Source organism: Alicycliphilus sp. T452, assembly GCF_054512775.1.
The window spans coordinates 1-222,976 of sequence record NZ_JBTNEH010000003.1; the positions used below are offsets into that span (position 1 = coordinate 1).

Here is a 222,976-nt window from a genome sequence, read left to right on the forward strand (position 1 = left end):
CCTGATGACCATAGCAAGTCGGTACCACTCCTTCCCATCCCGAACAGGACAGTGAAACGACTTCGCGCCGATGATAGTGCGGGTCCCCGTGTGAAAGTAGGTCATCGTCAGGCTCTTACAGCCCAAAACGCCCCCCTGTGCATTCGCCCAGGGGGGCGGTTTGCTTTTGGGGGAAGAGCGCAGTGGAGTGGCCTTTGCTGCGCTTGATGCTTCACGTTGGCAGGCACTCGCCTTCCACGAATACCCGCAGCTCGCCGGATTGAAAGGCGGTCCATTGCTCGTTGGATGTGAGCGGCGCCGTGACCACGACCGCGACCTTGTCGTTGGGCGTGGTGTGCGCCGAGAAGTCCACGCGCAGGTCCTCGTCGCACAGCTGGGCCTGCGAGAACGGGTGGCGGCGCTCGATGTAGTACAGCTGGGTGGACGCATGCGCCCACAGGGCCTGCCCATTGGAGAGCAGGAAATTGAACGTGCCATGCGGCGCTATGCGTGCGGCCAGTTCGCGCAGCGTGAGCGTGAACTCCTCGATGCTGGGCATGCCGGCGTGGGACTTGGACAGTTCTTGCATCAGCCAGCAGAACACATGTTCGCTGTCGGTGCTGCCCACGGGGTGGAAGTGGGCGTGCAGGCGCGGGCGAAAGTCCTTCAGGTCGCCGTTGTGCGCGAACACCCAGTAGCGCCCCCAGAGCTCGCGCACGAAGGGGTGGCAGTTCTCCAGGCTGACCACGCCCTGCGTGGCCTTGCGGATGTGGGCGATGACGTTGCGGCTCTTGATGGGGTAGCGGCGGATCAGCTCGGCCACCGGTGAGTCCACTGCCCGCTCATGGTCCACGAAGTGGCGCAGGCCCCGTCCCTCGAAGAAGGCGATGCCCCAGCCGTCGGTATGGTCCGCCGTGTGGCCCGCGCGCCGTGCGAAGCCGGTGAAGCTGAAGGTGACGTCGGTGGGGGTGTTGGCATTCATGCCGAGCAGTTGGCACATGGCGGATCTCGGTGCGAAGGGGGATCAGGCCTTCCTGCCGCCATAGCTGCGCGACATGCCGGCGCGCACGTCCATCTGCGTGCCGTAGGGAGGGATGGGATAGCGCAGGCCGTTGGCGGCCAGGCGTTCGACCCCGGCGATGGCCTTGGCCAGGTCCGCCGGCTTGAGGGCCAGCAGCAGTTCGTCGTCGGCCACGCCGCCGTAGCGCCGCTCGGGAAAGCAGGGCAGGGCCAGACTGGGTTCGCCCGTGGCGAGTGCCCGGCCCCAGGAGTCGGCGCAGGCCGATTCGCCCACGGCGCCCCATTCGAGCTTGCGGTAGCCCGACCATTGCAGGCCGTTGATGAGCAGGATCATCTGCGCCGGATTGGCATAGACGAGCACGATGTCCGGTGCGGGCAGGCGGCCGCTGTTCCATGGCGAGACGGCCATGGCCTGGTAGCGGCCATGGGGCACGCAGTGCATGGCCTGCTGGTGCGTGGCGGAGTCTTCCTGCGTGGCGAACCAGACGCCCGCCATGGGCTCGCCGCGCAGCCACTCCTCGCTGCGGGGCGCGAGGCCGAGCACGGTGCTGCATTGCGGGCCGACCAGGTCGTCGGCGGTGATGCCCACGGTGAAGCCCAGCCGCGCCGCCTGGCCGACGATCTGGTCGGCGGTGTGGATGGTCCCGTCGGGGCGGCGGATGCGGGGCACGGCCTGCATGTCCTCGACCCGTTCGAACATCTGCAGGGCCACGGGCGTGGTCTTCAGGCGCAGCAGGCGCATCAGCGCGTCGGTGAGCGCAGTGCCGTCGATGGGGGTGCTGGCGGTTTCCATGAGCGGCCCGGACGCTGGCGGGCTACTGGCGGTCCAGCCAGAGCTTGCCGCCCGTGGCCCAGTTCTCGCGCTTCACGTCGGTGATGAGGATGTCCACGGATTCGGGCGATCCGCCCAGGATCTCGACCGAGACGCGCGTGATTTCTTCGGCCAGCTTGCGCTTTTGCTCGACGGTGCGGCCTTCCATCATTTCGATGTGATAGGTGGGCATGGGTGATCCTCGGAAGTGGGGTGTTCGATCATATCGGCTGGGGCCGGCACGGGGCGCGCGCATTGCGGGCAGATGCAGGCGAGGCCGCGCCGCTCGGGCGGCAGCCGCTGCAATGCCTCGGGCGCCACGGGCCGGGTCATGCACCAGCATTGCGCCGGGGCCAGGCCGGCGGCCATGGCGCATTGGTTGGATTGGCCGCACAGGGGGCACTGGACGCTGTTGGATTCGGGCATGGCGGCAGTGTAGAAGCACAACGGCACCCGCGGGTGCCGTTGTTGGTCAAAATAGCCTGCGGCGCCCTTGTGGTAAGCGCTGGCAGCTATTTTTTATGTAGTATCAGGCGGCGGCTGCCTTGACCTTCAGGCGCCAGGCGTGCAGCAGCGGCTCGGTGTAGCCGCTGGGCTGCTCGACGCCCTTGAACACCAGGTCGCAGGCGGCCTGGTAGGCCATGGATTCGCCGAAGCGCCCGTGCATGCGCTGGTACAGCGGGTCACCGGCATTCTGCTGGTCCACCTTGGCGGCCATGCGCTCGAAGGTGGCGCGCACCTGGCCTTCGGTCACGATGCCGTGCAGGAGCCAGTTGGCGACGTGCTGGCTGGAGATGCGAAGGGTGGCGCGGTCTTCCATCAGGCCGATGTCGTTGATGTCGGGCACCTTGGAGCAGCCCACGCCCTGGTCCACCCAGCGCACCACGTAGCCCAGGATGCCCTGGATGTTGTTGTCCAGCTCCTGCTGCCTTTCCTGCTCGCTCCAGTTCGGGGAGGCAGCCACGGGCACGGTGAGCAGGCCGGCCAGCAGGTTGTCGCGCTCGGCGGATGCGTCGGTCTTCTCCAGCTCCTGCTGGATGTCGCTCACCTTCACCTGGTGGTAGTGCAGCGCGTGCAGCGTGGCGCCCGTGGGGCTGGGCACCCAGGCGGTGTTGGCGCCCGCCCTGGGGTGGGCGATCTTCTGCTCCAGCATGGCCTTCATCAGGTCCGGCATGGCCCACATGCCCTTGCCGATCTGGGCCTTGCCGCGCAGGCCCATCGACAGGCCCACGAGCACGTTGCTCTTCTCGTAGGCCTGGATCCAGGCGCTGGTCTTCATGTCGCCCTTGCGGATCATGGGGCCGGCGTGCATGGCGGTGTGCATCTCGTCGCCCGTGCGGTCCAGGAAGCCCGTGTTGATGAAGGCCACGCGGGTGCTGGCGGCGGCGATGCAGGCCTGGAGGTTGACCGAGGTGCGGCGCTCCTCGTCCATGATGCCGAGCTTGACGGTGCTGTCGGGCAGGCCCAGCAGCTGCTCGACGCGGCCGAACAGCTCGTTGGCGAAGGCCACCTCGGCCGGGCCGTGCATCTTGGGCTTGACGATGTAGACGCTGCCCGTGCGGCTGTTGCGGATGCCCGGCGTGCCCAGGCCCTTGAGGTCGTGCAGCGCGATGGCCGTTGTGACCACGGCGTCCAGGATGCCCTCGGGGATCTCCTTGCCCTCGGCGCCCCACAGGATGGCGGGGTTGGTCATCAGGTGGCCCACGTTGCGCACGAACATCAGCGAGCGGCCGTGCAGCTTCACCGGTTTGCCGTCGGCGCCCGTGTACTCGCGGTCGGGGTTCAGGCCGCGCGTCATGGCCTTGCCGCCCTTCTCGAAGGTCTCGGTCAGCGTGCCCTTGAGGATGCCCAGCCAGTTGCCGTAGCCCAGCACCTTGTCCTCGGCGTCCACGGCGGCCACGGAGTCCTCCAGGTCGAGGATGGTGGACAGGGCCGCCTCCACCACCACGTCGGCCACGCCGGCGGCATCGCCCTTGCCGATGGGGGTGCCGCGGTCGATGCGGATGTCGATGTGCAGGCCGTTGTTCACCAGCAGCACGGACGAGGGCGCTGCCGCGTCGCCCTGGTAGCCCACGAACTGCGCGGCGTCCTTCAGGCCGGTGGCGCCGCCATCCTTGAGCGCGACGGCCAGCTTGCCGCCCTCCACCCTGTAGGCCGCGGCGTCCTTGTGCGAGCCGGCGGCCAGTGGCGCGGCCTGGTCCAGGAAGTTGCGCGCGAATTCGATCACCTTCGCGCCGCGCACGGGGTTGTAGCCCTTGCCCTTCTCGGCGCCGCCCTCTTCGCCGATCACGTCGGTGCCGTAGAGCGCGTCGTAGAGCGAGCCCCAGCGCGCATTGGCCGCGTTGAGCGCATAGCGCGCGTTCAGGATGGGCACCACGAGCTGCGGGCCGGCCTGGATGGCCAGCTCGGCGTCCACGTTCGCCGTGCTGGCCTTGGCGCCCTGGGGCGGCTCGACGAGGTAGCCGATGCGCGAGAGGAAGGCGCGGTAGCCCACCATGTCGGCGATGGGGCCGGGGTTGGCCTTGTGCCAGGTGTCCAGCTCCTTCTGCAGGCGGTCGCGCTCGGCCAGCAGGGCGGCGTTCTTGGGCGCGAGATCGGCGACGATGGCGTCAAAACCCTTCCAGAAGGCTGCGGGATCGACGCCGGTGCCGGGCAGCACCTGCTGGTTGATGAAGGCGTGCAGTTCGTTGGCCACCTGCAGGCCGTGGACTTGGGTACGTGCGGTCATGAGAAGCCCCTAGCAATCGTTTGACAAAGCCGTGCCCCGCGATGCGGAGCCTTGCATGACACTGTATTAGAAATATTTCCATTAATAAATTGCGTCAATATCTCTAAACCAATGACTTTTTGGCAAAGATTGGTCACACTGCCATCTCACTCGCCAAGCGTCGTGGTCGGTCATAAAATCGATAGCTGCCAGCGCTGACTGGACAGGCGTTACAGGTCGATTTGGCTTGCACTCATGGACAAACTCAAAGCGTTCGAATCCTTCGTCTCGGTGGCCACCAGGGGCAGCCTCACGGCGGCGGCCAAGGCCGAGGGCGTGGCGCCCGCCATCATGGGCCGGCGCCTGGACGCGCTGGAGGAGCACCTGGGCGTCAAGCTGCTGGTGCGCACCACGCGGCGCATCACCCTCACGCACGAGGGCAGCGCCTTCCTGGACGACTGCCAGCGCCTGCTGGCGGACGTGGCCAATGCCGAGGCCAGCGTGTCCGCCGGCGGCGTCAAGGCCACGGGGCATCTGCGCGTCACGGCGCCGGCGGGTTTCGGCCGGCGCCACGTGGCGCCGCTGGTGCCGCGCTTTCGCGACCTGCACCCGGACGTGACGATCTCGCTGAACCTCTCCGACCGCGTGGTGGACATGGCCGGCGAGGGCTACGACTGCGCCGTGCGCGTGGGCGACCTGCCCGACTCGTCCCTCGTCAGCGTGCGCATGGCCGACAACCGGCGCCTGTGCGTGGCCACGCCGCAGTACCTGCAGCGGCGCGGCACGCCCCTGCATCCGGCAGAGCTCGCGCAGCACGACTGCCTCACGCTGTCCAGCGACGCCTCGCAGACGCGCGGCTGGGCCTTCCGCGTGCCGGTGGCGGACGGCGGCGGCGCCACCGAGGTCGTGCACTTCAAGCCCGGCGGGCCGCTGGACTGTTCCGACGGCCAGGTGCTGCACGACTGGTGCCTGGGCGGCTGGGGCATCGCCTGGCGCAGCACCTGGGAGGTCGAATCCGAGATCACCGCCGGCCGCCTCGTCGCCGTGCTGGAGGACTTCGCCGCGCCGCCCAACGGCATCTACGTGGTCTTTCCCCAGCGCAAGCACCTGCCGCTGCGCGTGCGGCTGTGGATCGAATACCTCAAGCACCACTACGCGCAGCCCGCGTTCTGGCGCGCAGCGCCCGGCGCCTGACGGGAGCGAATCCGCCATGCCCGGGCCCACGCTGCTGGTCGCCGACGACCACCCCCTGTTCCGCACCGCCGTGCTGCATGTGCTGCACGAGCGCCTGCCGCGGTTGCGCACGCTGGAGGCCGCCAGCGCGGCCACGCTGGGCGCGGCGCTGCAGGAGCACCCCGAGGTGGAGCTCGTGCTGCTGGACCTGAGCATGCCGGGCGCGCGCGGCTTCTCGGCGCTGCTGCACGTGCGCGGCGAATTCCCCGAACTGCCGGTGGTGGTCATCTCGTCCAACGACGACCCGCGCGTGATCCGCCGCGCCCAGCAGTTCGGCGCGGCCGGTTTCATCCCCAAGTCCGCCCCGGCCGAGGCCATGGGCGAAGCGATCGAGAAGGTGCTGGACGGCGGCAGCTGGTTCCCGCCCATGGCGGCCGAGCGCTCCGAAGCCGACGCGGAGCTGGCCAGCCGCCTGGCGCAGCTCACCCCGCAGCAGTTCCGCGTGCTGCTGTGCCTGGCCGACGGCCTGCTGAACAAGCAGATCGCGGCGGAGCTGGGCCTGGCCGAGAACACCGTCAAGGTGCACGTCACGGCCATCCTCAAGAAGCTGGCGTGCTACAGCCGCACGCAGGCGGCCGTGCTGGTCAAGAGCCTGGAGGCCGACAACGGGCTGTGATCTTCCGGGTGCCTGGGGTGATGGTAAAAATGGCCTCTGGCGCTTATCCGGTAAACGCTTACAGCTATTGTTTTTGGTGGACTCTCATTCCGGACCGCCCTGGCGCAGGCGCAGCAGGGTCTGGCTCATCAGGGCCCGCAGCGCGGGCGCGCGCACCGGCTTGGCGAGGAAGCCCCAGCCGCGCTCGGCCGCCTGCCGGCGCAGCGTGGCGTCGTGCTCGGCGGTGACCAGGATCACGGCGGGCGCCTGCCCCCAGCGCCGGCACAGCTCGGCATAGACGTCGGGGCCATGGTGGCCGCCGCCCAGGTGCACGTCCAGCAGCACCAGCTGCGGCGCCTGGCCGGGCCGGGCCCGGGCCAGCGCCTCGGGCGCGCCGCCGGCCAGCGGCACCTGGCAGCCCCAGCGCTGCAGCAGGGCCCGGGTGGCGGCACAGGTGGGGCCGTCGTCCTCGACCACCCAGGCGCTGCCGCCGCGCAGCGGGGCGTCGTCCACCTGCTCGGAGGCCGCGTCCGGCGGGCCGGCGGGCTGCACGGCGGCCGGGTCGCCCAGCGGCACGCGTACCGAGAAGACGCTGCCCCGGCCCAGCTGCGAGCGCAGGCCGATCGGGTGCCCCAGCAGCCGGCCCAGGCGCTCGACGATGGCCAGGCCCAGGCCCGCGCCCCGGTCGCCGCCCTGGCCCTCGTCCAGGCGGCGGAATTCCTCGAAGATCTCGCGCTGCAGCGCCTCGGGGATGCCCGGGCCCTGGTCATGCACCTCGATGCGCACGTGGCCGCGGCCGTCGCGCCGGCAGCCCACGACGATGCGCCCCCGCCGGCTGTAGCGGATGGCGTTGGAGACGAAGTTCTGCAGGATGCGGCGCAGCAGGTTCTCGTCGGTGCGCACCACGCAGCGGGTGGGCACGCAGCGCAGCTTGAGCCCCCGGCTCTCGGCCAGCACGCCGAAGTTGTGGCCCAGCACCTGCAGCAGCGGGCCCAGGGCCACGTCGCGGATGCGCACCTCCATCTGGCCGGACTCCATGCGCGCGATGTCCAGCAGGCTGCCCAGGATGGCGTCCTGCGCGGCCAGCGCGCCGTCGATGCTGTCCACGGCGTGCCGCTCGGCATCGTCCCGCAGGTGGCCGCGCAGCAGCGAGGTGAACATGCGCGCGGCGTTCAGCGGCTGCAGCAGGTCGTGCACGGCGGCGGCGACGAAGCGGGTTTTGTAGCGGTTGGCCTGCTCGGCCTCGCGGCGGGCGGCGTCCAGGTCGCGCGTGCGGTCGGCCACGCGCCGCTCCAGCGCATCGGCCAGCGAGCGCAGTTCGCGCGCGGCGTTTTTGTAGCTGGTGATGTCGGCATAGCTCGTGACGAAGCCGCCCTCGGGCAGCGGGTTGCCGCGGATCTCCAGCACTGTGCCGTCGTCCTTGGCGCTCTCGTGCAGGTGGGGCGTGCCGCTGCGCAGGTGCGCCAGGCGCCGCTCGATGGCTTCATCCACCGGGCCGGGGCCCAGCAGGCCGCGGCGGGCGTTGTGGCGCAGCAGCGCCTCGATGGGCCGGCCCACGCGCATGAGGTCGGCGGGGTAGCGGAACAGCTGCACGTAGCGCGAGTTCCAGGCCACGAGGTTCAGGTCGGCATCGATGATGACCACGCCCTGCGGCAGGTGCTCCAGGCTGCGCGAGAGGCCGGTGTCCGCCTGCTTGGCGGCCTGCACGATGCCGTCCTGCGCGGTGCGCAGCTCCTGCGCGTGCTGGCGCAGCACGGCCTCCAGCTCCTGGCGGCTGCGCTGGCGCAGGGCGGACAGGCGCTGGCGCTGGCGCACGAACAGCGCCAGCAGGAAGAGCGCCAGCCAGCCGCCGGCGCCGGCGGCCGCGGCCCAGCGGCTGTCGGCCACGCTGCCCTGCGTTGCGTGCACCAGGTGCAGCTGCCAGGGCGTGCCGGGCAGCGGCTGGCTCTGCCACAGCACGCGGCCGGGCAGGGCGGGGGCCTGCACGCTGACGAGCCGGCCGCCGTTGTCCATGCGGCCCGCCACGCGGTACTCCAGCGGGCGCAGCGGCTGGTCGGCGTACTGCCGCGTGGCGGCGAGCTCGCGGCGCCCCTCCGCGTCCAGCGGCTCCAGCAGGCGGTAGCGCCACGCGTCCTGGCTGGCCAGGAAGACCACGCCGTGTGCGTCGGACGCGAGCACGATGTCCGGCGCCTGCAGCCACTCGCGCTCCAGCTCCTGCAGCGCGATCTTGATGGCCACCAGGCCCAGGATGCGGCCGCCGTCGCCGCGGATGGCCTGCGAGAGGAAGTAGCCCGGTACCCCCGTGGTCACGCCGATGCCGTAGAAGCTCCCGCGCCCCTGGGCCAGCGCCTGCTGCACGTAGGGGCGGAAGCTGTAGTCCACGCCCACGTTGCTGTTGGCCGTGCGCCAGTTGCTCGCGGCCACGGCCAGGCCGTCGCGGTTGAGCAGGGTGAGCGTGGAGGACTGGCTCGCGCCGTTGGCCTGCTCCAGCTTGCGGTTGAGCCGCTCCACCTGCGCCGGGCTCAGCGGGCGGCTCAGGGCATCCCGCAGCTGCGCGTCCAGCGCCAGCACCTCGGGCAGGGTGCGGTAGCGGTCGATGCGCTGGGACAGCGTCTGCCCGTACAGGGCCAGCTGGCGCTGCACGCTGTCGCTCTCCTCGCGCAGCGAGTGCCGCCACGCCCACTGGCCGGCCGCGAACATGCTGCCCGCCATGCCGGCCAGGAGGATCAGCAGGGTCAGGAACTTGCGGCGAAGGAATGTGGTCATGGGGGGATGGCGGTGTTCGTCGGTGGCCGGGGTGGTGCGGGGCGCTCCTAGGGATTTACCCTGATTCGTGGTGGGCCGCTCCCTGTGGCGGCATCTGCGGCTAATACCAATAGGTTATCGGCTCGAAAAGCGCGCGGCGGTACAAACGGCTCCCTCGACGCACCCCGGTGGTGCAGTTCCCGTCCATTCCGGAGCTTTCCATGCACGCCATTCCCGCCTCCGCAGCCCAGCCCGTGCGGCTGCCCTTCTACCGGCAACTGTACTTCCAGGTGGTGCTCGCCATCGTGCTGGGGGTGCTGCTGGGCCATTTCGAGCCGGCCTACGGCGAGATGCTCAAGCCGCTGGGCGACGCCTTCATCAAGCTCGTGAAGATGATCATCGCCCCGGTGATCTTCCTGACCATCGTCACCGGCATCGCCGGCATGTCGCAGCTGAGCACCGTGGGCCGCGTGTTCGGCAAGGCCATGGCGTACTTCCTGTTCTTCTCCGGGCTGGCCCTGGTCGTGGGCATGGTGGTGGCCAACGTGGTGCAGCCCGGCGCGGGCATGAACATCAACCCGGCCGATCTGGACCAGACGGCCGTCAAGACCTATGTGGCCAAGTCGCACGAGATGACGCTGTCCGGCTTCGTGCTGGACATCATCCCCAAGACGCTCGTCAGCCCCTTCGTGGGCGACAACATCCTGCAGGTGCTGCTGGTCGCGGTGCTGTTCGGAATCGCGCTGGCCCTGGTGGGCGCGCCGGGCCGGCCGGTGCTGAACTTCCTGGACGCCCTCATGGCGCCCATGTTCAAGGTGGTGGGCATCGTGATGAAGGCCGCGCCCGTCGGCGCCTTCGGCGCCATGGCCTTCACCATCGGCAAGTTCGGCCTGGGCTCGCTGGTCAACCTGGCCTGGCTGGTGGGGTCGTTCTACGTCACCTCGCTGCTGTTCGTGGTGGTCGTCCTGGGCATCGTGGCGCGCCTGTGTGGTTTCTCCGTGCTCAAGCTGGGCCGCTATCTGAGGGCCGAGCTGATGCTGGTGCTGGGCACGTCCTCGTCCGAGTCGGCCCTGCCCTCGCTGATGGAGAAGATGGAGAAGGCCGGTTGCGACAAGTCGGTGGTCGGCCTGGTGGTGCCCACGGGCTACTCCTTCAACCTGGACGGCACGAACATCTACATGACGCTGGCCGCCCTGTTCATCGCCCAGGCCACCAACACCGAGCTGACGCTGGGCCACCAGGTGGCGCTGCTGCTGGTGGCCATGCTCAGCTCCAAGGGCGCGGCCGGCGTGACCGGCGCGGGCTTCATCACCCTGGCCGCCACCCTGGCCGTGGTGCCCGAGGTGCCCGTGGCCGGCATGGCCCTGATCCTGGGCGTGGACCGATTCATGAGCGAGTGCCGCTCGCTCACCAACTTCATGGGCAACGCCGTGGCCACCGTGGTGGTGTCGCGCTGGGAGAACGCGCTGGACCATGGCCGGCTCGATGCGGCGCTGAACGGCCGTCCGCTGCCGGCCCCGGTCCTGGTCCCGGCTGCCGAAACGCCGGTGGGCGCCGTGGCCTGATTGCCCCCGCAGAGGCCATGGGTTGAAGAGGGGCCGGCACCCCGGCTAGGATCGCGCACACTGCCGACTGCCACGAAAGACGAAAGCCCCTTCATGACCACCGAAGCCCTGCTGGCCTATGCACACATCATGGCCTTCCTCATGGCCGCCACCTTCCTGGCGAGCGAGACCGCGCTGTGCCGCATGGAGTGGATGAACGCGGCGGTGGTCGAGCGGCTGGCGCGCGTGGACCTGCTCTACGGCATCTCCGCGGCCCTGATGCTGGCAACGGGCCTGGCGCGCACCTGGTGGGGCATGAAGGGCACGGCCTGGTACTGGTCGCAGCCGCTGCTGCATGCCAAGGTGACGCTGCTCGTGGTGATCGCGCTCATGTCCATCGTTCCCACGCTGCGCTTCCTGCGCTGGCGCCGCGCCCTGCGCGCCCACGGCACCCTGCCGTCGCAGGAGGCCGTGCGCGGCACGCGCCGCCTGGTCATGGTCGAGGCCCACATCATGGCGCTGATACCGCTGCTGGCCGTATTCCTCGCCCGGGGCGTGGGAACGCGCTGAAAAAGACAGGCCCCGCGGGCTGGGCGGCGCGCGGGGCCGTGTGGCGCAGTCTGCCGGTCAGGCCGGCTTGTTGCTCAGGCACTCCTTCATGAAGGCCTTGCGCTCGTCGCCCTGGAGCTTCTTGGTCTTGGCGTCGGCGTTGCAGCTCTTCATCTTGTCCTGCTGCGTGGCCGGCTTGCTGGCGCTCAGGCACTGTTTCATGAAGGCCTTGCGCTCGTCGCCCTTCCTGTCGCCGGCCTCGGCGTTGCAGGTCTTCATCTTGCTCTGCTGGGCCGTGGGGGCCTTGGACGGTGCCGAGGCGCCGGCTGCGGGGGCGTCGGCCGCCCGTGCGGCGAACGAAAAGGCAAGGCCGGCGGCAGCCAGCAGGGGAAGCAGTTTCTTCATGTAATGCTCCTGCAAAAAGGGGAATGGTGAAGAGCCCGCCGGCGCCGCGGCGCCTTGCGGGTCACCCAGCATAACGCGGGGGCGGCGCCGTTGGATGACGGGACGCCCCGTAGAATTCGCACCCATGCTCTCCGTCAAACAGGAATTGCTCGCGGCGCTGGCCGGCGAGCTGGAACGACTGTCGCCAGGCGCCGGCAGCCGCGCGGCCTTCGAATCGCCCAAGGTGGCGGCCCATGGCGACCTCGCCTGCACGGCCGCCATGCAGCTGGCCAAGCCCTTGAAGCAGAACCCGCGCGCATTGGGCGAACAGCTCAAGGCCGCGCTCGAGGCCACGCCCGCCTTCGCGCAATGGGTGGGCGCCATCGAGATCGCCGGCCCGGGCTTCCTCAACATCCGGCTCAAGAATGCCGCCAAGCAGCAGGTCGTGCGCGAGGTGCTGGCGCAGGGCGCGCGCTTCGGCATGCAGCCGGCGCGCGGCGAGAAGGTGCTCGTGGAATTCGTCTCGGCCAACCCCACCGGCCCCCTGCACGTGGGCCACGGCCGCCAGGCCGCGATCGGCGACGCCATCAGCAACCTGTACGCCACCCAGGGCTGGCAGGTGCACCGCGAGTTCTATTACAACGACGCGGGCGTGCAGATCGACACGCTCACCAAGAGCACGCAGCTGCGCGCCAAGGGTTTCAAGCCCGGCGACGACTGCTGGCCCACCGACGCCGACAACCCGCTGGCCAAGAACTTCTACAACGGCGACTACATCCAGGACATCGCCAACGCCTTCCTCGCCAAGGCCACCGTCAAGGCCGACGACCGCGCGTTCACGGCCAATGGCGACGTGGAGGATGAGGGCAACATCCGCCAGTTCGCCGTGGCCTACCTGCGCAACGAGCAGGACAAGGACCTGCAGGCGTTCAACCTGCGATTCGACGAGTACTACCTGGAGTCCAGCCTCTACGCCAACGGCCACGTCGATGCCACCGTGGCCCGCCTGGTCGCCAACGGCAAGACCTACGAGCAGGACGGCGCGCTGTGGCTCAGGAGCACCGACTACGGCGACGACAAGGACCGCGTCATGCGCAAGCAGGACGGCACGTACACCTACTTCGTGCCCGACGTGGCCTACCACATCCAGAAATGGCAGCGGGGCTTCCGCAAGGTGGTGAACATCCAGGGCACGGACCACCACGGCACCATCGCCCGCGTGCGCGCCGGCCTGCAGGCGGCCGACGTGGGCATCCCCCAGGGCTACCCCGACTACGTGCTGCACACCATGGTGCGCGTGGTGCGCGGCGGCGAGGAGGTCAAGATCAGCAAGCGCGCGGGCAGCTACGTCACGCTGCGCGACCTGATCGAGTGGACCAGCAAGGACGCCGTGCGCTTCTTCCTGCTCTCGCGCAAGCCCGACACCGAGTACACCTTCGACGTGGACCTGGCAGTGGCGCAGAACAACGACAACCCCGTGTACTACGTGCAGTACGCCCATGCGCGCATCTGCTCGGTGCTGCGCGGCTGGCGCGAAGACTGCGACGTGGGCGCGCTCAGGGACGTGGACCTGTCCCCGCTGGAGGGGCCGCAGGCCCAGGCGCTGATGCTGCTGCTGGCCAGGTACCCCGAGATGCTCGCGGCCGCGGCCGCCGGCAACGCGCCGCACGACGTCACCTTCTACCTGCGCGACCTGGCCGCCGCCTACCACAGCTACTACGACGCCGAGCGCATTCTGGTGGACGACGAGCCGGTCAGGCTGGCGCGCCTGGCCCTCGTCGCCGCCACCGCCCAGGTGTTGCACAATGGCCTGGCGGTGCTGGGCGTGTCGGCGCCCGCCAGAATGTGAGTGACCACTGATATGAAAAAGCAGCAACGCGGCGGCACCATCGTGGGCTTCATCCTCGGGGTGATCGTCGGGCTGGGGGCGGCGCTGGCCGTTGCCGTCTACGTGACCAAGGTGCCCGTGCCCTTCCTGAACAAGAACGGCACGCGCGCGTCCGAGCAGGACGAGGCGCAGCGCAACAAGAACTGGGACCCGAACGCCCCTCTGTACGGCAAGAACCCGGCGCGCCCTGCCGCACCGGCCAGCGCGCCCGAGGGGGCCGTGGTGGCCACCCCGGCCGAGCCGGCGGCATCCGCCGCGGCGCCTGCGCCGCGCACGGCCGACAACCGGGCGAGTACGCCACAGCCGTCGGCGGACCCCCTGGGCGACCTGGCGCGCGCCAAGGCCAACGCCGCACCCGCGTCCGCCGGGACCGACCCGTTCCAGTATTTCGTCCAGGCCGGGGCCTTCCGCACCCAGCAGGATGCCGACGCGCAGCGCGCCAAGCTGGCCATGCTGGGCTGGGAGGCGCGCGTGAGCGAGCGCGAGACCAATGGCCGCACGGTGTTCCGCGTGCGCGTGGGCCCGTTCGCCAAGCGCGACGACGCCGAGTCGCTGAAGGAAAAACTCGACGGCGCGGGCGTGGACTCGGCGCTGGTGCGGGTGCAGCGCTGAACTTTTTGCCCTGGCCGATGCTCACAACCTTCCATACCGACCCTGGAGTGACCCCTACCCATGAAACGCCGTGAGTTTTCCCTGTCCGTCGCCTCTGCGGCCACCGCCGCCGCATTGGGTCTGCCCATCGCCACACCCGCCCTGGCGCAGGCACGCCAGTTCAAGGAGGGCAAGGACTACGTCAAGCTGGGCAAGCCCGCGGCCACCGAGGCGCCGGCCGGCAAGGTCGAGGTGATCGAGTTCTTCTGGTACAGCTGCCCGCACTGCAGTACTTTCGAGCCCAGCTTCGAGGCATGGGTCAAGACCGCGCCCAAGGACCTGCAGGTGCGCCGCGTGCCCGTCGCCTTCAACGCCAGCTTCGTGCCGCAGCAGAAGCTCTACTACGCGCTCGAGGGCATGGGCAAGCTGCCCGAACTGCACGCCAAGGTGTTCCGTGCCGTGCACGTGGAGCGGCAGGCGCTGAACAAGGACGACCTGATCTTCGACTGGATCGCCAAGCAGGGCGTGGACGTGGCGAAGTTCAAGGAAGTCTACGGCTCCTTCACCGTCGCCAACCAGGTGCGCAAGGCCTCGCAGCTGCAGGATGCCTACCAGATCGAGGGCGTGCCCTCCATGGGCGTGGCGGGCCGCTACTACACCGACGGCACCATGGCCGGCAACATGCAGAACGTGCTGCAGATCGTCGAGTACCTGGCCGGCGTGGCGCGCAAGGGGTGACGCCGCGCGTCTGCCCGGCACGAGGCGCGCCCCCGGGCGCGCTTTTTATTTGCGTCCACCGGGCTTGGCTCTGGCGGCGGCGAATGCGTCAGTACAATGACCGCAAGAATCGTGCCCTATGAGAATCCGACTGCCCTCCCTCCTTCTGCTTGGCGCCCTGGCACTGGCCTGGTTGCCGGGCGCGCATGCCGAGAAGGCTGACCGCAACAAGCCCATGAACATCGAGGCCGATGCGCTGCGCCACGACGAGCTCAAGCAGACCAGCGTGTTCACCGGCCATGTGGTCATGACCAAGGGCAGCATCGTGCTGCGCGGCGCGCAGCTGGACGTGCGCCAGGATCCCGATGGCTTCCAGTACGGCGTGGTGACGGCCGAATCGGGCAAGCGCGCCTTCTTCCGGCAAAAGCGCGACACGCCGCCGGGCCAGCCCGACGAGTTCGTCGAGGGCGAGGGCGAGGTCATCGAATACGACGGCCGTGCCGACACCGTGAAGTTCATCCGCCGCGCCGAGCTGCGCCGCTACCGCGAGGCCCAGCTCACCGACGAAGTCAAGGGCGCGGTCATCGTCTACAACAACCTCACAGACGTGTTCACCGTGGACGGGCAGAAGACCGCGCCGGCCGGCACCAGCGCGGGCACGCCCGGCGGCCGCGTGCGCGCCGTGCTGTCGCCCAAGGAGCCGGCCTCGGGCACGGCGCCGCCGCCCGCGCGCGCCGAGCCACCCGTGCTGCGCCCCACTCCCAGCCTGGGCGGCACGCAGTGAGCGCGGTCGTGGACGAGACGCGCACGCAGGGCGCGCCCGGGGCGCCGCAGGACGGCGCCAGCCGGCTGGAGGCGCTGCACCTGCAGAAGTCCTACGGCAGCCGCAAGGTGGTCAAGGACGTGTCGCTGGTCGTGCAGAAGGGCGAGGTGGTGGGGCTGCTGGGCCCCAACGGCGCGGGCAAGACCACGTCGTTCTACATGATCGTGGGCCTGGTGCGCAGCGACGGCGGCGACATCCGCATCGACGGCCACTCGGTGGCCAACATGCCCATCCACCGGCGCTCGCGCCTGGGCCTGTCCTACCTGCCGCAGGAGGCGTCGATCTTCCGCAAGCTTAACGTGGAGGACAACGTGCGCGCGGTGCTGGAGCTGCAGACCGGCGCGGACGGCCGGGCGCTGCCGCGCGGCGAGATCGAGCGCCGGCTCACCGAGCTGCTGCAGGAGCTGCGCGTGGACCACCTGCGCCAGTCGCCCGCGCTGGCGTTGTCGGGCGGCGAGCGCCGCCGCGTGGAGATCGCCCGGGCGCTGGCCACGCAGCCGCGCTTCATCCTGCTGGACGAGCCCTTCGCGGGCATCGACCCGATCGCCGTGATCGAGATCCAGCGCATCATCGGCTTCCTGAAGGCGCGCGGCATCGGCGTGCTCATCACCGACCACAACGTGCGCGAGACGCTGGGCATCTGCGACCACGCCTTCATCATCAGCGACGGCCATGTGCTCGCGCAGGGCACGCCGTCGGAAATCGTCGACAACGCGGAAGTGCGCCGGGTCTACCTGGGCGAGCACTTCCGCATGTGAGAGACATGGGCCGCGGTACGACACAAGGCCGGACGGCGGGTGCCGGGCCATGAAACCCAGCCTGTCGCTGCGCGTCTCGCAGCACCTGGCGCTCACGCCGCAGCTGCAGCAGTCCATCCGCCTGCTGCAGCTGTCCACGCTGGAGCTGGCGCAGGAGGTCGAGCAGATGCTCGACGAAAACCCCTTCCTGGAGCGCTCGGAGGACGATGCGCCGCCGGAGGAGCCGGGCGCGCCCCCTGCGGGCGAGCGCGGCAGCCAGGCCGAGGATGCTACGCCTTCAGGAGCTGCCGACGCAGACTGGTCGGGCGATGAAGGCCAAAACGACGCTGAAATGCCCGACATCGCCGCGCCCACCGACTGGGACGGCGACACCGACATCCCGGGCGACGACCGCGAGTGGGGGAGCGATGCGCCCGCAGGCGCCGGCAGCGGCTCCGGCGATGGCGACGAGGCCGACGCCGCGGACCTCGCGCACGGCCACGAATCGCTCGCCGACCACCTTGAGCGCCAGGCCCTGGCGCTGCGCCTGTCCGAGCTGGACATGGCGGCGCTGCGCTTTCTCATCGGCTCGCTCAACGACGACGGCTATCTGGACGAGCCGCTCGAATCCCTGGCCGCGAGCCTGGCGGACGAGGGCGACGCCGAGCAGCTCGACGAGCTGATGCACCGCCTGACCGTGGCCCTGCGCCTGCTGCAGAGCCTGGAGCCCGCGGGCGTGGGCGCGCGCGGGCTGGCCGAATGCCTGACGCTGCAGCTGCAGGCGCTGGACCGGGAAGAGGAGGGCGACCCCGAGGTGATCCAGGCCGCGCTGTGCATCTGCCGCCAGCCGCTCGACTTGCTGGCGCGGCGCGACGTGCGCCGCCTGGCCCAGGCCGCAGGCAGCAGCGACGACTGCACGCGCGCCGCCATGGCGCTGATCGCACGGCTGGAGCCGCGCCCCGGGCGGCGCTTCGCCGACGTGGAGCGCAACGTCATCGTGCCCGACGTGATCGTCCGGAAGACCGGGCGCGGCGCGCAGCAGAGCTTCAGCGTCCGCCTCAACCCCGACGTGATGCCGCGCCTGCGCGTGCACGACGTCTACGCCAACGCCCTGCGCGGCGGCAGCAAAGGCGACGGCCACCAGGCGCTGCAGGCCAGGCTGCAGGAGGCGCGCTGGTTCATCAAGAACATACAGCAGCGCTTCGACACCATCCTGCGCGTGTCCAGCGCCATCGTGGAGCGGCAGAAGAACTTCTTCGTGCATGGCGAGCTGGCCATGCGCCCGCTGGTGCTGCGCGAGATCGCCGACGAGCTCGGCCTGCACGAATCCACCATCAGCCGCGTGACCACGGCCAAGTACATGGCCACGCCCCAGGGCACGTTCGAGCTCAAGTACTTCTTCGGCTCGGGCCTGGGCACCGAGACCGGCGGCAGCGCGTCGAGCACGGCGGTGCGCGCGCTCATCCGGCAGTTCGTCGCCGCCGAGGACCCGCACAAGCCGCTGTCGGACGGCCAGATCGCCGACATGCTCAAGGAACAGGGCATAGAGTGCGCGCGCCGCACCGTGGCCAAGTACCGCGAGGCGCTGAAGATCGCGCCCGCCAACCTGCGCAAGGCGCTATAGAAAGAGATACCCCATGGCACGCATCGTCTTCGACCTGCCGGCGCACTTCGGCTTCAGCACCGAGCTGCAGGTCTACATCAGCCACGTCAACCAGGGCGGCCACCTGGACAACGCGCAGCTGCTCAGCCTGGTGTCGGAGGCGCGCGTGCGCTTCTTCCGCTCCCTGGGCTATGCCGAGGCGGACGTGGCGGGCCTGTCCACCGTGGTGGGCGACATGCTGGCGCAGTACAAGTCCGAGGCCTTCCATGGCGAGACGCTGCGCGTGCAGATGACGCCGCAGGACTTCAACCGCTACGGCTTCGACCTGGTGTTCCGCATGACGGAGAAGTCCCAGGGCCGCGAGGTCGCGCGCGGCAAGACCGGCATCGTCTTCATCGACCGGGCCGCGCGCAGGCCCGCGCCCATCCCCGAGCCCGTGCGCCAGCTGCTGCAGCGCGCCGCACAGCCGCAATGAACACCCTGCAACTCTTCCTGCCCTGCGCCGCCGGCGTCGAGGGCTTCCTGGCCGACGAGGTGCACGGCCTCACGGGCCTGTCCGGCCAGGACCTGCTGGTGGGCCGCGCCGGCGTGCTGGTGCGCGCCGCCTGGCGCGACGCGCTGCTTCTCAACCTGCACAGCCGCCTGGCCCAGCGCGTGCTGGTGCAGCTGGCCGAGCGGCCCTACCGCAGCGAGGACGACATCTACGCGCTGGCCGGCGACGTGGCCTGGGAGGCCTGGTTCACCCCGCGCCAGAGCTTCAAGGTGGAGGTGACGGCGCAGCACAGCCCGCTCAAGAGCCTGAACTTCGCCGCCCTGCGCGTGAAGGACGCCGTGGCCGACCGCTTCCGCGCCAAGGGCGGCAGCCGCCCCGACGTCGAGACGCGCTGGCCCGACGTGCGCATCCACCTGCACCTGACGCGCGAGCACGCCCAGCTGTACATCGACACCTCGGGCGAGCCGCTGTTCAAGCGCGGCTGGCGCGAGGACAAGGGCGACGCGCCGCTCAAGGAAACCCTGGCCGCAGCCATGATCGCGGCCACGGGCTGGGACCCGCATGGCGATGCGCCCATGCCGCTGTACGACCCCTGCTGCGGCAGCGGCACCGTGGTCATCGAGGCGGCGCAGATCGCCTGCCGCATCGCGCCCGGGCTCAGGCGCCGCTTCGGGTTCGAGAAGCTCCTGCCCTACCAGGCCCATGTCTGGTCCGCTATCAAAGAGGAAGCTACTGGCGCAGCCGTGGCAAGCCCTGTGCCCATTTTTGGCAGTGACGTATCGCACCGCATGGTGGACTTTGCCCAGCGCAACGCCGAGCGCGCCGGCGTGGCCGCCGCCGTGCAGCTGCGCGGCGGCGACGCGCTGCAGCGCATGCCGCCCTGCGAGCAGCCGGGCGTGATGCTGCTCAACCCGCCGTATGGCGAGCGCATCGCCGCGGCCGGCAGCGCAGGGCGCGACGCGCGCGAGCGCATGGCCGTCGTCGCGCGCGCGGGCCGCGAAAGCGCGCAGACCGAGGACGGCGTGGACTTCTTCCAGCAGCTGGCCGCGCACTGGAAGCGGCACTACGCCGGCTGGCAGGCCTGGCTGCTCACGCCCGACCTGAAGCTGCCGGGCAAGATGCGCCTGAAGGAGTCGCGCCGCGTGCCGCTGTGGAACGGCCCCATCGAATGCCGCATGTTCCGCTTCGACCTGGTGGCGGGCCCGGCGCGCCCGCGCACGCCCGCGGAAACCCCCGATGCGGCCTGAGCTGCCCCTGCCGCGGCATGCGCCTGCCGGCGGGCCGGCATGCCCCGTGGTGCTGGACACCAACATCGTGCTCGACCTGTTCCTCTTCGCCGACCCGGCCGTGGCCGCCGTGCGCGCGCTGCTGCAGGCGCGGCGCCTGGAGTGGATCGCCACGCGGCCCATGCGCGACGAGCTCGAGCGCGTGCTGCAGTACCCCCACCTGCAGCCGCGCATGCAGTACTACGGCGTGGCGGCGCAGGACGTGCTGGCGGCGTTCGACGCCGGCACGCGGGTGGTGGAGGTGGCCGCGCGCGCGCCCTGCGCCTGCAAGGACGCGGACGACCAGAAGTTCATCGACCTGGCGCTCGCGCACCGCGCCATCCTGGTGTCCAAGGACAAGGCCGTGCTTTGCATGCGAAAAAGGCTGCTGGCCCTTGGTGTGCAAGTGGCGGCAGCTATTGTTCTGGTAGAAGACGCCGTGCCCTGCAGCGCCTGAGCGCAGGGCTCAGCCGAGCAGATCGTAGGCTGCCCGCAGGCGTCCCGCGTCGCGCCCCAGGCGGCGGCTTTGCGGCAGATGGCGCAGCCAGGCCAGGCGGCGCACGGTCAATGCCAGCTCGGCCTGGAACGCGCCGGCGCGCACGGGGCAGGCGCACCACTGGCGCCACAGGGCGCGGGCCTCGGGCAGGGCGCCGGCCAGGGCCAGGTAGCCGGCGCTGGAGTGCACGTAGCACAGCGCGTCGCGCAACTGGCACAGATCCAGGGGCAGGGTGGTGGCGGGGTCGTCCTCGAAGTCGATGCAGGCCACCACGCCGTCGGCGCAGCGCACCATGTTGCGGGCGAAGGCCTGGCTCAGGCACAGGCCGCGCCCATGCACCGCGTCCAGCGTGGCAAGGCCCAGGCGCCACAGCGCCAGCAAGGCCTGTGGCCCGTCGTGGGCCACGGCGGCCTGCATCTCGTCGGCGAGCGACGGGGCGTCCTGCCCCGGCGCCGCCAGATGCTCCATCAAAAAGCCATCCGCCTGGACGGCGAGCACCCGGGGCACGCGCAGCCCCTGGTCCGCCAGCTGGCGCAGACGCTGCACCTCGGTGGCGATGGCCGCCCGCCCGCCGTGATTGGGCACGGGGCGCAGCACCGGCAGGCGCAGGAGGGCGGCCAGCATGCCCAGCAGGCAGTAGCGCCACATGCCGTTGTCGGGGCCGGCGCGCTTGAGCCAGACCTGTTCGCCACCCAGCTGGTAGCGGGCGATGGCGCGGGGCTGCTGCGGCAGCTGGCGCGCCAGGAAGGAGGCGTAGTCGGAGGCTGGACTGGGCATGGCGCGGTGCGGCGCTACACTGGCCGACCTTGGCCGGCAAGCGGGAAATCATAGTCGCGAGCCTTGCCGCCGCCCACATTACCCGCGTGACCGTCATGACCGAATCCAGCGCCTCCGCCAGCCCCGCCCTGGGCCCCGATGAACTCGACGAGCTCGACGCCCTGCTCGACGAGCTGCGCACGCGCGAGGAGGACGTGCCGCAGTGGGAGTTCTGCGACGGCTTCCTGACGGCCCTGGCCTGCACGCGCCGCCCCGTGCCCGCGGCCGAATGGCTGCCCATGCTGCTGGGCGACGGACTGCCGCTGGAAGTTTCCGAAGGCGGGCCCCTGCCGCTCGTGCCCACCTTCAAGGACCTGGTGCAGCAGCAGCGCTTCCTCGCGCTGTGGGCGCTGCGCAGCGCCGAGGTGGCGGCCCAGCTGGACGCGCAGGCCGAATCGCTGGACCAGGATGACGCCTTCCAGCCCGAGGTCATCGACATGCGCGGCGCCATCGCCAGCCTGCCCGAGGAGGAGCGCGCCGAGATGGAGGGCCAGGAGATCCCCTCGTTCGGCCAGGTCTGGGCGCTGGGCTTCATGTTCGCCGTGGAGAACTGGCCCGACGACTGGGCCGCGCCGCGCGACAAGGAGGCCGCGCAGTGGCTGGACGATGCGCTGGACGCCATCGTCGCCCTGACCGAGGACGATACCGGCAGGCCCGAGATCTGCATGTACGCCGAGGACGGCCCGCCCAGCACCAGCCGGGAGCGCCTGGAGGTCTTCGGCGAGGCGATCTGGGCCGTGTACGATCTGCTCCAGCTCTGGCGCAGCCTGGGCCCGCGCGTGGAGACCATCGTCAAGGGCGCCCAGCCCGGCCGCAACGACCCCTGCCCCTGCGGCAGCGGCAAGAAGTACAAGAAATGCTGCGGGGCGTGATCGCGGGATGGCAAGCCATTCCGGCCGATTGACGGTGTGGCTTGCCCTCGCTCCGCACCGTCGGCGGGCACCGGTAGCTATGGTTTTTGTGGTTATGGGCAAAGGGGCGGATGCCGTGTTTCTTGATGTTTGATGTGCATCAGGTCGAGAAGTAGGCGGACGGCTTGCAATGCGGGTTTGTACTGCCTGGCCCATGTCCACGCTCCTCTCCATTTCCGCCGTCTGGCGGCCCCTGCTCGAAGGCATGGGCCTGGCCGTGCTCTGGGCGGGCGGCGCGCTGGCCTGGGCGTGGCGTTGATGGTGCAGCCGGTCCTGTCGTGGCAGCGGGGCGTGACCTGGCGCCAGACGGCCGAGGGCGTGGCGGTGTATGGGCTGGCGCTTGCCGCAGGGCAGGTGATTTTCCTGGGCTGGGGCGGCGAGTGGCTGCGGCCGCTGGCCCATGCCTATTGGCAGTTCCTCTTCGTGGCCTGGGCCGGCGTGCGTCTGGGCATGGCGGGCACGGCGGGGCTGCTGTGCCTGGTGACCGCGCAGGCGGGCTGGGGCATGCTGCAGGGCCAGGGCTTTTTCGCGCAGGACCTGCAGGCCACCGGGGGGCTGGGCTACGGCTCGTACGTCCTGATCCTGTCGCTGGTCGGCACGGCGCTGGCCTCCTATCTGGATGTGCTGCGCCGCCAGAGGGCGGATGCGCGCATCGCCGCGATCGCCTTCGAGTGCCAGGAGGGGTTGTTGATCACCGATGCCCGGGGCGTGATCCTGCGTGCGAACCGGTCGTTCCTGGCCATGTCGGGCTATGCGGCGCACGAGGTGCTGGGGCGCACGCCGCAGTTCCTGGGCGCCGCCGGCTGCGGGCGGCAGGGGGCCTGCTGCGACGCTCCGCCGCCCTGGCCCGCGCAGCAGCGCCGGGACTGGCACCGGCGCAAGTCGGGCGAACGCTATCCCGTATGGTTCACGTGCACGCCGGTCGCGGACTCCGGGGGACGGGTCACGCACCATGTGCTGACCCTGACCGACATCAGCAATTGGCGGCAGCAGCAGGCGCAGCGCCGCCAGCGCGAGCAGGCCCACCGCGCCGCGCTGGTGCGCGAGGTGCATCACCGCATCAAGAACAATCTGCAGGGCATCACGGGCGTGCTGCAGACACTGGGGCTGAGCTATCCATCCCTGCGCGAGCCGATCACCGAGGTCACGGGGCAGGTGCAGAGCATCGCCGTGCTGCACGGCCTGCAGGGGTGCAGCCGTGTGGACCAGGTGCGGCTGTGCGAACTGGTGCAGGAGGTGGCGCAGGGCGTGGGGGCCCTGTGGGGCGTGGCCATCGCCGTGCAGCTGCCGGCGGCTGCCGTTGCGCCGGGACTGCCGTGCTGCATCCAGCCCGGGGAAGCCGTGCCGCTGGCACTGATCGTGCACGAGCTGGTCCTCAACGCCGTCAAGCACGGCGGGCGGCAGCACCAGGACGTGCGGGTGGCCCTGAGCACGCAGGAACACCGGCAGGAGATCTGCCTTTCCATATCCAACCCCGGGCGCTGGCCCGCGGGCCATTCCAATGCGCAGGTGGGGCTGGAGCTGGTCGCCACCCTGATGCCGCGCTCCGGCGCCACCCTGGCGTTCGAGCAGATCGGCGGGCGCGCCGTGGCCCGCCTGTGCCTGCGGGCGCCCGTGCTCCAGCACTGCATGACCGAAACCGTCCCCGAGTGCCATGGCCGTGACTGCTAGTGACGGCACACCCACCGCCGCCCGCCCGCGGCTGGTGGACGACGCGGGCCTGCGCCGCATGCATCAGTGTTTGTACGGATGTGGTGCGGTTGGCGCCCGACACAGAATGCGCCCTGCCTGCGCGCCCTGCCCCGCCGCGCAGCGCTTCCACCCAGGCCCTGAACATGCCTTTTCCGGCGCTCGCCCCATGTGGCGGGCGCTGCTGCTTTTGCTGCCAGCAAGGTGTGTTTCATGTCCGGTCCCTCCTGGTCCTGTGAATGGATGGTCGCTCGCGCATCGCGGCCTGCGTGCCCGCGCCTGCGCAGCATGGAGGCGCCTCCATGAGGGCCTGCATCCGGGGCCTGGCCGTGTCCAAGGAAAGCCCGAGGGGGGTGTACGAAGACCGCATGGCCCCGGTGCGCACGCTCTCGCAGATCGTGCGGTTCATGCCCCGGGCGCTGGCCCGCGGGCCATTCCAATGCGCAGGTGGGGCTGGAGCTGGTCGCCACCCTGATGCCGCGCTCCGGCGCCGCCCTGCGTTCGAGCAGATCGGGGCGCGCGCCGTGGCCCGCCTGCGCCTGCGGGTGCCCGTGTTCCAGCACTGCATGACCGAAACCTCCCTTGAGTGCCATGGCCATGACTGCTAGTGACGACACACCCACCGCCGCCCGCCTGCTGCTGGTGGACGATGACCGGCTGATACTGGGCACGCTGGCCGCGGGCCTGCGCCACATGGGCTACCAGGTCGCGGTCGCCGACTGCGTGGAGGAAGCCGAGACGCTGCTCAGCGGCGGCCTGCGCCCCGACCTGGCGATCGTGGACGTGCGCCTGCCGGGGCGCGACGGCCTGTCGCTGGCGCAGCGGCTGGCCGAGGTCGACCATGTGCCGTTCCTGATGCTCAGCGCCTATGGCGACGCCGCCACCGTGGAACGTGCCACGCACAGCGGCGCCCTGGGCTACCTGGTCAAGCCGCTGGCGCTGCACCAGATCCAGCCGGCGATCGAAACCGCGCTGCAGCGCGCCGGGGAACTGGACGGCCTGCGCCGCGCGCGCACGCAGCTGCAGTCCGCGCTCGACGCAGACCGCGAGATCAACGTGGCCACCGGCATCACCATGGTGCAGTACCGCATGGCGCGCAAGCCCGCCTTCGAGCTTCTGCGCAACGCCGCGCGCGCCCAGCGGCGCAAGCTGAGCGCGGTGGCGCAAGAGATCGTCCGGGCCTGCGAGTTGTTGCACCGTTGACGCGAGCCAGCGAGCAGGAGCTAGGGTTTGCACGGATGTGGCGCGAGGAGCGCTGAACGAAGAATACTTCTCTCATGCGCGGCCCTGCCCCGCCGCGCCGTGCTCTCCCCAGGCCCTGAACATGCCTTCTCCGGCGCCCGTCTGCAATGCGGACGGGCCTGCTGCCAGCAAGGTGTGTGTTTCATGTTGGGTCTTTCCCGGTTCTGCAAATCGATGGCTGCGCGCGTGCCTGCCCGTGCGAAGCGCGGGGGCCGCCGCATGGTGGCGGCCGCCGGCTGGGGCCAGGCACCGAGTGCCATCCGGCGCCTGAGCCGCGCACCGAGGCTCCAGGGACTGCTCTCGCGCCTGCGCATCGGCACGCGGCTCGCCGCCACGATGGCCCTGGCGATCATGGTGGCCGGCCTGCTGGCGGCGGCCGGCATCCGGGGCCTGGCTGCGTCCAAGGAAAGCCTGAGGGTGGTGTACGAGGACCGCATGGCCCCGGTGCGCACGCTCTCGCGGATCGCGCAGCTCATGCTCGCCAACCGGTTGTACCTGCAACTGGTCCTGGCCCCGGCGGCGGCGCTGGACCCGGTGTCGGCGCGGGAGGCGGCGCTCCAGGTCGAAGGCAACGCGCGGGCCATAGACCAGCTGTGGGCGGGCTATCTGTCGGTGCCGCGCGGGGGCGACGAGATGGCGCTGGCGCAGCGGTTCGGCCAGCACCGCGCGCGCTACCTCGACGAGGCCCTGATGCCGGCGGTGGCGGCGCTGCGCGCGCTGGACTACCAGGACACGCGGCGGCTGGCCGAGAGCGCCCGGGTGCTGTACGAGCAGGCCGAGCCGGAAATCCATGAGCTGGTCCGCCTGCAGTTCGACTTTGCCGAGGCGGCTTACCGCGAGGGTGTGCGTCGCTACGAGTACACGCGCTGGCTGTCCCTGGGCGCGCTGCTGGCCTCCATGGCGCTGCTGAGCTGGCTGGGCTGGCTGCTGATACGGTCGATCACCCAGCCGCTGCGGCAGGTCATCACGGTCTGCGACCGCATCGCCAGCGGGCAGCTGAATGCACCCATTGCCGTGCGCGGGAATGACGAGATCAGCAATGTGTTCCGGGCGCTGCGCTCCATGCAGACCCGGCTGCGCAAGAGCGAGCAGGCCATCCGCAGGCTGGCCTACTACGACACGCTGACCGAGCTGCCCAACCGCCTCCTGCTGCGCCAGCACATGCAGCAGGCCCTGGACGGCGGCGGCGCGGCGGGCCACGGCGCGCTGCTGCTGATGGACCTGGACCACTTCAAGATCATCAACGACACGCTGGGCCACGAGGAGGGCGACAAGCACCTGCGGCAGATCGCGCGGCGCCTGACGGTGGCGGCGCAGGGGCGGGGGCTGGTGGCGCGGCTGGGCGGGGACGAGTTCGTCATCCTCGCGCAGCGCCTGCACGCCGACGAAGGCCAGGCCTACGTCCAGGCGCGGACGCTGGCCGAGCAGGTGCTGGCCGCCATGGCCTCTCCCACCCAGCTGGCCGGGCGCCTGATGCACACCAGCGCCAGCCTGGGGGTCTGCCTGTTCCGCCCGGGCACGAGCACCACCAAGGAGCTGCTCAAGCGCGCCGACATGGCCATGTACCAGGCCAAGAGCGCAGGACGCAATGGCTACCACTTCTTCGATCCGGTGCTGCAGGCGCAGATGGAGGCCCGCGCGGCGCTGGAGACGGCCCTGCGCGGCGCCATCGAGGCCGGCCAGCTCGCGCTGCACTACCAGGTGCAGGTGAATGCGCTGCACCAGCCCGTGGGCGTGGAGGCGCTGCTGCGCTGGTACCACCCGCACCACGGCCAGGTGCCGCCGGGGCAGTTCATTCCCATCGCCGAGGCTTCCGGCCTGATCCTGGCGCTGGGCGAATGGGTGCTGCAGACGGCCTGCGCGCAGCTGCGGGCCTGGGCCGGCCAGCCCCATACGCGCGGGCTGATGCTTTCCGTCAACGTGAGCGCGCGCCAGTTCGCGCAGCCGGGCTTCGTGGAGCAGGTGCATGCGGCGCTCGCCAGCAGCGGCGCCAGGCCGGACCTGCTGGTGCTGGAACTGACCGAGAGCGCCATGCTGCACGACATCGCCGACGCCGTGCGCAAGATGCAGACGCTGCGCTGCCTGGGCGTGCGCTTCGCGCTCGACGACTTCGGCACGGGCTATTCCTGCCTTTCGCAGCTGCAGCGCCTGCCGCTGTACCAGCTCAAGATCGACCGCAGCTTCATCCAGGACATGGGGCCGCACGCGAGAGACGCGGTCATCGTGCAGACCATCGTGGGCATGGCCCGCACCCTGGGCCTGCACGTCGTGGCCGAGGGCGTGGAGACCGAGGCGCAGCGCATGGTGCTCGCGCAGCTGCAGTGCCCGGCGTTCCAGGGCTATCTGTTCGGCATGCCGCAGCCCGCGGCGGCGCTCGAGGCATGGCTGCTCGGCCAGCACGGAACACTGTCGCAGGCCCATCCCGAACCGGCCGTTTCCCCGATTTTTCAGAGGTAGGTATGAACCGATTCAAAATTTCCACCCGTGTATCCCTGCTGGCGGGCGCCTTGTCGCTGCTGGTCCTTGCCATCGGCCTGCTCGGGCAATGGGGCATCGCCCAGGCGAATGCTGACCTGCGGGTCCTGTACGAGGAGCGCCTCGCGGCCACAGCCCGGATGGGGCAGATCCAGTCCCTGCTGCTGCGCAACCGCCTGGCGCTCGCCGCCGCCCTGGTGACCCCGGTGCCCGAGCAGATGCGCGCCAGCGCCGACGAGGTGGAGACCAACATCGCCGCCATCACCCGCATCTGGGACGAATACAAGGCCGACCACCGGGACGGGCTGGCCGATGGCGAGCAGCGCCTGGCGCAGGACTTCGCGCGGCACCGCCAGCGCTTCGTGCAGGAGGGCCTGCAGCCCGCGGTCGCCGCCCTGCGCGCGCAGCAGCCGCAGCGGGCCCAGCAGCTGGTGCTGGAGGCCGTGCGCCCGCTCTACGAGCCCGTGGGCGCCGGCATCGCCGCCCTGGTGGACCTGCAGCGCGAGCAGGCCCGCATGGCCTACGAGGCCGCCGAGGCCCGCTACGCCACCATCCGCGCGCTGTCGCTGGCGACCATCGGCGGCGGCCTGCTGTTCGCGCTGCTGTTCGGCGTGGCCCTGGTGCGCGGCATCACCGGCTCGCTGGCGCGGGCGGTCGAGGCCGCGCAATGCGTGGCGCGCGGGGACCTGGGCCGCCCCATCGAGGCGCAGGGGCGGGACGAGGCGGCCCAGGTGCTGCAGGCGCTGGCGGTGATGCGCGCGCAGCTGGCGCAGGTGGTGCAGGGCATCCGCAGCGGCAGCGAGAGCGTGGCCAACGCCGCGGTCCAGATCGCTGCGGGCAACCAGGACCTGGCGGAGCGCACCACCGCGCAGGCCGGCGCGCTGGAGCAGCAGGCCGCCGCCATGGAGCAGCTCACGGCATCGGTGGAGCACAGCGCCGCCAATGCGCGCGAGGCCCAGAAGATCGTCGCGCGCGCCAGCGACACCGCCTCCCAGGGCGGCCAGATGATGGCGCAGGTGGTGCGCACCATGGACGAGATCCACAAATCGGCGGGGAAGATGGCCGACATCATCGGGCTCATCGACGGCATCGCGTTCCAGACCAACATCCTGGCCCTGAATGCCGCCGTCGAGGCCGCGCGCGCGGGCTCCCAGGGGCGCGGCTTTGCCGTGGTGGCCAGCGAGGTGCGCGCGCTGGCCGGGCGTTCGGCCGAGGCCGCGCGCGAGATCAGGCAGCTCATTGACGAGAGCGTGGGCCGCGCCGCCGACGGCACGACCGTGGTCAACCGCGCGGGCGCCACGATCGAGGAGGCGGTGGAAGCCATAGGCCGCGCCGCGCCGCTGATGCTGGAGATCAGCAACTCCAGCGCCGAGCAAAGCGTCGGCATGGCGCAGATCGGCCTGGCCGTGCAGCACATGGACGAGGGCACCCAGCGCAATGCCGCCCTCGTGGAGGAGATCTCGGCCGCGGCCGACAGCCTGCGCGCACAGGCCAAGACGCAGGTGCAGGCCATCGCGGTGTTCCAGCTGGAGGAGCAGCCGCAGGCCCCGCAGCGCGCCCGGCCCGCATTGCCGGAGCGGCTGGCCGTGCCCGCCCTGCAGGCGAGGTGAAAGGCCTGGCCGCGGCGCCGCTACGCGTTCAGCAGCGCCCGCAGCCGTTCCAGCGCGTGGCGCACGGCGGCGCGGCGCACGGCGGCGCGGCCGCCGTCGAAGCGCCGCATCTCGCCGTGCGTGGCGCCATCGACCTGCCATCCGAACCACACCGTGCCCACGGGCTTGCCGGGCGATCCCCCCGTGGGGCCGGCCACGCCCGTCACCGCCACGGCCACCTGCGCCGCGCTGTGCCGCACGGCGCCCTGGGCCATGGCGCGCGCCACGTCCTCGCTCACCGCGCCGTGCCGTTCGATCAGCGCGGCGGGCACGCCCAGGCATTGCACCTTGGCGGCGTTGGAGTAGGTGACGAAGCCGCGCTCGAACCACTGGCTCGACCCCGCCAGGTCGGTGCAGGCGGCGGCGATCATGCCGCCGGTGCAGCTCTCGGCCGTGGCCAGCATCCAGCCGCGCGCCAGCAGGATGCTGGAGATATGAGCCAAATCGGCCTCCAGCGCCCGCCCATCAAGCGCTGGCAGCTCATCTTTCGATAGTTCCATGGATTTCTACCTGATGAAGTGGCGCCACAGCGCGATGGCCAGCAGCGTGCAGAAGGCGGCCACCAGGTCGTCCAGCAGGATGCCCAGGCCCCCGCGCCAGCCGAAGCCCTTGAACAGCCGGTCGGCCCAGGCCACGGGGCCGGGCTTGGCGGCGTCGAAGTAGCGGAACAGCGCGAACGCGGCGAGCTGGCCCCACAGGCCCATGGGCATGGCCAGCCACAGCACGATCCAGATGGCGACGACCTCGTCCCACACGATGGAGCCCGGATCGGCCACGCCCATGTGGCGCGCCGTGACGGTGCAGGCCCACCAGCCCAGCGCCAGCGCCAGCGCGATCAAGAGGCCCAGCCCCAGCGGCGTGAGCCACAACTGCAGCGCCAGGAAGGCGAGCCAGCCCCACAGCGTGCCCACCGTGCCGGGCGCCACGGGCGACAGCCCGCTGCCGAGGCCCAGCGCGAGGAAATGGGCCGGGTGCGCCAGCAGGAAGTGCACGCTGGGGCGGCGGGGCGGCGGTATGTCTGAGAGGCTGGGGGGCATGGTCGGATTCTATGGAGCGTCCAGCAGGCGGGTGGCGTGCCAGGCGGCCACCCATTCCTCGTTGGTGCGCTCCACGGCCACGGGGATGCGGCTCTCAAGGCTGGAGATGAGGTCGGCGTTGCCTGCGTTGGCCTGCGCGTCCAGCGCCACGCCCAGGTAGGCCAGGCCCGCGCAGACGCGTTCCCGGATGGCGGCGTTGTGCTCGCCGATGCCGGCGGTGAACACCAGCAGGTCCAGGCCGCCGAGCACCGCCACCTGCGCGCCGATCTCGCGCACGATGCGGCGCACGTACAGCGCCAGCGCGGCCCGCACGCGCGCGTTGCCGGCCTCCTCGCCCAGCAGCACGCGCGGGTCGGGCGATACGCCCGAGATGCCCAGCAGGCCCGAGCCGTGGTAGAGCAGCTGGCCCACGTCGTGCAGCGACAGCTTCTCGATCTCCATCAGGTACAGCAGCGCGCCGGGGTCCAGCGCGCCGCAGCGCGTGCCCATCATCAGGCCGTCCAGCGCCGAGAAGCCCATGCTGGTGGCCACGCTCTTCAGGCCCTGCATGGCGCACAGGCTGGCGCCGCTGCCCAGGTGGGCCACGATGGTGCGGCCGCGCGCGGCGTCGCCATACCGTTCGGCCAGCGCGAGCGACATGTATTCGTACGACAGGCCGTGGAAGCCGTAGCGGCGCAGGCCGCGTTCCCAGGCGTCCCAGGACAGGGGCAGCATCTTTTCCACCTCGGGCAGGGTGTGGTGGAAGGCGGTGTCGAAGCACGCCACCTGCGGCAGGCCGGGTGCGCCCTGCAGCAGCGCGGCGATGGCTTCGAGCGCGAACGGCTGGTGCAGCGGCGCCAGCGGTATGTAGCCGCGCAGGTCGTCCAGCACCGCGGCGTCCACGCGCACCGGGTCCTGGTACTTGGCGCCGCCGTGCACCACGCGGTGCGCCACGGCGGCGATGCGGTGGCCGCCCCGGGCCATGCGCTCGCGCACGCGCGCGCGGATGTGCTCCAGCGCGGCGCTGTAGGGGTGGGTCGCGTCCAGCGCCACCGGGCCGGGGGCCACGCCGGTCTCGCCGAACGTGGGCGCGGGCCCGGTGATGCCGTCCACCTTGCCGTTCCACAGGGGCTGGCGCGGCAGGGGCCGCGCGCCGGCGTCGAACAGCGCGAACTTGATGCTCGACGAGCCGCAGTTGAGCACGAGGACCAGGTCGCTCATAGCGGCGCCTCCTGGTAGTGGTGCGCCAGCAGCACCGCCACGGCGCACGAGGCCAGGCGCGCCTCGCGCGAGTCGGCGCGGCTCGTGAGCACGATGGGCACGCGCGCGCCGAGCACGATGCCGGCGCTGGCGGCGTCGCCCAGGTATTCGAGCTGCTTGGCCAGCATGTTGCCGCTCTCCAGGTCGGGCACCACCAGGATGTCGGCGCGGCCCGCCACCTCGGAGACGATGCCCTTGGTGCGCGCGGCGGCGATCGAGACGGCGTTGTCGAACGCCAGCGGCCCGTCCAGCAGGCCGCCCGTGATCTGCCCGCGGTCGGCCATCTTGCACAGCGCGGCCGCGTCCAGCGTGGCGGGCATGCTCGCGGTCACGGTCTCCACGGCGGCCAGGATGGCCACGCGCGGCTCGGCCACGCCGATGGCGTGCGCCAGGTCGATGGCGTTGCGCACGATGTCGGCCTTGTGCTCCAGTGTGGGCGCGATGTTGATGGCCGCGTCGGTGATGATGAAGGGGCGCGGGTAGGCGGGCGTCTGCATCACGAAGCAGTGGCTCACGCGCCGCTTGGTGCGCAGCCCGCCCTGCGCGGCCACCACGGCGGCCATCAGCTCGTCGGTGTGCAGGCTGCCCTTCATGAGCGCCTGCACGCGGCCTTCGAGCACCAGCTCCACGGCGCGGGCGGCGGCCGCGTGGCTGTGCGGTACGTCCTCGATGGCGATGTCGGCCAGGTCCAGGCCGGCCTGCTGCGCCACGGCCAGCAGGCGCGCGCGCGGTGCCACCAGCACGGGGTCGATGAGCCCGGCCTCGCGGGCGTCCAGCGCACCGGACAGGCTCAGCGCGTCGCACGGGTGCACCACGGCCATGCGCAGCGTGCCCAGCGGGCGCACGTGCGAGAGCAGGCGCTGCATGCCGTCCTGGCCCACGCACAGGCGCACCTCGGGCAGCGTGGTGCGCGCGCGCACCACACGCTCGGTGGGGGCCTGCACCTCGGCCTCGCCGCTGATGACGGTGGTGCCGTCCTGGTTGACGCAGGCGCAGGCCAGCGTGAGGCGCTTGCGGGTCTCGTCGCGCGCGGTCACGGTCACGCTGATGCGCAGCCGGTCGCCCACGCGCACCGGCGCCAGGAATTTGAGCGTCTGCCCCAGGTAGATGGTGCCCGGGCCGGGCAGGCGCGTGCCCAGCACGGCCGAGATCAGCGCACCGCCCAGCATGCCGTGGGCGATGACGCCCTGAAAGCGCGTGGCGGCGGCGAAGTCTTCGTCCAGGTGCTGCGGGTTCACGTCGCCCGAGAGCAGGGCGAAGAGCTGGATGTCCTCCTTGCCGAGGGTGCGCTCGATGGTGGCGCTGTCGCCGATGGCGATCTCGTCGAAGGTGCGGTTGCGCACGATCGCAAGCTCGTCGCCCGGCATGGCTGCGGTGGTGGTTGCAGTGTCTGGCATGGAACTCCTTGGGGTGGATCAGGCCATCTGGCTGATGGTTTTGCGAAAGCGCGCCAGCGACAGGCCGAACAGCACGGCGCCGATGGCCAGCAGCGCCAGGAACTGCGGCCATACCACGTCCAGCCCCGCGCCGCGGTACAGGATGGCCTGGGCCAGTTCGACGAAATGCGTGGTGGGCGCGAAGAGCATCAGCGTCTGCACGATCTGCGGCATGCTCTCGCGCGGTGTCATGCCGCCCGAGAGCATCTGCAGCGGCAGCAGCGTGAGGACCATGAGCAGGCCGAACTGCGGCATGCTGCGCGCCAGCGTGGCCAGGTAGATGCCCATGGACGTGGTGGCGAACAGGCACAGCGCCGAGCCCGCCAGGAACAGCGGCACCGAGCCCTCGATGGGCACGTGCAGCAGGCCGCGCACCACGAGCTGCAGCGCCACCGCGGCGGCCAGCAGCACCACCGCGCCCATGGACCAGACCTTGGCCAGCATGATCTCGGCGGGCGTCACCGGCATGACCAGCAGGTGCTCTATGGTGCCGTGCTCGCGCTCGCGGATGAGCGCCGCGCCGGTCAGGATGATCGAGAGCATGGTCACGTTGTTGATGATCTGCATCAGCGAGCCGAACCAGGATTTTTCCAGCGCCGGGTTGAAGCGCGCGCGCAGGGCCATGTCCACCGGCAGGGCGGCGCTGGCGCGGTGGCGCTGCGTGAACTCGCTGATCTCTCCCTGCACGATCTGCTGCACGTAGCCGCTGCCGGAGAAGGCCTGGCTCATGCGCGTGGCGTCCACGTTCAACTGCAGCGCGGCCGCGCGCCCGCGCAGCACGTCGCGCTGCAGGCCGCTCGGTATGTGCAGCACGAAGGTGTAGCGGCCGGCGTCCATGCCGGCGTCCATTTCCTGCGGCGTGATCAGCACCGGCGTGACGAACTGCGGCGGGTAGAAGGCCGAGACGATGCGCGCCGACAGGGCCGAGCCGTCCTCGTCCACCACCGCGATGGCCGCCTTGTTCAGCGTCTCGGGCATGGCCGTGGCGGCGGTGTAGACCGACACGGTGAAGGTGTAGACGATCAGCACCAGCATCACCGGGTCGCGCAGCAGGCTCCACAGCTCCTTGACGCCGAGGCGGTAGATGTTGGCGAGGTGGCGCGGCATCGGCATCATGTGTCCTGCTTCTTCAGGAGGGCGATGGCGACGCCGAGGATCACCGGCACCGACAGCAGCAGCGGCCAGAGCTGCGCGTGCAGGTCGGCCATGTAGAGCGCCTTGTTGAACACGCCCCGGCTGATGGTGAACATGTAGGTCGCGGGGTAGATGTCGCCGATGAGGCGGCCCACGCCTTGCAGCGAGGACACGGGGTCGGTCAGGCCGGCGAACTGCGTGGCCGGGATGAGCGTGCCGATCATCGCGAAGAACATCGCGGCGATCTGGCTGCGCGTGACGGCCGAGGCCAGCAGGCCCATGCCCGTGGAGGCGAGGCTGAAGATGAACGCCGCCAGCGCCAGCGCGAAGAAGCTGCCGGTCATGGGCACGCCGAAGGCGGTGACCGCCAGCAGCACCATCAGCAGGAAGTTGAGCATGGCCAGCGCCACGTAGGGCAGCTGCTTGCCGAGCAGGAACTCGGTGCGCGTCACCGGCGTGACGTACAGGTTGATGATGGAGCCCATCTCCTTCTCGCGCACCACCGCCAGCGCCGTGAGCATGGCCGGCAGCATCATCAGCAGCAGCGGTATCACGGCCGGCATCATCGCCGGCATGCTCCTGACGTCGGGGTTGTAGCGAAAGCGCGTCTCTATGGACACCGCGGCGGCGGTGCTCATGCCGCGCGCGCGCGCCTGCTCTTGCAGCCACTGCTGGTGCATGCCCTGCACGTAGCCGCGCACGGTCTCGGCGCGGGTGGGCATGGCGCCGTCGATCCAGGCGCCCACGGCGACGGGGCTGCCGCGCATCGCGCTGCGCCCGAAGCCGGGCGGGATCTCGATGGCCAGCGCCAGTTCGCCGCTGCGCAGGCGGTGCTCCATGTCGGCGTCGTCGACGATGGGCGGCTGCTCGATGAAGTAGCGCGAGCCCGCGAGGTTCAGGGTGTAGTTCTGGCTCAGCGTGCTTTGGTCGCGGTCGAGCACCGCGTAGCGCAGGTTCTCCACGTCCAGGCTGATGCCGAAGCCCATGATGAACATCAGGATCAGCGAGCCGGCGAGCGCCAGCGTGGCGCGCACGGGGTCGCGCTGCAGCTCCAGCGCCTCGCGCCACATGTAGCTCAGCAGGCGCTGCAGCGAGAAGCGGGACGGCCGGGCGGGCGCGGCGCTTGCCGGCGCACCCGCCGGCGCGGCGGGCGGCGCCGGCCCGGCGGCCGCCTGGCCGGCGCCGCCCGCGGCCTCGACCAGGTAGCCGATGAAGGCCTCCTCCAGGCTGCGCGCGCCGCGCTTGGCCACGAGGCGCGCGGGCGCGTCGCTGTCGAGCACCTTGCCCGCATGCATCATCGACATGCGGTCGCAGCGCTCGGCCTCGTTCATGAAGTGGGTCGAGATGAAGATCGTGACCTTGTCGCGCCGCGACAGCTCGATCAGCAGCCGCCAGAAATGGTCGCGCGCCACCGGGTCCACGCCCGAGGTGGGCTCGTCCAGGATCAGCAGCTCGGGCCGGTGGACCATCGCCACCGCCAGCGACAGCCGCTGGCGCATGCCCAGCGGCAGGCTCTCGGGCAGGCTGCCGCGCACGTCGGTCAGGCCGAAGCGCCGGACCATGTCGTCCACGCGCTCCTCTACCTCGGCCTCGGGCACGTGGAACAGGTGCGCGTGCAGCACCAGGTTCTGCTGCACCGTAAGCTCGCCGTACAGCGAGAAGGCCTGCGACATGTAGCCCACGCGCCGGCGCGTGGCGATGTTCCTGGGGTCCACCGGCTGGCCGAACAGCCAGGCCTGGCCCGCGCTGGCTTCCAGCAGGCCGGTCAGCATCTTCATGGTGGTGGACTTGCCGCAGCCGTTGGAGCCGAGGAAGCCGAAGATCTCGCCGCGCCGGATGCGCAGGCTCACGTCGTCCACGGCGGTGAAGTCGCCGAAGCGCATGGTCAGCCCCCGGGCCTCGATGGCGATGTCGTCGCCGCCGTCGTCCGGCAGGGGCGGGATCTCGACCGGCGCGTAGCCGCGCTTCTTCTCCTCGGGCAGCAGCGCGATGAAGGCGCCCTCCAGCGACTCGCTGCCGGTGCGCGCCAGCAGCTCGGCCGGCGTGCCGGTGGCGAGCACCCGGCCTTCGTCCATCACCACCAGCCAGTCGAAGCCCTGCGCCTCGTCCATGTAGGCCGTGGCGACGATCACGCTCATCTGCGGGCGCTGCTGGCGGATGCGCGCGATCAGCTCCCAGAACTGCGCGCGCGCCAGCGGATCGACGCCGGTGGTGGGCTCGTCGAGGATCAGCAGGTCCGGGTCGTGGATGAGCGCGCAGCACAGCCCCAGCTTCTGCTTCATGCCGCCCGAGAGCTTGCCCGCCGGCCGCGCCAGGAAGGGCGCGAGGCCGGTGCTGCGCGTGAGGTCGTCGATGCGCCGGCGCCGCTCGGCGGCGTCGTGGCCGAACAGGCGCGCGAAGAACTGCAGGTTCTCCTCGACCGACAGCGTCGGGTACAGGTTCTTGCCCAGGCCCTGCGGCATGTAGGCGATGCGCGGGCAGACCGTATCGCGGTGGCGCTTGCCGGCCATGTCGCCGCCCAGGGCGTGCACGCTGCCCTCCTGCACGGCGCGCGCGCCGGCCACGAGCGACAGCAGGCTGGACTTGCCCACGCCGTCCGGGCCGATCAGGCCCACCATGCGGCCGGCCGGGATGTCGAGGTCCACGCCGTCGAGCGCCAGCGTCTCGCCGTAGCGCAGCCGCACGGCCTGCAGCCGGGCGACGGGTTCCGGGGTCTCAGCGGACACGCGTCACTCCGGCAGGCGCGTCTGCAGGTTCTCGGGCCACGGAGCCTCGGCGTCGAGCTTGATCCAGGCCACGCCGGGCAGCCCCGTCTTGACCTGGCGCAGGTGCTTTTGCAGCAGCTGCGGGTCGATCTGCGCCTTGATGCGGAACATCAGCTTCTGGCGCTCGCTGGCCGTCTCCACCGTCTTGGGCGTGAACTGCGCGGTGCTGGCCACGAAGCTCACCTTGGCCGGTATCACGTACTGCGGCGCCGCGTCGAGCACGATGCGCACGTCGCTCCCCAGCGCCACGCGCCCGGCCACGGTCTCGGGCAGGAAGAAGGTCATGTAGACGTCGGACAGGTCCACCAGGTTCAGCACCTTGCCGCCCCCGCCCAGCACCTCGCCGGGCTGGGCCAGGCGGTATTGCACGCGGCCGCTGCGCGGCGCGGTGAGGGCGCTGTCGTCGATGTCGGCCTTGGCGCGCGCCACGGTGGCCTCGGCGGCCGCCACGGTGGCGCGCGCGCCCGCGACCTGGGTGCGCGCCGCGTCTATGGCCGCCTGCGCGGCATTCACCTGTGCCTTGGCGGCCGCCACGGCCGCCTGGCTGCTGCGCTCGCGGGCGCGGTCGTCATCGACCTCCTGGTCGGACGCGGCGCCCTCGCGCACCAGCGTCTGCGAGCGCGCCAGGCGCCGCTGGGCGGCGTCGAACTCGCTCTGGCGCTGCGCCAGAACGGCCTGGGCGGCCTGCTTGTCGCTCTCGCGCACCGCCACCTGCGCCTGGGCGCTGGCCAGGGCGGCCACGGATTGCTGCAGGCGCGCCTTGGCCTCGGCGTGCACGGCTTCGAGCGTGTCGATCTGCATGCGGGCCAGGAGCTGGCCGGCGTCCACGAAGTCGCCTTCCTGCGCCAGGATGTCCTGCACGCGCCCGCCGAGCTTGGCGGCCACGTCCACCTCGGTGGCCTCGATGCGGCCATTGCCGCTGGCGAAATGCTCGCCGGGGCCGGCGGCGCGCATCTGGTTCCAGGCGTAGGCGCCGGCCGCCACGGCCACGGCCACGATGGCGAGAAGGGTCAACCGGTTCTTGAGTGCGGATTTCATGGCGTCTCGGGCGTGCGGGAATCGGTGGGCGGGGTGGGGTGGGCAAGGGCGCCGCCGCCCAGCGCGGCGTACAGGCCGACCTGGCTCGACAGCAGGGCGCGCTGCGCCTGCACCGCCTGCTGCTGGGCCACGAGCAGGTCGCGCTGCGCGTCCAGCACGTCCAGGAACGCGGAGGCGCCGTGGTCGTAGCGCAGCTGGGACAGGCGCGCGCGCTCGGTCTGCACGGCCAGCGCGTCCTGGGCGATGTCGCGCTGGCGCGCCAGCCACTGCCGGCCGGCCAGCGCGTCCGATACGTCGCGGAAGGCCTGCTGCACGGTTTTTTCGTAGTTCGCCACGGCCAGGTCGCGGCGCACCTCGGCCAGCGCCAGGTTGCCCTTCAGGCGCCCGCCGCTGAAGATCGGCAGCGTGATGCTGGGGGAGAACGTCCAGGCCCTGCTGCCGCCCTCGAACAGGCCGCCCAGCTCGGCGCTGGCCGTGCCGAACGCGCCCGTCAGCGAGATGTTCGGGAAGAAGGCCGCGCGCGCCGCGCCGATCTGCGCGTACGCCGCGCGCAGCTGGTGTTCGGCGGCCACGATGTCGGGCCGCTGCGCCAGCAGGTCCGACGGCAGGCCCGCGGCCAGGCGCGGCATCCGCTGCTCGGCCAGGCGCCCGGCAGCCGGCGCCAGCGCCACGCCCGTGCCCGCCAGCTGGCCAAGCGCGTGGGCCTGCCGGGCGCGTTCGAGCGACAGTTGCGCCACCAGGGCCTGGGCCTGCGTCAGCAGCGTCTGCATCTGCGTCAGGTGCAGGCGCGAGTCGGAGCCCACCTCCACGCGGCGCCGCGAGATGCGCAGGCTTTCCTCGCGGCTGGCGCTGCTTTGCTCGGCCAGCGCCAGGCGTTCGTCGAGCTCGCGCAGCGCCAGGTAGCCGCCCGCCACCTGGGCGATCAGGCTCACGGTGACGGCGTGGCGCGCCGCGTCGCTGGCCAGGTAGTTCTCCAGCGCCGCGTCGCGCAGGCTCTGCACCCGGCCCCAGAAGTCGATCTCCCAGCTGGCCATGCCCAGGCCCGCCTGGTACTGCGAGGCCACCATGGGCCGGCCCGTCAGGCTCAGGTCGGCGGGCGTGCGCGCGCGGTCCATGTTGGCCTGCGCGCCCACGGCAGGGGACAGCTCGGCGCTCTGGATGCCGTAGGCCGCGCGGGCCTCCTGCACGCGCAGCGCCGCGGTGCGCAGGTCGCGGTTGTGCTCCAGCGCCTGGACGATCAGCGCCTGCAGCTGGGGGTCGGTGAAGTAGTCGCGCCACGCGGTGGCGGCGGCCACCGCGCCGCCAGGCAAGGCAGTGCCTGCATAGTGCTGCGGCACGGGCATGGCCGGGGTTTCGTAGGGTGGCGCCAGCGTGGTGCAGCCCGCCAGCAGCAGCGTGGCTGCGGCGGCCGCGTGCCGCGCGGGGCGCAGGCGGGAGGCGGGTGTGCTCATGTTCCTGCCAGCCTCTTGCCTTGCGGGTTCCGGGCCATGCTCACTTCTCCAGCACGTAGCTGCCCGGTGCGTCTGCGATGGCCTTGTAGCCCCGCGCGCCGACGTGCGCCGCCGCCGCGGGGGCGCCGGAGCGCGCCTGCAGCCACTGCACCCATGCCGGCCACCAGGAGCCCGGCACGTCGGGCGCGGCGGCCAGCCAGTCGTCGGGCGCCATGTAGCTGCCGCCCGCGGGCCGGGTGCGTATCTGGTGGTGGCGCCGCGGGTTGCCGGGCGGATTGACGATGCCGGCGTTGTGCCCGCCGTTGGTGAGGACGAAGGTGATCTCGGCGGTCGTCAGGTGGTGCAGCTTGTGCACCGAGCGCCAGGGCGCCACGTGGTCGGTGAGCGTGCCCACCATGAAGATGGGCAGCGCGAGGTCGCTGAGCGCCACCGGCTTGCCGCCCACGGGGTAGCGGCCCCGGCTCAGGTCGTCGTCGAGGAACAGCCGGCGCAGGTACTGCGCGTGCATCCTGGCCGGCATGCGCGTGGCATCGGCGTTCCAGGCCATCAGGTCGTTCATGGGGGCGCGCTCGCCCAGCAGGTATTCGCTCACCAGGCGCGACCACAGCAGGTCGTAGGAGCGCAGCATCTGGAACGCGCCCGCCATCTGGCTGGCCTTGAGGTAGCCGGTCTGGGTCATCTGCGCCTCCAGCAGGTTGACCTGGCTCTCGTCGATGAACAGGCCCAGCTCGCCCGGCTCGGAAAAATCGGTCTGCGCCGCGAACAGCGACAGCGAGGCCAGGCGCTCGTCGCCGTCGCGCGCCATCGCGGCGGCGGCGATGGCCAGCAGGGTGCCGCCCAGGCAGTAGCCCGTGGCGTGCACCTTGCGCTTGGGGACGATGGCGTTGACGACGTCGAGCGCGGCATGAAAGCCCAGCTTGAGATAGTCGTCCATGCCCAGGTCGCGGTCCTCGTAGCCGGGGTTCTTCCAGGACAGGCAGAACACCGTATGGCCCTGGCCCACCAGGTAGCGGATGAGCGAGTTGTGCGGCGACAGGTCCAGGATGTAGTACTTCATGATCCAGGCCGGCACGATCAGGATCGGCTCGGGGTGCACGGCCTCGGTCGTGGGCGTGTACTGGATCAGCTCCACCAGGCGGTTCTGCAGCACCACCTTGCCCGGCGTGACGGCCACGTCGCGGCCGACCACGAAGTCTTCCGTGCCCGCAGGAGGGGCGCCCGTGGCCAGGCGCTTCAGGTCATCGGCCGCGTTGAGCGCGCCGCGCAGCAGGTTGGCGCCGCCCTGCTGCAGCGTGCGCTGCAGCACCACCGGGTTGGTGGCCAGCTGGTTGCCGGGCGAGAAGATGTCCAGCCATTGGCGGGCGGCGAATGCCACCACGTTCTCATGGTGCTTCTCCACGCCTTTCACGCCGTGCGTGGCGGCGGTCCACCATTGCTGGGTGAGCAGGAACGACTGGTGCATGTAGTTGAATGGCCACTGCTGCCATTCGGGGGCCTCGAAGCGCTTGTCCTGGGCGGGGGGCTGCACGCCGTGGCGCGTCTGGCAGTCGGCTCCGGCGCTCATGCGTTCGCGGGCATACGCGGCCAGTTCCTCGCCCTGGCGCAAGGCCAGGTGGGCCAGGTCCATGCATTTGCCGGGCGACACGGCCATGTGCAGCGCCCAGTCGCTGGCGGCCAGCAGGGCCGCGGCCGGGGAGAGCGAGGAGAGCCGGCGCGCCAATGCCGCCTGGAACTGCGTATCCAACCGGTCGGCCAGCGCCGTCGCGGAAAAGGGCGTGTTGTGCATGGAGCGGATCCTTGGGCAGATGTTCGGAAAACTTCCTGGCGACTCTAGGCGCACTGCGCGCGCGTGGATTGATGTGTGTCAATCATGCCTCATTAAAGACCGACTGGTCGGTAGTCATGGCGGTCAGAATACCGGGGAGACCACGATGAGGGACACCATGCCGCAACCCATTCCGCCCGCTTGCGGTGCCGCTGCCGCGCCGGCGCGGCGCCGCCTTGCGCCACAGGTGCGCATTGCGCAGATCCTGGACGCGGCGCTGGTGGAGTTTTCCGAACGCGGCTTCGCCGCCACCACGATGGACGACATCGGGCGCCGCTGCGGCCTGTCCAAGGGGGGGCTGTATGCGCATTTCGCCAGCAAGGACGAAATTTTCGAGGCCTTGCTCCACCGCTCCCTGGCGCCGCCCGAGTGGCAGGAGCCGCCCGTGGTGCCGCCCATCGAGGCCGGCACGCGGGCATTCGCGCAATGGCTGGTGGACAGACTGTACGCGGGGCTGCTGGAGCGGCCTGCCGCGGTGGTCACGCTGCGCCTGCTGGCGGCGGAGCGGGGCCGCGTGAAGGACCTAGTGGAGCTGTGGGAGCACAACGTGGTGCGGCCCAACATGGCCCTGCTCGCCGACATGCTGCGCACCCATGCCGCGCGGCTCGGCCTGCCGCCCAGCGTCATCGTGCGCGAGCCCTGGCTGGTGATCGCACCCGTGATGTACGCGCTGCTGACGCAGATGATCCTGGACCATGAGCCCGCCGTGGGGCTGGAGTGCCTGCGCGGCAGCCATGTGGAACTGCTGTGCGAACTGCTCGATCCGCGTGAGCGGATCGCTGGTGCAGTGTCCGGCGGGGCTTGTGGGTCTGGTGTCTAGGGCGAATCGATATTCACCCCAGTACCAGTTTCTTTTCATGCCGCTGGCCGGGCGCACATCCCGGCCAGCGACATCCAGCGCCAAAGCGAACAGATAGCGCCCAAGGCCTTCTTAGATCGCGAACAGGTTCTTAGGCAAAGTGGTCAAAGGACGCATAGTGCCGCGCCACCGGCCGGCCATGCGCGTCGATCAACCGCAGGCCCGGCGCGCTTTCCACCACGCCGATGCGTGTCACGGGCGTGCCGCTGGCGCGCGCGGCCGCCGCTACGTCGGCCCGGCGCGCGGGCGCGGCGGTGAAGGCGAGTTCGTAGTCGTCGCCCCCGGCGAGCGTGCATTGCTGCAGGTAATCTGCGTCGAATTGGCCTGGAGCGCTTGTGTGGCAAGCGTTTGCAGCTATCAAACCAATAGTTTTCGAGGTGTCGATGCATGCCCCCGCGCCCGAGGCGTGCAGGATGTGGGACAGGTCGCCGAGCAGTCCGTCGCTCACGTCCAGCGCGCTGCTGGCTACGCCGCGAAGCCGCAGTCCCAGCGCTATGCGCGGCGTGGGGCATTCCAGCCGCTGGCGCGCGGCGGCCAGCAGCGCGGGGGGGAGGGCGGCAGCCTGGGCATGGCCCCGCAGGGCGTCCAGCGCCAGGCGCGCATCGCCCAGCGTGCCGCTGACCCAGATGTCGTCGCCCGCGCGCGCGCCGCTGCGCAGCAGGGCCTGGCCCGCGGGCACCTCGCCGAACACCGTGATGCAGATGTTGAGCGGGCCGGCCGTGGTGTCGCCGCCAACCAGCGCGCAGCCATGTTCGTCGGCCAGGCGCAGCAGGCCGCTGGCGAAGGCCTCCAGCCAGGGTTCGTCGACGCGCGGCAGCGCCAGCGCCAGCGTGAAGGCCAGTGGGCGTGCGCCGCAGGCCGCCAGGTCCGACAGGTTCACGGCCAGCGCCTTGTGGCCCAGGTGCGCGGGGTCCACGTCGGCAAAGAAATGCCGGCCCTCGACCAGCATGTCGCAGGAGACGGCCAGCTGCATGCCCGGCGCGGGCGCGAGCAGTGCGCAGTCGTCGCCCACGCCCAGCGCCACGCCGTCGCCGGGGCGCACGGGGCGCGTGAAGTAGCGCGCGATGAGGTCGAACTCGCCCACGGTCAGAGGGGTTGGCCCCGAAAGCGCAGCGCCGCCTGGCGGCTGACCTCGGCCAGCAGCTGCTCCTCGCGCTGGCGTTCGCGTAGCCAGCGGGCGTCGTTCTGGCCCAGCGCCGTTTCGCCGCGCAGGATGTGCAGCGCGCCCGAGGCGCCATGGCTGCCGGCGTGGCGCGCGATGTGGTCCAGCGTCTGCAGGATGTGCTCGCGCAGCGGCATGTGCGCGCCCGTGGCCGGGTCCACGTAGACCGCGTCCAGCCCGAAGCGGCAGGCCTGGAAGCGGTTGTAGGTGTAGACGAGGTAGTCGTCCTCCTGCGGGGTGAAGGGCTGCTCGGCCAGGAACCAGGCGGCCAGCGACTGCACGAAGCCGGCGAGGGCCGCGGCGCGCTCTATGGTGAGCGGGGTGTCGAACACGCGGATCTCGATGGTGCCGTACTCGGGCTTGGGGCGGATGTCCCAGTAGAAGTCCTTCATGCTCTTGACGACGCCGGTGTGCGTCATCTTGTCGAAGTACTGCTCGAACTCGCTCCACGTGAGCACGCAGGGCGCGCGGCCCGACAGCGGGAACGCGAACACCGAGTTGAGCCGCGCCGAGTCGAAGGCCGTGTCCTGCCCCTGCACGTAGGGGCTGGAGGCCGACAGCGCGATGCAGTGCGGGATGTAGCGGCTCATGCGGTGCAGCATGAGCAGGGCCGCGTCGGCGTCGGGGCAGCCGATGTGCACGTGCTGGCCGAAGATGGTGAACTGCTTGGACAGGTAGCCGTACAGCTGCGACAGCTCCTGGAAGCGCGGCTTGTCGTAGATGCGCCGCTCGTGCCACTGCTGGAACGGGTGCGTGCCGCCGCCGACCACGGCGATGTTGAGCTTGTCGGCGCTTTTGACCAGCGCGTCGCGGATCTGCGTGAGCTGGCCCAGCACCTCGCTGCTGCTGTGGCACACGCCGGTGGAGATCTCGATCATGCTGTTCGTCATCTCGGGCACCACGCTGCCGGGCAGCGGCGTCTTGTGCATGAGGCGCAGCATGTCCTCGGCGTAGGGCGCGAGGTCGTAGTCGTGGGTGTTGACGAGCTGCAGCTCCAGCTCCACGCCCAGGGTCAGCGGTTCGGAATGGTGGAAGGCTTCAAGACTCACGGCTGCTCTCTCCAGTGTTGCCGCCGCGCTCGCTCTGCGGCATCCAGGGCCTGGCACTCTCGCCCGCGCGGTAGATGGCGTAGGTGGCGATCACGGCGCCCAGCACCTCCATGACCAGGATGGCCGGCAGGGCGATGCGCGCGATCAGCTCGCCCGTGGCGCTGGACGCCACCACGAACTGCGAGGCCACCAGCAGCGCGATGGCCGACATGGGCGTCATCGCGCAGCCCACCCACAGTGCCTGGCGCCAGCTTGCGCCGCTGCCCACGTTGCCCAGGCCCACGCCCACGGCCTTGGCCAGCAGGCGCACCAGTATCAGCGCCAGCACGCTGCCGGCCACGGGGGCGCTCCATTGGCCTTGCGCCGCCACGGTGGACACGAGCACGAACATCAGCATGGTCAGCAGCGACGAGGCCGAGCCCATCTGGCGCGGCCAGGCCCAGGGGCGCGGGTGCAGCTGCTTGAGCAGCATGCCGCCCAGCAGCGCGGCCAGCGGCGCCGAGCCGCCCATGTGGGCCGTGACGGCGCTGCTGGCCGCGATCAGCGCCAGCAGCAGGATGGCGGTGTTCTCGCTCGTCGGGCTCATCACGCGCAGCGCCAGTCGCATCAGCAGCGACAGCAGCGCGCCCACGGCGATGGATACGCCCAGCACCACCAGCACCGGGTACACCTGGCCCAGCAGGCCCGTGGCGGGGCGCTGTATGAGTCCGGCCTGGGCGCTGCCCAGCGTCAGCGCGTACAGCGACGAGAGCGTGGCCAGCACGATGGCGCGCTCGGTCACGGGGCCGGCCGCGCGCGTGTCGCTCACCACGCGGGTGAGCACGGCCGGCGACGCGGCCAGCGCCACGATGGCCAGGGGGCCTGCGGCATGCGCGGGCACGTCCAGCCACAGCATGACCCAGTACACGGAGAAATAGGTCAGTGCCGATTCGGCGATGCTTTGCACCAGCACCATGGGGTTGTGGCGGAACCAGCGCAGCGGAATGCGCCCGCCGGCCTCGAACAGCACCACGGCCACGGCCAGTTCCACCAGGAACAGGCCTATGCCCTGCAGTGGCCAGACGGCGCCCTCGAAGCCCGCCAGGCCGGCGATGGTTCCCACCAGCGTGTAGCCCACCACCTTGGGCAGGCCGCTGTGGCGCTGCACCAGGTAGCCCGCCACCGTGGCCACCGCCAGCAGCAGCGCCCACTGCACCGTGGGCAGTCCCGCCGATGGGCGCAGCCACTGCGCCCAAAAGCTCATCAGCTCATTCATTATTGCGTGTCCTTCTGCTCATGCGGGCTGGGCCCGCTGGGTGTTGGCGCCATGGCTGGCGCGCGGCGCCCGGGCGCCTGATAGCCTGGTCACCGACTGTATCTGCGGTACCGGGAAGGTCCCTGTAGGACGGGGCGCAAGCTGCGCCACGGCCACCTTATCAGATGCTGCGCCGCGGAGGCAGGAAAAACCCCAGCGGCGCGCTGCGCCAGCGCCTGCGCAGCGCGCGGTAGATGCGCTTGCGGTCCACGCGGCCCACGTTGTGCGCGCGCAGGGCCAGGCGGAAGGCCAGGTAGAAGCTGACGATGACGTTGAGCGCGCCGTTGAACGGCACCAGGGCCACGGCCCACCAGAACGCGGGCAGGTGCAGCGCCTCCAGGCCCAGCGTGGCGGCGGCCACGCCGATCTGGCCCGTGGTCAGCGTCACGTGGCGCACCTCCAGCCCCAGGCCGAAGAAGGCGGCGAACGCCGGCGCCAGCCCCAGCATGAAGCCCAGCGAGATGTTCGCCGCCAGGCCCGAGATGTTGGCGCGCAGGAAGCGCGCCCAGCGTTCGGCGCGCCGCCGGCCCAGTGCGGCGGTGATGCGCGGGTTGTAGCGCATGGCCGAGTCCAGCCGGTGCAGCACGAACCAGTTCTCCACCCAGCCGGCGAGGATGCTGGAGGCGAACAGCAGCACGCCGGTGAAGGCGGCGAACAGCAGCGAGGGGCCGAGCAGGTGCAGCGCGTCGAGCGTATGCACGGCGTGCTGCGCGTCTATGGCCGGCCGGCCCAGCACCTGGGCGATGAGCAGCGCCAGGGCCAGGGCGCCCGGGAACACCAGCAGCACGTTGCCCAGCACGGCGGCCGCCTGCGAGCGCACCAGGTGCGCGACCTCGTCCACGAAGGATTCCACCGATGCGTCCTCGCCAAGGTCCTTGAGCTTGGCCGCCATGGCCGGCGCGGTCATGGCCGGCTGTTTGGTCGCCACCGTGAAGTGCAGCAGTTGGATCAGCACGAAGCTCACCGCGTAGTTCACGCCCGCCATGAAGCCGCCCCAGAAGGCCGACAGCGCGAGCGCGTACAGCCCGAACTTGATCAGCGTGGTGAACGCCATGACCAGGCCGCCGCCGGCGGCCTGGCGCACCATGGCCAGGTATTCGCCGCCCGTGCGGGTGATGTAGTGCTCGCCGGTCTCGGCGCTGCGCTCGGCCACCTTGGCGGCGAGCAGCGACGAGTTGGTCGCCACCAGGGCGCGCACGCTGCGGCGCACGCGCCCCACGGTGACCAGGTGCGACAGGAGCTGCGTCGCGGCCACGGCGGGGCGCGGCGAGAGCAGGCATTCGAGCAGCTCGCGCACGCGCAGGATGCGCTCGCGCAGCTGGCGCAGGCGGAACACCAGGCCCACCGAGATGCCGTTGTCCTCGAAATGCGCGTACACGGTATTGACGGCGGCGCGGCAGGCGTCCAGGCGCTCGCGCAGGCCCTGCACGGCCTGCTGCAGCCGGTCCTGCGTGTGCAGCGGGTGCAGCACCTCCACGCGCAGGCTCTCGGCGTCGCGCAGCAGCGCGTGAAAGGGCTGCTCCTCGCGCGCCGCCTCGCTCATGCGCAGGCGCAGCTCGGGCGCGAAGCCCGTGGCGAGGATCTGTCCCGCGCAGTAGGTGATGGCATCCAGCAAATCGCGCTGCCAGTCGCTGGCGCCGCCGCCCTCGTCCTGCGCGGGCAGCAGCACGGCCAGCAGGCGCGCGAGCAGGGCCTCGTCGAGCGCGGCCAGCCAGCGAGCGTCGAACTCGTGGGGCAGGGCCAGCATGAACAGCTCGGAGGCGTCCACGGTGTCGGGGCTGGCGGGCAGCAGCTTGTAGCGCAGGCGCTCGGCCAGCTCGCTGGCCATGGACGTGCGCTGCGCGAAGCCGAAGTCGGCCAGCAGCGTGGTGATGTCCAGGTGCTGCGTGAGCGCGGCCCACCAGGCCTGCAGCCGCGCCCGCACGTCGGGCGCGCGCTCGGCGGCCTCCACCAGCAGGGCCACGCGGCCCGTGGCCGCTTCCACGGCGCTGCCGTCGCCGCGCACCCAGCCCAGCAGGGCGATGAGCTGCAGGTGGCGCTGCGCCAGGGGCGCCGTGGGGTCTATGGCGGCCAGCAGGCGCGCCAGGTCCGGGGCGTTGCGGCTCAATGCAGCACCCGGGTCGAAAACGGCTCGCCGGGGGCCTGCGGCGACATGGCCTCGAGCACGAACAGGGCGATGGGGCAGGTGAACGGCTCGCCATCCTCGGCCACGCAAAAATAGCTGCCGTGCATGCTGCCGCTGGACGTGCGCAGGCGGCAGCCGCTGGTGTACTGGAAGGACTCGCCGGGCTTGAGCAGCGGCTGCTGGCCGACCACGCCCAGGCCCTTGACTTCCTGCACATGGCCGCTGGCGTCGCAGATGATCCAGTGGCGCGAGATCAGCTGGGCGCCGATGTCGCCGGTGTTCGTGATGGTGATGGTGTAGGCGAAGCCGTACACGCCATCCGCGGGGGAGGACTGCTCGGGCAGGTATTGGGGCTGCACCTCGGCCTGGAACTGGTACTTCGGCATGGCCGCAATGGTAGCGGCCCGGATGGCGCTGCTGCGACAATCGCGGGCATGAGCCGCACCTACCGCATCGCCCCCTCCATCCTGTCCGCCGATTTCGCCCGCCTGGGCGAGGAGGTGCGCAGCGTGATCGCCGCCGGCGCCGACTGGATCCACTTCGACGTGATGGACAACCATTACGTGCCCAACCTGACCTTCGGCCCCATGGTCTGCCAGGCCTTGAAGCCCCATGCCGTCACGCCGGGCGGCCAGAGCGTGCCCATCGACGTGCACCTCATGGTGCAGCCCGTGGACGCGCTGGCCGAGGCCTTCGCCCAGGCCGGCGCCGACCTGATCAGCTTCCACCCCGACGCCTCGGCGCACGTGCACCGCAGCATCCAGGCCATCAAGGCACAGGGCTGCAAGGCCGGCCTGACCTTCAACCCGGCCATGCCGCTGGACGTGCTGGACTGGGTGATCGAGGACATCGACCTGATCCTGCTCATGAGCGTGAACCCCGGCTTCGGCGGGCAAGGCTTCATCGACAGCACGCTGCGCAAGATCGAGGCGGCCAGGAAGCGCATCGAGGCTTCGGGCAAGGACATCCGCCTGGAGGTCGATGGTGGCATCAAGACCGACAACATCCGCCGCGTGGCCGACGCGGGCGCCGACACCTTCGTGGCCGGCAGCGCCATCTTCGGCAAGCCCGACTACAAGGCCGTCATAGACGCCATGCGCGCGGCGCTGGCGTGATCGCCGGCGCGCCATGCGTCATGGCTCGACCGTGTAGGTCCTGACCGATTCGCGCAGCAGGCCGCCGCCATCGACCGAGCCCTGTACGGTGGCCTTGCTGCCCATGCGGGCGATGCAGTCGGACTTGTCCTCGGGCGTCTTGAACACGTCGCAGCGCGCCAGGGCGTTGTTCTCGTAGGTACTGGCGTTGGCGCTGCTCAGCCCGCCCTGGCGCGCGGCCTGGGCCGCGGCCCAGGCCTCGCGCATGCAGGCGGCGCGGCTGTCGGCGGGCTCGCCGGCGCAGGCGGCGCGGTCCGCGCGGTACTGGTCATGGACGCTGGTGGCTGCCTGCGCGGCGGCGGCGCACAGCAGCGCGGCCGTGGACGCCAGCAGGGTGAAACGGTGGATGTGCATGGAACACCTCCTGGGGAGAATGCGCATGATGGAAAAAGCCCCAGCATAGGCGGCGGCGCGCGGAACGTATGTCCGCAGCCGGCGCCCGGGCGTGTCGGACTGTGCGCACAGGGCGGGAGCCGGCATTACACTGCGCGCGCCGCGTGCCCGCCGGGCGCGCCCTTCGCATGCAGGACAAGGATTTTTCGATGGTGATGGAGCAAGACCGCCTGGCCGCGCTGCTGGCGCGCACCGATGCGGCGATCGTGGACCTGGACGGCACCATGGTGGACACGCTGGGCGACTTTGCCGAGGCGCTGGGCCGCATGCTGCGCGACCTGCAGCTGCCGGCCATCGCGCCCGCGCAGATAGCGCGCATGGTGGGCAAGGGCTCCGAGCACCTGCTGCGTTCGGTGCTGAAACAGGTTCTAACGCCCGATGGGAAAGCACTGGCAGCTATTGAAATGGAAGCAAAGGTGGAGGCGCTGTACCCCCGCGCCTGGGAGCGCTACGAGCACCACTACCTGGCCATCAACGGGCAGTTCGCCACCCTTTACCCCGGCGTGGCGGAGGGCCTGCAGGCGCTGCGCTGCGCGGGCCTCCCCCTGGCCTGCCTGACCAACAAGCCCACGGCCTTCGCGCGCCCGCTGCTGCGCGCCAAGGGGCTGGAGGGTTTCTTCGACCATGTGTTCGGCGGCGACGCCTTCGCGCGCAAGAAGCCCGACCCGCTGCCGCTGCAGAAGACCTGCGAGGCGCTGGGCACGGCGCCCGCGCGCACGCTCATGGTCGGCGATTCGAGCAACGACGCCCAGGCCGCGCGCGCCGCGGGCTGCCCCGTGGTGCTCGTGACCTATGGCTACAACCACGGCCAGCCGGTGCGGGAGGTGGATGCGGACGGCTTCGTCCATGCTTTGCCGGAACTGGCCGCGGCACGTGGAGCCGGGCGCGCAGCCGCCCGGTGAGTCCCCGCGCGGGCATGGGCCTGCCATGCCAATACCCCGGGCCGCAGATGCATGCGGCGCGGCGGTCCGTGCAGAGGTTCCCTAGAAACTTTCCCAGTCTTCGTCGCCGCCCTGCGCCGCCAGGGCGGTTGCGGAGGAGGAGGGTGCCTTGGTGGGCGCCGACAGCGCCGAGGCGGGCTTGGTGGTGGCGCGCGCCAGCGGCCGCGCGGGCCTGGGCTCGCTGCGTGGGGTGGGAGGCGTTGCCATGGAGGCTGCCGGGGGCGGCGCCTTGGCCGGGTGGGGCATGGCGGCGCTTGCATGGCCCGCGAGCTTGAATACGGCCACGGCCTGCACGAGTTGTGCGGCCTGGGCCTTCAGGCTGCTGGCGGCGGCGGAGCTCTCCTCCACCAAGGCCGCGTTCTGCTGCGTGGACTGATCCATCTGCGTGACGGCCTCGCCGACCTGGGCCACGCCGCCGCTCTGCTCGCTGCTGGCCGCGCTGATCTCGCCCACGATGTCGGTGACGCGGCGGATGGCGCCGACCACCTCGGTCATGGTGGCGCCGGCCTTGTCCACCAGCTGCGTGCCCTGCTCCACGCGCTCCACGCTGTCCGTGATCAGGGCCTTGATCTCCTTGGCCGCCTCGGCGCTGCGCTGCGCCAGCGAACGCACTTCGCTGGCCACCACGGCGAAGCCCCGGCCCTGCTCGCCGGCGCGCGCGGCCTCCACGGCCGCATTGAGCGCCAGGATGTTGGTCTGGAACGCGATGCCGTCGATCACGCCGATGATGTCGGCGATCTTGCGGCTGGCGTCATTGATGCCGCGCATGGTGTCCACCACCTCGGCCACCACCTCGCCGCCCTGCACGGCCACGGTGCTGGCGTTCATGGCCAGCTGGTTGGCCTGGGCGGCGTTGTCGGCGTTCTGGCGCACGGTGGCGCCCAGCTGCTCCATGGAAGCGGCGGTTTCCTCCAGCGCGCTGGCCTGGCTCTCGGTGCGTGCGGACAGGTCATGGTTGCCCTGCGCGATCTGGGCGCTGGCAGTGGCCACGCTCTCGGCATTGCCGCGCACGTCGGTCACCACGCGGGTCAGGCTGTCCTGCATCTCGCGCAGCGCATGCAGCAAGGCCGCGGCCTCGTCGCGGCCCTGGGCTTCGATACCGTGGGTCAGGTCGCCCTCGGCAATCTGGCCGGCGTGGCGCACCGCCACCTGCAGCGGCGCGGTGATGGAGCGGCTGAGCAGCCAGGCCAGGCCGGCGCCCAGCAACAGGGCCAGTGCCGTGGCGGCGATCAGAATCATGCGGCCCCGGGTGGCCTCGCTGCCAACGCGGGCACGCTCCTGGTCATACAGTTGCTGCTGGCGTTCTTCCTGTGCTCGCAGGGTGGCGATGTAGGCATCCGACAGGGGCTTGAGCTGGCTGTCCACCAGGGGCGCGACGTCTTCGCCCGCGGCCTTGCGCTTGAACAGGTCGGCGCGCGGCTTGCGGTAGGCCTCGCGCGCCTTGTCGATGGCGGCGATCTGGCTGCGCTCCTCGTCGGACCGCAGCAGCCGCTCCACCACCTTGCGCGATACGTCCACCCCCGCCGAGGTCTTGTCCATCTCCGCCTGCCAGGCGGCCAGGCGGCTGGTATTCGGGTCCAGAAGCGCGGCGCGCGTGCGGATCCAGTTCTGGTCTATGCCCTGGCGCCATTGCATCGAGGCGCGCAGGCGCTCGTTGTCGGCGCTGGTCAGCTGTTCGCTGGCGGTGGCCAGGTCCTGCAGACGCCATACCCCCACGCCGGCGATGAGCACCGTGATCAGCAAGACCAGGCCGAAAGACAGGGCCAGGCGCATGCCCACCTTGATGTCGTTGAGTCGCATGTGATCCTCTTTGATTTTGTATAAATTGAAAACAAGTGTATCTAGAAACGCGATTTGATACCTTGGGGCAAGCCCTGTGCAAGCTGCCGGGTTTGCCGGCCCTTTGGGGCCTTGGCGGGCCGGGTTGGGGGGGCTTTGCTACACTTTGCGGCCATGTTCATTCACCGCACCTTTATTGCAGGTCGCAGCGACCGGGGAGCCTGGCCCTGGCGCAAGCCAGCGCGCCTGCACTCCTGACGGCACCCGGGGCCTCCCGCTGCGTGCACTCCTGGCTCCGCCTCGATGGCTGGGCCGTCTCCCGAATGAACCCGCGGCCAGCGCCCATGCAGCGCCCCGCACGAGCTGGGAACTCTTGTCGTGATCACTGAACTGGAATTCAAAAGTCTGGCCCAGGAGGGCTACAACCGCATCCCCCTGATTGCGGAGGCCTTCGCGGATCTGGAAACCCCGCTGTCGCTGTACCTGAAGCTGGCCCACGGCAAGGGCGACGGCAGGAACAGCTTTCTGCTCGAATCCGTCGTCGGCGGCGAGCGTTTCGGGCGCTACAGCTTCATCGGCCTGCCGGCGCGCACGCTGCTGCGCGCCAGCGGCTTCGGCAGTGCCGCCAAGACCGAGGTAGTGACCGACGGGCAGGTGGTGGAGACGGCGCCCGGCAATCCGCTGGACTTCATTGCCGCGTACCAGAAGCGCTTCAAGGTGGCGCTGCGTCCGGGTCTGCCGCGCTTTTGCGGTGGCCTGGCCGGCTACTTCGGCTACGACGCGGTGCGCTACATCGAGAAAAAGCTGGAGGACACCTGCCCGCCAGACACGCTGGGCTGCCCCGACATCCTGCTGCTGCAGTGCGAGGAGCTGGCCGTTATCGACAACCTCTCGGGCAAGCTCTACCTGATCGTCTACGCCAACCCGGCCGAGCCCGAGGCCTATGCCAAGGGCAAGAAGCGCCTGCGCGAGCTCAAGGACCAGCTCAAGTATTCGGTGAGCGCGCCGCAGGTCAAGCCCAGCGAGCACCACCCCGCGCAGCGCAGCTTCGCCAAGCAGGACTATCTCGAAGCCGTGGCGCGCGCCAAGGAGCTGATCGCCGCGGGCGACTTCATGCAGGTGCAGGTGGGCCAGCGCATCCACAAGCGCTACACCGAATCGCCCTTGAGCCTGTACCGCGCGCTGCGCTCTCTGAACCCGTCGCCGTACATGTACTACTACCACTTCGGCGACTTCCAGGTGGTGGGCGCGAGCCCCGAGATCCTGGTGCGCCAGGAGGCCACGCCCGAGGGACAGAAGATCACCATCCGCCCCCTGGCCGGAACGCGCCCGCGCGGCGCCACGCCCGAGGCCGACAAGGCCACCGAGCTGGAACTGGTTCAGGACCCCAAGGAGCGAGCCGAGCACGTGATGCTGATCGACCTGGCCCGCAACGACATCGGCCGCATCGCCAAGACCGGCACGGTGAAGGTGACGGAGGCCTTCGCCATCGAGCGCTACAGCCACGTGATGCACATCGTGAGCAACGTGGAAGGCATCCTGCACGACGGCATGACCAGCATGGACGTGCTGCGCGCCACCTTCCCCGCGGGTACGCTCACGGGCGCGCCCAAGGTGCACGCGATGGAGCTGATCGACCAGCTGGAGCCCACCAAGCGCGGCCTGTACGGCGGCGCCTGCGGGTACCTGAGCTACGCGGGCGACATGGACGTGGCCATCGCCATCCGCACGGGCATCGTGAAGGACGGCATGCTCTACGTGCAGGCGGCGGCCGGCGTGGTGGCCGATTCGGTGCCCGAGCTCGAATGGAGGGAAACCGAGCACAAGGCCCGCGCGCTGCTGCGCGCGGCCGAACTCGTGGAGGAGGGACTGGAATGAGCCGCGCCATCGACAAGGTGCACCACTGCACCACCATGGACGAGGTGCGCGACGGCGTGAACGCCCTCGACGACCTGCTGGTGCCGCTGCTGGTCGAGCGCGGCGGCTACATGACCCAGGCCGCGCGCGTGAAGAACGACGAGGGGCTGGTGCGCGACGAGGCCCGCATCCAGGCCATCATCGACCGCGTGCGCCCCATGGCCGAGGCGCAGGGCGGCGACCCGGACCTGATGGAGCACCTCTACCGCGCGATGATGGAATGCTACATCGCCTACGAGCACGACGAACTGTCCCGGCTGCGCGCCGGTGGGCTTCAACCCAAGGGAGCGCGGGCATGAAGCCCCTGGCGTTCAGGGTATGCCTTGCACACGAAACTCCCGACAGGCGCTTGGAACCGAAGGCGACGCGGCGCCCGCTTTCACTCGACTGCTAGTCTGAGGCCGCTCGACCGCCGGTGGGGTGGCCCGGCGCTTTGTCGCGCATGAGGCCGGGCATGGCCGTGATGTCGCGGTGCTGCGTTGCGGCGGCAACCATGGCCGATCGGCCACGAGGAAAACGGTCGGGGATCACGCGTTGTCCTCCGCCACGTCGAACACCAGCAGCGGCTTGCTGCAGTCCTCGGCACTACATGCGCGCACCGCCATGCCGATGCGCGCTGTTTCTGGGGGCAATCCTTCCGCCCTGCTCATCAGCCACGGCCCTTCGTTCAGCGCAATGAGTGCCACGTTGTAGGACGGTTGTGGGGGCGGGTGCGAACGACCGTAGTGGCATGAACGGTGCCTCGGCCCGAAGCCTGAACCCCTTCCAGGTCGCGTACGCCGGTGCGAGGCGCAGCCACGCCAATGACCATAATGTGGTCATTCCAACGACATACAGGAGATACCCCCATGCCTACATCGGCTCCTGCATCCACGGGCGTGCAGAGCCTGGAGCGCGCATTCGGGCTGCTCGCACTATTGGCTCAGCACCACGACTACGGCATGGCCATGCGGCAGATCGTGCAGGCCACGGGACTCAGCCGCCCCACGGTGCACAGGATGACGTCCTTTCTGATGCGGCTGCATTACGTGGAGCAAGACGAAACGACCCATGCTTACCGGCTCGGTTCGGCGGCCATGCTTCTGGGCATGCGCACCATGTCCCGTCCGCCGCTTGTGGCGGAGTTCATCAACACCATGCGCCGCATTGCGCGCCGCACCGGCGAAGGTGTTTTCATGATCGTGCGCATCGGGGACTACAGCTACAACATCCACCATGAGCAGATCTCCACGCGCAGTCCCGCACTGCAGAACCTGGTTGGAGCCACTCGGCTTCTGGGCCTGGGGGTTGGAAGCCTTTCGTTGCTGTCGATGATGATCGATAACTACGATTGAGGTCCACTGGCTTCCATCAACCTCCACGGAGAAACTCTAAGTCCTTGTTTTTAAAGGGTTGATCGTCCATCGAGCGATTCTGAAAGCTGGACAAATCCAGTGCTCATGTGTGTAATGGAGTGTGTAACGGGCCAATTTGGAGGCGTTATACACATGGCACTCACAGCACTCAATCTTCTCTCGGCGCGCAAAGTGGAAACGGCGCAGCCCAGGCCCAAGGTGTACCAACTCCGGGACGGAGGCAGCCTCTTTTTGCGCGTTCAGCCTAACGGCTCCAAGCTCTGGTGGTACCGCTACCGGCTGGGCGGCGCTGAACAGGTGTACTCGATCGGGGTATACCCAAAAATCACGCTGGAGGCGGCCCGTGCGGAACGGGACCGGGCAAAGGCGTTGGTCAAGAAGGGCCTCGACCCCATCGTGGAGAAAAAGGCGGCGATCGCCCTCCAGGCCGACACATACGAACGCACGTTCGAGACCGTTGCTCGGGAGTGGATCGTCAGCAATGCTCACTGGAGCGAGTACTACACCAACCAGGTCACCAGCTACCTTGAGAAGGATGTTTTCCCCCGGATTGGCAAGTTGCCGATCAGCAGCATCAGGGCTCCACATCTGCGCCCCATCATCAAGGATGTGGCGGCTCGTGGCGCGAAGACTGTGGCGATCCTCATCCGCCAGTGGTGTGGGCAAATCTTCAGTTATGCGGCTGCCCAAGGTCTCTGCGAATACGATCCTGCCGCCTTGCTCAAGGGACTGGTCAAGCGCCCTCAGGTCCGCCACAACCCTCCGTTGACATGGGCAGAGATCCCGGACTTTCTCAATCGTGTGGACAACGAAGGGGGTTACCAGACGACAGTCCTCGCCCTCAAGCTGATGGCTTTGACCTACGTGCGCACCGTAGAACTGCGCAAGGCCTCCTGGGAAGAGTTCGACCTGGACAACGCCATGTGGTCGATTCCGTCCGAGCGCATGAAGATGCGACGCCCCCATCTGGTTCCCCTGTCACGGCAGGCGGTGGCCGCTCTTAGGGAACTACATGCTCTAACTGGCGGCGGCAAAGTATTGTTCCCGAGCTACAGAAAGCCGGGACAAGTGATGTCGGCAACGACGCTCAATCAAGCACTCAAGCGCATGGGTTATGGCGGACGGTTTTCGTCCCATGGCTTCCGCTCGACCGCAACGACGATCCTTGGACTGTTGGGATATCCGGAGAAGCGGGTCGATCTTCAACTCGCTCATTCCAAAAAGAGCAAGGACTCATCGCGCGCGCCCTACGATCACACGAAGTTTGTGGAGTCCCGCAAGGTAATCATGCAGGACTGGGCTGACATCCTTGACTCATTGCAGGCAGGGAAACCCGTTGAAGGGGTCACGAAGGCGTTTGGCCCCATGTCGAAGCGTAGAACGGCGCTGCTCCGTGTCATAGAGCGCGAGTGATGTCTGCTGCTTGGCGAGTGGAATGCCTAATGCACGTGTAGCACCTTGAACTGAAGACGCAGAACGAGGACATTGGCACTCGACTAGGTTGGAGCATTCTTGGCGACCTGCAGTGCTCTGCGCTCGAACCGCTCTGAAACAACGTCGGCTTGTCCGCAGGGCCGCTGCAGGTGGGTCACGATCTCGTAGGGTCCGTCAGACAGCGGCCGTGTGTGAATGCCCCATCCCTGCGCATGCTCAATGCGCGATTGCGCGGATACCCCGACGCCGTAGCCGGCAGCGACCCATAGCGCGATCATCTCGAAGGAAGAGACACGCTGAATGTTCTGTTGACTCACCGCGGGAAGAGAAGGCAGCCGCTGATCCAGCAAAGGGCAATTCTCTGCAGGCCAGCGAAAGACGGAGTAGTCCAACAGTTCGGCGATCGTGAGCTTCGCCTGGTCAAGTAAGGGAAAGCGCAACGGCATGGCGACGGCCATGTTCTCGGTCCATAGAGGTTGGCTTTTCAGCGACGGATCGCTCGATCCTTCAAGCGTCATGCCCGCGTCGTAGCGGCCTTCCCGAAGTCCCGCAATCAAATCATCGGCTGTGACCTCATGAAACGAAATGGTGACTTCCGGCTCTTCCGCACGCTGCAACGCAAGCAATGCCGAAAGATGCGATGACGGTACGCCAGGCGCTATGGCAAGCCTGAAATTGGAAAAGGAAAACTGGCTGGTGGCGTCGTGCATGAGAGCCCCCACAAAGCGATCGGATCAAAAAGGCGAGCCACCATGATAGCCAAAAGAGATATCTTTAACGTGGTTAAATTCGGTCGATTGATCGACGCTTCTGGTGATGCAGAAGCGCAGCGTTCAACCGGGCCGCCCCCCTGGCACAACCACCTATGAAGCCGAGCCGGCACTGGCCTTCGGCCAAGCGGTGCGTGCTGCCCGCTTGGCGCAGGGAGTCGCTCAGGATGAATTCGCGTCCATGGCTGGTATAGCTCGCTCGCATATGGGCAAGATCGAGCGTGGGGAGCACATGCCCACGCTCGCATTGATACTGAAAATCTCCGCTGCCCTCAGCATAAGTGCGGCAGAGCTGATGAGTGCAACGGAACGCAATCTTCGTGCCGATGCCCAATCTTAAGTGGTGCGGTCCGTTGCGTCAGTCGCTCGAAGGGTCCCGGAGGCGGTCGATAAATCGCACCAGCGAAGCCGATGAGTTGCTGCTTTCGAGTCGAAGCAGGTAGGTGGTGATCACGGCTGTATCCAGCGCCAATGGACGGATCACCACGTCCGGTCGCTGGCTGACCGGAATCTTGGTCGCCGTCATGAAGCCCACGCCGTAGCCGGCACCGACCAAGGTGAGCATCATGTCCAGCGAGGAAACCTCCTCAACGACATTCAGTTTGTGTTCCTGGGTCTGCAGGAGGCGCGCCAACTCGCGGCAGTAGCCTTCGCACACCTGGGGATCGCACAGGACAAGAGGATGCCCCCGGAGTTCATGGAGTGGAACCTCCTTGTGGACGAGCAGTGCGTGCCGGGCTGGCAAGGCGACCACCAGCGGGTCCTGCCAGATAGGTTCGGCGACGATGCCATCACCGACGTCGGCGGTATGAGCGAATCCGATGCAGAAGTCGCCCGAGCGCAGGCCGCGCAACTGCTCGGCCAAAGGCACTTCGGACATCCGTATCTCGATCTCGGGTTCTTCGGCACGGCAACGGGCTAGAAACGCCGACAGCCGGGGATCGAGCGCGCCGTCGGATACGGCGATGCGCAGGCTGCCTCGCAAGCCCGCCGCGACAGCCTTGACGTTCTCGCGGGCCTGCTCCAGGACGGTGAATAGCCGGCGAGTGTCCTGCAGGAACACGGCACCCGCAGCGGTCAGTCGGGTGCCCCGGCGGTCCCGGTCGAAGAGCACAGCGCCTAACTCGTCCTCAAGCTCCTTGATGGCGCGGGACAGAGGAGGTTGCTCAATGTGAAGACGCTCAGCCGCCCGTGTGAAATGAAGTTCTTCGGCCAAAACGATAAAGCAACGCAGGTGCCGCAGTTCCATGAGCAATGTTCCTATTCAGGCGCTGACGACCTCCTTCTGTTTGCTCCACGCGATGCAGGTTGAAAACTTCTTTTAAGCGATGTTTTTTCATATGTTCTTGAGCATGAGATGTAGGCGTTCAACTTTTCCAAACGAGAGGCCGGGCTGTGTTTGACCGAGCATTCAAGAGCCCTGTTTATCCACGGCGCTAAGGTTCAATCTTTACAATGTCCCCAATGCCTTGTACGTATGCGAGTGCATAGGCCATCTCTCCAGAGGTTTGCGCATGCAAAAACATCAATGGTTGTCCGCGTGTTATCTCGTCACCTAAGCGCACCTGCAATTGAATCCCTGCGGCTGGACTCTCAGGCGCACCGGCCAATTTGGCTAAACGAGAAAGCTTACGGTTGTCGATGTGTACTGCTCGGCCTGAAGTGGTTGCCAAAAGCGGTTCGACATAGAGAGCTTGGGGCGGCTCACGAAATCCCCCCTGAGCCGCGCAGATTCTCTGAAATTTTTCCCACGCGCGGCCACTGCTGATCGTCTCATGAGCCAACCGAAGTCCCTCCCCTTCTTTGGCGACGCCGCCAAGCTCAAGCACCGCGCCCGCCACCAACGCCACGCGGTCACATAGGTCTTGCGGCGCATCCGCCTCGTTGCGCAATACGGCCAACACGTCGCGCGCCTCCAACGCCGGGCCGATACCTCTGCCGACAGGCTGATTCCCGTCTGTAAACAGGCAACGCAATACAAGGCCAAATGACGCGGCGACTTCCGAAAGGTGATGCGCAAGATGCTCGGCAGTTTCCCGGCTGCGGACTTTTGCGGTTGGCCCAACCGGAATATCGATCACGATGTGGGTCGCCCCTGCTGCAATCTTCTTGGATAACACCGAGGCAATCAGTTGTCCTTGCGTGTCGATATCCAGTTCACGCTCAATACGCACGAAGATGTCGTCCGCGGGGCTGAGGTGCATCGCGCCGCCCCACGCCACGCATCCACCCTCTTTCTCCACGACCTTTCTGAGCGTATCCAGGTCCAGGTCTACAGGAGCCAGCGTTTCCATGGTGTCCGCGGTGCCAGCGGGAGAGGTGATGGCGCGTGATGAGGTCTTGGGCATCACCAATCCATTGGCTGCGGCGATGGCAACCACCAACGGCGTGGTGCGATTTCCCGGTAATCCGCCCACGCAATGCTTGTCCACAACAATCGGAGCCTGCCATTGCAGGTGATCCCCGACATCGACCATCGCACGGGTGAGATGGATGGTCTCTTGCATATCCAGAGGCAGTACCGCCGTTGCGGTCAGGAAGGCCGAAAGTGCGACATCGGTATAGCGACCATCGACCACATCACGGACGATCGCCTGCAACTCCGTCGTTTGCAGTCGGTGGCCGTGAATTCGCGCACGCACGGCCGACAACGATTCGAGCAGCGGAGGATGCCGAACCTGCACAAGATCGCCCTCATGAATGTCCAGGGCATCCCAGGCGGCCTCGGACAGAGCGATCTGTCCGGTTTTGAGCAGATCGCTGTCGATTTGGTACAGTAGCGCTTGCACAGTGCGGTCGCCGGCAATGATCAGTACCTGTGACCGCGGTGCCAGCCCTTCGGCACGGCAGACATGGCAATCGGTACGCATCAAGACGACGGGTTGATGCTGGGCATGCAGTCGCATGCGCAATGCTTGCAAGGCGGGTGTCTGGGGAGTGATGCGGGCACTCACAGGGCGAACTCCTGGTTTTGCATGGGCACCGATGCGTGCCATTTGAGTTCGCGCTGGATACGTTCGCGCAGCGCCTCGGAGGCATCGGATTCACCGTGAACAATGAACACCCCTTCCGGCGCCCGGGTAAAGCCGCCCAGCCATCGCATCAGTTCATCGCTGTCGGCATGAGCCGACAACATCGGAAGCTCGGCGACCTCCGCATTGATCGGCATCCAGCGTCCATGAATCTTGACTTCGCGAGCGCCCTCAAGCAGTTTGCGTCCGCGCGTACCTGCGGCCTGAAATCCAGAGAACAGCAGCGTGTTCTGATGAATGCCGCCAAACGCTTCTATGTGATGCAACACGCGGCCACCGGTGGCCATGCCGCTGGCGGAAATAATCACCTTGGGGTAGCGATTCGCCGATAGTGCCTTGGACTCTTCAACGTCGCGCACGTATTTGACTTCCGAAAATGCGGCCTCGAAATCGTGTTGCGTGAGCTTGTGGTCGTCGGAGTGGCGGTGCAGCAGCACAGTTGCGTTGGTGGCCATCGGACTGTCCAGATAGACGGGCACGTTGCGGAGCCGACCGCGCTGTCGCAGCAGCCACAAGTCGTAGATCAACGACTGCGCTCGTCCCACGGCAAAAGCGGGAATTACCACCGTGCCTCCGCGGCGAGTCGTGCGCTCGATGATGTCGCCCAGCGCTTCGACGGCATCGGAACGGTCATGACGACGATTGCCATAGGTGGACTCGATGATGATGTAGTCCGCTTCCGTGACTGGTTCAGGATCAGGCATGACCATGTCGTCAAAGCGTCCCAAGTCGCCGGAGAACACCAAACGCTTGCCGCCAATGTCGATCTGAGCCGTCGCCGCCCCAAGAATGTGACCGGCGCTGCGCAGCAGTAGACGGGCATTGCCCGGCAATTCAGTCTCTTGATGCAGCGGCACCGGTTTGAACTGCAGGAGCGTACGTTCTGCATCCCGAACCCGATACAGCGGAAGGGCTGGCTTGTGTTTGGAAAATCCTTTTCGATTGGCGAAATCGGCGTCCTTCTCCTGCAACCAGGCGCTGTCGAGTAGGATGAGTTCGGCGACATCTCGCGTGGCTGAGGTCGAGAAAATCTTCCCGCGGAACCCGTCCAGCACCAATCGGGGCAGATACCCACAATGATCCAGGTGCGCATGCGTTAATACGACCGCATCGATGTCCTTGGGCTCAACTGCCAGGCGCTGCCAGTTAAGTTCGCGCAGGTTTTTCAATCCCTGGAACAGTCCGCAGTCGATCAAGATGCGGGTATTGCCATGGGTGATAAGGTGTTTGGAGCCGGTGACGGTGCCGGCACCGCCCAGGCTGGTCAATGAGAGCATGTATTTGTCTCCCCTCTTGTTTGTGGGTTGTGAAATCAGGAACCGGCGCGGTCGCCGCGGACCGCGTCAGAACCACTTGAAATTCGCTCGTCGGTCGCGGCCGCAGCAACCTGCGAACTGTTCCGGCCGGTCACTTGCGCAGCGGCATAGATGGCGTCCACCCAGGTGCAGCGGTTGGCGATCAACATTCCAGCCACATCGAGCGTGCCGCCGCGGTTGATGTAGCCCAAAGCCCGCGTCTTCGAGGTGCCGCTGTCAATGCGGCGCAGCACACCCAGCATCGGCTCTGGGCGGGTATGGCTTATTAACACGCGAGGCAAGTGAGGCGGGAAGAGTGCTTGCAGGGCTTCGTCACCGACCACGAAGGTGGCCTCAAGGTCATCTCGCGGAATGCGCAGGCGGCCGGGTTCGATCACTACAGTGACGCACGACGCAAGTCCATGGCGCTCCAGGCGGGCGTGGGCTTTGAACGCTTCCTCCAACTGGTAGGCGCCAATCACCACGAACTGCAGTTGTGCTGTAGCCGGATCGCCGGCTACATGGGCTGCTCCGTGCTCAACCAGCGATTGAGCGGCGGCGGCGTTGAAGTGATTCGGCGTGTCGCGCTTGGAGACCACCACACAGGCCACTTGGCCCCGGCTGGCGTAGACCGCTCGCAGCGCGGCGGACGCCGTGTTGGCATCCACCGGGAACAACACGCGTGCGGTGTCCGACATCTCCCCCAGCAATGCTTCGCCAATGGTCGGGTCCTGGTGTGACTGCTCGTTCTTGCTGTTCTCCCAGGTGTGGGATGTGACGATCAGCGGGACGGAGATCCAGCCTGGCGGCTGGCCCAGCTCCTTCTGCCGACGCGCGAAGATGATCTCCTGGCGCATCAATCCAAGCATCTTGACCGCGAATGCCTCGTAGCTGACGATCAGGTTCAGCCCCCCTTTGTTGGCGAGGGCGGCGGCCGCAACGGCTTCTTCATTGAGTGCGGTGACCACCGAGCCATCCGTCGATTCCGGGACGCCGGGTTCGGGCACGTTGACGCGGTGCTTGAGCAGCGCTAGCGTGGTCCCCATCTTGTTGCTGGCCAGTTCATCGGGATTGCCGATCCGGATGCGCAACTGTGGATTTGCCTGCACTAGCTCCACGAACCAACGGTCCAGTGCGGACATGGCGCTGCCCGATACCTCAGTTGGCGCCCAGGCCGGCATCGGCAGATGAGGGCTCGCTGGATGGCGTAGGGCCATGGGGTGCTCGCTTTCGCGCGAGCGCTGGCTCTGGCCGTGATTCGCAAGGACGGTGAGCGCGTTTTCCAGTTCGCTCTCGGGCACGAACAGCGCCGCAGCCCCTGCGTTGAAGGCCTCGCGTGCCTGCGCATCCTCGCGCGGATTGCCGTTCAGCGGCAGGTTGTGGGCGGCATTGGTCGCCGCGCCCGGGAAGCCAAAACCTTTCTCCGTCTCGGCGATCACGTAGGGCAGCTTGACCGGATAGCGCCGATCCGAGCGTGCGGCGAAGGCGCTCAGCGTGTCTTCGGCTTCAACAATGGCCCATGCGATCGCCATCGGATCACGTCCATCAACGATGACGGGATCGAAGCCGTTGTGGCGCAGATCTTCGGCCAGCCAGGTAGCGCCACCTTCCTGCACGATCTGGGTGCGCTGCTCGATGCGCCGTCCGTTGAGAATCATGACCGGGATGGCGAAGCCGCAGTCCTCGGCGCGCCACCAGCGCGGCGCCCAGTCCGAGCCACGTTGTTCCTCGAAAGCGCCATCACTGAGGAATGCCACCAGGCTTTCTCCCGGCAACGGCGTGTGCACATACTGCAGCCCGGCGAACCCCAGATAGCCGCCTTCGGAGATCGCGCCGGCCGTGTTCGGCCCGGCATGGCTACCCAGCGGTACCGCGGGCCGACCCTGCTTATCGATGGCATAGGAGTAGAAGTCCGCGATCAGGAGCGACAGGCCCGCCTCGCTGCGGTCGTAGCGTCCACGCTGGGCGGCGGATACATCGCCGGTCAGTGCGTTCACCGCCTCGATCGCGGCCACGCAGTGCCCCTGCCCCATGAGCCAGCCGCGTGTCGTCCCGGTCAGCGCGTTGGCCAACAGATAACCCACGAAGGCTGGCACCATGTTGAGCGAGCCGCCGGTGTGGCCTTCGGGCGTTTGTTTGAAATCATCGGAGCCCAGTGGGCAGCCGCTTCGGTCGATGCGCCGGGCATAGGTCATATGCGCCACTACGCTCATGGCCGTGCAGGCCACCCGGTCGGCTGCAGCCAGCAGCGCATGGGCCGAGGCTTCGTCTGCTATACGCCTTTGCGCGACCAGACGTTGCACTAGGGCCTGCATACGTTCGATGGTTTCAGACCTGTGCGCGATGGGCCCGTAACCAGCACGCCAATCGGTTGCGAGGTTAGCTTGAGAGGACATTTCAGGTCTCCTTGAAAATAGTTGGATCGATAAAAAGATCAGCCTCGCGGATCGGTTTTCCCGCTAGAGAGAGCGTCGGCAATCAGCGAAGCGAGACCAATCCGGTTGCTCGGATGCGGTACTGCGTCGGTGGACGTAATTCGGGCAAACAACGGTGTCAATTGGGCCCAGGCATCCTCGGCGAACAGGGCATGCACCACTACGCACTCCGGCTTGCGCATTCCTTGCTCGGCGAGCTTGCGCGCCGCGACGGCGAGCGTGCGGCCTGATGATGCGATGTCGTCCACAAGCACCGGCGTTCTGCCGCGCCAGATCGACAGGTCGGGAACATCGATGTCCACGCTGCGATCGCCATGGCGTGTCTTGCGAAGCACAGCGTGCGGTACGCCGATGCGGGACGCGATGGCGCCGGCCCACTGCTCGCTTTCCTCGTCGGGGCCCACGATCAAAGGTTCTTCGACATGATTCGCGATCCAGTCGGCCAGCAGTGGTGCGGCATGCAAGGTGATGGTGGGGATCGTGTAGACCGCTGATAGTGTCGGATAGCGGTGCAGATGCGGATCCACCGTGAGCAGCTTGTCGAAGGTCGATGAGACCAGACGTGCGAAGGACCGCGACGTCACGCTTTCTCCGTCATGGAATCGCTTGTCCTGGCGCATGTAGGCCAGATACGGTGCGATCAGGTTCACCTCTTGCGCGCCAAGTTCGCGCGCCGCGTCAGCGGCAAAAGCCAGAAGCAGGAACTGCGGATCAGGATGGGCCAGCGTGCAAATCACATCCACGATCCGATCGGCAGGTTCGCCATGCAACCGGACATAGCTCTCGCCATCGGGGAATCGGCGCGTTTCGATGCGGCCGGCTTCGCTGCCGCATGCCTGCGCGATGCCGCGGGCCAGATCTTCATTGCCGGGTAGGGCCAGGGTGAGTCGTTGCATCCATTTATCTCCTTATTTGTTGTCCTTGGTCTCTTATCGAGCGCGGGTGCCTTATCGTTCAGCTCGCTGTGTTCACCTTGCCAACTGGCTAATGACGACGGCATTGGCAGTACTGCGTCGACGTGGTAGCTCCACAAGCAACCAGGCTCTTGTCATGAACAGCAACAGAGTGGCTTGCATGGCGTTCAAGGAATCGATCTGCATCAGAATCGCCGTCCTACGGTGATCGTTCCGTAGACCGGGATTTCCTTTTGTCCACGAAATTCGCGGGTGCGGTGGTAGCGGGCTATCGCGATGCGCCAGTTGCCCTGAGTCATCGCGATGCCATAGCCCACATCGGCCACGAATGGCCGTTTATCAACACTATGACTGGACTTGAACGTATTGCCGTCCAACGTGATGTCGTGCAAAACCCAGCGACCGTCGAGTGCCACGAACAGGTGCCCGTTCCAGTTGCTGCCAGCGGTCTTACGCACGGGCGAGGTGTTTTCTCCAGCCGGGCGCAGCGGTGCGGTGCCTAAGTCGTCCGGCAGGCGTAGGCCATAGCGCAGTTCTCCGCCGACATTCGCGTAGGTGGCGAAATTGCCCAAGCTGCCGCCCCAGTGGCGGGTCAGATCCCAACCCCAACCGCTGACGTTTTCTTGCCTGATGACTCGTGTTCGGCGTTCGTGGAGCAACTGCAGCACGGGTTCGTCGCGCAGTTGATGTCTCCAGCCATTGAATCTGTCCACTCCGACGGTGTCATGCCACCAGTTCTGGACTTGCCTGGCCTGGGAGGAGGGCCCCACCACCCCCACGCGGAGTTGCGAAGTGCGCAGCGTATCGCCCCGCCTCGCGTTATAGCCAAGGCTCAACATCAAGGCGCCCGCGAAAGGACGATCATCCTTGATGAGATCGCTGCGCGTTTTGTCGTTCGGGGTGTACATCATCTGCCCGAAGCCGATGGTCATGTTCTGTTCGTCGAAGCCTTGGGGTTGGAGCATCGTGAGAAAGCGATTCAGCCCACGGACGAGACGCGGTAGACAAGGGTCATCGCTATAGTCCACGAGGTTGGGGGAAACCCAACTGGCGAGAAACCCGTTGGAGTACCCTTGGTCTTGTCCAATGCCGCCGAACATGTCGTTGTCGATCCGCAGATTGAGCGTTCCCGTTGAGCGCAGCGGGTTGTCCTGGTGGCAGGACTGGGCCTGTGCGGAGGCGCTCAGCAATAGCAGCAGCAAGGGGGCTGCGACTTTCAGCCTCCATTCAGTTTGGTCGGTGGACTGAACCTTCGTCACGCTGGCGTGCCACCCTGCCCAGGGGTTGCAGTCGCAATGACCGATTGGGGCTGGCGCACCAGCATCACCGGAACTGGTGCGATGCGAGCGAGCTGCTCTGCATCGCTTCCCATCAGCAGCCTGTCCACGCCCCGGCGTCCGTGAGTACCCAACACCACCAACTCGCATTGAGTGGTCAGTGCCTGCTGAGCGATGAGCACCGAGACGCGCTCGCCCTTGCTTTCCAGAAGGACGGTCTCAACCGCCAGGCCTTCCTGCCTCAGCCGCAGCGCCGCCTCGTCCAGCAGCTTCTGCCCGGCCGCCAGGAAGCCCGGCCTCACTTCTTCAATATAGATCCTCGGCCTCTCGAAGCCGTTGCTGTGCTTCATCTCCTCGATGACGTGCAGCAAGACGATGGTTGCGCCATTCAGGCGTGCCAGCACCGCAGCGTGGTGGAGCGCCAAATCGGCAGTAGGACTTCCGTCGAGCGGAACCAGGATTCTTGAGTACATGAATGTCTCCAGTTATCAGAGTAGAACGGGATGACGAACAGATATTGCGTATACCGTGTCGCAATAGCGGACGCGGGATACGCTTATTCAGTTGCGTACATATTCCCCTGGGGCGTCGCAAACAGTGGGGTATCCACTGGATTCAGCACCTATGAGCGGAGGCGCAACAACATCACCGGAACGCTCTCGCAGCCACGCCGACCATGCGGGCCACCAGGAATCCGGATGCGTCTGCATCGTCGCTTGCCACTCATCCGGCGCCATGTATCCATCACCGGCCGCGCGGGTATGGATTTGATATTGGCGGTTACCTCGGCCGGGCTCGCTCACGATGCCGCCGTTGTGTCCTCCAGTGGTCAGCACGAAAGTCAGCTCGGCCGAAGACAGGAGATGCAGCTTGTAAACCGAGCGCCAAGGCGCAATATGATCCGAGGCAGTGCCGACGCAAAACACCGGTACAGCGATGTCTCCCACTGAAACGGGGCGACCCGTGACGGGATAACGCCCCGCGCTGAGATCGTTATTCAGGTAAAGGCGTCGGAGATACTGCGAATGCATCTTCGCGGGGAGGCGAGTCCCATCGGCATTCCAAGCCATCAGGTCGGTCATTGCCCGGCGATCGCCCAATAGGTATTCGTCAATCATGCGAGACCATATGAGATCGTAGGAACGCAGTAGCTGAAAAGCTCCGCTCATCTGGTCGGAGGTCAAATAACCGGTTTGAGCCATGCTGGCTTCCAACAGCGCCACTTGACTCTCGTTGATGAAAAGACTCAGCTCGCCCGGTTCGCTGAAGTCCGTCTGTGCGGCAAGCAGGCTTACCGACACCAGCCGCGTATCGCCATCACGCGCCATGGCTGAAGCACCAATGGCCAGTAGCGTTCCGCCCAGGCAATAACCAGCCGCGTGGACTCCATGCCCGGGGACGACGGAAGTCACAGCGTCCAGCGCTGCATGCAGGCCGAACTCCAGGTACTCATCCATGCCCAAATCTCGATCCTCAGCATCCGGATTTCTCCAGGAGATGCAAAAAACCGTATGCCCTTGCGCAACCAGATACCGTATCAGCGAGTTATGCGGTGACAGATCCAGTACGTAGTACTTCATGATCCAGGCAGGAATGATCAGGATCGGTTCGGGATGGACTTTCTCGGTAGTGGGCGTGTACTGAATCAGTTCGATCAGTCGATTTCTCAGAACGACTTTTCCTTCCGTGACCGCTACGTCGCGCCCAACGACGAAGTTCTCCGTTCCCGCGGGAGGCTGGCCGGATAGTTGCCGACGCAAGTCGTCGAGAAAGTTGGACGTCCCCCGCGCTAGATTGGCGCCTTGCTCTGCGATGGTTCTTTTCAGGACAACGGGGTTGAAAACCGCAGCGTTGGCGGGCGAAAGCATTTCCAGCCACTGTTTGGCGCCAAACGCCAGCAGGCGTTGGTGTTTCGGATCCACTCCCCACACCCCCTGCGTGGCCTGCTCCCACCATTTGGTCTGATTGACGAATGAACTGCGGAAAAGGTCGTAGGGCCATTGATCCCATGCAGGATCGTTGAAGCGGCGGTCATTGACAGGTGACCGGTCAGGAGCGGTGGCTCCCCGGTCCGGGTTGGCCGGATTCTTCTTCAATACGGCCATCCATTGCTCGGACAGGGAGGCTGCAAACGCCAAAAGCTCGGCTTGCTTGCCAGGACTGTTTGCTAAATGGCTCGCCCAGTCCACCCACGCGAGCAACGATGTCTCCGGCGAAATAGACGACCAAGCCTGTGCCCAAGCGACATGGGCATCCCCATCCAACTTCGGATTGATGGCTGAGTCGATATTGCCGTTCTTTTTATTCGTCAAAGCGTATTACCTCTATTTCTGCACAAGTAGAAAGAGCCCCTTGCTTGAAAACGGGAGTCGATTGCGATTTCCTGGGCGACGACGCCTCGCCAGCGCGTCAGCGATGTATCCATCTGCCAGCTCGCTCCGCTGTTTCGCTTCGCCTAACCGGCCATCAGGCTGATTACCAGTGCGTTCGCAATATCGATGACGAACCCACATACCAAGGGCACCACAATGAACGCCTCGCGTGCCGCACCATGCTCCCGAGTCACCGCCGTCATGTTGGCGATGGCAGTGGCGGTAGATCCCAGCGCAATACCGCCGAAACCCGCGCACACCACGGCGGCTTGGTAATCCTTGCCCATTGCCCGAAAAACAATCAGCAAAACGAATGCGATGACCAAGGCAATCTGCACCAGCATCGCCGCCGTGATGAAGGCGAGCACGGGCTGCAGTTCCCAGAGCCTGAGTCCCATCAGCGCCATGGTCAGAAACAGGCCCAATGACATGTCGGAAACCAGGGCGATGCCTGGCTGCATGCTCGGCCAGTTCCATAAACGTCCGCGCCCACTTGGCCTCATCCAGTCGGCCGCCATGCGCAGGAGAATTCCGGCCAGCAGGCAGCCCACAAAGGCGGGCAGCGTGACGGCGGTACGCGCGACCAAGGCATTGATTCCGTATCCCAACATCAAGGCGAAGTTGAGCCAGAGCAATGCCAGCAGCAGGCCGTAGTAGTCCAGGCGGGCATGCTGCTCATCCCTGTGCAGCGTGCCAATTTCCAGGGCGCTGTCCCCAGAGGCTTGAAGCCGATGCCTACGCATGAGCAAGCTTGCGACTGGGCCCCCGATGGTGCAGGCCGCGATCAGGCCGATCATGTTCGCTGCCAATCCCAGTTCCTGCGCTTGCGCAATGCCGAGGTTGTGAACGAAGTGATCGGACCAGGCCAAGGTGGTGCCCACGCCTCCTGTCAGGGAAATCGATCCCACCATCAGCCCGGTGCGCGGATCCAGGCCGAAGGCGCGTGCCATCTCCATCCCGGCCAGGTTCTGCAGCACCATGAACCCGATGGCCAACCCCGACAGGATCAGCAAGGGCCGTCCACCATGGCGCAGCGTGCGGGCGTCGGTACCCAGGCCAATGGCCGCAAAGAAGTACAGCAGCAGCGCGTCACGCGCTTCGAGATCGAAACTGATGACGATCCCCGCACCGTAGTACAGGGCGAAGACAACCAGGGCGCAGGCCAAGCCGCCCACCAGGGATTCCGGGATGCTGTATCGACGCAAGATGCCCCAACGCGCAACCAAGCCCTTGCCCACGAACAACAGCAGGATGGCGAGCGTGAATCCATGGAAGGCATCGATCGTCATCGCGCCTTCTCCCTGTCCAGGCAGGACAGCGCATGGCTGGCGGCTATCCACTCTTCGTTGGTGGGCTCGACCGCCACGGTGACCTGACTGTGATCGCTGGAAATCGTCGCCGCGTGGCTGGCGTTGGCATCGGTATCCAAGGCAATGCCCAAAAAGCCCAGCGCCGCACAGATGCGCTCGCGAATGAACGCATTGTGTTCACCGACACCCGCCGTGAACACCAGCATGTCCAGGCCACCCAGCACGGCGACCAAGGCCCCGATCTCGCGTACGATGCGGCGCACGTAAAGGGCCAGTGCCAAGCGCGCTCGCTCCCCCGTTTCGCCTGCATCGTTCTCGTGTCCGACAATGACGCGCGGCTCGGCCGAGATTCCCGAAACGCCGAGCAGGCCGGACTCGTGATAGAGGACGCGCCCCACTTGCTCCAGTGAGAGCTTCTCGATTTCCATCAGGTAGAGCACCGCACCCGGATCGAGCGCGCCGGTGCGGGTGCCCATCATCAGGCCGTCAAGCGCGGAGAAGCCCATGGTGGTGGCCGCGCTTTTGAGTCCACGCATGGCGCACAGACTGGCGCCACTGCCCAGATGGGCAACGACGGTGCGACCGCGCGCGGCGTCGCCATGGCGTTCGGGCAAGGCCACTGCCATGTACTCATACGACAGGCCGTGAAACCCGTACCGACGCAGACCGCGCTCCCATGCGGCATAGGGCAACGGCAGGACCTTCTCGACCTGGGGCAAAGTGTGGTGGAAGGCCGTGTCGAAGCAGGCCATCTGTGGCAGATCGGGCTGCTCCCGCAGCAGGATCTCCACGGCTTCGAGCGCGAATGGCTGGTGCAGCGGGGCCAGAGGAATGTAGCCCTTGAGGTCGGCCAGGACATTCGCGTCCACGCGCACGGGCATGAAGTATTTACTGCCGCCGTGGACGATACGATGGGCGACCGCACCGATCCGGCGGCCGTCGAGCCGCTGGCTGACACGATCGCGGATGAGGCGCAGTGCGGCGCGATACGGATGTGCCGTTTCCAGTTCGATCGGGAACGGCGCAACCCCCGTCTCTCCGAAATCCGGGTTGGCGCCACCGATTCCCTGCACCTTGCCATTCCACAATGCCTGGCGCGGCAGTGGCGCGGCCGAGGAATCGAACACCGCGAACTTGATACTGGATGAGCCGCAGTTCAGCACAAGGATCAGTCTGTGTTCGTGGCGCCTAGAGCGGGCCATGGTGACGTCCATCAGGTCGTCCTCTCTGCGCGCCGTCCGTGCGACCTCGCCAAGGTGTGCGCGGTTGTCTGCGGTCTCATCGTCTTCAGACTTAGCGCGCTGTGTAGCCGCCATCGGCGATGAGCTGGGTGCCAGCAAGGAAGCTGCTTCCTTCCGATAGCAAAAACGCCACGGCATGGGCGATTTCGTCCGGTGTACCCAGGCGACCGATCGGATGCAGGCCAACGGCCTCTTGGAGGGCCGATTCATCCAGGAAATCCAGGATGGGCGTACGTACGTAACCGGGATGGATCGAATTGATCCGGATTCCCTTGGGGGCATAGGCCAGCGCTGCCGACCGGGTCAGCCCGGTAACAGCATGCTTGGCTGCGACGTACGCGGGGTTCGCTGCGTCGCCCACCACTCCGAGGATGGAGGAGACGTTGACGATGGCGCCGCCTCCAGAGCGCAGGATGGCGGGAATCTGATGGCGCAGGCCATAGAACACGCCGTTCAGGTTGACATCGATCACCCGGCTCCAGGCGGCAGGGTCCAGTTCCCCCACAGGACTCTGGTCGCCACTGATACCGGCGTTATTGACGGCAAAATGAAGGTCGCCAAACGCATCGACCGCGCAGGCCACGGCAGCCTGGACCTCATCGATGCGTGCCACGTCGGCCACATTGGCCACGGCGTGGCCGCCCTCGGCGTTGATGAGACTGGTGACGCGCTGCGCATTGTCGGCGCTGACGTCCGAGACCACGACATTCAGACCGTTGCTCGCAAGAAGCCGGGCGATGCTCTCGCCAATGCCGGATCCTGCACCGGTGACCAGGGCTACGCGGCCAGAGAATGAATACTGCATGGTGTTTTCTCCAAAGGGGTGGTTAAGTTGCTAACAAGTCCGCTCAAGGGGGCGACAGCCGATAGTGATGGGCCAGCATCAGTGCAATCGCGCATGAGGCGATGCGCGTATCGCGCGAGTCGGCACGGCTGGTCAGAATGACCGGCACCTTGGCTCCAAGGACGATCCCGGCGCTGGCTGCTCCGCCCAGGAAGATCAACTGCTTGGCAAGCATGTTGCCGCTCTCCAGGTCAGGCACGGCGAGGATGTCAGCCTGCCCGGCAACCTCGGAGACGATCCCCTTGGTACGCGCAGCGGCGATGGAGACCGCGTTGTCGAAGGCGAGCGGCCCGTCGAGCAGGCCGCCAGTGATCTGGCCGCGATCAGCCATCTTGCACAGCGCCGCCGCGTCCAGCGTGGCCGTCATCGTCGGGCTCACCGTCTCGACCGCGGCCAGGATCGCGACCTTGGGTTCGCGCACGCCGATTACCTGCGCCAGCTCGATGGCGTTGCGGATGATGTCCGCCTTCTGTTCCAGAGTCGGGGCGATATTGATCGCCGCATCGGTGACGATGAACGGGCGCGGATAGGCCGGTGTCTGTAGCAAAAAGCAATGGCTGACCCGACGCTTGGTGCGCAACCCTGCCGCAGTCGAAACCAGCGCGGACATCAGCTCGTCGGTATGCAGGCTCCCTTTCATCAGGGCTTCGACTTCACCTGAGGCCGCCAGGGCGACGGCTTGCTGCGCGGCGGCGTGGCTGTGGGGTGCGTCCACAATGGCGACGTCGGCCAGATCCAGCCCGGCCTCCGCGGCGACTGCCTCCAGCCGCGCCTGTGGCCCGACCAGCACCGGTTCGATCAGTCCCGCATGGCGTGCTTCGAGCGCAGCGGACAGGCTGGGAGAATCGCAGGGGTGGACGACAGCCACACGAATCGGTTGCAAGTGCGCGACATGCGCCAGCAGGCTTTGCAGGCCTGTGCGGCCCTGCGCATTCGGGTGGATTTCCGGCAACACGGTGCGCGTTCGTTCCAAGCGTTCGGTGGGCGCCACGACCTCTACCTGGCCTTGGAAAACCGCTACCCCCTCCTGGTTGGTGCAGGTGCAGGCCAGCGTGACATGGTGGTTGGCCGTGTCCTTGCTGGTCACCTGCATCCGCACGGTCAGCCTGTCGCCGGGTCGAACGGCCCCGAGGAAGCACAGATTCTGGTTGACATAGCGGGTTCCAGGCCCCGGCAGGCGTGTGCTCAGCACAGCCGAGATCAGGGCGTTTGCACAAATGGCCTCCGTGGTGCCCCGAGCGCTTGAGGACACAGCAGGTTCTGGATCCACATCGCCCGATTGCAGCGCGAACATGTGGATGTCTTGCGACGAAAACGCGCGTTCGAGGCTGGCGCTGTCGCCGATGGCGATCTCGTCGAAGGTTCGGTTGCGCAGGACATGCCATGCATCGGCAGTGGCATCGACCGGTTTGGGCGAAGTCGTCATTTGCTTTTTCCTCGCCGTGTTTGTCTTATCTGCGGCGCGACGGGTGTCTTGGATACCGTTGTCTTTTGAGGCGCCTTCGGCTTTGGCGAGGCAGTCTTTGGTCTCGTGTCCGCCACCGTAGAGCGTGGGTCATTGGCAGAGGGCATAGCGGGCGCCGAAGCCGCCTGCACCTGACGGATCGCCTGCTCGAACAGGGTAGACACCTGCTTCAACCTGGCTTGCTCTGGTGCGGACAGCGCATCGCCGCTACCGATCACTTGCGTGATCATCCCCGCGACCTGTCGGATGTCATCTGGCGCTATGTTGCTCAGCAGCCCGGGAATGGCGGACATCACGGCGTCCTCGTCGAACCTCATGAGCAAAGCCTGGCGACGCACGAGGTGGCGGAAGGCCTGCATGTCGAAGTCGTCGCCCAGTTGGGGGCGCACCAGCTCTTCTGCGTGGCGAAAATGCCGCGCGTCGGCCTCGCCACGCGCGGCCAGGACGAAGAACAGTGCCCGGATGGCTGCTTCCACCAGCCCACCGCTGTGAACGTCTCCTTCGAGGTGGGTCAATTCTTGCACCAGATACTGGCGGTGCTCGGGCGTCTCGCTGGGATGGGCCCGCGGCGGTGCCTCATCGTGCAGGCTCTGCCCTGTCATGGCCTGCACCAGCGGCAGGCTGTACAGCGTGTCAAAGGCTTGCGCATAGGTCCGGTCGCGGCAATCGCGGAATTGATCCAGCATCTGTTCGACGGCGGTGGAAAACTGTGTCTGCAGTTGCAGGAAAGGATTGGCCTCGGTGACGGGTTGGCGGTGCGCGCGCACATGATGCGCAGCCTTCTGCACGGCGGCTGCCAGCGGCTGGCGGTCGGACCACAGTTCGTAGCCGATGCGCAGGGGATGCAGGGGCTCCAGCGACCGTGCGCCCTCGGTCGTGACCCAGGCGCGTACCCACGGCTGCACGAAGCTGCGGTAGCAGGCCAAGTTGATCTCGGAGATCCGCGCAGCGGCGGCAAAACGGCGATCGCTCTCGGGATCGGGGCGAACGATCTCACGGATTTCATCGATGTTGCTGCGGCGAATCCGGGTCAGGTAGGCGTCACTGGCTGGTTCGCCTTCCTGGGCGTCGTCGTGATGCTCGTCGATCTGCATGTGGTGGATGCCGGCTGGCAGCACGTCGATGATGTCGATGTTGGCTGCGAACTCCCGGTGCTCTTTGCGCCCGACGCTCCCGGAGACGAAGATGCCCAGATGCCCGATGCTGTCATGGGTGGCGTAGACGATGGTCTGGTCATGTCCCACCACATCCAGGTCGTTGCGGTACAGGTCGGTGATCCAGCCCAGGGCCTGGGGCGGTGGAGTGATGTTGTCCCCATAGGAGCAGAACACCACGATCGGCGAGCGAATATTGCGCAGGTCAATGCGCACGCCATCGGACGTCACCAGTTGGGCCGTACTCAGCTTGTTGCCGATGAACAGGTTGTCGACGATGTACTGCATCTCCACGTCGTTCAGGAAGACGTGGCCGCCCCAGTACTTCTCGAACTGCAGGTGGCGCGGGCCTTCCGTGTCGACCTTGGCGTACAGGTTGTACTGTTTGGTCCAAAGCGTATTGGCCGGGTCCAGGTTTTCGAAGTTCTGAACCAGCCAGGCACCATCGAACCGACCAGCTCCTAGGTCGCTGGTCAATGCCGTCAACCAACTACCGCCAGTGAGGCCGCCTGCGTAGCGCATCGGCATGTCGCCCGCCCAGTACGACAGTGGCGCGCCGGCCACGATGATCGGCCCGAACAGCTCGGGCCAGACGGCGGCTGCCATCAGGATCTGCCAGCCCGCCTGGCAATTGCCGATGACCGCAGGCTTGCCGCGGCTGTCGGGGTGCAGCTCGCCGACCTTGCGCACGAAGGCCGCTTCGGCTCGCATGACGTCCTCGACGGTCTGACCGGGAACGGGATCGGGCAGAAAGCCAACGAAGTAGCAGGGATGACCCGCCTTGAGGGCCGCGCCGACCTCGCTGTCAGGTTTGAAGCCGCCGATGCCTGGGCCGTGGCCCGCGCGTGGATCGACCACCACGAACGGTCGCTTGCGGGGATCGCTCGGCGTGTCGGCTGGCGGCTGGATGCGTACGAGGCCATAGTTGACTGGCCGCGGAAGATCCAGCCCGGACATGACGATCTCGCAAGCGAAGTCCAGTACGTTCGGCGTACGCTCCTGCAAATGCGCCTGGTACTGGTTGCCGCGTTGGCGGCGAACGTCGGCATACAGAATTAGCCGCTGCCAGGCATCCACTACATACTCGGTTGCCTTCGCCGGGAGTCGCAATGGATCCCACAGCAACTGCCCCCAATCGGTCGTTGGAGATGTCGTGGTGTCTCGGTTCATGGCGATGGGCACTCCCTGTATGCTGAAAAGGAAAACGAATAGAAAGGAGCCGCCGACACAGCGCCCTGGCGGCCCTGCCGCAGTCAGTACATGTGCTGGCCACCATTCATCGAGACGTTGCTGCCGGTCATGAATCCCGCAGACTCGCTGGCGATGAATGCCACCAGTGCTGCGACTTCCGCAGGCCGCCCTAGGCGGCCTACCGGGATACCGGCGATCACCTGCTTGACCACGCCCTCGGTCATGTTCGTCACCATCTTCGTGTCCAGATACCCCGGCGAGACGGTGTTGACCGTCACGCCTTTGCGCGCCACTTCCTGTGCGAGGGCTTTTGTGAAGCCATGCATGCCGGCTTTTGCGGCGGAGTAGTTGGTCTGGCCGAACTGCCCCTTGGAGCCGTTGATGGAGGAGATGTTGATGATCCGGCCCCAGCCCCTGTCGAGCATGCCGTCGATGAATGGCCGGGTCACGTTGAATACGGAATCGAGATTGACGCGCAGGACGGCATCCCAATCGGCGTAGCTCAGCTTGCGGAACGTGGCATCGCGCGTGATGCCCGCGTTGTTGACCAGGATGTCGATGCGATGCCCGTCTGTGTGGATGCGGTCAGCCAGTTCCTGGCAACGGGCATGGTCGGCCACATCCGCGCCGTAGGCGGCGAAGTCGTAACCTTCGCCGGCTTGGGTTTTCAGCCACGCGCCAATGCTGGCATTGCCCGGCGAATGGACGATGAGCACGGTATGGCCCGCATCGTGCAAGGCCCGGGCGATGGCTTCGCCCAGGCCGCCGCTGCCGCCGGTGACCAGTGCAGTGCGTTGCTCAGCCGGCATTGCGACCACCTGTCTTGGCTGGTGCGTCCTTGTCCTGTGCCTTGGCCCACACCGCTCCCCATTGCTTGAAAATATCCTGGAACGGCAATATCGCATCTGCCTGGCCTACGGCCTGCGTGACCGATTTCTGCCAGTCCTGAATGGCTTGCTGCAGGCCTTGGGTGAAGGTGGTCTGATTCTTGATTGCGACTTGCGTTAGTGCCTGCGCGCCACCCATCTGGTGCTGAAACTGACGCCAGAAGGCCTGCGCGGGCAGCGTGGCCAACTCCTGCCAGTTCTGGGCCTTGAGCAGGCTTTCGATCTCAGTGCCGGACTCGGCAATGTTTTCGCTGCCCGCGCGCGTGGCGTTCTCCAGCCATTGCTGGCCGTTTTCCTGCATCAGGCGCTGCAGGCGCAGTTGCAGTTCCAGGTTCGCCTTGAAGAGGTTGAGGGGGATGGTTTCATTGCTCATGGTCAAACTCCTTGCTTGGGTTGAAATGCCCAATCGGGCGGTCAAACGATCAGGCCATCTGGCCGATCGTTTTGCGAAAGCGTGCCAGCGACAGGAAAAACAGCACCGCGCCGATCAAGGCCAGCGCCAGGAAGGGCTGCCACACCGTCTCCAGCCCCGCGCCCCGATAAAGGATGGCCTGGCTCAGTTCCACGAAATGGGTGGTGGGTGCGACCAGCATGATGTTCTGCACGATCTCGGGCATGCTTTCGCGTGGCGTAGTGCCACCCGACAGCATCTGCAGCGGCATGATGGTGAGCATCATCAACATGCCAAACTGCGGCATGTTGCGCGCCAGCGTGGCGATGAAGATGCCCATCGAGGTGGTGGCGAACAGGCTGAGCGCCGCGCCGGCGAAGAACAGCGCAATGGAACCCTCGACGGGAACGCCCAGGACGCCGCGCACCATGAGATTGAGGGACAGGAAGGAGGCGATCAGCACGACCAGGGCCATCGACCAGACCTTGGAGAGCATGATCTGCGCGGGCGTGACCGGCATCACCAGCAGGTGCTCGATGGTGCCGTGCTCGCGCTCCCGGATCAGCGCCGCGCCGGTCAGGATGATGGACAACAGCGTGATGTGGTTGATGATCTGCACCACCGAGCCGAACCAGGCCTTGTCCAGTGCGGGGTTGAAGCGGGCGCGCAATGCCAGATCCACGGGTGGCGCGTCGGTGCCGCGGTAACGCTTGACGAACTCATTGACTTCGCCGGTGAAGATCTGCTGGATGTAACCACTGCCGGTGAAGGCCTGGCTCATGCGGGTGGCGTCGACATTGAGCTGCACGGCAGGCGATCGCCCCGCCAGCACGTCGCGCTGGAAGTTGGGCGGAATGACCAGAGCGAAGGTGTACAGCCCCGCGTCCATGCCCGGGTCCACGTCCCCATAGTCGATCATGGCCGGTGGCGTGAACTGCGGGGGGTAGAAGGCCGAGGCAACCCGCTGGGACAGCGCCGAATTATCCTCGTCGACGATGGCGATGGGCGCGTTGTGCAGCGTCTCCGGCATGGACGTGGCCTTGGTGTAGACCGACGCGGTGAACACATAGACGATGAGCACAAGCATCATCGGATCGCGCCAAAGACTCCACAGCTCCTTGACACCAAGGTCGTAGATGTTGGCCAGGTTTCTTCTGCGCATCTCAACGCTCCTGCTTCTTGAGTAGCAAAACAGCCACGCCGAGAATGACCGGAACCGAAATGAGCATCGACCACAGCGGCCCTGTCAGGTCGGCCAGGCCAAGCGCTTTGCTGAATACGCCACGGCTGATGGAAATCATGTGCGTGGCGGGGTAGATCTCGCCGATGAACTTGCTGGAGCCTTCAAGCGAGGACACGGGATCGATCAGGCCGGCGAACTGGGTGGCCGGAATCAGGGTGCCGATCATGGCGAAGAACATGGCCGCGATCTGGCTGCGCGTGACGGCCGAGGCCAGCAGCCCCATGCCTGTCGCGGCGAAGGAGAAGATCAGCGCGGCCAGCGCCAGGGTCAAGAAGCTGCCCTTGACCGGCACACCGAAGATGGTGACCGCGAGCAGGCTCATCAGCAGGAAGTTCACCATGGCCAGACCGACATAGGGCAGTTGCTTGCCAAGCAGGAACTCGATGCGCGTGACCGGCGTCACGTACAGATTGGTGATCGACCCGGTTTCTTTCTCGCGCACCACCGCCAGCGCAGTCAGCATGGCCGGCAGCATGAGCAGCAGCAGAGGGATCACCGCCGGCACCATGGCTGGCAGACTCTTGACATCGGGGTTGTAGCGAAAGCGCGTCTCGACGCTCGCATTGCCTGCGGCGCTGGCACCGCTGCGTTCGCTGGCCTGTACGAGCAGCCAGTGCTGGTGCATGCCCTGAACGTAGCCCTGGACGGTTTCCGCGCGTTGCGGCATGGCGCCGTCGAGCCACGCACCGATCTGCACGTTCTGGCCCCGCAACACATCGCGGGCAAAGCCAGCGGGGATTTCGATGGCCAATGACAGTTCGCCGCTGCGCATGCGCCGGTCGAGATCCTCGTAATCGACGATAGGCGGGTGCTCTGTGAAGTAGCGCGAGCCGGCCAAGTTCAGCGTGTAGTTCTGGCTGAGCGTGGTCTGGTCGCGATCGAGCACCGCATAGCTCAGGTCCTCGACGTCCAAGGTGATGCCGAAGCCGATCGCGAACATCAGGAGCAGCGAACCGCCCAGCGCCAGGGTGGCGCGCACCGGATCGCGCTGCAGTTCCAGTGCTTCGCGCCACAGATAGCTGAGCATGCGGCGCAGGCTGAAGCCTTCAGCGTTGTGCCCGATGTGCTCAGTGTGTGTCGCTGGCGTCTGAATCGCCGTATTGGCGGCCTCGGTGGGGCCGGCGGGAGCGACCGTGCCGCCCTCCGCCTCGATGAGGTAGCCGATGAAGGCCTCTTCGAGGGTTTTAGCGCCGCGCTTCTCGACCAGCTTGGCGGGCACGTCGCTGTCGAGCACCTTGCCCGCATGCATCATTGACATGCGGTCGCAGCGTTCGGCCTCGTTCATGAAGTGGGTGGAAATGAAGACCGTCACCCGGTCGCGACGTGACAGCTCGATGAGCAGCCGCCAGAATGCATCGCGCGCTACTGGATCGACCCCGGAGGTCGGCTCGTCCAGAATCAACAGTTCGGGCTTGTGCACCATGGCGACTGCCAGCGACAGGCGCTGGCGTATGCCCAGAGGCAGGCTGGCCGGCAAGCTGTCGATGACTTCCACCAGGCCGAAGCGCTCCACCATCTCTTCGACGCGGCCCGGAATGTCCTTCGGGGGCACGCTGAACAGCTTGGCGTGCAACTCCAGGTTCTGGCGTACCGTGATTTCGCTGTAGAGCGAGAATGCCTGCGACATGTAGCCGACGCGGCGGCGGGTGTCCAAGTCATGCGGGTTCACTTCGTGGCCGAACAGCCAGGCCCGGCCCTCGCTCGCCGGCAGCAGGCCGGTGAGCATCTTCATCGTCGTGGACTTGCCGCACCCGTTGGAACCGAGGAAGCCGAAGATCTCACCGCGCCGGATACGGAAGGAGACACTGTCGACAGCAACGAAGTCGCCAAAGCGCATGGTCAGCCCCTCGGCTTCGATGGCGATATCGTCCGCGCCGTCCTCAGGCAGAGGCGGAATGACAACCGCTTGGTGTCCGCGCTTTTTCTCTTCCGGGAGCAGGCGGATGAATGCCTCTTCCAGGTTCGGGCTGTTTGTTGTCTCCAGCAATTCCTTCGGCGTACCGGTGGCGAGGACCTTGCCGTCGTCGATGGCGGCCAGCCAGTCGAAGCGCTGGGCCTCATCCATGTAGGCCGTGGCCACAATCACGCTCATGCCGGGGCGATCGGCGCGGATACGGTCAATCAGATCCCAGAACTGCGCGCGCGCCAGCGGGTCCACGCCAGTCGTCGGCTCATCGAGAATCAGAAAATCCGGGTCATGAATCAGCGCGCAGCACAGGCCGAGTTTTTGCTTCATGCCCCCGGACAGCTTGCCTGCCGGGCGCTCCAGGAATTTGAACAGGCCAGTGGCCTGAGTCAGTTCGTCGATCCGCTGGCGGCGCTCTGCGGCGCCATGACCGAACAGGCGCGCGAAGAATTGCAGATTCTCCTCGACCGAGAGCGTCGGATACAGGTTTTTGCCCAGTCCCTGCGGCATGTAGGCGATGCGCGGGCATACCTGCTTGCGATGGGCCTTGCTGGCCATGTCGCCACCCAGCACCTCGACCGTGCCCTCCTGGATGATGCGCACACCCGCCAGCAATGAGAGCAGACTGGATTTGCCCACGCCGTCGGGGCCGATCAGACCGACCATCCGTCCAGCGGGGATGTCCAGGTCAATGCCATCCAAGGCAATGACGTCGCGGTAGCGCAGTCTTACCTGGCGGACACTTGCAACGGTCGCGAGCTGCGCGCTGTGGCTCATATCTTACTCCGGCACACGAACGGAGAGGTTCTGAGGCCACTCGGCCTTGGCGTCGAGCTTGACCCAGGCTACGCCGGGCAGACCGGTCTTGACCTGGTTCAGGTGCTCACGCAGCAGCTCCTGCGAAATCTGCGCGCGCACGCGAAACATCAGCTTTTGTCGCTCGCTGGCGGTTTCCACCGTCTTGGGGGTGAACTGCGCTGCGCTGGCGACGAAGGAAACGGTGGCTGGAATCACATACTCGGGCGCGGCATCCAGAATGATGCGAACCTCCGAGCCCAGCGCAACGCGGCCGGCCACGGTTTCGGGCAGGAAGAAGGTGATGTACACGTCCGACAGATCAAGGAGGTTCAAGACACGTCCGCCCGCTCCAAGCACCTCACCGGGTTGCGCGACACGCACCTGAACCCGTCCGTCGCGCGGAGACCGCAGTTCGCTGTCGCGGATGTCGGCTTCGATGCGGCTGATACTGGCCGTAGCGGCGGACACACTGGACTGCGCGCCGACAAGCTGCGCCCTGGCGGCTTCGACCGCGGCGCGGGCAGCGGCGGCCTGTGCCTTGCTGGCCGCGAGGGTCGCTTGGGCGCCCCGTACGCGCGCCCGGTCATCGTCCAGTTCCTGGATCGAGGCGGCTCCCTCACTCGACAGCGTGCTGGAGCGTGTCAGGCGCCGTTGCGCGGCGTCCAGTTCGGACTCGCGCTGACCAACCAGAGCCAAGGCGGCAGTCACGTCGGCTTCACGCAGCGCCACCTGTGCCTGCGCCGCGGTCACCGAATGCTCAGCCTGCTGACGCATGGCCAGGGCCTCGTCGCGCTGCGCTTCCAGCGTTTCCAGCCGCATCTTGGCCAGTGGCTGGCCGGCTGTGACGAAATCGCCTTCACGCACCAGGATGTCTTCGATGCGGCCGGGAAGTTTGGTGGCCACGTCGATCTCGGTGGCTTCGATGCGGCCATTGCCGTTGACGAATCCTTCGCCCGGGCCGCTGTCGGTAAACCTCGTCCAGCTCCACCAGGCCAGCGCGGCAACAACCGCTGCAGCGAAAGCGACCAGGAGTTTTTTCTTGAGAGAGGGGGAGACAGTCATGGGTTCGGCGTGCCTTAACGGGTTGATGGGGTGGAAGCGGGAGTCGAGGCCGCACCCTGTGCCTCGCCGGCTGCGGCGAGGGTGCCGCCGCCGAGCGCGGCATACAGCGCCACCTGGCTGGACAGCAGCGCGCGGCGCGCCTGTACCAGTTGTTGCTGGGCTCCCAGCAGATCGCGCTGGGCATCCAGCACTTCCAAGAAGGCGGCCGAGCCGTTGTCGTAGCGCAACTTGGCCAGGCGTGCGCGTTCGCTTTGCGCTTCCAGGTTGGCTCTCTGGATCGTCAACTGCTCAGCCAGCCAGTGCTTTGCGCTCAGCGCATCGGCCACCTCGCGGAAGGCCGTTTGAATGGTTTTTTCGTATCCGGCGACGGCGATGTCGCGGCGCACTTCGCTCAGCTCCAGATTGGCGCGGCGGCGCCCGCCATCGAAGATGGGCAGCGACAGGGTGGGCATGAAGGTCCAGGCACGACTGCCGGAATCGAACAAGCCATTCAAGTCGGAGCTGGCCGTGCCGAAGCTGCCGGTCAGCGCAATGCGCGGCAAAAACGCCGCGCGGGCCGCGCCGATGTGGGCATTGCTGGCACGCAATTGGTGTTCGGCGGAAATGATGTCCGGGCGACTGACCAGCAGCTCCGAAGGCAGACCGGCCCGCAGCTCAGCCAGAACCGTCGTTTCATCGAAGGGTGCCTTGGCGGGCAGCGGGCCGGGATCAGCGCCTACCAGCAGTGCCAGGGCGTGCAGTTGCGTGGTGCGAGCCTGCTCAAGCTGCGTCAGCAGCGCCTGAGCTTGGTTCAGCAGGGTCTGGACCTGTGTGAGATCCAGCTTCGAGGTCGAGCCGACTTCGACGCGGCGCCGGAAAATGCGATAGGACTCCTCGCGGGTCGCGACGGTTTGACGGGCGATAGCCACGCGTTCGTCTATCTCGCGCAAGCCAAGATAACCGTCGGCCACCTGGGCGATCAGCGCCAGGTGGACGGCCTGGCGGGCCGCGTCGGAAGCCAGCCAGCTTTGCAGGGCGGCGTCTTCCAGGTTGCGGATCCGACCCCACAGATCCAGTTCCCAGGTGGTCAAACCCACCTCGGCCCGGTACTCGCCGCCCACCAGCGATCGGCCCGACATGTTCAGGTCGCCAGGGACCCGCGCGCGTCCACCTTGGGCGCCCACGCCCATGGCAGGAAAACGATCCGAGCGCTGAATGCGGAATGTGGCGCTGGCTTCCTCGACGCGCAGCGCGGCCACGCGCAGGTCGCGGTTGTTTTCCAGCGCAGTCTCGATGAGGCGTTGCAGCAGGGGGTCGGTGAAGTACGCCTGCCAGGCAAGCTCTCCCGCGTGGGCGCCGTCGGTGCCTGATCCAAGATGCGCGGGCCAGGCTTCGGGCACGGGCAATGGCGGGGTGTCTGGCGCCGGAGCGAGCGACATGCAGCCGGTCAAGACGACGGCGCTCAGGGCCAACGAGGCAGCGCGCAATCTGAACGCGGGAAACAACGGGGAAGTTGGGAGCATGGTCACGTTCCGTACAGGTATCGGGCTGAAGAGGGTCTGGTCGCAGAGGAGGGAATGGCTGCCACCCCCGCAATGCGGGGTTCGTGGCTGGTGTCCGCAGGCCCTACTTTCTTGCTTGCAAGTGCTGTCAAGCCCACTTCATCTCCTTGTTGATATGTGCATCCCCGTGTTCCCCGGCTGGTTGATAGGGCGCTCTTCCTGTGTCGTAACCCGATGTGCCGGGTTCACTCGCGCCCTGTGTTGATCTGCATTGTGAAATCTGAAAACAAACGACTGGACGGTTGCTTTCAATTATACGTTACAATCCAAGAACCGCAATCAGCGGGCTCGTCGGTCATTGACGCAGGTCAATTCGAGCTGCCGGCTTGGGTTCAAGGAAGGCCCTGATTCTTGGTAGAGCCGGTGACAGGCCCATGGGAACACCCCTCAGATCTTTGAACAGAGCCTTTGAATGCCACCCAATAAAGATGACGCGCCAGACAACAAGCGCCCCTACCTGTCCTCTGCCGCCAGGAAAGAGGAAATACTCGACGCGGCCCTGGTCGAATTCGCGGATCGGACATACAACGCAGTGTCGATGGAGCGCCTGGCGGAATGCGCGGGCTTGTCCAAGGCTGGCATCTATGCCCACTTCAAAAGCAAGGAAGAAATTTTTCACGCCTTGCTCGAACGTACGACGAAGCAGATTTGTGATTTCCAGGGCTGGCTCCCGGATGAGGATCTGACGTTGCCAGAGCTGGTAGATGTCTACCTGGATCGCCTGTACGCGACCTTCAGCTCCCCTGCCACGATGTCGATCTACCGGCTGCTTCTGGCCGAAAGCGCCCGAACTCCAGAGCTGGTGCAGCGTTGGCACAACGAAGTTGCGCTCGGGCTGAAAGAGCGGGCGCAGACCATCATCCACCGCAACATACGCCGAGGCGTCATTCGCCCAGGCGTCTTGACCGAACACTTCTTCCCGTTGGCGCTCGCGCCCGCAGTGCTGTGGCTGAGTTCCTCGATGCTGTCCAAGGGCAGTCCTTCCATCTCGCTGGTGCAGTTACGGGATGCGCACCGGCAACTGTTGCTTGAGCTTTTGCAGCCTCAATGAGCGGAGTGATGCACAGAGTCCTGCGCGCCCTTGCAGGCTTGGCGATCGGCTTTGTGGTACTGCTGCTGACTGTGTGGGGTGCGCTGGCTCTGTGGCATCAGATGCCGGGACCTTCGGTGGTGCGATGGTTCGTCATTGCCATGTGGTCTACGTTGGGTGTGACCGTTGTCTTGTCGCGGGCGGGCTTGCTTGGGCGGCGCAATCGCAACATCGCCGGATTCGCATTTGTGATCGCAGCCGCCTCCCTGCTCATGTGGTGGGGGACGCTGCAGCCGTCACACCAGCGTGTATGGGCTGACGATGTCGCCCAGTTGCTGGAGGCCAGGATCGACGGCAACCATGTTCACCTGAATAATGTGCGCAACTTCCAGTGGCGCAGCGAAACCGACTACACCCCGCAGTGGGAGAGCCGCACATACGACCTGGATCGTCTGCGCAGCGCCGACTTGGTGCTTTCCTACTGGATGGGGCCGCACATCGCCCACACCCTGGTGTCGTTCGGCTTCGATGGCGGTGATCGCGTGGTGTTCTCGCTGGAAATTCGCAAGGAACGCCATGAGTCCTTCTCGGCGGTAGGAGGATTCTTCCGTCAGTTCGAGCAGATCCTGGTAGCCGCCGATGAGCGAGACATTGTGCGTACGCGCAGCAACGCGCGAGGCGAAGATGTTTATCTCTATCGCTTGCAGATGAATCAGGCGAGTGCCCGCGCGTTGTTTCTGGAGTTTCTGAACGCGGCCAATGAACTGCGGCAGAAACCGCGCTTTTACAACACGTTAACCAGTAACTGCACGACCATCGTATTCGAGCTGGCCCGGGTCATTGCGCCCGCATTGCCAATGGACTATCGCCTGCTGCTGTCTGGATATTTTGCGCGGTACGTCTACGACATGCATGGATTGACGCCTGGCTATCGTTACGATGAATTGCAGGCACTGGGGCATATCAACGAACGTGCCCTTGCTTCCGATGTGTCAGAGGATGACTTCTCGATGTCGATTCGACAAGGCGTGCCAGGCATCCCTGCCAACGAGGTGAATCCATGAGGTTCCCGCAGGCCTGCCTTCTCATTACATGCGCCGCTCTTGCTCCGCTGCTGCTGGGGGGCTGCTCGATCCTGCGCGAGTTCGGCCCAGTGGTTGAAGTTCATACGCTACCTACCAGGGAGGCCATCGAACTCAAGCGCGGCGACATCCTGACACGTGGCAAGCTCAGCGATGCGACTGTCCAGACCATCAGGGTGGCGGCATTGGATGAGCAGGCATGCGCAAAGCCGATCTCCTCGGAGTGCGCGGAGGCCTTGGCTACCGTGACGGGGGTTGCCACGGATAGACGCCTGGCTGCACTGTCCGAACTATGGCTGGCGCAGGCTCAGGCCATGAAGCCCGGTTCAGCGCAGCAAGCCGCCTGGCTTGAGACGATTCGCTATGCCTATGCTTATCTGTTCCTTGGTGACCATACTCCGGGAGAGCGGGCCTTCGAGGATCGCCAGACCCAAGTGCGGGATTGGTATAACTATGCCGTCGAGCATGCGGCCACCGGCATGTTCGAAGTTCGGCAACAAATGCCGACGCAGTTGTCCGACCAGACCAGTTGGAACATTGCAGGCTGGGAACTGAAGCTGGATATGCGCGGCGCGCGCTTACCGGGCAGTACGGCGGTGCCAGCCGAACTCCTGCCAGCCTCGTCCCTGTCTTTCCGTGGATTGCGTAGCCTCTACCGGCGCGACGGCTTTGGCGCCGAGCTTGTGGCGGTCATTCCGGACGAGTCCCTGAGCGCCGCCCCAACTCGGGGTGGTCGCCCAGCGGCAAAACATGATCAGCAACCGCTGCCCTGGAGCGAGATGCCCGCGCCGTCCATGACGGTTCTGCTGCATCCCGACGGAGACAACTTGGACAGCGTGCTGCATGCTCGTACAGCCCGTCTGACGGTGCATGACCCCTATGTGGAATCGGCCATTATGCTGCGCGGCCAACGTGTGCCGCTGGCGGCCAATTTCACGGCCGGCTATGGCGTATGGCTGGCCCGTGCCAATTTCAACCGCCAGTCGCTGCGCAGCCTGCTCGGGCGCGAGGGTGGCATCGACCGCCCGCACGTCTACTTGATGCAGCCCTACGATCCGAACAGGCGGATCATCGTCATGCTGCACGGACTGGCCAGCAGCCCTGAAGCCTGGGTGGAACTCGCCAACGAAATCCTGGGCGATGAGGCCCTGCGCCAGCATTACCAGATCTGGCAGGTCTACTACCCGACCAACATGCCAGTCGCGTTGAACCACGCCATGATTCGCAGGGCGCTCGGGGATACGCTGACGCATTTCGACCCATCCGGCCAAGCGCCGGCGTCGTCCGACCTCGTGCTGGTGGGGCATAGCATGGGCGGGGTCATCGCGCGGTTGATGGTGTCGTCAACCGATCAATCGCTGGTGCAATTGGCTGCGGATCACAGTCGGTTGACGCCGCAGCAGATCAGGCGCATTGATCCCATGTTGCGCTTCGAGCCCTTCCCGAATGTCAGCAGTGCCATCTTCATCGCGGCGCCTCATCGGGGCACATCGGTCGCGGGTGGACGCCTGGGGCGCTGGATGGCGGGATTTATCCGCTTTCCCATTACGGTGCTCGAAGAACTCGCCCATACACTGACACCCAATGCGGCCGCCAGCAGCCGTGAAAGCCTGGCAACCATTCCCAATAGCGTGAACAATCTCGACGAAAACGATCCGTTCGTGCGTACGGCGGCGGGCTTTCCCATCTCATCCCAGGTGCGCTATCACTCGATCGTGGCCCAAGCCAATTCCGAAGTGGCCCTCGATGATTCCGATGACGGTCTTGTGCCTTATCGCAGCGCACATCTTCCCGGCGCACAGTCCGAGAAAGTCATTATTTCGGGGCACAGCGTGCAACAGAGCGCGGCCGCGATACTGGAGATCCAGCGTATTCTGAGAGAGGACATGGCTCTGCGGGAAGCGCATTTACAGCCATAGACAACTGCCATCTGCTGTGCGCGGCCGAGCTGATTTCGGATTTCGTATGGGCGTAATGCATTCATCTGAATGCGCAAAGAGCATCAGACTTACTGTTGCCCGCTCGACGCTGGCACAGTGGGTCGGTGCGTGCGGCGCGCAACTGCAGCCGATGGTAAAGGCGCTGGATGACGAACTGCGTCGCCACGTGGTGCTGCACGCCCACGAGACGCCGATGCTCAAGCCCAAGCATCTTGGCGACGGCAAGGCGTACCCAACGTGATCCGCCGTCTGGCGGCGACCCAGCCCATGCTCGACAAGATCGTCGGCCACCAACGCCACATCGCTCAGGCCTACGGCATATCGATGGAGCATGCGCGCTGGCTGTTGACCACCGTGGCGTTCCACTGCCTTGCCGTGGCCGACACGGTGTACTCGGTCGCCGAACGGGAACCCGTCGTGGATGCAGACCGTGCGACGGAGGAAGCCGAGATGGAGGCCGAACTCAACAGGGCATGCACGCACTCATTGTTGGCATGCTGGCCTTGATGGATGCTGATGGCCTTTCAGGAGATAGTTGATCGTCGTTCTCGTTTGTGGGGGTTGAATGGAAATCCAGGGATGCCGTAATTGAGGAGCCTGGACGGCGTATCGTTCAGGAACAAACACGCACGGGCGGCCAGGCCCTGCCGTGGCTCGACATGACGGCCTTCCTGCGCGGGGCCATCGACCTTGCGCTAGACAACCATGCCAATGCGCCACGCAGCAATACGCAATGGGTGTTCTTCGACCGTGGCCTGATCGACGCGGCGGCAGCACCCCAGGCACTGGACGGCACTACTATTCTGGACACGATTGCCCAGTCGCATCGCTACCACTCGCGCATCTTTCTGGCCCCGCCGTGGCCTGAAATCTATGTGCAGGACGAAGAACGCCGTCACAGCATGGATGAAGCGCGGGCTGAATTCGAGCGGCTTCAGCGCACCTATCCAGCGCTGGGCTATGCGGTATCGCGGTTGCCCAAGATCAGAGTGGCGCAACGCGCTGACTTTGTGCTGGACACCTTGGCTAGCCGCTAACCTACCAAGGCGAACTCTACCGTATCTCACCGCCACGTAGGACTCCATGCTCAAATCTCTTGCGTAACTCTGAGATAAGGATTGTTGGGTGGTACTGCATCGAACAACCAATTCGCATCGATCAGCAAATACCCATGCAGCTTCCGGGACTTGCGCGGCCCGGTGACTTCACAGATCCAGATGTTCAAGCCGCTGTCGTGCTTTCGATGCAACCCCAGTTTCTCAAAGCGCTTCTGCACCCACTGCCAATCCGGCATCTTGTCCTGCCGTGCCAGCGTGCCGACATGAGGGTGCTCCTGGACGTAGCGCTGGAACACACCTGGGCTGACCAAGTAGGCCGTGTCATTCACGGAATGCACGAGCGCTTTTGCGTCGTTGATGATGAGCCGGCGCGAAGCAATTCCCTGTTTCAGCCACATCATGAAATGTTCGCCTGACGGGGGCGCTGCTGTTAGGGGTGGTTTAGCAGTAGATGGTGGTGGCGAAGGAAGCACTGCGGCAGTCGCTGGCATAGGAGTGCTGGGGTCTGCGGGGTAGCTTCTCTGTGCAACCGGCTCCACATCCTGCTCGGCACCAGGCGAGCCGCTCGTGCTCACCATTGCCAGCATGTCCTCCATGACATCGGACACGGGCTGGGCCTTAGGCGGTGAGGCGGTGACGGTACTACTGCCTTCCCAAGATGGAAGTTTCTGACCGTTCGGGGCTGCCTTCGCCATGGCCGCAGGCGGCATTTTCGGCGCCTCGGCGTCGTTTTCGGCGACTGCCGCGTCGATCGCTACCGTGCCTGCAAAAGGCGTCGGTCGCTCGCCAGATTCCCAGATCAGCGCAGGAGCGAGGCGCAACAGGGTGAACGAGTGGGACCAGCCGGTGGAACTGGTTATGGTCGCGCGCCAAATAGCCTTGCCGTCGGGCGCCGGCTGCAACATGCCGTGATCCTGGAGGACGTTGAACACCGCGGTGTTGTTCGCAGGGATGCCATCGACGCCTTGGGACAGCAGGTGCGCACGCAGTTTGTCCGAGACCGTTTTGCTCACCAGCCACAGGGCATCGTCGGTGAGCCAGCCATCGGAGGCTTCCGGCTGGTTCAGTTTCAACTGTTCCTTGAGCAGGTAGCGCAACCCGTCGAGCAGCTTGCGCTGCAGCGCGTGCTTGGGCGCAGCCATGGCGCGGGCCGGATCGCCGCCCAGCTCCTGGGCCACCGAGGCCCGGTCTGCCTGCACGACAAGTTCGCCCAGTACGCCGGCGTGCTCGTACTGCCCGGCCAGGACGTAGAGCAGTGGTGCCCACAGGGACGGATAGCCGCTGAGCCAGTCCAGGGCCTCACGGTCGAGCAGTTGGTGGTAGAGCAAACCTGTCGCGGCGCTGTGCAGGCGGTACTCGCGATCGTCGCGGTAGCGGAATCGGTATGGCTGGCGCAGCGGGCCGTGCCAAGGGTGCCAGATGCTGCCGTCGGCCAGCTCGACGTGCAGATCGACGGCGATCTTGCCGATGTCGTGCAGCAGCGCGGCGTAGGCGACGGCGGCGGTCCAGGCTTCGGACTGTGCCGCTTGGTCTTCGGGGCTGGCGCCGATGGGCAGCAGATGGGACTGCCGCAGTTTCAGACTGTAGGCGACGATTTCGAGGCCGTGGTCGAGCATGCCGCCCAGATAGGCATGGTGATGCGCCTCGGAGGCCGGGAAGGCCTGGACCAGCTCGGCGTAGCGTTCCAGGGGCGCTCGGTACAGCGTGGCGAATTGCCTGCGCGACAGCGAGGTGCGCTGCCAAATGTGCTCCAGCAGCTTCTGCCGGCGCGGGGTGGCCAGCAGCGATGCGGCCGACTCGGGCCGCATCAACCCTTTCGGGAGGACGGTGGCGGGTGCTGGCGGTGGCGCGCCGGCGACCGGGGGCCGTTTTCGCTGGAACAGGGAGAGCATGCGGGTGTCCTGTGGCGGGCCGACCGGGAGGCCTTTTTGCCTTTTCGAGGTAGGGCCTTTCCCCTTGCACCCCATTCCCTTGCCGTTTCGGCCCTTTGGCCTTTAACCGTTTCGGTATAGCGGGGCCTGGGTTGCGGTTCCAGCGTCAATGTGGAACCCGCACGAATGGATTGCGCGGCGACCAGCCGCTGGCCTCGGCCTATGCTGCGGAGACGCTGTTTTCGCCAGGTAGGTTGCTCTCTAGGCGTCAAAGTTGACAAATGCGACAAAGGCGACTAGAGTAAGTCCTGTCTCAAACCTACCTGGGAGATGACCATGCCCACCGCCATTGAATTCATTGCCGACCGTCTGCCGCGTGTCACCGTGGAGGATGTGCGCCGCTTCGCGGATACCGTCGAAATCCGGGATGCGCCGGCTTTCGCGGCCGAGTTGCAGGCGTTCATTCACGAGCGCGTGGAGGCGGTAAAGCTGCCAGCCAACCTCGAAGGTGAAACGGTGGAGCACGCCTTGAAGCGTAAGACGGCTGCGCTGCGCGCTGAGACGCGCTGGGCGCCGACTGAAACCGACGTCCAGCGAGGCCGCGCCGTGCTGCTGGAAACCTTCAACCAGCCGCACAACCTGCCGCCCGCGGAGTACGCCAAGCTGGCGGACAAGTCGCGCCAGCAGATCTACAAGGACATCCTCGCCCGTCGGCTGCTGGCGCTGAACGTGGGGCCGCGAGGCCAGAAACTGCCCGACTGGCAGCTCGACCCGGTGAAGCAGCAGTTGACCCAAACCGTGCTTCAGGAGGTCGAGGGCATCGACCCTTGGACGATCTACCGCGCACTGTCCGAACCGCTCGAAGGCTTGGGCGGCCGCTCGCCAGTGGATGCGGTGACGCATGGCACGATCGACGACGTGGCCGAGGCCGTGTTCAACGTGCTGGGCGTTCAGGTGCATTGAAGCGAGATCGCCATGAGCCACGAGCTGCCTTCGTTCCTGATCGATGCCGGTGAGCTGCTCCAGCATGTGAGCCGCGTCGTCTATCGGGGCAGCCCGCTGTACTATGGCCGCAGCAGCACCAATCGCTACGATGACCCGGCCCAGGCCTACGGGGTGCTCTACCTGGGGCGCGACCTGCCCACGGCGCTGATGGAGTCGGTGTTTCATAAGCACCAGTGGCTTGCGGACACGAAGCGCTCGATCGCGCTGAAAGAAGTCCAGAGCCGGATGGTGCGCGCAGTGGGCGTGATGGACGACGTGCTTCTGGCCGACCTCACGGCGCCGGGCGTCATGGCGGGCTACTTCGGCCTGAACCTGGAGCAGTTGGCCAGCCGCGACTACACGCACACGCAGCAGGTGTCGGCCCAGGTGCATGCGATGCTTGGAGATGACGGCCAGGTGCTGTTCGACGGGGTGCTCTATCCGTCGCGCAACAACTATCCCGCCAAGAGCATCGCGCTGTTCGAGCGTGCCAGCGCGAAGGTCAGTGTCATCGAGGACATCGATCTCGTTGACCATGTGGACTGGCCGCGTTTCGTTGCTACATACCGCATCGGCGTGGAGCCCGACCCTGGCCCGTTGGAACCGGATGACGAAGCGTCCTGAAGCAGCAAGAGAACACATTGAAGCCCTAAACAGAATGAAATGGACCAAACTGAAATAGGCATCCCTCAGCAGTAGGAGACGACCATGAACACCACGACTCGCACCAGCACCGCAGAACGCCTCGGCCGCGCCTTTGGCCGCGGATGGCGTGCCTACGCGCGCTGTGAACGGCGGGCGTCGAACTGGTTGGTTTCCAAGGGCATGCCGACGGCTGGAGCCACCGCGCTCGTGTGGATGGTTAAGCTGGCTGCGCTCGGGGTGCTGCTGTACACCACCTTCTGGCTGGCCCTGGTGATGGTGTGCGTCATGGTGGTTGCCTGGATGGCCCGCAACACCGACTTGGGCGAGGAGTTGCCCGAGCCAGAGTGGCGAAACGGACCAGCAGGATTCGGCCTATACACCTACGACGGTTTCCGCATTGATCCTCATGTCGAGGACGACTAGCAGCGATCACTTCTTCGACACTGCATTGATCGCAATGCTTCCTCCCCTTCCGCCAGCAGCCTTGGCATCTCCGGTGGCTCCTGCGAGGCCTTGCAACACGTTGCCGGCACGAACGCCCGCCCAAGCCAAGGCCATGATCCAGAACGTAGGCAGTACGATGAACATCGTGCCCGTGACAAACATCAGGAGCATGTCTCCGAAGGCGTTGTTCAGCCCCACCAGCGGGTCGAAGTTGGTGTGCGGCCGATTCCAGCCGAACCCCCAGCCATAGAGCGCATCCAGGATCGTCGAATCGATCCAGCGCGCAAGCTGAAACCAGAAGTCCGTGAAGAAGAGCGCGAACTGCACGACGCTGACGGTAACGACCGTCTTCAGATCGTAGGTGCCTACGACCAGCACAAGCGGGATGCAGATGACCAGCGCCATCTTGAGCAAGGCGAGGACCATGGGCAGAGACTGTCTCACGACGTCCATGGCGGGAAACGCGGCAATCGCGCCGACGGCCATCCCAACGTCTCCCGTGGCCCGCGTCACGATGTTCGGCAAGGTCTTGTCGATCTGGCCGCCATAGTCCGTATAGACGCTACCCTGGTTCAATTTCTGTTGCCGCGGTGACGCGATGGCGCGGATCACCGAGTCGTCCACCTCGGCCCTGCTCAGGAACCCGGCCCAGCCTGCCAGGCGATTCAACAGGTTCGGGTCCACCTGTCCCAGCAGGCGTGCCCGCAGGCCATTGCCGCCATCGGCCCACCACTGCCTGCAGGTCGGGTAGCCGCCACCGCTGCCCACCTGTGCAAGCCCCGCATCGCGGGTGCTGTCGTAGGGCCAGTCGTCGCGCGGCGTGCTTGAGCGGTAGGTGTCGTAGTAGCCGCCCGTGTCCGTGAAAAACCTCGACCCTATCCAGGTCACGTCGTGCATCTGCTGCTCATCAAGCTGAGGGCGCTGCATGAACAATTTGGCCCGCGCAGGCCCATAGCAATCCCGCGAGAAATCCGCTACTTCCTGAGCCAGTACCGGGTCGTCAATGCGGGTCGCGTCGATCTCCATGCGCATCTGCCGCAGGTCCGTGCCGCATGGGATCGCCGCCACCGAGGCGCTCGTGACGGCGCGCGAGAGCGCGTGCATGAAAGCCCACCAGACCGGCACCTTCGCCGACTGGTTGTTGATGGTGCTGAAGGACTGCGACCAGCCGGTATCCGTGGGCTGCGGCACGCTGACCTGGCACTGGGCCGAGCGCGAGCTGTCGTACTGGATGGTGTTGAGGTCCACGTCGATGAACGGGATGCCAGCGAACATCACCACCACGATGGCGACGAAGACCCGGTTCTCGATGCGCGCAGCCGAGAGCACGCCCTTGTTGCCTTCGTCGGCACCTTCCGCACGGGCCTTCAACCACTCCTGCACGATGATGGCGACGAACGGCAGCGCGAATACTCCGCTCGACACCAGCACCGCCCAGATGCCGTTGTTGACGATCCAGGACACCAGCGTCAGGTAGTACTCCAGGTAGTCGGTCGTAAAAAGCGTCATGGCGCGGCTCCCTCTTCAGCTCTGCATCAGCAGGCTGGCTTCCAGCGCCACGATGGCGACGACGCCGGCGATCTCGCTGCGCACCAGGCGTCGCCGCGCTTGCGCGTCTTCCTCGCGGGCCAGCAGCCGGCGGCGCATCCAGACCCAGCCATAGACCGTCGCGCCGTACAGGCACAGCCGCCACACCAGGAAGTAGCCCGCGCTGGCAGCCAGCCACCGCTCCCAGCCGGCAACGCTGCCGACGAGGTAGATGCCGACGAGATTGGCGCCCACGGCCGCGGCGATGATGACCACCGCCAGGAGCAGCGCCTTTGCCGCGCGCCGGCTGAAAAGCCAGCGCGGGCGCAGCCAGGCCGCGTTCATGGCGTGCCTCCCGGGTTGCCCCGCTGCAACCGATCGAGGCGGTCGGGCACCGGGTCGCCTTCGTAGATGCCGCGCGAGCCGGCCGCGCGCGTCCCGTGGCGCTGGATGATGGCCATGGGCGAGTTGTTCGCCAGTTCGCGCCGCAGTTCAAGTTCGGTCTTGAGGTTGCGGATCTCCTGATCGAGCGTGTCGCTCTCGTGGTTCACGGCCTCGACCGCCAACTGGTTGGCCGCCACGTTGGGTTCCTTCTTGCCGGTCAGCAGGGTCCGCTGGAGCAGCAATGCCTTCTCCAGCACGGACGACAACGCGACCTCGGACGCGAGACGTCGCGCCAGCAGGTCTTGGTCTGGCTCGTCGCGCAGCGCCTCGATGACGCCGCGTGTAATGGGCAGCGAGGTGCTGCCGGCTGCATGCAGGTTCTCGAACGTCGTGTTGCGCGTCCCAGAGACCAGTTCCTGCAAGGCCTCCAGCTTGGTCTCGTACTCCTCCTGGATCAGCGGCGTCAGCCCGACGCCAGGCACGGTCTCGGTCTTGGTGCAGGAATCACACGTGCGCTGTACCTGTTCCCCGAGAACCCGCGTCGCCCATTCGGTCGCCTGCTGCGGCGACGTCCAGGTCTGGCAGGACAGGCTCGCGCAACTGGCGGGCGCGATGGAGGACGTGTCAGTCACGCTGCGCCCGTTGACCAGGTTGTAGCCCGCCCGCGTCACGTCACCGACCACCCGGATGGCCGACTGGCCCGCGCCGCCGGCATTGCTGCCGCCCACCCAGGGCACGCCGTCGTTGCCGCGGCGCGTCTCGGCCTGCTCGATCGCCGATACGGCATCCGTGCTCGACACCGCATCGCGCAGCGCCATGCCTTCCGCCATCTGGCTCCATCCGAGCTGGCCGCCCGCCGTCTCGGCCATCTTCTCGGCCATCGCGCGACACGTCAGCTTGGAGCGGTCGAAATCCAGCCTCGCCTGCAGCACACCATTGGTCAGCAGGTTGTACAGCCCCGGATCGGCACGCTGGATGATCAGCGCCGGCAGCGATGCCACGGCACTGGTCGCGCTCTGGATCACGTTGCTCATGATCTGCTGGAACCCATTCGTGATCCCATTGAGCTGATTGCGCAGCGTGGTCTGGATGCTCATGTCGCCGCAGATGAGGTTGCTGTTCCAACCCAGGCCGACCCCGATCGAACGCATGCCAGCGGCGCGGCCCATGGACACCGCACTGCCACCGCCGATCGAGTACATGACCTCATCGCCGATGACGGGGCCGCTGGTCTGGAAGCCGGCCTGCGCCCACGCGAGGCCACAGACCAGGGCGAGCGCGCCGGCTAGCGCCGTGGGGCGCAGCGGGCGGCGAACCTTGGCGGATGGGTTCATCAGTTCAGGACGCTTCATCGCCGTACCCTCAATAGAAATCGACGCTGCCGAGGAACACCTGGCCCCGGCGTTCGCAGCACGCATAGGGCCGCCACAACGCCCAGGCGTAGTCGCCTTGTTGGGCCTGTGTCAGGAAGCCGTTGCGCGGGAAGACCGTGCAGGACGAGGACAGGACGGGCGTGAGTTCCTGCCACTTGCCGGTCGAGGCATCGCCCTCCATCAGCGCGCCGGCCGGCCAGTAGCCATCGCGGGAGTTGGCGAGCAGCGGCTGATAGACGTGGATCTGCCCGCGGCGCGTGACCACATCGCCGGCCCGTTGGGCCACCACGGCACCGGCCTTGTGGTCGTCCGTCTGGTGCAGGAAGCCGCCGCGCGGATAGACGTTGCCCCAGAGGTTCAGGGTCGAGCGCGCGCCGACCTCGCGCATGCCCGGGATCAATGCCTCCGGGTACACCATCTCCGGTACGTTGTAGCGCCAGGCCGGCGTGTCCAGCGTACTGAGCAGGTACGGCATGAAGGCCGTGCCTGCGCCCTCGCAGAAATAGCCCGAGGACGAGACGAACTGGTTGAACACCTCGACGCCGGGGTGGCCGATGACGTCCGCGTTCTTGAACTTCGCGAGATTGTTTTCGTGATCTTCATTGGTGGTGCCGTCCCCGCCGGCCTGGGCCGAAGGGTTGGGCGTGCTCATGGCGCGCACTTCGACCCAGGGGTTCTCGCCGGTGTTCGAGTAGGACGAAACCACCGCATCGGGGATGTAGTGCCTGACCTTGACGGACGTGCGCACCGTGCAGCCGGTCCAGGTGCAGTAGAGCCAGTAGCAGATACCCACCACCCGGTACTCCAGGCAATCGGGCGAAGCCACTGAACCCACGATGGTCGCCGTGTTCAGGGCGTAGCTGCCCGTGGCGCTGAGCAGCAGCACGGAGGTGACGGCAGCCCGCATGCGGCGCAGAAGGTCGAATGAGCGGATCACGGTTCGGCCCTCCGGTGCTGTTCGATGCGCGCGATGGCGCGGGCCACGTCAGGCTCGCCATAGACCACGTAGCGCTGATCCACCACGACAGCCGGAATGGTGGTGATGCCCAGGCTCCATGCGTCGGCAACGCCCTGGTATGCGGTGGCGATGCGACGCTGGAGGTCAGCGCCCCCCTGGCTCAGCCGGCGCTTCACGATGGCTGTTGCCTGTCCGGGATCGGCGGGCAGCGCCGCAGAAAGCTCCGCTTCGATCCGGGGCGCTTCATCCAGCTCGATCAGCTGCTCGCCACCCATGGTCCTGACCGGGTGACGGCTGTCGGTGATGATCACCACATCGGCGGCGAAGCTGGCCGGGCTGAACACGGCCAGGGAAGCCGGCAGCGCAACGGCCAGGCCAAGGGTTCGCCAGCCCGATGCGAACCTGGATGAAGATGCTGGCATGTCGAGCGCCCCCAAGAGTTGTCAAGGGCCATAGTCAAACGCCGAACGCCATGCGGCCCCAACAAACAATGCGCATCGCGGACTGCCCGCATACCTGCTTGTCTTGCGCCAATGAAAAGCGGAGGCCGAAGCCTCCGCGTGGATCAAGGAGCCGGTGCCATTGCTACAGCAGGCCGGATTCCGCAAAGGAGAACGGGGCACCCTGGCCGACGATGATGTGGTCCAGTACCCGCACATCGATGAGCGCCAGCGCGGCTTGCAGTTGCTGGGTCAGCATGCGATCCGCGCTGGACGGCTCGGAGACGCCCGAAGGATGCTGGTGGGCGAAGACCACCGCGGCGGCATTCAACTCCAGCACACGCTGCACGACGACACGCGGATAGACCGAAGTCGCGTTGATCGTGCCCCTGAACAGCGGCTCGTAGGCCAGCACCTGGTGCAGGCTGTCCAGGAACACAGCGGCGAATATCTCATTGGGCTCAGCGACCAGTTTCAGACGCAGGTAGTCCCGTACAGCGGCCGGTTGGCTGAGGCACGGTCCAGCTTTGAAGACCCGTCTCTCCAGCAGCACGATGGCTTGCTGGATGATCCAGTCCTCGTGTTGGGCAGCGATGGCGGAAAGCGACTCCAGGCAGGAGTCATTGACGGCGAAAGACATGGCGAACCTCCAGACGGTGAGATCGGAGGGCACTCGCCCTGGGAGGGCAAGCCCTCCTGGGGAACGAACAAGGTGCATCCATCACCGCGGCAGCGGTGATCGTTCGCGGCCAGGATGCGAGGCGAACGGGGTTGTGGTCAGCGCAGCGGACTGCGCCGTAGCCTTGAAGACCGGGGCTACCTGGGCATGTCGCCGACGACGTCGGCAGGCATTTCCGATGTGGGTGTGGCGGCGGGATCGCCGGCCGCGAGCATGTCCATGGCCGACAGCAAGGCATCGCCCTCGATCGGGCCCTGCAGCAGGATCGCCTTGCCGGTTTCGCGATCGTGCAGCCGCAGCGACGGCGTGGCGGTCACGCCGCTGTTCGTGGCTTCCGCAGTTTGGGTACGAATCGCCGCGTCGGGCCGCTCGCTCGCAATGCACTGTTCGATGGCTGGCGTCAGGGCGGGGTGGCGCAGGTCTTCGGGCAAGCCCTGGCCGTCGCTGTGTGTGTGGACATAGACCCACTCGACAGCCTGCCAGAAGGCGGGATGGCCGCCGGCTTCGCCCGCGCATTCCACCAAGCGCGCTTCGGCGGACGCGGCCGGCTCATGCGCGGCCAACGGCAGGTGGTGCCATTGCAAGGCCACGTCCGCATTGCCGGCTACCCAACGCTTGAGGACAGGGAAATAGGACCGGCAGAACGGGCATTCGAGGTCCGCGTAGAGCGTCAGCGTGAAACGACCTGCCGGGTTGCCCATCTGCCAAGGAGGCCCGGCCACCTGCGTCTCGCTGACAGGCGCCGAGGTTTGGGGCGTGGACTCGCCTGGCGAACGGGACACGAGCCAGATCAGCAGCAGCGCAACCAGCACTGCGCCTAACGCCCATGGCCAGCGGGCCCGCCAGCGCCGACGGCGGAACGCCTGGACCTGCATCGGAATGGATGAGCGTTTCTGTTCCATGGCGTTCTCCGGTGCACGGCAGATTCAGGGCAGGGCCAGGGCCGGCGACTCGATGCCGCGTGCCCGGTCGATCTTCTCGGCCACCTTGAAGGCGGCATCCAACTCGCTGACGCCGTGCTGCTGCATGAGCTGGTAGCGCTCGGCCTTCTCTTCGGGTTCGGTCTGCGCGAGCGCGAGATACAGGCTCGGCGGCACGGCGCGGAAGAGCACCTCCATGCTCTTGGAGAGGATGACGCCCTCGGTGAACTTGCCCGCTTCCTTGCGTGCCGAAAGCATCAGCGCCTTCTGCGCCGGCGAGAGTTCGCGGAATCGTGCGATCTTCTCCACCTCGTCCGGCGGCATCGACAGGCAGATCCACCACTCGATCATGTTGAGCATGGGCTCTGCGGCGCGCGGCAGATCGTCGATGTTTTGCGTCGCCAGCCAGAACCAGGCGCCCAACTTGCGCCACATTTTTGTAATTTTCACGACATACGGCGCGAGCAGCGGGTTCTTCGTGATGATGTGGCCTTCGTCGGTCACGTTGATGATCGGGCGGCCGAGATACTGGTCACGCTCCGCGATGTTGTTCACCGTGCTGATGAGGCTGATGTACGCGATCGAGAGCTGCGCGTTGTAGCCCTCACGGGCATAGGTCGCGAGATCCACCAGCGTGATGTCGGCCTCGGGCCACGGCGTGCCGTCGCGGTCGAACATCTCGCCGTCCGTGCCTTGGCAGAACATGTCCATCGCGTCCGCCATCTCCAGCAGCCGCACGCGCCGCATCTCGGGCAACGTCGGGTCCTGGCCGCGGGTGCGCAGCGCATTGCGCACGTCGCGCGTGAGCACCGTGCGCTTCTCGGCCACGCAGTGCTCGGCGGCGTCGAGGATGCACTGGCGGATCAGCGAGCGGTCGGCGCGCGTCATCCTGGCTTCCTCCTTGTCCTCGCCGCCAGTGATCATCAGCCGCGCCGTGATCTCCAGTTCGCCCAGCACGTCGCGCTGTTCGTCCGCCTCCATGGCTGAGGCATCGGGTGGCAGGTCTTCGTCCAGCGCATCGGCATCGAGCGTTTGCACATCGCTGGGCGTTTCGATCAGCCGGCGCGCGTCGGCGAACGGCGCTAGGCTGATGCCCGATCCGGGGGCCAGCTTGACCCGATTCACGGTCAGGCCCAGGCGCCTGGCGAAGTCGCTGAACAAGCCGAAGCTATTGCCGGCTTCCACGATGAAGAGGCGCGGCCGATAAATGGCCGTGACCTGGTTCAGCAGATTGTTGAGCGTGGCCGATTTGCCGGAACCCGTCGGGCCGAACAGGAACAGGTGGGCGTTCATCTGCCGGTCCAGGCGATTGAGCGGATCGAAGGTGATCGGCCCGCCGCCGCGGTTGAACATCGTGATGCCTGGATGCCCCGTACCCTGGGCACGGCCCCACACCGGCGACAGGTTTGCCGCGTGCTGGGCGAACATCAGTTGCGTGTACCACCGGCGCCGATCCTTGCCGGGGTTGTAGCAGCACGGCAGCCAGCGCAGGTAGCTGTTGAGCGGCGCCACCTCATCATCCTCTCGCACCGGCTGCAAACCAGCGTTGAGCATCACGTTCGCCAGGTCCAGGCCGCGCCGATCCAGTTCCGCCTCGTCGCGCCCGCGCAGGTAGAACGCCAGCGTGCCCCGGTAGAGCTTGTGCGCGCTGCCGATCAGCGAGCGGGCTTCATGCACGTCCTTGAGCGTCTGCTCCGACGCCAGCGTCTCGCCCACGGCCTTCTTCGCCAGGTGGTTCAGATCCGATTCCAGGACATCCTGGGGCGTGGCAACCATCGTGAGACAAAGCAAGGTGTCTTCCGGCATCTGGTCGAACAGCGTGTTGATCGCATCGCCCTTGCGGGTCTCGCCGGTTAGATGTCCCGTGCCGGGCGGCATGCGCAGCCGGTCGGTGATCAGCACACGGTGCGGCATGCCGTCGAAGTACCAGGTGCCGTGCTCCACGTCGGAGCGTGGCTGGCCGAAGAACAGCCGCTGGCTGAAATCCCGCCCGCTCGCCAGTTCGATCTCGCCGGCCTCAGTCTCGTCCGGGTAGCGCGCCAGTGCGTAGAAGCGCTCCCGGTCCTCTGTACTGGGCCCGAGCATCGCGGGGCGCGGATTGAGCCACCGCAGCAGCCAGTCGTGGACGTCGGCTGCGACCATGCGCCGTGCCTGGATGCCGGCGTTCGCCAGCCCGCCACACAGGCGGTCGCAGACGATGTTCAGCATCTGCTCGGGCGTCTGGCCGCGGCGGCTTGCCTGCCCGGTGGCACGTCGATAGACCACCATGCGCACGCGCCGCGTCTGCCCGCGCCAGCGCAGCCGCGTGACCACCGTGTCCTCGAACAGGCCGCCGGGCTTGGCCACCGCACGCAGATGGTGGCCGAAGAAGCGCAGGTAGAACTCGGTGAACGCTGTCCCGCGGGCACGTGGCTGCACGTAGTCACGCAGGGTCTGCATGTACTGGTCGAAACTCGGCTCGTCCTGGGCATAGAGCTGGAGCACCCAGGGGTTCTCGTCCAGCTCATCGAAGCTGTCCTGCAGCGCGTTCTCCAAGGCGTCGCGGGCGTGGGCAAGCCAGCCCGGTTCCCGGCCCTCGGTCCCCAGCGGCACCAGCTCGAAGAAGGCCGCCACCGATTGGCCGTCCTCCAGCAACATGGACCTTGACTCGGGCAAGAACTCGACCCAGGGCAGCAGTTCCACGAAGGACGGTGCGACCTCGTACAGCGCCTGCTCGTCGGCCTCCGTCGCCGGTTTGCGGCCCCGGACTGCCGAGCCGGGTTCGGGGATGCCGGCTTGGCGCAAGGCCTCAATGTGGCGCTGCCAGCCGTCCGGCTGCTCGTCATCACCAGCGCCGGATGCGGCCAGCTTCAGCGCGGCCGGCTTAGGCCAGGGAAGTTTCCAGCGCATCAGTAGTCCTCCACGCGCTCACCCGGCATCGCGTACTGAATGCGCTGGTACAGCGGGAAGACGGTCGTGTAGCCGGGCACCGGCACGGGATCGGTGCCGGCCAGGTGCGGGTACACGTACATCACGAGATCGGGATTGGGCAGGCGCTGGAACTGGCGATGGACCTCGTTGCGCGCGGTGCGCGTGTAGCGCATCTGCTCGGCAGGTGCGGCCTGCATATCGGCGTCGGTCAGCGGCCGACGCAGGCTCTGGCGCGCATCGAGCAGTTGGCCGCCGGCGTTCCGTCCGGCTGCGCCACCGCCGTCCCCGGCCTCCTGCTGCCAGATGTCCATCATCGTGCGGTCACCGTGGGTCAGCAGCTTTTCCTTGCTGGTGGCGCAGCCGGCGAGCGCCGCGACGGCGAGGACCAGCGCCAGGCCACGGGCCAAGCTATTCAAGTTCGAGAGCATGGCTTTCTCCTGTGCGGTGATCGACCTTGCGGCCTTCGGGATCGAAGTCGATGGCGAGCGGCTTTTCGAGGTGGACGGCGACCTTCGCGCCGGGCTGGACATAGACGGCGGCGAACGCTTGGCCGTAGAGCTTGTTGACCCAGGCCGACATGTCCCGCACGCCGCCCGCCAGAATCTGGCCGACCGCCTCCTGGCCGCTGATGCCCACGGTGCCGATGGAGCCGTCCGAGCCGACATAGGACATGCGGCCGCTGTCGCTCTCGATGAGCGAGGCCACGCCGGCACCGGCCGCGGTGATCAGGGCCTGCGAGCCGAGGTACTGCTGGGCGTTGCTGCGCCGCTCGCCGCTGACGCAAGGAATGCCGTGGGGATCGCTGATCCAGCCCAAGCCATCGCGCTGCTGGTTGTTCTGCTGGTTTCCTTCGCGGTCTTCGGGGATCGTGCGAATCGTGCCGTCGTTGAAGACGAACGTGATGCTGCGCACCTGGCCGCGCACGCAAGAAAGCGTCCAGTCGCCCGAGGCGGTGCCGCTGAACACGGCGCCGGCCACATCGGGAATGTCGATGCCGTTCGCCGTGAGGTTGTCCGGCCCCACCAGCACCTTGAAGGGGTACGGGTCGTTGACGGTGCCGTCGATCGGCACACGCCCGATCAGCGCTGTCATCGCCACCGAGCCCATGAGCGTGGAGTTCGTGGGGACGGTATAGACGGGCTTTGCGGTCTTGACGCCCGCGGCGCGTGCCCCGGCGTTCGCCACGGTTTCCGCCGTGGTTTGCAACGTGCTCTGCTCGGGGCCGAAGCTCGTCGGGAAGCTCATGCCGCCAGCCGTGCCGCGCCCCCTGTTGCGTCCCTCGGCAGGCTTCGCGTCATCCGGTTCAACCCAGCGCATGCCGCCTTCCATCCCGGCCTCGTCGCCCCCCTGCAGCCCCAGGCCCACGGGCAGATCGGCATGGCTGCCACCGCGCCCACCAATGCTGTCCAGGCGCCGCTGTAGGTCGGCGAGTAGCCCTTCGGTCTGCTGGCGCGTGCTGGCCGCCTGCTCCTGGTCGCGCCGCAGGTTGGAGCGCTCGGACTCCAGCGCAGAGTTGATGCGCTGGTCGATCGAGTTCTCGCGCTGACGCAGGCGCTGGTTCTCTTCGCGCTGGGACTTGTTGTCCGAGAGCGCCGTCTGAAGCTCGGTGCGCAACTGCTTCACTTGGGCGACGAGCGTGGCCACGGTGTCGCGCGGGGTATCGCCTTCGATGCCCAACGCCTTCATTTCTTCTGGCGTGAGCTGGGCGCCGGCATCGCTAGCGGGCGGCGCCGACGTGCTTCCACCCGAGAACAGGCGGATGCCGACGAACAGCACCAGGATGGCGACGGGGATCATCAGCCACTTCAGGAGTCCGTTACTGCGCATGATCGGCCTCCTTGCGTTCGGTGGCTTCGGCTTCTGGCTGCGGCAGATGCACGGCTGGGTCGAAGCGGTGAATGGCCGGCAGCAGCGACTGCGCCAAGCCGTGCCCGCGCGTCACCAGGTACAGGACGGTCGTGTCCTCGGGCACGCCGTGCGGCCCGAGCGCCTCATGCTGGAAGGTCGCCGTCAGGAAATCGCCCTGCAGCACACGCGGATCAAGCGTGACCCAGCCGGCGCTGGTATTGGTCAGGCGCACGGCCGTCACCCATTGGTCTTCCAGACGCCACGACGCGAGCGCGAGTGCGCGCACGGGCAATGTCGGCATCAGCGTGCCGAGGTCCATGTCGCGGCGCAGGTTGATGCGCATGACGCCCGGCAGTGGCTCCACGGTGCGCAGCGGCGCGTAAAGGCTCTGCGCGGCGAAGCGGGTCAGCACCACGGGGATGGGGGTTTCGCGCCGCGCCGGCCGCGCACCCGACTGGTCCTGGGCGCGCGCCGGGGCCTCGGCACCGTTGGACTGATCGCCATAGCGAGCCGGAGTGCTGCTGTCCTCGACGATGCGCACCGGCTCCAGTTCGGCTTCGCCGTCCTTGGGCGCCTCGGCCGCAATGTCCAGCAGGATCAGCGCGCCGGTGTCGGCGTCCTGCAATTGCAGCCGCGTGGGCTCGATTGGCTCGCTGGCGCGCAGGTACACCGCGCCGCCTGCGCTCTGTACGCGCAGGCGTTCGCCCACGCCCGCAGGCACTCCGACGCGGACGTTGCGGTCGATGAACACGATCCGCTCCTGGCCGACCTTCAGCGGCACCGCCAACGGCATGCGTTCCCAGCGCAGGATCTCCACCGCCTGAGCGGCGGGGAACGCAGCCACGGCCAGCAGCCCCAGCAGCATGAGTACAGGGTGCTTCATGGGGTATTTCCTCCTTGAGGCGCGTGCGGAGACAGACCGCCGGATGCCGGGCGCGTCGGTTCCGGGGTGCTGATGCGCTGGGGCGTGCCGTCGTAGCAGTCGAGCGCCAGGCCGAAGGGGTTGCGTGCGGGGTCGATGTCCACCTTGGTGACTTTCACCGGGTAGCGCACCAGGGCGCGCTTTACCTGCTCCGCGCCGTAGTACTCGTCCGCCGTGATGTCCAGCGTCACCACCCAGTCGCGATCGGAGACCGTGCGCACGCGCGCCGTAGGGTCGTCGCCGTAGCCGCGGCCGGGGATTTCGTAGATGCCGCGCACGCGCTGGCGCAGCTCGCCCGTGCTGCGGCGGTAGTCGTAGTCCGCGCGCAGGAAGGCCTGGCAGGACGGCGTGAGGTACGGCGAGAGCGTGTGGAGGTTGCGGGCATAGTCCTCCTCGCCATTCGTGGGCCAACGGTTGAGGGTCTGGAACACGTAGAACGTGAACGCATAGACCGATTCGGGCGGCACCTCCCACCATTTCCGGGTGCTGCCGGAGCGCAGGTCGGGCGGGACATGGATGGTCAGATCGCGTGGCGCGCTCCACCAGCCGCCGCCCATCACGAGGGCGACGATGACCAGCGCGCCGGCACCCAGGCGAAGCGTCTTGATGTGCGCCTGCAGGTGAGCGATCTCGTTCTTGAAGCGGCTCATCGCGCACCCCTTGAAGCAGACCTGCGGGTGGTCCAGAAGCCGGAGCGCGAGATCAGCACATGGCCGCCCACCCAGCCCGCCATCAGCGGATGGCGCGTGGCGATGCGCCATTGCAGTTGCCGGTACAGCCAGGTGTCGGGGCGCCCGCGCTTCAGGCGCCGCAGGATGCCGCCGCCGATGAACACGCCCAGCGCCACGCCCAGCACAACGAACGTCGGCGCCAGCGCGATCGTGCGGAACATCCAGGACAACGGCGCGCCGACCAGCAGGCCGGCGGCGCCGGACAAGCCGCAGCAGATCCACAGCTCGTCGGCGGTGAGGCCGCGCACGACAACGGGGTGGCGGTTGAGCCGATGCGGAAGGAACGTCACGGTCCCGTCCGCACGGACGTGCTGCTGCTCGGACATACCGACCTCACTTACAGGATGCCGGTGGCTTCGGTGAGCAGCCAGATGCCGATCACGAGCAGCACGGCGCCGATGGCGACCGTGAGGCCGAACTGGCCCCACGTCTTGCGGCCGGTGTGGATCTCCGCGTAGGTGCCGTAGGCGTGGTAGCAGACGCCGATAAACATCGACGCCACCACCAGCAGGGCCACAAGCATGATGATGTCGTAGCCGTAGTTGCGGATCGTCTCCATGATGCCGTTGCCGGTGCCGCGCGTCGGGTTCTCCAACTGCGGCAGACCTTGCGCGAACGACAGCGCCGGCAGCGCGGTGGCGCCCAGGGCCACGGCGGCCCGCTGGGCGAGACGGGAAGTGAGGATGCGGTTTGGCATGGTCAGGCCTTTCAGGTCAGGAGAGGAGGAAGAAGGTCAGGACGAGGTACATCGCGACGAAGCGGATGCAGACACCGAGGAACTGGCGCTGGTTGAGGCGGCTCTCGGACCACCCCACGTAGGCCGTTCGGATGGCCCAGACGCCCCACACGAGCAGGACCGCGAACACGACGCCGACCAGGACGGTCGCCATCGCGGAAGGCGCGATGCCGCTGTTGGCTTGAAATGCCGAGACCTGTGCGCCGTTCATGGCTTGCCCTCCGCAGTCGTCGCCGGCAGCGGCTCGGACGCCCGCTCGGTGCGGTAGTCGCCGGCCAGTTCGGAGGGGTCGCGCGGCTGGGCGCGCGACGGTGTGAGATGGGCTCGGATGCCAGCGCGCACGCGCGCCAGGTCAGCCAACAGCCTCGGGTAGTCGAAGTGGTAGCGCTCGCCCGGCGTGATGGGGGTATGCGCGGCGCTGTCCGCGACGGTGCGCTCCAGCGCGTCGAGCTGGCGCAGCGCGGCGATCAGTTCCTGGCGCTGCGCCGGGGACTCGGCCAACGCCATCGGGGACTGCCCCAGCACGAGGGCCGTCACGAGAAAATTGGGCACGCCGCGATGCGCGGCGCGCAGCCAGATCGAAGCCACCATCGCGCCATTCCTGTGTGATCAGCAATGGGTTGATCGTGGAGATCAGGGCTGTTTTAGGCCGCAAACAATAGGAACCTGCGGATGACCGGATTGATGGCTTAGAGGTACTTTTTGAAGCTGCCCGCGGTCAGGCTCACCGCGAGTCCCAGCAAGGCCGCGCTGGGCAGCAGAATCACCAGCGGATGCACCGAAATCGGCAGCGCGAGGTAGGTGACCCACGGCAGCACGGCTAGCGGCATCAACGAGGCTTTCGCACGGTGGTAGATGAAGCCCGATTCGCGGCCCGCGCCGAACCGGCGCACGTCGCGCCGCACCAGCCCGTCGATCAAGCCGACGAAGGCCGCGGTAAGGATCAGCGGTAGCGTGAGCACCAGGACCAGCAGGCGCACCAGGAACGTGAGCGTCGTGAAGGCTGCGGCGATCAGGTAGCTCTCGGCCCAGACATAGACCTGGCTGATGTAGTAGCGGAAGTTGCGCACGCCGTCCTGGCTCTTGCCCTGGCTGGGCGCACGGGCGCGCTCTGCGGTCTGGCTCGTGCGCTCCAGCAAGCCTGAGCGCACGAACACCCATTCGTAGCCGGTATCCACCAGTTGGTGTGCTGTACGCCCTGGCTCCTGCACGACCACGCTGCGCGTGAAGTGGTTCGACAGGTGCCCCAGCTCGTACTGCAGCATCTGCTGGGAATGCCGCCAGCCTTGATCCTTCCAGAACAAGTGCATGCCGACGCACTCCACCACGATCGAGAACAGCAGCGAGCCGATCAGCACCCCGAGCAGCCGGAACGGCAAGGTGATGGTGCCGACGATCAGGCCCTGGCGCTGGTTCTGCTCCCGTTGCGCGGTTGAGGCGGCATCCTTCATGGCGATGCCTCGTTGCCTGCGCTGTCCTCGGCGCCGGTGACCACCGCGCCAGGCTCGGCCGGAGCGGCGTCATCCAGCAGATCGTCGGGCAAGGACGCATCCTGCAAGGCCGGGGAACTGGTGAACTCCCACCACTGCGTGGCCTCGCTGTAGCTCCGGCGCATGTACCCCGCGAGTTGCTGCAAGTCCGCCGGCATCACTTCGTCCGGGTCCGGCGCCGGCAGCGGCATGCGCACCTTCCAAAGCTGGCCGCCCTGCAGCAGCGCGAAGCATTGGCCTTTGGGCAGGCCGACGACATGCGACGGCTCGATCATCGGTACGCTGGTGCTGCTGATCCGGTCCTGCGTGTTCGACGTGAAATCCGTCGCCCCACGGATGTCCGAGCTGTCGGTGGCGCCCGAGACGATGGTGGTCGTATAGACCTCGACCTTCGGCAACTGCCGGGTCAGCAGTTCGGCCGTGGCGGTCTCCCTGACCCTGAGCATGAACAGGTTGTTGAAATTTCCGATCACCTGGCCGGCCTTGGCCCGGTTGCCGATGCGGGCCTCGATGTCCGAGAGGGTCTGCGTGTACGCGGTAACCTGTAGCCCGGCACCACCGCCCTTGTTGATCAGCGGCACGAATTCGTCACCCATGAGTTCATTGAATTCGTCCGCATGGACATTGATCGGCACGCGCGCGCCGGCCGATGCACCCGGCAGGCCGTCGTCGATCCCGTGCTTGTAGATGTGGCCGGCGACCGACACGAGATCGCTGAACATCGAGTTGCCGACTGCGGCGGCGACCTCGGCGTCGGAGAGCGCATCCAGGCCCACATAGACGATGGCGCGCTTTCGGATGACCTGCATCCAATCGAAGATCGGACGTGGGTCGGCCAGGTCGGAGTAGTTCGGTGCCAGAAGCTGGGCGATCTTGCCGCTCGTGAGCTTCTCCAGCAGCGGCAGCAGCGATGCGACGATCTTGTCGAAATAGGTCTTGTCGTAGCGGACGGCACTGCGCAAGCCGTCGAGCACCGGGTCGTAGTTGCGCGCCTGGGAGAGGTACTGCTCCAGCGCCACGACGCGCTTCTCGCGCCCGATCATGTTCCTGGGGATGTTCTTCTCGTTGAGCTTGGCCTCGATCTGGACGATCACCTCCCAGGCCTTGGGCTCCGTCTTGGCGAAATAGTGCTGGGCGTACTCGATGAACAGCGCGTCGATGTTGATGACGTGCCGCTGGATCAGCATGTAGTCCGGGCGCTGCCCCAGTTCCACCAAGGCGCGCGCGATGATGTTGACGAACCGCCACGCGAACTCCCTGAAAGCGGCACTGTTGCCTTCGCCGGAGAGCTGCCCCGCGATGCGCGTCGCCACTTCCGAGATCCGGCCGAAGCGGCCCACGGCGTTGTAGCGGGCGCTGATTTCCGGCCAGCCCAGGTGGAAGATGTAGAACTCGCCTTCGCGGCCCGCGCGCTGGGCCTCGACGTACATCCGCTTCAAGAGATCGGCATCCCCCTTGGGGTCGATGACGATCACGACCTCGTGCTCGCCCGCGGCGTTCTTGCGGCGGATGTCCTGGGTGACGAACAACTCGGCGAGCCGCGTCTTGCCCACGCGCGTGGTGCCCAGCACCAGCGAATGCCCGACGCGCTCGCCCAGCGGCAGGCTGACATCCACCTCGTCGGGTTCGATGCCATGCAGCCGCGGCAGGCCGCCGACCGGCGGCAGCGGGCGCACCGGATTCATGGGCACGTCCCAGCCCGTGAGCGCGGGCAGCCGGGACAGCGGGAACGGCGCGAACTCCAGCCGTTCCTCCAGGCGCCTCGCCAGCCGGTAGGCCGGCGTCGGCTCCACGTACCGGCGAAACTCCGGCCGGTACGTCTGCATCAGCCTATGGGTGTGCTTCTGCTCCCAGAGGAACCCGCGCCCCACGAACAGCCGCTGCTGGCTGACCGGCACGTCCTTGCTCGTCATCACGTACCGCGGCAGGCGGCGGATGTTGCGCCGGTAGCGCAGGATGACGCGGGCATCGCGATAGCGGATTGCGCCGTAGGCGCCGAACGCCAGCGCGCTGCCGACGCCCATCGCTGGGCTCAGCGCGAGCGACCATGGGGCCACCAGGCACAGAAACGCGGCGCCTGCACACGCCGCGACGGTGTATAGCTCCACCGCTGGACGTAGCAGAACCTCGACCGGCTGTTTCCCCGACATGGCTTCATTGCTCGATGCCGGTGGCCGTGATCAGCGCCGGGTAGTGCCGCAGGCCCAGGCGATCGGCCAGGTCGTCTCCGGCCACGGGCGCGAGGGGCACGCCCGGCGCCAGGGTACGCAGCCGTGCCAGGCCCTGCACGGTCTCGACGTTGACCACCAGGCCGACCGCGCCGCGTTCGCGCAAAGCCGCGCCGCGCCGCTGCAACCAGGCCCGGGAAGCCTCGTCGTCGCCGATGACCGCGAACGGCCGCAGGCCGGGCGCTTCGATCACGCGCCGCGCGACGGTGCCGGGCGTGAGCTTGGTGCTGCGCACCGGCAGCATCGCGGCTTCGTCCGCTGGCGTGGCGGGAACCCGGGGCGTCGGGATGGGTGGCCGGGCCGGCGCGTTGGCGCGCGGCTGGAGGTTCAGGGCCTCGTAGTACGGCAGCGCCGACGTGCCGCCATGGTCCTCGACCACGATCAGCGGCTCGCCGGCACGCGAGGCCAGCGGCAGGCCTGCCAGCAGCACGAGCAGGACCGTGAATGCGAGATGGGCCGGATGGGGTTTCGTCATGGGGAGGTCTCCTGGCGCGCGGCGAGGACCGCGGCGGTTGGGCGTGCGCCCTGCACGCGGGCAAGGTGGCGGGACACGCTGCGCCGATAGCGGGCGGCGGGCTCGCCACCCGCAGGACGGTGGTAGCGGCCGATCGCCAGCAGCCAGTCCTCGCCGGAGGTGTGCTGCTCCTTCAGGATCTCGGCGGCGATGGCGAGGTTGCGGTACGGGTCCAGCAGGTCGCACGCGCTGGTGAAGCGGTGCTTGTGGTAGCCGAGGTTGATCTGGCCCAGGCCCGCGTCGATGCGCGTGTGCGGCGTGGCGCGCATCGCCTGCTGCAGGCCGGCGCAGGCATCGGCCCGCGTGGCGAAGCGGCGGGACTGGCCGGCGACGTTGAGGGACCACGGCCATGGGACGATGCGCCCGTTGCGCCGGAGGCCGCTCTCCTGCAAGGCCACGGCGTAGAGCACCGTCGAGGGGATGCCTGCGCGCTGGGCGGCAAGCTGGTAGGCCGGTGGCGGAACCTCCTGGGCATGGCCCGTGCAGGTGTACAGGCCAGCGGCGAGCACCAGTGCGCGCAAGAACTGCGATACGCGGGCGGCTACGGCTGGCGCTGCCATTGGCCGTTCACCTCGCGCACGGCGGCGGGCAAGTCACCGGACAGGCCGAGCGCCAACCAACGGCCACTGTCGTGGTTGAGCGTGATGCTGCCGGCCCGCACGCGCGCCGGGTCGATCTGCGCGCGCTTGGCCCAGTCCCGAATGCGCGCGTCGTCCTGGCGGCTGCCCACCATGTACAGGTCGAACTCCGCGCCCGAGGATTGCAGGCGCTGCACGAGCTGCCCGCAGGCGGCGCAGCCGTCCTTGACGAACACCGCCATGCGGCCGCTGCCGCGCGTGGCGACAGCGCCCGGCTTGTCATCAGGCAGGTTCACGCGCTGCATGCCCGGATTCAGACGCTGCCAGGCTTCGTCGTAGGCGCGCTGGTAGGCGAGCAGCTTCTCGACGCGGCGCGCTTCGACCTGCACCTGCAGTTCTGCGTAGCGCCGCCGCTCTTCGTCGGTGCGTGCCTCGATGCCCAGGGCGGAAAGCGGGTCCAGGTTGGGCGAGTAGATACCCAGCGGCCCGTCCATCAGCTCGCGGTAGCGTTCCCATTCCTGCCGTTGCAGACCCCATTCGCTGGCCGTCCGGTCGTCCAGCACGCGGGCGGCCAGCGGGCGCTCCTGGCTCTGTGCATTGCGCGCGGGTGCCGTGGCGGGTTGCTGCGCCCAGGCGGGCCACTGCACCGACGCCAGCACGAGTACGGAAAGGAGGATCGACGGCTTCATGGGGTGTGCTCCGGTCAGGGGATCGCCACGCGGCGCGTCTGGTCGCCGGCCTGGAACACCGCGGTGTTGCCCTCGACCGCCTGCAAACGCCATGGGCCGACCGCATCACCGGGCAGCAGCACCTGAAGCTGGTCGGGTGTGAGGTCCCCGGCTGTCGGCGCGACCGACACGCTGCGCTGGCCGGCGCGCAGTTCGGCGCCGACGACGCGGAACGGCAGTGGCGGCGGTTCGGCCTTGGAGGCGGCGGGCTTGCTTGGTGCGCGTGCTTGGACGGGCGCTGCGGCACGCGCGGCGGTCTGGCGTGTCTTGATCTGCTCGATCTCCGCGCGCAGTGCCTGAAGATCGTCGGCGGCGGCATAGCCGTTCAGCGACTTCTCCACCTGGGCGGCGCGCGCTTCCAGGATTTGGCGGGTATCTTTGAGGTCAGCGGCCGTTGCGACGGCAGGACGCTGCTGGATAGCCTCGATCGTCTCGGCCAGGCCAGTCGCCTGCGCTTCCAGGCGTTGCAGGCGTGAATCCAGCCGGTCCTGGTCGGTTTGGTCGCGCATCGCCAGGTAGCCGAGCGCCACGATGACGCTGAGGCCGATCAGCCAGAGCCAGAGCAGGCTTTGCACCACCACGGCGGCGGTCGGGCGCCGCGAAGGTTGCGGAGCATTCATGGCTGGCCTCCTGGAATGGAAGGCATCAGCGGGAAGGTCTGCACTGCATCGGCGGCGCTCGGCTCGGGCGTGGGTTCGACGGCCACGCGGTCGCCGGGCCGGTCGAAGCAAATCTGTCGGGCGCGGTCATCCGCGTGCAGTTCCCAGGCCGGCCCAGCCAGGGTGAGCAGTGCATCGCGCAAGGTCATGGGACCGAGATGCAGGTGCGCCGCCGGCAGCGGCAGCGCGTACAGTTCGATCACGGCATGCGCGGTCTGGCACAGGCCGTAGCCGCTGCGTTTGAGTACGTGCCGCAGCCCATCCCCGACCGTGGCGCGTGCATCCTCGGGCATGGACACGTCGATGGTCTGCAACAGCAGGTCGCGCTGCGCTGCCATGGGTGCCAGTTCGACCAGTGTGTAGCGGGCGTAGCGCACGACCGGGATGTACTCGGGCGCTTCGGGTTCGGGCGCGGCCGAGACTTCCTCGATGGTGTCGAGCGCGACCGGCGCAGTCGTCGTCGCGCAGCCACCGGCCAGCACCGACCACAGCAGGCCGAGAAATCCCGCCAGCAGGCGGCGTTCGGGATGGTGAAACCAGGGTGGAGAGGGGCACATAGCTCGGCGTCCTGAAACATCGAGCCCTCACCATCGCCGCTCTGGCCACGAACGGCAGCAAACAATGCGAACCACGCAGCGCCCGATTTACCGGGAGCGGAAAAAAAACGGCCCCGAAGGGCCGTAAGTGGAACGTGTCATGCGGCGACAAGCTGCCGGGCCAGTGCGACCTCGACGGAATCGCCGTCCTGGTTCAGGACATCGAGCCCCGATTCGGGCACGTCGCCCGAGGTGGACTGCGAAACCATGATCTTCTTGGCCATCAGCTCCAGGCAGGTCATCTGCGAAGTGGCAGCGTAGCCGAGGTAGATCACGCGCACGTGCTGTTTCTGCCCGATGCGCCAGGAGCGGCGTGCCGCCTGTTGAAGGCTATAGACGTTGTAGCCAGACTGCATGAACACAATCGTCGGGAAGTCCAACAGGTCCAATCCCGTCTTGACCAATTCGGGATTGGTGATGAGCACGTCGATGCCACGGTCCAGTTGCTCGGCGATCCAGTCCTCGCGACGACTGGCATCCACGCTTGCGCGCAGCACTGCCACCCGAAAACCTTCCTGCTCCAGCAGCACCTTCAGGCGCGACGTGGTGTCGCGCGTGCCGGTATAGACCGTGTAGGCGAGGACCTTGCGCCCCTGCGCCTTCTCCTCTTTGCAGATGTCGATCAGCTCACGCTCCTTGGGGCTGATCTCGAACTCGTTGAACTGAGCCGGGACGAACGCCAGGGTGTTGCGCGTGCGCGGATGCACCACGGTCTCCGACCGGAAGCAGCAATCCGGCCAGGCCAGCAGCACGTTGAGGACCACACCCAGCAAGGTCGTATCGCGTCGCGCCAGAGCCTGTTTCAGCTCCGCGGTCAGCCGACCCGCCAGATCGCGGTAGGCCGCGGCTTGCGCCGTGTCCATCGCGACTTCGCGGAACTCCTCGTCATACGGCGGCAGGACGTTGCCGCCGATGTCCTTGAGCTTGAGGAAGATCGTGAACGGCAGGATGCAACGAAGTACGCCCTTGGGGCCGAAGCCCGGGGCCTTGACCGTGCGCACCGATACCTTGGTGCCCTTGGCCGTCTTGTGCGCCGTGCCGGTGCTCTCGGAATAGATGTCCTTCAAGACCCCGTGATCGCGCATGAACGCCATCGCGGCCGAGGTCATGCTGCCGCTCGTGGTCGGGCGGTAGCCGTCTTCGATCATCCGCCCCGGAAGGGCTCGGAACAGCAGGTGAAAGAGATCATCACCATAGCCGCCCATCAGCGTGCCGGTCAGCAGCAAGGTCTTGCGAGCCTTCGCCGCCAGCACGCCCATGGCCTGGCCTTGGGCACTGCCACCGTTCTTGTACTCATGGGCCTCGTCGGCGACGAGCAGGTCGAACGTGCCTTGCGGAAGGTATCTCTTGATAAACTCGGACGGTTGGTAGCCGCCCTCACCGAAGCCAAACTCCATGCTGGCCATCGCACGTTCCATGCGCGTGGCCTGACGGTCGGAAAACACCAGCTCGCCGTTGCCGTCCATGAGGTTGATGAACTCATGCACGTTGTCCCCCAACATCGAGGCAAGGAAACCATCACCGAAGCGCTTCATGAGCTTCTGCGCGGTGATTTCCCCGATGGTCGGGATGCGCTTCAAGGCTTTGAGGACGGCCGAGGATTGGTCGCTGCCGGACAGGCTTCTCGGGCGGATCAGCGTCCACAGGGGCGCAGCGCAATGGCCACACTTCCTGCGGTACTCCTCGGCTTCGAGCGCGACCGGGTTGACCGGCTCGCCGTCGAGGTCGGTGATGACCGTGCCGCAGTCCGGGCACGCTGCCACGTCGCCGTGGCGGGTGCGCCGCGTGGTGAAGACGGGCTTCCAGTGGAAGCCCATCCGCATCCTCACGCGGCCCAGGACGAAGAACTCCTGACCCGTGGGCTGCACACCCAACTGCTCACGCAGCTTGATGAGCTTGACGAGCGTATCCGGCCCGTTGAGCACCCACACTTTGGCGCCCGCTACCGTCTCCTGGATCTCGCGCCGCCACTTGTAAACAAGGTGCGGTGGCGAAAGCACCAGGGTGCGGCGGTAGCCTTCGGCGTTGAGGACGGCGGCCGTGGCGATGCCGACGGTCGTCTTGCCGCAGCCCATCTCGCCGTTGACGATCGCGGCGCGTTCGCCACGGTCGATCAGCAGTTCGGCAGCAGCGTGGACGACTTCGGCCTGGGCCGGGAACAGCTTGCGCTTGAGGCTGGCGACGATGACTTGCCGGTGCGCCTGCGGTTGGCCGGTATAGACCGGCGGATTAGCGCTGTTGAGGGCGTCGAGTAGTTCGTCGCCGAACTCGCCGACAAAATCCTGAAGGCTCAGGGTCAGAGGGGAAGATTCCGCGTCGAGCAGTTCGCCCTGTACGGGCGCGGATTCAGCGGCAGTGGTTTCGAGATCGAGGGACATGGTGATGCTCCAAAGAAAAATGGGGCATGCACCACCCCCCAGCGGGGCAATGGCATGCCCCGTGGTGGGAAGAGAATCGACGCGTGGCTGAGGGTGGTTGAAGGTGCTGGCCTGGGCGGCCCGCAGGTGAACCGTGCTCAGTCTTCGGACGGAAGCACGATGACGGTTGCGCAGCGCTGCGAATCGGTGACGATGCGAATGGCGAGCCCCGGATGGATCACGTAGTGCGATTCCAGCGACGCGCCCGATTGAAGCGCGCTGCTGTTCGTCTGCCATTGCTGGATGTTGACGTCGCCCCAGTCGCCACGGGTGTGGCGCCTGAAGTACGGGATCGGGTCCAGGCGACCCGCGCGGACCAGGCGGTCAACACCTCTGCTGAAGATGAGCGCCCCGATGGGGAACGCCAGCCGCTGGCAGTAGGTTTCGATGCGATGCGATGCCATGGGCTCCTCCTTGATGAGTCATTGAGCCACGACACCCCTGCCGGAGTGAAGTGGCTCCGTCAGGTGGATGAGGATGACGATGTGGGGCCTCAGATCAGGTCCCGCTCTTCGGGAAGCTGGACCACCGTGGTCTGGTGGTCCTCGCTGGTCTTGACGATCAGCGCCAGGTCCGGCGTGATCCTGAACTGCGAGATCATTAGGTTGTCCAGTTGGATCGCCACGTCGTTGGCTTGGCGTGTGGCCTCATCGATCTCGCCCCAGTCCCCGCGCACATGGCGCTGGACATAGGCCAAGGGGTCGATCAGGCCTCGCCGGGCCAGCCAATGCACCTTCTCGCTCAACTTCAACGTACTCGGTGCGAACAACGGTTGCTTGTGCGGCGCAGGCCGCTTGAACGGATTGGGGATCATGGTGTTTCTCCTTCGAGTTGGTACAGCAGGACGGCAGCGCGTCCGGTGGATCAGCGAATGGTCAACACCTCGCCCCGTGTCGCGGAGCCAGGTGTCATGTCCCACGCGCGGATGACGGGAACGAACTTGTCGGTGAGGATGCGGGTCTCGGCGATGGAGCCGTCTTCGCGTTCGGTGAACTCCCGCTGGAGCGTCTTGTCCTTGTGGGTGTCACCTTTGACGACGAGCACGCGCCCGGTCTTGGAGCGCACAACCCCCGAGATCGCACCCGCGGCCAGAGCCAGGGCGAGATGCCAGCGGGACAAGGCCCGCGCCGGTGGACGCAGCGATTGCTGCGCAGCCCCCAGGTGCGTGTCCTGCGATGGCCACAAGCCTTGCAGCCTGCCAACCTCATCGGCGAACTGCTCGGGCTCCATCGTCACGCGGAAGAAATGCTCTGGCTCGGCCGGGCTGGCGGGGACGATGTACGGCAGGAACGGCCACTCGCTCGGCAGTTCCTCGGCTTCGACTTCGCCTTGCCCTACCTGCAACAGCAGATTGCGCACGGCCTTGACGCCATCGGGCACCTGCTCGCGCTGGCGCACCCGGCGTCCGAAGATCACCACCTGCTTGAACTGCGTCTCCACCGCTCGGTAGATGCGCAGGTCCGTGTAGTGGCGCGTCAGCCAGCCGACCAACTCCGCGTCGAGCACGTAGCCGGGGACGATGAAAACCAGCACGCCGCCGTATTGCAGCAGCGAGAGCGTGCGCTGGTAGAACAGCTTTTCAAGGCGGGCACGGCCCTGGCCCTGATAGCCGATGTTGCCGTTGACGTCCTTGGACAGGTCCCCATACGGCGGGTTGAGCCAGAGCAGCCCGAAGGACTGCTTGGAGACCATCGTGTCCATCAGGTCCGCGTGCAGGCAGTGATCGACCAGGCCGCGGGCATGGCGCGCCCGCTCCGCGTCGAACTCGACGGCGAACGCCTTTGCCTGCTCGCGCCCGAGGGCATGGGCGGCTTCGGCGATCGCCACGCCTTCGCCGGCGCAGGGATCGAGGATGCACATCGGCCCGTCGCTGGGCATCAGTGCGTTGAGCGCTCTTTCGAGCGTGGGTTCGTCGGTCGGGAAATATCCGTTCTTGACGAAATTGCGGGCGAGCCGCGGGAACATGAGGGCCATGGAAGTCTCCTGGTTGGCGGGGATGAAACACGGAAGTACGCCAAGGCGTGCCTCCGAGGGTGGGTCAAGCCGCTACCGCTTCCGGCGTCCAAATCTTGGCCGGATACGGATAGGCGGTGAGCGCGTCGCTGCGGATCAGGGAGCCGAGCGCCAGGGTCAGCGCCGGCACGTCGATGGCGAGCCGATGGCCTTCCAGCGGCCCGAGGGCGAACGGAAGGCGGGCCAGCATCTCGCGGGTTTGCAGCAGTTCCAGCACGGTCTCGCGCCAGTGATCGAGCAGCGGCAACGGGCAGGTGTCCCGCACCAGCATCCACAGGCGGTCAAGCCTGTGGGCGCTGTCGCGTGGCAGCAGTGCCAATGCGCTGGCGTTGGCCTTGTCGGGCTTGACGCAGCGCCGGTCGAACAGCCACACGTTGGACAGCGAGCCGAACAGCGTCCGCCGGTACGCGCGCGTGATGCGCTTTTCCAGGCGATCGACGTTGCCGATGAATACCGGGACGCTGCCGCCCTGGTCGGTGATGACGTGGAACTGGTCCAGTCCCTGCTCGTCGCGCCCGAGGGTCAGGCGAGCGAGGAACTGCTGGACGGCGGTGTCCCGCGCCCAGATGGACAGGAAGATCAGGTTGCCCTGGTCATCGCCGACGCAGGCGTCGGCCATCACGTCCGGGCATTCGTCGATGCGGTACAGCGTGGAAGAAGTGTTTGCGGGCATGGTGGTGTCCTCGGATGAACGGGAACAGCACCGCCCGCTGGGGCAAGTACTGCCCCAGGGGGTGGAAGAAAACCGCTCAGTCCGGCTCGAACTGCCGGGTGTGCGGGTTGAAGTGAAGCGGCTCGTCCGCCGAAGTGATCGGCGTGAAGCCTTCCAGGTAGATGTTGTTGAGGTACTGGTCGCGGTAGGTCAGTGCCTGCCGTGCCTGGTCCTCGGTGAGGCCGTTGTCGATGAAGTACGCCAGCATTTCCTCGTCGGAGGACACTTCGTCGTTGGACAAACTCCCTTCAACGAGTGCCAGCAACGAGGGCGGAAGCGTTGCCAGGATCGGGTCCATGTCGGTTCCTCCTGGCTCAGGCCATCGACGCCGCGGCGGATGCCGCGGATGCCGTGGGTGTGCGCCGCCGGGCGTGGTAGGCGCGAACGCCTGCACGCCAGTCGGCGGACTGCTCCGGTGCGAGGTCCAGATAGGACAGCGGGCACGTGTAGTAGTACGGGTGCATGGACTCGTCCAAGGACTTGTAGCCCCACTGGCCGCCGCTTCGTTCAAGCAGATCGCAGCGGATGTAGCGCAGGGACTGGCCCGGTGCGAGATCACGATGCACGCCTTCGACCTTGGCGGTCACTTCGGCGACGGACCACAGCACGTTGCCGCGCAGGGTGTGAGCGATGACCTTGACGCTGGCGCGCTCGGTCTCTTGCGGTGCGATCAGTTCCGCGATCAGTTCGGACCGCGATTGGTTTGAGAAATACCAGCCCATGAGAGGCCTCCTCGAAAAGTTGAGCTGAAGGCCTCCCCGTGGGGAAGAACCCCCAGCGGGTGATGGAATGCCGCATCTGCGGCGAAGGAACCTATGCGTCGCCCTCAATCCCAGTCGTCATCGTCTCGATCACAACCGGCCGGGCAGTAGCCGAACTCGATCCCGTGCGAGCAATAGCCATGCTCCGCATTCCAGTCCTGGGTTTCCTGCCGTTCGGCAGGTGTTGCGTAGTCCCATTCCTGGGCCGCGATTTCGAGAGCCTGAGCACGTTGCTCATCCGGCAAACGATTGGCCTGTGCGTCGATCGCCGAACTGAAGAGAGTCACGTAGTGGTCGTAGGACAAGCCGCAACCGCGCTGGGCGTGTGCGGCGGCCGCTTTGCAAAGGTCCCGCCACGCGGGTTCATCCAGCGTTGAACGCGGGGTATCGCAAGCGATGGTGGACATGATGGAGACCTCCAGAAAATGGCCAGGGCCTCCCCCGCATGGGAAAGGAACCCCGGCGGGTGGATGAAGAACACCGCGCATGCGGCGTCTGCGATCACGCAGGTTTTGGTTCGGCCTGGCGGCTCCACTCCTGCGTCTTGAAGTCCAGCGCGTAGCCCAGCTCGCCCAGGCGGGCGATCTGCGCGCGCAGGGTGCGGCGGTCGATGGTCGAATCCAGTTTCACGGACTCGCCCAGCGGCCACAGCAGGCCGAAGAGCGCGGCGTCACCGTCTTCGGTGCTGCCGGGGGCAGCGGCCGTAGCAGGCGGTGGCGCATCCACGCCGAAGGGCGTGGTATCGACCAGCGGGTCCGCGGACGCCTGCACGGGTGCGGGCTTGGCGGGCCTGGACGCTTTGGTCGGCTTGGCCGGCGTTGTCGCAGGCTGCGCCCCTTGCTCTTCATCGAGCGGATCGACGTCCTGGGTGGCGAAGCTGCGGGCTTCGTCGCGGCTGAGTTTGTCGATGCCGTTGAGCGTCATGCCGTCGAGGCTGGCACGGATCTCGAACCGCATGCCGCCGCCGACCGGATAGGACTTCGGGAAGATGTACCTGATGATGAATTCCCCGTCGTACTTGCCTTCGGGGTACTGCTCCAGCTCCGGGTCTTTGACCTCGAAAGTACCGAGGTGCGTGGCGAGGCGGCCAACCGTGAACGGGCCGTTCTTGCCGCGGATGGTACGCAGCGTGAGCTGGCCGGGGACGACGATGGGCGCAACCGATTTCTCGGAAGCCGATGGGGTTGCCATGATGGTTCTCCTGATGATGAATGACGGGCCGCCGACGGCACCCGGTGGATGAGAGGAAATGGCCTCGCCCGAGGTGGGCGAGGTCCGCGTGGCATCACGCCTTGAGCTGGCGCATGCCTTCGGCCAGCAGCCACAACGCCCGGTTCAGGCGCAGGTTCTGGTCGATGCCTTGCACCGGACGGGTGCGCTGATTGCGGCCGTTGGCCGTGCGTCCGTTCAGGCCCCCTTTGACGAGGTTCTCCTGGACGCGGTTGAAGACGGCCCACAAGTCGTTCTTGCGGTCGTCCCATCGCCGGGGTGCCAGCAGTTGGCTCTCCGTGACAGGCGTGGACTTGGCTGGATCGTCGTACTTGAGTGCGAGCGCGGAGTTTGCAAAGACCTCCGCTTCGCCCTCATCGAGGGTGATGGTGCGCATCGCATCGCGCGCGTTCTGCACGCGCTCGAAGCCTTCGAGGACTCCGTAGGCACCTTCGATCACCTGGCTGGCCACGTCGCCCTTGTGGGGAACGCGGATGTCGGCGGTGGTGTCACCGCAAACCAGGCCGTTGTGGCAGACGAACCGGAACATGCCGGCGAGCATCTGATAGCTGCTCGTGCCGTCGTGGCTGTTGAGCAGGATGATCTCGTTCGCCTCGTCGCCGTTGATCTGGCTCGCATGGCGAAGTCGGATGAGGTGCTTCGTGTACTCGCGCCGGTCTTCGTTGCGCACGCGTGTCTGGCACACCATGAAGGGCTCGAAGCCCTCCTGGCGCAGCTTGGTCAGCACGGTCGAGGTCGGTATGTAGGCATACCGATCGGACCGGCTCCCATGCGGAGCGTCGGCGAAGATCGACGGAACGACGGCACGAATGCGGTCGTCCGAGAGTGGACGATCGGAGCGCAGGATCGGGGATTGCGGAGCAAAACGGGATGCCAGAGACATGGCTGATCTCCTTTGAGAAATGCGGTAACCGCGCGGCGGTGAGACCACGCGGAACTCGGGGGATGAAATGCGCAAGCGCGCGTCATGGGGACGCGGCGGATGCGGGAAGAGAAGCGACAAGGCCCCGTGAGGGGCCATGCCGTATCAGAACGAAGCAGCCAATGCCGGCTCCTGCTCCTCGACTTGCGCCTCGGGCTCGCGCTCGGCGGGCTCGGTGGCCGTGTCGATGGCGTCGTCGGCTTCGGACGCGGATGCGTCTTCGGCCGGCGGCGCCTCGGGTTGCGCCTGGCTCGTCGGATAGACCTGGGTGCCGTCGATCTTGATCAGACCGATGTGGACCAGCGTCGATTCCAGGCTTGCGGCCGGTTCCCCGGCGTGCTCGCCCTTGGTGCGGATGTACGGATCGATCTTCATGTCGTTCAGACGGAAGGCGATCAGCACCTTGCGGTCACCCTCGATGGCCTGAACGCACCGGCGAACCAGATGCTCGGCTTCCGGGGTGGCGACGATGGTGTCGAAGTACCGATACTCCGGTTCATCGACAGGCCCGGCCAGTGCTGCGACGGTGCAAGAGAGGAACGAGTCGCCAGCCTTTGGGGTGACGTCCTTCACACGATTGAGATAGCCGATGCCGCGGGTGATCAGCTCGTGCTGCTCGATCGAAGCCAGTTCGGCCCGGTCGATCAGTTCGGCCTTGAGCAGTCGCGCCTTGAGGGACGCGGCGGCCTGACCCTTCTGCTCACCCTTGTCGCGGATGTACACATCGCCCCACAGGTCACCGAGGCGAAAGCGCACCAGCGGGCGCTGCTTGGGATCGTCAACGCCGATGTAGCGCTGAACGAGCTTCTTGGCCTCGGCACCCGAGACCTTGACGTCGAAGTAGCGGTAGCTGGGGTCCCGGGCGGGGCCGACCAGCGCGGCGATGGTGCATGCCAGGAAAGGCTGCGCACGGCGGCCGCCCCGGACGGGCACTTCACGGACACGCTGGATGTAGCCGATGCCCGAGGTGTGGAGGTCGAAATACGATTTCTCGTTGGACGTGGTGTTCATGGTGAATCTCCATTGGGATGAAGCGGAGACACACCGGCCCACGCATGCGGGGAAGGTGCGTGACCCCGCGGTGGGTTGATAAGGCGAAAGCATCCGCCACCAGAGGCTGGTGGCCGCTCGCGGAAGGATGCGGTGCGAGCTGGCTCGGTCACGCAGTGGGAACTGCGCCGCAACCTCGAAGACCGATGGTTGCCTGGCATGTCGCTGACGACGTCAGCAGGCATGGGGCCAGCATGGCGGGGCCTCGCGCGCGCGGCAGCAATCAATCGGCACCCGGGCGCTTCCCTTTGTCCGCGCCACCCGGCGCCTGTCACAGGCACTTGGCGCCGCGCAGGTGCTCGGGGGTATCGGCGCGCGGACGGCCGGGACGGCTCCAGGCGCCGCCACCGCGCGCGCCGATCAGCCGCCAGCCGGCGGCGCGCAGGCTGGCGCCACCTTCGTCGGGCATGGTGTAGGTGAGCAGGCGTATGTAGCCCAGCGCCCTTGCCGCCTGCCAGGCCGCGCCGTAGAGCTTGCTGCAGGCGCTGGGTGTGCCGTCGGTGCACAGCCGCGTGACTTCCAGCGTCCAGGTGCCGCGCGACCGGGCGGCCGACAATGGCCACGCCGTGGATCAGGTCGCTGTCGCTCAGCGTGACGGCCAGGGCGAACTTCGCGCCCTGGACCGGGCGGTGGTGGCGATGGTGCGACAGAACGAATGCATTGGCCGTGCGCAGCGACACCGGTAGGAGGTGCAGCCTCGGCGAGGTCGATGGCGTGTTCATGCGGTTGTCTCCGGTGGCATGCCGGCGTTGTGGCCGGCGGGGCGTGCCTCGGCGGCTGGAGACAAACGCGCACGCGCGGCGATGGCGGCGGTGCGAACAAAAGAAGGCCCCCGATGCGGGGGCTGCGAGGCGGTTGCCGCGTCAGGCGGGAGGCACCAATGCTAAGGACAGGTGCGTGGCGGTGGCGGAAAGCACGAGATCGTCCGCCGAGTGCTGGAGGCGCGTGAACAGGCCGTCCTTCGGGTCGAAATACTCCGCGAAGTCATCGCCGCCCAGCTCGCGGCCGGCGAGGTGCCACCAGTCATCGAACGGGTCGGTGTCCGGGTTGCATCCGACGGCGTAGGCGAGCAGTGCCTGGCGCCCATCCGGGCGACGCTCCCCACGCTCGGCGAGGAAGTACACGCCCTGATCCTTGACCAGGACAATGCGGCACTGATTGGGGACGTCTCAGAAAACGGAAAAAATCGTACGCTAAGCCGGTTGCAGCGGTCGTAGCGGCCTGAACTTGCCCGCGCCGATCTTGGCGCTGCTGCGCCAGAGGTAATCGCCGGTCAGGTTGATGTGCTCCCAGCCCAGCGGCGACAGGTACTGCAACAGGGCGTCATCGACAGTCTGGCCGTGACCGCGTAAGGCGTTTGAGGCCCGTTCCAGATAGACCGTGTTCCACAACACTATGGCCGCCGTCACCAGGTTGAGGCCGCTGGCCCGGTAGCGCTGCTGCTCGAAACTGCGGTCGCGGATTTCGCCCAGCCGGTTGAAGAACACGGCGCGGGCTAGCGCGTTGCGGGCTTCGCCCTTGTTCAGTCCGGCATGCACGCGGCGGCGCAGCTCGACGCTTTGCAGCCAGTCCAGGATGAACAGCGTTCGCTCGATGCGGCCCAGCTCGCGCAGCGCCACGGCCAGGCCGTTCTGGCGCGGGTAGCTGCCGAGTTTCCTGAGCATCAGCGAGGCCGTCACCGTGCCCTGCTTGATCGAGGTGGCCAGCCGCACCTTGGCGTTGATCGCCTTGCCGGACGCCTGGAACTGCTGCTGATGCTTGTGCTTGGCAGCGTTGAACAGCTTGCCCAGGATGCGGTCGTGCAGGTCGATGATTTCGTCGGTGACGGTGGCCATGCCCTCGATGGCGAGCGCACCAGGGTCGCGTAGCGGCGCTGTGCCTCGAACTTGGCCAGATCGGCGGGCGTCATCTGGCCGCCTTCGCGGGCGATCTTGAGCAGGCGGTTCTGGTGCACCGACCGCTCGATGCCGGAAGGCAGGTCGAGCGCCTGCCAGGCTTTGAGGCGCTCGATGTGTTCGAGTATGTGGCGCGAGTTCGGCTTGACGGGCGACTGGCGCAGCCAGGCCAGCCAGGTCGTCTTGCCGTTGTCGTGGCGCTTGAGCAGATCGTCGAGGCGGTGCCGGTGGGTGGCCGACAGGGGATCGGACAAGGCCGCGTAGATGCGGCGGTTGGCGCGGCTGTAGGCGTTCATCGAACACCTCCCTTTTCCTCATCCGGCGCAACAGGACAGTTGCTTCACGTCCTTGTTGAAGGTCTGCGCCGCGAGCTTCAGTCCCTCGACCATGGTCAGGTAGGGGAACAACTGGTCGGCCAGCTCCTGCACGGTCATCCGGTGGCGGATCGCCAGCGCGGCCGTCTGGATCAGTTCGCCCGCTTCCGGCGCGACCGCCTGTACGCCGATCAGCCGCCCTGAGCCAGCTTCCGCCACCAGCTTGATGAAGCCGCGCGTGTCGAAGTTGGCGAGCGCCCTCGGCACGTTGTCGAGCGTCAGCAGCCGGCTGTCGGTCTCGATGCCGTCGTGGTGCGCTTCCGCCTCGCTGTAGCCCACGGTCGCCACCTGCGGATCGGTGAACACCACCGCCGGCATCGCCGTCAGGTCCAGCGCCGCGTCGCCGCCGGTCATGTTGATCGCGGCGCGCGTGCCGGCCGCCGCCGCCACATAGACGAACTGCGGCTGGTCGGTGCAGTCGCCGGCAGCAAAGATGTGCGGTGCGCTCGTGCGCATGGCGCGGTCGATGACGATGGCTCCCTGCGCATTGACTTCGACGCCTGCCGCTTCAAGGTTCAGGCTGCGCGTGTTCGGCGCGCGACCGGTGGCGACCAGCAGCTTGTCGGCGCGCACTTCCCCCTGCCCGGTGGCGAGCACGAATTCCCCGCCCGCATAGGCAACGTGGCTCGCCTGGGTGTGGTCCAGCACCTCGATGCCCTCGGCGCGGAAGGCGTCTGTTACGGCTTCCCCGATGGCCGGGTCTTCTCGGAAGAACAGCGTGCTGCGCGCCAGGATCGTGACCTGGCTGCCCAGCCGGGCGAAGGCTTGCGCCAACTCGACCGCCACCACGGAGGAACCAATCACGGCCAGCCGCTCGGGGAGCGAGCTGCTTTCTAGCGCCTCGGTGGAGGTCCAGTGGGGTGTGTCCGCAAGGCCCGGGATTGGCGGAAGCGCCGGGCTCGCGCCGGTGGCAATCAGGCAGCGGTCGAAGTTCACCTCGTGCGTGCCGCCGTCAGCGGTCGCCACGGTCAGCGTGCGCGTGTCCCTGAACCGGGCCTCGCCGCGCAGCACGGTGATGGCCGGAGTGCTTGCCAGGATGCCTTCGTACTTGGCATGGCGCAGCTCCTCGACGCGGCCTTGTTGCTGGGCCAGCAGCCGCTCGCGCAGTACAGCGGGCGCTGCGGCCGGCAGGCCAGCATCGAACGGGCTTTCGCGGCGCAGGTGGACGATGTGCGCGGCGCGGATCATGATCTTGGACGGCACGCAGCCGACATTGACGCAGGTGCCGCCGATGGTGCCGCGCTCGATCAGCGTGACGCGGGCGCCTTGCTCCACGGCCTTCAAGGCAGCCGCCATCGCCGCGCCGCCGCTGCCTATCACAGCCACGTGCAGCGCTTGTTCACCGCCAACATGCTTCGTTTCGCCACCGAGCCAGCCCAGCGCCTTGTCTAGCAGGCCGGCAGGCTTGTTCGGCGTGTCGGTAAGCCGTGCGCGATAGCCGAGCGTGGCCACTGCGGCAACCAGCGGGGCCACGCTCACGCCTGCATCCGCCTCGATTTCGGCCTGCCGCTGCGGATAGGACACCGAGGCCGCGCGCACGCCGGGCACGTTCGTCAAAGCCTGCTGGACGTGCTCGGCGCACGACGTGCAGGTCATGCCTTCGATGTGGAGGGTGATCGCCTCGGCCATGATTACGCCCTCACTGCTTGACGCTGGACGGGTAACCCGCGTTTGCGGTGGCCTTGGTCAAGGCGTCGGCATTGGTCTTGGCCTCGTCGAAGGTGACGACGGCCTCCCGCTTCTCGAAGCTGACTTCGGCCTTCTCGACGCCGGCGACCTTGGACAGAGCCGTCTTGACCGTGATCGGGCACGCGGCGCAGGTCATGCCGGGCACCGACAGGGTGACGGTCTTGGTGGCAGCCCAGGCGGGCGCGCTTAGAGCGGCGGCCAGGGCGATGAGGGTGGTGAGGGTGGTGAGTTTCTTCATGGTGATCTCCTTTCAGTAGAACAGCGGCAGGACGTAGGGAAACGCGAGGGCAACCAGAACCAGGGCGGCCACGATCCAGAAGATCACCTTGTAGGCAGTCCGCACTTGGGGCACGGCGCAAACGTCGCCGGGCTTGCAGGCATGGGCTGGTCGGAAGATGCTGCGCCAGGCGAAGAACAGCGCGATGAGCGCTGCGCCGATGAAGATCGGCCGATACGGCTCCAGCACGGTCAGGTTGCCGATCCACGCGCCAGAGAAGCCGAGCGCGACCAGGACAAGGGGGCCGAGGCAGCAGGCCGAGGCGAGGACGGCCGCGACGCCGCCGGTCGCCAGTGCGCCGCGGCCGTTCTTGGGTTCCGACATAAGGTTCTCCTTCCGGGACTTCGCTTGATGCTGTAACGTTACTTCCGTAGTCAACTACGGAGTCAAGCGCCATGGAGAACGCTCAAGAGAATCTGACCATCGGGGCCTTCGCCAAGGCAGCCCGGGTCAACGTGGAGACGATCCGCTTCTATCAGCTCAAGGGCTTGCTACCCCAGCCGGAGCGGCCCTACGGTCGCATCCGCCGCTACGGGCAGGCGGACGTGGCGCGGGTGAAGTTCGTGAAGTCAGCCCAGCGCCTGGGATTCAGCCTGGATGAAGTCGGCCAGCTCCTGAAACTGGAGGACGGCACCCATTGCAGCGAGGCGGCCGAACTGGCTGCTCACCGGCTGGCCGATGTGCGCGCACGCATGGCGGACCTCACGCGGATGGAAGAGGCCCTGTCGACGCTAGTGAGAGAGTGCAACGCGCACCATGGCAATGTTTCCTGCCCGTTGATCGCAGCTTTGCATTGCTGCTAAAGGGCCCACTTCGGCTCTTAGCGTACGATTTTTTTCCGTTTTCTGAGACGACCCCTGATTGGCGATGGCTTCGGTCAGCACGGGGCGCAGGTCAGCGCCTTTGAATCGCAGTGACATGGATGAAATCTCCTGTGTGGAAGAATGAGAAAGGCCTCCATCCGATGGGATGAAGGGCCTGTAGTGCACGCGGCCGGAACGGCTGGAACGCCGTGGCGGATGCCTCGGGTCAGCCGCAGGACCGCCCGGTTTCGCTGCGGGGCGTCATGCCGGGACGGCCTGGCGCTTGCGGGCCGCTTTCGCGTCGAGGATGCTCACGTCGATCTGGCGCCAGCGCCCGTCGTCGATGAGCCTCTCCAGCACTTCGCCGAGCATGTCGAAATACACCTCGTCGTGCCGATCGACCAGTTCGACCGATTCACCGTTCTGACGGTGCAGTTCCACCACGTAGGTGTCTCCGCCGCGGTCGTAGAGGATCGTCACCCGGCCCTCGAACTTCGCGGTCGAGACCGTGAAGCTGATCGCCGGCGGGGTCTCGATGATCTTGGAGGGCGTGGGATCGACCCAGGTGAAGTCGCGGGCACCGGCATCCACCAGCATGTGGGTGATGCGCCGGAAGCGATCGGGGGCCGGCATCTCCTCCAACTGCTCGATGAGCTGGCCCAACTCCATGCACTGCGGCGTGGGAATGGGCAGCTTGGCCGGCGCCGAGCCGAGGATGTGCCTCGTGATGGTGTACGGCGTGCCGTCCGAAGTCTCCTCGGTGATGACCTCCGGCGTGTCCGCGCGCAGTCCGTCGAAGCGACGACGGGCATAGGGTTGGACATGCACCTTGGCGCCTTCGGCAGGAACCGTGGTCACCAGGCTGGGATCGAGCACCGCGAACTCGGAAGGCTTGAGCTTGACGACGATGGCATCGTCGGTCGCGGCGACCACCTTGCCGTCGAAGGGTTGGGGGTCGATGGCGAAGCCCAGCGTTGAGGACAGCGGCTGATCATCGAACACGCGGTACTTGAACGACCGCACGTTGCGGGGCACATGGCCTGCGACCAGCGAAGGCATCATGGATTTGATGAGGGAACGATCCATGGGGAAACTCCTTGAGGAAAAACAAGGGATTCCCCGCCCGCAAGGGAGAGGTCCCTTGTGGGTGGCGTGGATGGACGCGGTAGGTCCGTAGGAAGAAACGACCAGCACGGTTTCCCGCGCTTGCAGCCTCGAAGGTCTCGACTGCCTGGGCATGTGCCGGCAACGCCGACGAACATGGGGCAAGCATGGCCCTGGGGCGGTCTGCCTGCCCGCAGGAAACGGCACCGCACCACAACCGTTTTCCTGTGCTGCGGGCAAGAAAAAGCCCCTCGAAAGGGGCTGGAGGAATCAGGCTTGGTACACGAAGTAGTGCTCGCGCTGACGCGGAAAGAACACGTGTTTCCACGTGTCGCCGCTTGTGTTGCCACCGTCGAAGACGACCATTTCGTAGTCGTCCACGTCGGTGTCCACCAGGTCGGCGCTGGCGATATGGCGCATGTGCAGCGTGCCGCTCATGCGCTCGAATACCAGGATCTGGCCGATGGCATCTTCCTGGCTCATGGCGTTGACGCAGGCTCCGAGTTGGTGCTCGAAGTCGGATGCGGGTGTGATGAGGTCGGGGAACATGGGATCGCTCCTGTGAAAGTGCGCCGGCCCGGCTCTCTGGCGGGAGACCGGGCCGGCATGCGGTGAGGACAAGGAAGGCCGGGGATGTGTGTGGCAGCTATTCGCCGGCCAGCGATAGGCCCGGCAACACGGGTGCGTCGGCATCGAGGATGAGGATGCGCACGTCGGCCTGGCCGGCCAGTTCAAGGATCTGTGCCAGCTCGTCCGGCATGCCCTTGCTGCGGTGCTCCTGCCGAAGCTGCTCGGCGGCGATCCCCTCGACGTCCTGCAGGTGCTGGTCCGTCCAGGGCGTGGAGATCAGCTTGACGCCGATCGCCGGGCTGTAGGGAATCCGGAACGCGATGAACAAAAAGGCCTCCGGCGTCGCGAGGTCAGCCAGGTTGGCCAGGTACTGGCCGGTTTCGCGGCTGATGTGCGCGCTGTTGATTTCCCAGCACCGGCTGTAGTAGCCGGTCTCGAAGCTCAACCGCTGCACGACTTCCCGTGCGGCCTCGGCCGAATAGGTGTCGCCAATGTGGACGGGGCGGCCGTCGAAGTCGTCGCCGTGGATCGCGTACACCACGGCACCCACCATGCCTTCGCCGCTGCCCCCTTCAGCCGCGTCGCATTCGGCGATCAGTGCGGCGCCGACAGGTTCGGTGCCAGTCCTGACCACCGCGAAGTCGCTGGTGATGATGCAAGGAGAAGAAACCAGCGCCGCGTCGCAGAGGTGCTGCTGGCTCGGGTGGATGTTTCGCCAGACATGCGGGCTTCCGTCCTCGTAGCTGATGGACAGCGTGCGGACGATTTTCAGATTCCAGTAGCCGCGTAGAAAGGGATTGGGATTCTGGGACATGGGATTTCTCCAACAGAATAATGATGGAGCAAATCCCCGCCACCGGGAATTGACCCCGGTGGGTGGAAAGAAAGGAAACAGCGTCAGGTGACGCTGATCGTTGGCGTTTGGGCCAATCGCTCGGCGACGCGCCGGCGCAAATTCATGCGGAATGGCTCGTCGCTGACGCCCGCCAGCAGATTGATGGTCTCCAGCGCGATCAGGGCCGAAGCCTCTTCGATGTCGGCGGCCACAATGGTCTTGCGCAATTGGTCGCCGAGCTGGAGGGCCTGGGAGGAGGAGCTGATGAAGCGGACCTCGCGGCTCAGGTAGCAGCCGTTGCCGCCGAACTCGAACAGCCGCGGCTTGCTGCAGTACCAGCAGCCCTCGAACTGGATGGCGGTCAGGTGGTGCCCGTCATCGAACCGGGTGGCGATCAGAAACAATGCGTCGAGATCGGCGGTGTCCTCGAACGAATGACGGTCGATCAAGTTCCCCAGCTCTTCGTCCTCATCGGCACGGAAGTGCACGGCGAGCAGTTCGAGCAGCGGCGGGATCGACAGCCCTTCGTCGTCCGGCATCGGAATACCGAGTTGCGTGGCCAGGTCTTCCAGGCCATCGAGCACGTCCGGCCATTGCGGATTGGTGGTCTCGGCGATCTGGGCGATGTAGGCCTGCCCGTTGCCGGGGTGGCTCTCGTCCAGCGCGAAGGCGCCGAACAGCGCCTGGATGACGGGCGTCACACGGTCGAGCACGAGAACGCCGGTGGCTTCGTAGTAGTTGTTGGCCATGAAGGCTCCTTTCGATGAATGAACGGAGCCAGCCCTTGCGGACGATGGCATCCGCAGGGGAAACCGCCTGATGCCGGATGGCGCTGGGCGGGGAGAAAACGCGAGGGACATGGCCTCGAACGAGGCGCATGTCCCTCATGGGGTCCCGTGAACGCAGTGATGAAGGTGTGCCAGGGACCGGCTCACCAACCGCTGTAGTTCAGCAGCAGGTCGGCGATCACCTGGCGACGTGGCAGATCGAGGCCGTCGAAGTCCGACAACCCGTTGAAGTGGCAGCGCTTGAGCATGGCACCGCCCTCGCGCGCGTTGTAGAAGCTGACCATCGCGGACAGGAACATGCGTTCCCCGCTGCTCAGGACGCCGAGGGCGTCGTTGAGCCTCAGCATGTCGGGACGCAGATCCCACTTGCTCTTGGCCTGGTTCAGACCTTCACGGGTGCCATCGCCAAACCATTGCGGGCCGGCGATTTCGACACCACGCTTCCAGGCCTCAAAAAAGGCTTGGGGCGCAGCGCTGAAATGCCGTTCTTCCCGAACGATCTGATCGACGACTTCCTGCGGCAGTAGCTGGTTCATGACGTGATTCCTCCAGTTGGATCAGGGAATGGCGAGCTGGGACCAGCCGCCTCTTTCGAGGGCACGTTGAGCCGCAGCATGGCTGCGGAAGTACTCACGAGATTCCCGCGAAACGGGACCTTCGGTATCGCGCGTGCCGATGTAGTGGCCGGCGGCGCTGTGCAGGACTTCGAGCGGCAGGAACTTGCCGCAGTAGGTCAAGGCCAATTGACCGAATCGGCCGAAAGAGGCTTGCTGGGACATGGATGGGCTCCTTGGAAAAGCGGGGCCCTGTCCCTCACGGGATGGCAGCTCCCGCACGCGGTTGAAAAAAAAGCATCAGCGTCTTGGGAACGCGCGTCCGCGCAATGGATGCGATGCGGACTGGTGGGTTGCGCGGAGAGAACCCCGCGGCAGCCTGAAACCCTGGCTGCTGGCATGTGCTGACGAATCAGCGGACATGCGGACAGCTTCGTGAGGGTGCCGCGCCACGTCAGTTGGAAATCGGCATCTGGTCCAGCCCCGATTGATGTGCGCAGGACAAAGAAAAGCCCCGCAACGAGTGCGGGGCGGTCATGACGGTGCGGTGAGGCTGGATCAGCGGGGCTTGTCACCCAGGACATGCTGCTTCCAGATGGCGAATGCCTCGTCCGCTGGCAGCTCGGCCAGGATGACGATGGGCTGGTCCTGTCGGCTGCGCAGCTTTGCGAAATACGCTGCGCGGTCGGCAATGGCCTTGAGCTTGATGCCCTTGAGGAACAGCAGCCTGCCGTCCTTGATGAACAGCACCTTGTTGCCGATGTCGCGGTTGAACGCGGTGCGCAGCTTGCGCTCCGCGTGCATGGCATCGGCCAATTGGTCCACTAGGAAGTCGAGCGTCATGTCGATGAGAAGCGGCTCGTCGTCTTCGCGTTCGACGTCGAGCGATGCCGGCGGCAGGCTCTTGGCGAATTCCTCGGCCTGGGCCAGCAGCGCGGCCTGGCCTTGCAACGCGCGCACGAACGTCGAGCCGCCGTGTCCGTCGTTGCGGGCTTCGGCGATGGGCCTGCCGTCGAACATGACGGTGGCGGTGAAGCACAGCGTTTCCTCGCTCGCGAAATCCGCGACCTTGAGGTTCTTGAGCGTGATGCGGTCTTGTCGGGTGATGGTGTCCATAGGAAGTCCTGTTATCGACCGGGTTGACGACACGCCCCTGACGGGACGCGGCATACATCCCGTGGGTTGGAGGAAGGTGGCATCGATGCCCGGTGGGCAGCGTTCGCCGGAGAGATGCCGGGGCGAACTGGCGGGTGGCGTGGGAGGAACCCACGGCAGCCTTGACACCCTGGCTGCTGGCTGTTGCCGATGCGTCGGCAATGCAGGAGGGAGGATCACGCGGCCCGCCGGCCGCGTCGTGCATCAATCCGAAGCGCTCGATCCCGTCTTGTGCGGGCACTGCAACAGCCGCTGGCCCAGCCACGCGACACACGGCACGGCCATGGAGTTGCCGATCGCCTTGTAGCGGGGCGCGTCGGCGGCGGGCTTGCCGCGGTACGGCACCAGCGTGTAGTCGTCGGGCATGCCTTGCAGCCGCTCGCACTCCACAGGCATCAGCCGACGTACCCGCCACTGCGACCAGTCGCCCGGGCCGGGGTCGTTCCAGTCGTAGCGGAAATGTGCCTCGAAGTCCGGTGCCAGCACATGGGGCTTGTCGGCACCGCCGCTGCTGGTGCGCAGCGCGGTCGAGACGCCATCGCCCAGTTCAGCGGCCAGGCCTTCGGTGCGACCGCGCAGCGCCACGCCGATCACCATCGGCCGGCCCTGGCCCGGCTTGCCGCCACCCGTGGAGAGCGTCCCGGCAAGCTGGCCGTGGCCGGATTCCAGCCGCAGCTCGCCGCGCGAGTTCTGCGCGAACGCGATGGCCGGCACGACGCCGGCATTCGCGTGGCTGAGGCGATGCCCGCCCGCGCGCAGCGTCGGTGCCCAGGCCATCGTTGCATCGGCTCCGCAGCCCTGGGCGGTGAAGGCGATGATCGGCACACCCTTGCCGGTGCCGTCCTCGCTGCAGCCCTTGCCGCCGTTGGCGGTGCTGAGCGTGTGGCTGATGCTGCCCGCGATGGACTGCGCCACGAAGGTCTCGACCTCGAAGTCGTTCTTCGGGCCAGGTGCCGCGGTCAGGCAGGCCGCGACGTCAATGGGGCCTGCGGTGTTGCCCCCGCCGAATCCGAACGTCACCGTGGCCTTGCCGTAGGGCTGCTTCAGTCCTGCATATCCCGAGTACCCGCCTGCTGCCGCAGCGCCCGATCCAGCAGCGCCGGCAGCGTCTTGCCACGGCACGAAGCCCGGCGAAGAATCCCCGCGCACGCCGTCGCGCTCAAAAAGTACCTCGGCGGGATCGACGCCACCTCCACCACTTGCCACAAGAAACACGCGACGGCGCCGTTGGGCGACGCCGAAATATTGAGCATCGAGCACGCGCCAGGCGATGCGGCGCCGGGGTCCAGACACACAACCTGCGTGCGCCCATTTTTGCCCTGGCGGTTCGAGCGCACGGCTTTCTCCAGCCAGTGCTCCCAGGAAGTGCCCGAAGGCGTTGCTGCGGTCGCTGAGGACGCCGGGGACGCTTTCCCAGACGAGCGTTGCCGCCGGGCGGCGGTCTTGGTGGCGGGTTTGGTCGATGGCATTTGCAAGCTCCACATAGGCAAGGGTCAAGGCACCACGTGGGTCGTTCAGCCCCTGGCGCGCGCCGGCCACGCTGAACGACTGGCACGGCGTGCCGCCGACCAGGATGTCGGGCGCTGGCACGGTGCCGGCGCGGACCTGGCGGGCGATCGCGGTCATGTCGCCCAGGTTAGGCACGCGGGGGTAACGGTGGGCGAGCACGGCGCTCGGGAACGGCTCGATCTCGGCGAACCACGCGGCTTCGAGGTCGAGCGGTTGCCAGGCGAGGCTCACGGCCTCGATGCCGCTGCAGACGCTGCCGTAGAGCAGCGGCGTGTTGCGCGGCGGTGCGCAAAGATTCGGGTGCATGTCGGTCTCCTGTTCGTATGGCGCAGGGCCATCGCCCTGGCCGGGGCGTTGAAAGGCAGGAGAAAGGCGCCGAAGGCCCCAGGGGCCTTCGGCTCGGGAGGAAAGAAGAACCACCCGTGGGCTGATTGGCAGGCCCGGTCGTCGCTAGAACCGTCTGCTCATCCAGCAATCACACCCGGCCCATGTCGTGGCTGGGGCCGGCATCGTCTGGCGCACATCCGCGCACAAAGGGAGCCCGTTTTTGCGCCGGCGGGCACCGGCACCGAATACCGCTGACCGCGAAGGGTCTCCGGATGGCTCGCACAGGCAAGCCATCGGGGGACCCTTCGCAGCGGCGGAAGGAATGCAGACGAGGAGAACGCGCGGGGTGCGGTTCGCGGAGAAGCCACCTTCAGGTCCCGCGGCCGGGGCCGGCCGGACGGGACGCGCACACGGAGCAAGAAGGCGTTGCGCGCTGGGGCGTCCCGCAGGGCATGCGGGACACGGGCCACGCCGCCGATGGCGGGCATGGCTCACGGGGAACGGGGGCGGTCAGGCGCCTTTGCGGCCACCGCCACTGGTACGGCGTGGACGCGAGGCACCACGCCTGGACGTGCCGGTTGCCACCGGCAGCGTGCCTTTGCAGTCGGGGTAGCGACTGCACGACCAGAACGGGCCGCTCTTGCCGGTTCGCTGGCGCGTGGGTGCGCCGCACTGCGGACAAGCCGGTCCTTGGGGAACCTTGATGGACAGGGACGTGCTGCCGTATTGCGCGATCAACTGCGAAATCCAGGCGGCCTGCTTGCCGATGAACACATCCAGGGTGAGTTGTCCGCCCTCGATCATGTCCAGCGCCTGTTCCCAGACGGCGGTGGTGCCGGGGTCGGCAATCGCCGCGGGCACGGCGTCGATCAGCGTGAACGCCGCATCCGATGCGCGGATGGAGCGCCCCTTCTTCACGATATAGCCGCGGGCGATCAGCCCGCTGATGATGTTGGCCCGCGTCGCCTCGGTGCCGATGCCCGTCGTGTCCTTGAGCTTCTGCTTCAGGCGCGGGTCGGTCACGAAACGCGCAACGCCCTTCATCGCCTTGACCAGTTCGCCCTGGGTATAGGGCTTGGGCGGCATCGTCTTGAGGGCCTTGATGTCGGCCCCGGCGACCTGGCATGCCATCCCGTCACGCAGCGCAGGCAGCACCTGGGTGCGCACGGGGGCGTCGCCATCCTCATCGGCGCTGCCTTCACGTTCGGACTCGGCCAGCACCAGGCGCCAGCCGCGGGCGACGACCTGCTTGCCCGTAGCCACCAGCTTCTGCTGGCCGCAGGAGAGATCCGCCACGGTGCGGTCGAACTCGTGGTGCGGGAGGAACTGGGCCAGGTAATGTGCCCGGATCAGCCGGTACAACGCCCGTTCCTTCTCGCTCATGGCGGAGAGATTCGCGGGTTCGAGCGTCGGGATGATGCCGTGGTGCGCCGTCACCTTGCCGTCGTTCCAGGCGCGCGAGCGCTGGGTGCGGTCGAGCTGGCCCATGATCTGGGCCAGCGTGGGATCGGTCTTGAGCAGGCTGTCCAGGACCGTGGGCACTTCGGCGAACATGCTTTCGGGCAGGTAGCCCGAATCCGAGCGCGGGTACGTCGTGGCCTTGTGCGTCTCGTACAGGGCCTGGGCGATCTCCAAGGTTTCCTGCACGTCCAGCCCAAGCTGCTTGGAACAGACTTCCTGCAAGGTGCCCAGGTCGAACAGCAGCGGCGGGCCTTCGCGCACGCGCTCGGTCTCGACCGACACCACCTGGGCACTGCCCGCGGCGCGGATCTGCTGCGCGGCCTGCTGTGCGACGGGCTGCCGCAGGCAGCGGCCGGCGTCGTCGGTGCTGGCATCGGGTGCCACCCACTGCGCGGTGAACGTCTGACCGCCTGCGGACAGCGACACGTCGATGGCCCAGTACGGCACGGACACGAAGGCCGCGATCTCTCGGTCGCGGTCCACCACGAGTTTGAGCGTCGGGGTCTGTACACGCCCGACCGACAGCACGCCATCGTAGCCGGCCTGCCGCCCGAGCACGGTGAACAGCCGGCTGAGGTTCATGCCCACGAGCCAGTCGGCGCGCGAGCGCGCCAGCGCCGAGTAATACATCGGCAGCGTCTCGGCCGAGGGCCGCAGCTTGGCGAGCGCGGTGCGGATGGACGCATCGTTGAGCGCCGACAGCCACAGGCGTTCGATGGGACCGCGGTAGCCGCACAGGTCGATGATCTCGCGTGCGATCAGTTCGCCTTCGCGGTCGGCGTCAGTGGCGATGACAAGCTGGGTCGCCTTCGCCAGAAGCGCTTTGACGACCTTGAATTGCGTGGCGGTCTTCGGCTTGACCTCGACCCGCCACTGCTGGGGAATGATGGGCAGCTGTTCCAGCGACCAGCGCTTGAGCGCCGCGTCATAGACCTCGGGTGCTGCCGCTTCGACGAGATGGCCGATGCACCAGGTGACCGTGACACCGGAGCCGTTGAGGCAGCCTTCACCGCGCTGCGTGGCGCCGAGAATCCGGCCGATGTCTTTGCCCTGGGAGGGCTTCTCGCACAGAAACAGCCGCATGTCCGTCCATCCGCTTCCCGTTGTTCATGGAGTTGCTGGGATCGAGGATGCCGAGCGCCTGTTGGGGCAGCAGCAAACAAGCTGCATGCGGCAGCGACCGCTTTCACGCCGATGGAACGGCTTGGGCGGGATGGCGTGCGGCCGGCGGTGTGCGAGCCGGGAGCCGCGATGTTCGGGAGCGCGCGGAAGCCGGTGGACGCTGATGGAGCTATCCCCTGGGGATAGCTCGCGAGGACATGGGGGGCGGCAACGTACTGCGGCCGCCCCCACGCCGGATCACTTCCTGCGCTTGGGCTCCTTCGACGCTGCCGGTTCCTGGGCGGCCTGGGGCTTGGGCTGCGCGTCCTGTGCGGTCTCCTGCGATTTGGGGCTCAGAACGACGGACTCGATGCGGAACGGCAGGATGCCGACGCTGCGCGCGTTGATCTGCCAGGTCTCGCGCGGCTGATCCTCGTTGTCGGTCCAGGGTTCGCGCTCCATGCGGCCGACGACCAGCACGCGCATGCCCTTCTGGTAAAGGTCCTTCCAGTGTGCGGCGTCGCGGTGCCAGATTTCCACCGGCGCCCAGAAGCCGCCGCGGTCCTCGAAGTCACCGCCCTTGGTGGGAACGGGGTTGTCGAAATACACGTTCAGCCGCAACAAGCGCCGCGGTTCGTCGTTGCCGTTGGGGAACTCCCGGTACTCGGGGGGCGAGCCGATGTTGCCTTCGCCCGAAAAATGCGTGCTCATGGTGCAATCTCCTTGGTGGTTGAAATACCCGTGCCATGTCGGCGTCGGGCGCGTGCTGGGGTGCCCGACGCGATCACCGATCGCGCACTCCGGGGGGTATGGACGCGAGCCGGCGCAGGTAGGCGTCTTCCGCCTCGGCGGCCTTGCTGGCGCACTCCTGGGCCTGCCTACCCAGGGTGTGCAACAGGCTGATCTGCATGTTCAGCGTGATGCGCTGCAGCTCGATCGCGTGCAGGTCGGCCAGCAGGTTGACCGGCGTGCTGGTGCTCGCCATCAGCTCCTGCCACAGGGCCACGCCCATGGCCGAGCGGTCGTTCCTGCGCCAGCGCAGGAACGTCGTTCCCGCGCCAGTGGTCTGCTGGGCCAGTTCCACGGGCAGCAGATGGAAGGGATGCCCACCGGCCTGTTGCAGCACTTGTCGCTGCGCCAGGCCGATCAACTCGTCGCGCATGGCGAAGCACTGGCTGGCCCAGGCCTCCAAGTCCCCTTTACCTTTAAAAGGCTTTAAAAGGCCTTTTAGAGAGGCCGCGTGTTCCAGGCGCATGAAGGCTCCCTGTTGCAGGCCCCGGAAGTAGCGGGTCGGCTGGTTCAGATCGCTCATGCGGATTCGTCCTCGCCGGCAGTGGCTGCGCCTTCGGACGGGTCGGCAGCAGCGGCCGCATCACCATCGACGCTGGTAGCGGCTGCGGCAGGATTCTCACCGCGCTGTTGCAGACCACGGCGCACCATGGGTGGCGCAAACGTCGAGCGGCGCGTGCCTTCGAGGACGTCCTGCGGCAACTCGCCGAACTTCTCCAGCGCGACCCGCGCTGCGGCATTCTTCGCCGCGAAATCGTCGCGGGTGCAGCCCGAGTAGCGGTACTGCTGGGCCAGCGAGAACAGGCTGCGCAGCGCGTGCGCGCCCTCGTTGAGCCAGCGCTCCAAAGTGCTGCGGTCGATCAGCGCGGTGTGGTGGGCGAGGATCAGCTTGCGCGCGATGTCGTCGTAGTCGGCCAGGAGATAGACGGCGGCAAAGCCCAACTGCGCATTGACGAACAGCGGCAGCTTGACGGGCTGCACGTTGAGGTTCTCGCCCAGGCTCAATGCCGCAGGCACGCCCGCCAGTGCCTGGTCCACTTGTTTGCGCAAGGTCTGCAGCGTGGTCCTGGTCTGGTCGAGCTTGTCCTCGATGCGCAGCATCCACCAGTCGCTGTAGGGGTCGTCCTGCTCCGAGCCGCGCTTCATCTTATTCATCACCGCGATGTAGCCGTTCAGGCCGACGATGCCGGGTCGCCCTTCGGCGGCGGCGCGGCCGTGCCAGATGCGGGAAGCGTGATGCGTGTGCAGCGTCAGCGACATCGCGCTGCGCAGGGAGCCGAGGTTGAGTTGCAATGGTTCGTTGCTGGTTGCCATGGTGAGCGCTCGCAGTTGGACAGGGAGCCGCCAGCATCCGCATGCAGCGGAAGGCAGTCAGTCAACAAACCGAAATGAGCCGGCCCCCGGTTCTATGCGCGCTGGCGGCGCAGCGCGCAACGGTCCCTTGGAGGCCGGAGCATTCACGTTGGCGCTCCGTGCCTCGGTCGTTGACGGTATGCGTACTGCACCGCACGTCGCGCTGCCGTTCGACACGATCCTTCGCCGCGCAGCCGTCCCCAGGGGACCGTTCCGTTGAGCGCCATGGAGGTCTGCTTCATGGTCTTGCAGGCGCTCTACTCAGGTTTTGCGCAGCATGTCGCGCCGTCGTCCGGCGTTTCACCACACAGCCGTCCCCTGGGGACCGTTTCTGCCGACCGCCAAGGAGGTCTGCTTCATGGCCTTGCCAGGCCCTGCGCTCAGGATTTGCGCAGCAGATCGCGCAGGCGCTCGATGTGCTGCCGGGCCACCGCGGGCGGCACGACGTTGCGCGGCGGCTCGGGCGGTGGCGCTCGCGCCGCCGATGGTGTTGGCGCTGCCGGGCTGGTCTGCTTGGCCCACGCATTGAACTCGCCGCGCATGGCGCGCTGGATGATGCCGAACAGGTACCCGGCGGGGTTGCGGATGCCATGCTTGCCGCACCGTGCGGCCCACTCGTCCAGCACAGCCTGCCGCAGGGCAGCGTCCACTTGCTGCAACGCCATCCTGGCGCCGGCTTGCTGTTCCGCCTTCAGTTCCGCGAAACGCTTGGGCCATTGCAGGTCGCCCAGCGCGCGCGCCTGCGCGGTAGTACGTACTTCATCAATACGACTACTACGTACTGTACGGTCCTGCTTCGGATTCCGAAGAGCGCCGTCTGGCGCGGGTTTCGGCCCTGCTTCGGATTCCGAAGAAGGGCGTTCGCCATTCCGAAGAAGGCTGGCGGGCCCTTCTTCGGAATCGTGGATCGCATCCTCCTGTGGATAACTTGCGGTGGCGGTGATGCCCTGGTCGGCCAGGCGCTCGGCGAGCACTTGCAGCCGCGACGGCAAGGTGCGTCCGGACAACATCGGGTCGTCCGCGATCTCCTGGAGGGTGTTGAGTCCCACCACCTGGACGGCCTTGGCGGAATGCCCCAGCGACTGGCTGACCAGGGCCAGGTAGTCGGCGTCGAGCTGCATGGCCTCGAACAGTGTCAGGGGTTCGTCGTGCAGGACGTAGAGGTTTCCGAGGATGCGGCCGGTCTTGGGGTCGCGCCGTCGTCGCACGAGGCTCAGCCAGCGCGTCAGGCGCAGCAGCGTCAGCGCCCGCGCGACGGTCTCGTGGGAGGCTTGTCCCGCGCAGGGCATGGACGCCAGCCATGGGCGCAACTGCTCATAGGTCGGGAACGTCGTGACGCCGTCGTCGTTGAGCATCAGCCGGAACACCTGCCAGGCGTTGCGCTCCAGCGGTGTCAGGCGGCGGTCGACGAACAGCCGCCGCGGCACGCTCTCGTGCCGATTGCCACTGAATAGGAAGGCGTCGCCGGACGCCGCAGGCGTGGGCACTGCCATGGGCGCTGGCGCGCGGGGATTTGGATTGGGCGTGAGGTCCTTCAGCGCAGCGTCGAACAGGTCGGCGAGTGCGATGGGGCCAGGGCGCTGGGCTCGTGGGGCGGTGTCGTCCACGGCCATGGCCTAGTCCAATCCCTGATCGACCCAGTTCCTGATCGCGGCCCAGACCACCGAGAGCGGCAGTGACATGCCCTCGGCCAGGTCCATGGCCGCATCGAGAATCGAGGTCTCATCCTCCAGATCGACGTTCCTGCTGCTGGTCACGGCTTTCCATTGCCGCCAAAGTTCGGTGTCCTGGGTCTCGTCCAGGACGGGGTGGCGCCCCTTGCGCTTGGGCAGGCCGAGGATCTCCCGCCGCAGGGCGACTTCCTGATGGGTCAGGCCATAGAAGCGGCTGACCATCTCCGTGCTGGCCCCCAGCCGCAGCATGCGATCGACCGTGGCGATTTCCTTCTCCACGTCCTGTGCCTGGTTGAGCAGGCGCTGCAGCACTTCGCGGTTGACCGTGACCGAGCACCACGAGACGCTGGCGTTGGCCAGCACGCTGATCAGCGCGGGGTGCTTGAGCGCATCCAGCTCGGCCTCGCCGAAGCCCATGGCCTTGCAGCGGCGCAGTTGGCCGTTGCGAAGGTCATACAGCGCCTGGGCAATCACGGCCTGGTTGAGCGGATGCGATGTGGACATGCGGCCTCCCTCGCTCACGTCCCGGGCGCCGTGGTGCCGGCTTCCAGGTCCAGCAGACGCCGGGCCAGGCGGAGCAGCCGAAATAGCTTGACCAACGCCGTGTCGCTCAAGCGCCTTGTGCAGTCGCCGTGGTGTTGACCCTGGCCGTGCAGCAGTGCTGGCAAGTCGGCGGCGAGCTGCGCGCCATCCACGCCCGCTTCAGCAGTGGGCTGACCCGTCAGAGTGATGAGCAGCGCCAGCACCGCCCGGCCGAGCGGCGATGGTGCATGGGCGGGCGCGCAGCAAACGAAGCCGATGCCATCGGAGCGATCCTCGATGCACTCGTCCAGGGCTGCCTCCCCGGCGATCTCGCGCGCGAACTGCGCGATGTGGATGCGCAGCCGATCGGGCGTGTCCAGGCCGGCGTCGATGTACCAGACGTCGGAGATCGGATAGAGCCCGCCGGCTTGCACCGGGATGGACTGCAGCACGCTCGCCGAGAAGTCGGGCGGCAGCGCATCGCCCAACTGGTCGGCAACCATGCGCTGGATCGACTGCAGCCGTTCGGTCGTCGGTGCCGGCGAGACGATGTGCTCGAGAAGCAGATCGCCTGGTGCGGCCGCGGGGCTTTCCGTTGTCGTCTCTCGGGCCGTATCCTCGCGCAAGGTGGGCTCGGACGCCGGAGGGCTGGCGGGTGGAGGACTGGCCGCCGCTGCAGGCTTGGCGATGGACGATGCTACGCCCGGGGGAGGCGGCGTGCCGGCGGTGGGCGAAGGCAACGCCGGCGGCGCCGCAGGTGGCGTCGGGTCACTGACCAGCGCCCGGTGGCGGCTTTCCGATTCGGTCAGGTCCAGCGCCAACACGTCGTAGCCGATGCCCAGCAGCTCGGACATCTGGCCGATCAGCTCGTCCTGCACGCGCTGCGTCGCGAACTCGTCGCCCTGCGTGTCGAACTGCGCCAGCACCTCCTGAAAGAAGCTGTCGAAGTCCAGCGGCAGCGTGCGGTCCTTGGCATAGTGCTCCCAGGTGCGCTTGCAGGCCGTCCGCATGACCGACAGCCGCTCGACCTGGTGGCGCCCCAGGCCGCCATAGAGCACAGTGGGAATGGCGGGCAGCAGGTAGCGCACCGCGTCGGCCATGCGGGTGATGTGCGACCGCTGGACGGGGAACCCATCGGCCGCCAGGCGGCGGGCCAGTTCCGACTGGCTCAGGGCGGCGCTACTCTCCTGCTCGTAGAACTCGCGTGCTTTCTCGACGCCGAGCGCGCGCTCGATGAACGTGAGGCCACCGCGCAGTTCGTTCTCGGCAAGATGCCCGGTCAGCGCGACGATTTCACCGCGCTCCGGCCATGGCCGAAACAGGCACGATATGCGGAAGAAGCGTTCGTCCTTGGTCTCCGACCAGAGTTCGCGCAGGATCGCCAGCCGCGTGTTGCCGCCGTTGCGGATGATGTAGTGGTCCTCGCCGGGCCGGCGGGTGATGGCTGGCGCCGCGTCCAGGCCGCGCTCGCGGATGGACGCCTTGATTTCCTCGTAGGCGGGGTTGCGCTTCATGCGCGGGTCATGGTCGTAGGGCCGCAGCTGGTCCAGCGTCACGACCATGGGCGTGTCCGCGATCGGGTCGCTCAAGGCCGTAGCCGCTGGGCCGCTGCGCTCGAAGCCGGCCGCGAGCAGCTTGCCGGCCATGTCCTGCGAGGTCATGTCAGCCATGGCCGCACCCCTCGCAGTCCCCACGACCGCCGGCCGGCGCCATGCGGGCCTCTCGCTCGGCGCGGCGGATCTGCGCACGGGCGTTCAATTCGGCCCGGTGGTCGCTCGCGGTCGAACTGGTGTAGATCGCCGCGCAGCCGGCCTTGGTGAACTTGAGGTGCCCGCCCGGCGTGCGCTTGACGTGCCAGCCTTCACCGACCGCGAACTCGATCAGCGCGCGCAGCCGCTTGTGGCCGCGGGCCAGTTCATGTGCGTTCGCCATGGGACCTCCCGGCATCAAGAGGACGTGGCGGGCGACCGGACATTGCGGCAAATCTGTCCTGCCATTGCGGGAACAGCTCGCTCGCGAGCGCGCGCATCGTGTCGAGCGAGGCCGGCGCGACCCTGCCGGGCGGCTGGCGGTGCTCGACCCGATGCACCGGCAGGCCGCGCGTCGCGGCGCGCGGATAGGCTTCGATGGCTGGCACGTCGGTGGCGAGCACGCGGATGCCGGCATGGTCTTGGAACAGGTCGCGCAGGGCCTGCTGGATCAGTCGGGCGTTCGCCGACACCGGGTGGACGCGGTTGATGAGCAGGTGCAGCGGCGGCGGTTCGATGCCCAGGTGCCGGTACGGCGCGATGTCTTCGAGCAACTGCATGGTGCCGCGTCGAAGCTCCCGGGCCGCGAGGATTTCCGGCGTGACGGGCGACAGCGCAAGGTCGGAGGCGAGCACCGCCATCTCCAGCAGCACGGAACGCGCGCCCTGGGTGTCGATCAGCACCAGGTCGTAGAGGGGAGCAAGTGCTGGCAGCAGATGCCGCAGCCGCAGGCGGCCATCCGGCGCATGCAGCAATAAGGTGTTCAGCTCGCCCCGGTGGTCGTTGGACAGCACCAGGTCCAGGCCCGCGATGATCGTGCGGGACACGAGCTGGCCAAGGTCGCGCTCGTTGAAGGCCAACAGCTCATAGATGCCGCCCGGCGCGCGCTGGGTCAGTTCGTAGTAGGAGGACAAGGTGGGCTGCACGTCGAGATCGAGCAGCAGCACGCGCAGGCCCGCGTCCGCGGCGAGCCCGCCCAGGTTGGCGGCCGTCGTGGTCTTGCCGACGCCGCCCTTCGTTGAAATGATGGATACGACCTGCATGGCGCTCTCCGGCTGGGAATGGGAAGTCCGCGGGAGAACGGGTCAGGTCCGGTGGTTGAGGCGCTCGGCGATCCACTGGTCGATTTCGATCGAATCCCAGCCGACGGCGCGCACGCCCAGGCGCAGCGCCTGGGGAAACTGGCGCTTCTTCATCAGGTTGTAAATGTGGGCGCGTTTGAAGCCGGACTTGGCTTCGACTTCATCGAGCCGCAGGATGCGGCGCTCGTTCGGCGGGAGTACAGGGGGCTGCGACATGGCGGTCACTCCTGAACGCTCGGTGGCGTTTGTTGGCGTGACCTCTATTCAATAGACCTGGCTGCGGAAAGACATTGCAAATGCAATCTCCGCGGTTGCACATACAAGCTGGAAAAACCTCATGCGCTTGCGCTACGGACGTACTTCCTGGCGTTGGCGAACTTGCCGTTCAAGGTTCGCTCCGTGATGCCCATGGTGCCGCCGAAGTGGGCGACCAATGCCGAGACGAGTGCCTCCTGTGTTTTGAAGCTGGAATAGGGCACACCCGAAGGGGACTGGCCCAGCATCAGCGTCAGCATCCCGCCGATGATGTTGAGATACGTCGTCTCCGCTCGCTCGCTGATCTCGCATTGCTTGGAAGCCAGCAGCGCGGTGGACTGCTTGAGCAAGGTGTCGCGCTGCTCCTGCAATTCCTGCATCTGGCGACGCGCATGCTCCAGGGCCGCCTGAAGGGCCAGTCGCTCGATCAGGATCGCCTGTCCTGTTTCCAAGGTGATAAAAGGATGCGCCATGCGTTCGCCACGGCTGAACAGGAATCCTGGCCGGTGCTCGGGATAGTGGTTGCGCATCCAGCGCTTCAGATCGACATGGCGAACGGTCAGATCCGGCGACTGCAGCAGCTTCGGATCATTGAGCGTGATGCCGTTCTGGCCGTAGGGCAGCTCCCCGTTGAGGATGCCGTCATAGATACGCTCCGAGTACAGCCGGCACTCATTCCATCGCGGGCAATTCAACGATGGAGGCAGGAAGCGCGGTGACGCGATCGCAGCCAGGATTATCGGCAGGTACCGCAGCAACCCGGCCCACCGTATGGCAGCCTCGATGGGACGATAGAACACCTTCGATGTTGGAATGTCCTTGTGCATGTCTTCGTCTCCTTTCGGAAGCGCTACATCACCGGCTCCTTTCTTGCCCTGCCAAGGGCTGCTGTGTCGTTATGACCTTCCGCGGGTGCCTGGGAAGATGCCCTGAACGTAGACGGGCGAGGTGATTGGTTTGGCGTCCGCTGTAGGTGGCCTCGTCTTGCTCGTTGTGCAAGAATCGATCGGTTGCCGGCCCATCGAGCGATGAGGACGAAAGCTCGATATTGGCGCTCACGGTACCAGCGTCATGCGCTGCGCTGTTCCCCGCAAAACCGATTTGGTATGGTCTGATACGGCGATGGTTTCAGAAGCTGCGATCAACGGCTTCTGTTCTCCGGGACCTAGGGTCGGCAGAGAAAATCCGGCGGTGTCATATCTGCCCCGGATGCTGATATAGCGATATAGCATCACCCGCGCAGGTCCAGATGACTGCCAACCTGAGATTCGATGCTCACAAGTCCGTAGCAGTTGGTCTACTTGCTCTCTGGTTTCGAGACTGGAAGTGTTGTCGTCCGGTCCGAGGTAGATGGGCGGGGTGATGAATGCCCTGGCATTCCAGGAAGTGGCTTTGCCTAACATGCTCATGGTAAAATTCCCCAGGCTTACTTTGGAATTCCGTTCGGGTGTACTCGGGCCGAGTTCTGGCTTTTAAATTCAACACTTTGGTCTGTCCATGACCCGTACCGCTTCGACCAACATCGCTCTGTGGTGGCGCTTCCAATAGGAAGCGGCATGTCGTTGCGGTCTTGACCGCACCTTGCCGCCGTACCGGCAGGCAAGGTTTCAAGAAGGCTCCCCGGCACGGCGGCTCCAAGATTTGAGGAGATTGCCCGATGCCCTTGGCACCCCAGCCCCGTCGTAGAACTGATGCCCCGCGCGCTGTGTCGCCGCGAGGGGTAGGTCTGTCCGCCCAGTCTCAGCACTTGGCCCTGGCATGCGGGCGCCGTCGCTGCGTCAGTACACCGCACTGGCGCACGCCAAGACATCTCTCAGGAGCCCTTGCTACCTTGAGCCAGCACATGCTCGCGCTTCGTCCATCGCAATCAACTGTCGATGTGTGTAATAAAGTGGGTAATGGAGGTTGTGTGTAATGAAAAACATTAATGAAATCAAGGACTTAGAATCATGAGACTCCTGATGATCGACAACTACGACAGCTTCACCTACAACATCGTCCAGTATTTCGGTGAACTGGGCGCCGAGGTGGAGGTGTTCCGCAACGACGAGATCACGCTGGAGGGCATCGCCGCGCGCGCGCCCGACCGCCTGGTGATCTCTCCCGGGCCGTGCTCGCCGGCGGAGGCGGGCGTGTCCGTCGCCGCCATCCAGCACTTCGCGGGCAGGCTGCCGATCCTGGGCGTGTGCCTGGGGCACCAGAGCATCGGCGCGGCGTTCGGCGGCACCATCGTGCGGGCGCAGGAGCTCATGCACGGCAAGACCAGCGTCATCACCACCACGCAGAAGGGTGTGTTCGCGGGGCTGCCCCGGCAGTTCACCGTGAACCGCTACCACTCGCTTTCCATCGAGCGCGCGAGCTGTCCCGAGGTGCTGGAGATCACGGCCTGGACGGACGACGGCGAGATCATGGGCGTGCGCCACAAGACGCTGCCCATCGAGGGCGTGCAGTTCCACCCCGAGAGCATCCTGACCGAGCACGGCCACGCCATGCTGAAGAACTTCCTGGAGCAAGCCTGATGATCACCCCGCAAGAAGCGCTGCAGCGCACCATCGAGCACCGCGAGATATTCCATGACGAGATGCTGCACCTGATGCGCCTCATCATGAGCGGCGAGCTCTCGCCCGTGATGACGGCGGCCATCGTCACCGGCCTGCGCGTGAAGAAGGAGACCATCGGCGAGATCACCGCCGCCGCGCAGGTGATGCGCGAGTTCTCGCGCAAGGTGCACGTGGCGGACACGCGGCAGCTCGTGGACATCGTGGGCACGGGCGGCGACGGGGCGAACACCTTCAACATCTCCACCTGCGCCACCTTCGTGATCGCCGCAGCGGGCGGCAAGGTGAGCAAGCACGGCGGGCGCGGCGTGTCCAGCAAGTCGGGCAGCGCGGACGCGATGGAGGCGCTGGGCGTGCACATCAACCTGGCGCCCGAGCAGATCGCCGAGTGCATCGCCGAGGTCGGCATCGGCTTCATGTTCGCGCCCAACCACCACCCGGCCATGAAGAACGTGGCGCCCGTGCGCAAGGAGCTGGGCGTGCGCACCATCTTCAACATCCTGGGGCCGCTGACCAACCCCGCGGGCGCGCCCAACATCCTCATGGGCGTGTTCCACGAGGACCTCGTGGGCATCCAGGTGCGCGCGCTGCAGCGCCTGGGCGCGGAGCATGCCGTGGTGGTCTACGGCCGCGACGGGCTCGACGAGATCAGCCTGGGCGCGGGCACGCTGGTGGGCGAGCTCAAGGACGGCGTGGTGCGCGAGTACGAGATCCACCCCGAGGACTTCGGCCTGCGCATGGCTGGCACGCGCGCGCTGCGCGTGGAAAGCCCCGAGGAGTCGAAGGCCCTGCTGCTCGAAGTGCTCAAGGGCGCCGAGGGCCCGGCGCGCGACATCGTCTGCCTGAACGCGGGCGCGGCGCTCTACGCGGCGGGCGTGGCGCCCTCGATCGCCGAGGGCCTGGCGCGCGCGCAGGCCGCCATCGACAGCGGCGCGGCGCTCGCCAAGCTCGACGCGCTGGCCGCGTTCACGCGCAGGCTGGCCGCGGCATGAGCCTGCTCGATGCGCCCATCTGGCGCGACGCGGGCACGTGGATCGTGCTCGGCGTATCGTTGCTGTTCGTCGTCGTGGGCATCGCGATGCACTGCGCCGTCCGCAAGGTGCTGCGCGCGCCGCAGCCCGACCCATCTTCCAGGGACTGAGAAGCCATGTCCGACATCCTGAGCAAAATCTGCGGCGTGAAGGCCGAGGAAGTGGCCGCCGCCAAGAAGCGCATGCCGCTGGCCGACATGCGCCGCGACGCCGAGAGCCGCGTGCTCACGCGCGACTTCGTGGGCGCGCTGCGCGCCAAGATCGGCGCGGGCCAGGCCGGCGTGATCGCCGAGATCAAGAAGGCCAGCCCGAGCAAGGGCGTGATCCGCGCCGACTTCATCCCCGCCGACATCGCGCAGAGCTATGCCGAGGGCGACGGCAAGGTGAGCGCCGCGTGCCTCTCGGTGCTCACCGACCGCCAGTTCTTCCAGGGCCAGCCCGACTACCTCAAGCAGGCGCGCGCGAGCTGCCCTTTGCCCGTGCTGCGCAAGGACTTCATGGTCGATCCGTACCAGATCTACGAGTCGCGCGCGATGGGCGCGGACTGCGTGCTGCTGATCGCCGCGTGCCTGGACGACGCGCAGATGGCCGACATGGAGGCCATCGCCCATGGCCTGGACATGGCCGTGCTCGTGGAGGTGCACGACGGCGCGGAGCTGGAGCGCGCCTTGAGGCTCAAGACCCCGCTGGTCGGCATCAACAACCGCAACCTGCGCACCTTCGAGGTCAGCTTGCAGACCACGCTGGATCTGAAGAAGCACGTGCCGGCCGACCGCCTGCTGGTGGCCGAGTCGGGCATCCTCGCGCCCGGCGACGTCAGGACGCTGCGCGATGCGGGCGTGAACGCCTTCCTCGTCGGCGAGGCCTTCATGCGCGCGCCCGAGCCCGGGCTGGCGCTGGCCCGCCTGTTTGCATGAATGCTCCTTGTTTCATAGCTGATTGCGCTTGATGGACAAGCGCTGGAGGCCATTTCGACCATGAACGACGCGCAGCGCCCTCCCACGCAACTCATGAGCGCCGACCCGGCCGACTGGCCCGTGGCGCCCGGCTGGCAGCCGCTGGTCGACGGCTTCTTCGCGGGCGAGCGCGGCCAGGCGCTGCTGGCCTTCCTGCGCGAGCGGCTGGAGGCGGGCGCCGCCATCTTTCCCCCGAAGCCCCTGCGCGCGCTGGAGCTCACGCCGCCCGAGCAGGTGCGCGTGGTCATCCTGGGGCAGGACCCGTACCACGGCCGCGGGCAGGCCGAGGGGCTGGCCTTCTCCGTCGCGCCCGGCGTGCGCCTGCCGCCCTCGCTGCAGAACATCTTCAAGGAAATGCAGCGCGACCTGGGCGTGCCCTTCCCGCCGTTCCCCGAGCCCGGCGGCAGCCTCGCCAAGTGGGCGAGGAACGGCGTGCTGCTGCTCAACACCTGCCTCACCGTGGAGGAGGGCCAGGCCGCGAGCCATTCCGGCCGGGGCTGGGAGCAGCTGACCGACGCGGTGATCCACCACGTGGCCGACGGCGACCGGCCCGTGGTCTTCATGCTCTGGGGCAGCCACGCGCAGTCCAAGCGCGCCTTCATCCCGCGTGATCGCGGGCACCTCGTGCTCACGGCCAACCACCCCTCGCCGCTGTCGGCGCTGCGCCCGCCCGTGCCCTTCATCGGCTGCGGGCATTTCGGCAAGGCGCGCGCCTTCCGCGAGCAGCACGGCTACTGATAAGGGCCTGTCCCCCATCAAATCCCCCGCGCGCTGGCCCCGCAATGCGGATGGATGCGCGAAGCGCGGCGCAGCCAATAGCCGTAGCTATTGGCAAGCCGTGCGACAAAGCAGACGCCGCATTGCGGGACCAGCCCGCAGGGAGGGGCAGCCGGGCGGCGCATTGCGTCGTTGCGGCTCGCTTGTGTAGCCAAACTACACGGTACTCGCCGCGCCTAGCACTGCACCGCCCGGCTACCCCTCGCGCGGGGGATTTGATGGGGGACAGGCCCTACCCCGCCAGGCTCTCGCACAGCAATGCAAGGAATGCCTGCGCCGCCACGGGCAGGCTGCGGCCCGCGAGGGTCTGCACCTGCAGGTCGCGCAGGTCCATGCCCTGGTCGCCGATGGGCAGTGCCACGAGGGCGCCGGCCGCGACCATGTGGCGCGCGGCGACCTCGCTGCCCACCGACAGCCCGCCGCCGCTCGCCACGAAGTGCAGCATGGTCTTGGCATGGTTGCTCACCAGCACGGGCTCCAGGCGCAGGCCCTGGCGGCTGCAGACGATGTCGATCATCTGGCGCACCGTGGTCTCGGGCGGGGGCAGGGCCAGCGGGTAGCGCGCCATGCGCGCGAGCGTGAGGCTGCGCGCGCGGGCCAGCGCGTGGCCCGGCGGCAGCAGGGCCAGCACGGGCGCGCTCTGGCGGTAGGCCACGGCGATGTCCTTCTCGGGCGCGCGGCTGAAGCACAGGCCGATGTCGGCCGCACCGCCGCGCACCGCGCCGGGCACCTGGGCCGTGGGCAGCACCTGCACGCTGAACTGGATGCCCTGGTGCGTGCGCTGGAAATCCGCGCACAGGCGCGGCACGAGCTCGTTGGCGAAGGCGTCGGACGTGGCCAGCCGCACCTGCCCCGCGCGCAGGCCGCGCAGCGCGCCGATCTCGCCCAGCGCGTGCTCGGCGTCCAGCTGCGCGCGCCGCGCGTGGCGCGCGAGGATCTCGCCCGCCTCGGTGAGCACCATGCCGCGCGGGTGCCGCTCGAACAGCGGCGCGCCGAGCTGCGCCTCCAGCCCCGCGATCTGCCGGCTCAGCGCCGACGCGGCCACGTGCAGGTGTGCCGAGGCCTCGGTGATCGAGCCGCTCTGCGCCACGGCGAGGAAGTAGCGCAGCGCGGTGTCTTGCAACTGGTGGGCGCGCATGGGCCGCAAGTATGCAGCGCTTTGCCGCTTCGGCAACGCAGGCTTCCAGAATCGGTGTTGGTCAGAACGCGGGCGCTTTTCTAAGATGCCCGGTCTCGAAGCATTCAATCACTGAGGAGCACTGCGATGCGTATCTGGGCCCTGGGCGTGGCGTTGTGGATGGCATGGGCGGGGGCGCAGGCGCAGGCCTGGCCCGACAAGCCCGTGCGCGTGGTAGTTCCGTTCCCGGCCAGCGGGGCGACCGACCTCGTGGCCCGCGTGGTCACGCAGCGCGTGGCGCAGGACCTGGGCCAGCAGTTCGTGGTGGACAACAAGCCCGGCGCGGGCGGCACCATCGGCTCGGCCGAGGCCGCCAAGGCCGCGCCCGACGGCTACACGCTGCTGCTTACCACGAGCAGCACGCATGCCATCTCGCCGCACCTCATGCCGCGCCTGGCCTACGACGCGCGCCGTGACTTCACGCCCGTGGCGCATCTGGCCGACGCGCCCAGCGTGCTGCTGGTCACGCCCTCGCTGCCCGTGAAGTCGGTGACCGAACTGGTGGCCTACGCCAAGGCGCACCCGGGCCAGCTCAACTACGCCACCAGCGGCAACGGCACCATCGTGCACCTGAACACGGCGGCCTTCGCCGCGCAAGCCGGCATCGAGCTCACGCATGTGCCGTACAAGGGCACGGCGCTCGCCATTCCCGACCTGGCCGCGGGCCAGGTGCAGCTGCTGTTCGACTCGCTGCCCACGGGCATGCCGCACGTCAAGAGCGGCCGCCTGCGCGCGCTGGCCGTCACCAGCGAGAAGCGCAGCGCGCTCGCGCCCGAGCTGCCCACGCTGGCCGAATCGGGCCTGCCCGGCTACGCGTCGGTCACCTGGTTCGGCGTGTACCTGCCGGCCGGCGCCCCGCCCGCGCTGGTCGATCGCGTCAACAAGGCCTTCACCAAGGCCATGCAGGCGCCCGAGGTGGCGGCCAGCCTCGCCAAGCTGGGCGTGGAGCCCGCCGCGCCCGGCACGCCCGCGCAGTTCGCCGCCATGGTGCAGGCCGACAGCGCGCGCTGGGCGAGCGTGATCCGCCAGCACAAGATCTCCCTGGAATGACCGCCATGCACCACGACGCAAAGACCCTCGACTGGAGCCTGCCCTACGCCTCGCACCGCAGCGCGGTGATGGGGCGCAACATCGTCTCCACCTCGCAGCCGCTGGCCGCCCAGGCGGGCCTGTCCATGCTGCAGGCCGGCGGCAACGCCGTGGACGCGGCGCTGGCCGCCGCCATGGCGCTCACCGTGGTCGAGCCCACGGGCTGCGGCATCGGCAGCGACGGCTTCGCCATCGTCTGGGACGGCAAGGAACTGCACGGCCTGAACGCCTCGGGCCGCTCGCCCGCGGCGTGGACGCCCGACTACTTCACCCGGCTCGGCGGCATTCCCGAAAAGGGCTGGAACGCCGTCACCGTGCCGGGCGCCGTCTCGGCCTGGGTGGCGCTGTCGCAGCGCTTCGGCAGGCTGCCGTTCGCCCAGCTGGCCCAGCCCGCCATCGGCTACGCGCGCAGCGGCTTTCCCGTGTCGCCCACCATCGCGCGGCTGTGGGAGCTGGGCGGCGCCAGGCTGGGCGAGCAGCCGGGCTTCGCCGAATGCTTCCTGCCCGGCGGCCGCGCGCCGCGCGCGGGCGAGGTCTTTCGCAGCGAGGCGCACGCGCGCACGCTGGAGCTGATCGCCGCCACCCATGGCGAGGCCTTCTACCGCGGCGAGCTGGCCGGGAAGATGGCCGCGCACGCCCAGGCCAACGGCGGCGCGATGACCGTCGAAGACCTCGCGGCCCACCGCGCCGACTGGGTGGGCACGGTGAGCCAGCGCTTCGGCGACTCGGTGGTCCACGAGATCCCGCCCAACGGCCAGGGCATCGCGGCGCTGATGGCGCTGGGCATGCTGGACGCGCTGGGCGTGGGCGGGCAGCCGCTGGACGGCGTGGACAGCGTGCACCTGCAGGTCGAGGCCATGAAGCTCGCCTTCGCCGATCTGCACCAGTACAACGCCGATAGTGACCACATGCGCGTCGCGCCCGCCGACCTGCTGCGCCCCGAGTACCTGCGCGAGCGCGCCGCGCTGATCGACCCCGCGCGCGCGGGCGCGCCCACCTATGGCGCGCCGCGCCCGGGCGGCACGGTGTACCTGGCGGCGGCGGACGCGCAGGGCATGATGGTCTCGTTCATCCAGTCCAACTACATGGGCTTCGGCTCGGGCGTGGTCGTGCCGGGCACGGGCATCAGCCTGCAGAACCGGGGCCACGGCTTCAGCCTGACGCCCGGCCATGCCAACGAGGTGGGGCCGCGCAAGCGCCCCTCGCACACCATCATCCCGGCCTTCGCGATGAACGCCGACGGCACGCCGCAGATGGCCTTCGGCGTCATGGGCGGCCCCATGCAGAGCCAGGGCCACACGCAGATGGCGCTGCGCGTGCTGCGCTACGGCCAGAACCCGCAGGCGGCGGCCGACGCGCCGCGCTGGCGCGTGACGGGCGGCAAGGGCGTGGCCGTGGAGCCGCACTTCGACGCGGCGGTGGTCGAGCAGCTGCGCGCGCGCGGCCACGAGGTCACGGTGGAGGCGGGCAACGGCGTGTTCGCCTTCGGCGGCGCGCAGCTCGTGCTGCGGCAGGGCGACGTGTACGTCGCGGGCTCCGACCCGCGCAAGGATGGGTGCGCGGTGGCGTTCTAAGCCAAATCGGCCTCCGGCGCTTGCCAGGCAAGCGCAAGAAGCTCTCTTTTCGAGAGCGTCAGCGCGTCTCGCGCACCGTGAGCCACGCGCTCGCCGCGCCGCTGGCCGCGATCAGCCCCATGCCCACGAGCGACCAGCCGTCGGGCATGTGGCCGTACACGGCCCAGCCCGCGAGCATGGCGAAGCCGATCTGCGTGTAGAGGAAGGGCGCGATGGTGGCGGGCGTGGTGTGCGCGTAGGCGCGCAGCAGCATCAGGTGCCCCAGCGCGCTCGACAGGCCCATGGCGAAGGTGCCCAGCCACACCCAGGGGCTGCCGATGTGCGTCCATGCGAACGGCGCGCCCAGCGACATCAGCGCTGTGGCGATCCAGCCCGTGTAGAACTGCGTGGTGGCCGGGTCTTCCTGGCCCGCCATCAGGCTGCTGAGGATCTGGTAGCCCGTGGCCAGGGCGAGCATGGCCAGCGGCAGCAGCATGGCCCAGGTGAAGGCGCCGCCGCCGGGGCGCAGGATGAGCATCACGCTGGCCAGGCCCGCGACCACCAGCACCCAGCGCAGCGGGCTCACGGGCTGGCGCAGCCACAGCGCCGCCACCAGCGTCACGCACAGCGGCGTGGCCGCGACGATGGCGGTGAACTCGGGCAGCGGCATCACGCGGATGCTGAGGAACCCGAACAGGCTGGTGCCCGCGAACAGCACCGCGCGCAGCATCTGGAAGCGCGGGTGCTGCGTGCGCGGCCAGCGCCAGCCCGTGCGCGGCAGCACCCAGGCCGAGGTGAGCAGCGACTGGAACAGGTAGCGCAGCCACAGCGCCATGAACAGCGGCACCGTGGCGCCCACGAGCTTGGTGGACGTGTCCAGCAGCGCGAAGCAGGCGCACGCGCCCACGGTGAGCGCGATGCCGGACAGGGCCGAGCGGCGCGCGCCGGCTGCCGGGCCGGAGGGCATCAGCGCGCGCGCTCCAGCAGCATCGAATCGCCGTAGCTGAAGAAGCGGTAGCGCTCCTCGATGGCGTGGCGGTACAGCTGCATGACGTGCTCGTAGCCCGCGAAGGCGCTCACCAGCATCATCAGCGTGCTCTTGGGCAGGTGGAAGTTGGTGACGAGGAGTTGGACCACCTGGAACTGGAAGCCCGGCGTGATGAAGATGTCCGTCTCGCCCGTGGTCCGGCCGCTTCGGGCCCACGATTCGAGCGTGCGCACCGTGGTCGTGCCCACGGCGACCACGCGCCCCGCCCGCATGCGGCAGCGCTCCAGCGCGGCGAGCGTGGCCAGCGGCACCTCGTACCACTCGCTGTGCATGCGGTGCTCGGCCAGGCTCTCGGTCTTCACGGGCTGGAAGGTGCCCGCGCCCACGTGCAGGGTGACGCTGGCCTGCTGCACGCCGCGCTCGGCCAGCGCGGCCAGCACCGCGTCGTCGAAGTGCAGCGCCGCCGTGGGCGCGGCCACGGCGCCGGGGGTGCGCGCGAAGACGGTCTGGTAGCGCTCGGCGTCCTCGGCCTCGTCAGGGTCGTGGCCACCCTGCTGCTGGCGTTCGATGTAGGGCGGCAGCGGCAGGTGGCCGTGGCGCTCCATGAGCTCCCACGGCGTCTCGCCCGCCGGGCCGTGCAGCGCGAAGCGGAACAGCGGGCCGTCGGCGTCGGGCCAGCGCGCGAGCAGCGTGGCGTCGAAGCCGCCCGCCGCCTTGCCGCCGGCCATGTGCACGGTGGCGCCGGGCAGGGGCTTCTTGCTGACCTTCATGTGGGCCACGACCTCGTTGCCGGCGAGCACGCGCTCGATGAGCAGCTCCAGCCGGCCGCCGCTCGCCTTCTCGCCGAACATGCGCGCCTTGACCACGCGCGTGTCGTTGAACACGAGCAGGTCGCCGTCCCGCAGCAGCGCGGGCAGTTCGTGGAAGATGCGGTCGGCGGGCGGGGCAGAGCGCCCGTCGAGCAGGCGCGAGCTGCTGCGCACGGGCGCGGGATGCTGGGCGACCAGCGCCTCGGGCAGGGCGAAGTCGAAGTCGGAGAGCGTGAAGGCGCGGGGGCTGGTGGACATGGGGCTTGAGGGCCGGACGGGCCCGTGCCAAGAGGATGCGGAGGGGACGAAAAAGGCCGCGATTGTCCCACGGAGCGCGTCTTTGGGCAGGCGCTTACCAGGGCCGCCCGGGGAGTCCCGACCAGATTTCGCTCAGGTCGGGGAAATTCCACTGCTCGGGGTTTTCGCGCCCCACGATCTTCTCCGAGCAGCCCGGCGCCGCCAGATCGATGATTTCGGGCGGGATGCGCAGGTCGGACTTGGTCGAGAAGAAGACCTTCACGCGCGGCGCGAGGAGCGATCCGCCGCTTTGCTCCGTCACCACGCCCAGGCGCCCCGATGTCAGCCGCACCAGCGAGCCCACGGGGTAGATGCCGATGGTCTTCACGAAGGCCTGCAGCAACCGGCCGTCGAAGTGGTCGTGCGTCCACTCGGCCATGCGGCGCAGCGACTCGGACGGATCCCAGCCGTTCTTGTAGGGCCGGTCGGAGGTGATGGCGTCGTACACGTCGCAGATGGCCGTCATGCGCGCGAGCACGCTGATATCGTTGCCCTTGAGCCGGTGGGGGTAGCCCGTGCCGTCGATCTTCTCGTGGTGGTGCAGGCAGGCGTCGAGCACGGCCGGGTGCACGCTGCTGGGCTGCAGCATGGCGTGTCCCGCCTCGGGGTGGCCGCGGATGATGGCGAACTCGTCGTCGGTCAGCTTGCCGGGCTTGTTGAGGATGGTCAGGGGGATGGCCGCCTTGCCCAGGTCGTGCAGCAGGCCGGCCAGGCCCGCCAGGCGCGTGGCCTGCTCGTCCATGCCGATCTGCCGCGCCAGCGCCACCATGAGCGCGCACACGGCCACCGAGTGCATGTAGGTGTAGTCGTCGGCCGTCTTCAGCCGCGCCAGGCTGATGAGCGCGCCGGGGTTGCGCATGACCGAGCTGGAGATTTCGCCGACCATGTCCTGGGCGGTCTGAGCGTCCACGGCGCGGCCCATGCGCGCCTCGGCGAACATGGAGACCATGGCCTTCTTGGCGCTGGCGCAGATCGATGCGGCGCGGCGCAGCTCGTCGGACATCGTGCTGGGCCTGAGCGCGTCGTCCCTGCCCAGGTCGATCGGCGGCGCGGCCTGGCTGCTCGCGTGCTGCAGGTCGGATTCGACCTGCGCGTCGACTTCCTCGCGGGACACGGCGGCGGTGCCGGGCGCCACGTCCAGGCCCTTGGAGACGTCGATCCAGACCTCGCGGATGTTGGTCTTGCGGATCAGCGCGAGGTCTTTCGGATCGGTGAGCAGAAAGCGCGAGCGCCAGAAAGGGTGCTCCATCCAGGAACCGCAGAATTCGTGCAGGTACATGCCCAGGACGAGGTGCCGGACATCGATGCGCTTGAGCATGGGAGCAGTGGAAAAAGCGGAAACGGAAGCGCCGGGGCCGGGGCGGCTCGCCCGCCCTGCCTCGGCCGTGTGTCCAAATGTATAACATTCCCCCGCCGATCCCGCCTGTTCAGGATGTTGATCTTCGGCAAAGCGCTGCGGAAAAGGGCGCCACGGGCGCTTTCCGCCCGCTGCCCGCCATGCGCGCCCGCGCGGCGCCCGGCGTGGTAGCCTTTTCGCGTGCCCCGCCCCGCCGAATCCCCTCCCGCCCGCACCCCCGCGCCCGCCAGGGCCGCACCCAGCCCGGCCCGCAAGGCGCTGGAGAAGCTGGGCCTCACGCGCGACATCGACCTGGCCCTGCACCTGCCGCTGCGCTACGAGGACGAGACGCGCATCACCCCGATCCGCAGCGCGCGCGAGGGTGAGACGGTGCAGATCGAGGGCACGGTGACGGCCAGCGAGATCCAGCTGCGCCCGCGCCGCCAGCTCGTGGTGACGCTGGAGGACGGCACGGGCAGCTGCGAGCTGCGCTTCTTCAGCTTCTACCCCTCGCACCAGAAGACCATGGCCGTGGGCGAGCGCCTGCGCGCGCGCGGCGAGGTCAGGGGCGGCTTCTGGGGCCGGCAGATGCTGCACCCCGCGTTCCGCAAGGCCGAGGGCGCGCTGCCCGCCGCGCTCACCCCTGTCTACCCCACGGTGGCGCAGCTGCCCCAGGCCTACCTGCGCCGGGCCGTGGCCAGCGCCCTCGCGCGCGTGGACCTGCCCGAGACCCTGCCGCCAGGGCTGGAGCCTCCGCTGCTGCGGTTCGATAGTAAAAATGGGCTGCAGCGCCCGTGGAGCCTGCGCGAGTCGCTCCTGTTTTTGCATCACCCCACGCCCGATGCGGCGCTGGCCACGCTGCAGGACCACAGCCACCCGGCCTGGCAGCGCCTGAAGGCCGAGGAGCTGCTGGCGCAGCAGCTGTCGCAGCTGACCGCCAAGCGCGAGCGCGCGCGCCTGCGCGCGCCCCGGCTGGATCCCGCGTCCGGCGCGCAGGCGCTGCACGAACAGCTGCTGGCCGCGCTGCCCTTCAGCCTGACGGCGGCGCAGCGCCGCGTGGGCGAGGAGATCGCGCACGACCTCGCGCGCGCCGTGCCCATGCACCGGCTGTTGCAGGGCGACGTGGGCTCGGGCAAGACCGTGGTGGCCGCGCTGGCCGCCACCCGGTGCATGGACGCGGGCTGGCAATGCGCGCTGATGGCGCCCACGGAGATATTGGCCGAGCAGCATTTCGCCAAGCTCATCGGCTGGCTGGAGCCGCTGCTGGCCGTGCGCGGACTGCAGGTGGCATGGCTGGTGGGCGGGCAGAAGAAGAAGGAGCGCCAGGCGATGCTGGAACGCATCGCCAGCGGCGAGGCCGCGCTCGTCGTGGGCACGCATGCCGTGATCCAGGAGCAGGTGCGCTTCCGGAACCTGGCGCTGGCCGTGATCGACGAGCAGCACCGCTTCGGCGTGGCCCAGCGCCTGGCGCTGCGGCAAAAGCTCCAGCACGACGGCATGGAGCCGCACCTGCTGATGATGAGCGCCACGCCCATCCCGCGCACCCTGGCCATGAGCTACTACGCGGACCTGGACGTCTCCACCATCGACGAACTGCCCCCGGGCCGCACGCCCATCGTCACCAAGCTCATCGCCGACAGCCGCAAGGACCAGGTGGTCGAGCGCATCGGCGCGCAGGTGGCCGCGGGGCGGCAGGTGTACTGGGTGTGCCCGCTGATCGAGGAGAGCGAGGCGCTGGACCTGTCCAACGCCACGGCCACGCACGCGGATCTGAGCGAGGCCCTGCCCGGCGTGGCCGTGGGCCTCTTGCACTCGCGCATGCCCGGCGCAGAGAAGAAGGCCGTCATGGAGGAGTTCAAGAGCGGCCGCATGGGCGTGCTCGTGTCCACCACCGTCATCGAGGTGGGCGTGGACGTGCCCAACGCATCGCTCATGGTCATCGAGCATGCCGAGCGCTTCGGCCTGTCGCAGCTGCACCAGCTGCGCGGGCGCGTAGGGCGCGGGGCCGCGGCGTCGGCCTGCGTGCTGCTGTACTCCACGGGCGATTCCGGGCGCCTGGGCGAGACCGCGCGCGAGCGCCTCAAGGCCATGGCCGAGACCACGGACGGCTTCGAGATCGCGCGGCGCGACCTGGAGATCCGCGGCCCGGGCGAGTTCCTGGGCGCGCGCCAGTCGGGCGACGCGCTGCTGCGCTTCGCCGACCTGGCCACGGACACGGCGCTGCTCGAATGGGCGCGCGCCGCGGCGCCGCAGATGCTGGACCGGCATGCGGCGCTGGCGGCCCGGCATGTCCAGCGCTGGCTGGGCGCAAGGTCAGACTATCTGAAGGCGTGAATGAAGACGTGAAAACCACCATGCAAGGCGCGGCATGGCATTGCACAATGGCCGCCTAATGCCACGACAGCCATGACTCTCACTGAACTCAAATACATCGTCGCCGTCGCGCGCGAAAAGCACTTTGGCCGTGCCGCCGAGGCCTGCTACGTCTCCCAGCCCACGCTGTCGGTGGCGGTGAAGAAGCTCGAGGACGAGCTCGAGGTCAAGCTGTTCGAGCGCAGCGCGGGCGACGTCACGGTCACGCCGCTGGGCGAGGAGATCGTGCGCCAGGCGCAAAGCGTGCTGGAGCAGGCGGCCGAGATCAAGGAGATCGCCAAGCGCGGCAAGGACCCGCTGGCCGGCCCGCTCACCCTGGGCGTGATCTACACCATAGGCCCCTACCTGCTGCCCGAGCTGGTGCGCCACTCCATCGCGCTCACGCCGCAGATGCCGCTGATGCTGCAGGAGAACTTCACCGTCAAGCTGCTGGAGATGCTGCGCACCGGCGAGATCGACTGCGCCATCCTGGCCGAACCCTTCCCCGACACGGGCCTGGCGGTCGCGCCGCTGTACGACGAGCCCTTCCTGGCCGCCGTGCCCTCCAGCCACCCGCTGGCCGAGCGCAAGTCGGTGTCGGCCATGGAGCTCAAGAACGAGACCATGCTGCTGCTCGGCGCCGGCCACTGCTTCCGCGACCACGTGCTCGAGGTCTGCCCCGAGTTCGCGCGCTACGCGAGCAACGCCGAGGGCATACGCCGCACCTTCGAGGGCTCGTCGCTGGAGACCATCAAGCACATGGTCTCGGCCGGCATGGGCGTGACCCTGGTGCCGCGCCTGTCGGTGCCGCGCGACGCGCTGCATACGGGCGCGCGCCGGCGCAAGAGCGACGACACGCACATCCGCTACCTGCCGGTCAAGGAAAGCGACGGCAGCGCCCCGCCCATGCGCCGCGTGGTGTTGGCCTGGCGGCGCAGCTTCACGCGCTACGAGGCCATCGCCGCGCTGCGCAACGCCATCTACGCCTGCGAGCTGCCGGGGGTGAAACGGTTGTGCTGAACGAACCCGCTATGCCCGCGATTGCCACAAATCATGGGTCCGGGCGTGCCCTGGCCGCGTACCTGCGCTACAGTTCTTGCCAAGCCCTGCACCGTGCGGGGCTGGTATGGCATGAAAGGAACACGCACCATGGCTAAAGCTGGCAACTCAACGAAAAAGACCGCCGCCCTCGCAGGCGCACCGGCGATCAACATCGGCATCAACGACAAGGACCGCGCCGCCATCGCCAAGGGCCTGTCGCGCCTGCTGGCCGACACCTACACGCTGTACCTGACGACGCACAACTTCCACTGGAACGTGACGGGCCCCATGTTCAACACGCTGCACACCATGTTCATGGAGCAGTACACCGAGCTGTGGAACGCGGTCGACCCGATCGCCGAGCGCATCCGCGCGCTGGGCCACGTGGCGCCGGGCTCCTATGGCGCGTTCGGCAAGCTCTCGTCGCTGCAGGACGCCCCGGCCGAACCGCCCAAGGCCTTCGACATGGTGCGCACCCTGGTGCAGGGCCACGAGGCCGTGGCACGCACCGCGCGCGAGCTGTTCCCCATTGCCGACAAGGTCTGCGACGAGCCCACGGCCGACCTGCTGACCCAGCGCCTGACGGTGCACGAGCAGACGGCCTGGATGCTACGCTCTCTACTAGAAGATTGATAGCGTTCAGCGCTTGATGTGCAAGGGCTTCGGCCCTTTTCTTTTTGATTCCTGCCGCCATGTCCGCCGCCCCCCCACGCTCCAGGCTGTCGCTCTACCTCGACCTGATCCGCTTCTACCGCCCCGCGGGCTGGCTGGTGCTGGTGTGGCCCACGCTGGTGGCGCTGTGGGCGGCGGCCGACGGTTTTCCGGGCTGGCACCTGCTGCTGGTGTTCGTGGCCGGCACGGTGCTCATGAGGAGCGCGGGCTGCTGCATCAACGACATTGCGGACCGCGACTTCGACCGTCACGTCAAGCGCACCACGGCGCGCCCCATCACCAGCGGGCAGGTCAGCGTGATGGAGGCGGCCCTGGTGGGCGCCGCGCTGGCCCTGGCGGCGCTGGCGCTGGTGCTGACCACGCGCTGGCAGGCCGTGGCCTGGTCCGTGCCGGCCGTGGCGTTCACCATCCTCTACCCGTTCACCAAGCGCTTCTTCGCCATGCCGCAGGCCTTCCTGGGCATTGCGTTCAACTTCGGCATCGTCATCGCCTTTGCCGCCGTGCAGGGCCGCGTGCCGGCCACGGCCTGGGTGCTGTGGCTGGCCAACATGTTCCTGGTGCTGGCCTACGACACCGAGTACGCCATGGTGGACCGCGACGACGACCTGCTGATCGGCATGAAGACCTCGGCCATCACGCTGGGGCGCTTCGACGTGGCGGCCATCATGGCTTTCTTCGTGGCGTGCCTGGCCTTGACGGCCTGGGTGCTTGCGCCCTACGGCCTGGGCTGGCCGCTGTGGCTGGGGCTGGCCGTGGCGGCGGCGCAGGTGCTGTGGCACTACCGGCTGATCCGCGGGCGCACGCGCGAGGGCTGCTTCGTCGCCTTCAGCAAGAGCCACTGGATCGGCGCGGCGATCTTTGCCGGCGTGGCGCTGGGGTACGCGCTGCGCTGAACGCGCTCAGCAGGGCGTGGCGCCGGGCATCTGCAGGCAGATGGCGCCGTCGATCCTCTTGCCGTCGAACGTGGTTTCGTCGAAGGCCGCGGCGCTGTGGCCCTCGGGGTCGCTGGCCGTGACGCGCACCAGGTACCGGCCGGCCGGCAGGGCCCCCAGGCTCAGGGTGGTGCGGCCCGAGACGGATGCCGGGGCCTGGACCAGCGTGCCGTCGGCGAAGGCCGGCTGGCCCGCTTCGGCGCGCGCCACCTCCACGCGGTAGCTGATGGCCTTGCCCTGCGGGTGGAAGGGTGCGGGCCAGCTCCAGTCGAGCTCCAGGCTGCCGCCCTTGTCGCTGCCCGCCATCCAGTAGGGCATGGGGCGCTGCAGGCTTTGCAGGAAGAGGCCGTGGTTGGCGCCTATCACCGTCTGCAGGCGCTGGTATTCGGCGGCCCATTGCTCCATGGGCGTGCCCTGGCCCCTGGCGTCGAGGTTGGAGGCGTCGGGCGCGCGCGCCAGGATGGGCTCGACGATGGGGCGGTAGCTGTCGAGCAGCTGCCTGACGGCGGCGTCGGTGAGGTATTTGCCGCGGATCTCCTCGACCGCCGCCTGGAGCAGGGCCAGGTTGCCGGGCGCCGAGATAAAGCGCCTGTGCAGGGCGCTGTCCCACCAGGTGCTGAGCCCCTGGTTCCACGACGGATAGGCCGCGGCGCCGGGCTGCTGGGGGTAGCCCAGCGCGCCGTCGTAGTCCCAGGGCAGGAAGTAGAACTTTTCGCCGCCCAGCGGCTGGTACAGGCCGAAGTTCTGGCTGGCCGTGTCCCAGTTGCCCAGCAGGATGGCGGTGGCCAGCCAGGCCAGGTAGTTGTTGCGGTCGAAGTAGCGCGCGAACGTGGCCTGGAACGGCGTCGCGTCGCTGTCCAGGGCCTTCACGGCATCGACGATGGCCTGGTGGTTGCCCGCGTCGGACTCGATCTCCAGCAGCTGCTCGAAACCCGGCCCGGCCTTGCCGCCGGCAAGGGCCTGCAGCCGCGCATCGGTGTTGAAGTTGAACGAGGCGACCTTGTAGACGTTGGAGCCGGCCGTCCAGCCGCGGAGTGCCAGATAGCCTTTGCCGCCGAGCTTCTCGACGTGGGTGAACAGGCCCATGGGCCGAGGCCCGGCGCCGTCGGCCGCGTCGTAGCGGATGTCGACGAACTGGGTGCGCAGGCTTTCGTGGTAGGGCACGGTGCGCATCAGGTCGAAGGCCAGCTTGTTGCGCACGCGCGTCAGGTCGTAGGGGTGCTTGTTGAGGTTCAGGGTGTCCTCGCCCCACCAGGTGGTGCCCTTGTCGAACTTGACGCGGTAGGACTTGAGCGCGGCCTCGCGCGTGCTGCTGCCGCGCATGCGCATCTTGGCAGCGGCATTCTTGACCAGTCCGTCGCCGCTGGTGGCCAGCACCTTGATCTCGGGCTCGCAGTCGTCGGCCTTGTTCTCGTCCAGGTCCACCGTGTCCAGCGTCACCATGCCGCCGGGGTAGCTCGGCGGCGGGCTGGCCAGCTGCTGGCAGCTGTCCTTGTCCGCCAGGTACCAGCCGGGGCCGGATGCCGGCGTGGGCTGGTAGCCCAGGTCCAGCGTGAGCAGGGCGGGCGCCGCGTAGGGGTAGAGGTCCTGCGCGCGCGGCAGGTCACCGGGCCCGGGAGTGAACGGGGCCTGGCTTTGCGGCGGCTCGGGCAGGCTCTCGTAGTCCCCGCCGCCGCAGGATGCCAGGGCCAGGCAGGCGCCGAGCACGGCGGGATGGAACCGGAAGGAAGGTCGGCAATGCACGGGTGGCGCCTGGGTCGGGTTGGAGGGACGGCCGCAGTTATAAAAGATTTTCGCGGCCTGCCGGGTGGGGACCGCCGCGCCGGCGCCGGGGGAGTGGATGCGTGCGCTGCCGTCAGCCGGCGCCGCCGAACTCGTCGCCGAGTTCGCGCGCGCGGTTTTCCGCAGCATCGAGCGCGCGCATGAAGCGCTGCGCCACCTCGTCGGCCTCCATGGACTGGATGGCCGCATACGTTGTGCCGCCCTTGGAGGTGACGCGCTCGCGCAGCACGGACAGGGGCTCCTCGGAGCGGCGCGCGAGCTCGGCCGCGCCGGCGAAGGTGCCCACGGCCAGCTGGTGCGCCTGCGCCTGCGTCAGGCCCATGTCCACGCCGGCGTTGGTCATGGCTTCGAGGAAATAGAACACATAGGCCGGGCCCGAGCCCGACAGGGCCGTGACGGCGTCCAGCAGCGACTCCTGCTCCACCCACAGGCAGGCGCCCATGGTGGCCACGACCTGCTCCGCCAGCGCGCGCTCGGGCGCGCCGACGCGGCCGGCGCGCGCGTACAGGCCCGTCATGCCCTGGCCGATGAGCGCGGGCGTATTGGGCATGGCGCGCACGATGCGCTCGCTGCCGAGCCACTGGGCGATGCTGCCCGTGCGTATGCCCGCCGCCACGCTCAGGTGCAGCGCGCCCGCCGTGTGCGGCGCCGCCTGCAGCGCCGCCTCCCTGAAGGTCTGGGGCTTGACGGCCCACACCACCAGGCCGGCGCGCGCCAGCGCCGCCGCGGGCGCCGGCTGCGCCGTGATGCCGAACTTGTGCAGCAGGGTGGTGCGCGCCGCCTCGAAAGGCTCGACGACCTCGATCTGGCTGGCGGGCAGACCCTGCTGGATCAGGCCGCCGATGATGGCGCTGGCCATGTTGCCGCCGCCGATGAAGGCGATGGGGGGGAGGGCGGAGGTGCTGGTTGTCATGGGTGGGCGATGGGAAAGAAAAGCGTCAGGCAGGATTGTGCGCCTGCGTTTACTATCAAAAAAATAGCTGCTGGCGCCTGCTGCTACGTGTTTTTACGTGCTTTTGACTGAAAACCAAGTACAGGCAGGCGCCAGCAGCTATGTTTTTAGTAATTCAGGCGCCTGGCGCGGGCAGCACCGCCTGCGCCACGGCATGCTCCCAGCGCGCCATGAGTGCCTCGGCCTGGTCGCGCGGCAGGGTGGGCACAAAGCGGCGTTCGGCGCGCCACAGCCGCGCCAGCTCCTCCCGGCTGGCGTAGACGCCGCTGGACAGGCCCGCCAGGTAGGCCGCGCCGAGCGCCGTGGTTTCCACGCAGGCCGGGCGCACCACGGGAATGCCCAGCAGGTCGGCCTGGAACTGCATGAGCAGGTCGTTCACGCAGGCGCCGCCGTCCACGCGCAGCTCGGAGACGGGCGCGCCGCCGGCGGCCACGGCGTCGCGGCCCATGGCGCCGAGCAGCGCCGCGCTCTGGTAGGCGATGGATTCGAGCGCCGCGCGCGCGATGTGCGCGAGCGTGGTGCCGCGCGTCAGGCCCGTGATGGTGCCGCGCGCGTCGGGCTTCCAGTACGGCGCGCCCAGGCCGGTGAAGGCGGGCACCATCATCACGCCGCCCGAGTCGGGCACGCTCTCGGCGAGCGCCTGCACCTCGCTGCTGGCCGGGATGGCGCGCAGCCCGTCGCGCAGCCACTGCACCACGGCGCCGCCCACGAAGACGCTGCCTTCCAGGGCGTATTCGGGCGCCGGGCCGACTTGCGCGGCGCTGGTGGTCAGCAGGCCGTTCTCGCTCTTGCGGAAGCTGCCGCCCGTGTGCATGAGCATGAAGCAACCCGTGCCGTAGGTGTTCTTGGCCATGCCGGAGGAAAAGCACGCCTGGCCGAACAGCGCGGCCTGCTGGTCGCCGGCCACGCCGCCGATGGCGATCGCGCCGCCCAGCAGGCCGGGGTCGGTCGCGCCGAAGTCGCTCGCGGAGGGCAGCACCTCGGGCATGAGCGCGCGCGGGATGTCGAACAGCCCCAGCAGCTCCTCGTCCCACTGGTTGGTGTGCACGTTCAGCAGCATGGTGCGGCTGGCGTTGCTCACGTCGGTGGCGTGGCGGCGCCCGCCGGTCAGCTGCCAGATCAGCCAGCTGTCCACCGTGCCGAAGGCCAGCTCGCCGCGCTCGGCCTGCGCGCGGGCGCCGGGCACGTTGTCCAGCAGCCATTGCAGCTTGGTGGCCGAGAAGTACGCGTCGATCAGCAGGCCGGTGCGCGACTGGATCAGGCCGGCATGGCCCTGCGCGCGCAGCCGTGCGCACGCGGGCTCGGCGCGCCGGTCCTGCCAGACGATGGCGTGGTGTACGGGCTGGCCCGTCGCGCGGTTCCACAGCACCGTGGTCTCGCGCTGGTTGGTGATGCCCAGCGCGTGGATGTCGCCCGCCGACAGGCCCGCCCGCGCCAGGGCCTCGCGCGCGGTGGCGATCTGGGTACGCCAGATCTCGCGCGGGTCGTGCTCCACCCAGCCGGGCCGCGGGTAGATCTGCGCCAGCTCCTGCTGCGCCTGCGCCACCACGCGGCCCTGGGCGTCGAAGACGATGCTGCGCGAACTGGAGGTGCCTTGGTCGAGGGCGAGCAGGTAGGTCATGGTGCGGGTCGGAAAAAAAGGATCAGGCGATGGTGCACCGCACCTGCGCCTCTTGCAGCAGGGCGGGGAAGGGCTCGGGCGGCGGCGCGTCGGTGAACAGCCGGTCGATCTGGTCGAGCGTGGCCAGCTGCACCATGGCCGGGCGGTTGAACTTGCTCTGGTCGGCGGCCAGCCAGACCTCGCGCGCCTGCGCGATGATGGTCTGCGCCACCTTCACCTCGCGCAGGTCGAAGTCGCGCAGCGTGCCGTCGCTCTCGATGCCCGAGATGCCGATGAGCGCGATGTCCACGCGGAACTGGCGGATGAAATCCACCGCCGCCTCGCCCACGATGCCGCGGTCGCGCGCGCGCACCGCGCCGCCGGCCACGATCACCTCGCAATCGGGGTTCTCGCACAGGATGGCGGCGACGTTGAGGTTGTTGGTGATGACGCGCAGGCCCCGGTGCTGCAGAAGGGCGCGTGCGACGGCCTCGGTGGTGGTGCCGATGTTGAGGATCAGCGAGCAGCCCTGCGGCACCTGGGCCGCTACCGCGCGCGCGATGCAGGCCTTGCCCTCGGCGTTGAGGCTCTCGCGCTGGGTGTGGGCCAGGTTCTCCACGGTGGACCCGGGCAGGCGCACGCCGCCGTGAAAGCGCGTCACCAGGCCCTGCTCGGCCAGGCGCTGCACGTCGCGGCGCACGGTCTGCAGCGTCACGCCCAGGGCCTCGGCGAGATGCTCCACGCTGGCGCTGCGGTGCTCGCGGACATGGGCCAGCAGCTGGAGTTGGCGGGGGTTGTGGTTCACGGTCTGCGGCGGCGGGATGAGGGGTTCACAGTGTCACATAAGAAGAAATATAATCAAAAAGGAAAATAAACGAAAATATCCGAACATCTGCGGCCCGCGAATGGCGCCGCGCGAAGGCCGGTATGAACACTGCAAGCCAAGCCCCGCCCCTGACCACCGACCGCGCCGAGCTGCTGGCGCGCCTGGCCCAGCCCCGCACCTACGACCTGGCGGTGGTCGGCGGCGGCGCCACCGGCCTGGGCGTGGCGCTGGACGCCGCGGCGCGGGGCTTCTCCGTGGTGCTGGTGGAGTCGCACGACTTCGCCAAGGGCACCTCCTCGCGCGCCACCAAGCTGGTGCACGGCGGCGTGCGTTACCTGGCCCAGGGCAACATCGCCCTGGTGCGCGAGGCCCTGCACGAGCGCACCACGCTTTTGCACAACGCGCCGCACCTGGCGCAGCCGCTGGCCTTCGTCATGCCCTCGTACAAGCTGTGGGAGACGCCGTTCTACGGCGTGGGCCTGAAGATGTACGACGCCCTGGCAGGCCAGGCCGGCCTGGGCGCGACCGAATTCCTCGGGCGCATGGACACCCTGCGCTGCCTGCCCACGGCGCGCGCCGAGGGGCTCAAGGGCGGCGTCAAGTACTGGGACGGCCAGTTCGACGATGCCCGCCTGGCCCTGGCCCTGGCGCGCACGGCCGCGCAGCGGGGCGCGCTGCTGGTCAACTACTGCCCCGCGCGCGGCCTGCTGCACGAGGGCGGCAGGCTCGTGGGCCTGGTCTGCGAGGACGCGGAGACCGGCCGGCGCTTCGATCTGCGCGCGCGCGCCGTGGTCAACGCCACCGGCGTGTGGGTGGACGAACTGCGCCAGCAGGACGGCCAGGCCCTGGGCCGGCCCGTGCGGCCCATGGTCGCGCCCAGCCAGGGCGTGCACATCGTCGTGGACCGCGAATTCCTGCCCTCCGACCATGCCCTGCTCGTGCCCAAGACGGCGGACGCTCGCGTGCTCTTCGCCGTGCCCTGGCTGGGCAAGCTCATCCTGGGCACCACCGACAGTCCGCGCCAGGACCTGGCGCGCGAGCCGCTCGCGTTCAAGGAAGAGGTCGATTTCATCCTGAGCGAATCGGCCAAATACCTGCGCCGCGCGCCGCTCCCCGAGGACGTGCGCAGCATCTGGGTGGGCCTGCGCCCGCTGGTCAGGCCGCAGGACGACGAGGGCGGCAACACCAAGGCCATCAGCCGCGAGCACACGGTGCTGGCCAGCGCAAGCGGCCTGGTCACCGTCACTGGCGGCAAATGGACCACCTACCGCGCCATGGCCGAGGATGTGCTGCAGAAATGCTTCGATGCGGGCCTGCTGCCCGCGCGGGCGGCAGGCGCCACCCGGCGGCTGCCCCTGGCCGGGGCGCCCCTGGAGCCGCCGCGCCAGCGCATGTGCGATGCGCAGGGGCTGCACTCCTATGGCCTCGACGCGGCCGCCGTGCTGCGGCTGCCCGGCGCGGACCAGTGGCTGGCCGAGGGGCTGAGCGAGGCCATGGTGCGCTTCGCGGCGCGCCATGAATACGCGCGCACGGTGGAGGATGTGCTGGCGCGGCGCAGCCGCCTGCTGTTCCTCGACGCGCGCCTGGCCGCCCGGCTGGCCCCGCGCGTGGCGGTCATCCTGCAGGAAGAACTGGGGTGCGATCCGCATCTGGCGGACTTCCTTGCCTTGGCGCAGCAGTACCACCACCTTCCTGCCTGAGTATTTAGGCAGCAGGTACTTGACTCTGTTCCTTGTTGCGGTGATAATCCAAGGCTTCGCGTGAAATGCGCGAGGTTTCTGCCCAGTGGAAGCGCTGCGAAATGGTTCGCGGCGTGGACGACGGGCCCAAGACTGACTGGCTGCTCGCAGCCCTCGAGAAGGACTCTGGGGCTGTCGGGATGTGCTGGTGCAAGTTGGGAATATTGAAATGATCCAAACAGAATCTCGGTTAGACGTTGCCGACAATACCGGCGCGAAGTCCGTCCTGTGCATCAAGGTGCTGGGCGGTTCCAAGCGTCGCTATGCAAGCGTTGGCGACATCATCAAGGTGAGCGTGAAGGAGGCTGCACCGCGTGGTCGCGTCAAGAAGGGCGAGATCTACAGCGCTGTGGTCGTTCGCACGGCGAAGGGCATTCGCCGCGGCGACGGCTCGCTCGTCAAGTTCGACGGCAATGCGGCAGTGTTGCTCAATTCCAAGCTGGAGCCCATCGGCACCCGCATCTTCGGCCCCGTGACGCGCGAGCTGCGCACGGAGCGCTTCATGAAGATCGTGTCCCTGGCTCCCGAAGTTCTCTGAAGGACGAGCCATGAACAAGATCCGCAAGGGCGACGAAGTCATCGTGCTCACCGGGCGCGACAAGGGCAAGCGCGGCACGGTCACGCTGCGCAAGGATGACTCCCATCTGGTCATCGAAGGCATCAACCTGGTCAAGAAGCATGTCAAGCCGAACCCCATGAAGGGCACGAACGGCGGCATCGTGGAAAAGGCCATGCCTATTCACCAGTCCAACGTGGCCATCTTCAATGCCGCTACCGGCAAGGCTGATCGCGTGGGCATCAAGGTGCAGGCCGACGGCACGCGTGTACGCGTGTTCAAGTCCAGCGGCGCCGAAATCAAGGCTGCCTAAGGAGAGTCCACATGGCACGACTGCAACAAATCTATCGCGACAAGATCGCCCCCGAACTGGTCAAGCAGTTCGGTTACACCTCGCCCATGCAGGTTCCGCGTCTGACCAAGATCACGCTCAACATGGGTGTGAGCGAGGCCGTGGCCGACAAGAAGGTCATGGACAACGCCGTGGCCGACCTCACCAAGATCGCTGGCCAGAAGCCCGTGGTGACCAAGGCCAAGAAGGCCATCGCCGGCTTCAAGATCCGCGAAGGCCAGGCCATCGGCTGCATGGTGACGCTGCGCGGCGCGCAGATGTATGAGTTCCTGGACCGCTTCGTGACGATCGCGCTGCCCCGCGTGCGCGACTTCCGCGGCATCTCCGGCCGCGCTTTCGACGGCCGCGGCAACTACAACATCGGCGTCAAAGAGCAGATCATCTTCCCTGAGATCGAGTACGACAAGGTGGATGCCTTGCGCGGCCTCAACATCAGCATCACCACGACGGCCAAGACCGACGAAGAAGCCAAGGCGCTTCTCTCGGCTTTCCGTTTCCCGTTCAAGAACTAAAGGCAGCGTATGGCTAAAGTAGCTTTGATCCAGCGCGAACTCAAGCGCGAAAAACTGGCCGCCAAGTACGCCGCCAAGTACGCGGAACTGAAGGCCATCGCCGGCGACGCCAAGCGCAGCGACGAGGAGCGCGAGGCCGCTCGCCTGGGCCTGCAGAAGTTGCCCCGCAACGCCAACCCCACGCGCCAGCGCAACCGCTGCGAAATCACCGGTCGTCCCCGCGGCACCTTCCGCCAATTCGGTCTGGGCCGCGCCAAGATCCGCGAACTGGCATTCGCCGGCGACATCCCCGGTGTCACCAAGGCCAGCTGGTAAGCGCAGCAGGAGAGATACAACATGAGCATGAGTGATCCCATCGCTGACTTGCTGACCCGCATTCGCAATGCGCAAATGGTGTCCAAGGCCACCGTGTCGGTGCCTTCCTCCAAGGTGAAGGTCGCCATCGCGCAGGTGCTGAAGGACGAGGGTTACATCGACGGCTTCGAAGTGAAGGCCGACGGTGGCAAGTCTGAACTCCAAATCACCCTGAAGTACTACGCCGGTCGCCCCGTGATCGAGCGCATCGAGCGCGTGAGCCGCCCCGGCCTGCGCGTGTACAAGGGCCGCGATTCCATTCCGCAAGTCATGAACGGACTGGGTGTGGCAATCGTCACGACGCCCAAGGGCGTGATGACCGATCGCAAGGCGCGCGCTACCGGTGTCGGTGGCGAGGTGCTTTGCTACGTCGCTTGACGTGGCATTGAGGAGAAGACTGAAATGTCCCGTGTAGGTAAATCCCCGGTAAGCATCCCCGCAGGCGTGGATGTGTCCATCAAGGACGACCAGATCAGCGTCAAGGGCGCAGGCGGCACGCTGTCGCTCGCGCAGAACGCGCTGGTGAAGGTGTCCAGCAACGAAGGCAAGCTGAGCTTCGAGCCGATCGACGCTTCGCGTGAAGCCAATGCCATGAGCGGTACCGTGCGCCAGCTGGTGAACAACATGGTGCTGGGCGTCAGCAAGGGCTTCGAGAAGAAGCTCACGCTGATCGGCGTGGGTTTCAAGGCCGCCGCTGCCGGCAGCAAGCTGAACCTGAACGTCGGTTTCTCGCATCCCGTGAACTTCGAGATGCCCGCCGGCATCACCGTGGCGACCCCCACTCCGACCGAAATCGTGATCAAGGGTGCCGATCGCCAGGTGGTGGGCCAGCTGGCCGCCGAGATCCGCGCCGTTCGTCCTCCCGAGCCCTACAAGGGCAAGGGCATCCGCTATGCGGATGAGAAGGTCGTGATCAAAGAGACCAAGAAGAAGTAAGGAGCTGCAGTATGTTGACCAAGAAAGAGCAGCGTCTTCGTCGTGCCCGCCAGACCCGCATCCGCATTGCCCAGCAAGGCATCGCGCGTCTGACGGTCAACCGTACGAACCTCCATATCTACGCCAGCGTGATCTCTGGCTGCGGCACCAAGGTGCTGGCCAGCGCCTCCACGGCCGAGGCCGATGTGCGCAAGTCGCTCGGCGGCTCCGGCAAGGGTGGCAATGCCGCCGCGGCCCAGATCATCGGTAAGCGCATCGCCGAAAAGGCGAAGGCCGCCGGTATCGAGAAGGTCGCGTTCGATCGCGCAGGTTTTGCGTATCACGGCCGCGTGAAGGCCCTGGCTGAGGCGGCCCGCGAGGCCGGCCTGCAGTTCTAAGCGGAGCGGATAAAAATGGCTAAATTTCAACCCAAGGTGCAAGACGAAGGTCGTGACGACGGTCTGCGCGAAAAAATGATCGCGGTCAACCGCGTGACCAAGGTCGTGAAGGGTGGTCGTATTCTCGGCTTCGCTGCACTGACCGTGGTCGGCGATGGCGACGGCCGCGTCGGCATGGGCAAGGGCAAGTCCAAGGAAGTGCCCGCTGCCGTGCAGAAGGCCATGGAAGAAGCGCGTCGCAAGATGATGAAGGTGTCCCTCAAGAGCGGCACGATCCATCACAACGTGACCGGCCACCATGGTGCAGCCGTCGTGATGATGGCTCCGGCTCCCAAGGGTACCGGCATCATCGCCGGCGGCCCGATGCGCGCCGTGTTCGAGGTGATGGGCATTACCGACATCGTGGCCAAGAGCCATGGGTCGTCCAACCCCTACAACATGGTTCGTGCAACGCTGGACGCCCTGGCCAATTCCACTACGCCGGCCGAAGTGGCCGCCAAGCGTGGCAAGACGGTCGAAGACCTGTTTGCCGCTTGATTGGGAGGCTCAATGACAACGCAACAAAACATCAAGATTCAATTGGTGCGCAGCCCCATCGGCACCAAGGAATCGCATCGCGCCACGGTTCGTGGCCTGGGTCTTCGCAAGCTCAACAGCGTGAGCGAACTCAAGGACACGCCCGAGGTGCGCGGCATGATTAACAAGATCAGCTATCTGGTCAAAGTCCTCTGAGAGGTTGGTGATGGAACTCAATAGCATCAAGCCCGCAGCAGGAGCCAAGCACGCCAAGCGCCGTGTCGGTCGTGGTATCGGCTCCGGCCTGGGCAAGACGGCCGGCCGCGGCCACAAGGGCCAGAAGTCGCGTTCGGGCGGCTACCACAAGGTCGGCTTCGAAGGCGGTCAAATGCCCATGCAGCGCCGCCTGCCCAAGCGCGGCTTTAAGTCGCAGTCGCTCAAGTTCAATGCCGAGATCACCCTTTCGGCGCTGAATGCGCTCGACCAGGCGGAGATCGACGTTCTCTCCCTGAAGCAGGCAGGGCTCGTGCCCGCCCTGGCCCAGGTGGTGAAGGTCATCAAGAGTGGCGAACTCACCAAGGCCGTGAAGCTCACGGGCATCGGTGCCACGGCGGGTGCCAAGGCCGCGATCGAAGCGGCTGGCGGCAGCCTGGCCTGATTTGGTTCTGAAGAAAGGCATCTGTGGCTACTAACGCAGCTCAACTGGCGAAAACCGGTAAGTTTGGTGATCTGCGCCGGCGGCTGGTGTTCTTGTTGCTCGCGTTGGTGGTGTACCGCGTGGGGGCGCACATTCCCGTTCCGGGGATCGATCCCACGCAGCTGCAGCAGCTCTTCAGTGGCCAGCAAGGCGGCATCCTCAACCTGTTCAACATGTTCTCGGGTGGGGCGCTTTCGCGCTTCACGGTCTTCGCGCTGGGGATCATGCCGTACATCTCGGCATCGATCATCATGCAGCTGATGACCTACGTGCTTCCCACGTTCGAGCAGATGAAGAAGGAAGGGGAGGCGGGCCGCCGCAAGATCACGCAGTACACGCGCTACGGGACCGTGGGCCTCGCGGTGTTCCAGTCGCTGGGCATCGCGGTCGCTCTCGAAAGCTCGGCAGGCCTGGTGCTGAGCCCCGGCTTCGGCTTCCGTCTGACGGCGGTGGTCAGCCTGACGGCGGGCACTATGTTCCTGATGTGGCTGGGCGAGCAGATTACCGAGCGCGGCCTGGGCAACGGCATCTCCATCTTGATCTTCGCGGGCATCGCGGCAGGCCTGCCCAGCTCCATCGGTGGCTTGCTGGAACTGGTGCGCACGGGTGCGATGAGCATCCTGGCGGCCATCTTCATCGTGATCGTCGTGGCGCTGGTGACCTACTTCGTCGTGTTCGTCGAGCGTGGCCAGCGCAAGATCCTGGTGAACTACGCGCGCCGCCAGGTCGGCAACAAGGTGTACGGCGGGCAATCGTCCCACCTGCCCTTGAAGCTGAACATGTCCGGTGTGATCCCGCCGATCTTCGCCTCGTCGATCATTCTGCTGCCGGCGACGATCGTGAACTGGTTCAGCGCAGGCGAGTCCATGCGCTGGCTGCGTGACATCTCTGGTGCGCTGACGCCTGGGCAGCCGGTGTACGTGATGTTCTATGCGGCTGCGATCGTGTTCTTCTGCTTTTTCTATACGGCATTGGTTTTCAACAGCCGGGAAACTGCGGACAACCTGAAGAAGAGCGGGGCCTTCATCCCCGGTATTCGTCCAGGCGAGCACACGGCGCGCTACATCGACAAGATCCTGGTGCGCCTGACGCTGGCCGGTGCCGTGTACATCACCTTCGTGTGCCTGCTGCCCGAGTTCCTGATCCTGAAGTACAACGTGCCGTTCTATTTCGGCGGTACCTCGTTGCTCATCATCGTCGTGGTGACGATGGACTTCATGGCCCAGGTGCAGAACTACATGATGTCGCAGCAGTACGAATCGCTGCTGAAGAAGGCTAACTTCAAGACGACACCAGGTACCTGATGCCGGCGTGCCTTTGGTGAATGCGCTATAGTGGCGGGTTCACCAGAGAAGCAACGGTTTATTGATGCCCTTCGATCCATCGCGGGCACGTGTTTTGTGTTCCGCGCAGTGGGCCGGAACGATTGGACAAGAGTTTAGGAGAATGCAATGAGAGTTTCGGCTTCGGTCAAGAAAATCTGCCGCAACTGCAAAATCATCCGCCGCAAGGGCGTGGTGCGCGTGATCTGCACGGATCAGCGCCACAAGCAGCGCCAAGGTTGATTGGGAAATATTAGAGGACGCACATGGCTCGTATTGCTGGTATCAACATCCCGCCCCATCAGCACACCGAGATTGGCCTGACGGCCATCTACGGGATTGGGCGCACCCGCGCTCGCAAGATTTGCGAGGCTTGCGGAATTGCTTATTCCAAGAAGGTCAAGGAATTGACCGACGCCGATCTGGAGAAGATCCGCGACCAGATTGCCCAGTTCACCATCGAGGGTGACCTGCGCCGTGAAACCACGATGAACATCAAGCGCCTGATGGACATCGGCTGCTATCGCGGCTTCCGTCATCGCCGCGGTCTGCCGATGCGCGGTCAGCGTACCCGCACCAACGCCCGTACCCGCAAGGGTCCGCGCAAGGGTGCAGCGGCACTGAAGAAGTAAGATTGAAAGACCCATATGGCCAAGTCTCCTGCCAATAACGCTGCGCAGCGCGTGCGCAAGAAGGTTCGCAAGAACGTGTCGGACGGTATCGCCCACGTGCATGCCTCCTTCAACAACACCATCATCACGATCACCGACCGCCAGGGCAACGCACTGTCCTGGGCTTCCTCGGGTGGTCAGGGTTTCAAGGGCTCGCGCAAGTCCACTCCGTTTGCCGCACAGGTGGCCTCCGAAGTGGCGGGCCGCGCCGCCATCGAGCAGGGCATCAAGAACCTGGACGTCGAAATCAAGGGCCCCGGTCCCGGCCGTGAGTCCTCCGTGCGTGCGCTGGGTGCCCTGGGCATCCGCATCACGTCCATCTCGGATGTGACGCCCGTTCCGCACAACGGCTGCCGCCCGCAAAAGCGCCGCCGCATCTGATTTTTTTCACTAAGCCCACCGCCACCGATCGCCTGGTGCGATGGTGGCTCCCGCAGCCCGCTGCGGAAGCAGACAATTCAAGGATATAGAAGTGGCACGTTATCTCGGCCCCAAGGCCAAACTCTCCCGCCGCGAAGGCACGGACCTGTTCCTCAAGAGCGCTCGCCGTTCCATCGCCGACAAGGCCAAGTTCGACTCCAAGCCCGGTCAGCACGGCCGCACCTCTGGCGCCCGCACTTCCGACTACGGCCTGCAACTGCGCGAAAAGCAGAAGGTCAAGCGCATGTATGGCGTGCTGGAGAAGCAGTTCCGCCGGTACTTCGAGGCCGCGGAGCGCCGCAAGGGCAACACCGGCGCCAACCTGCTGGCCCTGCTCGAGTCCCGTCTGGACAACGTCGTTTATCGCATGGGTTTCGGCTCCACGCGCGCCGAGGCGCGCCAACTGGTGTCCCACAAGGCGATCACGGTCAACGGCCAGAGGGTCAACATCGCCTCCTATCTGGTGAAGGTCGGTGATGTCGTGGCCGTGCGCGAAAAGTCCAAGAAGCAGGCGCGCATCGTCGAGGCCCTGCAACTGGCCCAGCAAGTGGGCATGCCTGCCTGGGTCGAGGTGAATGCCGACAAGGCGGAAGGCACCTTCAAGCAAGTGCCCGACCGTGACCAGTTTGGTGCAGACATCAACGAATCCCTGATCGTTGAGTTGTATTCGCGTTAATCGATAGTCGTTACGTTGGCGTAACCCGTTCCTGAACCGCGAGGCATCGCGGTTTAGGTGCTTCATCAGCCTTACCGGTGTAACGAGCTGGGGGCATTGAGAGGAAGTCTGCATGCAAACCAATTTGCTGAAACCCAAGGCAATCAATGTCGAACAACTTGGCCACAACCGCGCCAAGGTCGAACTGGAGCCTTTCGAGCGTGGCTATGGCCACACGCTGGGCAACGCCATCCGGCGTGTCCTGCTCTCGTCCATGGTGGGTTACGCAGCAACCGAGGTGACGATTGCCGGTGTCTTGCACGAGTACTCGTCCATCGACGGTGTCCAGGAGGATGTGGTCAACATCCTGTTGAACCTCAAGGGAGTGGTGTTCAAGCTCCATAACCGCGACGAGGTCACGCTGAGCCTGCGCAAGGATGGCGAGGGCGTCGTGACCGCGCGCGACATCCAGACGCCCCACGACGTCGAGATCGTCAACCCCGACCATGTGATTGCCACCCTGTCTGCCGGTGGCAAGCTGGACATGCAGATCAAGGTCGAGAAGGGCCGCGGCTACGTGCCGGGCAATCTGCGCCGCTTCGCGGACGAATCGACCAAGTCGATCGGCCGCATCGTGCTGGACGCGTCCTTTTCGCCCGTCAAGCGTGTGAGCTATACGGTGGAGAGTGCCCGCGTCGAGCAGCGTACCGATCTGGACAAGCTGGTCCTGGAGATCGAGACCAACGGTGCCATCTCGGCCGAAGAAGCCGTGCGTGCGTCCGCCAAGATCCTGGTCGAGCAGCTGGCCGTGTTCGCACAGCTCGACGGCGGCGAGATCTTCGAAAGCCAGGCCACGGGCGCGCGGGCGGCTAGCGGCGCCACCTTCGACCCGATCCTGCTGCGCCCCGTGGACGAGCTCGAACTCACGGTGCGTTCGGCCAACTGTCTCAAGGCCGAGAACATCTACTACATCGGCGACCTCATCCAGCGCACCGAGAACGAGCTGCTCAAGACCCCGAACCTGGGGCGCAAGTCGCTCAATGAGATCAAGGAAGTCCTGGCTTCGCGCGGTCTCACGCTGGGCATGAAGCTGGAGAACTGGCCGCCGGCTGGTCTCGACAAGCGTTAAGTTATAATTTTTGGTTCCCTGACAGGCCCAGTGCCTCGGGCAGTACCTGATACGGCTGCCCGATTTAATTACTCATAAGGAAAGCACCATGCGCCACGGACACGGCCTCCGTAAACTGAACCGCACCAGCTCGCACCGCCTTGCGATGCTGCAGAACATGATGAACTCGCTCATCGAGCACGAGGCCATCAAGACCACGCTGCCGAAGGCCAAGGAACTGCGCCGCGTGATCGAGCCCATGATCACCCTGGCCAAGGAAGATTCCGTCGCCAACCGCCGCCTGGCCTTCAACCGCCTGCGCGACCGCGACAGCGTGACCAAGCTGTTCAACGACCTCGGTCCCCGCTTCAAGGCCCGTCCCGGCGGCTACACCCGCATTCTGAAGATGGGTTTCCGCGTGGGTGACAATGCACCCATGGCTTTCGTCGAGCTTGTCGATCGCGCCGAAGAATCTGGCGATGCGGGCGCAGAAGGCTAAAAATCGGCTATAATATAAATCTACCGCGCGATGGAGCAGTCTGGTAGCTCGTTGGGCTCATAACCCAAAGGTCGGAGGTTCAAATCCTTCTCGCGCAACCAACAAGAAAAGGGGTTACGACAGTGTCGTAACCCCTTTTTTCATGCTTCTGCAGGCGGGCCATTGCCCGCCGCCATAGCGACCACCTTGGCATGGATGATTTTTCGCGTTCCTTATCGCTTGTCGGCGCTTCCAATTTCCGCGATCTGGGCGGGTATGCGGGGCGCGACGGCCGCGTCGTGCGGTGGCGCCGGATCTTTCGCTCCGACCATCTGGCTGGCCTGACGCCGCAGGATGCACATGCGCTGGCCGAACTGGGGCTGGCGCGTGCCGTGGACTTCCGTGGGCGGGTGGAGAGCTCCACGCTGAGCTATGCCTTGCCCGACGTGCGCTATTACGCGCTGCCCATCGAGCCCACGGTGGTGCAGCGGGCCAAGGAGATGGCGCTGGCAGGCCAGAGGATGACGGAGCCAAGGGCCGTGGAACTGATGCAGGACACGTACCGCGCGTTCGTGTCCGACAACGCGCCCCAGTTCGCGGGGCTGTTCGAGCAGCTGCTGGCCGAGGATACGCCGCTGGTGTTCCATTGCACCGCGGGCAAGGACCGCACGGGGTTTGCCGCCGCGCTGATATTGCTCGCGCTGGGCGTCGATCGGGACATGGTCATGCAGGACTACCTGCTCACCAACGGCCTGTACCGCCGCCCGGAGAGCCTCAGGAGCAGTGCACCGGAGGAGGTGTTGAATGTGATCTGGCGCGTGCGGGAGGATTTTCTCCAGGCTGCCCTGCAGGCCGTGGACCGCGACCATGGTGGCGTGCCGCGGTACCTGGAACAGCGCCTGGGCGTGGACGAGGCGGCCCGCAGGCGACTGGCCGATCTGTATTTGCAGCCGCGCAAGGCCTGATGGCGCAAAGAAAAAGCAGCCCTCGGGCTGCTTGTTTTTTTGGAGCCTGCGCCGGTCAGAGCGTTGCGTCCTTGAGCTTCTTGAGGGCGCGGGTCTTGATCTTGACCGACGCGGGCTTGGCCGGGAACCAGCGCTCCTCGCCCGTGAACGGGTCCTTGCCGAAGCGCTTCTTCTTGGCCGGCACTTGCTGCAGGCCGATCTTCAGCAGGCCGGGCAGCGTGAATTCGCCGGAGCCCTTCTTGTGCACGGAACCCAGGATGGCCGTTTCCAGTGCCGCGAGCACGGCCTTGGCGGCCTTGGGCTCGACGCCGGCCTGCGTGGCAAGGTGGGCGACCAGCGTGGTCTTCGTGAAGGAGTCCTTCACGGGCTTGAGCGCGGCGGCGGGCGTCGCCGCCTTCTTCACGGCTGCCTTCGTGGCAGGTGCCGCGGCCTTCTTGGCGGCGGTTGTTTTCTTCGCCGGCGCGGCGGTTTTTTTTGCAGTTGCCATGATGTCGGAAATTATGGGGAGTGTTGGAATGCATGCCAGCCGGGCGTGGAGGCAGGCCACGGAATTCTAGGCGTTGTATGCCGGCAAAGGTGCCGTATTCATGCGGGTTTGCACGAGAAAACCACGCATGCCGGCGGCCTCCGGCGCTGCTTGCCGCGTGTCAAGAGCGGCATATTGGCGGTAAGCTGTCGAGCACCATACACGCATAGGAGCACTCATGAGCGACACAACCCCCTTTGGCTTCGGGCGCTTTGTCCCGGGCTTCGATTTCCTGCAGAACCTGGCCAAGGGCGCTGCTGCGGGCATGCCTGCCATGCCCAGCATGCCCGGGTTGTCGGGCTGGGTGGCGCCCACGATGAGCGTCGAGGAGATCGACAAGCGCATCCAGGAGCTGAAGGCCGTGCAGTTCTGGCTGGAGCAGAATGCGCGCGCGCTCACTGCCACGGTGCAGGCGCTGGAGGTGCAGAAGATGACGCTGGCCACGCTGCAGGGCATGAACGTGGCCATGGGCGACATGGTCGGCGCGTTCAGCGCTGCGCGCACCGCCGGCGACGGCGGCAAGGCCGCACGGCAGGCCACGGCGGCGCCCGCGCCGGTGCCGGCGCCCCAGCCCGAAGCGCCCGCGCAGGAGGCGCCGCGTCGGGCACAAGCGCCTGACCAGCCGGAGTCCGCACCGGCCGAAGCTGCGGTGCCGGGCATGGTGGACCCCGTGCAATGGTGGGGCGCGCTCACCAACCAGTTCCAGCAACTTGCCGCCAATGCCTTGAAGGATGCCGGCGCGCACCGTGCGGCGTTCGAGAGCACGCGCGAGATGGCCAGCGGCGCGTTCAAGGCCGCTACCGACATGGCTGCGCAGATGGCGGCCCAGGGCATGCAGGGCGCCGCCGCCACGGTCAAGCCCAAGGCCGCGGCAGAGCCCGGCGCGCAGGACAAGCCGGCTGCCAAGCCGCGCCCGGCCGCGCGCAAGACGACGGCCGCAGCCAAGAAGCCCGCTGCGCCGCGCTAGCCGCAGGGGTCCGGCTGTCCGCCGGGGATGATCCATGAAGCTCTTTCCCAATGCCCATGCCACGCACCCGCAATGGCGCATGGCGGCGGCCCTGGTGCTGGCGCAGCTCAAGGCCCAGATGGCCTCGCCGCACTATGCGCGGGCGCCTGCGCTGGGCCTGCTCTACATCACGGACCACTATGCGGACGATGCGGCCGCGCTCCTGCGCCATCTGGCCGAGGCGCTGCCCTCGGTCACCGACTGGAGCGGGACCGTCGGCGTGGGCGTGGCGGGCAGCAACGTGGAGTATTTCGACGAGCCCGCGCTCTCGCTCATGCTGTGCGACGTGCCGAGCGCGCAGTACCAGGTGTTTTCCGGCGTGGCGCCGCTGCAGCACGGCGCCGCGCACACGGCGCTGGTGCATGCCGACGGCCAGACGCCCGATCTGGCCGAGCTGCTGGCCGAGATGGCGGAGCGCACGGCCAGCGGCTGCCTGTTTGGCGGCGTGGCCGCCAGCCGCGGGCGCAGCGTGCAGTTTGCGCAGCATGCCGGGAGCGACGGGACCAGGGGCGGCGTGCTTTCGGGCGGCCTGTCGGGCGTGGCCTTCGGGCCGCAGGTGGATCTGGTGTCGCGCGTCACGCAGGGCTGCCAGCCCATCGGTCCGCAGGCCGTCATCACCGAGGCGCATGACAACGTGGTGCTGCGGCTCGACGGCCGGCCCGCGCTCGACGTGCTGCTGGGCACCTTGGGCGTGAGCCTGGCGGGCGACCCGCAGCCCGCATTGCGCGCCGTGCGGGCCACGCTGGCGGGCCTGTCGGATGCGGATGGGCCGCCGCCGCGGCACAGGGGCCACATCGGCGCCGACGCGCGCGTGCGCCACATCGTGGGGCTGGATGGCGCGCGCGGCGGCGTGGCGCTGGCCGACCGGGTGGAGGCGGGCATGCGGCTGGTGTTCTGCCAGCGCCATGCGGCCGCGGCGCGGGCCGACCTGGTGCGCGTCTGCGCCGAGATCCGCGAGGAACTCGCGCCCGGGCTGCAGGCCCCGCGGGCGGTTCCCGCAGGGAGCGCCGCGCCAAGGGGCGAGCAGATGCCCGCGCGCCGCATCTGCGGGGCCCTCTACGTGAGCTGCTCGGGCCGCGGCGGGCCGCACTTCGGCGGCCCCAGCGCGGAGCTGCAGATCGTGCGCCAGGCGCTGGGCGACGTGCCGCTCACGGGCTTCTTCGCCTTTGGCGAGATCGCGTCGCACCGGCTGTATGGCTACACCGGCGTGCTGACGGTGTTCGCGGGCCCCGATTCTGATTCTTGAGTGTTTTTGGCCTCCAGTGCCCGTGTATAAAGCGCTGATAGCTATCAAAATAGGTGCATTCAAGGATATACCGCCTCGCCCAGGTTGAGCATGAGGCGGTTGGCCCAGGCGAACAGGGCGGCGGCGTGCACCGTGTCCAGCAGTTCCAGGTCGCCGAGGCCCGCGGCGCGCAGCGGCGCCAGGTGCTGCGGCCCGAACCCGCCGGGCGCGCGCGTGAGGGCGGCGCTGGCCTGCACGATGGCGCGCTCGCGCGCGCTGGTGCCGGCGCCGTCGGGGTCGGTGAAGACCTGCGCGATCACGTCGTTGCGCTTGGCCAGCTGCTCGAAGCGCTGCGCATGCACCGATGCGCAGTACACGCAGCCGTTGATGCGCGAGACCACGGTGGTGGCCAGTTCGCGCTCGGCGCGCGGCAGGCCGCCGGGGGCGTACATGATGGCGTTGAATGCCTGCGAGCGCTCGGCCAGCACGCGCGGCTGGTGGGCCAGCACCAGGTAGAAGTCGGACGTGCGCGCCTTGGGGTGGCTCGCGTTCAGCACGGCGTTCTGCTCGGCGCTGGCCGTGGCCGGGTCCACCACGGGCAGCCAGGCCTTCCAGTCCAGCGTCTCGCTGGTGTAGCCATTGAGGCGCAGCGGCTCGCCGGGCGGGGGCAGGTTGGCGGGGTGGACGAAGGGCGCGTCGGGCTCGCCTTGCGCGGGCGCCGCGCCCTGCGTTGCCGGGCCGAGCGCGGCCAGGGCCGCCACGCCCGCGACCAGGCGTGCCTGGTAGGCCACGAAGCCGATGAGCTGCGCGAGCAGCACCACGTCCGGCGTGGGCAGGCCCGCGCCGGGCAGCGCCAGCAGGGCCGCGCGGTCGGCGGCGGCGGGCTCGGTGGCCAGCAGGTGCGCGAAGCGGGTGATGGCCTGCCAGCGCACGTCCTGCACGGGCGCGGGCAGGCGGGCCAGCTGCGCGCCGTAGTGCGTGGCCAGCGCCGCCACGCCGCTGGCGGCGGCCACGGCCTGCGCCACGGCCAGGCGCTCTGGCAGCGGCAGGCCGCCGGGCAGGCTGGGGGCCAGCAGCAGGTCTTCGCAGGCCTGGGTGGCGGCGATGGCCTTGGCGCGCTGCTGGCGCGCGGCCTGGGCGTGGGGGGCGTTGTCCAGATGGGTGAGCCGGTCGATGGTGTCGGTCATGGCGAAGGCAGTATGCGTTGGGATGTGTCGGCGGGCGTCCATTCGTCGCCCAGCAGCTCGGGCTCGGCATAGGACTGCAGCGCGGCGTAGTGGTGCTCCACGTCCTCGCGGTAGAGCAGGCCTGCGATGCCGCTGGCCAGGCGCCGCGCGCCGTCGCTGATGGCGGGGATGTCGCCCGAGACGGTGCCGTGCGACAGCGCCGCCGGGTAGCAGAAGCAGTGGATGCGGTCCAGCCCCGGGTAGGCGCCGGGCGCCTTCTCCTGGAACTCGAACACGGGGCCGAGGTCGGGCGAGTCGAACAGCTCGCGGTCCTCCTCGCCCGGCGGGGGGCGGTAGCGCTCGCCCCAGGTGCGCACGTGGGGCGCGAAGGGTGCGAACTCGGGCTTTTGCGCCCAGTCGATGGCGAAGCCCGTGGCGAGGATCAGGAAGTCGAACGCGAACGTGCCCCGGGCCGTGGCCACGCGCAGCTCCCGCCCCGCCTGCGCGACGGCGCGCACCGCGCAGCCGAAGTGGAAGAACGCATTCGCGTGGCGCGACACGCGCAGCGTGCTGCCGTGCGGCGGCGGCACCTGCTGCGCGTTGATGTAGTGGCGTATGCGCCATTTCCACGCATCGGGCAGGTCGTGGTGCCCCTGCGTGAGGCCGGGCACGCCCGAGCCCTTGGACTTGTTCACCGTGGGCATGGCGGCGCGCCGCGCGATCAGGTCCACGCTGGCCGCGCCGCATTCGAGCGCCGTGCCGGCGCTGTCCATGGCGGACGAGCCCATGCCGATCACGCCCACGCGCCTGCCCGCCAGCGTGGCGTAGTCCAGCACGTCGGAGGAGTGCGCCCACAGGCCGCGCGCCACGTCCTGCATGAAGGGCGGTATCTGCGGCCCGCCCAGGCCGTCGCGGCCCGTGGCCAGCACCACGCGGCGCGCCAGCCATGTGGCATGGCCCGCGGGGGCCTGCACGTCCACCTCCACCAGGCCGCCGGCGCGCGGGCGCACGGCCGTGGCGGCGTGCCCGTTGCGCACGTCGGCCCCGGTCACGCGGCGGTACCAGCGCAGGTAGTCCATCCACTGCAGGCGCGGGATCTTGTCGAGCGCGTCCCAGGCCTCGCGGCCCCACTGGGCCTCGAACCAGGCGCGGAAGGTGAGCGAGGGCACGCCCAGCGCGGGGCCGGTGAGCTCCTTGGGCGAGCGCAGGGTCTCCATGCGCGCCGTGGTGGCCCAGGGGCCCTCGCAGTCGGCGGGGGCGCGGTCCAGCAGCACGGCGGCCACGCCCTGCTGCGTCAGCGCCATGCTGGCGGCCAGGCCCGCCTGGCCGGCGCCGATGACGAGCACGTCGATGACGGCCTGCCCGCCCTGGCTGCGGGCGGGCAGCCAGGGGCGGGCGCGCCAGTTGAGGGTCAGCAGGTCGTGCGCGAGGCGTTCTTCGAGGGCGGCCAGGCCGGCCATTCCCAAGGGGGGCGAAACAGACATGGTAGGTGCGGGGCAGGGTGGTCAGTTGATGCTGATTTTCGCGTCCTTGACCACCTGCGTCCACTTGGCGCGGTCCTTGCGCACGGTCTGGCGGAACTGCTCGGGCGTCTCTATACGCACTGCGTTGCCCTGCGACTCGAAGCGCTGGCGCAGCTCGGGCTGCTCCAGCACCTGGCGCAGCGCGGTGCTCAGCTTGTGCACCACGGCGGCGTCCGTGCCCTTGGGCGCGAAGATGCCGAACCAGATCGAGCTGTCGAAGCCCTGGGTGCCAGGCAGGCCGCTGGACGCGATGGTGGGCACCTCCTGCACGGCTGCCACGGGCTTGGCCGTGGTCACGCCCAGCAGGCGAACCTTGCCGCTCTTGTAGTGCGGCAGCACGGTCTGCACCTGGTTCATGATGCAGCAGGTCTCGCCGCGCAGCACCGAGGTGATGGCCTCGGGGCCGCCCTTGTAGGGCACGTGGACCATGTTCAGGCCCAGGCGCGCATTGAATTCGGCGAACGCCATGTGCGTGCCCGTGCCGTTGCCGGTGGAGGCGTAGTTGTACTTGCCGGGGTTGGCCTTGACGATCTCGACGAATTCCTTGAGGTTCTTCGCGTCGATCACGCCGGGGTTGATGGTGAGCACGTTGGAAACGTCGATCAGCGGGCCCACGGGCACGAAGTCGGCCTCCACGTCGAAGGGCAGGTTCTTGTACAGGGCCGCGTTGCTGCCGTGCGTGGCCGCCGTGCCGAAGGCGAGCGTGTAGCCATCGGGCCTGGCATGGGCCACGTACTCGCTGGCGATGTTGCCGGCCGCGCCGGACTTGTAGTCGATGACCACGGGCTGGCCGAGCTTCTGGCTCAGGGGCTCCTGCACCGCGCGCGCCACCACGTCCACGCCCGAGCCGGCCGGAAAGCCCATGATCAGGGTGATGGGCTGCCTGGGCCAGTCGGTGGCCTGGGCGAGTGCCGAGGCGGCGGTCAGCAGCATGGCCGCGGCGGTGGCGGCGCGCCGGAGAAGAGGGTGCATGGCGTCTTTCCTTGTGGTGGATCAGTGCGATGTTGCGCCGAATCATGTACGAGCGGCGCAGCCGCCGCCATTGTGGGGAAATTCACATGCGTCCGCGCCATATGCATATGGGCGGTGCGCGTGTTGCGCCGGGTCCGCGGACTTGATCCGCGCGGCGCAAACGCAGAAGATGCAAGCCTGTTCGAGCCAGACGGGGAGTGCGTATGCGTGCCATGGTCCTTGAGCAGCCCGGCCGCCCGCTGCGGCTGGCCGAGCTGCCGCAGCCCGTGCCCCGGGAGGGCCAGCTGCTGCTGGCCGTCGAGGCCTGCGGGGTGTGCCGCACCGACCTGCACCTGCTTGATGGCGAGCTGCCCGATCCGGTGCTGCCCGTGGTGCCCGGCCATGAAATCGTGGCCCGGATCGCGGGCCTGGGGCCCGGCGTGCAGGGCTGGCGCCTGGGCCAGCGGGTGGGCGTGCCCTGGCTGGGCTGGACCTGCGGGCAATGCCGCTTTTGCACCAGCGGACGCGAGAACCTGTGCGACCGGGCCCGCTTCACGGGATACCAACTCAACGGCGGCTATGCCGAGTACACGTTGGCCGATGCGCGCTATTGCCTGGCCTTGCCGGAGGAGCCGGTCGCCGAGCACCTGGCGCCGCTGCTGTGCGCCGGCCTCATCGGCTACCGGGCGCTGCGCCTGGCGGATGATCCGCAGCGGCTCGGCGTCTACGGCTTCGGCGCAGCGGCGCATCTCATCACCCAGCTCGCGCGCGCCCAGGGGCGCGAAGTCTTCGCCTTCACCCGCCCCGGCGATGGCGCCAGCCAGGAATTCGCGCGCAGCCTGGGCGCGAACTGGGCCGCGGGAACCGACGAGGCCCCGCCGCAGCCGCTGGACGCGGCCCTGATCTTCGCGCCCGCGGGCCCCCTGGTGCCCATTGCCCTGCGGCACCTCGACAAGGGCGGCTGCGTGGTCTGCGCGGGCATCCACATGAGCGACATTCCCGGCTTTCCCTATGCCTGGCTGTGGGGCGAGCGCAGCATCCGCTCCGTGGCCAACCTTACGCGCGAAGACGGCCTTGCGTTCTTCGAGGCGGTCCGGCAGGCGCCGCTGCGCACCGAGGTCAGCGTGTTCGCGCTGGAGCAGGCGAACGAAGCCCTGGAGCGGCTGCGCCAGGGCGCGCTCCAGGGCGCGGCGGTGCTGCGAATGTGAGGCATCCATGACATTGCCGCAGGAACAAGTGGTGCGCATTCCGGTGGACCAGGCCCATGTCGAGGGCCTGCTGGTGCTGCCCGCCGCGCCCATCGGGATGGTGCTGTTCGCGCATGGCAGCGGCAGCAGCCGGCACAGCCCGCGCAACAACCACGTGGCCCGGGTGCTGCACGCGCGCGGCGTGGGCACCCTGCTGCTCGACCTGCTCACGCCCGAAGAAGACCGGGACTACCGCGCCCGCTTCGACATCGCCCTGCTGACGCAGCGGCTGCGCGCGGCGGCGCGCTGGCTCGGCCGGCAGCCGCTCACCCGGTCCCTGCCCATGGGCTACTTCGGCGCCAGCACCGGAGCGGCGGCGGCCCTGATGGCCGCGGCCGCGCAGGGCAGCGACATCCGGGCCGTGGTGTCGCGCGGCGGGAGGCCCGACCTGGCCGGCCCCGAGGCGCTGGCGCGCGTGGCCTGCCCGACCCTGCTGCTGGTGGGCGGCCGGGACGAGGAGGTGCTGGAGCTGAACCGGCAGGCGGCCTCCCTCATGCGCTGCCCGCACCGCCTGAGCGTCGTTGCGGGCGCCACCCATTTGTTCGAGGAGCCGGGCACCCTGGAGGCCGCGGCCCGGCAGGCCGCCGACTGGTTCGAGAAATATTTGCCTAGGGTTTGAGCAGGGCGACCACCTCGTCGTCCTCGACCTGGGCGAAGTCCCGGTAGAACTGGCCCACGGCCCGGAAGTCCGCCGGCGCCTGCAGGCACAGCACCTCGTCGGCCAGGGAGCGGACCATGTCGAGCGCCTCCGGCGACGACACCGGCACGGCGCAGACCAGCCTGGCGGGATGGCGCTGGCGCAGGCCGTGCAGGGCGGCCACCATGGTGGCCCCCGTGGCCAGCCCGTCGTCCACCACGATGACGATGCGGCCAGCGGGGTCCAGGGGCGGGCGCACCGGCGTGTACTGCGCGCGCCGCTGGCGGATGACGTCCATCTGCCGGCGCTTTTCGGCGGCGATGTACTCCCGGTCGGCGCCGGTGGCGGCGGCGTGGGGCGCCAGGTAGACCCAGCCGCTTTCGTCCACGGAGCCGATGGCCAACTCGGGTTGGAAGGGCGCGCCCAGCTTGCGCACCAGCACCACGTCGAAGTCGCCCTGCAGCGCCGCCGCGAGGGACCGGGCCATGGGCACGGCGCCGCGCGGTATGGCCAGCACCAGCGGGTTGCGGCCGCGATAGGCCTGCAGCCGCCGCGCGAGCTGGCCGGCGGCGTCGATGCGGTCGCGGAACACGATGGGGCGGTCCGGGGTCGTCATGGCGCGCGCTCCGGCTGCACCAGATCGATCTGGAAGTCGGGCTCGTACGGCGGCACGTGGCAGTCGACGATGCTGCCGGGCGCGACCTCCAGCCGCACACCCACCACGTCGGCATGCACCGGCAGGCGGGCGACGCAGCGGTCCACCAGTGTGGCGACGCGGATTTGCTGCGGCTGCTTGCCGGCCAGGTACTGCAGCACGCGCAGCAGCGAATGGCCGGAATACAGCACATCGTCCACCACGAGCAGACTGTGGCCGCCGAGGTCCGGCGCGGCGTGCCCGGCCGGCTCGTCGAGCCGCGTCTCGGGGTACAGCAGCGTGAGGTCGTCGGCATAGCGCTTGACGGAAAGGTCCAGCCGCAGCGGCGGGGCGATGCCGTGGCGCTGCACCAGCAGTTCGGTCAGGCGCTGGGCCAGCGGCGCGCCGCGCCGCAGAATGCCGATCACGGCCAGGCGCTGCTGCGGCTGCAGCCAGGCCGCGATCCGGCCCGCCATGGCGTGCATCACCGCATCCAGCTCGGCGCGGTCGTACAGGCAGCTTCGGGCTCCCGCAGACGGATGCATGGCAACCTCCGGAGTGGCGGCCGCGCAAGGGCGGCGACCGGGCCAGTGTCGGCAACCCGGCGGCCGAAGTCAATGACGCGCCGGGGCATCACGCCGCAGGCCCGCGCCGCGCGGCTTCGGCCAGGGGCAGCAGGTCCGCTTCGGTGAGCGTTTCCTGCGCCAGCAGCCTGTCCGCGCCCTCCTGCAGCAGCGCGCGCCGCTCGGCCAGCACCGCGCTGGCCCGGGCGAAGGCTTCGTCCACCAGTGCGCGCACGGCCGTGTCGATGCGCCGGGAGGTGTCGTCCGACAGGCCGCGCTCCAGCGCCATGCCGTCGGGAAGGTCGAGGAAGCGCGGCTGCTGGCGCTCGTAGACCACCTGGCCGACTTCCGGCGACATGCCGTAGCGCGCCACCATGTCGCGCGCGATGTCCGTGGCCTTGACCAGGTCGTCGGCCGCGCCCGTGGACACCTCGCCCATCACCAGCGCCTCGGCCGCGCGCCCGGCCATCAGCACCGCCAGGCGGTTGCGCAGCTCGCTCTTGCTGGCCAGGTAGCGGTCCTCGCTGGGGCGCTGCAGGGTGTAGCCCAGGGCGCCTATGCCGCGCGGGATGATGGAGATCTTGTGCACCGGGTCGGTGCCGGGCAGCGCCATCGCCACCAGCGCATGGCCCATCTCGTGCACGGCCACGGTGCGCCGCTCCTTGTCGCCGAGCACGCGCTGGTGGCGCTCCAGCCCGGCGACGATGCGCTCCACGGCGGCGGTGAAGTCCGCCATCGCGACGGCGTCGGCGCCGCGCCGCGTGGCCAGCAGCGCCGCTTCGTTGACGAGATTGGCCAGATCGGCGCCGGCGAAGCCCGGCGTGAGCGCCGCCACAGCGTCGGGATCGACGTCGCCGCCCAGCCGCACCTTCTTGAGGTGCACGCGCAACACGTCGGCGCGGCCCTTGCGGTCGGGCCGGTCCACCAGCACCTGCCGGTCGAAGCGGCCGGCCCGCAGCAGCGCCGGATCGAGTATCTCGGGGCGGTTGGTGGCGGCCAGGATCACCACGCCTGCGCTGGTGTCGAAGCCGTCCATCTCGGCCAGCAGCTGGTTCAGCGTCTGCTCCTTCTCGTCGTGGCCGCCCGAGAGCGGGCCTACGCCGCGCGCGCGGCCCAGGGCGTCGAGCTCGTCGATGAAGATGATGCAGGGCGCTGAGGCGCGGGCCTGCTCGAACAGGTCGCGCACGCGCGCCGCGCCGACCCCCACGAACATCTCGACGAACTCGGAGCCCGTGATGCTGAAGAAGGGCACGCCGGCCTCGCCGGCCATGGCGCGCGCCAGCAGCGTCTTGCCGGTGCCCGGGGGCCCCACCAGCAGGATGCCCTTGGGCATGTGCGCGCCCAGCCGGCCGTAGTCCTTGGGGTTGCGCAGGAACTCCACCGATTCGCGCAGCTCAGCCTTGGCCTCGTCCACGCCCGCCACGTCGTCGAAGCTGACCTTCACGTCGGTTTCTGAGTGCAGCTTGGCCCGGCTCTTACCGACGGACAGCAGCCCGCCCATGCCGCCTTGCGCGGCCAGGCGCCGGCCGATGAAGCTCCAGGCGGCCAGCAGCATCAGCCCCGGGATCACCCAGGACAGCAGTTCGCTCAGCAGCTTGTTCTCCACCACGCCCTCGAAGCGCACGTCGTAGCCGGCCAGCTCCGCCGCCAGGGCGGGATCGACGCGCGTCGTGACGATGCGCGTGCGGCCGTCGGGCAGCGCCGCCTTGAGCTGGCCTTCGATGAACTGGCTGCTGATCGATATGGATTGCAGCCGGCCGGCCTTCAGGTGCTGCAGGAACTCGCTGTACGGTATGGGCTGCACCTGGCTGGAGGTGACCCAGATGTCGCGCAGCCAGAACAGCGCCGTCAGCGCCAGGATCACCAGCCACAGCCTGCTGGGGTTCCATGGCCAGGGCGATTGCGGCGATGCGGGCGGTGGCCCGGGGCGGGGTGGCTGAGGGGGCGGCATGGCGGGTTTCCTCCTTCTCCGAATGGGGGCCTGCCTGCGCGCCGGCCCGGCCGGAGGCGCCAGAATGGCAGAAAACCCCGGGCTTGCCTATCCAGCGCCAGCGATCCGTGCGAGCGGCAGGCCTTGGCCGGGCAGCGCCGGTTTGTGCGCACAATGCGCGGCACCGTCAGTCACCAAAGGCACGCCGCACATGAGCGCGCAGCAACCCATATCTTCATCGAGCCCCCATGCGCCCGCGGCGCAGCACCCCAACCAGTTCGCGCTGCTGCGCCAGCGGCGCTTCGCCCCGTTCTTCTGGACGCAGTTCGCGGGCGCGGCGAACGACAACCTGTTCAAGTTCGCCTTCACCGTGATGGTGACCTACCAGCTCGGCGTGTCGTGGCTGCCGCCCGCCATGGCGGGCCTGGTGATCGGGGCGCTGTTCATCCTGCCGTTCCTGCTGTTCTCGGCCACGGCCGGGCAGCTCACCGACAAGATCGAGAAGACGCGCATCATCCGCTTCGTGAAGAACCTGGAGATCGCCATCATGCTGGTGGCGGCGGCAGGGTTCGTCGCGGGCAGCGCGGCCGTGCTACTGGGCTGCGTGTTCCTCATGGGGCTGCACTCCACGCTGTTCGGGCCGGTGAAGTTCGCCTACCTGCCGCAGGCGCTCTCCGAGCGCGAGCTCACGGGCGGCAACGGCATGGTGGAGATGGGCACCTTCGTCGCCATCCTGCTGGGCAACGTGGCGGGCGGCCTGCTGGTGGCGCTGCCGGGCGTGGGCCACACCGCGGTGGCCGTGGCCTGCGTGGGCCTGGCGCTGGCCGGGCGGCTGGTGGCGCAGTGGATTCCGCGGGCGCCCGCCACCGACCCGGGCCTGGCCATCAACTGGAACCCGGTGAGCGAGACCTGGCGCAACCTGAAGCTGGCGCACGGCAACCTCGTCGTGTTCCGCTCGCTGCTGGGCATCTCGTGGATGTGGTTCTTCGGCGCGGTGTTCCTGAGCCAGTTCCCCAGCTTCGCCAAGCAGGTGCTGCACGGCGACGAGCAGGTGGCTTCGCTGCTGCTCGTGGTGTTCTCGGTGGGCATCGGCATCGGCTCGCTGCTGTGCGAGGTGCTCTCGCGCCGGCACGTGGAGATCGGCCTGGTGCCGCTGGGCGCCATCGGCATGAGCGTGTTCGCCATCGACCTGTACTTCGCCTCGCGTGGGTTGCCGCCGTCCGCGCCGCAAGGCCTCGCGGCCTTCGTGGCGCGGCCCGCGCACTGGCACGTGATGGCCGACCTGCTGCTGCTCAGCCTGTTCGCGGGCCTGTACAGCGTGCCCATGTACGCGCTGATCCAGATGCGCAGCCAGCCCACGCATCGCGCGCGCATCATCGCGGCCAACAACATCCTCAACGCGCTGTTCATGATCGCCAGCGCGGTGCTGGCCGGCGCCCTGCTGTCGGCGGGCTTCACGGTGCCGCAGATCTTCCTGTTCACCGGCATCGCCAACGCGGTGGTGGCGTTCCACATCTTCATGCTGGTGCCCGAATACCTGCTGCGCTTCGTGGCCTGGGTGCTCTCGCGCTGCGTGTACCGCTTCCAGGTGCGCGGCGACGAGCACATCCCCACCGAGGGCGCGGCCATCCTGGCCTGCAACCACGTGAGCTTCGTCGATGCCGTGCTGCTCATGGCGGCCAGCCCCCGGCCCATCTACTTCATCATGGACCACCGCATCTTCCGCATCCCGGTGCTGGGCGCGCTGTTCCGCCTGGCCAAGGCGATACCGGTGGCGCCGCAAAAGGAGGCCCCCGTCACCTACGAGGCCGCCTTCGAGCGCGCGGCCCAGGTGCTCAAGGAGGGCGACCTGCTCGCCATCTTCCCCGAGGGCGGCATCACGCGCGACGGACAACTGCAGGAGTTCAAGGGCGGCATCATGAAGATCCTCGACCGCGCCCGCGCCGACGGGGTGGATGCGCCCGTGGTGCCGATGGCGCTCACCAACCTGTGGGGATCGTTCTTCAGCCGCATCGAGCAGGGCGGGGCGATGGTGCGGCCGTTCCGGCGCGGCATGTTCAACCGCGTGGGGCTGAACGTGGGGGTGTCCGTGAAAGCGCAGCAGGCCACACCCGAAGGGTTGCGCGAGCAGGTAGCGAGGCTGTTGGCGTTGGAGTAGGGTGAAATGAATACACTCGCTGGCTTGTCTCGCTCCGGACGAAACTCTGCCCACACCCTACCAAGCCATGGCAAGCTCCAAGCGCAAAGCACCCCTTTCCCAGAAGTTCCAGACCGTGCACCCGGCCACGCTTGAGTCCGACCTGCAGCAGGCCGTGACCTTGCACCGCGCGGGCGAACTGTCCCGGGCCAAGGCGATCTACGCCAAGATACTGGCGGTGCAGCCCGAGCACTTCACCTGCCTGCAACTGTTGGGAACCCTGGCCTTGCAGACGGAAGACTTCGCCTCCGCCGAGCGCTGGCTTTCCAGGGCCGTTCGGCTTCGACCCGGTGAGGCATCGCTGCACGTCAATCTCGCTATTGCGCAAGCCCAGCAGAACAAGGAACAGGCGGCCCTGGAGAGCATGGACCGTGCACTGGCCATCAAGCCGGACTGGACAGCGGCCCTGGAGAACAGGGGCGCCATCCTCGTGCAGGCCCAGCGCTACCCGGAGGCCGTGGAGCAGTTCGAGCGTCTGATTGCGGCAGGCCACGGCCCGGCGGAAGTCTGGAGTAACCATGGGATCGCACTGATGCGCATGGGGCGGCATGGTGAGGCGCTGGACAGCTACCGCCAGGCTTTGGCGGTTACGCCTGGGTACCCGAAGGCTTTGTGCAACATGGGTTTTGCTCTGATCGAAACCCGGCGCTATACGGAAGCCATTGCCGTGGTGGATGAAGCCATTGCCGCCAACGCGCACTATGCCGATGCACTTAGCGCCAAGGGCCAAGCGCTGCAGGTCACCGGACGCATGGCCGAAGCCAGGGGATGGCATGAACGGGCTGCGGCGCTCAAGCCGGGGAATGCGCAGATATTGGTCAACTATGCGAACTGCCTTGGAGGGCTGCGTCAACTTGAGGCAGCGCTCATGCAGGTGGAAAACGCACTGACCGCGGATCCGGGCTTTGTCGATGCCTATGTGGCAGGAGGACAGGTGCTGGCGGAGATGCGGCGCTATGAAGATGCCATCGCCAATTACGACAAGGCGATTGCCATTGCCGGCCCCAATGGAAAAACTGAGAACGCCCATCACTTCAAGGCAGTCGCTGAGTTCCAGTTGGGGAAATATGCAGATGCGATCCGGAGCCTGGAGTGCTGCCCGGACAACGGGCACTTGGGAACGCGTTATCTCCTTCAGGATTACAAGATGCGGGTGTGCGACTGGTCTGGCATTGAGGAGAGCCTGGCGCGCATGCGCGAAGACATCGTCCAGGGCAGCTTCACAGGCACGCCTTTTTCGGTGTTGGCCCTAGTGGACGACCCGGAACTCCAAATGCGCGCCGCCGAGGCCTATTTGGCGCAGCGGAGCGTGCGGAATGAAACCCAGGCCATGCGGACGCATGCGTGGCACGACAAGATACGGATCGGCTATTTCTCCGCTGACTTTCATGACCATGCGACGATGTTTCTGATGGCGGAGCTTTTCGAGAGCCACGATCTCGGCCGGTTCGAGATCTATGGGTTTTCATTCGGCCCGGCGCAGTCCAGCCCCATGCTCGACAGGGTGGCGCGTCAATTCAGCGGTTTCTTCGACGTGCACGCGAAAAGCGATGGCGAGATCGTGGCGCAGGCGAGGGCGCTGGGCATCGACATTGCCGTGGACCTCAAAGGATTCACCCTCGATGCGAGGATTGGCATCTTCGCGGAGCGCTGTGCGCCGATCCAGGTCAGCTACCTCGGCTACCCAGGAACGACCGGGGCGAAATTCATCGACTACATGATCGCAGACCCGGTTGTCATACCCGAGAACCAGCGGCGGCATTACAGCGAGCACATCGTCTACCTGCCCCACAGCTACCAGTGCAACGACAGCCAGCGCGCGGTCGCGGAGCGCAGCTTCCGTCGCAGCGACATGGGACTGCCGGAGCAAGGGGTTGTTTTCTGTTGCTTCAACAACAACTACAAGGTTCTCCCGGCTACCTTCGAAGGCTGGATGCGGATTCTCCAGGCGGTCGAAGGCAGCGTGCTATGGCTGCTGCAAGATAACCCCTGGGTGGTGGAGAGCCTGCGCAAGCGGGCCCGGGAGTGCGGCGTGGATGACGCACGCCTCGTCTTCGCGCAACGCATGCCGCTGCCAGAGCACCTGGCCCGCCACCGCTGCGCCGATTTGTTTCTGGACACCTTGCCCTGCAACGCGCACACCACCGCCAGTGATGCGCTGTGGGCGGGATTGCCCGTGCTGACCTGCATGGGCAAGTCGTTTGCTAGCCGGGTGGCGGCCAGCCTGCTGACGGCCGTTGGCTTGCCGGAATTGATCACGCAGACTCGGTCTGAATTCGAAGCGCGGGCGATCCAGTTGGCGCAGTCCCCACAGGCATTGCAGGCATTGCGGGACACACTGGCCCGGCAACGGCTGGCCAGTCCGCTGTTTGACGGAAAGCGGTTCGCCAAGCACCTGGAGGCGGCGTACGCGGTCATGGTGGAACGGCACAAGGCGGGACAGGAGCCCGCGATGATCTCCATTGCGTCGTAGCCCGGCATAAGCTTTTTCTACAGGCGAGGGCAGCGCCTCGAGTGGCTGTTGGTTAGCCATCGTCTGTACGAGCAATCCATTTGCAGTAGCCTATGTGACCCAATCGACGGCGGGTGCGCCCGTGGCGGGGCCGTAGGTCATGCCAGAGGGATTGCGGGAGCGGGTGGCAGGCCCTATGGGGTGCAGGTCATGAACCCCATGCCTTGGATCGTCTCAGCCCCCGGCCTTGCGCCGCGCCAGCTCGGCCAGGTAGCGCTCGGTCGCATCCCGGGCCATGGCGGCCGAGCCCAGCGCCTGGCCGCTGCCGTCCGTGACCACGCTGAAGCTCATGTCCACGTACAGCTTGCGCCCGTCCTTGTGCGTGCCGCGCGTGGTGCGCACCTCGCGGCCGCAGCTGCCGCGCGCGATCGCGCGGTCGAAGCCGCGCCAATGGGCCTCGCGCAGGTGCGCCGGGATGATCAGGTCCAGGCTCTGGCCCAGGGCCTCGGCCGCTTCGAAGCCGAACAGCGCCGTGGCCGCCGGGTTCCAGGCGCGGATGATGCCTTCGCGGTCGGCGTAGATCAGGGCGTCGGCCACGTCGGCGACGATGCGCTCCCAGGGGGCCGGGGGGGTAGGGATGGTGCTCATGGCAGGCATTGTGCGCACGGCCGTGGCGCTGGCAAGCGCGTTTCGGATGAAAATTGGCCGTAGCGCCCATGTATAGTGCGCTGGCAGCTATCAAACAAATAGTGATTGAACAGGAGGGCAGTATGGGCAAGGCATTGCGCCTATCGGAAAAATGGTTTCGCCGCGGCCTGTGGCTGGTGGCGCTGGTGTTTGCCGGCTTCCTGATCGGCCTGGGCGGCACCATCGTGGGCGACCTGCCCCGGGTGGAGCGGCCGCTGGCGCTGGACGATTTCCTCGACCAGGGCGCGGCGCAGCAGCTGCGCGCGCAAGTGCGGGACGCGCGCCAGGCCGAGCAGGACGCGCAGGCGGCGCTGGAGCAGGCCCGGCTGCAGCACGCCAAGGCGCGCAGCGAGACCCTGGCCGAGCGCGAGGGCTTCTCCAACTGGCTGGCCGCGCGCAGCGCCACGCAGCGCGCCGAGCACGACCCCGAGGTGATCGCGCGCACCCGCGCGCTCGATGCGCTCAAGGCCGGCGAGCGCAAGGCGCAGCAGGCCGCGCAGCAGCGCCTGGGCGCCATGGAGCGCGAGGGCGGCCAGAAGATGGCCGTGGAACAGCGCCGGGTGGAGCTGCGCGTGTTCCTCTACCGCCTGGCGCTCACGCTGCCGCTGCTGGCGGTGGCGCTGTGGCTGTTCGCCAGGAAGCGCAAAAGCATGTACTGGCCCTTCGTCTGGGGCTTCATCTTCTTCGCGCTGTTCGCGTTTTTCGTGGAGCTGGTGCCCTACCTGCCGAGCTACGGCGGCTATGTGCGCTACGCGGTGGGCATAGCGCTCACGGCGCTCGTGGGGCGCTACGCCATCGTGGCGCTGAACCGCTACCTGGAGCGCCAGAAGCAGGCCGAGGCCATGCCCGAGCGGGAGCGCCGCAAGGATCTGGGCTACGACGTGGCCCTGGCCCGGCTGGCCAAGGGCGTGTGCCCGGGCTGCGAGCGGCCGGTGGACCTCAAGGACGGGACGACGGATTTCTGCCCGCACTGCGGCATCGGCCTGCACGTGCCCTGCGGCTGCTGCGGCGCGCGCAAGAGCGCCTTCACCCGGTTCTGTTTCCGCTGCGGCGCCGCCCAGGACGGAGGTCAGGTCGGCGCGCCCGCGTAGGGCCGCACCTGGCCGCGCCCCGCGGATTTGGCGCTGTACAGCGCCCTGTCGGCCTTGGACAGCAGCAGCTCCAGCGTGTCGCCCAGGCCCAGGCTTTGCACCTGGTGCAGGCCGGCGCTGAGCGTGGCCTGCAGTTCGCCGCCGCAGGGCAGCGGAAAGCGGTGGGCGTCCATCTGCGCGCACAGGCGCTCACCCACGGCCAGCGCCTGCGCGTGGGTGAGATACGGCAGGATCAGGGCGAACTCCTCGCCGCCCATGCGCCCGAAGAGGTCTTGCGGGCGCAGATGCTGCTGCGCCAGCGCGGCGAACTGCTGCAGCACCGCGTCGCCCTGGGCATGGCCGTGCAGGTCGTTGATCTGCTTGAAATGGTCCAGGTCCAGCATGACGACGGCGACGCTCGCGCCTTCCTCGCGCAGGCGCTCCAGCAGCCTGCCGCCGCGCTCCATCAGCGCGCGGCGGGCCAGGATGCCAGTGAGGTAGTCGTGGTTGACCGCGTGGCTCAGCCTGTCCAGCGCCTGCAGCCGCAGCGCGTAGGCGCAGGCCACCGCCAGCGGGGCCAGCGACAGCAGCGCCATGCCGACGCGCAGGGAAATCACCTCCCACAGGTGATCGGGCGTGAAGGAAAAGGCGCCCAGGGCGATGGAGGCCGTCTTCCAGCTGTACAGCAGCAGGTTCAGCACCGTGGTGGGGAACACGCCATAGGCCATGGCGCACCAGACCATGGCCGGCATGGCGAAGCCCAGAGAGCCGGGGCCGCCGACCATGAAGGTCATGCCCTCGGATGCCAGCAGGGCCAGCAGCGGCAGCGGGGGCGGAGCCTGGCGCCCGTGCGGCTGCATCGCGTCCTTGCGGCGCCACTGCCATGCCCACCCCTCGGGCGCAGCCAGGAAGAGGGGCGTGATCAGGATGAAGCTGTAGAACTCGGTGGACATCCACATGGCCATGGAATGCCACAGGGGAACGTCCATGAGATGGCTGCCGACGGGGCCGCCCACCAGCGCGCATCCCAGCGCCGCTGCGGCGCTGCCCACCAGCAGATGCAGCACCGAGCGCTGGTGGCGCAGATGCAGTATCTCCTGCGGCAGCCTGGAGAGGTAAAGCCAGCCGGCGAACACGCCCGCCACGTTGCCGGCGTTGAGGCCTATCGCCTTCTGCCACGAGGCGCCGGTGGCCAGGTCAGCGCCGATGAACGCCAGCAGCGCGCAGGCCCATGTGCCCGCCGCTGCGGCCCAGCGGGGATGGCGCAGCAACAGCCCCAGCATGATGGCGTTGGCCGGCCAGAACGCCGACAGGTAGCCGATGGGGCGGCTGTGGATCCCGACCAGGCAGGCCAGAAAGATGCAGGCGGCCAGGCCCAGCTGGCAGCGCCATGGGGCGGTCGCGGGAGTGGTCGAGAGGGGCCCCACGGTGTGATCCTGCTGCATCGAGAGTGCACTAGCCCGGCATTCTTGCTTGGCGGCGGGCGGAGGAACCAAGTGATGTCCCTGCCTTGCAAAACCGCGGCACTGCGTGGAGCCAGGAGCCTGCCATATCCCAAGAGGCCGCGCGCTACACGCCGCGCGCCCGATCGGCCTTGAAACGGGCGCGGAACGGCGCGAACCCGCCCGCATCCAGCGCATCGCGGATTTCCTGCATCAGGTTCAGGTAGTAGTGCAGGTTGTGGATGGTGGTGAGCATGGGGCCGAGCATCTCGCCGCAGCGGTCCAGGTGGTGCAGGTAGGCGCGCGAGAAGCCGCCGCGCCCGCCGTCGTTCCAGCTCACGCCCTCCACGCCCGCGCAGGCGTGGCAGGTGCAGCTGGGGTCCAGAGGCTGGTGATCGGCCTTGTGGCGCGCGTTGCGGATCTTCAGGTCGCCGTAGCGCGTGAACAGCGTGCCGTTCCTCGCATTGCGCGTGGGCATCACGCAGTCGAACATGTCCACGCCCTGGGCCACACCCTCCACCAGATCCTCGGGCGTGCCCACGCCCATCAGGTAGCGCGGCTTGTGCGCCGGCAGGCGGTGCGGCGTGTGGGCCATGATGCGCAGCATCTCGTCCTTGGGCTCGCCCACGCTCACGCCGCCGATGGCGTAGCCGGGGAAGTCCATCTCCACCAGGGCGTCGAGCGACTCCTGGCGCAGGTGCTCGTACATGCCGCCCTGCACGATGCCGAACAGCGCGTTGGGGTTGGCCAGGCGCTTGAACTCGGCCTTGGAGCGCACGGCCCAGCGGCGGCTCATCTCCATGCTCTTGCGCGCCTCGGCCTCGGTGGTCTTGTGGCCGCCCGTCTCGTAGGGCGTGCACTCGTCGAGCTGCATGACGATGTCCGAGTTCAGGATCGTCTGGATCTGCATGCTGACCTCGGGCGACATGAACAGCTTGTCGCCGTTGACGGGGGAGGCGAAGTGCACGCCTTCCTCGGTGATCTTGCGCATCGCCCCCAGGCTCCAGACCTGGAAGCCGCCGGAGTCGGTGAGGATGGGCTTGTCCCATTGCTCGAAGCCGTGCAGGCCGCCGAAGTCTTTCACGATGTCCAGGCCCGGGCGCATCCATAGGTGGAAGGTGTTGCCCAGGATGATCTGGGCGCCCATCTCGCGCAGGCTGCGCGGCATCACGCCCTTGACGGTGCCGTAGGTGCCCACGGGCATGAAGATGGGCGTCTGCACCACGCCGTGGTTGAGCGTGAGCGTGCCGCGCCGCGCGTGGCTGGAGGGGTCGGTGGCGAGAAGTTGGAATTGCAGCATGGGCGGCGATTGTCCCAGAGTGCCTGGCCTACACTGGATGGATGCAGCAAGGAGGAAACATGTTCAGGATATTGATCGCCGTCGATGGCTCCGAACTCGCGCTGGACGCCGTGCGCCATGGCCTCGAACTGGTGCGCCGCGGCGGCCTGCAGGCCACGCTGGTGCTGGGCCATGTGCAGGAGGAGGCCAGCTTCATGGAGCTGGCCACGCAGGGCGCCGACGCGGTGGCCGAGGCCGCCGTGGCCGCGGGCCGCCACCTGATGGCCAGCGCCGTGGCGCTGGTGGAGGCCGCCGGAGTGCCCTACGAGACCGAAATCGCCCTGGGCCCCGTGGCCGCCACGCTGGCGGACATGGTGGAGAACTGCGGCTGCGACCTGCTCATCATCGGCGCGCGCGGCCTGGGCGGCCTGCGCGGGGCGCTGCTGGGTTCGGTGTCGCAGGCGCTGGTGCACCAGAGCCCGGTGCCGGTCACGGTGGTCAAGCACGCCGAGCCGCAGGAGCTGCCGGACGATGGAGATGACGAAGACGCGGTTTGACGCGCGCAGGCAGAAACGGGCCGAAAGGCCCGTTTTGCTATTCGAAGAAGAGCTTGCAGGGCAGTGTGGGCGGGCCCTCAGGCCGCTTTCTTCCACTGCTGCGCCGGGCGCTGCAGCTTGCCGTGCGGCAGGGTGGCCAGGCGCGTGAACAGGCGCCGGCAGTATCCGCTGATCCACAGGCATTTGTTGAGCTCGTCCACGGGCAGCGGGCCCGAGACGACGACGATGCCGTTGGCCTCGTCGAGCGCCCCCGCGGCGCGCAGGCGCCGGCGCTGGTGCGTGGCCCAGGACTGGATGCGCGCCGGGCTGCCGTGCTGGTGCATCTGGCCCGTGTGCCGGTCGAAGGCGATGGCCACGCTGTCGGTCTTGAGCTTGAAGCGGCGCTCGCCCGTGACGGCACTGGGCGTCTCGTGCATGTCGTACAGGTAGTAGCTACCAGCCTTTAGTTCGTATTGCAGGTCCATGGTCCCCTCCTCCGGTCGGCATTGTTGCGGGCAAGGCCCGCGTGCAAAGGCCAGAAAACCGCGCGAAACCGGCGCCTTATCGGCGCCATCCCGGCGCGCGCGCCGATAGGCAAAGCCTTATGGCAACCCGTGGGCCGATAGGATGGGTGGCCGCCTGCGATTGTGTTCCCGGACCGGGGCGGCTTCAAGCCGCCAGGCGGGGCAAACGGTAACCGGGTGTGATCGCGGCGCTGCGGGATCAGAAATCCACCAGGCTCACGCCCACGCTGAACACGGTGCGCCTGCGGTTGTAGTCGACCAGGCTGTCGCCGTAGCCGGAAAACAGCTGCGTGTGCAGGCGCAGGTTGGTGCGCTGGCCCACGAAGCTGGTGCCCAGGCTTTGCAGCCATTCCAGGCGCACCGAGCCGCGTGTCGTGGAGCCCAGCGAGTGGCGCGCGGTCAGCGCCAGCGTGTTGTCCGGGTTGGGGGTCCAGGCCAGGCCCAGCTCGGCACGGCCCACGTAGTTGCTGATGCCGGGGTTGTCGTCGTTCGCGGCGCTTTCGTGCAGGCGCTTCCAGATGCGGCCGGTGACGAGCCAGCGGTCGGCGAGCTCCATGCCGCTCATCAGGTACACGCGGTTCCAGCTGCGCGACAGCGGCAGGCTCTGGCCGTTGGACTGGTGCACCAGGCCCACGCCGCTGTAGCGCCAGCGCCAGCCCCAGGGCAGCGGGGCGTCGGTGGGGTAGACGTACATGATCTCGGGCTCGTGGTCCGTGTTGCGGAACGGCCGCGAGATGTCGGGGCTGAAGAGCTGCCAGTACGACTGCTGCGTGTAGCCGAACCACAGCGAGTCGCGCAGGGTGGGCTCGCCGTGCGTGAGCAGGCCCTGGGCGAGCTTGGTGCGCACCGACAGCTGCAGGCGCATCTCGACCTTGCGGTAGTCCACGGGCGTGGCGGCGCTGTGGCCGGGGCTGGCCGACTGGGGCTGGCGGTTCACGCTGCTGCCGTCCACGATGGAGACGGTCATGGGCCGGTAGCCGCGAAAGCGCAGCGCGCCGCAGTCGCTGTCCTTCTCCAGCTCCCACATGCGCGAGAGGGTGGTGGTGCGGCTGTCCGGGTTGCGGCAGCCGTCGAGCGTGCCGGTTTCATGTGGGGGCGCATCCGCGGTGGCCGGTGCCTGCGCGGCCACCGCGGGCGGCTCGGTGCTGGCGAGGGCTGCGGGCGCCTGCCAGGGCGCGGCGGTGGCGGCCTGCGTCTGCCGCGCCCATTGGTCGAAGCAGGCCAGGCGCGCCTGGCCGTCGCCGGTGATCGCGGCGCACTGGCGCCAGCCTTCGGGGGCCGCGGTCGGCGCGGGGTCGGCGCCCTGGGCCTGCGCGGCCAGGGGCAGCAGCGCGGCGATCAGTGCGCCGCGCAGCATGGCGTGCGTGGGGGCCGCCGGATTCATGGCGCCACCTTGCGCAGCGTGAAGGCGTAGGGGCGGTCGGCCTCGTCCGTCCATTCGCCGCGGATCTCGCGCGCGCAGCTGTCCTCGGCCACCTGGCCGAACCAGTTGCCGGTCACCTTCCTGCCGTCGCGCGATTCCTCCAGGGTCACTTCGCCGCGGTTCACGTCGCCCACCACGATGGCGCTGGAGCCCGGCCGCAGGATGCGTCCCTTGACCGTGCCGTCCCATTCGGGGTGCGGGCCCAGCTCCAGCACGATGGGGCCGGGCAGGCCCGGCATGTCGGCCTGCCAGCGGCCGACCAGCTCGGGTTGCTCCATCTGCACGGCCGTGGGGCAGGCGGGTCTTGAAGGATTTTGGGCACAAGCGCTTATCAGGCAAGCGATGGCAGCTATTAAAAATGGAGTAATGCGCATGGCGTTCAATTCGGTGTGGCCGCGGCGGCCTGCGCCTTGCGCGCGAATTCCTCGCGCAGCTGGCGCAACTTGTCGCGCGGGTTCTCGCGGGCGGTGGCGGCGTCGAGCTTCATTTCGGCGATGAAGCGGCTGGGCTGGCAGGCCACCATCTCGCGGCCCTTCTTGCGCTTCTTGGTCCAGCTCACGGCCAGCGTGCGCTGGGCGCGGGTGATGCCCACGTACATCAGGCGGCGCTCTTCCTGCAGGCGCTGCAGCACGTCGTCGGCCACTTTCTGCTGGCGGCCCTCGTCGTCGTCGAGCTTGAACGGCAGCATGCCCTCGGTCACGCCGGCCAGGATGACGTGCGGCCATTCCAGGCCCTTGCTCGCGTGCAGGGTGGAGAGCACGACCATGTCCTGGTCCTGTTCGCGTTCGGAGATGGTGGACAGCAGCGCGATGGTCTGCGCGACTTCGAGCAGGCTCTTGGTCTCGCTTTGCAGGCCCGTGCCTTCCTCGACCTGCCCGCCCGCGCGCTGGGCCATCCAGTCGCAGAACTCCAGCACGTTGCTCCAGCGCGCGGCGGCCACCTTCTCGTTGTCCTCGCCGTCGTACAGGTGCTGCTCGTAGCCGATCTCCTTGAGCCAGTCGGCCAGGAAGGCGCGCGCGGCCTCGGCGCCGTGCGTGTGGCGCGCGCGGTGCTCCAGGTCGTTGATGGCGCGGCCGAACTCCAGCAGCCCCTCCATGCCGCGCCGGGGGATCACGGCGGGCAGCATGGCGTTGAACAGCGCGCCGAACATGCTCTGCTTGTGCTGCGTGGCGAACTCGCCCAGCGCCCCCAGCGTGGTGTGGCCCACGCCGCGGCGCGGGCTGGCGACGGCGCGCAGGAAGGCGGGGTCGTCGTCGTTGTTGATCCACAGGCGGAACCACGCGCACAGGTCCTTGATCTCGGCGCGGTCGAAAAACGAGGTGCCGCCCGAGACCTTGTAGGGGATGTTGGCCTTTCGCAGCGCCTTCTCGAACGGCTTGGCCTGGTGGTTGGCGCGGTAGAGGATGGCGAAGTCCTTCCACGCGGGCGGCGGGTTGCTGGCCGCGCGCAGGCCCTGGATGCGGGCCACGGCGCGCTCGGCCTCGTGCTCCTCGTTGTCGCAGTCCACCACGCGCACGGGCTCGCCCTCGCCGAGTTCGCTGAAAAGCGTCTTGGGGTAGAGCTTGGGGTTGGGCCCGATGACGTTGTTGGCCGCGCGCAGGATCGCGCTGGTGGAGCGGTAGTTCTGCTCCAGCTTGATGACCTTGAGCTGGGGGAAGTCCTGCGGCAGCTTCTTCAGGTTGTCCAGCGTCGCGCCGCGCCAGCCGTAGATGCTCTGGTCGTCGTCGCCCACGGCGGTGAAGCGCGCGCGCTCGCCCACCAGGAATTTCAGCAGCTCGTACTGCGTGGCGTTCGTGTCCTGGTATTCATCGACGAGCACGTGGCCCAGCACGCGCTGCCACTTCTCGCGCACCTCGGGGTGGTGGCGCAGCAGGCGCATGGGCATGCCGATCAGGTCGTCGAAGTCCACGCTCTGGTAGGCTGACAGGCGCTCCTCGTAGCGCTGCATGATGAGGGCGATGCTGCGCCCGTGGTCGTCCTGGGCCATCGCCAGCGCCTTGCGCGCGTCCCAGCCCTGGTTCTTCCAGTTGCTGATGGTCCACTGCCACTGGCGCGCGGTGGCCAGGTCCGTGGTGCCGCCCGCGCAGTCCTTGAGGATGCCGGCCACGTCGTCCTGGTCGAGGATGCTGAACGAGGGCTTGAGGCCGAGCACGTGCCCGTCCTCGCGCACCATGCGCACACCCAGCGCGTGGAAGGTGCAGACCAGCACGTCCCTGGCCTGCCGGCCGATGAGCCCGGCCGCGCGCTCGCGCATCTCGGCCGCGGCCTTGTTCGTGAAGGTGATGGCGGCGATGCGCCGGGGCGCCAGGCCCGTCTCGATGAGCCGCGCGATCTTGTGCGTGATCACCCGCGTCTTGCCCGAGCCCGCGCCGGCCAGCACGAGGCACGGGCCTTCGGTGTAATGCACTGCCTGCAACTGGGCGAGATTGAGACCGGACATGGGAGAGGGGCGAGGGCGCGCCGTCGGCCGGACGGCGGCGACGGGCGGGAGGCACACAAGGCCGCCGATGATAGCGGCCCCCGTGGCGCCCCGCGCTCCGAGGGGGTGGTTGCAGTGGTGTGGGGATGTGTCGGCCGCTGCGACAATCGCGCCCGTGCTCTCCGTACTGCTGGTTACCTTCCCCTTCTTCGCCCTCGTGCTGTGCGGTTACCTGGCAACGCGCGGCGGGGCGCTGCCCGTGTCGGCCATCGGCGGGCTCAATAGCTTCGTGCTGTACTTCGCGCTGCCCTGCATGCTGTACCGCTTCGGCGCGCAGACGCCGATCGCGCAGCTGCTCGACCCGGTCGTGGCGGGCATCTACCTGCTGTGCGCGCTGCTCATGGTGGGGGGCACCATCGCTCTCACCAAGCGCGCCGTCGGCTGGAACGACGCGGCCTTCGGCGCGCTGGTCGCCGCCTTTCCCAACACCGGCTTCATGGGCGTGCCGCTGCTGGTGGCGCTGCTGGGCGAGCACAGCGCCGGCCCCGTGATCCTGAGCATGGCGCTGGACATGGTCGTCACCACCTCGCTGTGCATCGCCCTCTCGCGCCTGGACGGCGCGGGCGCGCACGGCATGGCGGTGGCGCTGCGCAACGCGGCGCGCGGCATGGCCGTCAACCCCATGCCCTGGTCCATCGTGCTCGGCGGCGTGGCCTCGGCGCTGCAGTGGCAGCTGCCCGCTCCGGTGGACAAGACCCTGGCCATGCTCGCGGGCGCGGCCTCGCCCGTGGCGCTGTTCACCATAGGCGCGGTGCTGGCGCGCTCGCAGATGAACCAGCACGAATACGTGCCGCCGGGCCGGTACGTGCCCATCGCCCTGGCCAAGCTCGTCGTGCACCCGCTGCTCGTGTGGTGCGTGGCGCGCGCGGCCGTGGCCCTGGGCGCGGCGCTGTCGCCGTTCACGCTCACGGTGCTGGTGCTGCTGGCCGCGCTGCCCAGCGCGAGCAACGTGGCGCTGCTGGTGGAGCGCTTCGGCGCCCATGGCGGGCGCGTGGCGCGCATCATCATGGCGTCCACGGCGCTGGCGTTCCTGACGTTTTCGGCGGCGGTGGCGTTGCTGGTTTGAAAACAGGAGCGCCCAGCGCAGGCCGGGCCTGGGCTGGGCGCGGTTTCGTGCCTGTTCCAGCGCGCGGAGCTCAATACTCCAGGAACATGCGCTGCAGTTCCTTGGTGTCGGCGCCCTTGGCCAGTGCCAGCATGGTCAGGATGCGGGCCTTCTCCGGGCGCATGTCGTGGGCCACCACCCAGTCGTACTTGTCGTCGGGCTGCTCCGCGTTGCGCAGCACGAAGCCATAGGGCACGCGCGAGGAGCGCACGACGACCACGCCCTTGGCGCGCGCGTCCTGCAGCGGCTTGACCATGCGGTCGGCCACCGAGCCATTGCCCGTGCCCGCGTGGATGATGGCCTTGGCGCCGCTGGAGACCAGGGCGTTGACGGCCGTGGGCTGCACGTTGCCGTAGGCGTAGACGATGTCCACCTGGGGCAGGGTGGTGATGTTGTCGATGTCGAACTCCGACTGCATGGTGTGGCGCTTGGCCGGGGCGCGGAACCAGTAGTTCCTGCCCTCCACCACCATGCCCAGCGGCCCCCATTGGCTCTTGAAGGCGCCGGTCTGGATGTTCACGTCCTTGTTCACGTCGCGCGCGGTGTTGATTTCGTCGTTCATGGTGACGAACACGCCCTTGCCCCTGGCGTCCTTGGACGCGGCCACGCTCACGGCGTTGACCAGGTTGAGCGCGCCGTCGGCCGACAGGGCCGTGCCCGGGCGCATGGAGCCGACCACGGCGATGGGCTTGTCGGTGTGCACCGTCAGGCTCAGAAAGTAGGCGGTCTCGGCCAGCGTGTCGGTGCCATGGGTGATGACGATGCCGTCCACGTCCGGCTGCCTGGCCAGCTGCGACACGCGCCGGGCCAGGGCCAGCAGGTTGTCGTTGGTGAAGCTCTCGGAGGCGATCTGGAACACCTGCTCGCCCGACACCTGGGCGATGTTGGCGAGCTCGGGCAGGCCGGCCAGCAGCTTGTCCACCGGCACCTTGGCGGCCGTGTAGGTGGCGCTGTTCATGGCCGAGGCGCCGGCGCCGGCAATGGTGCCGCCCGTGGCCAGCACCACGACACGCGGCTTGGCGGCGACGGGCTGGGCCTGCGCGGCGGTGGCGGCGCGCGTGTCCTGCGCCTGGGCGATGGAGGGGGCGCCGGCAAAACCGGCAACGGCGATGGCTGCGGCCACCAGGGACATGCGAAACGCTTGGAAGGTCATTGTGGGTTCCAAAATCAAAAAACGGTCTTGTGGACCGGGGGCGGAACTTTGCCCCATGGCGGCGCGCTTGCCATGGGAGAAAACCCGGGGGCGGCGCCAGGGGCGATATGCTCCGAACGTGCTGCGCCCGCGCCTGTTGCGCGGGCTGGCGGCGTGGCTGGTGCTGGTTTCGCTGCTCGCGGGGCTGCACCTGGCACTTGGCCTACGGTGCCCATTGGCGCAAGCGCCCGGCGCACACCGATTGGCCTGCGGTCGCCCTGGCGGCGCAGGCCCATGCGGCCTGGGATGGGCTGGCCCGCTGCCCGCTGCCCGCTGGGCACGGTGGCAGGGGAGTATTGGCTGGCGGGCCTGGTGGTCGTGGCGCAGCCCGAGGGCCCTTCCGTGCTGGTCGATGGCGGCGTGCTATTCGCCCTGGATCACCACCGAGCGCCTGCGCGCCTAGGGCGCGCTGTGGGTATGGCTGGACCAGGATGGCGAGCGCGCCCCGCCGCAACCCCTGGACTAGATTGAGGAAGACCCGGCAATGCGCTGGCACCAGGGCCAGTGGCAGCCGCCCTGGCCCCACGACCCGCAGGGGACGCCGCTGGTCGTGAACTGGCATGCTTATGTGCCCGCCGCGTGCGTGCGCTGAAGATTCAAATTGTCGATGGATTTCAGCGGCCGGGGAAGTTCGGTGCCCGGCGTTCCAGGAAGTGCCTAACGCCCTCTGCGAAATCCTCGCTGCGGATGCTCTCGATCATTTCGGCATTCGCCAGCGCGATGGCCTCGCCGAGCGGCTGGTAAGGGGCTTCCCAGAGCTGCCGCTTCATCACGCGGACTGAACGTGGAGACACTTCGGTCGACAGAGTGACCGCCAGCGCGTGCGCCTGCTCCATCAGCGTGCCGGCCGGCACGATGCGGTTCACCAACCCTATCGCAAGAGCTTCGCCCGCGTCGATCTTGCGCGAGGTGAGCAGCAGATCGGTGGCGTGCGCATGGCCGACGATGCGAGGCAGCATCCACGCGATACCGTGCTCGGCAATGAGGCCGCGCTTGGCGAAGGCGGTCGCGAAGACCGCCTTGTCCGATGCGAGGCGGAAGTCGCTGTACAGCGCCATCACGAGCCCGAGCCCTGCCGCGGCACCGTTGACTGCGCAGATGATGGGCTTGGGTGCGGCGGGGAAGTAGGAGTAGCGTGTCTGGTAGTCGGCGCGGCGGTTCATGTCGTAGGGGCGCATCCAGCGCTCGGCCTGGATATCCTCGGGGGGTAGGGTCTCCAGTTCCTCCATGTCCATGCCGGCGCAGAAAGCGCGCCCCGCGCCCGTGAGCACGATGGCCCGCACCGCGGCATCGCGGCCGGCCTGTTCGATGGCCGTGCGCAGTTCTGCTTCCAGCACCTTGGTGAGCGCGTTCATGCGTTCCGGGCGGTTCAGGGTAATCGTTGCGACCGGGCCGGCGACGCTGTAGAGCAGGGTTTCGTAAGTCATGGTGATGTGTCAGGCAACAGAAGATGGTTCGGCGAAGCCGGGGGGAAGTTGGATCGACAGGGGCTCGACGAATTCGTCGATGCCGTAGCGGCCGTTCTCGCGGCCGATGCCGGATTGGCGGAAACCGCCGAAAGGTGCTTGCGGATTGAAGGGCGCGCCGTTGATATCCACCTGGCCCGCACGCATGCGGCGGGCAACGGCCAGCGTGTGCGGCTCAGCTGGCCCCCACACGGCGCCGGCGAGTCCGTAGGCCGTGCTGTTGGCGAGGGCGATGCCTTCGTTTTCGCCGTCGTAGGCCATCAGGCACAGCACCGGGCCGAAGACTTCCTCCTGCGCGATGGCCATGCCGGGCGCCACGTCCGAGAGCACCGTGGCGGGCACGAAGAAGCCATGCGCGGGCGGCTCGCCGCCGGTGCCCACGCGGCGCGCGCCGGCGGCGAGGGCTTCATCGATGAAGTCCTGGACTTTCCTTTGCTGCACGCACGAGGCGAGCGGCCCCAGCCGCGTGCCGCCATCGGCGGGGTCTCCCATGCGATAGCCGGGCAGAAATTCCTGCGCCAACGCCTCGGCCTGGGGCAGCAGGCCGCGCGGCACGAGCAGGCGCGTGATGGCCGAGCAGGTCTGCCCGGAGTTGAGCATGCAGCTGGCGAGCGTTGTCTTGACCGCCGCCGCGAGGTCGGCCTCCGGCAGCACCAGCGCCGCGGACTTGCCGCCCAGCTCCAGCGCCAGGCGCTTGATGTCGGCGCCGGCAAGGGCGGCGATTTGTCTGCCGGCGCGCGTTGATCCGGTGAAGGAGACCATGTCCACGCCGGAGTGCCGCACCAGGGCTTCACCGACGTCGGCCCCGGCACCGTGCACGAGGTTGAAGACGCCAGCAGGCAGGCCAGCCTGCCGCACGGCCTCGGCGAGCACGAAGGCGCTCGTGGGGGCGATCTCGGAAGGCTTGAGCACCACGGTGCAGCCCGCCAGCAGCGCGGGCGCGACCTTGCCGGTGATCTGGTGCAGCGGGTAGTTCCAGGGCGTGATGCAGGCGGCGACACCCACCGGCACCTGCTGCACCAGCGAATGGCCGACCCGCGACTCCCACTCGAAGCCGGCCGCGAGGTCAGCATACATGTCCCAGGCTGCGAGCGGCGCACCGACCTGGATGCGCGCCGCGAGCTTGCGCGGCATGCCGACTTCGCGCGAGATGGCCGTGGTCAGCGTGTCGGCCTGCTCGCGCAGCACCGCCGCCACGCGGCGCACGGCGGCGATGCGGTCGGCCACGGGCGTGGCGGACCAGGTCTCGAACGCGCGCCGCGCGGCGGCCACCGCGGCTTCGACGTCCTCTGGAGAGGCGGTCCGGTAGGAAGCGAAGGCTTCCTCGGTGAAGCAGTCGATGACGGGCAGGTCCTGCGTGCCGCGTGCCGGCACCAAGGCGCTGTCGATGAACAACTGGGTGTGTTTTTGCATGGGCGGTCAATCCTTGTGGAGAGAAGGGGTCTTGGCATCGCGGCGGGCGATGAACTCGCGCATTACGCGCTGCGGCTCCCCTGTGGAGTAGCACTCCAGCTGGTAGCGGATGCCCGCGCTGCAGGCCTCCTCGAAGCCGGCCTGCGTTCTTTCGCGAAAGCGTTGCTTGGTGGTGCGCAGCGCGGCGCCGGGCAGCGCCGCGAGCGCCTGTGCGCGTTCGATGGCGCGCGGCAGCACCTCGCCGGCGGGCTCGAGGTCGTTGACCAGGCCGATCGCATGCGCTCGCTCGCCGGTGATGAGTTCGCCGGTCAGCGACAGTTGCTGGTTCAGCGAATGGCCGATCTGCAGCGACATCAGGTAGGAGCCGACGATGCTCGCCAGCCCGGCCCGGACTTCGGGTTGCCCCATGCGCAGCGTGGCATGCGCAACCCGCAGGTCGCACATCAGCGCCATCTGGAAGCCGGCGCCCACGGCTGTGCCGTTGAGCGCGGCGACGATGGGTTTGTTCACGTCGCGCACGGCTTGGTACATCGCGTGCTGGCGGTTGAGCCAGCCTGCTAGGTTGCCCGTGTCGATGGTGGCGGATTCGTCCAGATCCTGGCCGCCGCAGAAGGCGCGCTCGCCGCTGCCGGTGAGCACGATGGCGCGCACCTGCGGATCGGCGTCGAGCGCCTGCAACTGCCGCGTGAGCGCCGTGCGCAGCGGGGCGTTGACGGCGTTCATCACCGCCGGGCGGTTCAGGCGCAGCACGGCGACCTCGCCGGCGTGCTCCAGCAAAAGGGTGTCATTGTTTGTCATGAGGGGCTCCGGTTCTTTCGATCACTGCGTCAACGGCCCAGCCTCCCTGGCCTGCGTCCCGGACGATGAGCGGGTTGAGGTCGATGGAGGCGATGGGATGGGCATTGGCGGCTGCCAGACCGCCCAGCGCCACGGCGGCGCGGGCGACCACGTTGAGGTCGACGGGAGCTTCTCCGCGCACGCCGGCCAGGATGGGGGCGATGCGCAGCGCGCGCAGGCTGGCGATCACGTCGGCCTCGGAAAATGGGTGCAGCAGTACCGCGAAGTCGCGCAGGGCCTCGACGTACTTGCCGCCATCGCTCACCATCACCACCGTACCGAAGTCCGGGTCCTGGCGCACGCCGAGGGCGAATTCGCGCCGGCCGCGCACGCGCGATGCGACGATCGCACCCTCGAAGGGCAGGCCCATGGCGGCGACGCGCTGGGCGCAGGCCTGCCAGGCGCGCTCGACCTGCGCTTCGCCGTCCACGTCCAGGAAGACCAGCCCGTGTTCGGACTTGTGCGCAATGCGCGCCGAGCACGCCTTCAGCACCACCGCCGGCCCCAGCGCGCGCCAGGCGGCCAGGGCCTCGTCCAGGCTGCGGCACAGTGCGTGGGGCACGGCGGGGATGCCGGCCGCCGACAGCAGGGCGAGGCTGTCGGCCTCGTTGAGCAGCGTTTCGCCTCCATCCTTGATCTGGGGCATGCGTACGGCGCCCCGCATCAGCGCGTCGCGCGCGGCGGCCTGCGCGATGAGCACGCCGTGGCGGCTCCACTGGTGCAGGGCGTGGATGGCGTCTGTCTCGTGCGTGAACACCGGCACGCCAGCCTGGCGGAAGATGGCGCGAACCGTGTGCTGCGGCGCCGATACGGCGACCGGCCTGCCGCGCGTGGCGGCCAGGTGCACCGCGTCCGCGGCCATGCCGGGCACGTCGTAGCCGGGGCCGGCCACCGGCACTCCGATGAGGAACATGTCCGCCTGCGGGTCGGCGGCCAGCGCGGCCAGCGTGTCCGCGAACATGCCGCCCTGCGTCATGAGGGAGGCGGTCAGATCGACCGGATTGCGGGCCGTGGCGAAGCTCGGCATGATCCCCGCGAGGCGCTCCACGGTGGGCGAGGACAGCTGGGCCAGGGGCAGTCCGAGCGCGTCGGCCGCATCGGCGCAGAGCACGCCCACCGCGCCGCTGTGGCTCATGACCACCAGCCGCTGTGCGGGCCGGGGCGGTGCGGCCAGGTACAGCTCTACGGCGTTGACCAGCCCATGCACGTCCTGCGCGCGCCAGATGCCGTGCCGCTGCAGGAAGGCGTCCACCACCACGTCGTCGTTGACGATCGCGCCGGTGTGCGACGCGGCCGCCTGCGCGCCCTGCGCGCTGCGGCCTGACTTGAGCGCGATCACCGCTGCGCCGCGCGCCCTGGCCACGCGGGCCACCTCGGCCAGCAGGGCCGGATCGGCGAGCGATTCGATGTACATCAGCACCACGCGGACGTGCGGATCGGCCGCCGCCGCTAGGGCCAGCTCGCTCACCGAGGCGTCGGCGTCGTTGCCCGATGCGACGAGGTAGCGCACGCCCACACCACGCTCGCGCAGCAGGGCGTAGGGCATGACGCTGACGGCGCCGCTCTGGCTGATGATGGCCACCGGCCCGTCCTGGGGGGCGACTTCCATGAACATGGTGCTGAAGTTCATCACCGCGCCGCTGTGGAAGTTGGCCACGCCTTGCGCGTTGGGGCCGATCAGCCGCACGCCCAGCAGCCGCGCCTGCGCCACCAGCTCCCGCTGCCGCGCGGCGCCGGCGCCGCCGGTTTCGCCGAAGCCCGAGCTCATCACGATTGCCGCGCCGATGCCCTGCGCGCCGCACTGCGCGATCACGCCGGGCACGGCGTCCTGCCCTACCGCGACGATCGCCACGTCGGGAACCTCGGGCACGGCGTCGAGCGAGGAGAAAGCCGCCATGCCCTGCACCGTGGCCCGTTTCGGGTTGATGGGATAGACCGCCCCCTGGAAGCCGAAGCGCTGGAGGTAGTGCAGGGGCCGGCCGCCGACCTTGTTGCGGTCTTCGGTGGCACCCACGATGGCGATGCGCCGTGGGGCGAATGCCTGCCGCAGGCGGGGATCAAGCAGGGAATCCATGATGCGGCTCGCCTCAGTCCAAGCTGGCGCCGGAGTTCTTGACCACCGGTGCCCACTTGGCGGTGTCGCTGCGGATGAGCGCGGCGAATTCGGCCGGGGTGGTGGTGCGCGCCTCGGCGCCATCGGCCTGCATGCGCTTCTTCATCTCGTCGGTTGCCATCACGGCGGCGATCTCGTGCTGCAGCCGGTCGATGACACCGGCTGGCGTGCCCCGGGGCGCAAGCACGCCGTACCAGATGGTCACATCGAAGCCCTTGAGCCCGGCCTCCTGCGCCGTGGGCACATCGGGCAGCAGCGGCGAGCGCGCGGGGCCCGTGACCGCCAGCGCGTTCACCTTGCCGGCGGCGATGTTCTGTGTCTGCTGCGCGATGGTGTCGAACATCATCGACAGCCGTCCACCCAGCAGATCAACCAGCGCGGGCGCCGATCCCTTGTACGGAATGTGATTGATCTGGATGCCCGCCGAGGTGCGGAAGAGCTCTCCCGACAGGTGGTTTGAGCTGCCGTTGCCCGCTGAGCCGTAGGACAGCTCGCCGGGCTTGGCCTTGGCAAGGGCGACGAGTTCGCCCAGCGTCTTGACCGGCAGTTGCGGATTGACGACCAGCACGTTCATCGTGGTGGCCATGAGGCTGATCGGGGCGAAGTCCTTCACCGGGTCGTAGCGCAGCTTCGCGTAGAGGCTGGGGTTGATCGCCATCGTGCCCGTGGTGCCGAAGAACAGCGTGTAGCCGTCGGCTGGCGCGCGCGCTACCAGTTCGGCCGCGATGCCGCCGCCGGCGCCGCCCCGGTTGTCGACGACCACCTGCTGGCCGAGCCGGTGGCCGAGCTTCTGGGCCAGCACGCGGGCCATCGCGTCGGTGGGGCCTCCGGCGGGGAAGGGCACGACCAGCGTGACCGGCTGGCTCGGGTAGCCGGGCTTCTGTGCGTGGACGGCGGGTGAGGCCAGAAGGGACGCGGCCGCCAGCGCGGCGGCGAGCATGTGTGCGAGTTTCAAGTTTGTCTCCTGCGTGTTTGCGGACACGGTGGAGATTAGGGGCTGCCCGCATTTCCATAAAGTAGAAATCTATGATTTCTGATTTCCATTAAAGTGAAATCATGACTCTCAGGCAGCTCAGCACTTTCCTGCTCGTCGCCGACATGCATTCGCTGTCGCGCGCCGCCGTCGCGTCGGACATGGCCCAGTCGCTGGTCAGCCGCCACATCGCCATGCTGGAGGCAGCATGGGGCCGGCGGCTGTTCGACCGCACGGGCCGGGGGATGGCGCTGTCAGAGTTCGGGCGACGCATGTATCCCGAGGTCAAGCGCGTGGTGGATCAGCTCCACCAGCTCAATGCCACGGCGCACGAGGCTGCGGGCGTGCTGACAGGCACGGTGCACGTGGGCGTGTTGCCTTCGCTATCGCGCCAACTGTTACCGATGCTGCTGGCCGATATCCGGGAGCGCGCCCCGGCGCTGCGCCTCCACGTGGTGGAAGGGTTCAGCGGCTCGCTGGACGAGCAGCTCTCGTCCGGGAGGCTGGACATGATCGTGGTCAACCGTTACGGCTCGTCGGCGCTGCGCGGCGAGGACGTGCTGGGCAAAGTCGAGACCTTTCTCGTGGGACACGCGGGCCGGCCCGAATTCACGCACGGCGAGACGCTGCCCTTCCGCGCGCTGCAGGGTTTGCCGCTGGTATTGCCCGCTATGCCCAACGGTCTGCGCACGACGCTTGACGGGCTGAGCCGCAAGCACGGGGTGGCGCTGGATGTCGTGATGGAGGTCGAAACCGGAACCGCCATGAAGGACGTCGCGGCCAGTGGCCACGCCTTCACGCTGCTGCCCAGGACCGCTGTGGAACAGGAGGTCGCGGCTGGTGTGCTGCGGGCCTGCCGCGTGACGCACCCAGGCATACGGCGAACCATCGCGCTGAGCCTGTCGCGGCAGCGGCCGCTGTCAGAGGGGGCTCGATTGGTCGCTTCGCGGGTGAGGCTGCTGGCTTCGGGCCTGCTTGCTCACTGAAAACCTACTTAAATAGCCTGCGGATCCACGTCCACCAGCCAGCGCACCAGGGCGCGGTGGCGCGTGCGCTCGGCGTGCAGCAGCGGCTGCCACGCGGCCAGGAAGCGCTGCAGCGCGCCGCGCTGCGGGCTCTCCAGCAGCATCTGCGCGCGCTCCACGTCGGCCACGCGCTGCACGGCCAGCGGCACGGGCGGGAAGATGAACACCTGCTCCAGGCCCGGCAGCGGCGCCGCGCGCGCGGCGTCGGCGGCGGCCTGCAGGAAGGCCTGGGCCGCTTCCTGGGTGCGCGCGTCGGCGCGCACCAGGGCCTGGTAGGCGAAGGGCGGCATGCCCGCCTCGCGGCGCTCGGCCAGCTGCTGCTGCGCGAAGGCCGGGTAGTCGTGGCGGCGCAGCGCGGCGTAGACGGCGTGGTCGGGGTGCCAGGTCTGCAGCCACATCTCGGGCGGGCTCGCCTGGGCGGCGACGTACTGTGCGTCGCGCCCGGCGCGGCCCGCGGCCTGCATGAGCAGGGAGAACAGGCGCTCGGGCGCGCGGAAGTCGCTGGAGAACAGCGCCCCGTCGGGCTGCACGGCCGCCACCAGCGTGATGCGGCGGAAGTCGTGCCCCTTGGCCACCATCTGCGTGCCCACGAGCACGTCCACCTCGCCCGCGTGCACCTGGGCCAGCTGCTCCTCCAGCGCGCCCTTGGCGCGGGTGGTGTCGGCGTCGATGCGCGCCACGCGCGCGGCGCGGCGCTCGGGCGTGATCACGTTGCGCAGCAGCGCGGCCAGCTGCTCCTCCAGCTGCTCCGTGCCCCGGCCCACGGGGGCGATGTCCGGGTTGCCGCAGCCGGGGCAGGCGCGCGGCACGCGCTGCGCGTGGCCGCAGTGGTGGCAGCGCAGCGTGCGGTCGATCTTGTGGAACACCTGGTGGGCGCTGCAGTGCGGGCAGTCGCTCTTCCAGCCGCAGTCGTGGCAGTGCAGCACGGGCGCGAAGCCCCGGCGGTTGAGCAGCACCAGGCACTGCTCGCCGCGCTCCACGCGCTCGGTGATGGCCGCCAGCAGCGGCGGCGAGAACACCGCACCGCGCGGCTGCTGGCCCATGTCCACCAGGCGCAGGCGCGGCAGCTCGCCCGCGCCGATGCGGCTGGGCATGGCCAGCCGCTGGTAGCGGCCCACCTCGGGGCTGCTCGCGTGCCAGCTCTCCAGCGACGGCGTGGCGCTGCCCAGGATGGCCTTGGCGTGCTGCTCGCGCGCGCGCCACAGCGCCAGGTCGCGCGCGGAGTAGCGCGCGCCCTCCTGCTGCTTGTAGCTGGCGTCGTGCTCCTCGTCCACCACGATGAGCCGCAGGCCCGGCAGGCTGGCGAACACCGCCATGCGCGTGCCCAGCACGATGCGCGCCGCGCCCTGGTGCGCGGCCAGCCAGCTTTTCAGGCGCTGCGGGTTGGTCATGCCGCTGTGCAGGCTGACCACGGCGGCCTCGCCGTACAGGGGCGCGAAGCGGGCGCGAAAGCGCGCCTCCAGCTGCGGGGTGAGGTTGATCTCGGGCACCATCACCAGGGCCTGCGCGGCGGGGCTGGCCGCCAGCGCCCGGGCCACGCAGTGCATGTAGACCTCGGTCTTGCCGCTGCCGGTGCTGCCGAACAGCAGGAAGGGGCCTGGATTGGCATCTATTTGGGCTGCAGCGCTTTCCTGCTCTGCGCTGAGTGCTATTGATTCAGTAGTTTGCTCGACGCTGGCTGCGGGCCTTGGCGCGGCCGCGGGGCGGCGCATGCGCCGGGCCATCTGTTCGGGCGTCAGCTCGCGCAGCTGCGGCGGCAGGGCGGCCAGCGCCACCTCGCCCAGGGCGCGCTGGTAGTAGCGTGCCGTGAAGGCCACCAGGCGCCGCCAGGCGGCGCCGAGCGGGGCGATGCCCTCGAGCACGCCCGCCACCGGGCGCGGCGCCATGCCCGCGGGCAGGGACGGGGGCTCGGCAGGATCGTCCCAGACCACGCCCAGCACCTCGCGCGCGCCCAGCGGCACGCGCACCAGCGTGCCCGGCGCCAGGGGGGCGGCGCAGGCGTAGCTCAGCAGGTCGCCCACGGCGCTGTGGGCCGGAGTGCTGACGGCGACCTGCACCAAGCCCGGGAAGGCATGGCTCATGGGCGGCCCGGCATGGCTCCACAGCCTTGTTCACAAAAAACGGGCATTCTGTGGATAACTTTGTTGAAAAACCGCGCGGACCTGGCTGCAGGCCGCATGGTTGCTAACCCTGGTGCTAGCGCATTTGCCAGTGCCATCAAAGAAAACCCCTTATGAATCAATGATCTTTGTCATGCCGCATGGCGTGGCGCGGACATTGTCGCGGCATGCAGGCCCGGCACTGCCGCCGCGCCAAACATGTGCACAACTGCGCTGTCAATAGGCGAAAGCATCCCGGAAATGTGGTAGGCCGCGCCAGCGGCCATGGGGTTTCGCATGCACTTTCGGTGGCAAGTGCTTGATTTTGCGAGGGATTCGGAAGAAGTCCAGTTTTTCTGTGGATAACTTTGTTGATATCCCTCGGCCACCCTCTGCAATCCCTTGTCGCTACGTGGTTTGTTTAACTTGCTTACAAAAGCGGCATGCTTGCGATGTCCATATGAATCAACCACTTGCGTGGCTGTCTCCTTCCCCGCGGGTCTGCATGCGGCGCGCAGGCCGTGGATCGTCGCCCCCGCGACACCCGGCCCGGTTTGTGCACAACTGGCCCGCGAGGGGCGCCGCATGCGAGCAGGCGTTCACTGCTGGCGCAGGCTGCGGGAATAGCCGTGCACCGCCTCCACCAGCGCCGCCACGTGCTCGGGCGGCGTGTGCTGGCTGATGCCGTGGCCCAGGTTGAAGATGTGCGTGGGGCCCGTGGTATTCCTGTCGGTGTGGGGCTTGCCGAAGCTGTCGAGCACGGCGCGCGCCTGGGCCGCGATCGCCTGGGGCGGGGCGAACAGCACGTTGGGGTCGATGTTGCCCTGCAGCGCCTTGCCCGGGCCGCCCACGCTGCCGCCGACGATGGCGCGGGCCTGCCCCAGGTTGGCCGTCCAGTCCAGGCCCAGCACCTCGCAGTCGAGCTGCTTCATGTCCTGCAGCCAGATGCCGCCGCCCTTGGTGAAGACGATGCGCGGCACGTCCTGGCCATCGGCCCCGGTGCGCTTGAGCTGCGCCAGCGCGCGCGCCGTGTAGGCCAGGCTGAACTGCTGGAACATGCCGTCGGCCAGCGCGCCGCCCCAGCTGTCGAAAATCATCACTGCCTGGGCGCCGGCGTCTATCTGCGCGTTCAGGTACTGGGCCACGGCGTCGGCGTTCACGGCCAGGATGCGGTGCATCAGGTCCGGGCGGGCGTACATCAGGCTCTTGACCAGGCGGTAGTCGTCCGAGCCCTTGCCCTCGACCATGTAGCAGGCCAGCGTCCAGGGGCTGCCCGAGAAGCCGATCAGCGGCACGCGGCCGTCGAGCGCGCGGCGGATGCTGGTGACGGCGTCGAACACGTAGCGCAGCCTGTCCATGTCGGGCACGGCCAGCGCGGCCACGGCGGCCTCGTCGCGCACCGCCTTGGCGAAGCGCGGGCCCTCGCCCTCGGCGAACGACAGGCCCAGGCCCATGGCGTCGGGCACGGTGAGGATGTCGGAGAACAGGATCGCCGCGTCCAGCGGGAAGCGCTCCAAAGGCTGCAGCGTCACCTCGGTGGCGTAGTCCACGTTCGTCGCCAGCCCCATGAAGCTGCCGGCCTTGGCGCGCGTGGCCTTGTATTCGGGCAGGTAGCGCCCGGCCTGGCGCATCAGCCACAGGGGGGTGTAGTCCGTGGCCTGGCGGCGGCAGGCGCGCAGAAAGGTGTCGTTGGTGAGGGGGGCGAAGGAGGTCGTCATGGGGGGGATTGTCGCAGCCCGCCCGTGCGGCCATTCCTCGCGGCAGGCGCAGGGCTCAATAGACCACGACCCTGTCGCCCACCCTGACCTGCTCGTACAGCCATTTGGCGGCCCGGTAGTCCCTGAGCTGGCTGCAGCCGTGCGAGCCGCCTTCGTAGCCCACCTGGTCGAAATCGTCGGAATAGTGGATGGCCACGTTGCCGTCGTAGAAGATGGCGTAGGGCATGGGCGTGCGCTCGCCGAAGATGGTCGAGACCGTGTCGCTGTTCATGTACCAGATGCGGAACTCGCCCTTGTCGCTCTCCCAGCCCGGGCGCGCGAAGCGCGCCTCGCGCGTGAACAGCGCGCGGCCATCGACCACGAGCGACATTCTTTTCTGCTCCCGCGAGATGCACACGACCCGGCCCGTGGCGCAGCGCGGGTCCAGCGCCTGCGCGAGCGTGCTCGCCGGCGGCGCGTCGAACAGCTGTGCGTAGCGTGGGGTGCGCGTCCTGGCGATCAGGCGGGCCCAGGTGCGCTCGTCCATCACCTGGCTGGCAGGCAGGCCCACCCGGGTGCGAAAGCCGCTGATCGCCTGCTGCGTGGCGCCGTGGAACTCGCCGTCGATCGCGCCCTGGTAATGCCCCGCCTGCCCGAGCCGGTGCTGCAGCTCCCGGATGTAGCCCGCCTGCCCGGGGCCCGTGAACCAGGGGCCCACGTCGGTGTTGCCCAGCTCCGCGGCCGTGGGCTTGTGCGACTTGGGCAGCAGCCGGTCCCAGGTGGCCTGGTCCACCACGCCCGTTTCGCGCAGGCCGTGGTCCTTCTGGAACTTGCGCACCGTCTCGCGCGTCTTCAGGCCGTAGCGGTCGTCCACGTCGTACAGCGCCAGGTACCTGGCGTGGCGCAGGCGCACCTGCAGCTCGCGCACCAGCGGGGACTCCATGCGATGGCGCAGCTCCTGCGCCAGCGGCTCGGGCTGGCTGAAGGGGCGCGGCGCGGCGGCCTCGTGCAGGGAGCCGGCCCGGGCCTGCGCAACGAGGCAGCCCAGCCCCATGAAGGCCAGGGCCGTGGCGCGCACGGCGAGGGAAAGACGCGGCGGATGCATGGCCGCCGATTATCCGGCGGCGCCCCCCGGAGTTCCGACCATTGCGGGCGGCGCGGCGATGCGCCCGCGCCACACTGGCGAGGGCCTGCCGCGGCGCTGGAATTCCGCATGACGCTGGACCGGGGGCTGGCGCGTGGTTCGGCGGGCTGCTGCTGGCGTGATTCCAGGCGCGTGGCAGCAGGCCCGGATCACTGGTACTTGATGCTGCAGCCGTAGGGCTGCGTGGCCGCCGCCGCGATGGGCCGCTGCGCGGCGATGTCGGCGAGCGCGGCCTTCACGTAGTTGGTGGCGCGCTCGATGTCGGCCACGCGCGCCGAGGGGATGCTGTCGATGCCGCCCGCGTAGACCAGCGTGCCCCCGGGGTCGATGACGTACATGTGCGGCGTGGTGCGCGCGCCGTAGGCGTGGCCCGCCGTGCCTTCCTCGTCCATCAGGATGGCCGTGGGCTGGGCCTTGCGCCCGGCGAGCCAGGCGGCGAGCCGTGCGGGCTCCAGGTAGTCGCCGCTCGCCTTCGCGGTGGAGTTGATGGAGAGCCACGCCAGCCCCTGCTCGCGCGCGGCCTTCTGCGTGGCGGGCATGTTGCCGCTGTCGTAGTGCTTGCGCACGAAGGGGCAGCCGGGGTTGGTCCACTCCAGCACCACGTACTTGCCGCGCAGCTCCGACAGGCGCACGGGCCTGCCCTCGGTGCTCTGCAGCGTGAAGTCCGGCGCGATCTGGCCCACCGCGGCGGCGGCGTGCGCGCCGAGGGCGGCGAGCAGCAGGGGCAGGGCGACGAGGGTGCGGCGAAGCGTCTGCATGGCGATGTCCTCCAGTCCGGTCCGGGTTAGAGCGATTCGATGGCGGCGCGCAGTGCGTCGGAGCCCAGTATCTCGCTGAACACCACGGGCGCCCGGCCCGGCGCGTGCAGCACGTACACCGGCACGCCGCTGCGGCCCAGCTGCGCCAGCGCGGCGGTGATGGCCGGGTCGCGCCGCGTCCAGTCGGCGCGCAGCAGCGCCACGTTCTTGGCGGCGAAGCCGCGCAGCACCTCGGCATTCGACAGCGTGGTCTTCTTGTTGTACTGGCAGGTCACGCACCAGGCGGCCGTGTAGTCCACGAACACGGGCTGGCCCCGGGCCAGGAGCTGCTCGGGCAGGCCCGTCTGCCAGGGCTGCCAAACTCCTGAAATAATAGCTGATTGCGCTTGATTGTTCTGGATTTCAACGATCTTGGGAATCCAATTCCAGGCCAGCCAGGCGCAGGCAGCTATCGAAAGCGGAGCGAGCACGGCCCGCCCGCGCCCGCGCAGCGTGAGCGTCCACACGGCCATCGCGAGCGCCACCAGCAGCGCCAGCAGCGCCGCCGCGCCGTCGATGCCGCTTTGCTGGCCCAGCACCCACACCAGCCACACCACGGTGGCGAACATGGGGAAGGCCATCAGGCGGCGCAGCGTCTGCATCCACGCGCCGGGGCGGGGCAGGGCGCGCGCGAAGCCGGGCAGCCAGCTCGCCAGCAGGTACGGCAGCGCCAGCCCCAGGCCCAGCGCCGCGAAGATGGAGAGCGCCTGCGCGCCCGGCAGCGTGGCCGTGAGGCCCAGCGACGCGCCCATGAACGGCGCCGTGCAGGGCGATGCCACGGCCACGGCCAGCACGCCGGTCAGGAAGGCGTCGGCCACGGGGTGGCGCGCCTGCAGGCCGGCCAGGCGCGAGGGCAGCATGGCGCCGAACTCGAACACGCCCGCCAGGTTGAGCCCGATCACCGTGAACAGCGCCGCCAGCAGCGCCACCACAGCGGGCGACTGCAGCTGGAAGCCCCAGCCCACGGCGTCGCCCGCCGCGCGCAGCGCGAGCATGGCCGCGCCCAGCAGCAGGAAGGACAGCACCACGCCCGCCGTGTAGGCCAGCCCGCCGATGCGGTGCGCGCGGCGGTCCTGCGCATGGCGCGCGAAGCCCACCACCTTGATCGCGAGCACCGGGAACACGCAGGGCATGAGGTTGAGGATCAGCCCGCCCAGCAGCGCGCCGCCCAGCGCGGCGAGCCACAGGCCCATGGGCGCCGGCGTGGGCGCGGGGGCTGCGGCGCCGGCGGCGTTCGCGCGCAGCGCGGCTTCCAGCGCGGGCGACACCTGCGCCATGGCCGCCGCCTGCGGCCAGCCGCCCTGCACGGGCAGCTCCACGCGCCAGCCCTGGCCGCCGTGGGCCAGCACCAGCGGCACCGGGTCGGGGCCGGCGCTGCGCTGGGGCGAGAGCGGCAGGCGCGCCACCCAGGTGTCGCCCTGCCATTGCTGCGACGGGTCGGCGGCGGTCTCGATCACGTCGGCCGTCTCGGCGAACACCTCCAGCGCCTGCCCGCGCAGCGCGGCGGGCAGGCCCGCCACCTTGAGCGCCAGGGCGCCGTCCTCCACCTGCGCGCCGCTGCCCGCGCCCGGGGCCAGCGGGCTGGGGTGCGCCCGGGCCGCGGCCTCGAACTGCGCGGCGTGCAGCGCCGTCGTGCCCTGGATGGGGATCTGCAGCACGAATTCGCCCTCTTCGGGGATGCATTCCTGGCGGCACACCAGCCACGAGGCCTGCAGCCGCACCGTCGCCTCCTTGGCCAACGGGCCGGGGGCGAAGGCGTCCGAAACGGCGACCGGCACGGGCAGCAGCACCTGGCCCTCGTAGCCGTAGTTGGCCAGCGTGCCGACGCGGATCCTGCGCGGCACGGGCCAGGCGATCTCGCCCGCCTCCATGCCGGGCGGCAGCTTCCACTCCAGCTGCGTGGGCAGGCCCGAATCGCCCGCGTTCTTCCAGTAGGTGTGCCAGCCGGGCGCGTGCGTGATCGACAGGCCCAGCCACAGCGGCCTGCCCGGCCCCACGCCGTCGGGCGCCTGGGCCACGAGCTCGGCGCGCACATGCTCGGTCTGGACGCCGGCCGCCTGGGCACCGCCCTGTTTCAGGAGGATTTGCGCCGCAGCGCCCGCTGGCAGGGCGCTGGCTGCTATCAAAAACAGGGCGGCCAGCCAGAGCCGCAGGCGCTGCGCGGCGGCATGGCGTGAAATGGGAGGAGGCGGCATGACGGACGGTGGGAGCCAGGGGAGGGGGATTGGTTCCCGGCGCGGGAACGCGCATCTATTTGAGAAAAATATCGACGAATAGGTTTTCGATATTTGACAGGATATAAGTCGGCTGGCCATTATCGGCGTAACGCCAACTATGACGACACAGGAGACAAGCACATGGTGGAGACTTCACGCCGCCGATTCATGACCACGGCCGCGGCTGCTTCGGCGGCCGCCGCCTGGGGGCTGCCGCTGCAGGCGCGCGCCGCGGCCTATCCGGACAAGCCGGTGCGGGTCATCGTGCCCTTTCCCGCCGGCGGCACCACCGACGTGGTGGCGCGGCTCACCCTGCAGAAGCTCGGCGAGCTGATGGGCCAGTCCTTCATCGTGGACAACAAGGGCGGCGCCAACGGCGTCATCGGCACCGACCTGGTGGCGCGCGCCGCGCCCGACGGCTACACGCTGCTGCTCAACACCGCGGGCGCGCAGACGCTCAGCCCCGTGATCTACAAGACCCAGTACGAGGCGCTGGCGAGCTTCGAGCCCATCGCCCACCTGTGCGACGTGGGCTTCGTGGTCATCGCGCGCAAGGACCTGCCCGCCAACAACATGCAGGAGCTCATCGGCCTGGCCAGGCAGGGCAAGTCGCTGACCGCCTCCTCGGGCAGCAGCATGATTTCCCTGATCACCGAGCAGTTCAAGACGGTGGTGGGCGCGCCCGGCATCATCAACGCGCAGTACAAGGGCACGAGCCCGCAGATGCAGGCCGTGGTGGCGGGCGAGGTGGACTTCTCGTTCGACTCCTTCGCCTCGGTGGAGATGATCCGCGCGGGCAAGGTCAAGGCCCTGGCCGTGCTGCTGCCCCAGCGCGCCGAGTCCTTCCCCCAGGTGCCGACGATCGCCGAGGCGGGCGTCGAGGGCATGAACTTCAGCTCCTGGTCGGGGCTGCTCGCGCCCAAGGGAACGCCCAAGGAAATCGTGAACCTGCTGGCGCAGCAGATGGACAAGGTCATGCAGATGCCCGACGTGCTGGCCAAGCTCAAGACCTACAACTACGTGCCGCGGCGCAGCACGCCCCAGGAGTTCGGGCGCCTGATCGCCTCCGACAACGAGCGCTGGAAGCGCATCGTCAAGGAGACGAACTTCAAGATCGAGTAGAGCGTCCGGCACGCGCGCTGGATGGCCAGTGCGCTGCCGTCCTGGCGGAAGAGGCCGCGGGCCGCGGAGGGCCATGGCAGCGGGCGGGCGGGTGTTACCATGCCCGGCCTTCACGCGCCCCCACCCTTCCGCTTTCGTCCGGCATGCCGTTCATCCACCGCCTCCGCACCCTG

215 protein-coding genes, 1 tRNA gene, 1 rRNA gene and 3 pseudogenes (1 of these 220 cut by a window edge) are annotated in these 222,976 nt (G+C 67.7%); 81 read left to right on the plus strand and 139 right to left on the minus strand.

What is annotated here, in order from left to right; genetic code table 11:
* A 5S ribosomal RNA gene (gene rrf / locus ACX12L_RS03020) occupies positions 1–113 on the plus strand.
* A gap of 98 nt (positions 114–211) precedes the next feature.
* Here the strand turns inward: rrf and ACX12L_RS03025 are convergent.
* The 5 genes from ACX12L_RS03025 to ACX12L_RS03045 all read right to left on the minus strand — a co-directional run bounded on the left by ACX12L_RS03025 (position 212) and on the right by ACX12L_RS03045 (position 4,538).
* Positions 212–979: a class II glutamine amidotransferase gene (locus ACX12L_RS03025; protein WP_459261277.1), complete on the minus strand. Its 768-nt coding sequence runs from the start codon at positions 977–979 to the stop codon at positions 212–214.
* Between the two features lie 24 nt (positions 980–1,003).
* The gene (locus ACX12L_RS03030) at positions 1,004–1,792 is read right to left on the minus strand and encodes a DUF169 domain-containing protein (RefSeq protein WP_459261279.1); all 789 of its coding nucleotides are present in this window, start codon (positions 1,790–1,792) and stop codon (positions 1,004–1,006) included.
* Positions 1,793–1,814: 22 nt separating this feature from the next.
* Positions 1,815–2,003, minus strand: coding sequence for a 4-oxalocrotonate tautomerase (locus tag ACX12L_RS03035; RefSeq protein ID WP_013520841.1), 189 nt, complete (start codon positions 2,001–2,003; stop codon positions 1,815–1,817).
* A complete protein-coding gene (locus ACX12L_RS03040) occupies positions 1,979–2,236 on the minus strand; it encodes a cysteine-rich CWC family protein (RefSeq protein ID WP_459261281.1) in 258 nt (85 codons plus the stop codon). Before ACX12L_RS03040 ends, ACX12L_RS03035 begins: the two co-directional genes overlap by 25 nt.
* A 103-nt stretch (positions 2,237–2,339) precedes the next feature.
* Positions 2,340–4,538 carry a malate synthase G gene (locus tag ACX12L_RS03045; RefSeq protein WP_459261282.1) on the minus strand — a complete coding sequence of 733 codons (2,199 nt, stop codon included), beginning with the start codon at positions 4,536–4,538 and terminating at the stop codon, positions 2,340–2,342.
* Positions 4,539–4,772: 234 nt separating this feature from the next.
* On the opposite strand from ACX12L_RS03045, the gene ACX12L_RS03050 reads away from it, so the two are divergent.
* Together ACX12L_RS03050 and ACX12L_RS03055 are read left to right on the plus strand one after the other, a co-directional pair.
* Entirely contained in the window at positions 4,773–5,711 is a 939-nt protein-coding gene (locus ACX12L_RS03050) for a LysR family transcriptional regulator (RefSeq protein WP_459261283.1), read from the plus strand.
* A 16-nt stretch (positions 5,712–5,727) separates the two neighbouring features.
* Positions 5,728–6,366 carry a LuxR C-terminal-related transcriptional regulator gene (locus ACX12L_RS03055; RefSeq protein WP_459261284.1) on the plus strand — a complete coding sequence of 213 codons (639 nt, stop codon included), beginning with the start codon at positions 5,728–5,730 and terminating at the stop codon, positions 6,364–6,366.
* A gap of 84 nt (positions 6,367–6,450) precedes the next feature.
* Here ACX12L_RS03055 and ACX12L_RS03060 read toward each other — a convergent pair whose 3' ends face one another.
* On the minus strand, positions 6,451–9,111 hold the full coding sequence (locus ACX12L_RS03060; RefSeq protein ID WP_459261285.1) for a hybrid sensor histidine kinase/response regulator: 2,661 nt from the start codon (positions 9,109–9,111) through the stop codon (positions 6,451–6,453).
* 200 nt (positions 9,112–9,311) lie between these two features.
* Here ACX12L_RS03060 and ACX12L_RS03065 point away from each other — a divergent pair, with 200 nt between their 5' ends.
* A complete protein-coding gene (locus tag ACX12L_RS03065) occupies positions 9,312–10,655 on the plus strand; it encodes a dicarboxylate/amino acid:cation symporter (protein WP_459261286.1) in 1,344 nt (447 codons plus the stop codon).
* A 93-nt stretch (positions 10,656–10,748) separates the two neighbouring features.
* Positions 10,749–11,204, plus strand: coding sequence for a DUF2214 family protein (locus ACX12L_RS03070; protein ID WP_459261287.1), 456 nt, complete (start codon positions 10,749–10,751; stop codon positions 11,202–11,204).
* 57 nt (positions 11,205–11,261) lie between these two features.
* On the opposite strand, the gene ACX12L_RS03075 is transcribed toward ACX12L_RS03070, so the two are convergent.
* Positions 11,262–11,588 (minus strand): PsiF family protein, encoded by a 327-nt coding sequence (locus ACX12L_RS03075; RefSeq protein ID WP_013520833.1) that lies wholly within the window; start codon positions 11,586–11,588, stop codon positions 11,262–11,264.
* A gap of 124 nt (positions 11,589–11,712) precedes the next feature.
* Here ACX12L_RS03075 and argS point away from each other — a divergent pair, with 124 nt between their 5' ends.
* The 9 genes from argS (at position 11,713) to ACX12L_RS03120 (ending at position 20,141) form a co-directional block, all read left to right on the plus strand.
* A complete protein-coding gene (gene argS, locus ACX12L_RS03080) occupies positions 11,713–13,416 on the plus strand; it encodes an arginine--tRNA ligase (protein ID WP_459261288.1) in 1,704 nt (567 codons plus the stop codon).
* 12 nt (positions 13,417–13,428) lie between these two features.
* Complete coding sequence (locus ACX12L_RS03085) at positions 13,429–14,067, plus strand: SPOR domain-containing protein (protein WP_459261289.1); 639 nt, start codon at positions 13,429–13,431, stop codon at positions 14,065–14,067.
* A gap of 60 nt (positions 14,068–14,127) precedes the next feature.
* Positions 14,128–14,784 (plus strand): thiol:disulfide interchange protein DsbA/DsbL, encoded by a 657-nt coding sequence (locus tag ACX12L_RS03090; protein ID WP_459261290.1) that lies wholly within the window; start codon positions 14,128–14,130, stop codon positions 14,782–14,784.
* Between the two features lie 118 nt (positions 14,785–14,902).
* On the plus strand, positions 14,903–15,547 hold the full coding sequence (lptA, locus tag ACX12L_RS03095; protein ID WP_459261291.1) for a lipopolysaccharide transport periplasmic protein LptA: 645 nt from the start codon (positions 14,903–14,905) through the stop codon (positions 15,545–15,547).
* Positions 15,544–16,344: an LPS export ABC transporter ATP-binding protein gene (lptB, locus tag ACX12L_RS03100; RefSeq protein WP_459261292.1), complete on the plus strand. Its 801-nt coding sequence runs from the start codon at positions 15,544–15,546 to the stop codon at positions 16,342–16,344. The genes lptA and lptB overlap by 4 nt, the downstream gene beginning before the upstream one ends.
* 49 nt (positions 16,345–16,393) lie before the next feature.
* Positions 16,394–17,947, plus strand: a complete 1,554-nt coding sequence (locus ACX12L_RS03105; RefSeq protein WP_459261293.1) for an RNA polymerase factor sigma-54 — start codon at positions 16,394–16,396, stop codon at positions 17,945–17,947.
* A gap of 13 nt (positions 17,948–17,960) precedes the next feature.
* Entirely contained in the window at positions 17,961–18,401 is a 441-nt protein-coding gene (locus ACX12L_RS03110; protein ID WP_459261294.1) for an acyl-CoA thioesterase, read from the plus strand.
* Entirely contained in the window at positions 18,398–19,666 is a 1,269-nt protein-coding gene (locus ACX12L_RS03115) for a THUMP domain-containing class I SAM-dependent RNA methyltransferase (protein ID WP_459261295.1), read from the plus strand. The genes ACX12L_RS03110 and ACX12L_RS03115 overlap by 4 nt, the downstream gene beginning before the upstream one ends.
* Complete coding sequence (locus tag ACX12L_RS03120; RefSeq protein WP_459261296.1) at positions 19,656–20,141, plus strand: putative toxin-antitoxin system toxin component, PIN family; 486 nt, start codon at positions 19,656–19,658, stop codon at positions 20,139–20,141. Before ACX12L_RS03115 ends, ACX12L_RS03120 begins: the two co-directional genes overlap by 11 nt.
* Before the next feature lie 9 nt (positions 20,142–20,150).
* On the opposite strand, the gene ACX12L_RS03125 is transcribed toward ACX12L_RS03120, so the two are convergent.
* Positions 20,151–20,957 carry a hypothetical protein gene (locus tag ACX12L_RS03125; RefSeq protein WP_459261297.1) on the minus strand — a complete coding sequence of 269 codons (807 nt, stop codon included), beginning with the start codon at positions 20,955–20,957 and terminating at the stop codon, positions 20,151–20,153.
* 95 nt (positions 20,958–21,052) lie between these two features.
* Between ACX12L_RS03125 and ACX12L_RS03130 the strand changes: the two genes are divergently transcribed.
* The 6 genes from ACX12L_RS03130 to ACX12L_RS03155 all read left to right on the plus strand — a co-directional run bounded on the left by ACX12L_RS03130 (position 21,053) and on the right by ACX12L_RS03155 (position 28,923).
* A complete protein-coding gene (locus ACX12L_RS03130) occupies positions 21,053–21,868 on the plus strand; it encodes a YecA/YgfB family protein (RefSeq protein ID WP_459261298.1) in 816 nt (271 codons plus the stop codon).
* Between the two features lie 297 nt (positions 21,869–22,165).
* A complete protein-coding gene (locus ACX12L_RS03135; protein ID WP_459261299.1) occupies positions 22,166–23,578 on the plus strand; it encodes a PAS domain-containing protein in 1,413 nt (470 codons plus the stop codon).
* Between the two features lie 320 nt (positions 23,579–23,898).
* Positions 23,899–24,204 (plus strand): hypothetical protein, encoded by a 306-nt coding sequence (locus ACX12L_RS03140; RefSeq protein ID WP_459261300.1) that lies wholly within the window; start codon positions 23,899–23,901, stop codon positions 24,202–24,204.
* The gene (locus tag ACX12L_RS03145) at positions 24,194–24,799 is read left to right on the plus strand and encodes an ANTAR domain-containing response regulator (RefSeq protein ID WP_459261301.1); all 606 of its coding nucleotides are present in this window, start codon (positions 24,194–24,196) and stop codon (positions 24,797–24,799) included. The genes ACX12L_RS03140 and ACX12L_RS03145 overlap by 11 nt, the downstream gene beginning before the upstream one ends.
* A 225-nt stretch (positions 24,800–25,024) precedes the next feature.
* On the plus strand, positions 25,025–27,295 hold the full coding sequence (locus ACX12L_RS03150; RefSeq protein WP_459261302.1) for a putative bifunctional diguanylate cyclase/phosphodiesterase: 2,271 nt from the start codon (positions 25,025–25,027) through the stop codon (positions 27,293–27,295).
* Between the two features lie 2 nt (positions 27,296–27,297).
* Positions 27,298–28,923, plus strand: coding sequence for a methyl-accepting chemotaxis protein (locus ACX12L_RS03155; protein ID WP_459261303.1), 1,626 nt, complete (start codon positions 27,298–27,300; stop codon positions 28,921–28,923).
* A 20-nt stretch (positions 28,924–28,943) separates the two neighbouring features.
* Here ACX12L_RS03155 and ACX12L_RS03160 read toward each other — a convergent pair whose 3' ends face one another.
* From ACX12L_RS03160 to ACX12L_RS03200, 9 genes are read right to left on the minus strand one after another with little or no spacing between them, the layout of a single operon-like run.
* The gene (locus ACX12L_RS03160) at positions 28,944–29,462 is read right to left on the minus strand and encodes a CinA family protein (protein ID WP_459261304.1); all 519 of its coding nucleotides are present in this window, start codon (positions 29,460–29,462) and stop codon (positions 28,944–28,946) included.
* 6 nt (positions 29,463–29,468) lie between these two features.
* Entirely contained in the window at positions 29,469–29,999 is a 531-nt protein-coding gene (locus tag ACX12L_RS03165; RefSeq protein ID WP_459261305.1) for a phosphatidylglycerophosphatase A family protein, read from the minus strand.
* Between the two features lie 9 nt (positions 30,000–30,008).
* Positions 30,009–31,199 (minus strand): acetate/propionate family kinase, encoded by a 1,191-nt coding sequence (locus tag ACX12L_RS03170; RefSeq protein WP_459261306.1) that lies wholly within the window; start codon positions 31,197–31,199, stop codon positions 30,009–30,011.
* The gene (locus tag ACX12L_RS03175) at positions 31,196–32,635 is read right to left on the minus strand and encodes a bifunctional enoyl-CoA hydratase/phosphate acetyltransferase (protein WP_459261307.1); all 1,440 of its coding nucleotides are present in this window, start codon (positions 32,633–32,635) and stop codon (positions 31,196–31,198) included. The genes ACX12L_RS03170 and ACX12L_RS03175 overlap by 4 nt, the downstream gene beginning before the upstream one ends.
* 18 nt (positions 32,636–32,653) lie before the next feature.
* Positions 32,654–33,787 (minus strand): ABC transporter permease, encoded by a 1,134-nt coding sequence (locus ACX12L_RS03180; RefSeq protein ID WP_459261490.1) that lies wholly within the window; start codon positions 33,785–33,787, stop codon positions 32,654–32,656.
* Positions 33,787–36,534 carry a ribosome-associated ATPase/putative transporter RbbA gene (rbbA, locus tag ACX12L_RS03185; RefSeq protein ID WP_459261308.1) on the minus strand — a complete coding sequence of 916 codons (2,748 nt, stop codon included), beginning with the start codon at positions 36,532–36,534 and terminating at the stop codon, positions 33,787–33,789. The genes ACX12L_RS03180 and rbbA (ACX12L_RS03185) overlap by 1 nt, the downstream gene beginning before the upstream one ends.
* A 3-nt stretch (positions 36,535–36,537) precedes the next feature.
* Complete coding sequence (locus tag ACX12L_RS03190) at positions 36,538–37,611, minus strand: HlyD family secretion protein (RefSeq protein WP_459261310.1); 1,074 nt, start codon at positions 37,609–37,611, stop codon at positions 36,538–36,540.
* Positions 37,608–39,062, minus strand: coding sequence for an efflux transporter outer membrane subunit (locus ACX12L_RS03195; protein WP_459261311.1), 1,455 nt, complete (start codon positions 39,060–39,062; stop codon positions 37,608–37,610). Before ACX12L_RS03195 ends, ACX12L_RS03190 begins: the two co-directional genes overlap by 4 nt.
* A 40-nt stretch (positions 39,063–39,102) precedes the next feature.
* Positions 39,103–40,848, minus strand: coding sequence for a PHA/PHB synthase family protein (locus ACX12L_RS03200; protein ID WP_459261312.1), 1,746 nt, complete (start codon positions 40,846–40,848; stop codon positions 39,103–39,105).
* Positions 40,849–41,005: 157 nt separating this feature from the next.
* Between ACX12L_RS03200 and ACX12L_RS03205 the strand changes: the two genes are divergently transcribed.
* The gene (locus ACX12L_RS03205) at positions 41,006–41,707 is read left to right on the plus strand and encodes a TetR/AcrR family transcriptional regulator (protein ID WP_459261313.1); all 702 of its coding nucleotides are present in this window, start codon (positions 41,006–41,008) and stop codon (positions 41,705–41,707) included.
* A gap of 130 nt (positions 41,708–41,837) precedes the next feature.
* Here the strand turns inward: ACX12L_RS03205 and thiL are convergent, their stop codons facing one another.
* The 5 genes from thiL to apaG all read right to left on the minus strand — a co-directional run bounded on the left by thiL (position 41,838) and on the right by apaG (position 47,762).
* A complete protein-coding gene (gene thiL / locus ACX12L_RS03210) occupies positions 41,838–42,830 on the minus strand; it encodes a thiamine-phosphate kinase (protein ID WP_459261314.1) in 993 nt (330 codons plus the stop codon).
* Between the two features lie 2 nt (positions 42,831–42,832).
* Positions 42,833–43,957, minus strand: coding sequence for a YbdK family carboxylate-amine ligase (locus ACX12L_RS03215; protein ID WP_459261315.1), 1,125 nt, complete (start codon positions 43,955–43,957; stop codon positions 42,833–42,835).
* Positions 43,947–45,212, minus strand: a complete 1,266-nt coding sequence (locus tag ACX12L_RS03220) for a cation:proton antiporter (protein ID WP_459261316.1) — start codon at positions 45,210–45,212, stop codon at positions 43,947–43,949. Before ACX12L_RS03220 ends, ACX12L_RS03215 begins: the two co-directional genes overlap by 11 nt.
* A 160-nt stretch (positions 45,213–45,372) precedes the next feature.
* The gene (locus ACX12L_RS03225) at positions 45,373–47,358 is read right to left on the minus strand and encodes a site-specific recombinase (RefSeq protein WP_459261317.1); all 1,986 of its coding nucleotides are present in this window, start codon (positions 47,356–47,358) and stop codon (positions 45,373–45,375) included.
* Positions 47,355–47,762, minus strand: a complete 408-nt coding sequence (gene apaG, locus ACX12L_RS03230; RefSeq protein ID WP_459261318.1) for a Co2+/Mg2+ efflux protein ApaG — start codon at positions 47,760–47,762, stop codon at positions 47,355–47,357. Before apaG ends, ACX12L_RS03225 begins: the two co-directional genes overlap by 4 nt.
* Before the next feature lie 48 nt (positions 47,763–47,810).
* Here apaG and rpe point away from each other — a divergent pair, with 48 nt between their 5' ends.
* Positions 47,811–48,491: a ribulose-phosphate 3-epimerase gene (gene rpe / locus ACX12L_RS03235; protein WP_459261319.1), complete on the plus strand. Its 681-nt coding sequence runs from the start codon at positions 47,811–47,813 to the stop codon at positions 48,489–48,491.
* An 18-nt stretch (positions 48,492–48,509) separates the two neighbouring features.
* Here the strand turns inward: rpe and ACX12L_RS03240 are convergent, their stop codons facing one another.
* Entirely contained in the window at positions 48,510–48,884 is a 375-nt protein-coding gene (locus tag ACX12L_RS03240; protein WP_459261320.1) for a hypothetical protein, read from the minus strand.
* Between the two features lie 188 nt (positions 48,885–49,072).
* On the opposite strand from ACX12L_RS03240, the gene gph reads away from it, so the two are divergent.
* Positions 49,073–49,825, plus strand: coding sequence for a phosphoglycolate phosphatase (gene gph, locus ACX12L_RS03245; RefSeq protein ID WP_459261321.1), 753 nt, complete (start codon positions 49,073–49,075; stop codon positions 49,823–49,825).
* An 81-nt stretch (positions 49,826–49,906) separates the two neighbouring features.
* Here gph and ACX12L_RS03250 read toward each other — a convergent pair whose 3' ends face one another.
* Positions 49,907–51,664 carry a methyl-accepting chemotaxis protein gene (locus ACX12L_RS03250; protein WP_459261322.1) on the minus strand — a complete coding sequence of 586 codons (1,758 nt, stop codon included), beginning with the start codon at positions 51,662–51,664 and terminating at the stop codon, positions 49,907–49,909.
* Between the two features lie 357 nt (positions 51,665–52,021).
* On the opposite strand from ACX12L_RS03250, the gene trpE reads away from it, so the two are divergent.
* The 4 genes from trpE to ACX12L_RS03270 all read left to right on the plus strand — a co-directional run bounded on the left by trpE (position 52,022) and on the right by ACX12L_RS03270 (position 56,328).
* On the plus strand, positions 52,022–53,521 hold the full coding sequence (gene trpE / locus ACX12L_RS03255) for an anthranilate synthase component I (RefSeq protein ID WP_459261323.1): 1,500 nt from the start codon (positions 52,022–52,024) through the stop codon (positions 53,519–53,521).
* A complete protein-coding gene (locus ACX12L_RS03260; RefSeq protein ID WP_459261324.1) occupies positions 53,518–53,859 on the plus strand; it encodes a chorismate mutase in 342 nt (113 codons plus the stop codon). Before trpE ends, ACX12L_RS03260 begins: the two co-directional genes overlap by 4 nt.
* 549 nt (positions 53,860–54,408) lie before the next feature.
* Positions 54,409–54,894: an IclR family transcriptional regulator gene (locus tag ACX12L_RS03265; protein WP_459261325.1), complete on the plus strand. Its 486-nt coding sequence runs from the start codon at positions 54,409–54,411 to the stop codon at positions 54,892–54,894.
* 153 nt (positions 54,895–55,047) lie between these two features.
* Entirely contained in the window at positions 55,048–56,328 is a 1,281-nt protein-coding gene (locus ACX12L_RS03270) for a tyrosine-type recombinase/integrase (RefSeq protein WP_459261326.1), read from the plus strand.
* Between the two features lie 83 nt (positions 56,329–56,411).
* On the opposite strand, the gene ACX12L_RS03275 is transcribed toward ACX12L_RS03270, so the two are convergent.
* The gene (locus tag ACX12L_RS03275) at positions 56,412–57,059 is read right to left on the minus strand and encodes a substrate-binding domain-containing protein (protein ID WP_020307796.1); all 648 of its coding nucleotides are present in this window, start codon (positions 57,057–57,059) and stop codon (positions 56,412–56,414) included.
* 106 nt (positions 57,060–57,165) lie between these two features.
* On the opposite strand from ACX12L_RS03275, the gene ACX12L_RS03280 reads away from it, so the two are divergent.
* Positions 57,166–57,459, plus strand: a complete 294-nt coding sequence (locus tag ACX12L_RS03280) for a helix-turn-helix domain-containing protein (RefSeq protein WP_003050003.1) — start codon at positions 57,166–57,168, stop codon at positions 57,457–57,459.
* 18 nt (positions 57,460–57,477) lie between these two features.
* Here the strand turns inward: ACX12L_RS03280 and ACX12L_RS03285 are convergent, their stop codons facing one another.
* From ACX12L_RS03285 to ACX12L_RS03375, 19 genes are all read right to left on the minus strand, one after another.
* On the minus strand, positions 57,478–58,368 hold the full coding sequence (locus ACX12L_RS03285) for a LysR family transcriptional regulator (protein WP_003050005.1): 891 nt from the start codon (positions 58,366–58,368) through the stop codon (positions 57,478–57,480).
* Between the two features lie 187 nt (positions 58,369–58,555).
* Positions 58,556–60,073 carry a thymidine phosphorylase family protein gene (locus tag ACX12L_RS03290; RefSeq protein WP_020307800.1) on the minus strand — a complete coding sequence of 506 codons (1,518 nt, stop codon included), beginning with the start codon at positions 60,071–60,073 and terminating at the stop codon, positions 58,556–58,558.
* The gene (locus ACX12L_RS03295) at positions 60,070–61,428 is read right to left on the minus strand and encodes an MBL fold metallo-hydrolase RNA specificity domain-containing protein (protein ID WP_026320714.1); all 1,359 of its coding nucleotides are present in this window, start codon (positions 61,426–61,428) and stop codon (positions 60,070–60,072) included. Before ACX12L_RS03295 ends, ACX12L_RS03290 begins: the two co-directional genes overlap by 4 nt.
* Before the next feature lie 35 nt (positions 61,429–61,463).
* A complete protein-coding gene (locus ACX12L_RS03300; protein ID WP_003296537.1) occupies positions 61,464–63,842 on the minus strand; it encodes a phosphoketolase family protein in 2,379 nt (792 codons plus the stop codon).
* A 38-nt stretch (positions 63,843–63,880) separates the two neighbouring features.
* Positions 63,881–64,777: a ribose-phosphate pyrophosphokinase gene (locus ACX12L_RS03305; protein WP_003050021.1), complete on the minus strand. Its 897-nt coding sequence runs from the start codon at positions 64,775–64,777 to the stop codon at positions 63,881–63,883.
* Positions 64,778–64,980: 203 nt separating this feature from the next.
* Complete coding sequence (locus ACX12L_RS03310) at positions 64,981–66,054, minus strand: lipid A deacylase LpxR family protein (protein ID WP_018715726.1); 1,074 nt, start codon at positions 66,052–66,054, stop codon at positions 64,981–64,983.
* Entirely contained in the window at positions 66,051–66,545 is a 495-nt protein-coding gene (locus tag ACX12L_RS03315; protein WP_018715727.1) for a universal stress protein, read from the minus strand. Before ACX12L_RS03315 ends, ACX12L_RS03310 begins: the two co-directional genes overlap by 4 nt.
* Before the next feature lie 87 nt (positions 66,546–66,632).
* Positions 66,633–68,384 carry a PHA/PHB synthase family protein gene (locus ACX12L_RS03320; RefSeq protein ID WP_020307805.1) on the minus strand — a complete coding sequence of 584 codons (1,752 nt, stop codon included), beginning with the start codon at positions 68,382–68,384 and terminating at the stop codon, positions 66,633–66,635.
* A gap of 143 nt (positions 68,385–68,527) precedes the next feature.
* The gene (gene gltS / locus ACX12L_RS03325; RefSeq protein ID WP_003050035.1) at positions 68,528–69,733 is read right to left on the minus strand and encodes a sodium/glutamate symporter; all 1,206 of its coding nucleotides are present in this window, start codon (positions 69,731–69,733) and stop codon (positions 68,528–68,530) included.
* Positions 69,730–70,968: an acetate/propionate family kinase gene (locus ACX12L_RS03330; RefSeq protein WP_051084431.1), complete on the minus strand. Its 1,239-nt coding sequence runs from the start codon at positions 70,966–70,968 to the stop codon at positions 69,730–69,732. Before ACX12L_RS03330 ends, gltS begins: the two co-directional genes overlap by 4 nt.
* A gap of 79 nt (positions 70,969–71,047) precedes the next feature.
* A complete protein-coding gene (locus tag ACX12L_RS03335) occupies positions 71,048–71,800 on the minus strand; it encodes an SDR family NAD(P)-dependent oxidoreductase (protein ID WP_018715730.1) in 753 nt (250 codons plus the stop codon).
* Between the two features lie 43 nt (positions 71,801–71,843).
* Positions 71,844–73,265: a bifunctional enoyl-CoA hydratase/phosphate acetyltransferase gene (locus ACX12L_RS03340; RefSeq protein WP_459261327.1), complete on the minus strand. Its 1,422-nt coding sequence runs from the start codon at positions 73,263–73,265 to the stop codon at positions 71,844–71,846.
* Positions 73,262–75,628 (minus strand): DUF3141 domain-containing protein, encoded by a 2,367-nt coding sequence (locus ACX12L_RS03345; RefSeq protein ID WP_459261328.1) that lies wholly within the window; start codon positions 75,626–75,628, stop codon positions 73,262–73,264. The genes ACX12L_RS03340 and ACX12L_RS03345 overlap by 4 nt, the downstream gene beginning before the upstream one ends.
* Before the next feature lie 83 nt (positions 75,629–75,711).
* Complete coding sequence (phbB, locus tag ACX12L_RS03350) at positions 75,712–76,458, minus strand: acetoacetyl-CoA reductase (RefSeq protein WP_153160106.1); 747 nt, start codon at positions 76,456–76,458, stop codon at positions 75,712–75,714.
* Positions 76,448–76,909 (minus strand): phasin family protein, encoded by a 462-nt coding sequence (locus ACX12L_RS03355; RefSeq protein WP_044396478.1) that lies wholly within the window; start codon positions 76,907–76,909, stop codon positions 76,448–76,450. Before ACX12L_RS03355 ends, phbB begins: the two co-directional genes overlap by 11 nt.
* A 49-nt stretch (positions 76,910–76,958) precedes the next feature.
* Positions 76,959–78,089, minus strand: coding sequence for an ABC transporter permease (locus ACX12L_RS03360; protein WP_459261329.1), 1,131 nt, complete (start codon positions 78,087–78,089; stop codon positions 76,959–76,961).
* Position 78,090: 1 nt separating this feature from the next.
* On the minus strand, positions 78,091–80,853 hold the full coding sequence (rbbA, locus tag ACX12L_RS03365) for a ribosome-associated ATPase/putative transporter RbbA (protein ID WP_459261330.1): 2,763 nt from the start codon (positions 80,851–80,853) through the stop codon (positions 78,091–78,093).
* Positions 80,854–80,856: 3 nt separating this feature from the next.
* Positions 80,857–81,936 (minus strand): HlyD family secretion protein, encoded by a 1,080-nt coding sequence (locus tag ACX12L_RS03370; RefSeq protein ID WP_054667827.1) that lies wholly within the window; start codon positions 81,934–81,936, stop codon positions 80,857–80,859.
* A gap of 14 nt (positions 81,937–81,950) precedes the next feature.
* Complete coding sequence (locus ACX12L_RS03375; RefSeq protein WP_459261331.1) at positions 81,951–83,438, minus strand: efflux transporter outer membrane subunit; 1,488 nt, start codon at positions 83,436–83,438, stop codon at positions 81,951–81,953.
* Between the two features lie 451 nt (positions 83,439–83,889).
* On the opposite strand from ACX12L_RS03375, the gene ACX12L_RS03380 reads away from it, so the two are divergent.
* From ACX12L_RS03380 to ACX12L_RS03405, 6 genes are read left to right on the plus strand one after another with little or no spacing between them, the layout of a single operon-like run.
* Entirely contained in the window at positions 83,890–84,528 is a 639-nt protein-coding gene (locus tag ACX12L_RS03380; RefSeq protein ID WP_003050058.1) for a TetR/AcrR family transcriptional regulator, read from the plus strand.
* An 8-nt stretch (positions 84,529–84,536) separates the two neighbouring features.
* On the plus strand, positions 84,537–85,571 hold the full coding sequence (locus ACX12L_RS03385; protein WP_003050060.1) for an Lnb N-terminal periplasmic domain-containing protein: 1,035 nt from the start codon (positions 84,537–84,539) through the stop codon (positions 85,569–85,571).
* Positions 85,568–87,508, plus strand: a complete 1,941-nt coding sequence (locus tag ACX12L_RS03390; protein WP_003050063.1) for an esterase/lipase family protein — start codon at positions 85,568–85,570, stop codon at positions 87,506–87,508. The genes ACX12L_RS03385 and ACX12L_RS03390 overlap by 4 nt, the downstream gene beginning before the upstream one ends.
* Before the next feature lie 55 nt (positions 87,509–87,563).
* Positions 87,564–87,770 carry an IS66 family transposase gene (locus ACX12L_RS03395; protein WP_199917100.1) on the plus strand — a complete coding sequence of 69 codons (207 nt, stop codon included), beginning with the start codon at positions 87,564–87,566 and terminating at the stop codon, positions 87,768–87,770.
* A gap of 26 nt (positions 87,771–87,796) precedes the next feature.
* On the plus strand, positions 87,797–88,036 hold the full coding sequence (locus ACX12L_RS03400; protein WP_202626418.1) for a hypothetical protein: 240 nt from the start codon (positions 87,797–87,799) through the stop codon (positions 88,034–88,036).
* Positions 88,037–88,083: 47 nt separating this feature from the next.
* Entirely contained in the window at positions 88,084–88,566 is a 483-nt protein-coding gene (locus ACX12L_RS03405; RefSeq protein ID WP_013520789.1) for an AAA family ATPase, read from the plus strand.
* 50 nt (positions 88,567–88,616) lie between these two features.
* Here the strand turns inward: ACX12L_RS03405 and mobH are convergent, their stop codons facing one another.
* Positions 88,617–90,479: a MobH family relaxase gene (mobH, locus tag ACX12L_RS03410; RefSeq protein WP_003050081.1), complete on the minus strand. Its 1,863-nt coding sequence runs from the start codon at positions 90,477–90,479 to the stop codon at positions 88,617–88,619.
* Positions 90,480–90,794: 315 nt separating this feature from the next.
* On the opposite strand from mobH, the gene ACX12L_RS03415 reads away from it, so the two are divergent.
* From ACX12L_RS03415 to ACX12L_RS03425, 3 genes are all read left to right on the plus strand, one after another.
* Positions 90,795–91,421 carry a hypothetical protein gene (locus tag ACX12L_RS03415; RefSeq protein ID WP_003050085.1) on the plus strand — a complete coding sequence of 209 codons (627 nt, stop codon included), beginning with the start codon at positions 90,795–90,797 and terminating at the stop codon, positions 91,419–91,421.
* Between the two features lie 12 nt (positions 91,422–91,433).
* On the plus strand, positions 91,434–92,066 hold the full coding sequence (locus ACX12L_RS03420) for an RES family NAD+ phosphorylase (protein WP_003050087.1): 633 nt from the start codon (positions 91,434–91,436) through the stop codon (positions 92,064–92,066).
* A gap of 84 nt (positions 92,067–92,150) precedes the next feature.
* Positions 92,151–92,510: a DUF3742 family protein gene (locus ACX12L_RS03425; RefSeq protein ID WP_003050090.1), complete on the plus strand. Its 360-nt coding sequence runs from the start codon at positions 92,151–92,153 to the stop codon at positions 92,508–92,510.
* A 6-nt stretch (positions 92,511–92,516) separates the two neighbouring features.
* On the opposite strand, the gene ACX12L_RS03430 is transcribed toward ACX12L_RS03425, so the two are convergent.
* From ACX12L_RS03430 to merT, 41 genes and pseudogenes are all read right to left on the minus strand, one after another.
* Positions 92,517–94,040: a conjugal transfer protein TraG N-terminal domain-containing protein gene (locus tag ACX12L_RS03430; protein WP_003050092.1), complete on the minus strand. Its 1,524-nt coding sequence runs from the start codon at positions 94,038–94,040 to the stop codon at positions 92,517–92,519.
* A 15-nt stretch (positions 94,041–94,055) separates the two neighbouring features.
* A complete protein-coding gene (locus ACX12L_RS03435; RefSeq protein ID WP_003050094.1) occupies positions 94,056–94,403 on the minus strand; it encodes a hypothetical protein in 348 nt (115 codons plus the stop codon).
* Entirely contained in the window at positions 94,400–95,794 is a 1,395-nt protein-coding gene (locus ACX12L_RS03440) for an integrating conjugative element protein (protein WP_003050095.1), read from the minus strand. The genes ACX12L_RS03435 and ACX12L_RS03440 overlap by 4 nt, the downstream gene beginning before the upstream one ends.
* Before the next feature lie 10 nt (positions 95,795–95,804).
* A complete protein-coding gene (locus ACX12L_RS03445; protein WP_003050097.1) occupies positions 95,805–96,752 on the minus strand; it encodes a TIGR03756 family integrating conjugative element protein in 948 nt (315 codons plus the stop codon).
* Entirely contained in the window at positions 96,749–97,195 is a 447-nt protein-coding gene (locus ACX12L_RS03450; protein ID WP_013520787.1) for a TIGR03757 family integrating conjugative element protein, read from the minus strand. Before ACX12L_RS03450 ends, ACX12L_RS03445 begins: the two co-directional genes overlap by 4 nt.
* Positions 97,196–97,358: 163 nt before the next feature.
* Positions 97,359–97,853, minus strand: coding sequence for a JAB domain-containing protein (locus ACX12L_RS03455; protein WP_003050103.1), 495 nt, complete (start codon positions 97,851–97,853; stop codon positions 97,359–97,361).
* A 176-nt stretch (positions 97,854–98,029) separates the two neighbouring features.
* Positions 98,030–98,794 (minus strand): DsbA family protein, encoded by a 765-nt coding sequence (locus ACX12L_RS03460; RefSeq protein ID WP_003050104.1) that lies wholly within the window; start codon positions 98,792–98,794, stop codon positions 98,030–98,032.
* 24 nt (positions 98,795–98,818) lie between these two features.
* Positions 98,819–101,701, minus strand: a complete 2,883-nt coding sequence (locus tag ACX12L_RS03465; protein WP_003050106.1) for a conjugative transfer ATPase — start codon at positions 101,699–101,701, stop codon at positions 98,819–98,821.
* A complete protein-coding gene (locus tag ACX12L_RS03470) occupies positions 101,701–102,150 on the minus strand; it encodes a TIGR03751 family conjugal transfer lipoprotein (RefSeq protein ID WP_003050109.1) in 450 nt (149 codons plus the stop codon). Before ACX12L_RS03470 ends, ACX12L_RS03465 begins: the two co-directional genes overlap by 1 nt.
* The gene (locus ACX12L_RS03475; protein ID WP_013520786.1) at positions 102,131–103,549 is read right to left on the minus strand and encodes a TIGR03752 family integrating conjugative element protein; all 1,419 of its coding nucleotides are present in this window, start codon (positions 103,547–103,549) and stop codon (positions 102,131–102,133) included. Before ACX12L_RS03475 ends, ACX12L_RS03470 begins: the two co-directional genes overlap by 20 nt.
* Positions 103,539–104,453 (minus strand): TIGR03749 family integrating conjugative element protein, encoded by a 915-nt coding sequence (locus ACX12L_RS03480; RefSeq protein WP_013520785.1) that lies wholly within the window; start codon positions 104,451–104,453, stop codon positions 103,539–103,541. The genes ACX12L_RS03475 and ACX12L_RS03480 overlap by 11 nt, the downstream gene beginning before the upstream one ends.
* The gene (locus tag ACX12L_RS03485) at positions 104,450–105,142 is read right to left on the minus strand and encodes a PFL_4703 family integrating conjugative element protein (RefSeq protein WP_013520784.1); all 693 of its coding nucleotides are present in this window, start codon (positions 105,140–105,142) and stop codon (positions 104,450–104,452) included. Before ACX12L_RS03485 ends, ACX12L_RS03480 begins: the two co-directional genes overlap by 4 nt.
* Positions 105,139–105,549: a TIGR03750 family conjugal transfer protein gene (locus ACX12L_RS03490; RefSeq protein ID WP_013520783.1), complete on the minus strand. Its 411-nt coding sequence runs from the start codon at positions 105,547–105,549 to the stop codon at positions 105,139–105,141. The genes ACX12L_RS03485 and ACX12L_RS03490 overlap by 4 nt, the downstream gene beginning before the upstream one ends.
* Positions 105,550–105,560: 11 nt before the next feature.
* On the minus strand, positions 105,561–105,920 hold the full coding sequence (locus ACX12L_RS03495; RefSeq protein ID WP_013520782.1) for a TIGR03745 family integrating conjugative element membrane protein: 360 nt from the start codon (positions 105,918–105,920) through the stop codon (positions 105,561–105,563).
* A 16-nt stretch (positions 105,921–105,936) separates the two neighbouring features.
* The gene (locus tag ACX12L_RS03500) at positions 105,937–106,170 is read right to left on the minus strand and encodes a TIGR03758 family integrating conjugative element protein (protein WP_013520781.1); all 234 of its coding nucleotides are present in this window, start codon (positions 106,168–106,170) and stop codon (positions 105,937–105,939) included.
* Complete coding sequence (locus ACX12L_RS03505) at positions 106,167–106,550, minus strand: integrative conjugative element protein, RAQPRD family (protein WP_013520780.1); 384 nt, start codon at positions 106,548–106,550, stop codon at positions 106,167–106,169. Before ACX12L_RS03505 ends, ACX12L_RS03500 begins: the two co-directional genes overlap by 4 nt.
* A 98-nt stretch (positions 106,551–106,648) precedes the next feature.
* Positions 106,649–107,410, minus strand: a complete 762-nt coding sequence (locus ACX12L_RS03510) for a TIGR03747 family integrating conjugative element membrane protein (protein ID WP_013520779.1) — start codon at positions 107,408–107,410, stop codon at positions 106,649–106,651.
* Positions 107,407–109,599, minus strand: a complete 2,193-nt coding sequence (traD, locus tag ACX12L_RS03515) for a type IV conjugative transfer system coupling protein TraD (RefSeq protein WP_013520778.1) — start codon at positions 109,597–109,599, stop codon at positions 107,407–107,409. The genes ACX12L_RS03510 and traD overlap by 4 nt, the downstream gene beginning before the upstream one ends.
* 4 nt (positions 109,600–109,603) lie before the next feature.
* Positions 109,604–110,152 (minus strand): integrating conjugative element protein, encoded by a 549-nt coding sequence (locus ACX12L_RS03520; protein ID WP_013520777.1) that lies wholly within the window; start codon positions 110,150–110,152, stop codon positions 109,604–109,606.
* Positions 110,149–110,751, minus strand: a complete 603-nt coding sequence (locus ACX12L_RS03525) for a transglycosylase SLT domain-containing protein (RefSeq protein WP_013520776.1) — start codon at positions 110,749–110,751, stop codon at positions 110,149–110,151. Before ACX12L_RS03525 ends, ACX12L_RS03520 begins: the two co-directional genes overlap by 4 nt.
* Positions 110,733–111,458 carry a TIGR03759 family integrating conjugative element protein gene (locus ACX12L_RS03530; RefSeq protein WP_013520775.1) on the minus strand — a complete coding sequence of 242 codons (726 nt, stop codon included), beginning with the start codon at positions 111,456–111,458 and terminating at the stop codon, positions 110,733–110,735. The genes ACX12L_RS03525 and ACX12L_RS03530 overlap by 19 nt, the downstream gene beginning before the upstream one ends.
* 14 nt (positions 111,459–111,472) lie before the next feature.
* The gene (locus ACX12L_RS03535; protein WP_013520774.1) at positions 111,473–112,117 is read right to left on the minus strand and encodes a hypothetical protein; all 645 of its coding nucleotides are present in this window, start codon (positions 112,115–112,117) and stop codon (positions 111,473–111,475) included.
* Positions 112,114–112,713 (minus strand): PFGI-1 class ICE element type IV pilus protein PilL2, encoded by a 600-nt coding sequence (gene pilL2 / locus ACX12L_RS03540; RefSeq protein ID WP_013520773.1) that lies wholly within the window; start codon positions 112,711–112,713, stop codon positions 112,114–112,116. The genes ACX12L_RS03535 and pilL2 overlap by 4 nt, the downstream gene beginning before the upstream one ends.
* A gap of 137 nt (positions 112,714–112,850) precedes the next feature.
* Complete coding sequence (locus ACX12L_RS03545; protein WP_459261333.1) at positions 112,851–115,130, minus strand: helicase-related protein; 2,280 nt, start codon at positions 115,128–115,130, stop codon at positions 112,851–112,853.
* A 137-nt stretch (positions 115,131–115,267) separates the two neighbouring features.
* The gene (locus tag ACX12L_RS03550; RefSeq protein WP_003116817.1) at positions 115,268–115,573 is read right to left on the minus strand and encodes a hypothetical protein; all 306 of its coding nucleotides are present in this window, start codon (positions 115,571–115,573) and stop codon (positions 115,268–115,270) included.
* Between the two features lie 89 nt (positions 115,574–115,662).
* Positions 115,663–115,983 (minus strand): methyltransferase, encoded by a 321-nt coding sequence (locus tag ACX12L_RS03555; RefSeq protein ID WP_459261334.1) that lies wholly within the window; start codon positions 115,981–115,983, stop codon positions 115,663–115,665.
* 50 nt (positions 115,984–116,033) lie between these two features.
* Entirely contained in the window at positions 116,034–117,167 is a 1,134-nt protein-coding gene (locus ACX12L_RS03560; protein WP_223224654.1) for a DUF6094 domain-containing protein, read from the minus strand.
* A 40-nt stretch (positions 117,168–117,207) separates the two neighbouring features.
* A complete protein-coding gene (locus ACX12L_RS03565; RefSeq protein ID WP_003116820.1) occupies positions 117,208–117,855 on the minus strand; it encodes a hypothetical protein in 648 nt (215 codons plus the stop codon).
* Between the two features lie 76 nt (positions 117,856–117,931).
* On the minus strand, positions 117,932–118,192 hold the full coding sequence (locus ACX12L_RS03570) for a hypothetical protein (protein WP_003090124.1): 261 nt from the start codon (positions 118,190–118,192) through the stop codon (positions 117,932–117,934).
* A gap of 16 nt (positions 118,193–118,208) precedes the next feature.
* Positions 118,209–118,616 carry a hypothetical protein gene (locus ACX12L_RS03575; protein ID WP_003116821.1) on the minus strand — a complete coding sequence of 136 codons (408 nt, stop codon included), beginning with the start codon at positions 118,614–118,616 and terminating at the stop codon, positions 118,209–118,211.
* A gap of 104 nt (positions 118,617–118,720) precedes the next feature.
* On the minus strand, positions 118,721–119,062 hold the full coding sequence (locus tag ACX12L_RS03580; RefSeq protein ID WP_003116822.1) for a hypothetical protein: 342 nt from the start codon (positions 119,060–119,062) through the stop codon (positions 118,721–118,723).
* Between the two features lie 94 nt (positions 119,063–119,156).
* Positions 119,157–119,846 carry a DUF3275 family protein gene (locus ACX12L_RS03585; RefSeq protein WP_459261335.1) on the minus strand — a complete coding sequence of 230 codons (690 nt, stop codon included), beginning with the start codon at positions 119,844–119,846 and terminating at the stop codon, positions 119,157–119,159.
* A gap of 94 nt (positions 119,847–119,940) precedes the next feature.
* Positions 119,941–120,768 (minus strand): DUF932 domain-containing protein, encoded by an 828-nt coding sequence (locus ACX12L_RS03590; RefSeq protein ID WP_003050347.1) that lies wholly within the window; start codon positions 120,766–120,768, stop codon positions 119,941–119,943.
* Between the two features lie 144 nt (positions 120,769–120,912).
* Complete coding sequence (locus tag ACX12L_RS03595; protein WP_313301100.1) at positions 120,913–121,818, minus strand: DUF3577 domain-containing protein; 906 nt, start codon at positions 121,816–121,818, stop codon at positions 120,913–120,915.
* 310 nt (positions 121,819–122,128) lie between these two features.
* Positions 122,129–122,579: pseudogene (locus tag ACX12L_RS03600) on the minus strand (XF1762 family protein).
* A 141-nt stretch (positions 122,580–122,720) separates the two neighbouring features.
* Positions 122,721–123,017, minus strand: a pseudogene (locus ACX12L_RS03605) (DUF3085 domain-containing protein); the annotation flags it as partial.
* A 33-nt stretch (positions 123,018–123,050) separates the two neighbouring features.
* Positions 123,051–123,569, minus strand: a pseudogene (locus tag ACX12L_RS03610) (Tn3 family transposase); the annotation flags it as partial.
* Positions 123,533–124,048: a Tn3 family transposase gene (locus ACX12L_RS03615; protein ID WP_003098931.1), complete on the minus strand. Its 516-nt coding sequence runs from the start codon at positions 124,046–124,048 to the stop codon at positions 123,533–123,535. The gene ACX12L_RS03615 and the pseudogene ACX12L_RS03610, both read right to left, overlap by 37 nt.
* Positions 124,049–124,066: 18 nt before the next feature.
* Complete coding sequence (merA, locus tag ACX12L_RS03620; protein WP_034061735.1) at positions 124,067–125,755, minus strand: mercury(II) reductase; 1,689 nt, start codon at positions 125,753–125,755, stop codon at positions 124,067–124,069.
* Positions 125,756–125,765: 10 nt separating this feature from the next.
* Positions 125,766–126,053: a mercury resistance system periplasmic binding protein MerP gene (gene merP / locus ACX12L_RS03625; protein ID WP_003116826.1), complete on the minus strand. Its 288-nt coding sequence runs from the start codon at positions 126,051–126,053 to the stop codon at positions 125,766–125,768.
* Between the two features lie 12 nt (positions 126,054–126,065).
* Complete coding sequence (merT, locus tag ACX12L_RS03630; protein WP_011804695.1) at positions 126,066–126,416, minus strand: mercuric ion transporter MerT; 351 nt, start codon at positions 126,414–126,416, stop codon at positions 126,066–126,068.
* 71 nt (positions 126,417–126,487) lie between these two features.
* On the opposite strand from merT, the gene merR reads away from it, so the two are divergent.
* The gene (gene merR / locus ACX12L_RS03635; protein ID WP_003098939.1) at positions 126,488–126,895 is read left to right on the plus strand and encodes an Hg(II)-responsive transcriptional regulator; all 408 of its coding nucleotides are present in this window, start codon (positions 126,488–126,490) and stop codon (positions 126,893–126,895) included.
* A gap of 261 nt (positions 126,896–127,156) precedes the next feature.
* Here merR and ACX12L_RS03640 read toward each other — a convergent pair whose 3' ends face one another.
* The 20 genes from ACX12L_RS03640 to ACX12L_RS03735 all read right to left on the minus strand — a co-directional run bounded on the left by ACX12L_RS03640 (position 127,157) and on the right by ACX12L_RS03735 (position 145,130).
* Positions 127,157–127,981, minus strand: coding sequence for a hypothetical protein (locus ACX12L_RS03640; protein WP_003098941.1), 825 nt, complete (start codon positions 127,979–127,981; stop codon positions 127,157–127,159).
* Positions 127,982–128,269: 288 nt separating this feature from the next.
* Entirely contained in the window at positions 128,270–128,548 is a 279-nt protein-coding gene (locus tag ACX12L_RS03645) for a hypothetical protein (RefSeq protein WP_003116828.1), read from the minus strand.
* A 97-nt stretch (positions 128,549–128,645) separates the two neighbouring features.
* Positions 128,646–129,383 (minus strand): DUF5983 family protein, encoded by a 738-nt coding sequence (locus ACX12L_RS03650; RefSeq protein ID WP_034022477.1) that lies wholly within the window; start codon positions 129,381–129,383, stop codon positions 128,646–128,648.
* Between the two features lie 83 nt (positions 129,384–129,466).
* Complete coding sequence (locus ACX12L_RS03655; protein WP_003116830.1) at positions 129,467–130,153, minus strand: hypothetical protein; 687 nt, start codon at positions 130,151–130,153, stop codon at positions 129,467–129,469.
* A gap of 182 nt (positions 130,154–130,335) precedes the next feature.
* A complete protein-coding gene (locus ACX12L_RS03660) occupies positions 130,336–130,728 on the minus strand; it encodes a hypothetical protein (protein WP_003050375.1) in 393 nt (130 codons plus the stop codon).
* A 21-nt stretch (positions 130,729–130,749) separates the two neighbouring features.
* Complete coding sequence (locus ACX12L_RS03665) at positions 130,750–130,971, minus strand: hypothetical protein (protein ID WP_003120032.1); 222 nt, start codon at positions 130,969–130,971, stop codon at positions 130,750–130,752.
* A 333-nt stretch (positions 130,972–131,304) separates the two neighbouring features.
* Entirely contained in the window at positions 131,305–131,862 is a 558-nt protein-coding gene (locus ACX12L_RS03670) for a hypothetical protein (protein WP_003050381.1), read from the minus strand.
* 243 nt (positions 131,863–132,105) lie between these two features.
* Positions 132,106–133,716 (minus strand): DNA cytosine methyltransferase, encoded by a 1,611-nt coding sequence (locus tag ACX12L_RS03675; RefSeq protein ID WP_042992893.1) that lies wholly within the window; start codon positions 133,714–133,716, stop codon positions 132,106–132,108.
* 531 nt (positions 133,717–134,247) lie between these two features.
* The gene (locus ACX12L_RS03680; RefSeq protein WP_018715759.1) at positions 134,248–136,281 is read right to left on the minus strand and encodes a DNA topoisomerase III; all 2,034 of its coding nucleotides are present in this window, start codon (positions 136,279–136,281) and stop codon (positions 134,248–134,250) included.
* Between the two features lie 276 nt (positions 136,282–136,557).
* Positions 136,558–137,010 (minus strand): single-stranded DNA-binding protein, encoded by a 453-nt coding sequence (locus tag ACX12L_RS03685; protein WP_003050391.1) that lies wholly within the window; start codon positions 137,008–137,010, stop codon positions 136,558–136,560.
* A gap of 73 nt (positions 137,011–137,083) precedes the next feature.
* Positions 137,084–137,611: a DUF3158 family protein gene (locus ACX12L_RS03690; RefSeq protein WP_003050393.1), complete on the minus strand. Its 528-nt coding sequence runs from the start codon at positions 137,609–137,611 to the stop codon at positions 137,084–137,086.
* Positions 137,608–138,402, minus strand: a complete 795-nt coding sequence (locus ACX12L_RS03695) for a PFL_4669 family integrating conjugative element protein (RefSeq protein ID WP_003050396.1) — start codon at positions 138,400–138,402, stop codon at positions 137,608–137,610. Before ACX12L_RS03695 ends, ACX12L_RS03690 begins: the two co-directional genes overlap by 4 nt.
* Positions 138,403–138,821: 419 nt before the next feature.
* Positions 138,822–140,054, minus strand: coding sequence for an STY4528 family pathogenicity island replication protein (locus ACX12L_RS03700; RefSeq protein WP_271256967.1), 1,233 nt, complete (start codon positions 140,052–140,054; stop codon positions 138,822–138,824).
* Positions 140,055–140,057: 3 nt separating this feature from the next.
* Complete coding sequence (locus ACX12L_RS03705; protein ID WP_003050401.1) at positions 140,058–140,618, minus strand: DUF2857 domain-containing protein; 561 nt, start codon at positions 140,616–140,618, stop codon at positions 140,058–140,060.
* A 14-nt stretch (positions 140,619–140,632) separates the two neighbouring features.
* Positions 140,633–142,306: a ParB family protein gene (locus ACX12L_RS03710; protein WP_013520767.1), complete on the minus strand. Its 1,674-nt coding sequence runs from the start codon at positions 142,304–142,306 to the stop codon at positions 140,633–140,635.
* Positions 142,299–142,568, minus strand: coding sequence for a hypothetical protein (locus ACX12L_RS03715; protein WP_003050422.1), 270 nt, complete (start codon positions 142,566–142,568; stop codon positions 142,299–142,301). Before ACX12L_RS03715 ends, ACX12L_RS03710 begins: the two co-directional genes overlap by 8 nt.
* Positions 142,552–143,427, minus strand: a complete 876-nt coding sequence (locus ACX12L_RS03720) for a ParA family protein (protein ID WP_003050424.1) — start codon at positions 143,425–143,427, stop codon at positions 142,552–142,554. The genes ACX12L_RS03715 and ACX12L_RS03720 overlap by 17 nt, the downstream gene beginning before the upstream one ends.
* 42 nt (positions 143,428–143,469) lie before the next feature.
* Positions 143,470–143,682, minus strand: a complete 213-nt coding sequence (locus ACX12L_RS03725; protein WP_003050427.1) for an AlpA family transcriptional regulator — start codon at positions 143,680–143,682, stop codon at positions 143,470–143,472.
* Positions 143,683–143,801: 119 nt separating this feature from the next.
* Positions 143,802–144,548 (minus strand): hypothetical protein, encoded by a 747-nt coding sequence (locus ACX12L_RS03730; protein WP_103738516.1) that lies wholly within the window; start codon positions 144,546–144,548, stop codon positions 143,802–143,804.
* 228 nt (positions 144,549–144,776) lie between these two features.
* Complete coding sequence (locus tag ACX12L_RS03735) at positions 144,777–145,130, minus strand: hypothetical protein (protein WP_128457255.1); 354 nt, start codon at positions 145,128–145,130, stop codon at positions 144,777–144,779.
* Between the two features lie 540 nt (positions 145,131–145,670).
* On the opposite strand from ACX12L_RS03735, the gene ACX12L_RS03740 reads away from it, so the two are divergent.
* Genes ACX12L_RS03740 through ACX12L_RS03760 form a run of 5 tightly spaced genes read left to right on the plus strand, consistent with a single transcriptional unit; the run spans position 145,671 to position 149,004 of the window.
* Positions 145,671–146,240 carry an aminodeoxychorismate/anthranilate synthase component II gene (locus tag ACX12L_RS03740; protein WP_459261337.1) on the plus strand — a complete coding sequence of 190 codons (570 nt, stop codon included), beginning with the start codon at positions 145,671–145,673 and terminating at the stop codon, positions 146,238–146,240.
* Complete coding sequence (trpD, locus tag ACX12L_RS03745) at positions 146,240–147,271, plus strand: anthranilate phosphoribosyltransferase (RefSeq protein ID WP_094438751.1); 1,032 nt, start codon at positions 146,240–146,242, stop codon at positions 147,269–147,271. Before ACX12L_RS03740 ends, trpD begins: the two co-directional genes overlap by 1 nt.
* Entirely contained in the window at positions 147,268–147,420 is a 153-nt protein-coding gene (locus tag ACX12L_RS03750) for a hypothetical protein (protein WP_183043468.1), read from the plus strand. Before trpD ends, ACX12L_RS03750 begins: the two co-directional genes overlap by 4 nt.
* 6 nt (positions 147,421–147,426) lie before the next feature.
* On the plus strand, positions 147,427–148,227 hold the full coding sequence (gene trpC, locus ACX12L_RS03755) for an indole-3-glycerol phosphate synthase TrpC (protein WP_459261338.1): 801 nt from the start codon (positions 147,427–147,429) through the stop codon (positions 148,225–148,227).
* Between the two features lie 60 nt (positions 148,228–148,287).
* Positions 148,288–149,004 (plus strand): uracil-DNA glycosylase, encoded by a 717-nt coding sequence (locus ACX12L_RS03760; protein ID WP_459261339.1) that lies wholly within the window; start codon positions 148,288–148,290, stop codon positions 149,002–149,004.
* Between the two features lie 271 nt (positions 149,005–149,275).
* On the opposite strand, the gene ACX12L_RS03765 is transcribed toward ACX12L_RS03760, so the two are convergent.
* Positions 149,276–150,181 (minus strand): LysR family transcriptional regulator, encoded by a 906-nt coding sequence (locus ACX12L_RS03765; RefSeq protein WP_459261340.1) that lies wholly within the window; start codon positions 150,179–150,181, stop codon positions 149,276–149,278.
* A gap of 126 nt (positions 150,182–150,307) precedes the next feature.
* Here ACX12L_RS03765 and ACX12L_RS03770 point away from each other — a divergent pair, with 126 nt between their 5' ends.
* Entirely contained in the window at positions 150,308–151,270 is a 963-nt protein-coding gene (locus ACX12L_RS03770; RefSeq protein ID WP_459261341.1) for a tripartite tricarboxylate transporter substrate binding protein, read from the plus strand.
* A gap of 5 nt (positions 151,271–151,275) precedes the next feature.
* Complete coding sequence (locus ACX12L_RS03775) at positions 151,276–152,883, plus strand: gamma-glutamyltransferase family protein (RefSeq protein ID WP_459261342.1); 1,608 nt, start codon at positions 151,276–151,278, stop codon at positions 152,881–152,883.
* 58 nt (positions 152,884–152,941) lie between these two features.
* On the opposite strand, the gene ACX12L_RS03780 is transcribed toward ACX12L_RS03775, so the two are convergent.
* From ACX12L_RS03780 to ACX12L_RS03790, 3 genes are all read right to left on the minus strand, one after another.
* Complete coding sequence (locus ACX12L_RS03780) at positions 152,942–153,829, minus strand: DMT family transporter (RefSeq protein WP_459261343.1); 888 nt, start codon at positions 153,827–153,829, stop codon at positions 152,942–152,944.
* On the minus strand, positions 153,829–154,917 hold the full coding sequence (gene queA, locus ACX12L_RS03785) for a tRNA preQ1(34) S-adenosylmethionine ribosyltransferase-isomerase QueA (RefSeq protein ID WP_459261344.1): 1,089 nt from the start codon (positions 154,915–154,917) through the stop codon (positions 153,829–153,831). The genes ACX12L_RS03780 and queA overlap by 1 nt, the downstream gene beginning before the upstream one ends.
* Positions 154,918–155,011: 94 nt before the next feature.
* Positions 155,012–156,274 carry an HD-GYP domain-containing protein gene (locus ACX12L_RS03790; protein ID WP_459261345.1) on the minus strand — a complete coding sequence of 421 codons (1,263 nt, stop codon included), beginning with the start codon at positions 156,272–156,274 and terminating at the stop codon, positions 155,012–155,014.
* Between the two features lie 219 nt (positions 156,275–156,493).
* Between ACX12L_RS03790 and recG the strand changes: the two genes are divergently transcribed.
* From recG to ubiA, 4 genes are all read left to right on the plus strand, one after another.
* On the plus strand, positions 156,494–158,626 hold the full coding sequence (gene recG, locus ACX12L_RS03795) for an ATP-dependent DNA helicase RecG (RefSeq protein WP_459261346.1): 2,133 nt from the start codon (positions 156,494–156,496) through the stop codon (positions 158,624–158,626).
* Positions 158,627–158,698: 72 nt separating this feature from the next.
* Positions 158,699–159,664, plus strand: coding sequence for a LysR substrate-binding domain-containing protein (locus tag ACX12L_RS03800; RefSeq protein WP_459261347.1), 966 nt, complete (start codon positions 158,699–158,701; stop codon positions 159,662–159,664).
* 129 nt (positions 159,665–159,793) lie between these two features.
* Positions 159,794–160,318: a Dps family protein gene (locus tag ACX12L_RS03805; RefSeq protein ID WP_459261348.1), complete on the plus strand. Its 525-nt coding sequence runs from the start codon at positions 159,794–159,796 to the stop codon at positions 160,316–160,318.
* A gap of 59 nt (positions 160,319–160,377) precedes the next feature.
* The gene (ubiA, locus tag ACX12L_RS03810) at positions 160,378–161,250 is read left to right on the plus strand and encodes a 4-hydroxybenzoate octaprenyltransferase (protein WP_459261349.1); all 873 of its coding nucleotides are present in this window, start codon (positions 160,378–160,380) and stop codon (positions 161,248–161,250) included.
* A gap of 6 nt (positions 161,251–161,256) precedes the next feature.
* Here ubiA and ACX12L_RS03815 read toward each other — a convergent pair whose 3' ends face one another.
* The 4 genes from ACX12L_RS03815 to ACX12L_RS03830 all read right to left on the minus strand — a co-directional run bounded on the left by ACX12L_RS03815 (position 161,257) and on the right by ACX12L_RS03830 (position 166,428).
* The gene (locus ACX12L_RS03815) at positions 161,257–163,032 is read right to left on the minus strand and encodes a CotH kinase family protein (RefSeq protein ID WP_459261350.1); all 1,776 of its coding nucleotides are present in this window, start codon (positions 163,030–163,032) and stop codon (positions 161,257–161,259) included.
* 112 nt (positions 163,033–163,144) lie between these two features.
* A complete protein-coding gene (gene proC / locus ACX12L_RS03820; protein ID WP_459261351.1) occupies positions 163,145–163,984 on the minus strand; it encodes a pyrroline-5-carboxylate reductase in 840 nt (279 codons plus the stop codon).
* Between the two features lie 154 nt (positions 163,985–164,138).
* Positions 164,139–165,644, minus strand: coding sequence for a glycerol kinase GlpK (gene glpK / locus ACX12L_RS03825; protein ID WP_459261352.1), 1,506 nt, complete (start codon positions 165,642–165,644; stop codon positions 164,139–164,141).
* A 22-nt stretch (positions 165,645–165,666) separates the two neighbouring features.
* Positions 165,667–166,428 carry a DeoR/GlpR family DNA-binding transcription regulator gene (locus ACX12L_RS03830; protein WP_459261353.1) on the minus strand — a complete coding sequence of 254 codons (762 nt, stop codon included), beginning with the start codon at positions 166,426–166,428 and terminating at the stop codon, positions 165,667–165,669.
* A 122-nt stretch (positions 166,429–166,550) separates the two neighbouring features.
* Here ACX12L_RS03830 and ACX12L_RS03835 point away from each other — a divergent pair, with 122 nt between their 5' ends.
* From ACX12L_RS03835 to ACX12L_RS03930, 20 genes are all read left to right on the plus strand, one after another.
* On the plus strand, positions 166,551–168,149 hold the full coding sequence (locus tag ACX12L_RS03835) for a glycerol-3-phosphate dehydrogenase/oxidase (RefSeq protein ID WP_459261354.1): 1,599 nt from the start codon (positions 166,551–166,553) through the stop codon (positions 168,147–168,149).
* A gap of 208 nt (positions 168,150–168,357) precedes the next feature.
* The gene (gene rplN / locus ACX12L_RS03840; protein ID WP_013520745.1) at positions 168,358–168,726 is read left to right on the plus strand and encodes a 50S ribosomal protein L14; all 369 of its coding nucleotides are present in this window, start codon (positions 168,358–168,360) and stop codon (positions 168,724–168,726) included.
* Between the two features lie 10 nt (positions 168,727–168,736).
* Positions 168,737–169,057, plus strand: coding sequence for a 50S ribosomal protein L24 (gene rplX, locus ACX12L_RS03845; protein ID WP_459261355.1), 321 nt, complete (start codon positions 168,737–168,739; stop codon positions 169,055–169,057).
* Positions 169,058–169,068: 11 nt separating this feature from the next.
* Complete coding sequence (gene rplE, locus ACX12L_RS03850) at positions 169,069–169,608, plus strand: 50S ribosomal protein L5 (RefSeq protein WP_459261356.1); 540 nt, start codon at positions 169,069–169,071, stop codon at positions 169,606–169,608.
* A gap of 9 nt (positions 169,609–169,617) precedes the next feature.
* The gene (gene rpsN / locus ACX12L_RS03855) at positions 169,618–169,923 is read left to right on the plus strand and encodes a 30S ribosomal protein S14 (RefSeq protein ID WP_011803856.1); all 306 of its coding nucleotides are present in this window, start codon (positions 169,618–169,620) and stop codon (positions 169,921–169,923) included.
* 21 nt (positions 169,924–169,944) lie between these two features.
* A complete protein-coding gene (gene rpsH / locus ACX12L_RS03860; RefSeq protein WP_013520742.1) occupies positions 169,945–170,340 on the plus strand; it encodes a 30S ribosomal protein S8 in 396 nt (131 codons plus the stop codon).
* Positions 170,341–170,364: 24 nt separating this feature from the next.
* Positions 170,365–170,898 carry a 50S ribosomal protein L6 gene (gene rplF / locus ACX12L_RS03865; protein WP_459261357.1) on the plus strand — a complete coding sequence of 178 codons (534 nt, stop codon included), beginning with the start codon at positions 170,365–170,367 and terminating at the stop codon, positions 170,896–170,898.
* Between the two features lie 11 nt (positions 170,899–170,909).
* A complete protein-coding gene (gene rplR / locus ACX12L_RS03870) occupies positions 170,910–171,275 on the plus strand; it encodes a 50S ribosomal protein L18 (RefSeq protein ID WP_459261358.1) in 366 nt (121 codons plus the stop codon).
* A gap of 15 nt (positions 171,276–171,290) precedes the next feature.
* On the plus strand, positions 171,291–171,812 hold the full coding sequence (gene rpsE, locus ACX12L_RS03875; RefSeq protein WP_013520739.1) for a 30S ribosomal protein S5: 522 nt from the start codon (positions 171,291–171,293) through the stop codon (positions 171,810–171,812).
* Positions 171,813–171,824: 12 nt separating this feature from the next.
* Positions 171,825–172,007, plus strand: coding sequence for a 50S ribosomal protein L30 (rpmD, locus tag ACX12L_RS03880; RefSeq protein WP_459261359.1), 183 nt, complete (start codon positions 171,825–171,827; stop codon positions 172,005–172,007).
* Between the two features lie 10 nt (positions 172,008–172,017).
* The gene (gene rplO / locus ACX12L_RS03885; protein ID WP_013520737.1) at positions 172,018–172,449 is read left to right on the plus strand and encodes a 50S ribosomal protein L15; all 432 of its coding nucleotides are present in this window, start codon (positions 172,018–172,020) and stop codon (positions 172,447–172,449) included.
* A gap of 23 nt (positions 172,450–172,472) precedes the next feature.
* Positions 172,473–173,792: a preprotein translocase subunit SecY gene (secY, locus tag ACX12L_RS03890; protein ID WP_459261361.1), complete on the plus strand. Its 1,320-nt coding sequence runs from the start codon at positions 172,473–172,475 to the stop codon at positions 173,790–173,792.
* A 147-nt stretch (positions 173,793–173,939) separates the two neighbouring features.
* Entirely contained in the window at positions 173,940–174,053 is a 114-nt protein-coding gene (rpmJ, locus tag ACX12L_RS03895; RefSeq protein WP_003050535.1) for a 50S ribosomal protein L36, read from the plus strand.
* 23 nt (positions 174,054–174,076) lie between these two features.
* A complete protein-coding gene (gene rpsM, locus ACX12L_RS03900) occupies positions 174,077–174,442 on the plus strand; it encodes a 30S ribosomal protein S13 (RefSeq protein ID WP_011803864.1) in 366 nt (121 codons plus the stop codon).
* A gap of 15 nt (positions 174,443–174,457) precedes the next feature.
* Positions 174,458–174,862 (plus strand): 30S ribosomal protein S11, encoded by a 405-nt coding sequence (gene rpsK, locus ACX12L_RS03905; protein ID WP_011793799.1) that lies wholly within the window; start codon positions 174,458–174,460, stop codon positions 174,860–174,862.
* Between the two features lie 91 nt (positions 174,863–174,953).
* Complete coding sequence (gene rpsD, locus ACX12L_RS03910) at positions 174,954–175,577, plus strand: 30S ribosomal protein S4 (protein ID WP_459261362.1); 624 nt, start codon at positions 174,954–174,956, stop codon at positions 175,575–175,577.
* Between the two features lie 112 nt (positions 175,578–175,689).
* A complete protein-coding gene (locus ACX12L_RS03915; protein ID WP_013520734.1) occupies positions 175,690–176,685 on the plus strand; it encodes a DNA-directed RNA polymerase subunit alpha in 996 nt (331 codons plus the stop codon).
* An 88-nt stretch (positions 176,686–176,773) separates the two neighbouring features.
* On the plus strand, positions 176,774–177,163 hold the full coding sequence (gene rplQ, locus ACX12L_RS03920) for a 50S ribosomal protein L17 (protein ID WP_459261363.1): 390 nt from the start codon (positions 176,774–176,776) through the stop codon (positions 177,161–177,163).
* Positions 177,164–177,187: 24 nt separating this feature from the next.
* Positions 177,188–177,264: transfer RNA gene (locus tag ACX12L_RS03925), tRNA-Met, on the plus strand.
* Positions 177,265–177,354: 90 nt separating this feature from the next.
* The gene (locus ACX12L_RS03930) at positions 177,355–178,107 is read left to right on the plus strand and encodes a tyrosine-protein phosphatase (protein WP_459261364.1); all 753 of its coding nucleotides are present in this window, start codon (positions 177,355–177,357) and stop codon (positions 178,105–178,107) included.
* A 55-nt stretch (positions 178,108–178,162) separates the two neighbouring features.
* Here the strand turns inward: ACX12L_RS03930 and ACX12L_RS03935 are convergent, their stop codons facing one another.
* Positions 178,163–178,594, minus strand: coding sequence for an HU family DNA-binding protein (locus ACX12L_RS03935; protein ID WP_459261365.1), 432 nt, complete (start codon positions 178,592–178,594; stop codon positions 178,163–178,165).
* A 217-nt stretch (positions 178,595–178,811) separates the two neighbouring features.
* On the opposite strand from ACX12L_RS03935, the gene ACX12L_RS03940 reads away from it, so the two are divergent.
* Together ACX12L_RS03940 and ACX12L_RS03945 are read left to right on the plus strand one after the other, a co-directional pair.
* A complete protein-coding gene (locus ACX12L_RS03940; RefSeq protein WP_459261366.1) occupies positions 178,812–179,600 on the plus strand; it encodes a PhaM family polyhydroxyalkanoate granule multifunctional regulatory protein in 789 nt (262 codons plus the stop codon).
* A 34-nt stretch (positions 179,601–179,634) separates the two neighbouring features.
* Positions 179,635–180,885 (plus strand): FIST signal transduction protein, encoded by a 1,251-nt coding sequence (locus ACX12L_RS03945; protein ID WP_459261367.1) that lies wholly within the window; start codon positions 179,635–179,637, stop codon positions 180,883–180,885.
* 59 nt (positions 180,886–180,944) lie between these two features.
* Here the strand turns inward: ACX12L_RS03945 and ACX12L_RS03950 are convergent, their stop codons facing one another.
* Genes ACX12L_RS03950 through ACX12L_RS03960 form a run of 3 tightly spaced genes read right to left on the minus strand, consistent with a single transcriptional unit; the run spans position 180,945 to position 184,525 of the window.
* Positions 180,945–182,051 carry a peroxidase-related enzyme gene (locus ACX12L_RS03950; RefSeq protein ID WP_459261368.1) on the minus strand — a complete coding sequence of 369 codons (1,107 nt, stop codon included), beginning with the start codon at positions 182,049–182,051 and terminating at the stop codon, positions 180,945–180,947.
* Entirely contained in the window at positions 182,048–183,514 is a 1,467-nt protein-coding gene (locus tag ACX12L_RS03955; protein WP_459261369.1) for a SidA/IucD/PvdA family monooxygenase, read from the minus strand. The genes ACX12L_RS03950 and ACX12L_RS03955 overlap by 4 nt, the downstream gene beginning before the upstream one ends.
* Positions 183,515–183,535: 21 nt before the next feature.
* On the minus strand, positions 183,536–184,525 hold the full coding sequence (locus ACX12L_RS03960) for a Bug family tripartite tricarboxylate transporter substrate binding protein (protein WP_459261371.1): 990 nt from the start codon (positions 184,523–184,525) through the stop codon (positions 183,536–183,538).
* A 203-nt stretch (positions 184,526–184,728) separates the two neighbouring features.
* Here ACX12L_RS03960 and ACX12L_RS03965 point away from each other — a divergent pair, with 203 nt between their 5' ends.
* Positions 184,729–185,712, plus strand: coding sequence for a zinc-dependent alcohol dehydrogenase family protein (locus ACX12L_RS03965; RefSeq protein WP_459261373.1), 984 nt, complete (start codon positions 184,729–184,731; stop codon positions 185,710–185,712).
* A gap of 7 nt (positions 185,713–185,719) precedes the next feature.
* Entirely contained in the window at positions 185,720–186,370 is a 651-nt protein-coding gene (locus ACX12L_RS03970) for a dienelactone hydrolase family protein (protein WP_459261374.1), read from the plus strand.
* Here the strand turns inward: ACX12L_RS03970 and ACX12L_RS03975 are convergent.
* The 3 genes from ACX12L_RS03975 to ftsH all read right to left on the minus strand — a co-directional run bounded on the left by ACX12L_RS03975 (position 186,360) and on the right by ftsH (position 189,536).
* Positions 186,360–187,004 (minus strand): phosphoribosyltransferase, encoded by a 645-nt coding sequence (locus ACX12L_RS03975; protein WP_459261375.1) that lies wholly within the window; start codon positions 187,002–187,004, stop codon positions 186,360–186,362. The genes ACX12L_RS03970 and ACX12L_RS03975 overlap by 11 nt on opposite strands.
* Positions 187,001–187,567 carry a bifunctional pyr operon transcriptional regulator/uracil phosphoribosyltransferase PyrR gene (locus ACX12L_RS03980; protein WP_459261376.1) on the minus strand — a complete coding sequence of 189 codons (567 nt, stop codon included), beginning with the start codon at positions 187,565–187,567 and terminating at the stop codon, positions 187,001–187,003. The genes ACX12L_RS03975 and ACX12L_RS03980 overlap by 4 nt, the downstream gene beginning before the upstream one ends.
* Positions 187,568–187,655: 88 nt before the next feature.
* A complete protein-coding gene (ftsH, locus tag ACX12L_RS03985) occupies positions 187,656–189,536 on the minus strand; it encodes an ATP-dependent zinc metalloprotease FtsH (RefSeq protein WP_459261378.1) in 1,881 nt (626 codons plus the stop codon).
* Between the two features lie 190 nt (positions 189,537–189,726).
* Between ftsH and ACX12L_RS03990 the strand changes: the two genes are divergently transcribed.
* Both ACX12L_RS03990 and ACX12L_RS03995 read left to right on the plus strand, forming a co-directional pair.
* Complete coding sequence (locus ACX12L_RS03990) at positions 189,727–191,673, plus strand: MFS transporter (protein ID WP_459261379.1); 1,947 nt, start codon at positions 189,727–189,729, stop codon at positions 191,671–191,673.
* Between the two features lie 67 nt (positions 191,674–191,740).
* A complete protein-coding gene (locus ACX12L_RS03995; RefSeq protein WP_459261380.1) occupies positions 191,741–194,185 on the plus strand; it encodes a tetratricopeptide repeat protein in 2,445 nt (814 codons plus the stop codon).
* Positions 194,186–194,398: 213 nt separating this feature from the next.
* Here ACX12L_RS03995 and ACX12L_RS04000 read toward each other — a convergent pair whose 3' ends face one another.
* Positions 194,399–194,812 carry a PAS domain-containing protein gene (locus ACX12L_RS04000; RefSeq protein WP_459261381.1) on the minus strand — a complete coding sequence of 138 codons (414 nt, stop codon included), beginning with the start codon at positions 194,810–194,812 and terminating at the stop codon, positions 194,399–194,401.
* 122 nt (positions 194,813–194,934) lie between these two features.
* Here ACX12L_RS04000 and ACX12L_RS04005 point away from each other — a divergent pair, with 122 nt between their 5' ends.
* Positions 194,935–195,942 carry a serine endopeptidase gene (locus ACX12L_RS04005; protein ID WP_459261383.1) on the plus strand — a complete coding sequence of 336 codons (1,008 nt, stop codon included), beginning with the start codon at positions 194,935–194,937 and terminating at the stop codon, positions 195,940–195,942.
* Here the strand turns inward: ACX12L_RS04005 and ACX12L_RS04010 are convergent.
* Positions 195,921–197,348 (minus strand): GGDEF domain-containing protein, encoded by a 1,428-nt coding sequence (locus tag ACX12L_RS04010; protein WP_459261385.1) that lies wholly within the window; start codon positions 197,346–197,348, stop codon positions 195,921–195,923. The genes ACX12L_RS04005 and ACX12L_RS04010 overlap by 22 nt on opposite strands.
* Positions 197,349–197,490: 142 nt before the next feature.
* Positions 197,491–198,663: a tRNA guanosine(34) transglycosylase Tgt gene (gene tgt / locus ACX12L_RS04015; RefSeq protein ID WP_459261387.1), complete on the minus strand. Its 1,173-nt coding sequence runs from the start codon at positions 198,661–198,663 to the stop codon at positions 197,491–197,493.
* Between the two features lie 59 nt (positions 198,664–198,722).
* Here tgt and ACX12L_RS04020 point away from each other — a divergent pair, with 59 nt between their 5' ends.
* Entirely contained in the window at positions 198,723–199,199 is a 477-nt protein-coding gene (locus tag ACX12L_RS04020; protein WP_459261388.1) for a universal stress protein, read from the plus strand.
* A 77-nt stretch (positions 199,200–199,276) separates the two neighbouring features.
* On the opposite strand, the gene ACX12L_RS04025 is transcribed toward ACX12L_RS04020, so the two are convergent.
* The 4 genes from ACX12L_RS04025 to ACX12L_RS04040 form a co-directional block, all read right to left on the minus strand.
* On the minus strand, positions 199,277–199,663 hold the full coding sequence (locus ACX12L_RS04025) for a hypothetical protein (RefSeq protein ID WP_459261389.1): 387 nt from the start codon (positions 199,661–199,663) through the stop codon (positions 199,277–199,279).
* 238 nt (positions 199,664–199,901) lie between these two features.
* The gene (locus tag ACX12L_RS04030) at positions 199,902–201,086 is read right to left on the minus strand and encodes a phospholipase A (RefSeq protein ID WP_459261391.1); all 1,185 of its coding nucleotides are present in this window, start codon (positions 201,084–201,086) and stop codon (positions 199,902–199,904) included.
* Positions 201,083–201,403, minus strand: a complete 321-nt coding sequence (locus ACX12L_RS04035) for a hypothetical protein (protein WP_459261392.1) — start codon at positions 201,401–201,403, stop codon at positions 201,083–201,085. Before ACX12L_RS04035 ends, ACX12L_RS04030 begins: the two co-directional genes overlap by 4 nt.
* Before the next feature lie 101 nt (positions 201,404–201,504).
* Positions 201,505–203,565, minus strand: coding sequence for an ATP-dependent helicase (locus ACX12L_RS04040; RefSeq protein ID WP_459261393.1), 2,061 nt, complete (start codon positions 203,563–203,565; stop codon positions 201,505–201,507).
* 154 nt (positions 203,566–203,719) lie between these two features.
* Here ACX12L_RS04040 and ACX12L_RS04045 point away from each other — a divergent pair, with 154 nt between their 5' ends.
* Complete coding sequence (locus ACX12L_RS04045) at positions 203,720–204,670, plus strand: AEC family transporter (protein ID WP_459261394.1); 951 nt, start codon at positions 203,720–203,722, stop codon at positions 204,668–204,670.
* A 70-nt stretch (positions 204,671–204,740) separates the two neighbouring features.
* Here the strand turns inward: ACX12L_RS04045 and ACX12L_RS04050 are convergent, their stop codons facing one another.
* The 6 genes from ACX12L_RS04050 to ACX12L_RS04075 all read right to left on the minus strand — a co-directional run bounded on the left by ACX12L_RS04050 (position 204,741) and on the right by ACX12L_RS04075 (position 212,670).
* Positions 204,741–205,862 carry a type II asparaginase gene (locus ACX12L_RS04050; protein WP_459261396.1) on the minus strand — a complete coding sequence of 374 codons (1,122 nt, stop codon included), beginning with the start codon at positions 205,860–205,862 and terminating at the stop codon, positions 204,741–204,743.
* Positions 205,863–206,515: 653 nt separating this feature from the next.
* Complete coding sequence (locus ACX12L_RS04055; RefSeq protein WP_459261397.1) at positions 206,516–207,328, minus strand: enoyl-CoA hydratase; 813 nt, start codon at positions 207,326–207,328, stop codon at positions 206,516–206,518.
* A 9-nt stretch (positions 207,329–207,337) separates the two neighbouring features.
* The gene (locus ACX12L_RS04060) at positions 207,338–208,780 is read right to left on the minus strand and encodes an aldehyde dehydrogenase family protein (RefSeq protein ID WP_459261398.1); all 1,443 of its coding nucleotides are present in this window, start codon (positions 208,778–208,780) and stop codon (positions 207,338–207,340) included.
* A gap of 6 nt (positions 208,781–208,786) precedes the next feature.
* Positions 208,787–209,578 (minus strand): enoyl-CoA hydratase/isomerase family protein, encoded by a 792-nt coding sequence (locus ACX12L_RS04065; protein WP_459261400.1) that lies wholly within the window; start codon positions 209,576–209,578, stop codon positions 208,787–208,789.
* Positions 209,565–211,691, minus strand: coding sequence for an acetate--CoA ligase family protein (locus ACX12L_RS04070; RefSeq protein ID WP_459261401.1), 2,127 nt, complete (start codon positions 211,689–211,691; stop codon positions 209,565–209,567). The genes ACX12L_RS04065 and ACX12L_RS04070 overlap by 14 nt, the downstream gene beginning before the upstream one ends.
* A 13-nt stretch (positions 211,692–211,704) precedes the next feature.
* Positions 211,705–212,670 carry a Bug family tripartite tricarboxylate transporter substrate binding protein gene (locus tag ACX12L_RS04075; protein ID WP_459261491.1) on the minus strand — a complete coding sequence of 322 codons (966 nt, stop codon included), beginning with the start codon at positions 212,668–212,670 and terminating at the stop codon, positions 211,705–211,707.
* Between the two features lie 116 nt (positions 212,671–212,786).
* On the opposite strand from ACX12L_RS04075, the gene ACX12L_RS04080 reads away from it, so the two are divergent.
* Positions 212,787–213,689: a LysR family transcriptional regulator gene (locus ACX12L_RS04080; RefSeq protein WP_459261403.1), complete on the plus strand. Its 903-nt coding sequence runs from the start codon at positions 212,787–212,789 to the stop codon at positions 213,687–213,689.
* 8 nt (positions 213,690–213,697) lie between these two features.
* On the opposite strand, the gene priA is transcribed toward ACX12L_RS04080, so the two are convergent.
* From priA to ACX12L_RS04105, 5 genes are all read right to left on the minus strand, one after another.
* Complete coding sequence (gene priA / locus ACX12L_RS04085) at positions 213,698–215,809, minus strand: replication restart helicase PriA (RefSeq protein WP_459261405.1); 2,112 nt, start codon at positions 215,807–215,809, stop codon at positions 213,698–213,700.
* Positions 215,810–216,426: 617 nt separating this feature from the next.
* Positions 216,427–217,545 carry a uroporphyrinogen decarboxylase gene (hemE, locus tag ACX12L_RS04090; protein ID WP_459261407.1) on the minus strand — a complete coding sequence of 373 codons (1,119 nt, stop codon included), beginning with the start codon at positions 217,543–217,545 and terminating at the stop codon, positions 216,427–216,429.
* 55 nt (positions 217,546–217,600) lie between these two features.
* Positions 217,601–218,629: a L,D-transpeptidase family protein gene (locus tag ACX12L_RS04095; protein ID WP_459261408.1), complete on the minus strand. Its 1,029-nt coding sequence runs from the start codon at positions 218,627–218,629 to the stop codon at positions 217,601–217,603.
* A 188-nt stretch (positions 218,630–218,817) separates the two neighbouring features.
* A complete protein-coding gene (locus ACX12L_RS04100) occupies positions 218,818–219,426 on the minus strand; it encodes a redoxin domain-containing protein (protein ID WP_459261410.1) in 609 nt (202 codons plus the stop codon).
* 26 nt (positions 219,427–219,452) lie between these two features.
* Entirely contained in the window at positions 219,453–221,660 is a 2,208-nt protein-coding gene (locus tag ACX12L_RS04105) for a protein-disulfide reductase DsbD family protein (RefSeq protein WP_459261411.1), read from the minus strand.
* A gap of 162 nt (positions 221,661–221,822) precedes the next feature.
* Between ACX12L_RS04105 and ACX12L_RS04110 the strand changes: the two genes are divergently transcribed.
* A complete protein-coding gene (locus tag ACX12L_RS04110) occupies positions 221,823–222,803 on the plus strand; it encodes a Bug family tripartite tricarboxylate transporter substrate binding protein (RefSeq protein WP_459261412.1) in 981 nt (326 codons plus the stop codon).
* Positions 222,804–222,946: 143 nt separating this feature from the next.
* Positions 222,947–222,976 carry the 5' end (the start) of a hypothetical protein gene (locus ACX12L_RS04115; protein ID WP_459261413.1) on the plus strand. Its footprint extends 342 nt past the window's final position, so 30 of the gene's 372 nt are visible here — the first part of the coding sequence; its start codon is at positions 222,947–222,949; its stop codon lies beyond the right edge, outside the window.

Coding starts and splice junctions, on each gene's coding strand:
- ACX12L_RS03025 (WP_459261277.1), bottom strand. CDS start 979: ATGTGCCAACTGCTCGGCATGAATGCCAACACCCCCACCGACGTCACC.
- ACX12L_RS03030 (WP_459261279.1), bottom strand. CDS start 1,792: ATGGAAACCGCCAGCACCCCCATCGACGGCACTGCGCTCACCGACGCG.
- ACX12L_RS03035 (WP_013520841.1), bottom strand. CDS start 2,003: ATGCCCACCTATCACATCGAAATGATGGAAGGCCGCACCGTCGAGCAA.
- ACX12L_RS03040 (WP_459261281.1), bottom strand. CDS start 2,236: ATGCCCGAATCCAACAGCGTCCAGTGCCCCCTGTGCGGCCAATCCAAC.
- ACX12L_RS03045 (WP_459261282.1), bottom strand. CDS start 4,538: ATGACCGCACGTACCCAAGTCCACGGCCTGCAGGTGGCCAACGAACTG.
- ACX12L_RS03050 (WP_459261283.1), top strand. CDS start 4,773: ATGGACAAACTCAAAGCGTTCGAATCCTTCGTCTCGGTGGCCACCAGG.
- ACX12L_RS03055 (WP_459261284.1), top strand. CDS start 5,728: ATGCCCGGGCCCACGCTGCTGGTCGCCGACGACCACCCCCTGTTCCGC.
- ACX12L_RS03060 (WP_459261285.1), bottom strand. CDS start 9,111: ATGACCACATTCCTTCGCCGCAAGTTCCTGACCCTGCTGATCCTCCTG.
- ACX12L_RS03065 (WP_459261286.1), top strand. CDS start 9,312: ATGCACGCCATTCCCGCCTCCGCAGCCCAGCCCGTGCGGCTGCCCTTC.
- ACX12L_RS03070 (WP_459261287.1), top strand. CDS start 10,749: ATGACCACCGAAGCCCTGCTGGCCTATGCACACATCATGGCCTTCCTC.
- ACX12L_RS03075 (WP_013520833.1), bottom strand. CDS start 11,588: ATGAAGAAACTGCTTCCCCTGCTGGCTGCCGCCGGCCTTGCCTTTTCG.
- argS (WP_459261288.1), top strand. CDS start 11,713: ATGCTCTCCGTCAAACAGGAATTGCTCGCGGCGCTGGCCGGCGAGCTG.
- ACX12L_RS03085 (WP_459261289.1), top strand. CDS start 13,429: ATGAAAAAGCAGCAACGCGGCGGCACCATCGTGGGCTTCATCCTCGGG.
- ACX12L_RS03090 (WP_459261290.1), top strand. CDS start 14,128: ATGAAACGCCGTGAGTTTTCCCTGTCCGTCGCCTCTGCGGCCACCGCC.
- lptA (WP_459261291.1), top strand. CDS start 14,903: ATGAGAATCCGACTGCCCTCCCTCCTTCTGCTTGGCGCCCTGGCACTG.
- ACX12L_RS03105 (WP_459261293.1), top strand. CDS start 16,394: ATGAAACCCAGCCTGTCGCTGCGCGTCTCGCAGCACCTGGCGCTCACG.
- ACX12L_RS03110 (WP_459261294.1), top strand. CDS start 17,961: ATGGCACGCATCGTCTTCGACCTGCCGGCGCACTTCGGCTTCAGCACC.
- ACX12L_RS03115 (WP_459261295.1), top strand. CDS start 18,398: ATGAACACCCTGCAACTCTTCCTGCCCTGCGCCGCCGGCGTCGAGGGC.
- ACX12L_RS03120 (WP_459261296.1), top strand. CDS start 19,656: ATGCGGCCTGAGCTGCCCCTGCCGCGGCATGCGCCTGCCGGCGGGCCG.
- ACX12L_RS03125 (WP_459261297.1), bottom strand. CDS start 20,957: ATGCCCAGTCCAGCCTCCGACTACGCCTCCTTCCTGGCGCGCCAGCTG.
- ACX12L_RS03130 (WP_459261298.1), top strand. CDS start 21,053: ATGACCGAATCCAGCGCCTCCGCCAGCCCCGCCCTGGGCCCCGATGAA.
- ACX12L_RS03135 (WP_459261299.1), top strand. CDS start 22,166: ATGGTGCAGCCGGTCCTGTCGTGGCAGCGGGGCGTGACCTGGCGCCAG.
- ACX12L_RS03140 (WP_459261300.1), top strand. CDS start 23,899: ATGAGGGCCTGCATCCGGGGCCTGGCCGTGTCCAAGGAAAGCCCGAGG.
- ACX12L_RS03145 (WP_459261301.1), top strand. CDS start 24,194: ATGACTGCTAGTGACGACACACCCACCGCCGCCCGCCTGCTGCTGGTG.
- ACX12L_RS03155 (WP_459261303.1), top strand. CDS start 27,298: ATGAACCGATTCAAAATTTCCACCCGTGTATCCCTGCTGGCGGGCGCC.
- ACX12L_RS03160 (WP_459261304.1), bottom strand. CDS start 29,462: ATGGAACTATCGAAAGATGAGCTGCCAGCGCTTGATGGGCGGGCGCTG.
- ACX12L_RS03165 (WP_459261305.1), bottom strand. CDS start 29,999: ATGCCCCCCAGCCTCTCAGACATACCGCCGCCCCGCCGCCCCAGCGTG.
- ACX12L_RS03170 (WP_459261306.1), bottom strand. CDS start 31,199: ATGAGCGACCTGGTCCTCGTGCTCAACTGCGGCTCGTCGAGCATCAAG.
- ACX12L_RS03175 (WP_459261307.1), bottom strand. CDS start 32,635: ATGCCAGACACTGCAACCACCACCGCAGCCATGCCGGGCGACGAGCTT.
- ACX12L_RS03180 (WP_459261490.1), bottom strand. CDS start 33,787: ATGCCGATGCCGCGCCACCTCGCCAACATCTACCGCCTCGGCGTCAAG.
- ACX12L_RS03190 (WP_459261310.1), bottom strand. CDS start 37,611: ATGAAATCCGCACTCAAGAACCGGTTGACCCTTCTCGCCATCGTGGCC.
- ACX12L_RS03195 (WP_459261311.1), bottom strand. CDS start 39,062: ATGAGCACACCCGCCTCCCGCCTGCGCCCCGCGCGGCACGCGGCCGCC.
- ACX12L_RS03200 (WP_459261312.1), bottom strand. CDS start 40,848: ATGCACAACACGCCCTTTTCCGCGACGGCGCTGGCCGACCGGTTGGAT.
- ACX12L_RS03205 (WP_459261313.1), top strand. CDS start 41,006: ATGCCGCAACCCATTCCGCCCGCTTGCGGTGCCGCTGCCGCGCCGGCG.
- ACX12L_RS03220 (WP_459261316.1), bottom strand. CDS start 45,212: ATGAATGAGCTGATGAGCTTTTGGGCGCAGTGGCTGCGCCCATCGGCG.
- apaG (WP_459261318.1), bottom strand. CDS start 47,762: ATGCCGAAGTACCAGTTCCAGGCCGAGGTGCAGCCCCAATACCTGCCC.
- rpe (WP_459261319.1), top strand. CDS start 47,811: ATGAGCCGCACCTACCGCATCGCCCCCTCCATCCTGTCCGCCGATTTC.
- ACX12L_RS03240 (WP_459261320.1), bottom strand. CDS start 48,884: ATGCACATCCACCGTTTCACCCTGCTGGCGTCCACGGCCGCGCTGCTG.
- gph (WP_459261321.1), top strand. CDS start 49,073: ATGGTGATGGAGCAAGACCGCCTGGCCGCGCTGCTGGCGCGCACCGAT.
- ACX12L_RS03250 (WP_459261322.1), bottom strand. CDS start 51,664: ATGCGACTCAACGACATCAAGGTGGGCATGCGCCTGGCCCTGTCTTTC.
- ACX12L_RS03260 (WP_459261324.1), top strand. CDS start 53,518: ATGAGCCGCGCCATCGACAAGGTGCACCACTGCACCACCATGGACGAG.
- ACX12L_RS03265 (WP_459261325.1), top strand. CDS start 54,409: ATGCCTACATCGGCTCCTGCATCCACGGGCGTGCAGAGCCTGGAGCGC.
- ACX12L_RS03270 (WP_459261326.1), top strand. CDS start 55,048: ATGGCACTCACAGCACTCAATCTTCTCTCGGCGCGCAAAGTGGAAACG.
- ACX12L_RS03275 (WP_020307796.1), bottom strand. CDS start 57,059: ATGCACGACGCCACCAGCCAGTTTTCCTTTTCCAATTTCAGGCTTGCC.
- ACX12L_RS03280 (WP_003050003.1), top strand. CDS start 57,166: ATGCAGAAGCGCAGCGTTCAACCGGGCCGCCCCCCTGGCACAACCACC.
- ACX12L_RS03285 (WP_003050005.1), bottom strand. CDS start 58,368: ATGGAACTGCGGCACCTGCGTTGCTTTATCGTTTTGGCCGAAGAACTT.
- ACX12L_RS03295 (WP_026320714.1), bottom strand. CDS start 61,428: ATGCTCTCATTGACCAGCCTGGGCGGTGCCGGCACCGTCACCGGCTCC.
- ACX12L_RS03300 (WP_003296537.1), bottom strand. CDS start 63,842: ATGTCCTCTCAAGCTAACCTCGCAACCGATTGGCGTGCTGGTTACGGG.
- ACX12L_RS03305 (WP_003050021.1), bottom strand. CDS start 64,777: ATGCAACGACTCACCCTGGCCCTACCCGGCAATGAAGATCTGGCCCGC.
- ACX12L_RS03315 (WP_018715727.1), bottom strand. CDS start 66,545: ATGTACTCAAGAATCCTGGTTCCGCTCGACGGAAGTCCTACTGCCGAT.
- gltS (WP_003050035.1), bottom strand. CDS start 69,733: ATGACGATCGATGCCTTCCATGGATTCACGCTCGCCATCCTGCTGTTG.
- ACX12L_RS03330 (WP_051084431.1), bottom strand. CDS start 70,968: ATGGACGTCACCATGGCCCGCTCTAGGCGCCACGAACACAGACTGATC.
- ACX12L_RS03335 (WP_018715730.1), bottom strand. CDS start 71,800: ATGCAGTATTCATTCTCTGGCCGCGTAGCCCTGGTCACCGGTGCAGGA.
- ACX12L_RS03340 (WP_459261327.1), bottom strand. CDS start 73,265: ATGACGACTTCGCCCAAACCGGTCGATGCCACTGCCGATGCATGGCAT.
- ACX12L_RS03345 (WP_459261328.1), bottom strand. CDS start 75,628: ATGAACCGAGACACCACGACATCTCCAACGACCGATTGGGGGCAGTTG.
- phbB (WP_153160106.1), bottom strand. CDS start 76,458: ATGCCGGCTGAGCAACGCACTGCACTGGTCACCGGCGGCAGCGGCGGC.
- ACX12L_RS03355 (WP_044396478.1), bottom strand. CDS start 76,909: ATGAGCAATGAAACCATCCCCCTCAACCTCTTCAAGGCGAACCTGGAA.
- ACX12L_RS03360 (WP_459261329.1), bottom strand. CDS start 78,089: ATGCGCAGAAGAAACCTGGCCAACATCTACGACCTTGGTGTCAAGGAG.
- rbbA (WP_459261330.1), bottom strand. CDS start 80,853: ATGAGCCACAGCGCGCAGCTCGCGACCGTTGCAAGTGTCCGCCAGGTA.
- ACX12L_RS03370 (WP_054667827.1), bottom strand. CDS start 81,936: ATGACTGTCTCCCCCTCTCTCAAGAAAAAACTCCTGGTCGCTTTCGCT.
- ACX12L_RS03375 (WP_459261331.1), bottom strand. CDS start 83,438: ATGCTCCCAACTTCCCCGTTGTTTCCCGCGTTCAGATTGCGCGCTGCC.
- ACX12L_RS03380 (WP_003050058.1), top strand. CDS start 83,890: ATGCCACCCAATAAAGATGACGCGCCAGACAACAAGCGCCCCTACCTG.
- ACX12L_RS03385 (WP_003050060.1), top strand. CDS start 84,537: ATGCACAGAGTCCTGCGCGCCCTTGCAGGCTTGGCGATCGGCTTTGTG.
- ACX12L_RS03390 (WP_003050063.1), top strand. CDS start 85,568: ATGAGGTTCCCGCAGGCCTGCCTTCTCATTACATGCGCCGCTCTTGCT.
- ACX12L_RS03395 (WP_199917100.1), top strand. CDS start 87,564: ATGCATTCATCTGAATGCGCAAAGAGCATCAGACTTACTGTTGCCCGC.
- ACX12L_RS03400 (WP_202626418.1), top strand. CDS start 87,797: ATGCTCGACAAGATCGTCGGCCACCAACGCCACATCGCTCAGGCCTAC.
- mobH (WP_003050081.1), bottom strand. CDS start 90,479: ATGCTCTCCCTGTTCCAGCGAAAACGGCCCCCGGTCGCCGGCGCGCCA.
- ACX12L_RS03415 (WP_003050085.1), top strand. CDS start 90,795: ATGCCCACCGCCATTGAATTCATTGCCGACCGTCTGCCGCGTGTCACC.
- ACX12L_RS03420 (WP_003050087.1), top strand. CDS start 91,434: ATGAGCCACGAGCTGCCTTCGTTCCTGATCGATGCCGGTGAGCTGCTC.
- ACX12L_RS03425 (WP_003050090.1), top strand. CDS start 92,151: ATGAACACCACGACTCGCACCAGCACCGCAGAACGCCTCGGCCGCGCC.
- ACX12L_RS03430 (WP_003050092.1), bottom strand. CDS start 94,040: ATGACGCTTTTTACGACCGACTACCTGGAGTACTACCTGACGCTGGTG.
- ACX12L_RS03435 (WP_003050094.1), bottom strand. CDS start 94,403: ATGAACGCGGCCTGGCTGCGCCCGCGCTGGCTTTTCAGCCGGCGCGCG.
- ACX12L_RS03440 (WP_003050095.1), bottom strand. CDS start 95,794: ATGAAGCGTCCTGAACTGATGAACCCATCCGCCAAGGTTCGCCGCCCG.
- ACX12L_RS03450 (WP_013520787.1), bottom strand. CDS start 97,195: ATGCCAGCATCTTCATCCAGGTTCGCATCGGGCTGGCGAACCCTTGGC.
- ACX12L_RS03455 (WP_003050103.1), bottom strand. CDS start 97,853: ATGTCTTTCGCCGTCAATGACTCCTGCCTGGAGTCGCTTTCCGCCATC.
- ACX12L_RS03460 (WP_003050104.1), bottom strand. CDS start 98,794: ATGGAACAGAAACGCTCATCCATTCCGATGCAGGTCCAGGCGTTCCGC.
- ACX12L_RS03465 (WP_003050106.1), bottom strand. CDS start 101,701: ATGCGCTGGAAACTTCCCTGGCCTAAGCCGGCCGCGCTGAAGCTGGCC.
- ACX12L_RS03470 (WP_003050109.1), bottom strand. CDS start 102,150: ATGCTCTCGAACTTGAATAGCTTGGCCCGTGGCCTGGCGCTGGTCCTC.
- ACX12L_RS03475 (WP_013520786.1), bottom strand. CDS start 103,549: ATGCGCAGTAACGGACTCCTGAAGTGGCTGATGATCCCCGTCGCCATC.
- ACX12L_RS03480 (WP_013520785.1), bottom strand. CDS start 104,453: ATGAAGCACCCTGTACTCATGCTGCTGGGGCTGCTGGCCGTGGCTGCG.
- ACX12L_RS03485 (WP_013520784.1), bottom strand. CDS start 105,142: ATGAGCCGCTTCAAGAACGAGATCGCTCACCTGCAGGCGCACATCAAG.
- ACX12L_RS03490 (WP_013520783.1), bottom strand. CDS start 105,549: ATGTCCGAGCAGCAGCACGTCCGTGCGGACGGGACCGTGACGTTCCTT.
- ACX12L_RS03495 (WP_013520782.1), bottom strand. CDS start 105,920: ATGCCAAACCGCATCCTCACTTCCCGTCTCGCCCAGCGGGCCGCCGTG.
- ACX12L_RS03500 (WP_013520781.1), bottom strand. CDS start 106,170: ATGAACGGCGCACAGGTCTCGGCATTTCAAGCCAACAGCGGCATCGCG.
- ACX12L_RS03505 (WP_013520780.1), bottom strand. CDS start 106,550: ATGGTGGCTTCGATCTGGCTGCGCGCCGCGCATCGCGGCGTGCCCAAT.
- ACX12L_RS03510 (WP_013520779.1), bottom strand. CDS start 107,410: ATGAAGGATGCCGCCTCAACCGCGCAACGGGAGCAGAACCAGCGCCAG.
- traD (WP_013520778.1), bottom strand. CDS start 109,599: ATGTCGGGGAAACAGCCGGTCGAGGTTCTGCTACGTCCAGCGGTGGAG.
- ACX12L_RS03520 (WP_013520777.1), bottom strand. CDS start 110,152: ATGACGAAACCCCATCCGGCCCATCTCGCATTCACGGTCCTGCTCGTG.
- ACX12L_RS03525 (WP_013520776.1), bottom strand. CDS start 110,751: ATGGCAGCGCCAGCCGTAGCCGCCCGCGTATCGCAGTTCTTGCGCGCA.
- ACX12L_RS03530 (WP_013520775.1), bottom strand. CDS start 111,458: ATGAAGCCGTCGATCCTCCTTTCCGTACTCGTGCTGGCGTCGGTGCAG.
- ACX12L_RS03535 (WP_013520774.1), bottom strand. CDS start 112,117: ATGAATGCTCCGCAACCTTCGCGGCGCCCGACCGCCGCCGTGGTGGTG.
- pilL2 (WP_013520773.1), bottom strand. CDS start 112,713: ATGTGCCCCTCTCCACCCTGGTTTCACCATCCCGAACGCCGCCTGCTG.
- ACX12L_RS03545 (WP_459261333.1), bottom strand. CDS start 115,130: ATGTCCCTCGATCTCGAAACCACTGCCGCTGAATCCGCGCCCGTACAG.
- ACX12L_RS03550 (WP_003116817.1), bottom strand. CDS start 115,573: ATGGCATCGCATCGCATCGAAACCTACTGCCAGCGGCTGGCGTTCCCC.
- ACX12L_RS03555 (WP_459261334.1), bottom strand. CDS start 115,983: ATGATCCCCAATCCGTTCAAGCGGCCTGCGCCGCACAAGCAACCGTTG.
- ACX12L_RS03565 (WP_003116820.1), bottom strand. CDS start 117,855: ATGCCCGCAAACACTTCTTCCACGCTGTACCGCATCGACGAATGCCCG.
- ACX12L_RS03570 (WP_003090124.1), bottom strand. CDS start 118,192: ATGGACCCGATCCTGGCAACGCTTCCGCCCTCGTTGCTGGCACTCGTT.
- ACX12L_RS03575 (WP_003116821.1), bottom strand. CDS start 118,616: ATGGGCTGGTATTTCTCAAACCAATCGCGGTCCGAACTGATCGCGGAA.
- ACX12L_RS03580 (WP_003116822.1), bottom strand. CDS start 119,062: ATGTCCACCATCGCTTGCGATACCCCGCGTTCAACGCTGGATGAACCC.
- ACX12L_RS03585 (WP_459261335.1), bottom strand. CDS start 119,846: ATGGCAACCCCATCGGCTTCCGAGAAATCGGTTGCGCCCATCGTCGTC.
- ACX12L_RS03590 (WP_003050347.1), bottom strand. CDS start 120,768: ATGTCTCTGGCATCCCGTTTTGCTCCGCAATCCCCGATCCTGCGCTCC.
- ACX12L_RS03595 (WP_313301100.1), bottom strand. CDS start 121,818: ATGAACACCACGTCCAACGAGAAATCGTATTTCGACCTCCACACCTCG.
- ACX12L_RS03615 (WP_003098931.1), bottom strand. CDS start 124,048: ATGAACGCCTACAGCCGCGCCAACCGCCGCATCTACGCGGCCTTGTCC.
- merA (WP_034061735.1), bottom strand. CDS start 125,755: ATGGCCGAGGCGATCACCCTCCACATCGAAGGCATGACCTGCACGTCG.
- merP (WP_003116826.1), bottom strand. CDS start 126,053: ATGAAGAAACTCACCACCCTCACCACCCTCATCGCCCTGGCCGCCGCT.
- merT (WP_011804695.1), bottom strand. CDS start 126,416: ATGTCGGAACCCAAGAACGGCCGCGGCGCACTGGCGACCGGCGGCGTC.
- merR (WP_003098939.1), top strand. CDS start 126,488: ATGGAGAACGCTCAAGAGAATCTGACCATCGGGGCCTTCGCCAAGGCA.
- ACX12L_RS03640 (WP_003098941.1), bottom strand. CDS start 127,981: ATGGATCGTTCCCTCATCAAATCCATGATGCCTTCGCTGGTCGCAGGC.
- ACX12L_RS03645 (WP_003116828.1), bottom strand. CDS start 128,548: ATGTTCCCCGACCTCATCACACCCGCATCCGACTTCGAGCACCAACTC.
- ACX12L_RS03650 (WP_034022477.1), bottom strand. CDS start 129,383: ATGTCCCAGAATCCCAATCCCTTTCTACGCGGCTACTGGAATCTGAAA.
- ACX12L_RS03655 (WP_003116830.1), bottom strand. CDS start 130,153: ATGGCCAACAACTACTACGAAGCCACCGGCGTTCTCGTGCTCGACCGT.
- ACX12L_RS03660 (WP_003050375.1), bottom strand. CDS start 130,728: ATGAACCAGCTACTGCCGCAGGAAGTCGTCGATCAGATCGTTCGGGAA.
- ACX12L_RS03665 (WP_003120032.1), bottom strand. CDS start 130,971: ATGTCCCAGCAAGCCTCTTTCGGCCGATTCGGTCAATTGGCCTTGACC.
- ACX12L_RS03670 (WP_003050381.1), bottom strand. CDS start 131,862: ATGGACACCATCACCCGACAAGACCGCATCACGCTCAAGAACCTCAAG.
- ACX12L_RS03675 (WP_042992893.1), bottom strand. CDS start 133,716: ATGCACCCGAATCTTTGCGCACCGCCGCGCAACACGCCGCTGCTCTAC.
- ACX12L_RS03680 (WP_018715759.1), bottom strand. CDS start 136,281: ATGCGGCTGTTTCTGTGCGAGAAGCCCTCCCAGGGCAAAGACATCGGC.
- ACX12L_RS03685 (WP_003050391.1), bottom strand. CDS start 137,010: ATGAGCACGCATTTTTCGGGCGAAGGCAACATCGGCTCGCCCCCCGAG.
- ACX12L_RS03690 (WP_003050393.1), bottom strand. CDS start 137,611: ATGAGCGATCTGAACCAGCCGACCCGCTACTTCCGGGGCCTGCAACAG.
- ACX12L_RS03695 (WP_003050396.1), bottom strand. CDS start 138,402: ATGGCAACCAGCAACGAACCATTGCAACTCAACCTCGGCTCCCTGCGC.
- ACX12L_RS03700 (WP_271256967.1), bottom strand. CDS start 140,054: ATGGCCGTGGACGACACCGCCCCACGAGCCCAGCGCCCTGGCCCCATC.
- ACX12L_RS03705 (WP_003050401.1), bottom strand. CDS start 140,618: ATGTCCACATCGCATCCGCTCAACCAGGCCGTGATTGCCCAGGCGCTG.
- ACX12L_RS03710 (WP_013520767.1), bottom strand. CDS start 142,306: ATGGCTGACATGACCTCGCAGGACATGGCCGGCAAGCTGCTCGCGGCC.
- ACX12L_RS03715 (WP_003050422.1), bottom strand. CDS start 142,568: ATGGCGAACGCACATGAACTGGCCCGCGGCCACAAGCGGCTGCGCGCG.
- ACX12L_RS03720 (WP_003050424.1), bottom strand. CDS start 143,427: ATGCAGGTCGTATCCATCATTTCAACGAAGGGCGGCGTCGGCAAGACC.
- ACX12L_RS03725 (WP_003050427.1), bottom strand. CDS start 143,682: ATGTCGCAGCCCCCTGTACTCCCGCCGAACGAGCGCCGCATCCTGCGG.
- ACX12L_RS03730 (WP_103738516.1), bottom strand. CDS start 144,548: ATGCACAAGGACATTCCAACATCGAAGGTGTTCTATCGTCCCATCGAG.
- ACX12L_RS03735 (WP_128457255.1), bottom strand. CDS start 145,130: ATGAGCATGTTAGGCAAAGCCACTTCCTGGAATGCCAGGGCATTCATC.
- ACX12L_RS03740 (WP_459261337.1), top strand. CDS start 145,671: ATGAGACTCCTGATGATCGACAACTACGACAGCTTCACCTACAACATC.
- trpD (WP_094438751.1), top strand. CDS start 146,240: ATGATCACCCCGCAAGAAGCGCTGCAGCGCACCATCGAGCACCGCGAG.
- ACX12L_RS03750 (WP_183043468.1), top strand. CDS start 147,268: ATGAGCCTGCTCGATGCGCCCATCTGGCGCGACGCGGGCACGTGGATC.
- trpC (WP_459261338.1), top strand. CDS start 147,427: ATGTCCGACATCCTGAGCAAAATCTGCGGCGTGAAGGCCGAGGAAGTG.
- ACX12L_RS03760 (WP_459261339.1), top strand. CDS start 148,288: ATGAACGACGCGCAGCGCCCTCCCACGCAACTCATGAGCGCCGACCCG.
- ACX12L_RS03765 (WP_459261340.1), bottom strand. CDS start 150,181: ATGCGCGCCCACCAGTTGCAAGACACCGCGCTGCGCTACTTCCTCGCC.
- ACX12L_RS03770 (WP_459261341.1), top strand. CDS start 150,308: ATGCGTATCTGGGCCCTGGGCGTGGCGTTGTGGATGGCATGGGCGGGG.
- ACX12L_RS03775 (WP_459261342.1), top strand. CDS start 151,276: ATGCACCACGACGCAAAGACCCTCGACTGGAGCCTGCCCTACGCCTCG.
- ACX12L_RS03780 (WP_459261343.1), bottom strand. CDS start 153,829: ATGCCCTCCGGCCCGGCAGCCGGCGCGCGCCGCTCGGCCCTGTCCGGC.
- queA (WP_459261344.1), bottom strand. CDS start 154,917: ATGTCCACCAGCCCCCGCGCCTTCACGCTCTCCGACTTCGACTTCGCC.
- ACX12L_RS03790 (WP_459261345.1), bottom strand. CDS start 156,274: ATGCTCAAGCGCATCGATGTCCGGCACCTCGTCCTGGGCATGTACCTG.
- ACX12L_RS03800 (WP_459261347.1), top strand. CDS start 158,699: ATGACTCTCACTGAACTCAAATACATCGTCGCCGTCGCGCGCGAAAAG.
- ACX12L_RS03805 (WP_459261348.1), top strand. CDS start 159,794: ATGGCTAAAGCTGGCAACTCAACGAAAAAGACCGCCGCCCTCGCAGGC.
- ubiA (WP_459261349.1), top strand. CDS start 160,378: ATGTCCGCCGCCCCCCCACGCTCCAGGCTGTCGCTCTACCTCGACCTG.
- proC (WP_459261351.1), bottom strand. CDS start 163,984: ATGACAACCAGCACCTCCGCCCTCCCCCCCATCGCCTTCATCGGCGGC.
- glpK (WP_459261352.1), bottom strand. CDS start 165,644: ATGACCTACCTGCTCGCCCTCGACCAAGGCACCTCCAGTTCGCGCAGC.
- ACX12L_RS03835 (WP_459261354.1), top strand. CDS start 166,551: ATGAACACTGCAAGCCAAGCCCCGCCCCTGACCACCGACCGCGCCGAG.
- rplN (WP_013520745.1), top strand. CDS start 168,358: ATGATCCAAACAGAATCTCGGTTAGACGTTGCCGACAATACCGGCGCG.
- rplX (WP_459261355.1), top strand. CDS start 168,737: ATGAACAAGATCCGCAAGGGCGACGAAGTCATCGTGCTCACCGGGCGC.
- rplE (WP_459261356.1), top strand. CDS start 169,069: ATGGCACGACTGCAACAAATCTATCGCGACAAGATCGCCCCCGAACTG.
- rpsN (WP_011803856.1), top strand. CDS start 169,618: ATGGCTAAAGTAGCTTTGATCCAGCGCGAACTCAAGCGCGAAAAACTG.
- rpsH (WP_013520742.1), top strand. CDS start 169,945: ATGAGCATGAGTGATCCCATCGCTGACTTGCTGACCCGCATTCGCAAT.
- rplF (WP_459261357.1), top strand. CDS start 170,365: ATGTCCCGTGTAGGTAAATCCCCGGTAAGCATCCCCGCAGGCGTGGAT.
- rplR (WP_459261358.1), top strand. CDS start 170,910: ATGTTGACCAAGAAAGAGCAGCGTCTTCGTCGTGCCCGCCAGACCCGC.
- rpsE (WP_013520739.1), top strand. CDS start 171,291: ATGGCTAAATTTCAACCCAAGGTGCAAGACGAAGGTCGTGACGACGGT.
- rpmD (WP_459261359.1), top strand. CDS start 171,825: ATGACAACGCAACAAAACATCAAGATTCAATTGGTGCGCAGCCCCATC.
- rplO (WP_013520737.1), top strand. CDS start 172,018: ATGGAACTCAATAGCATCAAGCCCGCAGCAGGAGCCAAGCACGCCAAG.
- rpmJ (WP_003050535.1), top strand. CDS start 173,940: ATGAGAGTTTCGGCTTCGGTCAAGAAAATCTGCCGCAACTGCAAAATC.
- rpsM (WP_011803864.1), top strand. CDS start 174,077: ATGGCTCGTATTGCTGGTATCAACATCCCGCCCCATCAGCACACCGAG.
- rpsK (WP_011793799.1), top strand. CDS start 174,458: ATGGCCAAGTCTCCTGCCAATAACGCTGCGCAGCGCGTGCGCAAGAAG.
- ACX12L_RS03915 (WP_013520734.1), top strand. CDS start 175,690: ATGCAAACCAATTTGCTGAAACCCAAGGCAATCAATGTCGAACAACTT.
- rplQ (WP_459261363.1), top strand. CDS start 176,774: ATGCGCCACGGACACGGCCTCCGTAAACTGAACCGCACCAGCTCGCAC.
- ACX12L_RS03930 (WP_459261364.1), top strand. CDS start 177,355: ATGGATGATTTTTCGCGTTCCTTATCGCTTGTCGGCGCTTCCAATTTC.
- ACX12L_RS03935 (WP_459261365.1), bottom strand. CDS start 178,594: ATGGCAACTGCAAAAAAAACCGCCGCGCCGGCGAAGAAAACAACCGCC.
- ACX12L_RS03940 (WP_459261366.1), top strand. CDS start 178,812: ATGAGCGACACAACCCCCTTTGGCTTCGGGCGCTTTGTCCCGGGCTTC.
- ACX12L_RS03945 (WP_459261367.1), top strand. CDS start 179,635: ATGAAGCTCTTTCCCAATGCCCATGCCACGCACCCGCAATGGCGCATG.
- ACX12L_RS03950 (WP_459261368.1), bottom strand. CDS start 182,051: ATGACCGACACCATCGACCGGCTCACCCATCTGGACAACGCCCCCCAC.
- ACX12L_RS03955 (WP_459261369.1), bottom strand. CDS start 183,514: ATGTCTGTTTCGCCCCCCTTGGGAATGGCCGGCCTGGCCGCCCTCGAA.
- ACX12L_RS03960 (WP_459261371.1), bottom strand. CDS start 184,525: ATGCACCCTCTTCTCCGGCGCGCCGCCACCGCCGCGGCCATGCTGCTG.
- ACX12L_RS03965 (WP_459261373.1), top strand. CDS start 184,729: ATGCGTGCCATGGTCCTTGAGCAGCCCGGCCGCCCGCTGCGGCTGGCC.
- ACX12L_RS03970 (WP_459261374.1), top strand. CDS start 185,720: ATGACATTGCCGCAGGAACAAGTGGTGCGCATTCCGGTGGACCAGGCC.
- ACX12L_RS03975 (WP_459261375.1), bottom strand. CDS start 187,004: ATGACGACCCCGGACCGCCCCATCGTGTTCCGCGACCGCATCGACGCC.
- ACX12L_RS03980 (WP_459261376.1), bottom strand. CDS start 187,567: ATGCATCCGTCTGCGGGAGCCCGAAGCTGCCTGTACGACCGCGCCGAG.
- ftsH (WP_459261378.1), bottom strand. CDS start 189,536: ATGCCGCCCCCTCAGCCACCCCGCCCCGGGCCACCGCCCGCATCGCCG.
- ACX12L_RS03990 (WP_459261379.1), top strand. CDS start 189,727: ATGAGCGCGCAGCAACCCATATCTTCATCGAGCCCCCATGCGCCCGCG.
- ACX12L_RS03995 (WP_459261380.1), top strand. CDS start 191,741: ATGGCAAGCTCCAAGCGCAAAGCACCCCTTTCCCAGAAGTTCCAGACC.
- ACX12L_RS04000 (WP_459261381.1), bottom strand. CDS start 194,812: ATGAGCACCATCCCTACCCCCCCGGCCCCCTGGGAGCGCATCGTCGCC.
- ACX12L_RS04005 (WP_459261383.1), top strand. CDS start 194,935: ATGGGCAAGGCATTGCGCCTATCGGAAAAATGGTTTCGCCGCGGCCTG.
- tgt (WP_459261387.1), bottom strand. CDS start 198,663: ATGCTGCAATTCCAACTTCTCGCCACCGACCCCTCCAGCCACGCGCGG.
- ACX12L_RS04020 (WP_459261388.1), top strand. CDS start 198,723: ATGTTCAGGATATTGATCGCCGTCGATGGCTCCGAACTCGCGCTGGAC.
- ACX12L_RS04025 (WP_459261389.1), bottom strand. CDS start 199,663: ATGGACCTGCAATACGAACTAAAGGCTGGTAGCTACTACCTGTACGAC.
- ACX12L_RS04030 (WP_459261391.1), bottom strand. CDS start 201,086: ATGAATCCGGCGGCCCCCACGCACGCCATGCTGCGCGGCGCACTGATC.
- ACX12L_RS04035 (WP_459261392.1), bottom strand. CDS start 201,403: ATGGAGCAACCCGAGCTGGTCGGCCGCTGGCAGGCCGACATGCCGGGC.
- ACX12L_RS04040 (WP_459261393.1), bottom strand. CDS start 203,565: ATGTCCGGTCTCAATCTCGCCCAGTTGCAGGCAGTGCATTACACCGAA.
- ACX12L_RS04050 (WP_459261396.1), bottom strand. CDS start 205,862: ATGACCTTCCAAGCGTTTCGCATGTCCCTGGTGGCCGCAGCCATCGCC.
- ACX12L_RS04055 (WP_459261397.1), bottom strand. CDS start 207,328: ATGACTTACGAAACCCTGCTCTACAGCGTCGCCGGCCCGGTCGCAACG.
- ACX12L_RS04060 (WP_459261398.1), bottom strand. CDS start 208,780: ATGCAAAAACACACCCAGTTGTTCATCGACAGCGCCTTGGTGCCGGCA.
- ACX12L_RS04065 (WP_459261400.1), bottom strand. CDS start 209,578: ATGACAAACAATGACACCCTTTTGCTGGAGCACGCCGGCGAGGTCGCC.
- ACX12L_RS04070 (WP_459261401.1), bottom strand. CDS start 211,691: ATGGATTCCCTGCTTGATCCCCGCCTGCGGCAGGCATTCGCCCCACGG.
- ACX12L_RS04075 (WP_459261491.1), bottom strand. CDS start 212,670: ATGCTCGCCGCCGCGCTGGCGGCCGCGTCCCTTCTGGCCTCACCCGCC.
- ACX12L_RS04080 (WP_459261403.1), top strand. CDS start 212,787: ATGACTCTCAGGCAGCTCAGCACTTTCCTGCTCGTCGCCGACATGCAT.
- priA (WP_459261405.1), bottom strand. CDS start 215,809: ATGAGCCATGCCTTCCCGGGCTTGGTGCAGGTCGCCGTCAGCACTCCG.
- hemE (WP_459261407.1), bottom strand. CDS start 217,545: ATGACGACCTCCTTCGCCCCCCTCACCAACGACACCTTTCTGCGCGCC.
- ACX12L_RS04095 (WP_459261408.1), bottom strand. CDS start 218,629: ATGCATCCGCCGCGTCTTTCCCTCGCCGTGCGCGCCACGGCCCTGGCC.
- ACX12L_RS04100 (WP_459261410.1), bottom strand. CDS start 219,426: ATGCAGACGCTTCGCCGCACCCTCGTCGCCCTGCCCCTGCTGCTCGCC.
- ACX12L_RS04105 (WP_459261411.1), bottom strand. CDS start 221,660: ATGCCGCCTCCTCCCATTTCACGCCATGCCGCCGCGCAGCGCCTGCGG.
- ACX12L_RS04110 (WP_459261412.1), top strand. CDS start 221,823: ATGGTGGAGACTTCACGCCGCCGATTCATGACCACGGCCGCGGCTGCT.